At 70.7% G+C, this 230,686-nt stretch carries 187 protein-coding genes, 3 tRNA genes and 2 pseudogenes (2 of these 192 only partly in view); 75 read left to right on the forward strand and 117 right to left on the reverse strand.

Going from position 1 to position 230,686, the window contains the following annotated elements; genetic code table 11:
- From IE325_RS07270 to IE325_RS07320, 12 genes and pseudogenes are all read right to left on the reverse strand, one after another.
- Nucleotides 1-280, reverse strand: the start of a protein-coding gene (locus tag IE325_RS07270; RefSeq protein ID WP_190068885.1) for an alkaline phosphatase D family protein. The gene continues 1,280 nt to the left of window position 1, outside the view; the window shows 280 of its 1,560 coding nt (coding positions 1-280); its start codon is at nucleotides 278-280; its stop codon lies beyond the left edge, outside the window.
- 172 nt (nucleotides 281-452) lie between these two features.
- The gene (locus tag IE325_RS07275; RefSeq protein WP_190068886.1) at nucleotides 453-1,946 is read right to left on the reverse strand and encodes an FG-GAP-like repeat-containing protein; all 1,494 of its coding nucleotides are present in this window, start codon (nucleotides 1,944-1,946) and stop codon (nucleotides 453-455) included.
- 158 nt (nucleotides 1,947-2,104) lie between these two features.
- The gene (gene obgE, locus IE325_RS07280; RefSeq protein WP_190068887.1) at nucleotides 2,105-3,550 is read right to left on the reverse strand and encodes a GTPase ObgE; all 1,446 of its coding nucleotides are present in this window, start codon (nucleotides 3,548-3,550) and stop codon (nucleotides 2,105-2,107) included.
- 125 nt (nucleotides 3,551-3,675) lie between these two features.
- Nucleotides 3,676-3,930: a 50S ribosomal protein L27 gene (gene rpmA, locus IE325_RS07285; protein WP_030051735.1), complete on the reverse strand. Its 255-nt coding sequence runs from the start codon at nucleotides 3,928-3,930 to the stop codon at nucleotides 3,676-3,678.
- Nucleotides 3,931-3,944: 14 nt separating this feature from the next.
- Nucleotides 3,945-4,265 (reverse strand): 50S ribosomal protein L21, encoded by a 321-nt coding sequence (rplU, locus tag IE325_RS07290; protein ID WP_020269559.1) that lies wholly within the window; start codon nucleotides 4,263-4,265, stop codon nucleotides 3,945-3,947.
- 203 nt (nucleotides 4,266-4,468) lie between these two features.
- Nucleotides 4,469-4,864, reverse strand: coding sequence for a hypothetical protein (locus IE325_RS07295; RefSeq protein ID WP_190068888.1), 396 nt, complete (start codon nucleotides 4,862-4,864; stop codon nucleotides 4,469-4,471).
- A 119-nt stretch (nucleotides 4,865-4,983) separates the two neighbouring features.
- Nucleotides 4,984-6,171 (reverse strand): DUF4265 domain-containing protein, encoded by a 1,188-nt coding sequence (locus tag IE325_RS47215; RefSeq protein WP_190068889.1) that lies wholly within the window; start codon nucleotides 6,169-6,171, stop codon nucleotides 4,984-4,986.
- A 189-nt stretch (nucleotides 6,172-6,360) separates the two neighbouring features.
- Nucleotides 6,361-6,504: pseudogene (locus tag IE325_RS45990) on the reverse strand (XRE family transcriptional regulator); the annotation flags it as partial.
- A 44-nt stretch (nucleotides 6,505-6,548) separates the two neighbouring features.
- Complete coding sequence (locus IE325_RS07305; RefSeq protein WP_190068890.1) at nucleotides 6,549-7,313, reverse strand: hypothetical protein; 765 nt, start codon at nucleotides 7,311-7,313, stop codon at nucleotides 6,549-6,551.
- Nucleotides 7,314-7,370: 57 nt separating this feature from the next.
- Nucleotides 7,371-14,240, reverse strand: coding sequence for a polymorphic toxin-type HINT domain-containing protein (locus IE325_RS07310; protein ID WP_229911694.1), 6,870 nt, complete (start codon nucleotides 14,238-14,240; stop codon nucleotides 7,371-7,373).
- 139 nt (nucleotides 14,241-14,379) lie between these two features.
- Nucleotides 14,380-18,030: a LamG domain-containing protein gene (locus IE325_RS07315; protein WP_190068891.1), complete on the reverse strand. Its 3,651-nt coding sequence runs from the start codon at nucleotides 18,028-18,030 to the stop codon at nucleotides 14,380-14,382.
- Between the two features lie 42 nt (nucleotides 18,031-18,072).
- Entirely contained in the window at nucleotides 18,073-19,452 is a 1,380-nt protein-coding gene (locus tag IE325_RS07320) for an integrin alpha (protein WP_229911695.1), read from the reverse strand.
- Nucleotides 19,453-19,817: 365 nt separating this feature from the next.
- Between IE325_RS07320 and IE325_RS07325 the strand changes: the two genes are divergently transcribed.
- On the forward strand, nucleotides 19,818-20,420 hold the full coding sequence (locus IE325_RS07325; protein ID WP_190068893.1) for an acyltransferase: 603 nt from the start codon (nucleotides 19,818-19,820) through the stop codon (nucleotides 20,418-20,420).
- Between the two features lie 218 nt (nucleotides 20,421-20,638).
- Here IE325_RS07325 and IE325_RS07330 read toward each other — a convergent pair whose 3' ends face one another.
- The 13 genes from IE325_RS07330 to IE325_RS07390 form a co-directional block, all read right to left on the reverse strand.
- Nucleotides 20,639-21,265: an acyltransferase gene (locus tag IE325_RS07330; protein WP_190068894.1), complete on the reverse strand. Its 627-nt coding sequence runs from the start codon at nucleotides 21,263-21,265 to the stop codon at nucleotides 20,639-20,641.
- Complete coding sequence (locus IE325_RS07335) at nucleotides 21,262-22,527, reverse strand: glycosyltransferase (RefSeq protein ID WP_190068895.1); 1,266 nt, start codon at nucleotides 22,525-22,527, stop codon at nucleotides 21,262-21,264. Before IE325_RS07335 ends, IE325_RS07330 begins: the two co-directional genes overlap by 4 nt.
- Nucleotides 22,528-22,802: 275 nt before the next feature.
- Nucleotides 22,803-24,092 (reverse strand): hypothetical protein, encoded by a 1,290-nt coding sequence (locus IE325_RS07340; RefSeq protein ID WP_190068896.1) that lies wholly within the window; start codon nucleotides 24,090-24,092, stop codon nucleotides 22,803-22,805.
- 73 nt (nucleotides 24,093-24,165) lie between these two features.
- On the reverse strand, nucleotides 24,166-25,449 hold the full coding sequence (locus IE325_RS07345) for a nucleotide sugar dehydrogenase (protein ID WP_190068897.1): 1,284 nt from the start codon (nucleotides 25,447-25,449) through the stop codon (nucleotides 24,166-24,168).
- A gap of 12 nt (nucleotides 25,450-25,461) precedes the next feature.
- The gene (locus IE325_RS07350) at nucleotides 25,462-27,126 is read right to left on the reverse strand and encodes a glycosyltransferase family 2 protein (RefSeq protein ID WP_190068898.1); all 1,665 of its coding nucleotides are present in this window, start codon (nucleotides 27,124-27,126) and stop codon (nucleotides 25,462-25,464) included.
- Nucleotides 27,123-28,706: a glycosyltransferase family 4 protein gene (locus IE325_RS07355; protein WP_229911696.1), complete on the reverse strand. Its 1,584-nt coding sequence runs from the start codon at nucleotides 28,704-28,706 to the stop codon at nucleotides 27,123-27,125. The genes IE325_RS07350 and IE325_RS07355 overlap by 4 nt, the downstream gene beginning before the upstream one ends.
- A complete protein-coding gene (locus IE325_RS07360) occupies nucleotides 28,696-29,721 on the reverse strand; it encodes a Gfo/Idh/MocA family protein (RefSeq protein ID WP_190068899.1) in 1,026 nt (341 codons plus the stop codon). The genes IE325_RS07355 and IE325_RS07360 overlap by 11 nt, the downstream gene beginning before the upstream one ends.
- Nucleotides 29,718-30,833 (reverse strand): DegT/DnrJ/EryC1/StrS family aminotransferase, encoded by a 1,116-nt coding sequence (locus IE325_RS07365; RefSeq protein WP_190068900.1) that lies wholly within the window; start codon nucleotides 30,831-30,833, stop codon nucleotides 29,718-29,720. Before IE325_RS07365 ends, IE325_RS07360 begins: the two co-directional genes overlap by 4 nt.
- 528 nt (nucleotides 30,834-31,361) lie before the next feature.
- Complete coding sequence (locus IE325_RS07370) at nucleotides 31,362-35,318, reverse strand: Rne/Rng family ribonuclease (RefSeq protein WP_190068901.1); 3,957 nt, start codon at nucleotides 35,316-35,318, stop codon at nucleotides 31,362-31,364.
- Between the two features lie 260 nt (nucleotides 35,319-35,578).
- Complete coding sequence (locus IE325_RS07375) at nucleotides 35,579-36,361, reverse strand: TIGR03936 family radical SAM-associated protein (RefSeq protein ID WP_190068902.1); 783 nt, start codon at nucleotides 36,359-36,361, stop codon at nucleotides 35,579-35,581.
- 48 nt (nucleotides 36,362-36,409) lie between these two features.
- Nucleotides 36,410-37,522: a hypothetical protein gene (locus tag IE325_RS07380; RefSeq protein WP_190068903.1), complete on the reverse strand. Its 1,113-nt coding sequence runs from the start codon at nucleotides 37,520-37,522 to the stop codon at nucleotides 36,410-36,412.
- 70 nt (nucleotides 37,523-37,592) lie between these two features.
- On the reverse strand, nucleotides 37,593-38,747 hold the full coding sequence (locus IE325_RS07385) for a M20 family metallopeptidase (protein WP_190068904.1): 1,155 nt from the start codon (nucleotides 38,745-38,747) through the stop codon (nucleotides 37,593-37,595).
- A gap of 28 nt (nucleotides 38,748-38,775) precedes the next feature.
- Complete coding sequence (locus tag IE325_RS07390; RefSeq protein ID WP_229911697.1) at nucleotides 38,776-40,350, reverse strand: AbgT family transporter; 1,575 nt, start codon at nucleotides 40,348-40,350, stop codon at nucleotides 38,776-38,778.
- A 123-nt stretch (nucleotides 40,351-40,473) separates the two neighbouring features.
- On the opposite strand from IE325_RS07390, the gene IE325_RS07395 reads away from it, so the two are divergent.
- Complete coding sequence (locus tag IE325_RS07395; protein WP_229911698.1) at nucleotides 40,474-41,502, forward strand: Lrp/AsnC family transcriptional regulator; 1,029 nt, start codon at nucleotides 40,474-40,476, stop codon at nucleotides 41,500-41,502.
- A 6-nt stretch (nucleotides 41,503-41,508) separates the two neighbouring features.
- Here IE325_RS07395 and IE325_RS07400 read toward each other — a convergent pair whose 3' ends face one another.
- The 8 genes from IE325_RS07400 to IE325_RS07435 all read right to left on the reverse strand — a co-directional run bounded on the left by IE325_RS07400 (nucleotide 41,509) and on the right by IE325_RS07435 (nucleotide 50,076).
- Nucleotides 41,509-41,859 (reverse strand): carboxymuconolactone decarboxylase family protein, encoded by a 351-nt coding sequence (locus tag IE325_RS07400; RefSeq protein WP_190068905.1) that lies wholly within the window; start codon nucleotides 41,857-41,859, stop codon nucleotides 41,509-41,511.
- Between the two features lie 136 nt (nucleotides 41,860-41,995).
- Complete coding sequence (locus IE325_RS07405) at nucleotides 41,996-42,511, reverse strand: gluconokinase (protein WP_190068906.1); 516 nt, start codon at nucleotides 42,509-42,511, stop codon at nucleotides 41,996-41,998.
- A complete protein-coding gene (locus IE325_RS07410; RefSeq protein WP_190068907.1) occupies nucleotides 42,508-43,869 on the reverse strand; it encodes a glucose-6-phosphate dehydrogenase in 1,362 nt (453 codons plus the stop codon). The genes IE325_RS07405 and IE325_RS07410 overlap by 4 nt, the downstream gene beginning before the upstream one ends.
- Nucleotides 43,866-45,713 (reverse strand): glycoside hydrolase family 15 protein, encoded by a 1,848-nt coding sequence (locus tag IE325_RS07415; RefSeq protein ID WP_190068908.1) that lies wholly within the window; start codon nucleotides 45,711-45,713, stop codon nucleotides 43,866-43,868. Before IE325_RS07415 ends, IE325_RS07410 begins: the two co-directional genes overlap by 4 nt.
- A gap of 37 nt (nucleotides 45,714-45,750) precedes the next feature.
- A complete protein-coding gene (locus IE325_RS07420; RefSeq protein ID WP_229911699.1) occupies nucleotides 45,751-46,785 on the reverse strand; it encodes a zinc-binding dehydrogenase in 1,035 nt (344 codons plus the stop codon).
- A gap of 171 nt (nucleotides 46,786-46,956) precedes the next feature.
- Nucleotides 46,957-47,415, reverse strand: a complete 459-nt coding sequence (locus IE325_RS07425; RefSeq protein WP_190068910.1) for a universal stress protein — start codon at nucleotides 47,413-47,415, stop codon at nucleotides 46,957-46,959.
- A gap of 94 nt (nucleotides 47,416-47,509) precedes the next feature.
- Complete coding sequence (locus tag IE325_RS07430) at nucleotides 47,510-48,325, reverse strand: DUF899 domain-containing protein (RefSeq protein ID WP_190068911.1); 816 nt, start codon at nucleotides 48,323-48,325, stop codon at nucleotides 47,510-47,512.
- A 140-nt stretch (nucleotides 48,326-48,465) separates the two neighbouring features.
- Nucleotides 48,466-50,076, reverse strand: a complete 1,611-nt coding sequence (locus IE325_RS07435) for an MFS transporter (RefSeq protein ID WP_190068912.1) — start codon at nucleotides 50,074-50,076, stop codon at nucleotides 48,466-48,468.
- Nucleotides 50,077-50,686: 610 nt separating this feature from the next.
- On the opposite strand from IE325_RS07435, the gene IE325_RS07440 reads away from it, so the two are divergent.
- Nucleotides 50,687-51,199 (forward strand): hypothetical protein, encoded by a 513-nt coding sequence (locus tag IE325_RS07440; protein WP_190069250.1) that lies wholly within the window; start codon nucleotides 50,687-50,689, stop codon nucleotides 51,197-51,199.
- A gap of 246 nt (nucleotides 51,200-51,445) precedes the next feature.
- Here IE325_RS07440 and IE325_RS07445 read toward each other — a convergent pair whose 3' ends face one another.
- From IE325_RS07445 to IE325_RS07495, 11 genes are all read right to left on the reverse strand, one after another.
- Nucleotides 51,446-53,419 (reverse strand): TIGR03960 family B12-binding radical SAM protein, encoded by a 1,974-nt coding sequence (locus tag IE325_RS07445; protein ID WP_190068913.1) that lies wholly within the window; start codon nucleotides 53,417-53,419, stop codon nucleotides 51,446-51,448.
- A 116-nt stretch (nucleotides 53,420-53,535) separates the two neighbouring features.
- On the reverse strand, nucleotides 53,536-55,065 hold the full coding sequence (locus tag IE325_RS07450; RefSeq protein WP_190068914.1) for a CYTH and CHAD domain-containing protein: 1,530 nt from the start codon (nucleotides 55,063-55,065) through the stop codon (nucleotides 53,536-53,538).
- A 100-nt stretch (nucleotides 55,066-55,165) separates the two neighbouring features.
- On the reverse strand, nucleotides 55,166-56,365 hold the full coding sequence (rodA, locus tag IE325_RS07455) for a rod shape-determining protein RodA (RefSeq protein ID WP_190068915.1): 1,200 nt from the start codon (nucleotides 56,363-56,365) through the stop codon (nucleotides 55,166-55,168).
- A complete protein-coding gene (gene mrdA, locus IE325_RS07460; protein WP_190068916.1) occupies nucleotides 56,362-58,632 on the reverse strand; it encodes a penicillin-binding protein 2 in 2,271 nt (756 codons plus the stop codon). The genes rodA and mrdA overlap by 4 nt, the downstream gene beginning before the upstream one ends.
- 188 nt (nucleotides 58,633-58,820) lie before the next feature.
- Nucleotides 58,821-59,504: a rod shape-determining protein MreD gene (gene mreD / locus IE325_RS07465; protein WP_190068917.1), complete on the reverse strand. Its 684-nt coding sequence runs from the start codon at nucleotides 59,502-59,504 to the stop codon at nucleotides 58,821-58,823.
- A gap of 13 nt (nucleotides 59,505-59,517) precedes the next feature.
- Complete coding sequence (gene mreC / locus IE325_RS07470) at nucleotides 59,518-60,561, reverse strand: rod shape-determining protein MreC (RefSeq protein ID WP_190068918.1); 1,044 nt, start codon at nucleotides 60,559-60,561, stop codon at nucleotides 59,518-59,520.
- 183 nt (nucleotides 60,562-60,744) lie between these two features.
- On the reverse strand, nucleotides 60,745-61,764 hold the full coding sequence (locus IE325_RS07475) for a rod shape-determining protein (protein WP_004931372.1): 1,020 nt from the start codon (nucleotides 61,762-61,764) through the stop codon (nucleotides 60,745-60,747).
- A gap of 279 nt (nucleotides 61,765-62,043) precedes the next feature.
- A complete protein-coding gene (ndk, locus tag IE325_RS07480) occupies nucleotides 62,044-62,457 on the reverse strand; it encodes a nucleoside-diphosphate kinase (RefSeq protein ID WP_190068919.1) in 414 nt (137 codons plus the stop codon).
- 82 nt (nucleotides 62,458-62,539) lie between these two features.
- Nucleotides 62,540-62,896 carry a DUF4233 domain-containing protein gene (locus tag IE325_RS07485; protein WP_190068920.1) on the reverse strand — a complete coding sequence of 119 codons (357 nt, stop codon included), beginning with the start codon at nucleotides 62,894-62,896 and terminating at the stop codon, nucleotides 62,540-62,542.
- An 8-nt stretch (nucleotides 62,897-62,904) separates the two neighbouring features.
- Nucleotides 62,905-64,392, reverse strand: a complete 1,488-nt coding sequence (gene folC, locus IE325_RS07490) for a bifunctional tetrahydrofolate synthase/dihydrofolate synthase (protein ID WP_190068921.1) — start codon at nucleotides 64,390-64,392, stop codon at nucleotides 62,905-62,907.
- Between the two features lie 107 nt (nucleotides 64,393-64,499).
- Nucleotides 64,500-67,124 (reverse strand): valine--tRNA ligase, encoded by a 2,625-nt coding sequence (locus IE325_RS07495; RefSeq protein WP_190068922.1) that lies wholly within the window; start codon nucleotides 67,122-67,124, stop codon nucleotides 64,500-64,502.
- 136 nt (nucleotides 67,125-67,260) lie between these two features.
- On the opposite strand from IE325_RS07495, the gene IE325_RS07500 reads away from it, so the two are divergent.
- On the forward strand, nucleotides 67,261-68,250 hold the full coding sequence (locus IE325_RS07500; RefSeq protein ID WP_190068923.1) for a hypothetical protein: 990 nt from the start codon (nucleotides 67,261-67,263) through the stop codon (nucleotides 68,248-68,250).
- Nucleotides 68,251-68,405: 155 nt separating this feature from the next.
- Here the strand turns inward: IE325_RS07500 and IE325_RS07505 are convergent, their stop codons facing one another.
- From IE325_RS07505 to IE325_RS07530, 6 genes are all read right to left on the reverse strand, one after another.
- Nucleotides 68,406-68,681: a hypothetical protein gene (locus tag IE325_RS07505; RefSeq protein ID WP_190068924.1), complete on the reverse strand. Its 276-nt coding sequence runs from the start codon at nucleotides 68,679-68,681 to the stop codon at nucleotides 68,406-68,408.
- A gap of 160 nt (nucleotides 68,682-68,841) precedes the next feature.
- Nucleotides 68,842-70,128: an ATP-dependent Clp protease ATP-binding subunit ClpX gene (clpX, locus tag IE325_RS07510; RefSeq protein WP_030052243.1), complete on the reverse strand. Its 1,287-nt coding sequence runs from the start codon at nucleotides 70,126-70,128 to the stop codon at nucleotides 68,842-68,844.
- Nucleotides 70,129-70,307: 179 nt separating this feature from the next.
- Nucleotides 70,308-70,988, reverse strand: coding sequence for an ATP-dependent Clp protease proteolytic subunit (locus IE325_RS07515; protein WP_308437638.1), 681 nt, complete (start codon nucleotides 70,986-70,988; stop codon nucleotides 70,308-70,310).
- 50 nt (nucleotides 70,989-71,038) lie between these two features.
- Entirely contained in the window at nucleotides 71,039-71,647 is a 609-nt protein-coding gene (locus IE325_RS07520; protein WP_187284805.1) for an ATP-dependent Clp protease proteolytic subunit, read from the reverse strand.
- A 255-nt stretch (nucleotides 71,648-71,902) separates the two neighbouring features.
- On the reverse strand, nucleotides 71,903-73,297 hold the full coding sequence (gene tig, locus IE325_RS07525) for a trigger factor (protein WP_190068925.1): 1,395 nt from the start codon (nucleotides 73,295-73,297) through the stop codon (nucleotides 71,903-71,905).
- A gap of 176 nt (nucleotides 73,298-73,473) precedes the next feature.
- Nucleotides 73,474-73,550 (reverse strand) — tRNA-Pro (locus IE325_RS07530).
- A 132-nt stretch (nucleotides 73,551-73,682) separates the two neighbouring features.
- Here IE325_RS07530 and IE325_RS07535 point away from each other — a divergent pair.
- Nucleotides 73,683-73,756, forward strand: a tRNA-Gly gene (locus IE325_RS07535).
- A gap of 54 nt (nucleotides 73,757-73,810) precedes the next feature.
- On the opposite strand, the gene IE325_RS07540 is transcribed toward IE325_RS07535, so the two are convergent.
- Complete coding sequence (locus tag IE325_RS07540) at nucleotides 73,811-75,946, reverse strand: protein kinase domain-containing protein (RefSeq protein ID WP_190068926.1); 2,136 nt, start codon at nucleotides 75,944-75,946, stop codon at nucleotides 73,811-73,813.
- Nucleotides 75,947-76,025: 79 nt separating this feature from the next.
- Complete coding sequence (locus IE325_RS07545) at nucleotides 76,026-76,220, reverse strand: hypothetical protein (RefSeq protein WP_030044846.1); 195 nt, start codon at nucleotides 76,218-76,220, stop codon at nucleotides 76,026-76,028.
- Between the two features lie 507 nt (nucleotides 76,221-76,727).
- On the opposite strand from IE325_RS07545, the gene IE325_RS07550 reads away from it, so the two are divergent.
- On the forward strand, nucleotides 76,728-77,936 hold the full coding sequence (locus IE325_RS07550; RefSeq protein WP_190068927.1) for an acyltransferase family protein: 1,209 nt from the start codon (nucleotides 76,728-76,730) through the stop codon (nucleotides 77,934-77,936).
- 57 nt (nucleotides 77,937-77,993) lie between these two features.
- Here the strand turns inward: IE325_RS07550 and IE325_RS07555 are convergent, their stop codons facing one another.
- Together IE325_RS07555 and IE325_RS07560 are read right to left on the reverse strand one after the other, a co-directional pair.
- Nucleotides 77,994-78,464, reverse strand: coding sequence for an HD domain-containing protein (locus IE325_RS07555; protein ID WP_190068928.1), 471 nt, complete (start codon nucleotides 78,462-78,464; stop codon nucleotides 77,994-77,996).
- Nucleotides 78,465-78,577: 113 nt separating this feature from the next.
- The gene (locus IE325_RS07560; protein WP_190068929.1) at nucleotides 78,578-79,756 is read right to left on the reverse strand and encodes a PP2C family protein-serine/threonine phosphatase; all 1,179 of its coding nucleotides are present in this window, start codon (nucleotides 79,754-79,756) and stop codon (nucleotides 78,578-78,580) included.
- Nucleotides 79,757-79,918: 162 nt separating this feature from the next.
- On the opposite strand from IE325_RS07560, the gene IE325_RS07565 reads away from it, so the two are divergent.
- Entirely contained in the window at nucleotides 79,919-81,175 is a 1,257-nt protein-coding gene (locus tag IE325_RS07565; RefSeq protein ID WP_190068930.1) for a GNAT family N-acetyltransferase, read from the forward strand.
- Nucleotides 81,176-81,197: 22 nt separating this feature from the next.
- Here the strand turns inward: IE325_RS07565 and IE325_RS07570 are convergent, their stop codons facing one another.
- The gene (locus IE325_RS07570) at nucleotides 81,198-82,007 is read right to left on the reverse strand and encodes an Fpg/Nei family DNA glycosylase (RefSeq protein ID WP_190068931.1); all 810 of its coding nucleotides are present in this window, start codon (nucleotides 82,005-82,007) and stop codon (nucleotides 81,198-81,200) included.
- A 286-nt stretch (nucleotides 82,008-82,293) separates the two neighbouring features.
- A complete protein-coding gene (locus IE325_RS07575) occupies nucleotides 82,294-82,779 on the reverse strand; it encodes a ribose-5-phosphate isomerase (RefSeq protein ID WP_190068932.1) in 486 nt (161 codons plus the stop codon).
- A gap of 217 nt (nucleotides 82,780-82,996) precedes the next feature.
- Between IE325_RS07575 and IE325_RS07580 the strand changes: the two genes are divergently transcribed.
- Nucleotides 82,997-84,463: an amino acid permease gene (locus IE325_RS07580; protein WP_190068933.1), complete on the forward strand. Its 1,467-nt coding sequence runs from the start codon at nucleotides 82,997-82,999 to the stop codon at nucleotides 84,461-84,463.
- A gap of 78 nt (nucleotides 84,464-84,541) precedes the next feature.
- Here the strand turns inward: IE325_RS07580 and IE325_RS07585 are convergent, their stop codons facing one another.
- Nucleotides 84,542-86,452 (reverse strand): serine/threonine-protein kinase, encoded by a 1,911-nt coding sequence (locus IE325_RS07585; RefSeq protein WP_308437639.1) that lies wholly within the window; start codon nucleotides 86,450-86,452, stop codon nucleotides 84,542-84,544.
- Between the two features lie 114 nt (nucleotides 86,453-86,566).
- On the opposite strand from IE325_RS07585, the gene IE325_RS07590 reads away from it, so the two are divergent.
- On the forward strand, nucleotides 86,567-87,292 hold the full coding sequence (locus IE325_RS07590; RefSeq protein WP_190068934.1) for a hypothetical protein: 726 nt from the start codon (nucleotides 86,567-86,569) through the stop codon (nucleotides 87,290-87,292).
- Between the two features lie 62 nt (nucleotides 87,293-87,354).
- On the opposite strand, the gene IE325_RS07595 is transcribed toward IE325_RS07590, so the two are convergent.
- Nucleotides 87,355-87,975, reverse strand: coding sequence for a biotin transporter BioY (locus IE325_RS07595; RefSeq protein WP_190068935.1), 621 nt, complete (start codon nucleotides 87,973-87,975; stop codon nucleotides 87,355-87,357).
- A 453-nt stretch (nucleotides 87,976-88,428) separates the two neighbouring features.
- On the opposite strand from IE325_RS07595, the gene IE325_RS07600 reads away from it, so the two are divergent.
- The 8 genes from IE325_RS07600 to IE325_RS07635 all read left to right on the forward strand — a co-directional run bounded on the left by IE325_RS07600 (nucleotide 88,429) and on the right by IE325_RS07635 (nucleotide 97,167).
- The gene (locus tag IE325_RS07600) at nucleotides 88,429-89,634 is read left to right on the forward strand and encodes an ROK family transcriptional regulator (RefSeq protein ID WP_190068936.1); all 1,206 of its coding nucleotides are present in this window, start codon (nucleotides 88,429-88,431) and stop codon (nucleotides 89,632-89,634) included.
- 218 nt (nucleotides 89,635-89,852) lie between these two features.
- Complete coding sequence (locus IE325_RS07605) at nucleotides 89,853-90,920, forward strand: ABC transporter substrate-binding protein (RefSeq protein WP_190068937.1); 1,068 nt, start codon at nucleotides 89,853-89,855, stop codon at nucleotides 90,918-90,920.
- A gap of 5 nt (nucleotides 90,921-90,925) precedes the next feature.
- On the forward strand, nucleotides 90,926-91,768 hold the full coding sequence (locus tag IE325_RS07610) for an ABC transporter permease (RefSeq protein WP_190068938.1): 843 nt from the start codon (nucleotides 90,926-90,928) through the stop codon (nucleotides 91,766-91,768).
- Nucleotides 91,744-92,460, forward strand: coding sequence for an ABC transporter ATP-binding protein (locus IE325_RS07615; protein ID WP_190068939.1), 717 nt, complete (start codon nucleotides 91,744-91,746; stop codon nucleotides 92,458-92,460). The genes IE325_RS07610 and IE325_RS07615 overlap by 25 nt, the downstream gene beginning before the upstream one ends.
- A 187-nt stretch (nucleotides 92,461-92,647) precedes the next feature.
- On the forward strand, nucleotides 92,648-93,988 hold the full coding sequence (locus IE325_RS07620; RefSeq protein WP_190068940.1) for an LLM class flavin-dependent oxidoreductase: 1,341 nt from the start codon (nucleotides 92,648-92,650) through the stop codon (nucleotides 93,986-93,988).
- Nucleotides 93,989-94,000: 12 nt separating this feature from the next.
- Nucleotides 94,001-94,897 carry a TauD/TfdA dioxygenase family protein gene (locus IE325_RS07625; protein WP_190068941.1) on the forward strand — a complete coding sequence of 299 codons (897 nt, stop codon included), beginning with the start codon at nucleotides 94,001-94,003 and terminating at the stop codon, nucleotides 94,895-94,897.
- 130 nt (nucleotides 94,898-95,027) lie between these two features.
- Complete coding sequence (locus IE325_RS07630) at nucleotides 95,028-96,419, forward strand: amino acid permease (RefSeq protein WP_190068942.1); 1,392 nt, start codon at nucleotides 95,028-95,030, stop codon at nucleotides 96,417-96,419.
- Nucleotides 96,420-96,525: 106 nt separating this feature from the next.
- Complete coding sequence (locus tag IE325_RS07635; RefSeq protein WP_190068943.1) at nucleotides 96,526-97,167, forward strand: superoxide dismutase; 642 nt, start codon at nucleotides 96,526-96,528, stop codon at nucleotides 97,165-97,167.
- A 120-nt stretch (nucleotides 97,168-97,287) separates the two neighbouring features.
- On the opposite strand, the gene IE325_RS07640 is transcribed toward IE325_RS07635, so the two are convergent.
- Genes IE325_RS07640 through IE325_RS07650 form a run of 3 tightly spaced genes read right to left on the reverse strand, consistent with a single transcriptional unit; the run spans nucleotide 97,288 to nucleotide 100,163 of the window.
- On the reverse strand, nucleotides 97,288-98,067 hold the full coding sequence (locus tag IE325_RS07640) for an SAM-dependent methyltransferase (RefSeq protein ID WP_190068944.1): 780 nt from the start codon (nucleotides 98,065-98,067) through the stop codon (nucleotides 97,288-97,290).
- A 12-nt stretch (nucleotides 98,068-98,079) separates the two neighbouring features.
- On the reverse strand, nucleotides 98,080-98,703 hold the full coding sequence (locus tag IE325_RS07645; protein ID WP_190068945.1) for a histidine phosphatase family protein: 624 nt from the start codon (nucleotides 98,701-98,703) through the stop codon (nucleotides 98,080-98,082).
- Nucleotides 98,700-100,163 (reverse strand): FGGY-family carbohydrate kinase, encoded by a 1,464-nt coding sequence (locus IE325_RS07650; RefSeq protein ID WP_190068946.1) that lies wholly within the window; start codon nucleotides 100,161-100,163, stop codon nucleotides 98,700-98,702. Before IE325_RS07650 ends, IE325_RS07645 begins: the two co-directional genes overlap by 4 nt.
- A gap of 163 nt (nucleotides 100,164-100,326) precedes the next feature.
- On the opposite strand from IE325_RS07650, the gene IE325_RS07655 reads away from it, so the two are divergent.
- From IE325_RS07655 to IE325_RS07700, 10 genes are all read left to right on the forward strand, one after another.
- Nucleotides 100,327-101,748 (forward strand): ABC transporter substrate-binding protein, encoded by a 1,422-nt coding sequence (locus IE325_RS07655; RefSeq protein ID WP_190068947.1) that lies wholly within the window; start codon nucleotides 100,327-100,329, stop codon nucleotides 101,746-101,748.
- A 3-nt stretch (nucleotides 101,749-101,751) separates the two neighbouring features.
- The gene (locus IE325_RS07660; protein WP_190068948.1) at nucleotides 101,752-102,627 is read left to right on the forward strand and encodes a carbohydrate ABC transporter permease; all 876 of its coding nucleotides are present in this window, start codon (nucleotides 101,752-101,754) and stop codon (nucleotides 102,625-102,627) included.
- Nucleotides 102,624-103,454 (forward strand): carbohydrate ABC transporter permease, encoded by an 831-nt coding sequence (locus IE325_RS07665; RefSeq protein WP_190068949.1) that lies wholly within the window; start codon nucleotides 102,624-102,626, stop codon nucleotides 103,452-103,454. The genes IE325_RS07660 and IE325_RS07665 overlap by 4 nt, the downstream gene beginning before the upstream one ends.
- Nucleotides 103,451-104,536, forward strand: a complete 1,086-nt coding sequence (locus tag IE325_RS07670; RefSeq protein ID WP_190068950.1) for an ABC transporter ATP-binding protein — start codon at nucleotides 103,451-103,453, stop codon at nucleotides 104,534-104,536. Before IE325_RS07665 ends, IE325_RS07670 begins: the two co-directional genes overlap by 4 nt.
- Nucleotides 104,529-105,353, forward strand: a complete 825-nt coding sequence (locus IE325_RS07675) for a DeoR/GlpR family DNA-binding transcription regulator (RefSeq protein ID WP_190068951.1) — start codon at nucleotides 104,529-104,531, stop codon at nucleotides 105,351-105,353. Before IE325_RS07670 ends, IE325_RS07675 begins: the two co-directional genes overlap by 8 nt.
- Nucleotides 105,331-106,413: an ABC transporter ATP-binding protein gene (locus IE325_RS07680; RefSeq protein WP_190068952.1), complete on the forward strand. Its 1,083-nt coding sequence runs from the start codon at nucleotides 105,331-105,333 to the stop codon at nucleotides 106,411-106,413. Before IE325_RS07675 ends, IE325_RS07680 begins: the two co-directional genes overlap by 23 nt.
- Complete coding sequence (locus tag IE325_RS07685) at nucleotides 106,410-107,438, forward strand: 2-hydroxyacid dehydrogenase (RefSeq protein WP_190068953.1); 1,029 nt, start codon at nucleotides 106,410-106,412, stop codon at nucleotides 107,436-107,438. Before IE325_RS07680 ends, IE325_RS07685 begins: the two co-directional genes overlap by 4 nt.
- Nucleotides 107,439-107,588: 150 nt before the next feature.
- A complete protein-coding gene (locus IE325_RS07690) occupies nucleotides 107,589-109,010 on the forward strand; it encodes an FGGY-family carbohydrate kinase (RefSeq protein WP_190068954.1) in 1,422 nt (473 codons plus the stop codon).
- A 26-nt stretch (nucleotides 109,011-109,036) separates the two neighbouring features.
- Nucleotides 109,037-110,089, forward strand: coding sequence for a glycerophosphodiester phosphodiesterase family protein (locus IE325_RS07695; protein ID WP_190068955.1), 1,053 nt, complete (start codon nucleotides 109,037-109,039; stop codon nucleotides 110,087-110,089).
- Nucleotides 110,089-110,319, forward strand: coding sequence for a hypothetical protein (locus IE325_RS07700; RefSeq protein ID WP_229911701.1), 231 nt, complete (start codon nucleotides 110,089-110,091; stop codon nucleotides 110,317-110,319). Before IE325_RS07695 ends, IE325_RS07700 begins: the two co-directional genes overlap by 1 nt.
- Before the next feature lies 1 nt (nucleotide 110,320).
- On the opposite strand, the gene IE325_RS07705 is transcribed toward IE325_RS07700, so the two are convergent.
- The gene (locus IE325_RS07705) at nucleotides 110,321-110,959 is read right to left on the reverse strand and encodes a mycothiol-dependent nitroreductase Rv2466c family protein (RefSeq protein ID WP_190068957.1); all 639 of its coding nucleotides are present in this window, start codon (nucleotides 110,957-110,959) and stop codon (nucleotides 110,321-110,323) included.
- A 147-nt stretch (nucleotides 110,960-111,106) separates the two neighbouring features.
- On the opposite strand from IE325_RS07705, the gene pepN (IE325_RS07710) reads away from it, so the two are divergent.
- Both pepN (IE325_RS07710) and IE325_RS07715 read left to right on the forward strand, forming a co-directional pair.
- A complete protein-coding gene (gene pepN, locus IE325_RS07710) occupies nucleotides 111,107-113,692 on the forward strand; it encodes an aminopeptidase N (RefSeq protein WP_190068958.1) in 2,586 nt (861 codons plus the stop codon).
- Nucleotides 113,693-113,899: 207 nt separating this feature from the next.
- A complete protein-coding gene (locus IE325_RS07715) occupies nucleotides 113,900-114,958 on the forward strand; it encodes a putative endonuclease domain-containing protein (protein WP_190068959.1) in 1,059 nt (352 codons plus the stop codon).
- Nucleotides 114,959-115,061: 103 nt separating this feature from the next.
- Here IE325_RS07715 and IE325_RS07720 read toward each other — a convergent pair whose 3' ends face one another.
- From IE325_RS07720 to IE325_RS07755, 8 genes are read right to left on the reverse strand one after another with little or no spacing between them, the layout of a single operon-like run.
- Nucleotides 115,062-115,808 (reverse strand): ABC transporter permease, encoded by a 747-nt coding sequence (locus IE325_RS07720; protein ID WP_190068960.1) that lies wholly within the window; start codon nucleotides 115,806-115,808, stop codon nucleotides 115,062-115,064.
- Nucleotides 115,801-116,769, reverse strand: coding sequence for an ABC transporter ATP-binding protein (locus tag IE325_RS07725; protein WP_229911702.1), 969 nt, complete (start codon nucleotides 116,767-116,769; stop codon nucleotides 115,801-115,803). Before IE325_RS07725 ends, IE325_RS07720 begins: the two co-directional genes overlap by 8 nt.
- A complete protein-coding gene (locus tag IE325_RS07730; RefSeq protein WP_190068962.1) occupies nucleotides 116,766-117,389 on the reverse strand; it encodes an ABC transporter ATP-binding protein in 624 nt (207 codons plus the stop codon). Before IE325_RS07730 ends, IE325_RS07725 begins: the two co-directional genes overlap by 4 nt.
- On the reverse strand, nucleotides 117,386-119,140 hold the full coding sequence (locus IE325_RS07735) for a hypothetical protein (RefSeq protein ID WP_190068963.1): 1,755 nt from the start codon (nucleotides 119,138-119,140) through the stop codon (nucleotides 117,386-117,388). Before IE325_RS07735 ends, IE325_RS07730 begins: the two co-directional genes overlap by 4 nt.
- Nucleotides 119,137-119,655: a hypothetical protein gene (locus tag IE325_RS07740; protein WP_190068964.1), complete on the reverse strand. Its 519-nt coding sequence runs from the start codon at nucleotides 119,653-119,655 to the stop codon at nucleotides 119,137-119,139. The genes IE325_RS07735 and IE325_RS07740 overlap by 4 nt, the downstream gene beginning before the upstream one ends.
- A gap of 49 nt (nucleotides 119,656-119,704) precedes the next feature.
- Nucleotides 119,705-120,421, reverse strand: coding sequence for a hypothetical protein (locus IE325_RS07745; RefSeq protein ID WP_190068965.1), 717 nt, complete (start codon nucleotides 120,419-120,421; stop codon nucleotides 119,705-119,707).
- Nucleotides 120,406-120,948, reverse strand: a complete 543-nt coding sequence (locus tag IE325_RS07750) for a stage II sporulation protein M (RefSeq protein ID WP_190068966.1) — start codon at nucleotides 120,946-120,948, stop codon at nucleotides 120,406-120,408. The genes IE325_RS07745 and IE325_RS07750 overlap by 16 nt, the downstream gene beginning before the upstream one ends.
- A gap of 48 nt (nucleotides 120,949-120,996) precedes the next feature.
- Nucleotides 120,997-121,278, reverse strand: coding sequence for a hypothetical protein (locus IE325_RS07755; RefSeq protein WP_190068967.1), 282 nt, complete (start codon nucleotides 121,276-121,278; stop codon nucleotides 120,997-120,999).
- A 309-nt stretch (nucleotides 121,279-121,587) separates the two neighbouring features.
- Here IE325_RS07755 and IE325_RS07760 point away from each other — a divergent pair, with 309 nt between their 5' ends.
- The 4 genes from IE325_RS07760 (at nucleotide 121,588) to IE325_RS07775 (ending at nucleotide 126,685) form a co-directional block, all read left to right on the forward strand.
- A complete protein-coding gene (locus IE325_RS07760) occupies nucleotides 121,588-122,235 on the forward strand; it encodes a response regulator transcription factor (RefSeq protein WP_190068968.1) in 648 nt (215 codons plus the stop codon).
- Between the two features lie 264 nt (nucleotides 122,236-122,499).
- Nucleotides 122,500-124,296 carry a TIGR03767 family metallophosphoesterase gene (locus tag IE325_RS07765; RefSeq protein ID WP_190068969.1) on the forward strand — a complete coding sequence of 599 codons (1,797 nt, stop codon included), beginning with the start codon at nucleotides 122,500-122,502 and terminating at the stop codon, nucleotides 124,294-124,296.
- Between the two features lie 93 nt (nucleotides 124,297-124,389).
- Entirely contained in the window at nucleotides 124,390-125,520 is a 1,131-nt protein-coding gene (locus IE325_RS07770; RefSeq protein ID WP_190068970.1) for a serine hydrolase domain-containing protein, read from the forward strand.
- Between the two features lie 16 nt (nucleotides 125,521-125,536).
- Nucleotides 125,537-126,685: a serine hydrolase domain-containing protein gene (locus tag IE325_RS07775; protein WP_190068971.1), complete on the forward strand. Its 1,149-nt coding sequence runs from the start codon at nucleotides 125,537-125,539 to the stop codon at nucleotides 126,683-126,685.
- A gap of 10 nt (nucleotides 126,686-126,695) precedes the next feature.
- Here IE325_RS07775 and IE325_RS07780 read toward each other — a convergent pair whose 3' ends face one another.
- A complete protein-coding gene (locus IE325_RS07780; protein ID WP_190068972.1) occupies nucleotides 126,696-127,154 on the reverse strand; it encodes an NUDIX hydrolase in 459 nt (152 codons plus the stop codon).
- A 189-nt stretch (nucleotides 127,155-127,343) separates the two neighbouring features.
- Here IE325_RS07780 and IE325_RS07785 point away from each other — a divergent pair, with 189 nt between their 5' ends.
- Nucleotides 127,344-130,628: a S8 family serine peptidase gene (locus IE325_RS07785; RefSeq protein WP_190068973.1), complete on the forward strand. Its 3,285-nt coding sequence runs from the start codon at nucleotides 127,344-127,346 to the stop codon at nucleotides 130,626-130,628.
- Nucleotides 130,629-130,687: 59 nt separating this feature from the next.
- Here the strand turns inward: IE325_RS07785 and IE325_RS07790 are convergent, their stop codons facing one another.
- Nucleotides 130,688-131,392 carry a hypothetical protein gene (locus tag IE325_RS07790; protein WP_229911703.1) on the reverse strand — a complete coding sequence of 235 codons (705 nt, stop codon included), beginning with the start codon at nucleotides 131,390-131,392 and terminating at the stop codon, nucleotides 130,688-130,690.
- A gap of 1 nt (nucleotide 131,393) precedes the next feature.
- Nucleotides 131,394-131,921: an RNA polymerase sigma factor gene (locus tag IE325_RS07795; RefSeq protein ID WP_190069228.1), complete on the reverse strand. Its 528-nt coding sequence runs from the start codon at nucleotides 131,919-131,921 to the stop codon at nucleotides 131,394-131,396.
- A gap of 310 nt (nucleotides 131,922-132,231) precedes the next feature.
- Between IE325_RS07795 and IE325_RS07800 the strand changes: the two genes are divergently transcribed.
- Nucleotides 132,232-133,248 (forward strand): aspartate-semialdehyde dehydrogenase, encoded by a 1,017-nt coding sequence (locus IE325_RS07800; RefSeq protein ID WP_190068974.1) that lies wholly within the window; start codon nucleotides 132,232-132,234, stop codon nucleotides 133,246-133,248.
- Between the two features lie 60 nt (nucleotides 133,249-133,308).
- On the opposite strand, the gene IE325_RS07805 is transcribed toward IE325_RS07800, so the two are convergent.
- From IE325_RS07805 to IE325_RS07815, 3 genes are read right to left on the reverse strand one after another with little or no spacing between them, the layout of a single operon-like run.
- Nucleotides 133,309-133,656: a type II toxin-antitoxin system PemK/MazF family toxin gene (locus IE325_RS07805; protein WP_190068975.1), complete on the reverse strand. Its 348-nt coding sequence runs from the start codon at nucleotides 133,654-133,656 to the stop codon at nucleotides 133,309-133,311.
- Nucleotides 133,643-133,873, reverse strand: coding sequence for a ribbon-helix-helix domain-containing protein (locus IE325_RS07810; RefSeq protein WP_190068976.1), 231 nt, complete (start codon nucleotides 133,871-133,873; stop codon nucleotides 133,643-133,645). The genes IE325_RS07805 and IE325_RS07810 overlap by 14 nt, the downstream gene beginning before the upstream one ends.
- 58 nt (nucleotides 133,874-133,931) lie before the next feature.
- Nucleotides 133,932-134,405 (reverse strand): DUF1203 domain-containing protein, encoded by a 474-nt coding sequence (locus tag IE325_RS07815; RefSeq protein WP_190068977.1) that lies wholly within the window; start codon nucleotides 134,403-134,405, stop codon nucleotides 133,932-133,934.
- A 112-nt stretch (nucleotides 134,406-134,517) separates the two neighbouring features.
- On the opposite strand from IE325_RS07815, the gene pepN (IE325_RS07820) reads away from it, so the two are divergent.
- On the forward strand, nucleotides 134,518-137,091 hold the full coding sequence (gene pepN / locus IE325_RS07820; protein ID WP_190068978.1) for an aminopeptidase N: 2,574 nt from the start codon (nucleotides 134,518-134,520) through the stop codon (nucleotides 137,089-137,091).
- A 55-nt stretch (nucleotides 137,092-137,146) separates the two neighbouring features.
- Here pepN (IE325_RS07820) and IE325_RS07825 read toward each other — a convergent pair whose 3' ends face one another.
- From IE325_RS07825 to IE325_RS07835, 3 genes are all read right to left on the reverse strand, one after another.
- On the reverse strand, nucleotides 137,147-138,070 hold the full coding sequence (locus IE325_RS07825; protein ID WP_190068979.1) for a LysR family transcriptional regulator: 924 nt from the start codon (nucleotides 138,068-138,070) through the stop codon (nucleotides 137,147-137,149).
- A gap of 15 nt (nucleotides 138,071-138,085) precedes the next feature.
- Nucleotides 138,086-139,012, reverse strand: a complete 927-nt coding sequence (locus IE325_RS07830; RefSeq protein ID WP_190068980.1) for a DMT family transporter — start codon at nucleotides 139,010-139,012, stop codon at nucleotides 138,086-138,088.
- Between the two features lie 69 nt (nucleotides 139,013-139,081).
- Nucleotides 139,082-140,527: an FAD-dependent monooxygenase gene (locus IE325_RS07835; protein WP_190068981.1), complete on the reverse strand. Its 1,446-nt coding sequence runs from the start codon at nucleotides 140,525-140,527 to the stop codon at nucleotides 139,082-139,084.
- Nucleotides 140,528-140,697: 170 nt separating this feature from the next.
- Here IE325_RS07835 and IE325_RS07840 point away from each other — a divergent pair, with 170 nt between their 5' ends.
- The gene (locus IE325_RS07840; RefSeq protein WP_190068982.1) at nucleotides 140,698-141,318 is read left to right on the forward strand and encodes a TetR/AcrR family transcriptional regulator; all 621 of its coding nucleotides are present in this window, start codon (nucleotides 140,698-140,700) and stop codon (nucleotides 141,316-141,318) included.
- Between the two features lie 124 nt (nucleotides 141,319-141,442).
- Here the strand turns inward: IE325_RS07840 and IE325_RS07845 are convergent, their stop codons facing one another.
- The 3 genes from IE325_RS07845 to IE325_RS07855 all read right to left on the reverse strand — a co-directional run bounded on the left by IE325_RS07845 (nucleotide 141,443) and on the right by IE325_RS07855 (nucleotide 144,172).
- On the reverse strand, nucleotides 141,443-141,697 hold the full coding sequence (locus tag IE325_RS07845) for a hypothetical protein (protein WP_190068983.1): 255 nt from the start codon (nucleotides 141,695-141,697) through the stop codon (nucleotides 141,443-141,445).
- A 102-nt stretch (nucleotides 141,698-141,799) separates the two neighbouring features.
- Nucleotides 141,800-143,917: a 4-alpha-glucanotransferase gene (malQ, locus tag IE325_RS07850; protein ID WP_190068984.1), complete on the reverse strand. Its 2,118-nt coding sequence runs from the start codon at nucleotides 143,915-143,917 to the stop codon at nucleotides 141,800-141,802.
- Complete coding sequence (locus IE325_RS07855) at nucleotides 143,918-144,172, reverse strand: hypothetical protein (protein ID WP_229911704.1); 255 nt, start codon at nucleotides 144,170-144,172, stop codon at nucleotides 143,918-143,920.
- Nucleotides 144,173-144,370: 198 nt separating this feature from the next.
- On the opposite strand from IE325_RS07855, the gene IE325_RS07860 reads away from it, so the two are divergent.
- Genes IE325_RS07860 through IE325_RS07870 form a run of 3 tightly spaced genes read left to right on the forward strand, consistent with a single transcriptional unit; the run spans nucleotide 144,371 to nucleotide 146,978 of the window.
- Entirely contained in the window at nucleotides 144,371-144,904 is a 534-nt protein-coding gene (locus IE325_RS07860) for a PadR family transcriptional regulator (RefSeq protein WP_190068986.1), read from the forward strand.
- Nucleotides 144,901-145,599, forward strand: a complete 699-nt coding sequence (locus tag IE325_RS07865; protein WP_190068987.1) for an ABC transporter ATP-binding protein — start codon at nucleotides 144,901-144,903, stop codon at nucleotides 145,597-145,599. The genes IE325_RS07860 and IE325_RS07865 overlap by 4 nt, the downstream gene beginning before the upstream one ends.
- Nucleotides 145,600-145,631: 32 nt before the next feature.
- Nucleotides 145,632-146,978 (forward strand): ABC transporter permease, encoded by a 1,347-nt coding sequence (locus IE325_RS07870; RefSeq protein ID WP_190069230.1) that lies wholly within the window; start codon nucleotides 145,632-145,634, stop codon nucleotides 146,976-146,978.
- 129 nt (nucleotides 146,979-147,107) lie between these two features.
- Here IE325_RS07870 and IE325_RS07875 read toward each other — a convergent pair whose 3' ends face one another.
- The gene (locus IE325_RS07875) at nucleotides 147,108-147,644 is read right to left on the reverse strand and encodes an HNH endonuclease (protein WP_031476758.1); all 537 of its coding nucleotides are present in this window, start codon (nucleotides 147,642-147,644) and stop codon (nucleotides 147,108-147,110) included.
- A 327-nt stretch (nucleotides 147,645-147,971) separates the two neighbouring features.
- Between IE325_RS07875 and IE325_RS07880 the strand changes: the two genes are divergently transcribed.
- The gene (locus tag IE325_RS07880; protein ID WP_190068988.1) at nucleotides 147,972-149,069 is read left to right on the forward strand and encodes a mechanosensitive ion channel family protein; all 1,098 of its coding nucleotides are present in this window, start codon (nucleotides 147,972-147,974) and stop codon (nucleotides 149,067-149,069) included.
- Between the two features lie 4 nt (nucleotides 149,070-149,073).
- Here the strand turns inward: IE325_RS07880 and IE325_RS07885 are convergent, their stop codons facing one another.
- The gene (locus tag IE325_RS07885) at nucleotides 149,074-149,349 is read right to left on the reverse strand and encodes a hypothetical protein (RefSeq protein WP_190068989.1); all 276 of its coding nucleotides are present in this window, start codon (nucleotides 149,347-149,349) and stop codon (nucleotides 149,074-149,076) included.
- A 343-nt stretch (nucleotides 149,350-149,692) separates the two neighbouring features.
- On the opposite strand from IE325_RS07885, the gene IE325_RS07890 reads away from it, so the two are divergent.
- The 14 genes from IE325_RS07890 to IE325_RS07955 all read left to right on the forward strand — a co-directional run bounded on the left by IE325_RS07890 (nucleotide 149,693) and on the right by IE325_RS07955 (nucleotide 169,190).
- On the forward strand, nucleotides 149,693-150,922 hold the full coding sequence (locus IE325_RS07890; protein ID WP_190068990.1) for an MFS transporter: 1,230 nt from the start codon (nucleotides 149,693-149,695) through the stop codon (nucleotides 150,920-150,922).
- Between the two features lie 168 nt (nucleotides 150,923-151,090).
- Nucleotides 151,091-152,302 (forward strand): ROK family transcriptional regulator, encoded by a 1,212-nt coding sequence (locus IE325_RS07895; RefSeq protein ID WP_190068991.1) that lies wholly within the window; start codon nucleotides 151,091-151,093, stop codon nucleotides 152,300-152,302.
- Between the two features lie 79 nt (nucleotides 152,303-152,381).
- A complete protein-coding gene (locus tag IE325_RS07900; RefSeq protein ID WP_190068992.1) occupies nucleotides 152,382-153,743 on the forward strand; it encodes an ABC transporter substrate-binding protein in 1,362 nt (453 codons plus the stop codon).
- A 6-nt stretch (nucleotides 153,744-153,749) separates the two neighbouring features.
- Nucleotides 153,750-154,691 carry a carbohydrate ABC transporter permease gene (locus IE325_RS07905; protein ID WP_190068993.1) on the forward strand — a complete coding sequence of 314 codons (942 nt, stop codon included), beginning with the start codon at nucleotides 153,750-153,752 and terminating at the stop codon, nucleotides 154,689-154,691.
- Between the two features lie 2 nt (nucleotides 154,692-154,693).
- Nucleotides 154,694-155,584, forward strand: a complete 891-nt coding sequence (locus tag IE325_RS07910; protein WP_190068994.1) for a carbohydrate ABC transporter permease — start codon at nucleotides 154,694-154,696, stop codon at nucleotides 155,582-155,584.
- 7 nt (nucleotides 155,585-155,591) lie between these two features.
- Nucleotides 155,592-156,857, forward strand: coding sequence for a 6-phospho-beta-glucosidase (locus IE325_RS07915; RefSeq protein ID WP_190068995.1), 1,266 nt, complete (start codon nucleotides 155,592-155,594; stop codon nucleotides 156,855-156,857).
- The gene (locus IE325_RS07920) at nucleotides 156,854-157,819 is read left to right on the forward strand and encodes an N-acetylglucosamine kinase (protein ID WP_190068996.1); all 966 of its coding nucleotides are present in this window, start codon (nucleotides 156,854-156,856) and stop codon (nucleotides 157,817-157,819) included. Before IE325_RS07915 ends, IE325_RS07920 begins: the two co-directional genes overlap by 4 nt.
- Nucleotides 157,820-158,056: 237 nt before the next feature.
- Nucleotides 158,057-159,499 (forward strand): GlnX family signal transduction membrane protein, encoded by a 1,443-nt coding sequence (locus tag IE325_RS07925; RefSeq protein ID WP_190068997.1) that lies wholly within the window; start codon nucleotides 158,057-158,059, stop codon nucleotides 159,497-159,499.
- 29 nt (nucleotides 159,500-159,528) lie between these two features.
- Entirely contained in the window at nucleotides 159,529-160,608 is a 1,080-nt protein-coding gene (locus tag IE325_RS07930) for a glutamate ABC transporter substrate-binding protein (protein ID WP_229911705.1), read from the forward strand.
- Nucleotides 160,609-160,655: 47 nt separating this feature from the next.
- On the forward strand, nucleotides 160,656-161,981 hold the full coding sequence (locus IE325_RS07935; protein ID WP_190068999.1) for a hypothetical protein: 1,326 nt from the start codon (nucleotides 160,656-160,658) through the stop codon (nucleotides 161,979-161,981).
- Nucleotides 161,982-162,009: 28 nt separating this feature from the next.
- The gene (locus IE325_RS07940) at nucleotides 162,010-164,511 is read left to right on the forward strand and encodes a serine/threonine-protein kinase (protein WP_190069000.1); all 2,502 of its coding nucleotides are present in this window, start codon (nucleotides 162,010-162,012) and stop codon (nucleotides 164,509-164,511) included.
- Between the two features lie 3 nt (nucleotides 164,512-164,514).
- Entirely contained in the window at nucleotides 164,515-166,014 is a 1,500-nt protein-coding gene (locus IE325_RS07945; RefSeq protein WP_190069001.1) for a PP2C family protein-serine/threonine phosphatase, read from the forward strand.
- Between the two features lie 103 nt (nucleotides 166,015-166,117).
- A complete protein-coding gene (locus tag IE325_RS07950) occupies nucleotides 166,118-167,464 on the forward strand; it encodes a vWA domain-containing protein (RefSeq protein ID WP_190069002.1) in 1,347 nt (448 codons plus the stop codon).
- Nucleotides 167,465-167,567: 103 nt separating this feature from the next.
- Entirely contained in the window at nucleotides 167,568-169,190 is a 1,623-nt protein-coding gene (locus IE325_RS07955) for an FHA domain-containing protein (RefSeq protein ID WP_190069003.1), read from the forward strand.
- 70 nt (nucleotides 169,191-169,260) lie between these two features.
- On the opposite strand, the gene IE325_RS07960 is transcribed toward IE325_RS07955, so the two are convergent.
- The gene (locus tag IE325_RS07960) at nucleotides 169,261-170,247 is read right to left on the reverse strand and encodes a methyltransferase domain-containing protein (protein WP_190069004.1); all 987 of its coding nucleotides are present in this window, start codon (nucleotides 170,245-170,247) and stop codon (nucleotides 169,261-169,263) included.
- A 107-nt stretch (nucleotides 170,248-170,354) separates the two neighbouring features.
- Here IE325_RS07960 and IE325_RS07965 point away from each other — a divergent pair, with 107 nt between their 5' ends.
- Nucleotides 170,355-170,768 carry a globin gene (locus IE325_RS07965; protein WP_190069005.1) on the forward strand — a complete coding sequence of 138 codons (414 nt, stop codon included), beginning with the start codon at nucleotides 170,355-170,357 and terminating at the stop codon, nucleotides 170,766-170,768.
- 74 nt (nucleotides 170,769-170,842) lie between these two features.
- On the opposite strand, the gene IE325_RS07970 is transcribed toward IE325_RS07965, so the two are convergent.
- The 3 genes from IE325_RS07970 to ettA are packed head-to-tail and all read right to left on the reverse strand — an operon-like array spanning nucleotide 170,843 to nucleotide 173,598.
- Nucleotides 170,843-171,511 (reverse strand): DUF8185 domain-containing protein, encoded by a 669-nt coding sequence (locus IE325_RS07970; RefSeq protein WP_190069006.1) that lies wholly within the window; start codon nucleotides 171,509-171,511, stop codon nucleotides 170,843-170,845.
- Nucleotides 171,508-171,927 carry an acyl-CoA thioesterase gene (locus IE325_RS07975; RefSeq protein ID WP_190069007.1) on the reverse strand — a complete coding sequence of 140 codons (420 nt, stop codon included), beginning with the start codon at nucleotides 171,925-171,927 and terminating at the stop codon, nucleotides 171,508-171,510. The genes IE325_RS07970 and IE325_RS07975 overlap by 4 nt, the downstream gene beginning before the upstream one ends.
- A 6-nt stretch (nucleotides 171,928-171,933) precedes the next feature.
- Nucleotides 171,934-173,598: an energy-dependent translational throttle protein EttA gene (gene ettA, locus IE325_RS07980; protein ID WP_190069008.1), complete on the reverse strand. Its 1,665-nt coding sequence runs from the start codon at nucleotides 173,596-173,598 to the stop codon at nucleotides 171,934-171,936.
- A 273-nt stretch (nucleotides 173,599-173,871) separates the two neighbouring features.
- Here ettA and IE325_RS07985 point away from each other — a divergent pair, with 273 nt between their 5' ends.
- A complete protein-coding gene (locus tag IE325_RS07985; RefSeq protein WP_190069009.1) occupies nucleotides 173,872-174,165 on the forward strand; it encodes a hypothetical protein in 294 nt (97 codons plus the stop codon).
- Nucleotides 174,166-174,507: 342 nt separating this feature from the next.
- Here the strand turns inward: IE325_RS07985 and IE325_RS07990 are convergent, their stop codons facing one another.
- The 4 genes from IE325_RS07990 to IE325_RS08005 form a co-directional block, all read right to left on the reverse strand.
- The gene (locus tag IE325_RS07990) at nucleotides 174,508-175,932 is read right to left on the reverse strand and encodes a Cys-Gln thioester bond-forming surface protein (RefSeq protein WP_190069010.1); all 1,425 of its coding nucleotides are present in this window, start codon (nucleotides 175,930-175,932) and stop codon (nucleotides 174,508-174,510) included.
- A gap of 290 nt (nucleotides 175,933-176,222) precedes the next feature.
- Nucleotides 176,223-176,732, reverse strand: a complete 510-nt coding sequence (locus tag IE325_RS07995; protein ID WP_190069011.1) for a single-stranded DNA-binding protein — start codon at nucleotides 176,730-176,732, stop codon at nucleotides 176,223-176,225.
- A gap of 317 nt (nucleotides 176,733-177,049) precedes the next feature.
- The gene (locus IE325_RS08000; RefSeq protein ID WP_373315133.1) at nucleotides 177,050-178,846 is read right to left on the reverse strand and encodes a GTPase; all 1,797 of its coding nucleotides are present in this window, start codon (nucleotides 178,844-178,846) and stop codon (nucleotides 177,050-177,052) included.
- 507 nt (nucleotides 178,847-179,353) lie between these two features.
- Nucleotides 179,354-180,961 (reverse strand): dynamin family protein, encoded by a 1,608-nt coding sequence (locus tag IE325_RS08005; RefSeq protein ID WP_190069013.1) that lies wholly within the window; start codon nucleotides 180,959-180,961, stop codon nucleotides 179,354-179,356.
- Between the two features lie 321 nt (nucleotides 180,962-181,282).
- On the opposite strand from IE325_RS08005, the gene IE325_RS08010 reads away from it, so the two are divergent.
- Together IE325_RS08010 and IE325_RS45995 are read left to right on the forward strand one after the other, a co-directional pair.
- Nucleotides 181,283-181,355: transfer RNA gene (locus IE325_RS08010), tRNA-Arg, on the forward strand.
- A gap of 166 nt (nucleotides 181,356-181,521) precedes the next feature.
- Nucleotides 181,522-181,995 (forward strand): annotated as a pseudogene (locus IE325_RS45995) (transposase); the annotation flags it as partial.
- 87 nt (nucleotides 181,996-182,082) lie between these two features.
- Here the strand turns inward: IE325_RS45995 and IE325_RS08020 are convergent.
- Complete coding sequence (locus IE325_RS08020; protein WP_190069014.1) at nucleotides 182,083-182,361, reverse strand: hypothetical protein; 279 nt, start codon at nucleotides 182,359-182,361, stop codon at nucleotides 182,083-182,085.
- Between the two features lie 407 nt (nucleotides 182,362-182,768).
- Here IE325_RS08020 and IE325_RS08025 point away from each other — a divergent pair, with 407 nt between their 5' ends.
- Nucleotides 182,769-183,227, forward strand: coding sequence for a hypothetical protein (locus IE325_RS08025; RefSeq protein ID WP_190069015.1), 459 nt, complete (start codon nucleotides 182,769-182,771; stop codon nucleotides 183,225-183,227).
- A gap of 8 nt (nucleotides 183,228-183,235) precedes the next feature.
- Entirely contained in the window at nucleotides 183,236-183,481 is a 246-nt protein-coding gene (locus IE325_RS08030; protein WP_190069016.1) for a hypothetical protein, read from the forward strand.
- Between the two features lie 48 nt (nucleotides 183,482-183,529).
- Here the strand turns inward: IE325_RS08030 and IE325_RS08035 are convergent, their stop codons facing one another.
- From IE325_RS08035 to IE325_RS08110, 16 genes are all read right to left on the reverse strand, one after another.
- The gene (locus IE325_RS08035) at nucleotides 183,530-184,747 is read right to left on the reverse strand and encodes a helix-turn-helix domain-containing protein (RefSeq protein ID WP_190069017.1); all 1,218 of its coding nucleotides are present in this window, start codon (nucleotides 184,745-184,747) and stop codon (nucleotides 183,530-183,532) included.
- Nucleotides 184,748-184,916: 169 nt separating this feature from the next.
- On the reverse strand, nucleotides 184,917-185,735 hold the full coding sequence (locus tag IE325_RS08040; RefSeq protein ID WP_229911706.1) for an ABC transporter permease: 819 nt from the start codon (nucleotides 185,733-185,735) through the stop codon (nucleotides 184,917-184,919).
- Between the two features lie 27 nt (nucleotides 185,736-185,762).
- Nucleotides 185,763-186,560: an ABC transporter permease gene (locus tag IE325_RS08045; RefSeq protein WP_190069018.1), complete on the reverse strand. Its 798-nt coding sequence runs from the start codon at nucleotides 186,558-186,560 to the stop codon at nucleotides 185,763-185,765.
- The gene (locus IE325_RS08050) at nucleotides 186,560-187,555 is read right to left on the reverse strand and encodes an ABC transporter ATP-binding protein (protein WP_190069019.1); all 996 of its coding nucleotides are present in this window, start codon (nucleotides 187,553-187,555) and stop codon (nucleotides 186,560-186,562) included. Before IE325_RS08050 ends, IE325_RS08045 begins: the two co-directional genes overlap by 1 nt.
- 16 nt (nucleotides 187,556-187,571) lie before the next feature.
- Nucleotides 187,572-189,770: an asparagine synthase (glutamine-hydrolyzing) gene (gene asnB, locus IE325_RS08055; RefSeq protein WP_190069020.1), complete on the reverse strand. Its 2,199-nt coding sequence runs from the start codon at nucleotides 189,768-189,770 to the stop codon at nucleotides 187,572-187,574.
- Nucleotides 189,771-190,121: 351 nt separating this feature from the next.
- Nucleotides 190,122-190,403 carry a PqqD family protein gene (locus IE325_RS08060; protein ID WP_190069021.1) on the reverse strand — a complete coding sequence of 94 codons (282 nt, stop codon included), beginning with the start codon at nucleotides 190,401-190,403 and terminating at the stop codon, nucleotides 190,122-190,124.
- Nucleotides 190,403-191,200: a hypothetical protein gene (locus tag IE325_RS08065; protein ID WP_190069022.1), complete on the reverse strand. Its 798-nt coding sequence runs from the start codon at nucleotides 191,198-191,200 to the stop codon at nucleotides 190,403-190,405. Before IE325_RS08065 ends, IE325_RS08060 begins: the two co-directional genes overlap by 1 nt.
- Before the next feature lie 35 nt (nucleotides 191,201-191,235).
- The gene (locus IE325_RS08070) at nucleotides 191,236-192,261 is read right to left on the reverse strand and encodes a diiron oxygenase (RefSeq protein ID WP_190069023.1); all 1,026 of its coding nucleotides are present in this window, start codon (nucleotides 192,259-192,261) and stop codon (nucleotides 191,236-191,238) included.
- On the reverse strand, nucleotides 192,179-192,838 hold the full coding sequence (locus IE325_RS08075) for a pyridoxamine 5'-phosphate oxidase family protein (RefSeq protein ID WP_190069024.1): 660 nt from the start codon (nucleotides 192,836-192,838) through the stop codon (nucleotides 192,179-192,181). The genes IE325_RS08070 and IE325_RS08075 overlap by 83 nt, the downstream gene beginning before the upstream one ends.
- Entirely contained in the window at nucleotides 192,835-193,584 is a 750-nt protein-coding gene (locus IE325_RS08080) for an SDR family NAD(P)-dependent oxidoreductase (protein WP_190069025.1), read from the reverse strand. Before IE325_RS08080 ends, IE325_RS08075 begins: the two co-directional genes overlap by 4 nt.
- A complete protein-coding gene (locus tag IE325_RS08085) occupies nucleotides 193,581-194,615 on the reverse strand; it encodes a Gfo/Idh/MocA family protein (protein ID WP_190069026.1) in 1,035 nt (344 codons plus the stop codon). The genes IE325_RS08080 and IE325_RS08085 overlap by 4 nt, the downstream gene beginning before the upstream one ends.
- Entirely contained in the window at nucleotides 194,616-195,404 is a 789-nt protein-coding gene (locus IE325_RS08090) for a hypothetical protein (protein ID WP_190069027.1), read from the reverse strand.
- 46 nt (nucleotides 195,405-195,450) lie between these two features.
- On the reverse strand, nucleotides 195,451-196,398 hold the full coding sequence (locus IE325_RS08095) for a hypothetical protein (protein ID WP_229911707.1): 948 nt from the start codon (nucleotides 196,396-196,398) through the stop codon (nucleotides 195,451-195,453).
- Complete coding sequence (locus tag IE325_RS08100) at nucleotides 196,395-197,051, reverse strand: nucleoside/nucleotide kinase family protein (RefSeq protein ID WP_190069028.1); 657 nt, start codon at nucleotides 197,049-197,051, stop codon at nucleotides 196,395-196,397. Before IE325_RS08100 ends, IE325_RS08095 begins: the two co-directional genes overlap by 4 nt.
- A complete protein-coding gene (locus IE325_RS08105) occupies nucleotides 197,045-197,905 on the reverse strand; it encodes an HAD hydrolase family protein (RefSeq protein ID WP_190069029.1) in 861 nt (286 codons plus the stop codon). Before IE325_RS08105 ends, IE325_RS08100 begins: the two co-directional genes overlap by 7 nt.
- A complete protein-coding gene (locus IE325_RS08110) occupies nucleotides 197,902-198,585 on the reverse strand; it encodes an HAD-IA family hydrolase (RefSeq protein WP_190069030.1) in 684 nt (227 codons plus the stop codon). Before IE325_RS08110 ends, IE325_RS08105 begins: the two co-directional genes overlap by 4 nt.
- A gap of 251 nt (nucleotides 198,586-198,836) precedes the next feature.
- Between IE325_RS08110 and IE325_RS08115 the strand changes: the two genes are divergently transcribed.
- The 12 genes from IE325_RS08115 to IE325_RS08170 all read left to right on the forward strand — a co-directional run bounded on the left by IE325_RS08115 (nucleotide 198,837) and on the right by IE325_RS08170 (nucleotide 208,706).
- On the forward strand, nucleotides 198,837-199,982 hold the full coding sequence (locus tag IE325_RS08115) for a hypothetical protein (RefSeq protein ID WP_190069031.1): 1,146 nt from the start codon (nucleotides 198,837-198,839) through the stop codon (nucleotides 199,980-199,982).
- On the forward strand, nucleotides 199,979-200,812 hold the full coding sequence (locus IE325_RS08120; RefSeq protein ID WP_229911708.1) for a formyltransferase family protein: 834 nt from the start codon (nucleotides 199,979-199,981) through the stop codon (nucleotides 200,810-200,812). Before IE325_RS08115 ends, IE325_RS08120 begins: the two co-directional genes overlap by 4 nt.
- Nucleotides 200,813-200,816: 4 nt before the next feature.
- On the forward strand, nucleotides 200,817-201,809 hold the full coding sequence (locus IE325_RS08125; RefSeq protein ID WP_190069032.1) for a nucleoside-diphosphate kinase: 993 nt from the start codon (nucleotides 200,817-200,819) through the stop codon (nucleotides 201,807-201,809).
- Nucleotides 201,806-203,134, forward strand: coding sequence for an aminotransferase class III-fold pyridoxal phosphate-dependent enzyme (locus IE325_RS08130; protein ID WP_190069033.1), 1,329 nt, complete (start codon nucleotides 201,806-201,808; stop codon nucleotides 203,132-203,134). The genes IE325_RS08125 and IE325_RS08130 overlap by 4 nt, the downstream gene beginning before the upstream one ends.
- Nucleotides 203,131-203,307, forward strand: a complete 177-nt coding sequence (locus IE325_RS08135) for a (2Fe-2S)-binding protein (protein WP_190069034.1) — start codon at nucleotides 203,131-203,133, stop codon at nucleotides 203,305-203,307. Before IE325_RS08130 ends, IE325_RS08135 begins: the two co-directional genes overlap by 4 nt.
- Nucleotides 203,308-203,416: 109 nt before the next feature.
- On the forward strand, nucleotides 203,417-203,785 hold the full coding sequence (locus IE325_RS08140) for a 6-pyruvoyl trahydropterin synthase family protein (protein WP_190069035.1): 369 nt from the start codon (nucleotides 203,417-203,419) through the stop codon (nucleotides 203,783-203,785).
- 153 nt (nucleotides 203,786-203,938) lie between these two features.
- The gene (locus IE325_RS08145; RefSeq protein WP_229911725.1) at nucleotides 203,939-204,568 is read left to right on the forward strand and encodes a 7-carboxy-7-deazaguanine synthase QueE; all 630 of its coding nucleotides are present in this window, start codon (nucleotides 203,939-203,941) and stop codon (nucleotides 204,566-204,568) included.
- An 11-nt stretch (nucleotides 204,569-204,579) separates the two neighbouring features.
- A complete protein-coding gene (gene folE, locus IE325_RS08150) occupies nucleotides 204,580-205,170 on the forward strand; it encodes a GTP cyclohydrolase I (RefSeq protein WP_190069036.1) in 591 nt (196 codons plus the stop codon).
- Between the two features lie 14 nt (nucleotides 205,171-205,184).
- Nucleotides 205,185-206,342: an IMP dehydrogenase gene (guaB, locus tag IE325_RS08155; RefSeq protein ID WP_190069037.1), complete on the forward strand. Its 1,158-nt coding sequence runs from the start codon at nucleotides 205,185-205,187 to the stop codon at nucleotides 206,340-206,342.
- Nucleotides 206,339-206,917 carry a phosphoribosyltransferase gene (locus IE325_RS08160; protein WP_190069038.1) on the forward strand — a complete coding sequence of 193 codons (579 nt, stop codon included), beginning with the start codon at nucleotides 206,339-206,341 and terminating at the stop codon, nucleotides 206,915-206,917. Before guaB ends, IE325_RS08160 begins: the two co-directional genes overlap by 4 nt.
- Nucleotides 206,914-208,167, forward strand: a complete 1,254-nt coding sequence (locus IE325_RS08165) for a UbiD family decarboxylase (protein ID WP_229911709.1) — start codon at nucleotides 206,914-206,916, stop codon at nucleotides 208,165-208,167. Before IE325_RS08160 ends, IE325_RS08165 begins: the two co-directional genes overlap by 4 nt.
- Nucleotides 208,168-208,199: 32 nt before the next feature.
- Nucleotides 208,200-208,706: an NUDIX domain-containing protein gene (locus IE325_RS08170; protein ID WP_190069039.1), complete on the forward strand. Its 507-nt coding sequence runs from the start codon at nucleotides 208,200-208,202 to the stop codon at nucleotides 208,704-208,706.
- Here IE325_RS08170 and IE325_RS08175 read toward each other — a convergent pair.
- Nucleotides 208,654-209,598 (reverse strand): carbohydrate kinase family protein, encoded by a 945-nt coding sequence (locus IE325_RS08175; protein WP_190069040.1) that lies wholly within the window; start codon nucleotides 209,596-209,598, stop codon nucleotides 208,654-208,656. The two genes, IE325_RS08170 and IE325_RS08175, sit on opposite strands and share 53 nt — an antisense overlap.
- 40 nt (nucleotides 209,599-209,638) lie before the next feature.
- Here IE325_RS08175 and IE325_RS08180 point away from each other — a divergent pair, with 40 nt between their 5' ends.
- A complete protein-coding gene (locus IE325_RS08180; protein WP_190069041.1) occupies nucleotides 209,639-210,913 on the forward strand; it encodes an MFS transporter in 1,275 nt (424 codons plus the stop codon).
- Nucleotides 210,910-211,626, forward strand: coding sequence for an HAD family hydrolase (locus tag IE325_RS08185; protein ID WP_190069042.1), 717 nt, complete (start codon nucleotides 210,910-210,912; stop codon nucleotides 211,624-211,626). Before IE325_RS08180 ends, IE325_RS08185 begins: the two co-directional genes overlap by 4 nt.
- A 79-nt stretch (nucleotides 211,627-211,705) precedes the next feature.
- Here the strand turns inward: IE325_RS08185 and IE325_RS08190 are convergent, their stop codons facing one another.
- From IE325_RS08190 to IE325_RS08220, 7 genes are all read right to left on the reverse strand, one after another.
- Nucleotides 211,706-212,293: an LOG family protein gene (locus IE325_RS08190; protein ID WP_229911710.1), complete on the reverse strand. Its 588-nt coding sequence runs from the start codon at nucleotides 212,291-212,293 to the stop codon at nucleotides 211,706-211,708.
- 47 nt (nucleotides 212,294-212,340) lie between these two features.
- On the reverse strand, nucleotides 212,341-213,618 hold the full coding sequence (locus tag IE325_RS08195; RefSeq protein WP_190069043.1) for a Zn-dependent hydrolase: 1,278 nt from the start codon (nucleotides 213,616-213,618) through the stop codon (nucleotides 212,341-212,343).
- A complete protein-coding gene (locus IE325_RS08200) occupies nucleotides 213,615-216,842 on the reverse strand; it encodes a non-ribosomal peptide synthetase (RefSeq protein WP_190069044.1) in 3,228 nt (1,075 codons plus the stop codon). The genes IE325_RS08195 and IE325_RS08200 overlap by 4 nt, the downstream gene beginning before the upstream one ends.
- Nucleotides 216,843-216,901: 59 nt before the next feature.
- Nucleotides 216,902-217,096: an MbtH family protein gene (locus IE325_RS08205; RefSeq protein ID WP_190069045.1), complete on the reverse strand. Its 195-nt coding sequence runs from the start codon at nucleotides 217,094-217,096 to the stop codon at nucleotides 216,902-216,904.
- Nucleotides 217,093-217,905: a thioesterase II family protein gene (locus tag IE325_RS08210; protein ID WP_190069046.1), complete on the reverse strand. Its 813-nt coding sequence runs from the start codon at nucleotides 217,903-217,905 to the stop codon at nucleotides 217,093-217,095. Before IE325_RS08210 ends, IE325_RS08205 begins: the two co-directional genes overlap by 4 nt.
- Before the next feature lie 105 nt (nucleotides 217,906-218,010).
- Nucleotides 218,011-225,213: a hybrid non-ribosomal peptide synthetase/type I polyketide synthase gene (locus IE325_RS08215; protein WP_190069047.1), complete on the reverse strand. Its 7,203-nt coding sequence runs from the start codon at nucleotides 225,211-225,213 to the stop codon at nucleotides 218,011-218,013.
- On the reverse strand, nucleotides 225,210-230,686 hold the 3' portion of the coding sequence (locus tag IE325_RS08220) for a non-ribosomal peptide synthetase (RefSeq protein ID WP_190069048.1). Its footprint extends 121 nt past the window's final position; the window shows 5,477 of its 5,598 coding nt (coding positions 122-5,598); the start codon falls outside the window, past its right edge — the gene reads right to left on this strand; the stop codon is at nucleotides 225,210-225,212. Before IE325_RS08220 ends, IE325_RS08215 begins: the two co-directional genes overlap by 4 nt.

Genomic DNA, 230,686 nt, shown 5'->3' on the forward strand with positions numbered 1-230,686 from the left:
CGTCCTCGGCGATCTCCCACTCGACGGACACGACACGGTCGGGCATGCCGCCGCCGTTCAGCGGATCCGGCGCGAGCCGGGTCCACAGCACGATGCCGTCGGGCAGCGGGTCTCCGGAGGCGACGCCGAGGCTGAACACACCGTCCGGCAGCGGGGTTTCGGCGGCACGTGCGGCGGTCGGCAGCCACAGCTGGGCGGAGGCCGCGGCGCCGAGCACAGCGGCTCCGGCGGTCAGAAAGCGACGTCGGTCGGGGGACACGGACCCGGTCTCGTGGGTCATCGGCGAACTCCCTTGCCTCGCTGGCCTCTTGCGGACACTTGGGATGCTCATGCTTCAGGGCGGACCGCCCGTTGAACGGCATACTTCGCGTGCATGACAAACAGGGAGACAACAGAAGACCCGTTGCAGAAGGACGAGAACGTGCCCTTACCGCAACGGGTCTGTCGATGAATCAGTGGTTGAATCCGGAGCCCAGCTTCGCGTTCGCGGCGACCGTGCCGAGGGTCCCGGCGCCGAAGGTGAACGATCCGGTCGGGGTGATCCCGGCCGAGGTGGACTTGAACACCCACACCGAGCCGGCGTTGGCGTTCTCGCCGGGTGCGCCTACGGCGAGTTCGGCGCGGCCGTCGCCGTTGGCGTCGAGGAGGTGGGTGGCGCGGCCGAAGGCATCGTCGGTCTCGGCCGCACCGGGGACCCCGACAGTGGCCTGATTGACCCCACTGGCCCCATTGAGCCCGCTCGCCCCACCCCGCAGTACGACGGTCCCGCCGGCGTTGCTCAGCCCGTCGAAATCCTCGCCGGGGACGCCGGTCGAGACATCGGCGTACCCGTCGCCGTCGACGTCGGCGACCGCGATGTCCGAGCCGAAGCCGTCCCCGCGCTCGGCGGCGCCCGGGACTCCGGCGCTGTCCTGATTGACGTAGGTGACCTTGGTGCCGAGGGGCCCGTTGGCGGAGCCGGGTATGAGGGCGACCCGCCCACCCGTCGGGATCGGAGTGTCAAGGTCACTGTCGTACCCGTCCACGGACCGCCCCACGACGATGTCCGCGTACCCGTCCCGGTTCACATCACCGACCCCGACGGATTCACCGCCCTGAACTCTCAGATCCCGCCCATCGCGTACGACGGTCCCCTCGGCGAGTCCGTCCGCCGTGCCGCGCCAGTAGGTGACGCGGCGGGCGTCGTACTCGTCGCCGTCGTTCATGGTTCCGACGACGTCATCGATGCCGTCACCGTTGACGTCGCCGGTGGTGAGGTCCAGGAACCGGGGGTCGGACTCGTCCAGGACGATCTGCTCGCCACCGCTCGCGGCCCCGTCCCGCCCGAACGGCCCCTTGACGACCCGCAGTTTGACGAGGCTCTCGACCATGACGAGGTCAGCCGCGCCGTCCCCGTTCACATCGCCGACGGTCAACTGCCCACGGGCGCTGAGCCGGTCGTACGTCTCATGCCCGTACGCCAGCGGAGCCCCGCCGGACAGCCCGTCCGGCCCGCCCCAGACGACCTGGACGAGCCCGGTCTCGGCACCACCCTCCACCGAGTCCTCGCCGGTGACACCGACGATCAGGTCGTCGTAGCCGTCCCGGTCGAGGTCGGCGCTGTCGACGGCGCTGCCGAAGAAATCGCCGGTCTCGGCGGAGTCGGTGACGCCGGGGGTGTTCTGGCTGAGGACCTGCTTGGAGGAGGTGTCGAGACCATTGGCCGACCCGTACACGACGGCGACATACCCGGCCTGCTTCTTGCCGTCGACGGTCGCCTCGGGGGCGGCGACGGCGAGGTCGGAGTAGCCGTCGCCGTTGAAGTCGTCGTGCAGCTGCTCGGCTCTCGGGGCGGCGGTCGCGGGGACGGCGAGGGCGCCGGCCAGGAGCGCGATGCCGGTGGCGAGGGCGAGACGGGTGCGTCGGGAGTGGGGGGTGTGGGGGGTGTGGGGGGCCTGGTGATCCACGTCGACTCCGGGAGTCTTGGGGGCAGTTGGCGCACGCGGAGAGATCGGAGATCTTGATCCGCGTTGCCCTGTACGACTCACCGGGTGGGGTGGGGGTTGCCCTTGAAGGCGGCCCCAATTCACCGGGCGTTAACCAAAATCGGCCCGGGCTCCGCCCCTCAGAACGGCTCGAAGTCGTCGTACTCCCGAAGGGACTCGTCCCGCTCGGCTTCCTTGTCCCGCCGCCGCTGCGCCGCCGGCCGGGGCGCCTCGAAGCGGTGGTCCTCGCCACGCCGGCCGAGCATCTCCGCACCGGACATCATGGTCGGCTCCCAGTCGAAGACGACGGCGTTCTCCTCGGGCCCGATGGCGACGCCGTCCCCGGAGCGGGCCCCCGCCTTCATCAACTCCTCTTCCACACCGAGGCGGTTGAGCCGGTCGGCGAGATAGCCCACCGCCTCGTCGTTGTTGAAGTCGGTCTGCCGCACCCAGCGCTCGGGCTTCTCGCCGCGCACCCGGAACAGCGGCTCCCCACCGACCTCCTCGTGGGTCACGGTGAAGCCGGTGTCGTCGACGGCCTTCGGCCGGATCACGATCCGCGTCGCCTCTTCCTTCGGCTTCGCGGCCCGCGCCTTGCCCACCAGCTCGGCCAGCGCGAACGACAGCTCCTTCAGCCCCATGTGCGCCACGGCGGACACCTCGAAGACCCGGTATCCACGGGCCTCCAGATCCGGCCGCACCATCTCGGCGAGATCCTTGCCGTCCGGTACGTCGATCTTGTTCAGGACGACGATGCGGGGCCGGTTGTCCAGGCCGCCGTACTCCCGCAGCTCCGTCTCGATGATGTCCAGGTCGGAGACGGGGTCGCGGTCGGACTCCAGCGTCGCGGTGTCCAGGACGTGCACGAGGACACTGCACCGCTCGACGTGCCGCAGGAACTCCAGGCCCAGGCCCTTGCCCTGGCTGGCGCCCGGGATGAGCCCCGGGACGTCGGCGATGGTGTACACGGTCGAACCGGCGGTCACCACACCGAGGTTGGGCACCAGCGTCGTGAAGGGGTAGTCCGCGATCTTCGGCTTGGCGGCGCTCAGCACCGAGATCAGCGAGGACTTGCCCGCGCTCGGGTACCCGACCAGCGCCACATCGGCGACCGTCTTCAGCTCAAGGACGATGTCCTGGAGATCCCCGGGCTCACCGAGCAGCGCGAAACCGGGCGCCTTGCGCCGCGCCGACGCGAGCGCCGCGTTGCCGAGGCCGCCCCGGCCGCCCTGTGCGGCGACGTACGACGTGCCGTGCCCGACGAGGTCGGCGAGCACATTGCCGGCCTTGTCCAGCACCACGGTGCCGTCGGGCACGGGGAGGACCAGGTCCTGGCCGTCCTTGCCTGACCGGTTGCCGCCCTCGCCGGGCTTGCCGCCCGTGGCCTTGCGGTGCGGGGAGTGGTGGTAGTCCAGCAGCGTGGTGACGGACTGGTCGACGGTGAGGATCACGTCGCCGCCACGTCCGCCGTTGCCGCCGTCGGGCCCGCCGAGCGGCTTGAACTTCTCACGGTGGACGGAGGCACAGCCGTGGCCTCCGTTACCCGCGGCGACATGCAGTTCGACGCGGTCCACGAAGGTGGTCATGGTCAGTGCCTCCAGAAAGCTTATGGAATGTCTCTTGCGTAACACGCGAAAGGCGGACCCGCCTTCCCACAGGGGAAGTGAGGTCCGCCTCGCGAAAAGTTCGGTCGAGCCTTGAGCCAGAGGACTCAGGCGACCGGAACGATGTTCACGACCTTGCGGCCACGGCTGGTGCCGAACTCCACCGCACCGGCCTGCAGCGCGAACAGCGTGTCGTCGCCGCCACGGCCGACGCCCGCACCGGGGTGGAAGTGGGTACCGCGCTGGCGGACCAGGATCTCACCCGCGTTGACGACCTGACCGCCGAAGCGCTTCACGCCGAGCCGCTGGGCATTCGAGTCGCGACCGTTCCGGGTGGACGATGCGCCCTTCTTGTGTGCCATGTCTCCTCAGTCCCTTACTTCGCAGCCGTGGGGATCTCAGTGACCTTGATCGCCGTGTACTGCTGGCGGTGGCCCTGACGACGGCGGTAGCCGGTCTTGTTCTTGTAGCGCAGAATGTCGATCTTCTGGCCCTTGTGGTGGTCCACGACCTCGGCCTGGACCTTGATGCCGGCCAGCACCCACGGGTCGCTGGTCACAGCGTCGCCGTCGACAACGAGCAGGGTCGAGAGCTCGACCGTGTCGCCAACCTGGGCGGTGGAAATCTTGTCAACCTCAACGATGTCGCCGACAGCAACCTTGTGCTGGCGACCACCGCTGCGCACGATGGCGTACACGCGGATCTCACTCTCTCGCTCGGAAACGGCACCCCCGAAGTCCAGCCGCCCGGCACGCGGACAGCCTCTCCAGGGCACCCAGTGCTCCGGAGGAAGAGGTTTACGGGGATGAGGCGCACCTATACCTATGGACACGCCGACGGTCAAGGTTACGGGGCCCGGCTTGAGGGGTCAAACCGGGCCCCGTTCGCCAGCGATCTCGGTCAGCCGGTCCCGCGCCGCGGCCCCAGCGCGTGCGGGGCGAAGGATGCGACATCGTCCAGCGCGTCCTCCGCGCGACCGCCGAGGACGGGGTCCTGAAGCAGGCCCCGGACCCGGGCGACCAGATCCGGACCGACCTCGCCGTGGATCCTCGCCACGTGCCCCACACAGGTCACCGCGAGCGCGCCGACCTGCGGGTCGACCGCGGGGCCGGCCGGATCGAGGCACTCGGACAGCAGCGCCTCGGTCACCTCACGCTCCGGCTCGTCGTAGGTGAAGACGAGCAGGGCCCTGGTGGCCCGGCCGACGTCGGTTCCCCGGATGTCGGCCGTCAGGGCGTCGCGCCATTCCGGGGACCCGGCGGGGCGGCCCGGAAAGGTGGCGTAATCACCAGCCACTTTCAACCTCTCCGTTCTTGAACATCGGAGTCGCCGCTCCCCGCTGGAATCATGCGTACGGGGCCCAACTTGAGGGGTCAAGCCGGGCCCCGCGGTTTTTGCGGTTGTCCTGGGAGAACCTAGGAGGCGTCGTTCATTTGCCTCCGGTGAATCGCCGAGATCGCACTCTCCTGGATCTCAAGGTCTCCGGAGTCGACGCGCTCGCGCAGCCACTGGCGCAACTCTCCGTACGCAGCCGTCGGTGGAATGTCGACAGCCAGGAGGTTCTCGAAGCCGCGGGTGGTCTCCCAACTGCAGCCCGCCTCGCTCAGCCGAAGCTCCACGGGCTCTCGGACGCCGCTGCGCAGGAAGACGACTCGGATCGTCGAATGCCCGGACTCCGACGTGAAGCTCTCGAACACGAGCTCACGTCGTTCGTGGTCCGGCTGGACTCGGATCAGGTCTCCGTACGAGATGCCCCGCACGAAGAACGGTGTATTCACCACCTTGATCTCAAACCTGACGTCCGTCTTCTCGCCCCAGAGGCGTTCCACGGAGACCGGCGGCCAGTTCGCGTGCTCAGCGTCGAGGTCGAAGGCGACCTTGAACAGCTTCGCACCACTGGCCGAGACCGGCCGCTCGCTCGATTGGGCCACGTCTACTCCTCGGGCAGAAATTCCCGCAACTCGTCGTCCCATTGTTCGACTCTCTTCGCGGACTTGTCCCTGTTGCAGCGCCGACAGGCCACGCAGCCGTTGTGCGGTGACCCGCAGCCTCCCTGCGCCTTGGGAATCTCGTGGTCGATCTGGGCGTCGTCCGGCTGTCCCTTGATGGGGGGTACCGTCGGCGTCACGCGAAGCGCGCCGCTCCACCGTGCGACCACAGTAGTCACACGTGAGGACCCCGTCGTTCTCCTTGAGGTTCTCGTCGTAGACCTGCTGCCGACCGGCGTCGGTGAAGTCATCGCCCGCACGGTCGTCCGGGTGGTTCCCGCAATTGTGCACGAGGAGGGGAATCTCCTCCGTAAGCACGTAGTACGTGTGAACGTCCTCGACCGTCAGGTCGTGGGTGCGCTGGCGCCGGTCGAAGGCGTGGACGGCCGTGATCTCGACCGATTCGCCGTCGGCGGTGTGCAGGCGCATCCCCGGCTTGAGGAATCCGGCCTCGATCCAGGCGTTCTCGGAGTCCGACCAGAAGGGGTGCGTGGTCGTGGAGACCAGGGACTCCGCCTTGCCCGACTTGGTCTTGACCGTCAGGTCTGGCGTATTGATCCACAGCAGCCAGCTCCTTCTTGGTCTGCGTAAGAAAAAAGCTGGTGCGGGAGACATCGCCCGGTACGTACAGCCAGCGGCACTGATGTCGTGAAGAATTTCGGGCAGAACCTCATCGAAAGCTCTGCCCGAACGTCATTCACCGGTGCTGCGACCTGCCACTGGAGGAAGGTTTCGCCCACCGCCCATCCAGTGTCGTCGAAGGCTTCGATCGATATGACGAACAGCACATTGCTGCCTGGTCGGATCCCGGGCCTGGGCAAGGAAACCGGTGAACGCCGAAACGGGGATGTCGGCCCGCTGGCCGCAGAGCGCCACCAACTCAGGGCTGACAGCGCGGGCGGGGCGGCCCTGGAGGAGTGCCGGTCAGAGTGCGTGCACGTCTTCTCCCTCGACCACCCACCTGCATTCAAGAAACCAAGATCCCTTGGTGTTCAGTACGGGTGGCTCTCAATCAGCTCCCATACTCGATGCGCTAGAAGAACAGCAGCGTCGTCGACCTCACGCGAGAATTCTTCGGCCAGTCGGGCGTGAATCAAAGAACCCAACTCGTTGCAATATTCCAGCGAGATCTGAGGGTGCAGCCAGCGCAGCCACTCCACAACACTCTGAACCCGAGAGAAATTGATCGCTTCTTTGCGACGCACGTCACTGGGAGATTCCGAGAAGATCAGCTTCAGTGCGCAGACAAGCCGCGCTACCGGCCGATCATACTCGGACAGAATAATCCCAAGTTCGGTTGCGGGCGCAATCGAGTCGCGGGAAATTCCACTCACTGGTGTCAGTTCATACCCAGGCACACTGCCGATAGCAGATTCCCCTTCTCCTGGATCAATGACCACGTGAATGCGGGAAGCTTTTCCGGGATCATCAACTGCGACCGAGAATCGATGAACACCAGGCTCGCCAATTAGGCTTGTATAACGAGAGAGGCGATCGATGTCAAATACGGCCAGCGTTCCATCCGAAAGAGTCAGATCCCCCTCGAACACCACTGTGCCGTATCTCGGCCAGACCTGCTGCCAAAGCGTGACACTGACTGGGGCTACTTGTTGCCTGACCGTGAGCATCACATGCTCACTTGAACTTGCGACCGACTTGAGGGGTTCCGCCAGGTCAAGCTGATCGCTCGGGAATCCAGTGGACCCAATGAAAACAGTCGAATGATTCAGCAGCAGGTGGGTGCGACCGATGATCACTGCAGTTCCATTCCAGCGGCCCCGCAATGTCCACGACACTGCGGGGCCGCATTCACTCTACTTGGAAATATGGTCCCCCAGTATCGATCTCAGTTTATCGAGATACCCGGGAGTGTCGGGATTATACCACCCATGATTTCTCATGATCCGTTGTGCGACTTGTACGGCCCTCGATTGCATGCCACTGCATGCCGGGCACTGCGGGTAGAGGAGTCTTGGCGTTCGAGGAGCGGACAGCGCACTCGCCGGCTGATGGTCGCCGACCATCGTCTCACCTTCAGGACTTTCTCCGCATGAATGGCACTTTTGACCTTGCATGGCCTCGGACTGGGCGGGCTCAACCTTCGGTCCGGTCGCCTCCACCGGCGTTACCTCGTCGGCATGTGGGCCGACATCAAGAACATTGGCCTGTTCCTGCGACAAAGTGACATCGCAGTTGTGGACGAGGACCGCTGTAGCGCCCGCCAGCACGTAGTAGGTGTGGATGCCGCTGATCGTCAGATCGTGCGTGCGCTGCATCCGGTGCCAGACACGCACCGACTCCAGTTCCACGCTCTCGCCGGACGGAGTGAGCAGTTCCATGCCGGGCTGCAGGTCACCCGCTTCGAGCCACCGGTTCTCCGACTCGACCCAGAATGGATGCGTCGTGGTGGAGACCAGCTTTTCAGCCTTGCCGGACGTCCCCTTCACGGTCAGGTCGACGAAGTGCTTGTCGTCCTCCGTGACAATCGTGCCGACAACCTCGCGAACCGTGGTCTCGCCGCTGTCAGGATCGGTGACCACGACCTTGTCGCCGAGATTCACCTTCTCGATCGGCTTGGTCGAGCCACCCGCCATTAGCACCTTTGTACCGGGTAGGAAGCTGTGCGAGACCTCGCAGGACTTCTTATTCTTCTTGAGGGCCGCCGCCGCCTTCTTCCTGGCGTCCGCCAGTTTGTCTGCGGCCTTGGAGAGGCCGGCACTCGCCTTCCCAACCGCCTTGTTGGCCTTCCACAGATCCTTGGCCCCGCCGATCAGGTCCCCGACCAGGCCGGTCACCCGCTTGGCGAGCCTGTAGCCCTTGGCCCAGTTCCACGGTGCCCCGTACTTGGCGAGGATCTTGCCCGCCAGGCCGCCCGCGAAGCTGCCGGCGATGTTGAGCAGGGTCTCGCCGCAGGCACCGACGTCACCGCTGGAGATGCAGTCCAGGGCCGCGTCCACGCCCAGGATGTCCCGGGCGATCTTGACCAGGGCCTTGCCCGCCGACTTGATGCGCTGCTTGGCGGTGGACTGGTTGAGCTGGGCCATGCCCAGCTCCGACGACGCCTTGCTGTACTCCGACTGGGCTTTCTGGACACCCTTGTCCACGTTGGTGACGGGGATGCCGCCCCGGCACTCGATCAGACCCTCCCGGCACTCCGGGACGATCATGCCGCTGGGGTCGGCGTGCGTGACCGGCGAGTTGTTCGCGTACGCGTAGCCGTTGATCTGCTGCGGCTGCGTGTAGTCGATGATCGGGTCGACCGAGATGAACTTGCCGATGGCCGAGTCGTACTCCCGTGCGCCCAGGTGGGTCAGGCCGGTCGAGGCGTCGATCGTGCCGCCGACGTAGCCCTTCTCCCCCGGCCAGGTGCCGGTCTTCTCACCGCGCTCCACGCCGAAGGGGTCGAAGCGTCGCTGACTGATCGCGCCGGTCGCGGCGTCGATCGCCAGCTCACCCGTGCCGTGGTGGTCGGAGGCGACGAAGGAGAGTTTCCCGGCGGTACGGACCCCGACGCTCTGGCCGGCGAATTCGTAGTAGCGGGTCGCCTCCTTCTTGGTGCCGTCGGCCGACAGCTTCAGCTCGGTGCCGGGCAGGTAGACGGTCGTGCCGGAGGGGTCCTTGCGGACCAGTCGGTTGCCGGAGCCGTCGTAGAGGTAGCTCGTCTTCGAGCCGCCCGCCTCGGTGACCTCGTTGACCTTGCCGGTGTCGGTCCAGGTCAGCGACTGGGCGTTGCCGCCGATGGTGCGCTTGGTGGTGTTGCCCGAGTCGTCGTACTCGTACGTCGACTGCCGGTCACCCGTCGGCGTCTTCTCGGTGATCTTGGTGACCTGGTGCGGGCCGTCGCCCAGGGCGCCCGCCGTGCCGTACTCGTAGCTGCGAGTGATGTTCTTCGCGGCGTCGAGGCCGGTGTCGTGGTTGGTCTCCGTGACGCGGTTGCCGATGGCGTCGGTCTCGTACGACTTCCAGTACGGGGCCGGGCCACCGAGGGCGCTCGATCCTGCCGCCGCGTCACACGCGGTCGGTCCGGTGCCGTCCACCGGGGTGGTGGAACCGCGGGTGCCGGCGCCGCCCGCCGTTGTCGCGGTGGCCGCCGGGGTCCAGGCGTCCTTCAGGCGCTGGCGGCCGTCGTACGCGAAACACTGCACGTCCGGCGAGGCCGAGTTCGCCGTGTCCGCGATGGACAGGACGTTGCCCGCCTGGTCGTAGGAGTACTTCGAGTCCTTCGCCGGTGCGGTCGCGCCGTAGACGTCGGTCACGGAACGGGTCAGCCGGTCGGTGCCCGTCTCGTAGGAGAACGTCTGCCAGACCTTCTTGCCACTGCCCTCGTACAGCTCCAGTTGCTGGAGCTGGCTGTTGCGCGAGTAGACGGTGTTCGTGACGTACGACGTGGAGCCCGTCATCGTCCTGGGACGCTGCAGGGAGTCGTACGTGTAGGTCAGCGCCTCCGCCGGCAGGTCGCCGATGGCCGGCAGACCGGTGCCCTGGACTGTGCCGTCACGGTTGTACGTGGTGCTGAAGACGTACGTGCCGGCCAGGGAACCCTGCGAGGCGGGCACCTGGTAGGCCGTCTTCAGCGGATGGTAGAACTCGTCCATCGACTGGACGGCCGTGGCGAAGTACTCCGTCGGCGAGACGTAGCTCAGGAAGCCGTAGGCCTGCCCCAGCCAGCCCGCCTTGTCGTACTTCGTCTCCGTCAGCTTCGTTCCGGTGGTGGCGTCGCCCTGCCAGGTCGACGCCATGCGGCCGAGGTTGTCGTAGACCGTGGAGATCTTCTTGTTCCGGCCGTCATACGTGGTGACCGGCCGGTCCAGCTCGTCGTACTCGGCTCGCGAGGTGCCAGCGTCGGGGTCGATCGACTTCGTCTTCCGCCCCAGCTGGTCGTACTCGTACCGCCACACATTGCTCTTGGCGTCGGTGACCGTCTCCAGCAGACCGCGCGTGTTGTACGTGTACTTCGTCGAGTCGTACGGCACACCCGCGCCCGGGGACGCGCCCCGGTAGTGGCGGATCTCCGAGACGTTGCCCTGGCCGTCGGTGATCGTGGTCGTGGGCACGCCGCCGGTCGGCGGGTCGACGTGGGTCAGCTCGCCGTCGTAGGTGGTCGTGGTACGCCACTGCTCGGCGCCGCTGACCGCGAATATCTGCGCCTTGGTGCGGCCCAGCCCGTCGTACTCCAGCAGGCTCTGCGCGCCGACCTGGCTGTTGCTCACCAGCAGCAGTTCGTCGGAGGCGGCGCCTGCCGCGTTGTACGTCGAGTTGGTCTTCCGGACGTTGCCGGTGCCGTCGTAGAACGTGTCGGCGACCATGCGGGAGCCGTCCGGTCCCTCGGTCTGGATCTGCCGGGCGCGCAGCAGGCTGTCGTAGAGCTGGTACTCGGCGCCGTAGGAGCCGTCGTTCTCGATCTTCTCGGTCTTGATCGAGGTGACCTTGTCCTTGCGGACGTTGTAGGAGTACTTGATGCTCGGGGTCTGCGACGTGGCGCGGTCCGCCAGCCAGACCGACGTCAGGCGGCCCAGCGCGTCGTACGCGAGGTCCGTCCGCTTGCCGTTCGGGTCCGTCTGGCCCTTCGACATGCCCCAGGCGGGGACGTAGTCGGTGGTGGTGGCGTGGTTGAGGGCGTTGTAGACGACCGTCTTCGTGAGCAGGCCGTCGGTCTCGGTGTAGACCGTTCTGGTCTGGTTCTGCTTGGCGTCCTTCTGGGTCAGCGGCCGGCCGTACGCGTCGTAGGTCGTGGTGCCCGTGACCTGGTACGTCGCGGTCGTGCCGTCGTGGGACGTCAGGCGCTCGGTCTTCGTCGCGTCACCCTTGGTCGGCGCCGCGCCGTAGGCACCGCCGTCGTAGGACGTGCGCTCGTCCGCCAGGACCTGGGTCTTGTAGTCCGCGGTGACGGAGCACTTCACGGCGACGGACTCGCTGCGGGAGGGCAGCGACAGGATGTTCTGCGTGGCGTTGTCCGCGTACCAGGTGCGGGTGCAGGAGTCGTCCTTGGCGGTGGAGACGTCGCCGAGGTCCTCGACCTGGGTGACCCGGCCGCCCTTCGCGGTGTCGTACGTCGTCGTGGACTTCGTCTCCTCCCAGGTGCCGTCGGACTTCAGCGTGAAGCCGCGGCCGACCTGGGGCCGCACGATCGCCGCACGAGTGGTGCCCCAACTGCGAGTCTGGGTGGCGGTGTAGTGCCTCCAAGGGGTGTCGATGGTCTTGGAGACCAGCTTCGTACCGTCGTACGTCGCCGCCTCCAGCTGGTGACCGGTGAACTCCTCGTCGTCGGTGTACGTGGCGCCCGTTGAGTCCTTGACCGTCACCGAGCGGGTGCCGCCGGCCGGGTTCGCGTCGCCGTTCATGCCCTGCATGAAGGTGTAGTCGATGCGGGTGGTCTGCTTGTCGGCGGTGCCGCTGGTGACGGAGACCTTGCCGTAGCCCTGCCAGCCGCCCCAGGTGAGGTACTTGGCGTCGGTGATGCCGTCCGGCTTGGCCTTACGCCAGGCCGCGTCGCCCTGGTAGTCGTAGCGGGTGACCATGCCGTCGTTGCCGCCGGTGCGGTCGGTCTCGATGACCGCCGCGACGACGTACTTGTGGAACCAGTCCGTGATCGGGTCGACGGAGCCCGGCGGGGCCCACTTCACCGGGTAGCAGCGCTTGGTCGACTCGCCCGGCTGGGGCAGCGTCGCCTTGGTGCAGTCGGTGGGGGCGTAGTTGACGTCGAGCTGGGCGCCCGTCTCGCTGAGGACCATCGACAGGCGGAAGCGGTGGAACGGCGCGATGTTGTCGCCGATCGCGTCGACGCGGTTGGCGAGCTGCTCGCCGAAGAGGTCGACGGACGGGAGCTTGACCGCCGTACCGGCGCGGCCCTCGTGTTCGATCTTCGACAGCCACAGCGTCTTGGAGTCGTCGCCGTTGTCGGTGAACAGGTGCGTGAACAGCCAGGCGTCCACGTCCTGGTAGGTCGTGGCGTCCTTGCGCATCTGCGTGACGATCGACGTCAGCCGCTTGGTGGTGAAGAACGTCTGCACCGGTGCGGTGCACTTGGTGTCGGCCTTGCACTCCTGGTCGACCGGGACGTCGGGCCAGTGGGCGGCGTTCGCCTTGGTGCGCTTGCTCTCCGCGCAGTCGAAGTCGGCGTTGGGCAGGCAGCGTTCGGCCACGTTGAAGGCGATCCGGGCCGGGGCCTTCGCCGCGTACACCTGGCCGTCGCGCTGGCCGTAGTCGATGCGCTTGAGGTAGCCGCCGCGGTGGTACGAGGTGCCATTGACGTCCGTCTTGCCGTTCAGCGCGTAGTAGTTGGTCTCGCGCTCGTAGAAGTAGGACATCACGTTGCCGTGGGTGTCCTTGACGTAGTCCAGGCTCCAGCGCCAGGCCTGCTTGCAGTGGGCGCTGGTGAAGGTGGCGTTGTAGCAGGGCTCACCGGAGTCGTCGCCGAAGACCGGGGCGGTCCACGTCGAGTTCGTCTCCTCGTTCCCCGTGGCCCAGCCCGGCAGGCGGTTCTGGCCGAAGTAGTACTCCGTGCCGTCCGAGGTGGTGATGCGCCAGTACTCGCCGTCGTTGTCGCCGTTGACAGCGCCGGTCAGCTTCTCGACCTTGCTGCCGTCGTCGGACGACATGTGCCACTTGCCGGTGGTGTCGTCCTTGACCAGCTCACCGGCGGTGCCGTTGAGCATGACCGTGGCGTTCTCGAACGCCCAGCACTGCTCGCCGGAGTTGGAGTGGCCGTCCTCGGAGCAGGGCTTGTAGCGGCGCTCGACGTAGCCGGGGTCGTAGGAGAAGCCCTCTCCGATCCACGAGCCCTGGTTGTTGGTGGCCGAGGTGCGGCCGTCCGCGGACTGGGAGGAGTAGCCGAGGCCCACGGTGGGGACCAGGCCGCCCGGGGTCGGGACCGAGCGCAGCGGGTAGTTCCAGTTGAAGGCGCCGGAGGACGTGGACACGCTCCAGCTGGCCGACGGGGACAGGGCGGTGGCCTGATAGGTGCCCTGGGCACTGGACGGGCCCGCCGCCACCGCCAGCAGGGACGTCGACTCGCCGGCCATCGTGGAGAGGCCGTCGGCGGGGGCGGGAGCGGCCGTCACGTCGGCGGAGACCGTGCCGGTGCGCACGTCGTTCACCGTGGGCAGCACCTTGGGCTGCTCCGGGCACTCCTTGCTGCCGGGGGTCGCGTACGCGGCGCACGCGGGCAGCTGTACCAGGCGCAGCCGGGAGGCGTACGAGCCGCCGTAGCCCTCGGCGAACTCGGAGTAGTCGACGGTCAGGCGGACCTTGGCGGCCTTGTCGCCGCCGTCGGCCCGCTCGACGCCGAGCAGGACGCCGGCACCGAGCTTCGCGGCGCGGGACGGGTCGAGGACATCGACCTGCACCTCGGACGGCGCCGCCTTGGCCGCCTTGGCGGACTTGGGCTTGAGCACCTTCACCGGCAGGCCGCCCGCTTCGGCGGTGGCCCCCAGTTTCACCTCGGTGCCGCCCTGCTTCGGCCACACCGCCTTGTCGAGGCCCTTGACCGCGGCCTTGCGGGCCGGGTCGGAGGGACGGGACTTGGACTTGGCGTCGCGTCCCTTGACGGCATCGCCGTCGTCCTGGACGCCGGGGCGGCTGGTGCGGCCCCTGGCGCCGTCGTCGAGCACCACAGCCTCGACGGTCGACGCGGACAGTGCGAGGGAGAGTCCCAGCACTGTCGCGACGACCGCCTGTCTCGGCATGCGGCGGCTCAGTGAGCGGCCACGAAACATGTGGTCGGTTCCCTTTCGGAGGAGAACGTCGTGGAATGGAAGGGAGAAATGGCAGGGGACGGGTGTGCCGGGCCCCGAGGACCCGGCACACCTGAGAATTGACGGGCTGTCACATGTCCGGCACGGCCGCCAGCTGAGCCATCCGCTGCACCGCGATCTGGTCTGCGGCCCCGCTGTAGACGCGGACCTCGTCGAGCGCGCCGGCGAAGTACTCGCTCGCACCGCGCAGCGAACGGCCCACCTGCAGACCGCCGGTGGCCGACCACAGGGTGTCGTCCTTGCCGTAGGCACCGGCCACGAGCTGGCCCTCGACATACAGCCGGATCGAGTTGGCGAAGGCGTCGTATACGACCGCCAGGTGCTGACCGGAGCCGCCGGTGTCCGGCAGTTCCTGGTCGTCGGTGAAGGTGACGATCTCCGCGGTCGCCGAGTCGGTCTTCGCCACGGCCAGTTCCCACTGCTGGGTGGTCGCCTGGTAACGGACCTGGAAGCGGTTGGCGTTGGCGCCCGGCAGCGACAGCACCGTCTGGGACTTCTCCGGGTCCAGCGAGGTGAGCTGGGCGCGGGCGGAGACGGTGAAGCTGCTGTTGCCGGTGACCGGGGCGGTCGCGGTGGACGCGTAGTCCCCGTCGCCGTCCAGGACCAGGTTGCCGTCGCCGACCAGGGCGGCGATGTCGAACAGCGGGTCGGCCGGGCGGTAGACGGAGGCGTTGCCCGTGAGGGTCAGCGCCTGCCCGCCACCGGTCTCGGCGGAGGCCCCGCCGGGCGCGTCGTCGAGCTGCCAGTAGCCCTTGCGGGCGGGCTTGATCGTCATCAGCTCGGCGACCTGGGCCGCCGGCAGGACGCGGTCGAAGACCCGGACCTCGGCGAGGTCACCGGTGAAGGGGTCGCGGTAGCCGCTCTTGGCCGTCCCGCGGCCGATCTGCAGCGGGCCGTACGACTTCCAGGTGGAGCGGCGCCCGGCTGAGCCCTTCAGGTCCTTGTTGACGTACAGCTGGAGCTGCGGGCCGCCGGTCTTCTGGGCGTCGTACACGCCCGTCAGCAGCACCCACTGGTCCTTGACCACGGACACCCCGGTGGAGACGGCCTTCCACTCGCCGAGCGAGTCGACGTCGTTGACCGGGACCGCGAACTTCCAGGTCTGCGCGGACGCGTCGTAGCCCAGGGTGAAGCCGGGCTCGCCGGTGCCGTCCTGGCTGATGACCGTCATGCTGCGGTCCAGTGCCGTGGGCCGCACCCAGGCGCTGACGCTGAAGCTCCTGGAGGTGTCGAGCACCGTCTCGCTGGTGTCCAGGAAGGCGTCGGAGGTGCCGTCGAAGCGGGCCGCCTTGTCGACCTTGCCGCCAGGGCCGTCCACGCCGAAGGTGACGGCGCTGCCCGCGGTCGCAGAGAAGTCGCCGCTCTCGTCGTGGGCCTCGGTTTCACCGGCCAGGTCGGCGAGGTTCCACTGCGCGACGACCGGCCTGCCCTCGCTGACCAGGAAGTCGTACGGGGTGCTGCTGGCGTGGCCCGCCTTGTCGATGGCGATCACCTCGAGCACGTGCCGGCCGGCGCGGGTCGGCATCCACTCCTTGGTGACGGAGCCACCCGCTGTGGCCGGGGTGAGCGTGGCCAGTGCGGCACCGTCGAACGAGTACTGGTACTTGACGACGTCCGTGTCCGGAATGGAGTCGTTCGGGTTGGGCGAGAAGGCGAAGGTGCCGTAGGTGCCCACGCCGTCGTGGTAGACGGTGTCGGACGGGTACTGCTTGGACAGCACGAGCGGCTTGCCGGGCCATGTCCTGTCGTAGATGAACTCGCAGCGCTGGGCGGTGTCGCCTTCCCAGCTCCATGGGCCGGAGCCGTCGCCGTCGTTCGCCCGTGCGCTCCAGTAGATGACGGTGTTCTGCGGAATCGTCGACTTGACGGTGTGCTCGAACCTGGTGCTGGTCGTCGGGGACAGCCAGTCGTTCGTCAGGTAGGTGTAGGACTTGGCTTCCTTGGTGTTCGGGTCGGTCCACTCCACCTTGAACTCGACCTTCACCTTGTCGGTCTGGCCGTTGCCGTGGTCGGGGTCGCTCGCGATGGCCTTCAGCTTCGGCGGGACGTCGGTGTACGGGCGGCTCGCTCCCCACTTGCACACGCCACCGGGGTCGGTGAGCATGTCGGACGTCTTGATCTGCCGCGGCAGGTTGTTGTACTTGATCGACAGGTACGCGTTGCCGCAGATCCGCTTCCACTCGGCGAACCGGGACTCGTCGGCCGCGCGCAGACCCAGCGTCATCGCGTTCCAGCCGCCCGCGGCGGCCGTCTTGATCTCGCTCGTCAGCTCGGGGTTGGTCTTCGTGTCGCTCTCGAAGTGCAGGTTGGCCTGGCTGGAGCAGGAGGTCGGGGAGATCGCCTTGTCGACGGTCGCGATGTGGTCCACCCAGTCGTCCGAGGTGTTGGACCAGTTGCTGGACGAGGAGAGCGAGTAGTTCTGGCCGCCGATCCGGTACAGGCGGATGGGCTCCGCGGTCGGGGAGGCGCTGTAGATGTGCTCGACGCGGGCGGAGAAGGTGGCGCCCAGGATCTGCTTCCCCTTGTAGAAGGAGAGCGGCATCGTGAACATCACGCGGCGCGTGCCGACGCCGTTGCAGGAGACCGGGTTGTAGTCGGTGGGGCACTTGCCGACGCCCGCGCTGCCCGAGTACTTCCAGTCCTGCTCACTGGGCATCCCGGACATGATGCCGGTCCAGGAGGTGCGCGAAGTGGTGCGCTGGATCGGGTCGATGACGACCGGGAAGACCGTGTCCTCGCCCTTGAGCAGCTTCTGGTCGGGGACCAGGCTCAGCCTGTCCTTGGCCACCTCGACGCCGAGCGGGGCGACACGTCCGCCGCCGCCGGGGCCTTCGAGGGCGGGCTCGGGCGCCGTGTCGGCCTGCGGGGTGGGCGTCGAGTCGGCGTCCGCGCCGGTCGCGGCGGAGGTCAGGGGCTTGGCCACGGCCTTGGGGCCCTGCCTGCGGGCGGCGGCCTCGGCCACCGCGGCCGAGTCCCACATCGCCGGCTTGCCCGCCTGGAAGACGGTGCCGCCTACGACGGCGTCCTCGGCGACGATCGCCCCGGTGGCGTCCTCGGCGACCTTCAGACCGTCGGTGGTCATGCCCAGGTCGAGCCGGGCGAGGCGCTGGTCGGCTGCCGCCTCCGGCGTCTTGACGACCAGCAGGTGCCCGAAGCCGTCGGCCTCGGCACGCACGGTGAGGTCGACGCCGGGCAGGGCGTCGACATAGGTGGCGGTGTCGCCCTCGACGCGTGGCGCGGGCAACTTGCCGTACGGCCAGGTCAGGGCGAACTCGCGGCCGGCGCGCCGCATGGTCACGAACGGCTTGCCCGCCTGCCCGGCGGACAGGCTCAGGTCGACGGTGGCGGCCTTGGGCCCCCAGGTGCCGTCGGAGCGCTTGACGAGTGTCTCGTCGATGTCGACCCACGTGCCGTCGCGGACCGTGCGGACCGGCTCGGTGTACTCGCGGGCGGTGAAGGTGCCGTCCGGCTCCGCGAAGATCTCCCGGCGCTCGGTGCGCATGCCGACGACCTCGGTCTCCTTGCCGCTCTTCTTCGCGAGGGCGAGGGCCTGCTGCTCGGTCTGGGCGGGGCGGTCGGCGGCGACGGGGGTCTGGTCGGGGGTGGGGGTGGGGAGGGCGGCGAGGGTGCCGGTGAGTACGGCACCCGCGACGACGGCCGCGAGTGTGGCGCGGCGCAGCACGCCGCTGCCCTGCGTCCGGTCGGGTCTGTGCGCGGGCATGCGCCCGCTGTGCATCGGTGTCATGGTTCCTGTCCCGTCAGATCAGCGGACCGTCGCGCCGAACGCGACGCCGCCGGCCGGAATGCCGCCCTCACCGGGCTTGAAGGTCTGGGTCGGCGCACCGCCGGAGGGCACGTTCCACGGGAAGCCGTAGACGGCTCGCCCGTCGGCCGGGCCGTAGGGCACACCGACGTACAGCAGCGAGGGGGTGGCGCCCAGGGCGAGGCCGGTGAGCATGCGCGGTGCGGCGGCGGACGGAATGCCGTAGCCGGGGTCGATCCAGTTGTCGGAGGCGCCGGGCGCGCCGACCAGCGGGACGATCTGCACGCCGCCCTTGTCGGGGTTCTCCTCGGCCCACTCCTCGCCGGGCACGCCGATCGCGACCCGGGTGGTGGTGCCGGTGGCGGTGATGTTCGGCGACATGTTGACTGCGGCGAGCCGCTTGCCGAAGAGGTCGCCCGCCTCCGACTCCTCGTTGACGTCCGCGGTGTTCTGGTCGATCCAGGCCGTCTGGGAGAACGAGCCGCTCGCCGTGATCCGGAACACCTGGACGGCACCCGCGTCGACGGTGGTCAACAGGTCCTCGCCCGGGACGCCGACCACGAGCAGCGACTCGGTGGTGGAGGTGGCGCCCGAGGGCCGGTAAGGCACCATGGCGATCGCGTCGCCGAACTGGTCGCCGACCTCCTCGGCGCCGCTGATCGTGTCCTGGTCCTGGCCGAGTCCACCGAGCGGCTTGGGGTAGCCGGACGTGAGCGTGTGGTTGAAGTAGCCCACGCCGCCCGCGAAGGAGACGGAGCCCAGCGCCTCGCCGGGCGAGCCGACCGCGAAGTGGGTCGGGGTCGCGGCCAGGGAGGAGCCGAAGCGGTCGTCCTGCTCGGCCGTGCCGGAGACGGCGCCGGCGGCGTCGGTGTCCTGATGGACCATCACGGCGTTCTGCGCGGTGCCGCTGATGTAGTAGAAGGCACCGGCGTCCTCGACGGTGCCGATCGACTCGCCGGGGGAACCGATCAGCAGGAACGGCGAGCCGGAGGAGGTCTTGCCGGCCGCGACCGCGTAGCCGACCCAGTCATCGGCCTCCGCACCGCCGCCGAGCGGCCGGTCGGTGCCCTGGAGGAACTCCTTGACCGGCTTGCTGCCGGCGTTCAGCCCGCTCGTGGAGCCGTAGATCACATGGACGGCGCCGGAGTCGGGCGCGGTGCCGATGTCCTCGTAGGGCGCGCCGACCACCAGGTCGCTGCAGCCGTCGAGGTCGGCGTCGTAGACGGCCATCGAGTAGCCGTACTGGTCGCCCGCCTCGGGCACGCCCGGGACGGCGTCGAGCGCCTGCGTCAGCGTCGTGGTCCCCTTGCCGCCGCCGTAGACGACGTGCACGGCACCGGCCTTCGCCACGCCGTCGACGGTCGCTTCGGGGTCGGCCACGGCCGTGTCCCTGGTCCCGTCGCCGTTGAAATCGGATTCGACGCCCGACGGGCAGGCAACGGCGGCCGCCGCTGGTGTGCCGCCGGTCCCCACCCCCCAGGCCAGGAACGTCCCTGCAAGAACAGCGGCCGCACTGCGCCGCCATGTTTTCCCCACCCTTGGCACAGACACCTCAAGATAAAGAGACTTTAAAGGCCAGTGGATCATTCCTTCACCTGATATGCACATGCAATACGCGCATGCGTTCGACAAAAGTGACATCAGTCACAGGAGTTCCACAAGTAACGGGATTACTCCACTTCTCCCCGCTCGGCCACACCCTCGTATGCTCACGAAGCGAAGCCGAACAGCCGGAAGGCGGAGAAGTGAACTACAGGGTCCAGCCCAGCGCCCAGGTCGACGACAGCGCCGAGATCGGCGCCGGAAGCAGCGTCTGGGACCTCGCCCAGATCCGTGAGAACGCCCGCCTCGGCGAGGGCTGCGTCATCGGCCGCGGCGCCTACGTCGGCTCCGGTGTGCGCATGGGGGACAACTGCAAGCTGCAGAACCACGCCCTCGTGTACGAGCCCGCCGAACTCGGCGACGGCGTCTTCATCGGCCCCGCCGTCGTCCTCACCAACGACCACAACCCGCGCTCCGTCGACCCCGAGGGCAAGCAGAAGCGGGGCGGCGACTGGGAGGCCGTCGGGGTGAGGATCGCCGACGGGGCGTCCATCGGCGCCCGTTCGGTGTGCGTGGCGCCGATCAGCATCGGCCGCTGGGCCATGGTCGCCGCCGGAGCCGTCGTCACCAAGGACGTCCCGGACTTCGCGCTGGTGATGGGCGTACCCGCCCGCCAGGTCGGCTGGGTCGGTCGGGCCGGGGTCCGGCTGGTCGAGCGGGCCGGTGAGCCGGGCGTGTGGGAGTGCCCGACGACTGGGGCACTGTACGACGAGAAGGAGGGCGTTCTGACGGAGCGATCCGTCTGAGCGACGCATGTTTCATGGATTCACAGACGAGGCCGCTCTCGCGACTGGTCTCGCTTGCGGAACCGGCGCGTTCATACGGTGTCGGGCGGGGGCCTGAACCAGTGGCCCTCCCCCTGCCGCCCGATCCTCTCCGCGTCATCACGGACGGATCCCACGGCCATTGAACACGCCAACGGCCTAGCGGCTTCGCCGAGGCAGCGCGTCGGCGGTGCCTCGGCTCACTCGGCCGGCAGTTCCACCAGCACACTCGTGCCATTGACGCCCTCGACCGGCCGTTCCGCGTAGCGGGCACCGGTCTGCGGGCACTCCCACGCGCCGGGCTCGCCCTCACGTTCGACGAGACGCATCCCGGCCCTGCCGACCCAGCCGATGCGGCGGGCGGGGACGCCCGCCACCAGCGCGAAGTCCGGGACATCCTTGGTGACGACGGCACCGGCCGCCACCAACGCCCAGCGGCCGATGTGCACCGGGGCGACACAGACCGAACGCGCGCCGAGGGAGGCCCCCTCGGCCACCTTGACGCCGACGGCCTCCCAGTCGCCGCCCCGCTTCTGCTTGCCCTCGGGGTCGACGGAGCGCGGGTTGTGGTCGTTGGTGAGGACGACGGCGGGGCCGACGAAGACGCCGTCGCCGAGCTCGGCCGGCTCGTACACCAGGGCCTGGTTCTGCAGCTTGACGTTGTCGCCGATGCGCACGCCCGTGCCGACGTAGGCGCCGCGGCCGATGACACAGCCCGCACCGAGGCGGGCCTTCTCACGGATCTGCGCGAGTTCCCACACGGTGGTCCCGTCGCCCAGTTCGGCACTGTCGTCGACCTGGGCGGTGGGCTTGACGGTGTAGCTCACTGTTGAACCTTCCTGTGGCCGCCGAGCAGCAGCCGGTCGAAATCGTCGCGTACGACGGTCCAGTCCCAGGCGGAGAGCGCGTGTTCGGCGGCCGCCTGGCCCGCCTTCAGCCAGGTCTCCTCGGTGGCGGTGGTAGCGAGGATCCGCCGCGCCGCCTCCTCGGGCGTACCGACCACCCAGTCCGACGGGAAGAGCGTGCGGGCGCCCTGCGCCCGGCCCGCGAAGAACGGCCAGTCGCGTACGACGGGCACGGCACCGCTGGCGGCGCCCTCGACGAACCCGCAGTGGAAGCTCTCCCGCACCGACGTACTGAGGATCACCCCGGCCTCCTGGAGCGCGGTCGGCATGTCGTCGGTGTGTCCGGTCCGGCGGACGGCACCCGACGGTTCCAGTCGCGCGAGGTCCCGCTCCAGCCGCTCGTGGTAGGCGTGTACGGCGGGACCGGTCTCGGGGTTCATGCCGCCGCCGACGAGCAGCAGCCGATAGCGGTCGTCGTGCCGGCGCAGCAGCCGCGGGACCTCGACCGCCCAGCGGGGGTCCTTGGCGACCTGGCCGATTCCCACCAGAGCGAGGGTGAAGCGGGCATCGGGGTGCTTGGAGTTCCGGAAGGCGGCCAGGTCCATCGCGTTGTGGATCACATGCAGGCGGGAGGCGCCGTCGCCCTGCAGCCGCGGCACCGTGGCGGTGACCAGATCGCGCACGTGGGCGCCGACGAAGACGAGATCGTCGATACGCGAGAAGTCGATGATGTGCGGCCAGTAGCTGAGGGCCTCGAAGCTGTGCAGCCGTACGACCACGCGGGTCGTGCCGGGATCGACGAGCGTGAGGAAGGCCGCGGCGACCGTGCACCAGTCGACGAAGACCGTGTCGGCCCAGTCGAGGTGCGGGCGCAGTGCCTGCTCGATCTTGCGCCCGTAGGGGACCTGGCCTCCGACGGAGCGCTCCATCATCCGTTGCAGCCCCTTGGCGAGGGGGGCGAGTTCCGGGTCGGCGGCCAGGTCGAGGGTGCGGACCTCGACGTCGGGGTGCTGCTCGTAGTGCGCGGTGATGAGGGGGAGGAAGTTGGCGTTGGACCGGTTGACGATCAGCAGCCGCAGGGGCCGGTCTGCCGGAGGGGGCGCCGCGGGCGTGGCGCGGCCGCGCGGGGCCGCTGTCGCGCGCAGGGCGCGGCTGCGATGGAGCGGGGCTGTGAAGCCCTGCGGGTCCTCGGCCAGGGGCGACGACAGCCCGTCGAGATGCGGGACGCGGTGGAAGGCGAGCATCAGGGCCTTGGCCGGTGAGGCGGTGGCCGCCTTCTTGTCCCCCTGCTTGTGCAGCGAGTCCGCGCAGGCGAGTTCGGGCCGCGTAGGCGTCCGCGAGACGGCGCGGGGTACGGCCGTACGACAGCTCCAACTACGCTGTCTCGGCCAGCAGATCGGCCTTCCGCCTGCGCCCGCCGGCGCGTCTGCCCAGGGAGCCCAGCAGCAGGGCCCCAGCGGTAGGCACCCCCGCCCGGGCCAGGGCGGAACTCACCGAGCGGGTGAGGCTGATCAACCTCTCAGCGACTGTCCGAGGCACCGGCACGGCGTATCTCCAGCTCCCGCACCGGACGTATGGCCCAGTGGCGTTCGACGATCAGGGGCAGACCCAGGACGACGGGCATCCACATCAGGACTCCGAGCCGGTCGGCTTCCTGGACGAGAGGGTGTGCGGTGACCAGGCAGGCACCTGTGAGGGCGGTCGCGAGCGCGAGCCAGCCGAGCCCGTCACCGTATGTGGCCAGGGCCCATGCCGCAAGGGCTGTGAGCAGCAGGAAGTACGGCAGGGCGGCCTGCTCGGCGAACCAGTGCCGCCAGAATCCGGCGGCCAGGCCGAGCAGCGCTCCCCACGGATCGGAGACCTCGGGAGCGGTGAAGTGCCGGGTGAAGGTGTCCTGCAGGGTTATCTGCGAGGACGGCAGGCCGAGGACACGCATCGCCACGGCGACGGCGCCGGCGGCAGCCGCGGACAGCCCCGCGAACACGACCGTGCCCCGGTGCCGCGGCCGACCCGAGACGAAGAGGGCGCCGACCGTGGCGGCGGTCAGGAGCGCCGCGAGCACCAGGACCGACGAGTAGCGGGTGATCGCCGCCGTCGCGTACGACACAACCGTGATCGCCACCGCTGTCGGCAGCTGCCGGTTGCGGATCAGCAGCAGACCGCCCCACAGCACACCGAGCGTGCAGACCGTGAAAAGCCCCTCCCCCAGCGCCTGGGCGCTCCACCAGCCGAGCGGAGTGGCCAGGAAGGCCACCTGACCCACGACGGCGGCCCTCCTGCCCAGTCCCGCGCCGCGCAGCAGCCCGAACACCAGGAGCGAGCCCGCCGCGGCCGTGACCAGGCCCAGCAGCCGCATGCCGGTCAGCACCCCGAAGGCGCCCACGAAGGGCGCCGCGAGCAGGGGATAGCCGGGCCGGGTGGAGAAGATGGCCTGGTAGCGGGAGTCGCCCGTGGTGATGTCGGGGGCGTCGGCCCACCGGTCGAGGCACTCGCGCTGCTCGATCGCACGCTCGCTCCGCCGGGTCAGCGGCTGCAGCCGCTCCTCGTGCGCCGTGCGCGCGGCGCGGCTCGCGCAGTAAGCGGCGAGCGCGGTGCCGTGCGCCTCCTCGCGTGAGGCGCCGAGGTACTGCTCGGCGGCCCGGGCGTAGCGGTATGAGTCGGGGAAGAGCGTCCACTGCGGGCCCGCCGCGAGCTGGAGCATGGCGTACAGGACGCAGACCAGCAGGGGGAGGGCAGCCCGGTGGCGCAGCACGCGGGCGGGGGTCTGCGCCTCGGCCGGTGCCTTGGGGGCGGTGGGGGCGACGGGCACGTACGGGGTTTCCTGGGCAGTGGGGGTGGCCCCGGCCGGCTGGCCGGGGCCGGATGCTGTGACGACCGTTGTGTCAGCCGCCGATGACGACCCGCCGGACGCCCTTCCATGCCTCCGGGTCGGTAGTACGGCGCCCGTCCACCAGCACCGTGACATCCGGCAGGTCGGCCGGCGTCAGGTCGCGGTACTCGGCGTGGTCGGCCTGGAGGATGGCCGCGGTGACCTTCTCGCCGGCGTGCGGGGTGAGACCCAGCCCCGCCAGCTCCTCCGCCGTGTACATCGGGTCGGAGACGTACGGCACCGCGCCGCGCGCCTTGAGGGCCTCGACCGTCGGGAAGACGCCGGAGAAGGCGGTCTCCTTGACGCCGCCGCGGTAGGCCGCGCCCAGGACGAGGACGCCCGCCCCGGTCAGGTCGCCGTACGCCGCCGCGAGCAGGTCGACGGCGTACTCCGGCATCGCGGCGTTGGCCTCGCGGGCGGAGCGCACGACGGTCGCCGCCGGGTCGTTCCACAGGTACATCCGCGGGTAGATCGGGATGCAGTGGCCGCCGACGGCGATGCCCGGCTGGTGGATGTGGCTGTACGGCTGGGAGTTGCAGGCCTCGATGACCTTCTTGACGTCGATGCCGTTGGCGTCGGCGAAGCGCGCGAACTGGTTCGCCAGGCCGATGTTGACGTCGCGGTACGTGGTCTCGGCGAGCTTGGCGAGTTCCGAGGCCTCGGCGGTGCCCAGGTCCCAGACGCCGTTGGGCTGCGGCAGGTCGGTGCGCTCGTCGAAGTCGAGGACCTGCTCGTAGAACTCCACGCCGCGGGCCGTCGACGCCTCGTCGATGCCGCCGACCAGCTTCGGGTAGCGGCGCAGGTCGGCGAAGACGCGGCCGGTCAGGACGCGTTCGGGCGAGAAGACCAGGTGGAAGTCCTCGCCGGCGGTGAGGCCGGCGCCCTCGGCGAGCATCGGCGCCCAGCGGGTGCGGGTGGTGCCGACCGGGAGCGTCGTCTCGTACGACACCAGCGTGCCGGGCCTGAGGCCCTGCGCGATCGCCTTCGTCGCCGCGTCCATCCAGCCGAAGTCGGGCACGCCGTCGGCGTCGACGAACAGCGGGACGACCACCACGACGGCCTCGGACTCGGCGACCGCGGCCGCGGTGTCCGTCGTCGCGGTCAGCAGCCCGGCGTCGACGGCCTGCTTGAGCTTGACGTCCAGGTCGTGTTCACCGGGGAACGGCTCGGTGCCGGCGTTGACCAGCTCCACGACCTTCTCGTTGACGTCCGCGCCGATGACCCGGTGGCCCTTGGAGGCGAACTGCACGGCCAGCGGGAGACCGATCTTGCCGAGCGCTACTACACAGATGTTCATGGACGGTCGCTACTACTTCCTCTTGGCACCGCTCGGCTTCGCGGCGGCGGATCGTCGGGGCCGTACGCCGCGGGCGAGGCGCGCCTTCACCCGCTCGGCCAGTGACGGCTTCGGCGGGAACATCCTGGCGGTGTCGATCACCACGCGTCCCTTGGGGTTGACCAGGGCCGACGCCCGGTACGGGTCCTCGTAGGCGCCCCAGCGGCGCGCCAACGGCATCGGCTTGCCCTTGCCGCGCACCGGGATCTCGTACGTCGCACCCGCGACGTCCACGTAGAGGCGGACGCCCAGCTTGGCCGTACGCCGCTCCAGCGGGATGCGGGCGTGCAGCACCGTGCCGGCGCCGTCCTCGGCGAGCTCCGTGCTGAATTCGCCGACCGGCTCGGCGAGGCTGTGCCCGGCCGGCAGCTTCCTGGCACCGGGCTTGTCGGCCGACTTGGGCATGGCGCCCTGCGCGAACCGCAGGACGGCACTGTCGACGTCACCGAGGACGCCGACCTTGACGGAGGCCGTGTACGTGATCCCTTCGCCCTCCTGTTCCCAGGCGGAGGCGAGCAGTTCGGTGCCCTTGGCGAGCCGGCCGGGGACCGCCTCGCCGACGAGTTCGAAGCAGCGGTCGGACAGGCCGATGCGGGGGTCGCGGAAGCCCGGGTAGCGGGCGTAGGCGCGGTCGCCCTCGACGACGAACGGCGGCGCCCCGTGCTGCTTCTCCGAGGTGATCGCCTCGCACAGCTCGTCGACCGCGCCCGCCTGCGCCAGGCAGATCCGCACCCTGCGCTTGACGTCCATGGCGTCACGGATGCCGTCGGTGAAGTAGGTGTCGGCGAGCCGGGCGACACCCGCGCAGATCTCCCGCCGCAGTTCGCGGTCCAGGGCCGGGAAGTCGTCCTGGATCAGCTTCGCCAGCTCCCAGGTGAAGTGCCGGCGCAGCACGGCGTCCCGCTGCGGGCCCTCCTCGACGATCCCCGCGGTGAAGTCCATGATCTCCGCGGTGCACCGCAGCCGGGCCAGATGGTCGGCCCGGTAGGTGATGTTGCTGGCGTCGCCGCGCTTGACCGCGTAGTAGCAGGTGTAGTCGGCCACCACCGAGATCTTCTTCGCGCGCACGCACGCCTCGATGGTGAACGGCTGGTCGCTGCCCACGGGCAGGTGCTCGGGGAAGCGCAGCTTGTGCTGCTCGACCAGCTCCCGCCGGAACAGCTTGGTGTTGGCGAGCGTCCACGGCAGCGCGGAGTCGTACAGGCTGACGTCAGCCGCGTTCTCCTTGTACAGCGCCTGGTGCACGTACCGCCCGTTGGTGCCGACCATCTTGCCGACGACGACGTCCGAACCGTGCTCGTCGGCGGCCGCCACCATGCGCTCCAGCGCCTCCTCGCCGAGGTGGTCGTCGGAGCCGATGAAGTACACGTACCGGCCCGTGGCGACGTCGAGGGCCCGGTTGCTGGGCGCGGCGGGGCCGCCGGAGTTGGCCTGGTGGATCACCTTGACGGTGTCCGGGTACCGCTCGGCGAAGCGGTCGAGCTCGCGGCCGCTGTCGTCCGTGGACCCGTCGTCGACGGCGACGATCTCCAGCCGGCCAAGGCCGATGCTCTGCCCGATCAGGGAGTTCAGGCACTCCGTCAGGTAGGGCATGGTGTTGTAGACAGCGACGATCACGCTGACATCGGGGGTGGTCATACCCGCGCCTCCGCCGCTCTCCGGTCGGACGTCTGCCGGGACCCGCTGGCGGGCAGTTGCCCGGTGTAGACGGAGTCCAGTACCTCGGCCTGTGCCTCCCACGTCCACTGGTCGAGGAGCCCGGGCGCGTCGTACACGCCCCGGTACCGCTCGGCGTCACCGAGCACCGACTTCACCGCACGCACGTAGTCCTCCAAGTCCTCCGCCCGGAACACCTCGCCCTGGCCGGTCTTCTCGACCATGGCGCCCATCGTCTTCACGTCGCTGACCACCAGGGGCAGCCGCGCGTGGGAGTACTCGAAGAACTTGGTGATGAGCGCGATCTCGTGGTTCGGCCAGTGATGGATCGGGATGACCCCGAGGTCCGCGGCCGACAGGAACCGCGCCACTTGGTAGTGCGGCACATACGGCAGGATGTGCAGCCGGTCGCCGACCCCGAGTTCCTCGGCCCGCGCCCGCAGGGTCCGCATGTACTCGGACTCGGTGTTGAGCACGACGAACGCGGTGTGCACCTCGGCCAGCAGCGGCAGGGACTCGACCATGATGTCGAGGCCGCGCTGTGGAGCGGCCGCTCCGCTGTAGACGGTGAGCGGCACATCGTGCCTGATGCCGCACAGCTCCCGCAGGTCCGGGACGGGCTCGGCGGCCTGCTCGGGCGAGACCTCCGCGTCCGGGGCGTTGAGAACGACGGTGGGCTTCGCCTTCAGCCCGTGCCGCTCCTGGAGCATCCCGGCGAGGGTGTCCGACACCGTCGTCACGGCGTCGGCGTACCGGGCGTACTCCCGCTCGTGCGCGCACTGGGCCACATGCCAGCGTGGGTGCGGGTTCCACGGCTTGATGCCGGGCAGGAACTCGTGTGCGTCCCAGACCAGTTTGACGTTCCTGCCCCGGGCGCGGGCGCGGAGTGTGGCGCGGGCGCCGACGCCGAGCATGCGGAAGTCGTTGGCGTGGATCAGGTCCGGCTTGAGCTCGTCGATGACCTTGCCGTAGGCCAGCTCGTAGTCCCACAGGTGCGGGTCGAGCCGGCGCCAGCTGCGGTTGCCCATGGTCTTCTGCCAGAAGGCCGTGGTGAACCGGTCCAGGGCCGAGTCCATGGCCTTGCGGCGCTTCTCCAACGCCAGGGTCCTTCGGTGCCTCAGCTTCACCCAGGAGTACATCAGCCGTGCGGTCAGACGCGGTGCCACCAGCCGCACCCGGGCGAGGGCCGAGCCCTCCCGCTGGGCGAGGATCAGCCGGATGTTGAGATCGGCACGCCAGGCCTTGATCCTCTGTCGCCGGTACGCGGCCAGCGGACCGGGCTTGTAGGCCAGCGGGGAGCGCAGCACGGCGCGCCGATACTCGTGGCGCCGCCGCGCCATCGGTCCCGGCACCCGGATCAGGCGGACCTCGGCATGGCCGATCTGCCAGGTCTCGTCCTTCTTGCCCCTGGCCTTGCCCAGCAGGACGACGTCCCAGCCGGCCTCGGCGGCCGAGCGGGCCTCCTTCTGCACGCGCGAGTCGCCGTTGACGCTGTTGTCGACGAGCATGACGATCCGCCCGCGCGTGGCCCGCCGCGCCGCCGCGTGGTTCTCAGACGCCATGGGTCGCCAATTCCTCCGACTGAAGATCAACACTGCGTCCCGACACGGCCGACTCCAGCACCGCGGCGGCCACTTCGACCGTCCGCATGCCCTGGCGCAGCGTGCAGATGTCCGCCGGCTTGCCGAGGACCGCGTCCCGGAACAGTTCGTGCTCGACGAGCAGCGGTTCCCGCTTCTGGATGGCGTAGCGGATCATGTCGCCCTCGGCGACGCCGCGGAAGGCCTGCAGTGCCTCCCACTCGGTGGCGACGGCCGCGTTGGAGTGGAAGGTGAGGTCCGCGGTGAGGGTGTCGGCGATGAAGCAGCCGCGCTCGCCGGTGACCGAGGTGAAACGTTCTTTGAGGGGGCTGAGCCAGTTCACCAGGTGGTTGACCATCGTGCCGTCGTCCAGGCGGCCGACCGCGGAGACCATGTCCTCGTGCGGGCGACCGCTCTTGGAGACGACGTGCGCGGCGATGGACACGTACTCGCGCCCCGTCACCCAGCCGGTGAGGTCGATGTCGTGCGTGGCCAGGTCCTTGACCACGCCGACGTCGGCTATTCGGTGCGGGAACGGGCCCTGACGACGGGTGACGACCTGGTAGACGTCGCCCAGTTCACCGGATTCCAGGCGGGCGCGCAGCGAACGCAGCGCCGGGTTGCAGCGCTCGATGTGGCCGACGCCGGCCACCAGACCGCGCGACTCGAACGCCTCGACCATGCGGCGGGCGCCCTCGACCGTGTCGGCGACCGGCTTCTCGACCAGTGCGCACACCCCGGCCTCGGCGAGCTGGAGGCCGACCTCCTCGTGCAGGGCCGTGGGGCAGGCGACGACGGTGTAGTCGACGCCCAGCGCGAGCAGCTGCTCCACGGTGTCGAGCACCGGCGCGCCCTGCGCGGCGCCGTACGTGTCGCCCATCGGGTCGACGACTCCGACGAAGTCGACACCGTCCAGACCGGCCAGGACACGGGCGTGGTGACGCCCCATCGAACCGAGGCCGACCAGTCCGGCCCGCAAGGGTCTTCCGTTGCTCACAGCTTCTCCCCCAGCGTGTTCACAGCGGTCACGATGCGGTCCAGGTCCTGCCGGGTCAGAGCAGGGTGGACCGGGAGCGAGACGACCTCGGCGGCCGCGCGCTCGGTCTCGGGCAGGTCCCAGGTACGGCCGGCCTTCTGGTCCGGCTCCCAGTACGGCTTCAGCCGGTGGATCGGGGTCGGGTAGTAGACGGCGTTGCCGATCCCGGCCTCGGTCAGACGGGCCATGGCGGCGTCGCGGTCACCCAGGACGCGCACCGTGTACTGGTGGTAGACGTGCCGGGCGCCCTCGGCGGCCTTCGGCGTGACCACGTTCGGCGCGGTGATGTGCTCGGTGAGGTGGGCGGCGTTGGCGATCCGGCGCTCGGTCCAGCCGGGCAGCCTGGTCAGCTGCACCCGGCCGATCGCGGCGGAGACGTCGGTCATACGGACGTTGGCGCCGACGATCTCGTTGGCGTAGCGCTGCTCCATGCCCTGGTTGCGCAGCAGCCGCAGGGTGCGGGCGACCTCGGCGTCGGCGGTGGAGACCATGCCGCCTTCGAGGCTGTGCATGTTCTTGGTCGGGTAGAAGCTGAACGTTCCGCCGTTGCCGAAAGCGCCGACCGGCGTGCCGTTGAGCGCGGCCGCGTGCGCCTGGCAGGCGTCCTCGACTACGGCCAGCCCGTGCTTCTCGGCGATCGCCATGATCCGGTCCATGGCGGCGGGGTGGCCGTACAGGTGCACCGGCATGATCGCGGCGGTGCGCGGGGTGATCGCGGCCTCGACGGCGGCCGGGTCGAGACAGAACGTGTCGGCGTCGATGTCGGCGAAGACCACGTCCGCGCCGACGAGCCGTACGGCGTTGGCGGAGGCGGCGAACGAGAACGACGGGACGATCACCTCGTCGCCGGGGCCGAGGCCCAGCGCCATCAGCGTCAGATGCAGCGCGGAGGTACCGGAGTTGACCGCGACGCAGTGTCGCCCGGCCACCAGCTCCGAGAACTCCTCCTCGAAGGCCGCCACTTCCGGCCCCTGGACGACCCTGCCGCTGCGCAGCACTCGCACCGCGGCCTCGATCTCCTGCTCGTCGATGACGGGCTTGGCAGCCGGTATCAACTCCTGGGCGTCACTCATCGACTCCCCCTCCTCTTCGGCGACCTCAAGGGGCGCACCACGTCGTGCCGGGTCGGGAGGGACGTTTGTCGAGCGCAGCACGTCCGCATCCCTGGACGTTCGCCGACTCTGTCGCGGCGGCGAACGGCTTTTCGCGCAGCACTCCACCCCCCAGTGGGGTGCCTTGCGGGAGGTCAGCCGTGGTCCGCGTCGGACGACCGGGCGTGCTCGGCTGGGTCTACGGCAGCGGGCGTCTCAGCTGCCGGGACCGTGGTCACGTTACCAGCACAAAGACTTCGCATTACCTCTGAGTTATCACAGCGAAACCTTGACTTTACGCGCGTCCCTCATAAGCAATACGGAAAGTGACGGAGCAGTAAAGACAGGGTGACCATAGGGAAGTCGTGGCATACGGGGTGCGGCGGGTCATGAGCGACGGGCGCCGTGAACGCCGAAGCGCGGGGCACCGGTTGGTTCCGGTGCCCCGCGCTCAAGCCGGGCCGGGCGGTCCCGAGGTCTGGGCGACCCCGGGACCGTCGGTCGTTCCGGTCAGTCCTCCGTCGAGGCCGATACGGCGGACGCCTTCTGCTGCGCCGCCGCCGTCTTCTTCGACGCCGACTTCTTCGCGGCCGTGGTGGTGGTCTTGGCCGCCTTCTTGGCCGTCGCCTTCTTCGCGACCGTCTTCTTGGCCGCGGTCTTCTTGGTGGCGGCCTTCTTCGCCGTGGCCTTCTTGGCCGTCTTACGGGCCGTCTTCTTGGCCGGAGCCGTCTCCTCGACGACGTCCTCGCCGGTGCCCTCCGCGGCCGGGACGACCAGGACGGCCGCTTCCTCGGACGCGGTGGGCGCGGTGGCCTTGCGGACGGCGCGGCGCCGCGGACGGGCCGGAGCGGCGCTCTCGGCGACCGGCTCGGCAGCCGGGGCCTCCTCGGCCTGCTCGGGTGCGACGGCCGTCTCACCGACCGTCACCACGGTGGCCTCGGCCCCCGCGGGCGACCCGGCGGGCGCGGACACCTTGCGGGTCGCACGCCGACGCGTACGGCCCTTGGGCGCGGCCTCCTCGGTGACCTCGGTCTCGACGACCGCGTCCTCGACGGCGACCGGCTCGGCCTTCGCCTCGGCGGCCGGCTCCGGCTGCACCGGACGCTCGACCTCCTCGGCGACGGTCACGTCCTGGGCCGTGGGAACGGCCTCGGACCTCCTGGGCGCACCCGCCGGGGCCGACGCCCGCCGACCGCCACGGCGCCGCGAACGGCCACCGCGGCCGGCCGCGGCCTCCGCCTCGGCGACGCTGCTGTACAGCTCCTCGTCGGGCGCGAAGGCGGGCTCGGCCAGCGCGGCCGGCTCGGCGATCTCCGCGGCGACCTCGGCCTCGGTCTCCGCCTCCTCCTCGGCCGTCTCGACCGGCTCGGCGGCGACGGACGCCTCGTGCACCTGCTCGGGCCCGGCACCGGCACGCGCGCGCTTCTTGCGCTTGCCGCCGCCACCGAGTGCCGTCGGCTGCTCCATGTGCACGATGACGCCACGGCCGTTGCAGTGGACACAGGTCTCGGAGAAGGACTCCAGGAGGCCCTGGCCGACCCTCTTGCGGGTCATCTGGACGAGCCCCAGCGAGGTCACCTCGGCGACCTGGTGCTTCGTACGGTCGCGGCCCAGGCACTCCAGGAGGCGCCGCAGAACCAGGTCCCGGTTGGACTCCAGCACCATGTCGATGAAGTCGATCACGATGATGCCGCCGAGGTCGCGCAGCCGCAGCTGGCGGACGATCTCCTCGGCCGCCTCCAGGTTGTTCCTGGTGACCGTCTCCTCCAGGTTGCCGCCCTGGCCGGTGAACTTGCCGGTGTTGACGTCGACCACGACCATCGCCTCGGTCCGGTCGATCACCAGCGAACCGCCGCTGGGCAGCCAGACCTTGCGGTCCAGGGCCTTGGCGAGCTGCTCGTCGATCCGGTAGGTGGCGAAGACGTCGACCTCGGAGGTCCACTTCTGGAGCCGCTCGGCGAGATCCGGCGCCACGTGCGAGACGTATCCGTGGACGGTCTGCCAAGCCTCGTCACCACTGACGACGACCTTGGAGAAGTCCTCGTTGAAGATGTCGCGGACGACCCGGACGGTCATGTCCGGCTCGCCGTACAGCAGCGTCGGGGCGTTGCCGCTCTTGGCCTTCTTCTGGATCTCTTCCCACTGCGCCTGGAGCCGCTCGACGTCGCGGCGCAGCTCGTCCTCGCTCGCGCCCTCGGCGGCGGTGCGCACGATGACGCCCGCGTCCTCGGGGACGATCTTCTTGAGGATGGTCTTCAGCCGGGCCCGCTCGGTGTCGGGCAGCTTGCGGCTGATGCCGGTCATGGAGCCCTCGGGGACGTACACGAGGTAGCGGCCCGGGAGGGAGACCTGGCTGGTGAGGCGGGCGCCCTTGTGGCCGATCGGGTCCTTCGTCACCTGGACGAGGACGGACTGGCCGGACTTCAGGGCGGACTCGATACGGCGCGGCCCGTTGGCCATGCCGAGCGCCTCGAAGTTGACCTCACCGGCGTACAGGACGGCGTTGCGGCCCTTGCCGATGTCGATGAAGGCGGCCTCCATCGACGGCAGCACGTTCTGGACCTTGCCCAGGTAGACGTTGCCGACGTACGAGGTCGACTGCTCCTTGTTGACGTAGTGCTCGACGAGCACGTTGTCCTCGAGGACGCCGATCTGGGTGCGGTCGCCGTGCTGGCGGACCACCATGACGCGCTCGACGGCCTCGCGGCGGGCCAGGAACTCGGCCTCGGTGATGATCGGGACGCGACGGCGGCCCTGCTCACGGCCTTCGCGGCGGCGCTGCTTCTTGGCCTCCAGACGGGTGGAGCCCTTGATCGACTGCACCTCGTCGGACGGCTCGGCCTTCGGGCGGGGCTCGCGGACCTTGACGACGGTGCGCTCGGGGTCGCCGTCACCGGGCTCGGTGTCGGCGGAGCTGTCACCGGCGCGACGACGACGGCGCCGGCGGCGACGGCTGCTGGAGCTGGACCCGCCGCCGTCCTCGGCGCGCGCGTCCTCGTCGTCCTCTTCCTCCTGCTCGGCGGTGTCCTCGGCGTCCTGCTCGGCCTGGGCGGCGGCGAGCTCGTCGGACTCCTCGCCATCGGCGTCCGAGTCGGCGGACTCACCGCGACGGCGGCGACGGCCACCGCGACGACGACGCCGACGCGAACCGGCCTCTTCGGCCTCATCGCCCTCGGCGCTGTCCTCGGCGGCCTCTTCGGCCTCCTCGGTCTCGTCCTCGACGGCGGCTGTCTCGACCGCCTGGGTCTCGGCCTCCTCGGCGAAGGCGGCACCCCGGCGCCGGCGACGACGCCTGGACGCGCCGGCCTGCTCCTCGGGGAGCTCCTCGACGTCCTCGGTCTCCGCCTCGGCGGCGGCCGCCTGGGCAGCGGCCCGCTGCGGCGTCTGGAACTGCGGCTCGGTGAACACGGGCGCCTGGAACACGGCCACGGAGGGCCGCGCCGGGCGCGGGGCCTCGTCGGACTCCTCGGCGGCGGCGGCCTGGGCGGGCGCGGCGAATCCGGTGGCGGCCCGACGGGCGACCCTACGGCGGCGACGCGGGGCGGCGTCCTCGTCGGCCTCGACGGCGGAGGTCTCGGGGGCCTCCTCGGTCACCGGCGTCTCGGTCGCGGCCTCGGCCACCTCATCGGCGGGCGCGGACACGCGGCGCGTGGCACGGCGACGGCTGCGACGCGGGGCGGCGTCCTCGGTCTCCTCGGCCGACTCGGCGGACTCCGCGGGTACGGCGGACTCGACCGGCGTCTCGGCCTCGTCGGAGGCTTCAGCGGAAACCCCAACCGTGGAGACCTCGGCGGTGGAGGCCTCGGCGCTCTCCTCGGCAGCGGTGACCCGGCGGGTGGCACGCCGACGCGTACGACGCGGAGCGGCCTCCTCGGCGGGGGCAGGGGCCTCCTCGGCGGCGGGGCTCTCGGCCGCCTCATCGGCACCGGAGACCACGGTCTCGGCGACCTCGGCCGCGGTCGGCGACCCGGTCGGTGCCGACGCCCGACGCACCGCACGGCGACGCGTACGGGCCGGTGCGGCTTCCTCGGTGCTCTCGGCGGCGGTCACGGCCGGGCTCTCCTCGGCGGCAACGGGTGCGGCAGCCGTCACGGGCACCACGGTCTCGGCGGCCTCGGCCGCCGCGGGCGACCCGGTGGGCGCGGACGCGCGGCGTACCGCACGGCGACGCGGACGAGCGGCAGCCGCAGCCTCTTCAGCCGCGGTTGCCTCTTCGGCTTCCTCGGTCTCGTCGGCCTCAAGAGTCACGTCGGTCTCGACGTTCTCGTCCGGCTTCTGGGCCTCTTCGGCCTCTTCGTACTCCGCGGCCGGTATGGCCGGCTCGACAACCTCCGTGGGCTGCGCCTCGGTGGCGGCCACGGGCGGTCCCGCCGGGCGGGACGCGGCACGACGCCGACGGCGCGGCGGCAGGGTGTCGCTTGGAGTGTTCAGTTCGGAACCCTCGGTGGGTTCGGTCGGTTCGAGCATGCGGGCGTTTCTCCCGTCAGGCTCCCGGGCGCCGCGCCTGGTCCGGCGGCATGCCGGTGACGTCCGCGGCTCGCGCGATGCGCGACTGCCGCCGTCCGGGGCGCGGGCGCCGCACGGGAGCTCTCTGTGTCCTGTCTCGCCGGTTCCGTACGCCTCATGCGTACGGCCTGGCGAAAGTCTTCTGGTCGGTGCGCTGCCCGACCCAGGTGGCTCCCGAGTACGAGGGCGGCGCTTCGACGTCCGTCCCTACGGAACCTTCCTTACACCGACGCCTTCGCGGCGGCAGCGGGCTCGGCCTCGGATGGGGCCGTCGCTGCCTCGCGGTCGGGCGCGAGCGGGTCGGTCACCATGCCGGTCTCTTCATCGAACAGCCCCTGCGCCAGCCTGGTCACCGCTGCGGGGACCGGCGGCGCCAGGTCGGCCACGGCGCGGAGACCGGACAGGACGTCGTCGGGTCGTACGGCAGGCGTCACGTGCCGAACAACCAGCCGCAGTATCGCACAGGGCTGGTCGGTCGGCCTATCAGCGTTCGAACTGTGCGTTTCTGTTTCTTGGCCGCTGGCCAGTCGGACGACCGCGGGACGGGCGTCGAAGGTGCGCACGCCGTTCTTGGTCATGCGCTGGACCTCGACGGTCTCGGCGGCGTCGAAGGCGGCGACCGCTCGCGCGGCCTCGGCCGGGTCCACACCGTCGAGCCGCAGCTCCCAGACGGACGCCGTGAGCCGGTCGGCGAGCCCGGAAACCCGGGCCTCGACGGCATCGACGACGTCGAGCCCTGGGGGCAGCGATTCGTCGAGGAGCACTCTCAGCTGCTCCGGATCGCGCGCTTCGGTGAGCGCGATCTCCAGGTACTCCGCCTCACTGCCCGTGCCGGTGGGTGCGGCATTGGCGTACGACACCTTCGGATGCGGCGTGAACCCCGCCGAGTACGCCATCGGCACCTCGGCACGGCGCAGCGCACGCTCGAAGGCGCGCTGGAAGTCACGGTGGCTGGTGAACCGGAGGCGGCCGCGCTTGGTGTAGCGCAGTCGGATGCGCTGCACCGCGGGTGCGGGCGGCGGGCCTTCGGGCTGTCGCTTGCCCAGTGTCGTTCAGTCCTTAGTGAGAGCGGTCGTACTGCTACCAAGAGTACGTGTCTCGCCGCCCCGAGGTTCCCGTCGGGCGACCGCTTCTCGGGGCTTCGGCTCTCCGAAGAGCATCCGCCGGAAGTCGGCGCGTGCCTGCCGTACGGACTCGCGGGCGGTGGTGAGGGCCTGCCGGGTGGCCCGGCCCACGGCGCGGGCGGCGTCGGCGACGGGGCGCAGCACCGTGTCCCGGACGACGTGGCCGATCGGTGTGAGCACCGTGCGGTACACCCAGCGCACCGGCTCGACGAAGATCCACCGGAAGAGGTTCGCGAGGAACCGCCCGACGGCGAGCGAGATCCGCCCGGCGACCCGCCACGCGTGCCCGAGGGCGTCCCAGATCTCCTTGCCGACGATCGCGAGGGCGCGGCCGACGGGGGCCAGGATCCAGCGGTACAGGGCCTGCGCGGGCAGGACGAACAGCACGCGCGTGATCCAGTACAGGGCCATCCCGATGCCGGTGACGACCATGCCCACCAGCCACACGAGGCCCTTCGCGCACCAGGCGACGGCATGTCCGATCGGGGTGAGGATCCACTCGTAGAGCCAGCGGGCGGGGACCACGAGGAGGTATCGGGCGAGCCACGCGAACGCGCCGAAGATGCCGAGTCCGATGGCGGCGAGCACCGTGCCGATGCCCTTGAGGACCCACATGACCGCATGCCCGATGGGCGTCAGCACGCGCGCGTAGAGCCATGCGAACCCGGCCCCGATGCCTCGCGCGACCCACGCGCACGCGTGCCCGACCGGAGTCAGCACATACCGGTACAGCCACACGACCGGTATGACGAGGAGCACGTTCCCGAGCCAGGCGAGTGCCTTGGCGACGGGGACGACGACGTAGCGCCACAGCGCCACGAACGGCCAGACGAACACCGCGCGGCCGAGCCAGAGCAGGGCCCGGCCGACCGGGCGGAGCACGGTGTCGTTCAGGAAGCGGCCGGCGACGACGAGCGCGTCCCACACCATCCGTACGGGCACGACCAGGACGAGCACGACGATGCGCACCGGGATACGGATCGCGGCCACCAGGCAGCCCTCGGGCTCCTGGCGGCGCGGTGGCGGTTTTTCGAGATCCATTCCGGTGTCCATACCGGTGTAGACGCCGGGGCGACCTGGTCGGATGCGGGTCTGGGACACGATCCGGCAACTACTGCGCGTGTGTCATCAGCAACCCTGCCAATAGCGCCGTACGGGTGGGGATGTGGTCGAGCAGGACGTGTTCGTGGCGGGCGTGGGCGCCGCCGCCGACCGCGCCCAGGCCGTCGAGGACGGGGCGGCCCAGCGCGGCGACGAAATTGCCGTCGCTCGCTCCGCCGACGGAGGTCTCCGCGAGCCGCCACCCCAGCTCGCCGGCGATCGACTGGGCCTGCTTGTACAGGAGCTGGGAGCCGGGGTCGGGCACCATGGGCGGGCGGTTCCAGCCGCCGGTGACGGTGACGCGGACCCGGGGGTCGGCGGCGCGCAGTGCGGTGAGGGCGGCGTCGACGCGGGCCGCCTCGGCGGGCAGGGCGATGCGTACGTCGATGCCGCAGTGGGCGTGCCCAGCGATGACGTTGGTGCCGGTTCCGCCGCTGATCAGGCCGACGTTGACGGTGGTGCCGCGGCCCGGGGCGGCCAGGGCGGTGATGCGGGTGACCAGTTCGGCGAGGGCGTGCACGGCGCTCGCACCGGCGGTCGGATCGAGGCCGGCGTGCGCCTCCACGCCCGCCACGGTCACCTCGAACAGCCCGACGCCCTTCCGGGACGTCTTCAGCGCCCCCTCCTGCCCGGCCGACGCCTCGCACACCAGCGTGGCCGCCGCGTCCTCGCTGAGCCGCTCGATGTGCGGGCGGGAGGCGGGGCTGCCGATCTCCTCGTCGCCGTTGAGGAACAGCCGTACGGCGGGGCGCGGCAGGTCCAGTTCGCGCAGCAGCCGTAGCGCCCAGACGGCCTGCACCAGGCCGCACTTCATGTCGAAGGCGCCCGGTCCGCTCGCCGAGCCGTCGTCGGTCACCCGGAACGGCCAGTCGGCGAGGGTGCCGGCCGGCCACACGGTGTCGTAGTGGCACAGCACCAGTACGGTGGCCGCCGCCGTGCCCTCGTAGAGCAGCTCCAGCATGTCGCCGTGCGGGCCGCCGTCGTGGCGCCGTACCTGGTCGGGTGGGCCGAGCCGGAGGTGCGTCCACTCCTCGATGGCCGTGAGGCCCTGGTTCAGCAACTCCTTGTCATGGCTGGGGGTTTCCAGCTCGACGAGCGTTCGCAGGTCGCCGGTGATCTCGGGCAGGGCGGTGCTGGCCAGGGACTCGATACGGCGCGGGGGCACGGGGGCTCTCCTCAAAGGGGTTGTGTGGTCAGCGGACGGGGACGCCGGGGCCCAGCGGGATGCCGAGTGCCCACCAGGCGTAGAACAGCAGCGTCCAGGCCGCGAGCATGGTCAGGCACAGGGGAAGGGTCAGGGAGAGCAGGGTGCCGATGCCGGCGGAGCGGCGGTAACGCTGGATGACGCCCAGGGTCATGACGAAGTAGGCGCTCATGGGGGTGGCGGCGTTGGTGCAGGAGTCGGCGATGCGGTAGACGGCCTGGGTGACCTCGGGCGGGATGTCGAGGAGCATGAACATCGGCACGAACACCGGGCCGACCAGGGCCCATTGGGCGGAGCCGCTGGTGACCAGCAGGTTGATGACGGTGCAGACGAGAAGGATGCCGAGGAACGCCCATCCTCCGGTGATGCCCGCCGACTTGAGCAGGTCGGCGCCCCGGATCGCCATGACCTCGCCCACGCCGGTCCACTTGAAGTAGGCGAGGAACTGGGAGATCGCGAAGAACAGCACCAGGATCGGCGCCATCTCGCGCAGCCCCTTCGCCATGTGGTCCGGGATGTCCCGGCCGCTGCGCACGGTGCCGACGGCCCGCCCGTACACGGCACCCGCGATCAGGAAGGCCACCGCCAGCACGACCGCGATCCCGGTCAGCACCGGCGACTGCACGATGCTGCCGCCCTCGCCCCGCAGCGGTGAGGAGCCCGGGATCATCGCCACGACGACGACCGTGACGTACGCCAGCAGCGCCCATCCGGCGTTGCGCAGTCCGCGTCGCTCGTCGGCGCCGAGGGTGAGGGGCGCGGACGGGTCCTCCTCCGTGTCCTGGTCGGGCTCGTCCGGCATGGCCGCGACCCGCCTCGCGATGACCTTCTCGGTGACGACCGTGATGACTACGGCGAGCACCACCGACGAGCCGATGGAGAAGAAGTAGTTGGACAGCGGGTTGACCACGTACCCCGGGTCAACTGTCTGCGCGGCGGCGGTGGTGAGCCCGGCGAGGACGGCGTCGGTCGGGGTGACCAGGGGGCTCGCGTCGTACCCGGCGGACACCGACACGAAGGCCACGACAGCGCCGAGCATGGGGCTGCGCCCCACGGCCTTGAACGCCAGTGCCCCGAGCGGCACAAGGACCACGTAGGCCGCGTCGGAGGCGGCGTGCGCGACCATCGCCGTGAACGCGAGGGTGAACGTCAGCCAGCGGGCCGGGACGCGGACGACAGCGCCCCGCAGCATCGCCGGGAGCAGGCCCGAGCGGTCGGCGACGGCCACGCCGAGCATCACGACCAGGATCGTGCCGAGCGGCGGGAAGGTGGCGTAGTTCGTCACCGCGTCGTCGATCATCATGCGCAGCCCCTCGCCCGAGACGAGGCTGTGCACGGTGACCGTCTTTCCGGTGGCCGGGTTCGGCGCGGAGGCCCCGGCGGCGGACAACGCCCAGCTCACCAGGGCGAGCAGCACGCTGAGCACGCCGAACAGCCAGAAGGGATGGGGGAGTTTGTTGCCCAGTCGCTCGATGCGCACGAGCAGGGCCATCAGGCCGGTGAGCGGGGCCTGTTCGGAGGTCTCTGCGGTCGTCTGGTCGGTGGTCTGCTTGGGGGAAGCCACCGGTCCATTGACCACTCCCTGATGGATTCATGCAAGGTGTTGGGCAATATTGAATGTATCGTTCACACGAATTAACACGCTGACCGATTCTCTCTACGACTGGATGCCGCGACCATGGACGACATGGACCACATGGACGACATGGAGCTCCTGGACGACGACGATCTCGACCTCGTCGCCGCGCTCCAGCACGCCCCGCGTGCCCCGTTGAGCCTGCTCGCGGAGGCGCTGGGCATGTCGGCGAGCACCGTGGGGCGGCGGCTGGCGCGGCTGGAGTCGGATCGGCTGCTGCGGGTGATCGGCCAGCTCGACTGGTCGGTGTCCGGCGAGGGCCACCCCTGGCATGTGTGGGTGACGGCGGAACCGGGCCAGGCCCCCGAGGTCGCCCGCCGTCTCGCCGAGCTGCCCGGCACCACCCTGGTCGCCGTCACCGCGGGCCAGGCCGATGTCTACTGCTCGGTCCTGCCCGAACACCGGTCCGCCGCACGGGATCTGCTCACCCGCGGCATCCCCGGCACCCCCGGCGTGCGTGCGGCGCGCTCCGAGCTCGTCCTGTCCGCCACCACCAAGTCCGACGCCTGGCGCCTCCCCCGCCTGACGAAGGACCGGATCGACACCCTCACCGCCCACGCGGCCCAGGACACCCCCACGTCCGCCCCGCCCGCCCCCGGCACCCTCACCGCCGACGAACTGCGCACCCTGCGCCTCCTCGCCACCGACGGCCGTACGACCGCGGCCCAGGTCTCCCGGCGCCTGGACCTCGGCGGGTCCACGGCCTACCGGCTGACCCAGTCCCTTCTGCGGCGCGGCCTGGTCCGCCCGAGGGTGGAGATCGAACCGTCGCTGCTCGGCTACGCGTTGGAGGCGGTGGTGGCCCTGACGGTCTCCCCCGGCGCGATCACCAAGGTGGCGTCCGCCCTCGCCGAGCACCCCTCAGCCCGCTACGTCTCCACCACCGCGGGCCACTCCTGCGTCGTCCACCAGGGCGTCTTCCGTGACGAGCACGGCCTGGCCGACTTCCTCACCCACGACCTCGCCGAACTGCCCGGCGTGATGTCCTTCGACGTCTCGATCGTCCTGGAGGCGCTGCGCCGCCACTGGCTGGACCGGGAGTCGGGACGGCTGGCCGCCACACGCGCGGTCGGCCCGTGACTGGCCTCAGGAGCGGCTCTGCGCCTCCGCCTGGGCGATCGCTTCCGCCTCGCTCTCGGCCAGCGCCATGGTGACGCCGAACGCCTCGGCGATATGGCCCGCCGCCGACATGACGCGCGCGGTCCCCACGACGGGCGCGATCGCGACGAGCAGGTCCTGCAGCTGCTCGACGGTGAAATCGGCCTTCATCGCGGGATTGACGTGGGCCAGGTAGGAGATCGCGGGTGCGTCCATCGCCACGAGCGCGGCGATACGGGAGAGGATGAGCGTCCGCTCGTCCATGTTGCAGCGCTCGATGGAGTCGATCGTCATCGCGGCGATCGTGTCGAGTACGGGAGTCTCGGATGCAGTGGCCATGACGAGGACCGCCCTCCGGTGCCGTAGGAAGTGCCACCGCACCCCGCTCAACGACGGAATCGCCCCTGGGGGTCCGGCGGTTGCCCATCAAGCGTAGGCGTCGCGGGCCGGTGGCGCGCGTCGAGCGCACCGGACCTCAGCGCTCCGCCAGCAGCTCCAGCGCGGCCTCGGCGACCTCCTCGGGAGCCGGGCCCACGTCGAGCGCGGCCCCTCGTTCATCCGGTTCGAGAGGTTCGAGCGCGGCGAGCTGGGAGTCGATCAGCGCCTTCGGCATGAAGTGGCCGGTGCGGTTGCCGATCCGCTCCTCCAGCACGTCATGGCCGGCCGTCAGATGCAGGAAGAAGATGCCGGGGCAGGCCGCGCGCAGAGTGTCCCGGTAGCGCCGCTTCAGGGCGGAGCAGGCGACGACACAGCCGGTGCCCGCCGCGTCGCCCGCGTGCAGCCTGCGGCCGATGGACTCCAGCCAGGGCTGACGGTCCGCGTCGTCGAGCGGGACACCGGCCGACATCTTGGCGATGTTGGCCGGCGGGTGCAGATCGTCGGCCTCCGCGAAGGGGATGTCCAGCCGCTCCGCGAGCAGCCGGGCCGTCGTCGTCTTGCCGGTGCCGGAGACTCCTATGACCACGATGCACAGAGGGGTGCGCTCGTTCATCGCCGCGGTGGCCCCTGCGAGCCGGCCGGGTACTCCTCCAGCGGCACGAGATCCTTCTCCCACGCCGACAGTACGGGCTCCAGGACCCGCCATGCCTCCTCGGCCTCGTCGCCGCGGATGGACAGGGCGGGATCCCCGGTCAGGACGTCCAGCAGGAGCCGGCCGTAGGCGGGCAGGCCCGTTGGGTCCATCCGCGCGGTCAGGGAGAGCGGGGCGAGTTCATGGGCGTGCGCGCCGATGGCCGTCAGATCGAGGGTCAGCCCCTCCGGTTCGAGGCCGAAGCGCAGCACATTGGGCTGGGCCTCCCCGCTGTGGCCGAACGGCAGATGCGGCACCGGACGGAACCGCACCGCCACCTCCTTGCGGTCCGCCTCCAGCGCCTTGCCGCTGCGCAGCCGGAACCTGGTGCCGGACCAGCGCCAGCTGTCCAGTTCCAGCTCCACCTCGGCGAAGGTCTCGGTGCGCCGCTCCGGGCTCACGCCGTCCTCGTCGACGTAGGCGGGAATGTCGTGGTCACCGACCCTGCCGGGCAGATAGCGCGCGCGACGGGTGCGGCGTACGACGTCCTGCTCGGTCAGGGGCCGCACGGAGCGCAGGACGTCGACCTTGCGGTCGCGCAGGTCCCGTTCGCCGAGGGTGATCGGGGGTTCCATGGCCACCAGGCAGAGCAGTTGGAGGAGATGGTTCTGGACCATGTCCTTGAGCGCGCCGACATGGTCGTAGTAGCCGGCCCTGCCCTCCAGGGCGAGGGTCTCGTCCCAGACGATCTCGATCTCGGCGATGTGGGTGCTGTTCCAGATGGGCTCCAGGGCACGGTTGGCCAGACGGCTGCCGAGGACGTTCTGGACGGTCGTCATGGCCAGGAAGTGGTCGACGCGGAACACCGCCTGCTCCGGGACGAGGTCGGCGAGCAGCCGGTTCAGCTCCTGCGCGCCGGCCAGGTCCTCGCCGAACGGCTTCTCCAGCACGATCCGGCTGCCCGCCGGCAGACCCGCCTCGTGCAGCGCGGTGACCACGCGGGGGAAGAGTCCCGGCGGCAGCGCGAGATAGACGGCGACCGGTCCGTCGCCCGCGATGGCCTCGGCGACATCGGCGGAACTGGTGACATCGGCCCGTACATAGCGGGCCCGGGCCGCGATCGCCTCCCTCGCGTCGGCCGGATACGGTCCGCCGTGCAGGTCGAGCCGGGCGCCGATCCACTCCCGGAACCGCTCGCTGCTCCACTCCTCCCTGCTCGCGCCGGTCAGCTGGAACCGGTCGTCGAGCTGCCCCGCCGCCCGCAGGGCCGCCAGGGCCGGCAGCAGATAGCGTGCGGAGAGGTCTCCTGTCGCGCCGAGGACGACGAGCCGGTCGATCATGCCCGTTTACCTGCCTTGCCTGCCTTGCCTGCCTTGGCTCGGGCGAGGTTCACTCCGCTCGCGATGATCCCGATGTGGCTGAACGCCTGCGGGAAGTTGCCCATGAACTCTCCTGTGGACGGATTGATCTGTTCCGACAGCAGCCCCAGCGGGCTCGCCCGGGCGCACAGCGAGGCGTACAGCTCCTCGGCCTCCTCGGTCCGGCCCTGGCCGATCAGGTTGTCGACCAGCCAGAAACTGCACAACAGGAAGGCGCCCTCATCGCCGGCGAGTCCGTCGGGTGACTCCTTGTGCAGATAGCGGTAGAGCAGCCCGTCGCCCGCCGACAGACGCTCGGCGACGGCCGTGGCGGTCGCCACCATACGAGGGTGATCGGCCGGCACGACCTGGCGCAACGGGAGTGCGAGCAGGCTGGCGTCCAGGACACCACCGCCGTCGAGGTGGGCGCTGAGGGTCTGCGCCCGCTCGTCCCAGGACTGCTCCAGGATGCGGCGGCGCAGATCGTCGGCCGAGGCACGCCATTGCGCGATCCGCCCGGGCAGTGCGAGCCGCTCCCCCATCCGCGCGGCCCGGTCCAGCGCCACCTGGCACAGCCCGGCCGAGTATGTGAACACCCGGCCCTCACTGCGCACCTCCCAGATGCCCTGGTCCGGCTGCCGCCAGGCCTGCTCCGCGGAGTCGGCCAGCTTGGCCAGGCTCGCCCACAGCGCGGGCTGGATCTCGCCGCCGGCGAGCAGCCACTGGTCGGCGCAGTCCAGGATCTCGCCGTAGACGTCGTGCTGACGCTGGTCGGCGGCGCCGTTGCCCCAGCGCACCGGGGCCGAGCGCTGGTAGCCCTCCAGCTCACCGTCCTCGACCTCGTCGGGCACCGGATCACCCCGCACGTCGTACATGATCCGGGGCTGCCTGCTGTACTCGAAGGCGTCGAGGACCCAGCCGAGGAACGCGTCGGCCTCGCCGCCGAAGCCGATGCGGCGCATCGCGAACATGGCGAAGGCGGCGTCGCGGATCCAGGCGTAGCGGTAGTCCCAGTTGCGGACCCCGCCGATGGGCGCGGGCAGGGAGGACGTGGGGGCCGCGACCAGCGAGCCGCTGGCCCAGTCGTCGCACAGCTTCAGCGTCAGCGCGGCCCGCCGCACGAGCCGCTCCTCGGGACCGTCGTACTCGAAGTGCCGCATCCAGCGGCGCCACGCGTCGGCGGTCCCCCACAGCATGGCGTCGGTGTCGAGGCGGTGGTGACGGTGGAAGCGGCCCCAGGACAGCACGAGGTCGAGGCGATCGCCCTGCCGCAGTTCGTGGGTGCTGTGCAGACCGGTCAGGGGCCGGTTGGACCGCAGGTGCAGACGCAGGTCGGGCCGCCGCGCGGGCCGTACCTCAAGACCGCTGAACAGGGCCCGCGTCTGCGCACCGCCCCGCGGCTCCAGATCCGCTCGCAGGCGTACGTCACCGTCCACCACGACCGCCGAACGCACCAGCTCGGCCCGGTCGGCCGGGGCGTCGTCGGTGAGGTCGGCGCCGGAGCGCAGGGCGAGCGCGTCGGTGACACGGACGGTGCCGGTGGGGCCTCGCAGCTCGGTGATCAGTACGCCGGAGTCCAGTTCATAGCGCTGGCGCGCCTCCACCAGGCCCTCCGGGGCCAGGGTGAAGTGCCCGCCTCGCGCGGGATCCAGCAGGCCGCAGAAGAGAGGATCGGCGTCGAAGCGGGGCACGCACATCCACGGGATGGAGCCGTCCAGGCCGACCAGCGCGGTGGTCGTGCCGTCCCCGATGAGACCGAGGTCCTCCAGCGGCAGACAGCCCTCCCGCCTGCGGACCGGCCGGAAGGGTGGATCGGGGTCTTGCATGCCACCTCGCTTCTGGAAACGGATGATGGGCTTTCTTCTAGAAAGAGATCATGACCTTCACGACGTCCTCGAGTTTCTGGTCCGCGACCTCGAAGGCCCGTTCCATATCGTCGAAGTGGAACTCATGGGTCGTCAGATGCGACGGGTCGACGCGGTTCGACTCCAGCAGCCGCAGAAGTCGTTCCATTCGCAGTCGTCCGCCGGGGCAGAGTCCCGTGGTGATGGTCTTGTCGGCCATACCGACGCCCCATTCGACGCGTGGAATGCGTACGAACTCGCCCTCGCCGAAATAGCCGGTGCTGGAGATGGTGCCCCCGGGCTTGGTGATCTTCACCGCGGTCTGGAAGGTCACATCCGCGCCGAGTGCCTCGATGGCGGTGTCGACTCCCCGCCCGTCGGTCAGCTCCATGACCCGTTCGACGACATCCTCCTTGGTGAAGTCGACGACCTCGTCCGCGCCGTACAGCTGCGCGAGCTTCTGCCGGCTGGGCACCGACTCGACCCCGATGACGAGCCCGGCGCCGCAGAGCCTGGCCCCCGCCGTCACCATCAGACCGACCGGCCCCTGCGCGAGCACGGCGACGGTCCCGCCCATCGGGATGTTGCCGTTCTCGGCACCCATGAATCCCGTGGAGAGCATGTCGGCGCAGTACACGGCGTCCGCGTCGGAAATACCGTCGGGAATCGCGGCGAGATTGGAATCGGCATCATTCACATGAAAGAAGTCGGCGAAAACCCCGTCCTTCGAGTTCGCGAACTTGAAGCCGCCGAGCGCGCCACCGGACTGCGAGGGATGCCCGTTCTGGGAGGCCAGATCGCCCCAGTCGGGAGTGATGGCACCGACCAGCACCCGATCGCCGGGCCGAAATTCCTTGACCTCGCCGCCCACGGCCTCCACGACACCGACCGCTTCATGCCCCAGCGTCAGATTCTCCCGCGGACCGATGCCGCCCTGGACGGTATGGGAGTCGGAGGTACAGATCAGGGCCCGAGTCGTACGCACCAGGGCGTCACCCGGACCCAGCTGCGGAACGGGCTTCTCCATGAAGCCCACCCGCCCGATTTCCTTCATCACGAACGCCTTCAACCGCCTGTCCTCCTGCCGGTGCACCGGATCACGCCACTGTCACTGCCAGCGTTCCGGGGATCGTGCGGGTTCGCGATCCGGCCGCTACAGGGGTGGTGCGTTCCAGTGAAAAAGGGCCTGCGCGGAGCAGACGGAGGCTGGTGCTCGACCACCCGGTCATCGGTCCCCACCCCGCACCACCACAACCGGACAGGCGGCGTGCTGGGCGCAGTGCTGGGCGACGGACCCCAGCAGCAGCCCCGCGAAGCCCCCGAGGCCGCGGCTGCCGACGACGAGCAGGGACGCGTCGCGGGCCGCGCGGAGCAGCACGCTGGCGGGCGTGCCGTAATGCACCTCCGTACGCACCGCGACGGAGGGCCGCGCCTCCACGACCTCCTCGACAACCCGCGCGAGGTCGTCACGGGCCCGGCCCTCCAGAGCCGACTCGTCGCTGCTCGACGGGGGCAGCCAGCCGAGCGCGCCATGGAACTGCGGCATGTCCCAAGCGGTCATCGCGACCACCTCGCCCCGGGTGAGCTCCGCCTGACGCACCGCCCAGCGAAGGGCCTGCTTCGCCGAGTCCGAGCCGTCGACGCCGACCACGATGCGCTCGGACTCCTGCTGCTGCTCAGCCACGGCCGCTCCTCGGACTGGACGCCTTCCACTGGCCCCAGCCTCACGCCGACCGCACCGGATGCCCAGCCCGACAGGTCCGGATGGGTCGCGGTGGTCAGTGGTGGTGGCCCCGCCGGCCGAGGGTCTCCTCGGGGGTCGCTCCGGGACGGGTCCACTGCGGCACGGGCCGGCTGGTCGGTCCCCAGTCGGCCTTCCCGTCCGCGTCGGCACGCCAGTACCAGCAGATCGGCGCACCATGCCCACCGACCGGCGCACCGGCCTCCGGCGCCTCGGGCCAGCCCTCGGGGTCGTCCTCCCACGCCTCACGGCGGCCGTACGGCGTCATGTCGAGCAGCCCGAGGGAGCCGTTGACGGGCTCATTGCCACGGCCTGTCGTGGAGTAGGTCAGGAACACGCGGTCGCCGTCGCGCAGGAAGCAGGCGATGTACCCCATGTCCCCGCCAACGGGCTCAGCCACATCCCGTACGGAATACCAGGGCTGCGTGTAGCCCATGAACTCGACGTAGGAGGCCACCTCGTCCCAAGGACCGGTGGTGAGGATGGCGAACGAGACGCCGCGGGCGTGCAGATAAACAGCGTCCTTCATATGCCAGGCCGTGGTCGTACACCCCTCACACTGCCCCTGATGCGGCGCACCGTCGTACCACATGTGCTTGTACACCACGAGCTCGTCCCGCCCCTGGAACAGATCGAGGAACGGCACCGGCCCATCGGCTCCGACGACCTCGACCGTCCCGTCGAACTCCACCATCGGCAGCCTCCGACGGGCCGCGGCGATGGCATCACCCTCCCGGGTGTGGGCCTTCTCCCGCACCAGGAGCTCATCACGGGCGGCCTGCCAGGTGGCCGGATCGACGACGGGCGGCCGTCCGGGCAGTGCGGCGGTCGGCTCGTCGGGGGTGATGGCCATGATGTCCTCCGGGGTGTCATCGGGGTCTGGTGCCGGGGAGCGCCTTACGACGGTCACGAGAACAGACTGTGGTCGGGACCGGAACTCATCGCGGCGGATGCCTGTCTGCCTGTTTACCTGGCCGCTCGGCATCGCTCGGCCTACGCGGAGCGGGGCTGGGTCGTCGGGATCCTCGACGTGAAGAACATCGCGAGGGCGCAGGCGAACCCGAGGATCGCGAGCGCGGCACGCAGGCCGTCCAGCCGGGCCTCGGCGTTCGCGTCCAGCGCGGCCCGGGCCACCTCGTCACTCGTTCCCGCCTCGTCGAGAGCGGTCCTGAGCTGGGCGTCCGACAGGAAGGTCACCCCGTCCTGGATTTCCACGGCCGCCTGGTTCGTGACCTCGGCCGGGATCGCCGGATTCTCTTCGAGGTTGGTCAGGAAGGAGGACGAGAGCACGGCGATCAGGATCGAGCCGGCGAGTGCCGTACCGATCGAGGAGCCGAGGTTGGTGACCGCGTTCTGGATGCCCCCGACCTCCGCGCTCTGCTCGTCCGGCACCGCCGAGACGGTGACGGACCCGAGCTGCGACGCGAGCGCGCCGGTGCCCAGCCCGATGAGCAGGAACGGCACGGTCACGATCGCCGCCCCGGCGCCCGAGTCCAGGGCGGCCATCAGTACCACCGCGCCGGCGAGCAGGGCGAGGATCCCGAGCCGCACCACCCGCCTCGGCGAGACGTCCGGGAGGAAACGGGGGATGAGGGTGGCGGCCGCCAGCAGGGTCAAGGAGAGCGGTAGGAGACGGGCACCGGTTTCGAGCGCGGACAGCCCCAGGGCGATCGACAAATACAGCGGTACGACGAAGAACACGCCCATCAGGACGAGGTACTGGAAGAAGAACATGGTCAGGCCACCGGTGAGCTGCTTGGTGTGCAGCAGGGCCGGGTCGATGAGCGGATCCGCGTGCCGTTCCACGAGGCGGGCCTCCCAGCGCAGGAAGAGCCAGATCAACAGCACACCCGCCAGCATCAGCCACATCACCGGCGAGACTCCGAGCCACGAAGGCGCGTCGGGCTTCGGCCGGAACCAACCCCATTCATCAGTGCGGAGCACGCCGTAGACGAACGTCCCGAGGCCGAGGGCACACACCGCCGAGCCGATGAGGTCGATGCGCCGGCGCTCGCGGCCCACGACGTCGGCGATGCGGCGGGCGAGCGCCAGAATGACGAGAACGACCAGCACCTCACCCGCGAACACCCAGCGCCAGGACAGATACGTCGTGGCGAGACCCCCGATGAGAGGCCCGAGCGCGATGGCCACGGCACCGGCGGCGGCGACGAGTCCGTAAGCGGAGGGACGTAGTTCAGTGGCGAAGTTGCCGGCCACCAGCGCCACGATCGCGGGCAGGATGAGCGCCGCCCCGACACCCTCCAGGAAGGACCAGCCGAACAGCAGCACCGGCAGATTCGGCGCAAGCGCCGTGGTGAGCGAACCACACCCGTAGATACAGCAACCGATCATGAACGCGCGTCTGCGGCCGATCAGTGCTCCGACCTTGCCGCCCGGGATCATGAACATCGCCATCACGAGCGTGTAAGCCGTGATGGCGCCCTGGATCCCGGTCACCGTCGTGCCCACGTCCTCGGCCACCGCCGCGATGGACACATTCATGACGGAACTGTCGAGCGCCATCAGAAACTGCCCCGCCGCGAGCGTCCACAGGACGAGCCGCGCCTTGGCCGAACCCTTCGCGGTAGCCGCACTGGGCGTCATGGACGAAGCATTGCCACCGCCCGAAGTCAGTTCGTTGACGAGCCGCAGACTTCAGCCACTTGGCGCACAGCCAGAGTCACGCCGGGAGCCACTCAATGCGCATCTGCCCCGCTATCAGAGCGCGTCGATCTGCCAGGCGATGACGCCGGTCGCAGGCGGCGAGACGTGCGCGCGGGCTCAGACAAGTCATGGCGTCGTGTCTGGGCCCACTTCCAGTCGATCTTGGAAGTGGGCAGCTTAGCTGTTCAGTAACTGGCAGTGCGGTTGAAGCTGGTGATGTTGAGTTTGATGCCCTCCGCAGACTTCAGCGTCGTGGGGGACTCGCCTTGGGCAGTCTGGCCGGGCTGCACGTCGGTCTCCAGTTCAGAACCGTTCGCCAGGGCACCGACGCTGCCCCCAACCGACCCAGCTGTTCCGCCAAGTCAACACCCTGACATCTGTCAGGGACGCGACGCCCCAGTGACGCTCTACCGTTCGAGGCGCCGGCTCGGGGGACCTCTTGGCCGCCGTAATGGCCATCGTGACGACATGACGAAGGTCCCGGCCAGGCGAGCGCTACGGCAAAGGGCCGATCTGTGGGCGCTCCCAGCCCTTCGATCAAGGAGAATTCATGCGCAGTATCCGCAGGATCTTCAGCGTGGGCACGGCCGCGCTCGTGCTCGGGGCAGGGCTTGTGGCGGGTTCTTCCGGTACGGCTCAGGCCGCGGCGTCGGACTGCACGGGAGGTGCGAATGGTTTCACCGACATCCCGGACAGTCTCAGCGGTCGCGGTGTGGCGGGGGCGGGGGCGGTGGTGCTCGAATTCCCCACCAACGTGCCGTACGCCATCGCCTCGTACGCGATGCAGACCGGCACCGTCGGCGGCAGACAGATGGGGTGGGGCGTCCTGACCACGAGCTCCAGCACCTGGGGCCCCGGTGCCGTGGGCAGGGTCTGGATGGATGTCACCAACGACGGCAAGAATTCGTGGATCCAGTGCGGCCCGTTCGATGCGAGAGGCGGCGCCAGGATCACGACCGCGGCCTACCCCACCAGCAGCTCGGCGAGTCGGGCCTTCCGTGTCTGCGCACAGGTGGTCTCTCCCTCCCCCATCACCGGCATCACCTGCACCCCCTGGTGGTAGTACCCGACTCTTGGGAACAGGACCTGTCAGCAAGCCTTCCTGGCCGACGTTTCCTTTGGTGCTGGCTCACAGGCGTCGGACAGCATTGAGCCCCCTCTCTGCACTGAGAGGGGGCTCAACATCGCCATAGGGCCTCAGCAAGGTCTGAGCACTCGGACCCACTCGACCTCTGAGTGGATGCCCGAGGGCTCTTCCTCGCTCGCCTCAGCCAGGGCCCCAGTCAACCGATCGAGCGCCTCGCCCAGCTCAGTGCGAGTGGCCGCTGGGCGTCGGCGCCGCGTTCTTGACCGCCAGAGGCAGCAACTTCTTCCCAGTCGGCCCGATCTGGATAGCCGTATCCATCTGCGGGCACACCCCACAATCGAAGCACGGCGTCCACCGGCAGTCCTCGACCTCCGTCTCGTCGAGGGCGTCCTGCCAGTCCTCCCAGAGCCAGTCCTTGTCGAGGCCGGAGTCGAGGTGGTCCCAGGGGAGGACCTCCTCGTAGGTGCGCTCGCGGGTGGTGTACCAGTCGACGTCCACGCCGAAGGGGGCCAGCGCCTTGTCGGCGCACTGCATCCAGCGGTCGTAGGAGAAGTGCTCGCGCCAGCCGTCGAAGCGGCCGCCGTCCTCGTAGACCGCGCGGATGACGGCGCCGATGCGGCGGTCGCCCCTCGACAGCAGGCCTTCCACGATGCCGGGCTTGCCATCGTGGTAGCGGAAGCCGATGGAGCGGCCGTACTTCTTGTCGCCGCGGATCTTGTCGCGGAGCTTCTCCAGGCGGGCGTCCGTCTCCTCGGCGGAGAGCTGCGGGGCCCACTGGAAGGGGGTGTGGGGCTTCGGGACGAAGCCGCCGATCGAGACCGTGCAGCGGATGTCGTTGGAACGCGACACCTCGCGGCCCTTGGCGATCACGTTCATCGCCATGTCGGCGATCTGCAGGACGTCGTCGTCGGTCTCCGTCGGCAGGCCGCACATGAAGTACAGCTTCACCTGGCGCCAGCCGTTGCCGTAGGCCGTCGCGACGGTGCGGATGAGGTCCTCCTCCGACACCATCTTGTTGATGACCTTGCGCATACGCTCGCTGCCGCCCTCGGGCGCGAAGGTCAGGCCGGAGCGGCGGCCGTTGCGCGTGAGCTCGTTCGCGAGGTCGACGTTGAAGGCGTCCACGCGGGTGGAGGGGAGGGAGAGGCCGATCTTGTCTTCCTCGTACCTGTCCGCCAGGCCCTTCGCGATGTCGCCGATCTCGGAGTGGTCCGCCGAGGACAGGGAGAGGAGGCCAACCTCCTCGAAGCCCGTCGCCTTCAGGCCCTTCTCGACCATCTCGCCGATGCCGGTGATCGAGCGCTCGCGGACCGGGCGGGTGATCATGCCGGCCTGGCAGAAGCGGCAGCCGCGGGTGCAGCCGCGGAAGATCTCGACGGACATGCGCTCATGGACCGTCTCGGCGAGCGGGACCAGGGGCTGCTTGGGGTACGGCCACTCGTCGAGGTCCATCACCGTGTGCTTGGACACACGCCACGGGACGCCCGACTTGTTGGGGACCACTCGGGCGATACGGCCGTCGGGGAGGTACTCGACGTCGTAGAACGCGGGGATGTAGACCGATCCCGTCTTCGCCAGGCGGAACAGGACCTCCTCGCGGCCGCCGGGGCAGCCCTCCGCCTTCCACGCACGGATGATCTTCGTCATGTCGAGCACGGCCTGCTCGCCGTCGCCGATGATCGCCGCGTCGATGAAGTCGGCGATCGGCTCGGGGTTGAAGGCCGCGTGGCCGCCGGCCAGGACGATCGGGTCGTCGACCGTCCGGTCCTTGGACTCCAGAGGGATCCCGGCCAGGTCCAGCGCCGTCAGCATGTTCGTGTAGCCGAGTTCGGTGGAGAAGCTCAACCCGAACACGTCGAAAGCGCGAACCGGCCGGTGGCTGTCCACCGTGAACTGCGGGACGGCGTGCTCCCGCATCAGCGCCTCCAGGTCCGGCCACACGCTGTACGTGCGCTCGGCGAGGACGCCCTCCTGTTCGTTCAGTACCTCGTAGAGGATCATGACGCCCTGGTTGGGCAGCCCGACCTCGTACGCGTCCGGGTACATCAGCGCCCAGCGGACGTCACAGGACTCCCACGGCTTGACCGTGGAGTTGAGCTCTCCGCCGACGTACTGGATCGGCTTCTGCACATGCGGGAGCAGAGCTTCGAGCTGCGGGAACACGGACTCGGCGGCCGCAGCGGCTTCGGCAGGCATCTCGCGAACCTTCGTGAGCGGGACTGGACTGACAGGGGTGACCATCTAGCCTAACGCGACCGCGACGGCCCTCCGTACGTCCAGCATGCCTGCCCGCGTCCAGTGTGCCGGTCGGCTCAGACCGCCACTCCGGCCTTCATCTGCGCCCACGCCTCCGGAAGCGCCGCCTCGTCGGCCGCCGCGCGCTGCTCCTCCCTGCCGTACAGCAGCCCGTATGTGAACGTGCTCTCCCCCGCCGCATGCGCCTGCCGCGCGAGCTCCCGCAGGGCCTCCCGGGTCATCACGCTGTCCTGGTGGTCGCCGAGCAGGTTCTGCAGGGACTTCATCGACTTCACCAGCTTCCCGGCGGAGTCCCCGAGCGCCGGAACCGCCGACTCCGCCGCATACCTGGTCCGCTTCGCCTTTTTGCGGGCCTCATGCAGCGCCAGGTCGCGATCCGCGCCGGAGTCCAGTTCGAGGGCGTGCTCGACCAGCCCGGACAGCTTGCCGAAGTCCTTCCGTACGGCCTTGGCGATCACCTTCTCCGGCTTGCCGGCGGCCGCCTTCAGCAGGGGCGGCTCGGCCACCAGGGCGTCGAGGGTGTCGAGCAGCTGCAGATACCTTTTGCCGTCGAGTACGTTCATCAGCCGCCGCCGCGATCCACCGCGCTTGGCGTGCGACCAGGTGCGCAGCCGGGTGCGGACGGGGCCGGACATCAAGGTCCGCGGCAGCTCGCCGAGGGCCTCCGTCAGCCGCTCCGTGAGCACCTCCTGGTCACGGTCGACGCCCAGCTCCCCGGCCAGCCACTTCAGCTCCTCGCCGATCGGGTCGGTCACCTCACGGTCGAGGACCTTGCCGTACGTCTTGAAGGCGCTGCGCATCCGCCGGGTGGCGACCCGCATCTTGTGCACGGAGTCGTACACGTCCCGCCGCACCGCCGGGTCGAGCTCGACGATCGCGTCCCGCTGGGCGCCGATATAGGCGAGGACATGATCACCGGCGGTCCGCGCAGGAGCCGGCGCCTGCGCCTCGGGCTCTCGTGCCTTGGCTGCCCGCTTCTTCTGCTTCTTCGGCGCTGTCTCGGCCAGCGCCCGCTGCAGTTTCGACTCCGCCGACGACGGTCGTACGCCCGCCTTCTTCAGCCGCTTCTCGACCTTGTCCAGGAACGCCGGATCGGTGCCGTCGGCCAGCTCCACCTCGATCTCGGTCCACTGGACGGTCCCGCTGCCCCCGTCCAGCCGCTCGGCCCGCACGGCGTCCACGCTGACCTCCGCCAGCAGCCTGCCGTCGGCGTCCACGAGGTCGCGCACATCGCGGTCGGAGCGCAGCCGGACCACCGGCACCAGCTCGGTCTCCCGGACCCTGGAGCGGACCAGCCCCGCGAGCGTTCGGGGCAGGCTGTCGGACAGCGGGGCCTGGATCTCGTCCCGCACCCCCTTCGCCACGGGGAACTTCAGATGCCAGCCCGCGTCCGCCCCGCCCGTTCTGCGGCGCAGGGTGATGGATGACGCGGCGAGCCGCTCGTCCGGGGTGTCGTAATAGGTGGCGTCCAGCTGCGCGACACCTTTGTCGACCACGGTCGCGACTCCGGCGACACCGGTCAGATCGGGCAGGCCACTGTCGTCGGATTCATACTTACGCTCGATTTCGCGCTTCGTGTCCGCCATGAACCGAATCTAATCGGAGTCACGTCGGGACGACAGTGCTTACCAGCCATGAACCCCGGGGAAACGGCAGATGACAGCCAGGGGGCGGCCGTTGCGGGGGTCACGCCGACATCGGACGCTGCACCCGGATCGACTGCAGCAACCCCACCGCCACCCACACCGCGAACATCGACGATCCGCCGTACGACACGAACGGCAACGGCAGACCCGTCACCGGCATGATCCCCAGCGTCATCCCGATGTTCTCGAACGCCTGGAAGGCGAACCACGCCACGATCCCGGCCGCCACGATCGTCCCGTACAGCTCGGTCGTCTCGCGTGCGATACGGCAGGCCCGCCACAGGATCACGCCGAGGAGGATGATGATCAGCCCGCCGCCGACGAAGCCCAGCTCCTCCCCCGCCACCGTGAACACGAAGTCGGTCTGCTGCTCCGGCACGAACTGCCCGGTCGTCTGCGAGCCGTGGAACAGCCCCGACCCCGTGAGCCCGCCCGAACCGATCGCGATACGGGCCTGGTTGGTGTTGTAACCGACGCCCGCCGGGTCAAGCTCGGGGTTGGCGAAGGCCGCGAACCGGGCGATCTGGTAGTCGTCCAGGACCCCCAGCTGCCAGACCGCGATCGCGCCCGTCGTCCCCGCACCGATCAGCCCGAAGACCCAGCGGTTGGAGGCACCGGACGCGAGCAGCACACCCAGCACGATCACCACCATGACCATGACCGACCCGAGGTCGGGCATGAGCAGCACGATCAGCATCGGCACCGTGGCGAGACCCAGCGCCTGCATCACCGTGCGATGGTCGGGATACGGCTTGTCGCCCGCGTCCACTCTCGCCGCCAGCAGCATCGCCATGCCCAGGATGATCGTGACCTTCACGAACTCCGAGGGCTGCAGCGAGAAACCGCCGGGCAGCTTGATCCAGGAGTGGGCGCCGTTGATGGTGGAGCCGAGCGGCGTGAGCACCAGCAGGATCAGGAACACCGACAGGCCGTACAGGATCGGCACCGCCCCGCGCAGGGTGCGGTGGCCCAGCCACACGGTCCCGATCATCAGCGCCAGCCCGATCCCGGTGTTCAGGACATGCCGGATCAGGAAGTAGTACTGGTCGCCCTGGTTGAGCTCGGTGCGGTTGCGGGTCGCCGAGAAGACCAGGAGCGCGCCCATCAGCGACAGGGCCGTCCCCGACAGCAGTATCGGCCAGTCGAGCCGGCGGGCGAGCGAGTCACGGGCGAACAGACGGGTCCAGCCCGCCCGTTCCGGCCCGTACCCGGAGACCTGGAAACTGTTGGCGCCGGTCATGTGAGCATCCTCCGGCTTCCCCGCTTACGTCCCCCGCGCCCCGCGCGTCGCCTGCGCCGGGTGTCCCGGTTCTCGGGCGTCTGCGTCGGCACGGTGCCGGCGAGCTGCTGCTCGTCCGGCGCCTTGTCGCCCTCCTGGCTGACCCGCTGCTCCTTCGCCGGGTCCTTGGAGACCTTGGGCGAGGTGATGGTGCCGTCGGTGCGGACCTTCGGCAGGTCCTTCTCCGGCGTCGACAGCAGCGCGTTCTTCTTGTTGATCGCACCGTCGTCGGCGACGCCGTACAGCGCGTCGTAGATGTTGCGCACGGCCGGACCCGAGGCACCGGAACCCGTACCACCCTGGGAGATCGTCATGACGACCGAGTAGTCCTTGGTGTATGTCGCGAACCACGAGGTCGTCTGCTTGCCGTAGACCTCCGCGGTACCGGTCTTGGCATGCATCGGGATCTTGTCCTGCGGCCAGCCGACGTCGGCGAACCGCCAGGCCGCGGTACCCCGGGTGGCGACACCGGCCAGGGCGTCGTCCATCTCGGCGAGCGTCTTCTGGCTTATCGGCAGCTTGCCGTGGGACTTGGGCGCGATCTCCTGGACGGCCTTGCCGTCGGCGCTGACGATGGCCTTGCCGACCGTGGGGTCGTAGAGCGTGCCGCCGTTGGAGATCGCCGAGTAGATGGTGGCCATCTGGATGGGGGTGACGAGGGTGTCGCCCTGTCCGATGGAGTAGTTGACGGAGTCACCGGCGCGCATGCGGTTGCCTTCGAGGCAGTTCTCGTAGGCGATCTTCTCGGCGTACGACCCGTCCTTCTTGCCGTACTTGCACCAGGCGTCCTTGTTGGCCTTCCAGTAGTCCAGCTTCCACTTGCGGTCGGGGATCCGGCCGGTGACCTCGTTGGGCAGGTCGATGCCGGTCTCCGCGCCGAGGCCGAACTGGTGAGCCGTCTTGTAGAACCAGTCGTTGGCGTTCTTCTTCGGCTTGGTGCCGCCGTCGCGCTTCCACTCCTCATGGCTGAGCCGGTAGAAGACGGTGTCGCAGGAGACCTCCAGGGCGCGGCCGAGGCTGATCGGGCCGTACCCCTGGGACTCGAAGTTCTTGAAGACCTGGCCGCCGATCGAGTACGAGCTGGAGCACTGATAGGGGCCGTCGAAGGAGTAGCCGGCGTTGACCGCGGCGGCCGTGGGCACGACCTTGAAGATCGAGCCGGGTGCCGACTGGCCCTGGATCGCGCGGTTGAGCAGCGGGTAGTTCGAGGCCTTGCCCGTAAGTGTGGTGTAGTCCTTCGCGGAGATGCCGCCGACCCAGGCGTTCGGGTCGTAGGACGGGTTGGACGCCATGGCGACGATGCGGCCGGTCTTGGCCTCCATCACGATGACCGCGCCCGAGTCGGCCTTGTACCGCTCGTTGGTGTTGCGGTCCCACTCCTGGCGGGCCTTCTTCATGGCGTCGTTCAGCTCGTACTCGGCGACCCGCTGCACCCGGGCGTCGATGCTGGTGACGAGGTTGGAGCCGGGTTGGGCGGCGTCCGCCTGGGCCTGGCCGATGACGCGGCCGAGATTGTCGACCTCGTAGCGGGTGACGCCGGCCTTGCCGCGCAGCTCCTTGTCGTACTCCCGCTCCAGACCGGAGCGGCCGACCTGGTCGGAGCGCAGGTAGGGCGAGTCGGTGTCCTTGGCCTGCTGGATCTCCTCGTCGGTGACCGGGGAGAGATAGCCGAGGACCTGGGCGGTGTTGGACTTGCCGGGGCCCGGGTACCGCCGGACGGCCTGGGGCTCGGCGGTGATGCCGGGGAAGTCCTCGGCGCGCTCACGGATCTGGAGGGCCTGCTTGGCGGTGGCCTCGTCGGTGATGGGGATCGGCTGGTACGGCGAGCCGTTCCAACAGGGCTGCGGGGTCTCCGCGTCGCACAGCCGGACCTTCGCCATGACCTCGTTGGGCTTCATGCCCAGCACGCCGGCCAGCTTGGTCAGGACGCCCTTGCCGTCGTCCGGCATCTTCAGCAGGTCGGTGCGGGAGGCCGAGACCACCAGCCGGGTCTCGTTGTCGGCGAGCGGCACTCCGCGCGCGTCCAGGATCGCGCCGCGCACGGCCGGCTGGACGACCTGCTGGACGTGGTTGCCGGACGCCTCCTTGGCGTAGGCGTCGCCCTCACGGATCTGCAGGTACCACAGGCGTCCGCCGAGAGTGCCGAGCAGGGACAGGACGAGGATCTGGATGACGATGAGCCGGATCTGGACGCGTGGCGTCCGGCCGGTCTCGGGGATGTTGGTCACTGCGGCTGCCTCCCCCTCTCAGTGCGAGTGCCAGTGCGGATACGGCCCCGGACCCGGGCACGGATACGACCGCGGACCCGAGTACGGATACGAGTACGAACACGACTGTGTGCGTTCGACTGATGAACGTCCGGCCCGCACGGCCCAGTTCCTCCCGGACTCACCCGTCAGGGTGAACTCCCCAGTCCTCACAGCCGCTTGACCCCCTTGATGCGCCCGGCGCGCGCCGTACGCGAACGGACCGCCTTCACCTTCAGGCCGCCCTTCAGCCCGGCGCGCTGGCCACCGATGCGCAGCCCCGTGCCGCCGGACAGCCAGCCGGAGGAGATGTCGGGCTTCTTGGCCTGGGAGCTTGTGTCGGCGAGCGGGTCGTTCTCCGCGCGCCTGGCCAGCGCCATGATCCCGGGGACCACGAACGGCGCGAGCAGCAGGTCGTACAGCGCGGCCGTGAACAGCAGGCTGCCGAGCCCGACATGGCGTGCGGCGGTGTCCCCGACGACCGCGCCGACACTCGCGTACAGCAGGGTCGCGCCGATCGCGGCGACGACCACGACGACCATCGGCCCGGTGGCCGACTTCAGCCGGCCGTCGGCCGGTTTGACCAGCCCGGCGACATAGCCGATGACGCACAGCACCAGTGCGTAGCGGCCGGCGGCATGGTCGGCGGGCGGGGCGAGGTCGGCGAGCAGACCGGCGCCGAAGCCGACGAGGGCGCCGCCGACATGGCCGTAGACCATGGCGAGGCCCAGGACGGTGAGCAGCAGCAGATCGGGGACGGCGCCCGGGAGGTGCAGCCGGGCCAGGACGCTGACCTGGACGACCAGGGCGACGACGACCAGGGAGGAGGAGAGCAGGATTCGGTTGACGCGCATGGGGCTTCAGCTCCTACTGCTCTTGCTCGTACTCGTACTGGTTCTGGCCGTCGGCCGACGGCTGCTCCTGGCCTTCGACCCGGGGCTCGTACGGACCGTCGGCCTGCGGCTGGTCCTGTTCCTCACCCTCGGGCGGGAGCTGACCGTCGGCGCCCGGTGTGACGGTGACCGTCACGGTCGGCCTCGGGGTCGGCCGGGGCTTGTCGGGGAGGACCGTGTCGCGCGGGTCCTTCGTCGGGGCCTGGACGACGACGCCGACGATGTCGAGCTTGGAGAAGCCGACGTACGGCGTGACATAGAGGGTGCGGGTCAGGTCGCCGCCGGACGGGTCGACGCGGGAGACGACACCGACGGGGACGCCCGGCACGAAGGGCTTGTCGGCCTGCGAGCCGAAGGTGACGAGCCGGTCGCCCTTCTTCACCTCGGCCTTGCCGTTGAGGAGTTCGACGCGCAGCGGGCGGTCGCCCTGGCCGGAGGCGAAGCCGAGTTCGTCGGTGGACTCCATGCGGGTGCCGACGGTGAAGTCGGGGTCGTTGGCGAGGAGCACGGTGGCGGTGTTCGGGCCGACGGTGGTGACCCGGCCGACCAGCCCGTCGCCGTTGAGGACGGTCATGTCGCGGCGGATGCCGTCGTTCTCGCCGACGTCGATGGTGATGGTCCAGGAGAAGCCCTGGGCCGCTCCTATGGCGATGACCTCGGCGCCCTTGATGCCGTACTGGCCCTCGCCCGCGATCTTCAGCATCTTGTCCAGCTGCTTCAGCCGGCTGCGGTCGCGGTCGCTGCTGCCGAGTTTCGCCTTGAGGGCGGCGTTCTCCTGCTCCAGCCGGGCGAGCCGGTCATGGCGCTCACCGGAGTCACGAATCGCGGCGACCGCGTTGCCGACCGGATTCACCGCGGCCGACACACCGTCCTCGATCGGGCCGAAGACCGTGGCAGCGGCCTGGCGGGCACCGTCGACCGGGGAGTCCTCACCACCGCGGATATCCACCGTGATCAAAGCGAACGCGATGGCGATCAGCAGCACCAGGAGCAGCCGGCTCTCTCGTGTGTCCCTCACGTGCGGCGGCCGTGCCTTCCTCATTGGAATGTGCAGTGGTATTCGGTGTTCAGATGGTGCGAATGGTTGAGCTCGTTCGGATACGCAGAGACTGCAGAGACTTATGGGCGAGCTTATGCCTCTATATCAACGATCCGCCGTACGAGAGGAGATCATCCCGTACGGCGGAACCGAAGAGTTACGTCATCTGCGCGGCTGGGCGTCCAGCACCTGCTGCAACGCCTCGAACTCCTCGACACACTTGCCGGAGCCGAGCGCCACGCTGTCCAGCGGGTCCTCGGCGATATGGATCGGCATGCCGGTCTCACGGCGCAGCCGCTCGTCGAGGCCGCGCAGCAGGGCACCGCCGCCGGTCAGAACGATTCCTCGGTCCATGATGTCGCCGGACAGCTCCGGCGGACACTTGTCGAGGGTCGTCTTCACCGCGTCCACGATGGCGTTGACCGGTTCCTCGATGGCCTTGCGCACCTCGGCCGCGGAGATGACAACGGTCTTGGGCAGCCCGGAGACAAGATCTCGGCCACGGATCTCGGTGTGTTCGTCAGCGTCGAGATCGTACGCCGAACCGATCGTGATCTTGATCTGCTCGGCCGTCCGCTCACCCAGCAGAAGGGAGTACTCCTTCTTGATGTGCTGGATGATCGCGTTGTCCAGTTCGTCACCCGCGACGCGGATGGACTGGGCGGTGACGATGCCGCCGAGGGAGATGACCGCGACCTCCGTGGTGCCGCCGCCGATGTCGACCACCATATTGCCCGTGGCCTCGTGGACCGGCAGGCCGGAGCCGATGGCCGCGGCCATGGGCTCCTCGATGATGTGCACCTGGCGGGCGCCGGCCTGGGACGAGGCCTCGATGACGGCGCGGCGCTCGACGCCGGTGATGCCGGAGGGCACACAGACGACGACCCGCGGACGAGCCAGATACCGCCGCTTGTGGATCTTCAGAATGAAGTAGCGGAGCATCCGCTCGGTGATCTCGAAGTCGGCGATGACGCCGTCCTTCAGCGGACGCACGGCAACGATGTTGCCGGGCGTGCGCCCGATCATCTTCTTGGCCTCGGCACCGACCGCGAGGATCCCACCGGTGTTGGTGTTGATCGCGACGACGGACGGTTCGTTGAGTACGATCCCGCGACCCCTGACGTACACCAGCGTGTTGGCGGTCCCGAGGTCGACAGCCATGTCACGGCCGATGAACGACATTGAGTTCCCCATCAGGATTATCTGGCCTTCCTGGGAGCTTTTGATGGCTTTTCAGGACGGCGAAGTGGGTGCTGTGACGTGAAGGCTTCCATCGTAGACGCGCCTGCACGAACACTGCGGGAGGGTCTTCGCCATTGTCAGCTGATGGCGAGCCGCCCCGCTTGTGGAGACGGGCCATCGGGGGCTCTCGTTCCCTCGATCGGCGCGCATATGCCTGGTAGTGCATTCGGGTGTGGAGACTTCAGCCGCCACACCCTTGCCGTTCAACCGCCGTGGGCTTTAAGCACGGCCCGGAAAGAAGATCTTCACCTCGCGCTCGGCGGACTCCTCGGAGTCGGAGGCGTGGATGAGGTTCTCGCGGACGATGACGCCGTAGTCACCGCGGATGGAGCCGGGTGCGGCGGCGATCGGGTCGGTCGGTCCGGCCAGGGCGCGCAGCCCCTCGATGACCCGCTCGCCCTCGACGATCAGGGCGACGACCGGGCCGGAGGCCATGAACTCCACCAACGGCTCGTAGAAGGGCTTGCCCTTGTGCTCGCCGTAGTGCTGCTCCAGGGTCTCCTGGTCGAGGGTGCGCAGCTCCAGCGCGGTGATCGCCCAGCCGGCCTTGCGCTCGATACGGCTGATGATCTCGCCGGTCAAGCCGCGGCGGACTGCGTCGGGCTTGAGCAGGACGAGGGTGCGCTGGGTCACGGGAGGGCTCCTTCTTACAGCCGGTGTGCGGTGGATGCCGGTGGACGGTGGGATGAGGTTACAGGGCGTGTCCAGGCGCCCGTTACACAGCGTCAGGTGTGGAGGGGTCGGCCTGCGCCGCGAATCTCGCCTTCGCCTCGTCGACCTTCTTGCCGTAGTGCACCGAAGCCCACCAGAGTGCCGCGAAGATCGCGCCCAGGAAGAACATCGTGGGAACGATGAAGCCGGACGCGATCAGCGCGATCTGCAGGGCCCAGCCGAGGGCGACGCCGCCGGGGCGGGTCACCAGGCCGCACAGCAGCACGCACAGGAACATCGCGATCCCGCTGACCGTCCACACCGTCGACATGGCCAGATCGGGGTCCTTCATCGCGACCAGACCGGCGAAGCCGATGACGAAGAACTCGCCGATCAGTGTCGAGGAACAGAGGATACGCATCTTCGGACTCAGCCCTTCCCCAGCAGCAGCCGGGCCTCGCCGACCGTGATGACGGACCCCGTGACCAGCACACCGCCGCCCGCGAACTCGCCCTCCTCCTCGGCCAGCGTGATCGCGGCCTCCAGGGCGTCCGGCAGCCGCGGCTCGACCTGTACCCGCTCGTCGCCGAACACCTCGACGGCGATCGCGGCCAATTCGTCGGCGTCCATCGCGCGGTGCGAGGAGTTCTGGGTGATGACGACCTCGGCGAAGAGCGGCTCGAAGGCCTCCAGCAGCCCCCGTACGTTCTTGTCGCCGCTCGCGCCGACGACGCCGATCAGCCGGCTGAAGTCGAAGGCCTCCCCGATCGCCTCGGCGACCGCCCGCGCGCCCGCCGGGTTGTGCGCGGCGTCCAGCACGACGGTCGGAGAGCGCCGTACGACCTCCATCCGGCCCGGCGAGGCGACGGCCGCGAACGCCTTGCGGACGGTGTCGATGTCCAGCGGCTCGGCGCGCGCGGCGCCGACGCCGAAGAACGCCTCCACGGCGGCGAGGGCGACCGCGGCGTTGTGCGCCTGGTGCGCGCCGTGCAGCGGCAGATACACCTCGGGGTACTCACCGCCCAGCCCACGCAGCGTGACGAGCTGTCCGCCGACGGCGACCTGGCGTGAGACGACCCCGAACTCCAGGCCCTCACGCGCGACGGTGGCGTCGACCTCCACGGCCTTCTTCAGCAGCACCTGCGCGGCGTCCACCGGCTGCTGGGCCATGATCACGGTGGCGTCCTGCTTGACGATCCCGGCCTTCTCGACGGCGATCTCGCCCGGCGTGGAGCCCAGCCGGTCGGTGTGGTCGAGGTCTATCGGCGTCACCACGGCGACATCACCGTCGATGACGTTGGTGGCGTCCCAGGAGCCGCCCATGCCCACTTCCACGACGGCGACGTCCACGGGCGCGTCCGCGAAGGCCGCGTACGCCATGCCTGTGAGCACCTCGAAGAAGGACAGCCGGTACTCCTGCTGTCCGTCGACCATCTCGATGTACGGCTTGATGTCCTGGTACGTCTCGATGAAGCGCTCGGCGGAGATCGGGGCGCCGTCGAGGCTGATCCGCTCGGTGATCGACTGGACGTGCGGTGACGTATAGCGGCCGGTGCGCAGCTCGAAGACGCCGAGGAGGGCCTCGATCATGCGGGCCGTCGACGTCTTGCCGTTGGTGCCGGTGATGTGGATCGAGGGGTACGAGCGCTGGGGCTCGCCCAGCACGTCCATGAGCGCGGCGATACGGCTGACCGACGGCTCCAGCTTGGTCTCGCCCCAGCGGGTGGCGAGCTCCGCCTCGACCTCGCGCAATGCCTTGTCGACCTCGGGGTCCTCGGGGCGTGCGGGCACGTCGGCCTGCGGCGCGCCGCCCTGGGTACGGAGGGTTCGGCTGCCTGCCTCGATGACGGCGAGGTCAGGGTCGCGCTCAGTTTCCGCCGCGATGATCTCGTCGAAGTCGTCGTCGCTCTCACTCACGGGGTCAGTCTACGGAGGGGGACTGACAGTGCGCCCAGGGAGTGGGGTGGTAGGCAAAGGCCCCCGGTGCCACATCGCACAGGGGGCCTTCAGTCGCGTAGAACGACTCACGCTTCCGGCAAGCGCTCCAGCTGCGCGGCGATCCGCGCGATGTCCTCCTCCGCCTTCGCCAGGCGGCCACGGATCTTCTCCACGACGTTGTCCGGCGCCTTGGCCAGGAAGGCTTCGTTGCCGAGCTTGGCGTTGGCCTGCGCCTTCTCCTTCTCGGCCGCCGCCAGGTCCTTCGCGAGGCGCTTGCGCTCCGCCGCCACGTCGATCGTGCCGGACAGGTCCAGCGCGACCGTGGCGCCCGCGACCGGCAGGGTCGCCGTCGCCGAGAAGCCCTCGCCCTCCGGCTGGAGGCGCAGCAGCTGGCGGATGGCGGCCTCGTGGGGCGCCAGGGCCGTGCCGTCCAGGGTCAGGCGGGCCGGGACGCGCTGGCCCGGCTGGAGGCCCTGGTCGGCGCGGAAGCGGCGGACCTCGGTGATGACCGACTGGAGGGACTCGATCTCCTGCTCGGCGCCCTTGTCGCGGAAGCCGCTGTCGGCCGGCCACTCGGCGATGACGATCGACTCGCCGCCCGTGAGGGTGGTCCACAGGGTCTCGGTGACGAACGGGACCACCGGGTGCAGCAGCTTGAGGGTGACGTCGAGGACCTCACCGAGGACGCGCTTGGAGACCTCGGCCGCCTCGCCGCCCGCCTGGAACGTCGTCTTGGACAGCTCGACGTACCAGTCGAAGACCTCGTCCCACGCGAAGTGGAAGAGGGCGTCGGACAGCTTGGCGAACTGGAAGTCCTCGTAGAACGCGTCGACTTCGGCGACGACGGAGTTGAGGCGGGAGAGGATCCAGCGGTCCGTCGACGACATCGCCGACGCGTCCGGCAGCGGGCCCTCCACCGTCGCGCCGTTCATCAGCGCGAAGCGGGTCGCGTTCCAGATCTTGTTGGCGAAGTTGCGGGAGCCCTGGACCCAGTCCTCGCCGATCGGGACGTCGACACCGGGGTTGGCGCCGCGCGCGAGGGTGAAGCGGAGGGCGTCGGAGCCGTACTTGTCCATCCAGTCAAGGGGATTGACGGCATTCCCGAAGGACTTCGACATCTTCTTGCCGAACTGGTCGCGGACCATGCCGTGCAGGGCGATGGTGTGGAACGGCGGGGTGCCGTCCATCGCGTACAGGCCGAACATCATCATCCGGGCGACCCAGAAGAAGAGGATGTCGTAGCCGGTGACCAGGACGGAGTTCGGGTAGAACTTCGCGAGCGACTCGGTCTGTTCGGGCCAGCCGAGCGTGGAGAAGGGCCAGAGGCCGGAGGAGAACCAGGTGTCGAGGACGTCGGTGTCCTGACGCCAGCCCTCGCCGCTCGGCGCCTCCTCGTCGGGCCCGACGCAGACGACTTCACCTTCCGGCCCGTACCAGACCGGAATCCGGTGGCCCCACCACAACTGCCGCGAGATGCACCAGTCGTGGAGGTTGTCGACCCAGTCGAAGTACCGCTTCTCCATCTCCTGCGGATGGATCTTGACCTTGCCGTCGCGGACCGCGTCACCGGCGGCCTTGGCGAGCGGGCCGACCTTGACCCACCACTGCATCGACAGACGGGGCTCGATCGTGGTCTTGCAGCGCGAGCAGTGGCCGACGCTGTGGACGTACGGCCGCTTCTCCGCGACGATCCGGCCCTCGGCGCGCAGCGCGGCGACGATCGCCGAGCGGGCCTCCAGGCGGTCCAGGCCCTGGAAGGGGCCGTGGGCGGTGATGACCGCGTGCTCGTCCATGATCGCGATGGCCGGCAGGTCGTGCCGCTGGCCGATCTCGAAGTCGTTCGGGTCGTGGGCCGGGGTGACCTTGACGGCGCCGGAGCCGAACTCGGGGTCGACATGCTCGTCGGCGACGACCGGGATACGGCGGCCGGTCAGCGGCAGCTCGATCTCACGGCCGACGAGGTGGCGGTAGCGCTCGTCCTCGGGGTGGACGGCGACGGCGGTGTCGCCGAGCATCGTCTCGGCACGCGTCGTCGCGACGACGATGGAGTCGTCGCCCTCGCCGTACCGGATGGAGACGAGCTCGCCGTCGTCGTCCTGGTACTCGACCTCGATGTCCGAGATGGCGGTGAGACACCGCGGGCACCAGTTGATGATGCGCTCGGCGCGGTAGATCAGCTCGTCGTCGTAGAGCCGCTTGAAGATGGTCTGAACGGCCTGGGAGAGCCCCTCGTCCATCGTGAAGCGCTCACGCGACCAGGCGACACCGTCACCGAGGCGGCGCATCTGCCCGGAGATCTGCCCGCCGGACTCGCCCTTCCACTGCCAGACGCGCTCGACGAACGCCTCGCGGCCGAGGTCGTGGCGGGACTTGCCCTCCTTGCCGAGCTCGCGCTCGACGACGTTCTGTGTGGCGATGCCGGCGTGGTCCATGCCGGGCTGCCACAGCGTCTCGAAGCCCTGCATGCGCTTACGGCGCGTCAGGGCGTCGATGAGGGTGTGCTCGAAGGCGTGTCCCAGGTGCAGGCTGCCCGTGACGTTCGGCGGCGGGATGACGACGGTGAACGGCGGCTTGTCGCTCTTCTCGTCCGCCTCGAAGTAACCGCGCTCCACCCAGCGCTCGTACAGCGGCCCCTCTACATCGGCCGGCGCGTACTGGGTCGGCAGTTCGGTGTCGGGCGCTGGTGGCTGCTGCTGAGCGTTCTCGGTCACGCGCTCAGTTTAGGGGTGTCCCGGGCGTGTCCCGAAACGCGTTTGTTCTGTAACGGTGGGCACCCCGATGCCATGCGTTGCCTGCGTCTGCGCCAGGATGTCAGGAACACATAAGCATCTGGAGGGGAACCCAGAAATGAGCTACAACCAGCCGGGCCCGTACGGCGGGCAGCCCCAGCAGCCCGGTCCGTACGGCGGGCAGCCTCAGCAGCCCGGTCCCTACGGCCAGCAGCCGCAGGCGCCCCAGCCCGGCTACGGCTACCCTCAGCAGCCGCCGGCCCAGCCCCAGCCGGGGTACGGCTACCCGCAGCAGGCCCCGCAGGGCGTCCCGCCCCAGCAGCCGTACGGCCAGCAGCAGCCGGGCTACGGCCAGCAGCCGCCCTACGGCCAGGCTCCCTACGGGGCACCGCAGCCGCCGGCGCCCGGTGGCGGCGGCAAGAAGACCGGCCTGATCATCGGTGCCGTGGCCGTCGTGGTCGCGATCGGCGTCGGGGCGTACTTCGTGATCGGCGGGGGCGGTGGCGCGGGCAACCTCGACGACGACGGGGCGCACAAGCTGGCGACGCCACAGAAGCTGCTCAGCGAGTACTCGCGGGTGACCGAAGACGGCCAGTCGTCCGGCGACAACGCGGAGGACCTGGTGAAGAGCGGCGTCAAGAACGGCAAGGACGTGGTCGCCGGCTACTCGACAGCGGACCCGTCGAAGGTCGACCCCAGCGACCCGAACAGCGCCGACTTGTCCGAACTGGCGACGGCCAAGGGCATCTACTACGCGGGCGTCTACGGCGAGATCGCCGACCCGGAGAAGGCTCTGGACGCGTTCTTCGCCGACTTCAAGAAGTCCGCCGAGGACAACTCCTCCTCCGACAGCAGCAGCGGCGCCGACAAGACCGAACTGGTCGGCGAGCCCGAGGCGGCCGACCTCGACGGTGCGGTCATGAAGTGCCAGGCGGTCAAGGGACAGAGCCTGATCACCAAGAAGGAGCAGACCAACTGGTTCTGCGCCTGGGCCGACTACAGCACCATCGCTCTGGTGTCACCGACCGATGCCGCGGCGGAGGTTTCCAAGGACGTGGCGGTCAACATCACCACGAAGGTGCGCTCAGAAGTCCGCGTCAAGGCCTGACGCCCGTGGCTGGCCACCGCCGCCAGGAAGTCGGCGGCAAGGTCAGCTCCACACGAAGGGCACCCGTCCTCCAGGAACGGGTGCCCTCACTTGGTCCGGCCCGCCTCTCGATGCGACAGCGCCGGGGACAGAGGCCGACTCAGGCGCTCAGCAAATCAATTCATGGCCAGGGCGCATGCGTTCTGGGCATAGACCTGACGGACCCTGACGTCCATCAGATGCGCCACACAACCGGCTTGCCCCAGGGCGACGGTGCCGAGTTGGCACGCAGCCTTGACCTTGGGCCCCACGATGTAGTCCTTACCAGCAAGGTAGTTCTCGCACTGCCTGGCAGTGGCATGCGCCGGGGCCGCTGTCACCAGCGGAACAGCCCCCGCGGCAACAGTCAGTGCCAGCGTCGCCAGCACACGCTTCCTCTTCAATGACGCCATGTTCTTGCCCTCCCGTTTTGACTTCGGTCACGAAGATCCAAACAGGACAAACATGAAAGGCACAAGCGTTCGACTGAGATTGTCTTGATCTTTGCGACAGGCAATGAGGGTGCCCAGCCGATGAGTCGGCTGGGCACCCTCACATGCACCGGTACAGCGGCTACGCCGTCTTCTGCTCGCCCGGTCCGCGCCCGCGTGCGTCCCGCGGGATCAGCGTCGGGTTCACGTTCGAGTGGACGACGTCCGCCGTGATGACCACGCGGGCCACGTCCTTGCGGGACGGGATCTCGTACATCACGCCCTGGAGTACTTCCTCCATGATGGCGCGCAGGCCGCGGGCGCCGGTCTGGCGGAGGATGGCCTGGTCGGCGATGGCTTCCAGGGCCTCGCGCTCGAAGTCCAGCTCCACGCCGTCGAGTTCGAAGAGGCGCTGGTACTGCTTGACGAGTGCGTTGCGGGGCTCGACGAGGATCTGGAGCAGGGCTTCCCGGTCCAGGTTGTGCACGCTGGTGATGACCGGGAGGCGGCCGATGAACTCGGGGATCATGCCGAACTTGACCAGGTCCTCGGGCATGACGTCCTCGAACTGGTCCTTGGCCTCCAGCTCGCGCTTGGAGCGGATCGTCGCGCCGAAGCCGATGCCCTTGGCGCCGGCCCGGGACTCGATGATCTTCTCCAGACCGGCGAAAGCGCCGCCCACGATGAACAGGACGTTCGTCGTGTCGATCTGGATGAACTCCTGGTGGGGGTGCTTGCGCCCGCCCTGCGGCGGGACCGAGGCCGTGGTGCCTTCGAGGATCTTGAGCAGGGCCTGCTGGACGCCCTCGCCGCTGACGTCTCGCGTGATCGACGGATTTTCACTCTTCCGCGCGACCTTGTCGATCTCGTCGATGTAGATGATCCCGGTCTCGGCCTTCTTGACGTCGTAGTCGGCCGCCTGGATCAGCTTCAGCAGGATGTTCTCGACGTCCTCGCCGACATAGCCCGCCTCCGTCAGCGCGGTGGCGTCGGCGATCGCGAACGGGACGTTCAGCATGCGGGCCAGGGTCTGCGCGAGCAGCGTCTTGCCGGAGCCCGTGGGGCCCAGCAGCAGGATGTTGGACTTCGCCAACTCGATGGCGTCGTCGCGGCCTTGGGCGCCGCCGTTCTCGCCGGCCTGGACGCGCTTGTAGTGGTTGTAGACGGCGACGGAGAGCGCCTTCTTGGCGGCTTCCTGGCCGACCACATAGCCCTCGAGGAACTCGTAGATCTCGCGCGGCTTGGGCAGTTCCTCCCAGCGGACCTCACTGGTCTCCGCGAGCTCTTCCTCGATGATCTCGTTGCAGAGATCGATGCACTCGTCGCAGATGTACACACCAGGGCCTGCGATGAGCTTCTTGACCTGCTTCTGGCTCTTGCCGCAGAACGAGCACTTGAGCAGATCGCCGCCGTCACCGATGCGTGCCACGGTGTGCTTCCCCTTCGCCTGGGAGACGCCTGGACGTTTTCGAATCCAGCGGCTCCTGGTGCTGCCTTATGTCGACGGTACCTTGCCTGGCCCCCCGTTCGGGCCCCCCTTGGCGCGGTTCACTTTGACGTGCACCGTCCCAAACCGTGCCAAGGGGCAGCAGACAATACCGGTCCGCGTCAGCGAACGTCGGCGTTGTTCATCTTCCGCGTGGAGATGATCTGGTCGATCAGGCCGTACGACAGCGCGTCCTCGGCCGTGAGGATCTTGTCGCGCTCGATGTCCTCGCGGATCTTCTCGATCGGCGTGGTGGAGTGCTTGGCCAGCATCTCCTCCAGCTGCGAGCGCATCCGGAGGATTTCGTTGGCGGCGATCTCCAGGTCGGAGACCTGACCGCGGCCGGTCTCGCTGTACGGCTGGTGGATCAGCACGCGCGCGTTGGGCAGCGCCATGCGCTTGCCGGGCGAACCGGCGGCCAGCAGGACGGCGGCGGCGGAGGCGGCCTGGCCCATGCAGACCGTTTGGATGTCCGGCTTCACGAACTGCATCGTGTCGTAGATCGCGGTCAGCGCGGTGAAGGAGCCGCCGGGGCTGTTGATGTAGACCGAGATGTCCCGGTCGGGGTCCATCGACTCCAGGCACAGCAGCTGCGCCATGACGTCGTTGGCGGAGGCGTCGTCGATCTGCACGCCGAGGAAGATCACGCGCTCCTCGAAGAGCTTCGCGTACGGGTCGTACTCGCGGATGCCCTGCGAGGTGCGCTCGACGAAGCGGGGGATCACATACCGGGACTCGGCGACGGGGCCCGCGTACTCGGCGCGCGTGCGGTCGTACAGGCCGCTGCCGGGGAAGTCGTTCACTGTCTGTCTCCTAGGGGCTGTGGCGGTCGGCTGAGGGCTGTCCGGGGGCTTCAGGCCCCGGTACCGCCGCCGCCCGGGATACCGGCAGCCGTGGTGATGACGTCGTCGATGAGGCCGTACGCCTTGGCCTCCTCGGGGTCGAACCAGCGGTCGCGGTCCGAGTCACGGGTGACCTGCTCGACGGTCTGGCCGGTGTGCTGGGCCGTGAGCTCGGCCATGCGCTTCTTGGTGTGCAGCAGGCGCTCGGCGTGGATCTTGATGTCCGAGGCCGAGCCGGCGAGGCCGGCGGAGGGCTGGTGGATCAGGATCTCGGCGTTCGGCAGCGCGAAGCGCTTGCCGGGGGTGCCCGCGCTGAGCAGGAACTGGCCCATCGAGGCGGCGAGGCCCATGGCGATCGTCATCACGTCGTTCTTGATGAACTGCATGGTGTCGTAGATCGCCATGCCGGCCGTGATCGAGCCGCCCGGGCTGTTGATGTAGAGGTTGATGTCCTTGTCGGGGTCGGCCGCGGCAAGGAGCAGCAACTGTGCGGTGATCTTGTTCGCGATGTCGTCGTCGACCGGCTGGCCGAGGAAGATGATCCGCTCGTTGAGCAGCCGGTTGTAGACCTGGTCGCCGAGGCCACCGCCGATGGAGGGCTCGCCGGCGGCGGAGGGCATCAGATTCGTCACGTATCCACCTGCTCGTCTTACGACGGCGCCGGGCCGTCTTACGTCTTCTGCGGGCAACGGGGGCTCCCCTGCCCTCATACTCATGGACCCTAACGCGGTGGCCCTGTGCTGCAATCCCGGTTCCGCGGGTGTTCGCCGGGGGCGTAGCGCCACGGGGCCGCAGGTGCGCGGGCCCACGAAAGAAGGGCCCCGGGGATTCGACCTCCCCGGGGCCCTTCCTGCGAGCTACGCGGCGCCGTGGGCTCAGCCCTCGGACTTCTCCTCGGCGGCGTCGTCAGCGGTGCCCTCGGCGGCCTCGACCGTCTCGGTGGCCTGCTCGACCTCGTCCTCGTCGTCGAGGTCGATGACCTCGCCGTTGGTGTCCTTGACGACGGCCTTCTCGACCACGACGGCCAGCGCCTTGCCGCGGGCGACCTCGCCGACCAGGAGCGGAACCTGGCCGCCCTCGACGACGGCCTGGGCGAACTGGTCGGGGGACATGCCGGAGGAGGCGGCGCGACGCATGAGGTGCTCGGTGAGCTCCTCCTGGTTGACGTTCAGCTTCTCCTGCTTGACGAGCTCGTCGAGGACGAACTGCGTCTTGATGCCCTTGACCGCGGCTTCCTTGGTCTCGGCGTCGAACTCCTCGACCGTCTTGCCCTGGATCTCGAGGTACTTCTCGAGGTCGAGACCCATCTGGCCGAGCTGGTGGTGCTCGAGGTTGTGCTTACGGGTGTTGATCTCGTCCTCGAGCAGCTTCTCGGGGACGGGCACCTCGACGAGCTCCAGCAGCTTCTCCAGGACGCGCTCCTGGGCCTGCGTGGCCTGGTCGTACTGCTTCATGTTCTCGAGGCGCTTGCGGCTGTCCGCCTTCAGCTCCTCCAGGGTGTCGAACTCGGAGGCGAGCTGCGCGAACTCGTCGTCCAGCTCGGGCAGTTCGCGGGCGGCGACCTGGGTGACCTTGACGGTGACCTCGGCCTCCTTGCCGGCCGCGGAGCCGCCCTTCAGCTCGGAGGTGAAGGTGGCCTCGGCGCCGGTCTCCAGGCCCTTCACGGCGTCGTCGATGCCGTCGAGCAGCTCGCCGGAGCCGATGGTGTAGGAGACGCCGGAAGCGACGCCGTCCTCCAGGACCTCGCCGTCGACCTTGGCCTCCAGGTCGATGGTGACGACGTCGCCGTCCTCGGCGGCACGCTCGACCGGGGAGGTGGACGCGAAGCGCTCACGCAGGTCGGAGACGGCCTTGTCGACGTCCTCCTCGCTGACCTCGACGGCGTCGACCTCGACCTCGATGCCGGAGTAGTCCGGGATCTCGATGGCGGGGCGGATGTCGACCTCGGCGGTGAAGTTCAGCGTCTCGCCGTCCTTCAGCTCGGTGATGTCGACCTCGGGCTGGCCCAGGACGTTGAGCTCGGCCTCGTTGACCGCCTCGGTGTAGAACTTCGGAAGCGCGTCGTTGACCGCCTCCTCCAGGACCGCACCGCGGCCGAACCGCTGGTCGATGACGCGGGCCGGGATCTTGCCCTTGCGGAAGCCCTTCACCGTGACCTGCTGGTTGATCTTCTTGTACGCCGCGTCGAGGCTGTCCTTGAGCTCCTCGAAGGGCACCTCGATGCTGAGCCGAACCCGAGTCGGGTTCAGGGTCTCCACGGCGCTCTTCACGGTTCGGTCTCCTTGGGGCTGACTTTAGGGATCGTGCCCGGCTGAGAGACACACGGGCATGCAGCTTGCATAGTAACGGCAGCGGCGACACGCCCCCAAAGGCGATCACGGGACGCGATCACCCGAGGTCGTCGCGTGTGTGGCCGGTCTTCACCGGTCCCGGCCTTCACCGGTCGTGGTCGGGGTGGCGGGATTTGAACCCACGGCCTTCCGCTCCCAAAGCGGACGCGCTACCAAGCTGCGCCACACCCCGTGCTGGTGCGACACGTAGGGTACATGCCCGCAGGCAGTGGGGCCGCCGCATTTACGGGGTGTGCGACGAGGGGGGCCGACCCGCTACGATGCTTTGTGTGCCGCGGTCACCTGACCTGCGGCGCGTCGCTGTGCGGGCGTAGCTCAATGGTAGAGCCCTAGTCTTCCAAACTAGCTACGCGGGTTCGATTCCCGTCGCCCGCTCCATATGGCTCAGGGCCAGGTCGGAGGATGTTTCCTCGGCCTGGCCCTGAGTCGTTCTCAGAGGCCGCGGGCGTCCACCGTGTAGACGGAGCGGATGCCGTAGGGGACGTAGAGGGCGTCGCCGACGAGGGTCAGGGGGGCGCCGGGGCCGGTGGAGTCGGCGGTGCCGCCGTCGTCGCGGCCCTGGAGGGTGGCTTCGAGGGTGCCCGTGCGCCGGTTCAGGACAGCCAGGCGGCCGCTGGGGGACGCCAGGTAGAGGCGGGTGGCGGAGGCGGTCGGGGGGCCCGGTGATTCCACCGTGGAGTTGCTCTCCCAGAGGCGGCGGCCGGTGTCCGGGGCGATCGCGCGGACGCTGCCGCTGCGGAAGGTGAAGTAGAGCGTGCCGTTCAGGAGGGTGGGGGTGCCGGCCGCCGGCTGGGCGTGGGACAGCCGGACGGTCGTCACGATGTGCGAGTCGGCGTTGATCAGGGTCAGCATGCGATGGGAACCCTTGGTGGCGAGCAGCACCAGGCGCCCGTCGGCCTGGCCGACGATGTCCTGGCTCCCCTTGACCCGCACGGTCCAGCGGGCGCGGCCGGTGGCCGGGTCGAGCTGGGCGACGCCCGTGCCGCCGGCCCCGCTCTCCGGCCAGTCCTGGCATACGAGGTACGCGTTGCGGGCGGCGCTGCGCAGCAGGCATATCCGGGTGTCCGGCGCGGGCAGCGGGCGCGTCCAGCGGACCTTGCCGTCGTCGGCGTCCAGCAGGGCGTACTGCTGCCCCTTCGCGCCGTAGACGGCGATGACGCCTTCGGGTACGGCGGTGGCCAGACCCTGTTCCCTGCTCGGCTCCGTCGCCACCTCGCCCTCGCCGGAGACCGTCTTCCAGATCACCTTGCCGGTCTCGGCGTCGAGCGCCTGGATGGTGTAGCGGGACGGAGGTCTGTCCTCGTCCACGTCCGCGTCGTCGGCGCCGTGGACGTACACGCGGCCGTCGCGGGCGGCGATGATCGTGCCCTGGTCGCCGCCGGCGAGGTCGTCGGCGGTCTCGTCGATCGGACGGGCCCAGGTGTTGGCTCCGTCGGCGAGGGCGAAGCGGGTGGCCATGATGTCGTCGCCCGCGCACACCAGGGACCTGCCGGTGGCCGCGCAGCGGGCGAACGCCCCGTCGGCGGCCATCGGCTCCGCGTCGACGCTGGGGTCCCGCGATTTCTTGTGCCAGGCCTGCCAGCCGAGGGGCAGATCGTGTTCGACCGGAGTCGGGCTGACGTTGACCGCCACGAGGGTGAGGGTCGTCGCGGCGGCCAGGAGGAGGGTGCCCAGGGTGGCGGCGAGCGCCAGGCGTTTTCGGCGGGGCGCGGGGGTTTTGGCCGGGATCGGTTCCGTCTCGGGGCGCGGGTCGGGCAGCTCGCCGTCACGCAGGAGGTGCAGCAACTCGTCCGGGGACGGGCGGGACTTGGGGTGCTTTTCCAGGCAGAGGTGGATGAAGGGGAGCAACTCGGACGGGGTGCCGTCGAGTTCCGGGGTGCCGTCGACGACCCTCAGGGCCGTCTCATAGGGGCTCGGGCTGTCGAAGGGGCCGCGACCGGTGGCGGCGTAGGCGACGACCGAGCCGAGGGAGAAGACATCGGCGGCGGGGCCCACGTCCTGCGGGGAGGAGAACTGCTCGGGCGACATGAAGGGCGGGGTGCCCATCACACGGCCGGTCTGGGTGAGGACGTCGGAGGCCGCGAGCTCGGTGGCGCGGGAGATGCCGAAGTCGATGACGCGGGGGCCGTCCTCGGCGAGCATCACATTGGCCGGCTTCAGATCGCGGTGGACCATCCCGGCGCGGTGGATGTCGCGGATGGCCTCGGTGAGGCCGGCGGCGAGTTCGTACAGCTTCGGCAGGGGCAGGGGGCCGTGGCGGCGGACATGGGTGCCGAGGTCCTCGCCGGGGATGTAGAGGGTGGCCATCCAGGGGCGCGGGGCGTCGGAGTCCGCATCCACGACGGGCGCGGTGAAGGCGCCGCTGACCTGGCGGGCGGCGGCCACCTCGCGGCGGAAGCGGGTGCGGAACTCGTCGTCGTCGGCGTACTGCGCGTGGACGACCTTCAGGGCGAGGCGGCGTCCGGAGGCGGATCGGGCGAGGTAGACCACGCCCATGCCACCGGAACCGAGGCGGTCCTCGATCCGGTAGCCGCCGATCTCCACCGGGTCCGACTCGCGCAGCGCCATCCCGTACGTTCCCCCGTTCCGTACCGTTCGACGATCTCGAACGAGGGTATCCGTACGCTTCCGGGTCGCCCCGCGGGCCCTAGAACTGGATGGAGTTGATGGTCTCCGCTATCGAGTTCAGGAACCTCTGGATGTCGTCGGCCATGCCGGTCGAGGCCAGGAAGAAGCCGAACAGCACGGCGACGACGGCAGGACCGGCCTTCAGGGATCCGCCACGGATCAGCACCACCAAGATGATCGCCAACAGCAGCACCACTGACAGCGAAATGGCCACAACAGATCACACCCTCGGTCGGTCCGCTCTCCCGGCCCGGGGACGCGACCCCGCGCACCCCCGCCAGAACCATCGTGCCACCAACCGGCCCTCGCTATGCGACACGTGACGTTTCGTTCGCCACACCTGTGCCGGATCTGTGCGGGCGCCCTGCACGCAACGACCTCTCGCCTTCGGGTCGTACGGCATTTCGGCGTGACGGTCGTACACGTAATTCGGCGGGATCGTTTCCATCGACACACAACGTGTTCGCCGGTATTTCGAATTCGCGGCGCGGTGATCATTTCATCGACGTCACCTCCTGGCCATATGCACTACTTAGTCAGGATGAATCCGGACAAGAAGGGTGACCAACAGGTGTCTGCAAAGTGCATGTTCGCTGTACACGCGAAGTCATGCGCAATAACCACTAACGACCTCGGGGGTTTTACGAAATCCCACAGGCAACGCTAGGGTGCCTCAGATGTTCCACGCTGCCTCGTCCCCCGCATATGCAGCGAGGTCCCTGTGACGGACCCGCTGCGACCGCACGGCAACAACAGAACGCCGCTCCCCCCGACACAGCAGTCGGCGGACGGAGTGCCGAGTCCGCGCTCACCGCAGAGCGAGAAGACGAAGGCCCAGGGCGACGCCCGGGCCGCGTCCAGCGGTGCCAAGCAGCGCGACGCGTTCTTCGACAACGCCAAGTACCTGGCGATCGTGCTCGTCGCCATAGGCCATGCCTGGGAGCCGATCAAGGGCGACAGCCGCATCCTGGAGGCCGTGTACACCGTCGTGTACACCTTCCACATGCCGGCGTTCATCATCATCTCCGGCTTCTTCTCGCGCAGTTTCGACGCGAGCCCGAACCGGCTGAAGCGCCTGATCACCGGTGTCGCGGTGCCGTACGTCATCTTCGAGACGGCGTATCCGCTCTTCAAGCGCTGGATCGACGAGGACCCGGGCCAGGACATCAGCCTCCTGGACCCGTGGTACCTGACCTGGTTCCTGTGCGCCCTGTTCATCTGGCGCATGACCACGCCGATCTGGAAGATGGTCCGCTGGCCGCTGCCGATCGCGCTCGGCCTCGCCATGGCGGCGACGGTCACCCCCGAGATCGGCGACGACCTCGACCTCCAGCGGGTGCTGCAGTTCCTGCCGTACTTCGTGCTGGGCCTGATCATGAAGGCCGAGCACTTCCACATGGTGCGTACGCGCACGATGCGGATCGTGGCCGTGCCGGTGGGCGCGGTGGCCCTGGCCTTCGGGTGGTGGGCGGTGCCGCGGATGAACACCGCGTGGTTCTACCACCGGGACGCCGCGCAGGAGCTGCACGCGCCGTGGTGGACCGGGCCGGTCATGGTCCTTGCGATGTTCGGCTGCTCGCTGCTGCTGACGGCCTGCTTCTTCGCCTGGGTGCCGCGTCGGCACATGTGGTTCACGGCGCTCGGGGCGGGCACGCTGTACGGCTATCTGCTGCACGGGTTCGTCGTGAAGGCCGGGGACTACCAGGGCTGGTTCGACCACGCCTGGCTGCAGCGGCCGCTCGGCGAGATCTTCGTCACGGTCGTCGCGGCCGTCGGTGTCACGCTGCTGTGCACGCCGCCGGTGCAGCGGATCTTCCGGTTCGCGATGGAGCCCAGGATGGAGTGGGCGTTCAAGCGGGATGCCGCGCAGGTGGCGCGGGAGCGGGAGAAGCGTGAGGGTGCGGGGGCGCGCGAGAAGGTCAACGCCTGAGCCTGCGCTGTTCCTTCACAACGAGGAGAGTCGCTCTCCGCTTCATATCGAGGAGAGTCAGTCTCCTGACAGACCGAGGAGTGCGCGCATCCGTGCGTACTTCTCGGTCAGTCGTTTCCGGGTCGCCTCGTCCAGGGCCGCGAGTCGGGTCGGATCCGCGTTGTGCGCCAGGTCCGCCTCCTTCACGAGGAGGGCGCCCGGGGTGGCGAGGATGCGTGCGGCGTAGGCCTCGGGGGGTTCTCCTGGGCGCTTGGTGAGGGCGTGTACGACGGTCTTCGTACGGTGGCTCAGTGCGGCGTCCTCCAGCCACTGTTCGGACAGCGCGTCGTCCTCGACCGCGTCGTGCAGCCAGGCCGCGGCGATCTGGTCCTCGTCGCCGCCGCGGGCGCGTACGCCCTCCGCTACGGCTGCCAGGTGCTCGGTGTAGGGGCGGCCGGCCTTGTCGGTCTGGTTCGCGTGCGCGGTGCGGGCGATGGCCTCTACGGCGGGGAGGGTGAGGTGGGGGCGGGGGCGGGGTGTCTCGGTCACGGCTCCAGTGTCTCGCCCCGGCCCTGAACGGGCCTTGTCCTCAAACGCCGGACTGGCTGAAGGAGCCTGACCGGCGTCGAAACTCAAACGCCGGACGGGCTGATCAAGGCAGGTCAGCGGGCCGGTGTTGTCGTCGGGCCCTCTCGGCAGATCAGCAGCAGTGCCCTGTCGTCGTTGACGTCTTTTGCCACTGCCTCGATGAGGTGCCAGGCCGCGCCGTGGAAGCCGCCGGCCACGTAGCGGTCGGCCTCGCCGGTGAGGCGGTCCATGCCCTCGACGATGTCTCGGTCCGAGGTTTCGACGAGGCCGTCCGTGAAGAGCATGAGGACGTCGCCGGGGCGGAGGGAGCCCTTCACCGGGTCGAACTGGGCACCGTCGTAGACGCCGAGGAGGGGGCCCTCGGCGGCCTTCTCCTCCCAACGGCCGCTGCCCGCGCTCAGTTGCAGACCCGGCGGGTGGCCCGCGGAGTAGAGCTCGTAGTCGCCCGAGTCCAGGTCCAGGACCAGGTGGATCGAGGTTGCGAAGCCCTCGTCCCAGTCCTGGCGGAGGAGGTAGCCGTTGGCCGCCGGGAGGAAGGCGTGCGGGGGCAGGCTGCCCAGGAGGCCGCCGAAGGCGCCGGACAACAACAACGCCCTCGACGCCGCGTCCATGCCCTTGCCCGACACGTCCGTCAGCACTACCTCCAGCGTGCGGCCGCCGTTCGTTCGCGCCGCCACCACGAAGTCGCCGGAGAAGGACTGGCCGCCCGCCGGGCGCAGCGCCATCTCTCGATGCCAGCCGTGCGGCAGCTGCGGCAGCTTGCTCTGTACGCGGATGCGTTCGCGGAGGTCGAAGAGCATGGTGCCGCCGCGCCGCCAGGGCACGCCGACGCGGCTGCGGAACTGCGCGATGAGCAGGCCGAAGAAACCGCATGCCGCCACGACCAGGACCACGCCGGGGGTCACGCGGGACGGGCCCTCCGTGTACGGGCCGAGCTGGACCGACTCCACGATCAGGGCCGTCGCCGCCGCCGCGTACAGGCCCAGCAGGCTCGCGGGGCGCAGCAGCAGACCGCCCGCGACGATCGGCAGGACGAGTGCGGCCGGTGAGAACCACACCGGGTTGGCCATCGTCAGGGAGCAGATCAGCGGCACCGTCAGCAGCAGGCCGGCCAGCGCGACCCAGTCCGAGCCGTCGCCGCGGAAGTAGTCCACGGCGCTTCTGCGCAGGCCGGTGCGGACCCGGTGCCACTGCATCTTCAACCGGGCCATGAACGTCTCGGCCGCCGTGCGCCGCTCTCGTCCTGCTGCCATTAGTTCGGGACCCTATCCATCGGACCAGCTGCTTGGCACGGGAGGTCCCACTTGTCCCCCGTCCGAGGTTCAACTTCACAGTGAACTTCACGGAAAGCGGTCTCGCCGCCACCACCGAGAAATTCCCTCGCTCGTCCCGCAATGCCCTGGTAGGCATGGTTCATGGCGAATGACAGCGCGCGTGACACCGGCCGCCCGGAACTCCGGGTGCTGCGTCAGGACGAGTGGAACGTGTGGTACGACACTCTCATCCGCGCCTTCGGCGGAGTCCCCGAGACCGCCGAGGAACGGGAGTTGTGGGACACGCTCACCGAACTCGACCGGTCCCTCGGCGCCTGGGACGGCGACACCTGCGTGGGCACGGCGGGGGTGTTCAGCTTCCGGCTCACGGTGCCGGGCGGGGCGGCCGTCCCCGCCGCCGGTGTGACCATGGTCAGTGTCGCCGCCACGCATCGCCGGCGCGGTGTGCTGACGTCGATGATGCGACGGCAGCTGGACGATGTGCGGGAGTGGGGGTGGCCGCTGGCCGTCCTCACCGCCTCCGAGCCCGAGATCTACGGCCGGTTCGGGTACGACGTCGGCAGCCTCCAGGTGAGCGCCGAGATCGATACGACACGTGTGCGGCTTTCGGTGCCGGCCGGCACCGATGACGTACGTCTGCGGTACGCCGCACCGGCCGACGTCCTCGACGTGTGCGAGGCGCTGTACGCCCGCACGGTGACCGGGCGGCCGGGGATGCTGGCCCGGCTGCCCGGCTGGGAGCGGCTCGGGCTGCTCGACCCGGAGAGCGAGCGGGAGGGCTCGTCGCCGTTGCAGTGCGTGCTGGCCGAGCTGGACGGCGAGGTCGTGGGATACGCGCGCTTTCACGTCAAGCCGGAGTGGGACGCCAGTGGGGCCAAGGGTGTCGTGCGGGTGCGGGACGTACAGGCTGTCGATCCGGTGGCTCAGGCCGCGTTGTGGCGGTTCCTGTTCGGCATCGACCTGACGTGCACGGTGAAGGCGTACGCACGGCCGGTGGACGAGGCGTGGCAGTACCAGGTGTCCGATCTGCGGCGGTGTGCGGTGCGGGTGCGGGACGCCCTGCATGTGCGGCTGGTGGAGGTGGGGGCCGCTCTTGAGGCTCGGACCTATCATGCGCCGGTGGACGTGGTGTTCGAGGTGGAGGACGCCTTCTGCCCCTGGAACAGCGGGCGTTGGCGGCTGAGCGGGGACGGGAAGGGCGCGTCGTGCGAGCGTACGACGGATGCCGCCGATCTCTCCCTGTCCGTACGGGAGTTGGGGGCGGCCTATCTCGGTGGGGTGAGCCTTGCGGCGCTCGGCGCGGCCGGGCGGGTGCGGGAGCTGCGGCGGGGGGCGTTGGCGCAGGCGGCCGTGGGGTTCGGGTCGGCGGTGGCGCCTTGGCTGCCCCACGGGTTCTGAGGCGGGGTCGGCTCGGACTTTCCTACGGCTGCTGGCAGTTGGGGCACCAGAAGAGGTTGCGGGCTGCCAGGTCGGCGGTGCGGATCTCGGTGCCGCAGAGGTGGCAGGGCTGGGTGGCCCTTCGGTAGACGTAGACCTCGCCGCCGTGGTCGTCGACGCGCGGTGGGCGGCCCATCGCCTCCGGGGTGTGTTCGGGGCGGACCGTGTCGATGCGGTTGTTGCGGACGCCCTCGTGCATCAGCGCCACCAGGTCCGACCAGATCGTGTCCCACTGGGTGGGGGTGATGTCCTTGCCCGCGCGGTAGGGGTCGATGTGGTGGCGGAAGAGGACCTCGGCTCGGTAGACGTTGCCGACGCCTGCGATGACCTTCTGGTCCATGAGCAGGGCGGCGATCGTCGTACGGCTTCGGGAGATCCGTCGGTATGCCTGGTTCGGGTCGGCGTCGGCGCGGAGGGGGTCCGGGCCGAGGCGGTCGTGTATCGCCTGCTTCTCGGGGTGGGTGATGAGGGCGCAGGTGGTGGGGCCGCGGAGGTCCACGTGGGCGGTGCTGTTGGTGAGGCGGAGGCGGACTGTGTCCGTGGGTGGGGGTGCGGGGGTGGGGCCGAAGTTGACCTTGCCGAAGAGGCCCAGGTGGATGTGGATCCAGTCGGTGTTGCGGAAGCCGAGGAAGAGGTGTTTGCCGTGGGCTTCGGTGTGGGTGAGTTCTGCGCCGGTGAGGAGTTCCGCGGCGTCTGAGAACTTGCCCTGGGGGCTGGTCACCTGGGGGGTTGTGCCGAGGAAGGCGGCGGCGTAGTCCTGGGCCAGACGGTGGATGGTGTGGCCCTCGGGCACGGTGGCTCCTTGTTTTTGTGTGGGCGGGTGGGGTGGGGGTGGCTTTTTCTCGCCCCCGCCGCCCCTACCCGTCCCGTCCTCCAGGGGCTCTGCCCCTTCGACCCCGGACGTGCTTCTGGGGGCTGCCGCCCCCAGACCCCCGCTGCCGGCCCTGAACGGGCCTTGTCCTCAAACGCCGGACGGGCTGAAAACACCGACCGGCGCTGACCCTACGGGTGGGTGGGGGCTCGGGACGGTAGGGTCCCGTCCTCAAACGCCGGACGGGCTGAAAGATCGCCCGGTGTCCCTACTGCTGCGGGTGGTGCGGCGGGATCGGGGGAAGGTCGCCCGTCGTCTCGTACGTCGCCAGCATGTCGATGCGGCGGATGTGGCGTTCGTCACCGGAGAAGGGGGTGCCCAGGAAGGTCTCGACGAACTTTGTCGCTTCCTCCGTGGGGTGCATGCGCGCGCCGACCGCGACGACGTTGGCGTTGTTGTGCTGGCGGCCGAGGGAGGCCGTCTCCTCGCTCCAGGCCAGTGCCGCGCGGACGCCCTTGACCTTGTTCGCGGCGATCTGCTCGCCGTTGCCCGAGCCGCCGATCACGATGCCGAGGGAATCGGGGTCCGCGGCCGTCTTCTCCGCCGCGCGGAGGCAGAAGGGCGGGTAGTCGTCCTGGGCGTCGTAGATGTGGGGGCCGCAGTCGACCGGGTCGTGGCCCGCCGCCTTGAGCCACTCGACGAGGTGGTTCTTGAGTTCGAAGCCCGCATGGTCCGAGCCGAGATACACGCGCATGGGACGAGTGTGACACGGCTGTTTCCGGGCAGCAGCGTCGGGTGTCGATCGCGTCAATTGTGACGCAGAGCATGGAAGCTCAAGGAAACCTCAAGTAACAATCACGAATCAAAGGTTCCCGAATCCGTTCTCCTCCGATTCACTGGTCCGACTCGTACACCACTCCACTACCGCTCGTACGAGAACTGCTCCCCACGGCGCAAAGGAAATCCCCTCCATGACTTCGCAGCCGACCAAGAAGACGGCCGGACCGCCCGCCGGTGGCCATGGCCTACAGGCCGGACTCAAGAACCGCCATCTGTCCATGATCGCCATCGGTGGCGTCATCGGTGCCGGACTCTTCGTCGGGTCCAGTTCCGGTATCGCCACCGCAGGACCCGGCATTCTCCTGTCGTACGCCCTCGTCGGCACGCTCGTGGTGCTGGTGATGCGGATGCTCGGTGAGATGTCCGCGGCCAACCCGACCTCCGGGTCCTTCTCCGCACACGCCGACCGCGCGCTCGGGCCCTGGGCCGGGTTCTCCATCGGCTGGCTGTACTGGTTCTTCTGGGTGGTCGTACTGGCCGTCGAGGCGACCGCCGGTGCGGTGATCCTGGAGGGCTGGATCCCGGCCGTCCCGCAGTGGGGCTGGGCTCTGATCGTCATGGTGGTGCTGACCGCCACCAACCTGGTCTCCGTCGGCTCGTACGGTGAGTTCGAGTTCTGGTTCGCCGGGATCAAGGTCGTCGCGATTGCCGCGTTCATCGTCGTCGGCGGGCTGGCCGTCTTCGGTGTCCTGCCGGGGGTCGACAGCGACCAGGCCGGGCTGAGCAACCTCACCTCGCACGGCGGCTTCCTGCCCAACGGACCCGGCGCGATCCTCACCGGTGTGCTGCTCGTCGTCTTCTCCTTCATGGGCAGCGAGATCGCCACCCTCGCCGCCGGTGAGTCGGAGAACCCCCGGCAGGCCGTCACCAAGGCGACCAACAGCATCATCTGGCGTGTCGCCGTCTTCTACCTCGGCTCGATCTTCGTCGTGGTCTCCCTGCTGCCCTGGGACAGCAAGGCCATCGCCAAGGACGGCTCCTACGTCGCCGCGCTCGAGTCGCTCGGCATCCCGCACGCCGGTCAGATCATGAACTTCATCGTGCTGACCTCGGTGCTGTCCTGTCTGAACTCCGGCCTCTACACCGCCTCCCGCATGGCCTTCTCTCTCGGCCAGCGCCGGGATGCGCCGAAGGCGTTCGCCCGCACGACCGGCAACGGCGTGCCGCGCACGGCGATCCTCGTGTCCGTCGCGTTCGGCTTCGTGGCCGTGTTCTTCAACTACAAGTTCCCGGACTCTGTCTTCCTCTTCCTCGTCAACTCCTCCGGTGCGGTCGCGCTGTTCGTCTGGCTGGTGATCTGCTTCTCGCAGCTGCGGATGCGCAAGATCATCCTGCGGGAGGCGCCGGAGAAGCTCGTCGTGAAGATGTGGCTGTACCCGTATCTGACCTGGGCGGCGGCCGCGCTGATCGTGTTCGTGCTCGGCTACATGCTGACCGACACCGAGCACGACGGCCGCACGACCGTGCTGCTGTCCCTGCTGGTGGCCGCGGTCGTGCTGATCATCGCCTTCGTGAAGGAGAAGATCCGCGGCGGACGCCCGGCGACGGTCGAGGCCGTCGCTTCGGACGCGGCGCGCGACGAGATCAAGACCGGCTGACAGCGGCCGGCCACCCGGTGAGGAGGGGTGGTGCAGCGTATGCCCGCGCTGCACCACCCCTCCTTCCTCGTCTTCCCGTCACAGCACCGTGAAGCCGTCCCTCACCTTCTCGTATGTCTTCAGGGCCTGTGCCTCGATGTCCGGGCGGTACCACGTGTTGATCTGGTACGACTTGCCGCCCACCGTGAATCCGAGCAGCCGGGCGTGCCAGGGCTCGCCCTGCAAGGTGAAGGTGTACTCCCAGACCACCGCCGGGTGTCCGCGGAAGGTCGTCCGCTCCAGGCGGATCTTGCTGTAGTCCTTGCCCTGCTGGGCGTTCCGCTCCGACTTCTGCCAGGAGACCATCAAGTCGTCGCGGGCCAGGGAGGACTTGGCGGCGAGTTCCTGCCCGGCGTCCGGTGACGTGTAGTGCACCTCCGAACCGGTCTGCACATCCCGCCGCCATCCCTCGGGCGGCGCCCACGCGAACCCGCCCGCCTCACGGCGCGCACCGGGCGGCAGGCTCTGCGGCCTCGATGTGCCCTCGACCGTGGACGACGGGGTTCCGTCGGGGGACGACGCTATCGAGGACGCCGACGCCGAGGAGCCCGCTCCGCCGCGGTCGTCCTTCGGCGACCCGAAGTCGCTCGCCAGCAGGACGGCTACGACAGCGCCCGCGGCGACGATCCCTACGGCGGCGAGGATGCCCGTACGGCGATGCCCGTGAGGGTGGCGGGGGTGCGCCGGGCGTGCTGGGCCCGGGAGTTCGCCGGGGGGCATTTCGGCTGGGCGTCGTTCCGTCGCCGCTTCCGCGCGGGAGAGGGAGACGCCGGGGCGTCGGGGGGTGGGGCCGGTGGAGTTGCCGGCCGGGGTCGCCGAGCGGGTCTCGGAGCGGGAGTCGGGGGTGGTGTGTTCGGTGGAGGCGCTCGGGGGGCGTGGGGCTTGTGGGGGGTTGAGGTTGTTTGGGGGTATCGCGTCGTGTATCGCGCCCGGTTGCCGTGGGTCGGGCGGGGCGGGGATGCGGGAGGCGTCCAGGAGGGCGGGGGTGGGTGATTCCTGCTCGTGGGGGGATGCGACTGGCGGGGCGGGTGCTGTTTCGGTGGCGGGCACTGCGGCGGGTTCCGGTTGCGGCTCCACTTCCGGCTCCGGCTCCGGTACCACTTCCGGCTCCGGATTCGCCACCGGCCGTAGCACCGACTCCACCTCGTCCAGGCCGGGGCGCAGAGTCGGCTCCTTCGCGAGGAGGGCGGCGAGGATGTCGTGCAACGGGCCTGCGGCGGCGGGGAGTTCGGGTTCCTCGTAGAGGACCGCGTGCAGGGTCGCCAGGGTCGTGTCGCGGGAGAACGGGGAGCGGCCGGCGAGGGCCGCGCTGAGCGTGGCGCCCAGGGACCAGATGTCGGACGGCGGGCCCTGGGGGCGGCCGGAGATGCGTTCGGGAGCCATGTAGTCGGGGGAGCCGACGAGCATGCCGACCATGGTGAGGGCCTTCGCGTCCTGGATCGCCGCGATGCCGAAGTCGGTGAGGACCACCCGGCTCTGACCGCCCGTGGCCTCGGACTCGACGAGTACGTTGCCCGGCTTGATGTCCCGGTGGAGCACTCCGCGGTCGTGCACCTGGCGCAGCGCCGCCACCAGGCCCAGGCCGATACGGGCCGTGCGGGAGGGGCTCAGTGGGCCCTCCTCCGCCATGATGCGCTCCAGGGAGCGGCCGGCCACCAACTCCATGACGATCCACAGGCGTTCGCCCTCGTCGACCACGTCGTAGACCCGTACGACATTGGGGTGGTCGATCCGTGCCGTCGCCCTCGCCTCGCGCAAAGTGCGTTCACGGCGGGTGCGAGCATCCTCGGCGTCCAAGCCGTCGATCCGCATTTCTTTTGCGGCAACGAGTCGGTCGAGCATTTCATCGACGGCTCGCCACACGCGCCCCATTCCCCCCTGGCCGATACTTTCGACCAGGCGATAACGCCCTGCCACGAGTAGCCCTGGAACACCGCCTGTTCCCATCATTCCCCCCGACCGAAACACAATGGTCACACTTCGTGCCGCACCAGCATAGTGCGGAGAAATCTTGTGGTAGCTCTTCAAGTACTGCGAATTCAGGCGCAGGCAAGGGGGGCGAACATGAGTTCTCGTCGCACGACGGCCATCGCGGGATCGCTGGTCGCGACATCTTTTTCGGCAGTGATGATCCTTTCCTTCACTGCCAGTGCGGACGACCAGGGACCCGGGAGCAGTAAAGGGGGAAAGGTCATCGACGAGGCACCGGCCGGGGTGAAGCTCACCACCGAACTGCCCGAGAAAATCTCGGTGGACAACAGTTCGCAGGCGACCGACATCACCGCCACGGTCAAGAACGAAGGGACCAAGGACAGCGGAAAGATCCAGCTTCTGGTCGTCGGGTTCGACGGCCTCACGGTCAAGAATGTCGAGGGCTGTTCGGCGATCGAGAAGAACAATCTTCCCGAGGGATCGAACAGCGGATTCGCCTGTCCCGTCGACAATCTCGCCGCCGGTGAGTCGAAGTCGTACGCCGTCGACGCGACGTACGACCTGAGCAGGACCGGCAAGATCTGCCTCCCCGTCCAGACCGGCGACGGCAAGAAGACGTACTGGCAGCAGGGCCCGGTGCCCTTCGGTACGACGAACCCGTCCCCCGACGCCCCGGCCACCCCGCTGCTGCTGGGTACCGACAACAAGCCGGTCGCGCCGGGCGCCGACGAGTTGCCCAAGACCGGCCTCGGCCGTGATGTGCTGCCGCTGGGTGCGGCCGGCGCGACGCTCATCGCGGTGGGCGCGGCCGGGCTGTGGTGGTCCCAACTGCGGCGCCCGAAGCGGCACTCGGAGTGAGAAAAAGAGGCTCGCCGGGTCGCGGTACGACCTGGCGAGCCTCTTCCGTGGGACCTGCCGCGTCAGCGGTTGATCAGCTTCCACGCGGTCGGCAGCGCGCCCATCGCCAGCGCCGCCTTCAGCACGTCCCCGATCAGGAACGGCGTGAGGCCGGCCGCGATCGCCGCGGTGGCGGACATGCCGGTGGCGAGGGCCAGGTACGGGACGCCGACGGCGTAGATGATCGCCTCGCCCAGCACCATCGCACCGGCCGTGCGCAGTGCGGTGCGGTCGGCGCCGCGGCGGGCGAGGGCGCCGACGACGGCGGACGCGAGGATCATGCCGAGGATGTAGCCGAAGGACGGGGCGGCGGCGCCGGAGGTGCCCTCCGCGAACCACGGCACGCCCGCGATGCCGGCCAGCGCGTACAGCGCGAGCGAGAGGAAGCCGCGGCCGGCGCCGAGGGCCGTGCCGACCAGCAGCACAGCGAGGGTCTGGCCGGTCACCGGCACCGGGGAGCCCGGCACGGGCACGGCGATCTGGGCCGCGAGGCCGGTGAACGCGGCGCCGCCGACGACGAGCGCGATGTCGCGGACGCGGGAAGCCGGGAGCAGGTCGGCGAGGACCTGGCCGATGGGGGTCCCCCCGCTCGAGCGAATTCGAGAGTGGGGGAGGGCGGGGGCGTCTGCGGCTGCCGTGCTCATGGGGACTCCGCGAGGGTGAGGGCGGTACGGGACGCTGTGACGCTATCCCAGGGTGTTCGGCTCGCTCACCGTCAGTGGTCGACAAAGGCCGGATCGTGGGGTTGGTCGGCTTCGGACAAAGGGTGGGGGTTACACGGGGTACGGGGTGACGCCGGTCACTGAGGTGGGGACGTACGGCTCACAGGGCGGGACTTCGGACCGACTGTGGGAATGCGCCAAACATGTTGCCCGCGAGTGAAGAGCCGTCTCGCCCGTCGGTCGCCGTCTGGGCAGCGGTGGTCCGCTTTGCTAGCTTCGAGCACATGGTCGCCCAGTCCCGGAACTTCACGTCGCGTCGCCATGTCGACCTGCGACGCGTGGGCGCGGCCGCCTGTCGCCTGCCTGGGTGAGCCGGCCCGTCGGTCCGGCTCGCCAGACGGCGCAGCGTCGGACCGGCTCCCGAGGAAGTTCCCCATGCCCCGTACCGCGGCACCACCCGCCCTGTCCTCCCCCGTCCCCCGGGTCGCCGACCGCGACCGGCGACGGACCAGCGCCAGCGTCATCCTGCGGTCCGTGCTGGCGCACGGGCCGGTCGCGCGCAGCACCATAGCCCGGCTGACGGGCCTGTCACCGGCGTCGGTGACCGGCCACTGCGCCGACCTGACCCGGCTCGGGCTCATCCGCGAGGCCGCCGCGCCCCGGCCCGCCAAGGGTGTGGGGCGGCCCCATGTGCCGGTCGACCTCAACGACTCGCGGCTGGTGGTGGGCGGGGTGCATGTGGCGGTGCCGCACACCACGGTGGCGCTGCTCGATCTGCGCGGAAGGGTCGTCGCCGAACGGGAGTTGAAGCACTCGGGGGCGACCGATCCGTACGGTGTCCTCGCCCGCGCCGCCGACGGGCTGGCCGCGCTGCTGGACACGGCGCCGGGCAGCCGGCCGCTCGGTGTCGGGTTCGCGGCCGGGGGCTGGGTGGACCGGGACTCGGGGGTCGTCGTCGAGCATCCGCTGCTGGGCTGGCGTGAGGTCCCGGTGCGGGAGGTGCTCGGCGCACACACCGGGCTGCCGGTCCATGTGGACGGGCACGCGCGGGCGTTGGTGAACGCGGAACGGCTGTTCGGGCGTGCCCGCGGCAGCGGCAGCGTGCTGCATCTGTTCGTCGGCAATGTCGTCGACGCGGCCTTCGCCACCGGCGACGAGGTGCACCACGGTCCCCGCTCGCAGGCCGGCACCATCGCCCATCTGCCGGTGCCCGGCGGTACCGAGATCTGCGACTGCGGGCGCGTCGGCTGCCTCCAGGTGGAGCTGAGCGAGCGGACGTTGTGCCGACGGGCACGGGCGGCCGGGGTCATCGGGGGGACGAATCCGCGGCATGTCGTGCGGGCCGCGCGGGACGGTGATCCGGTGGCGGTACGGCTGCTGACCGAGCGGGCGCGGATGACCGGGCGGGCGGTGGGGCTGCTGCTCGATGTGCTCAACCCGGAGACGGTGGTGGTGACCGAGCTGGGGGTCGTGCACCGGGAGGACTGCCTCGCCGCGTTGCGCGCCGGGGTCGGCGACGAACGGGCGGCGGCCGTAGTGCCGACCGGTTTCCCGCATTCCGTGCTCGCCGTGGCCGGCGGTGCGGTGGCCCTCGACATGCTCTACCGGGATCCGTTGGCCGCGTCACCTGAGGCTATTTAATTCAGAAACTCGGAATATTGACAGAGGACACCGATGGCCGGGAACCTACTGCTCATGAGCCTGTTCGTGAGCCCGTTCGTGAGTTGTCGCACCATCTGTTGCTGACTCGCCGCCGCGTGTGAAGCGCTCATTTCTCCCTGCCTGAATTCCCTTTCCCGGCTTCTTGCTGCCCGGAATTCGGCATGCCTTCTCTCCTTTTGAACCATCGGAGTCCTCCCATGCCTTCCTCCCCCGTGCCCGGTGTCGACCGACGGCTCTTCCTCACCTCCCTGCTCGGCGCGGCGGCCGGTGTCGCCGGGCTCTCCGGCTGCGCCGGCAGCAGCGCGGCCGCGGACGGCGAGGGCGCCTCGACCGCCCCGCTCGCCACCAAGGTTCCCGCCGGAACCGGCCTGAAGATCTCCTCGTACCAGAACGCCCAGCAACTCCAGCTCAGACTGGCCCAGTTGGGCGATCCCCCCTTCAAGGTCACCGACTGGCTGAACATCGGCGCCGGGCCCGATGTCATCAACGCCTTCCGGGCCGAGTCCCTGGACGTCGCCAACAACGCGGGCATCCCGCCGATCCAGGCGCACTACCAGGGCTTCGACGCGAAGATCGTGGCGATCAACATCACCCGCAAGCCCAACTACCTCTTCGCCACCAAGCCCGGCAGCGACATCCGCTCGGTCCAGGACTTCAAGGGCAGGAAGCTCGCCTTCTCGCAGGGCCAGGCGCAGGGCGTGGTGCTGCTGCGGGCGTTGAGGAAGGCCGGGCTGAAGTACGACGAAGTGGAGCTGGTCCCGCTGACCAGCAACCAGTTCCTCACCGCCCTGCAGTCCGGGCAGGTCGACATCGCCCCGCTCGGCAACAGTCAGGCGCCCGCCTATCTGAAGCAGTACGAGGGCAAGGGCGCCCGCGTCATCACCACCGACGTCGTCGACCTGCTCAGCCTGCTGTGGGCGCCGGTGTCGGTGCTGAACGACTCCGCGAAGGCCGCCGCGATCGCCGCGTACATCCCGTACTGGGCCAGGAGCCAGGTGTGGACATACGAGAACCCGGACGTCTGGAACCGGGAGTTCTACGTCAAGACGCAGAACCTGACCCTCGCCCAGGCCGAGGCCATCACCGAGCTCGCCAACAAGCCGCTGTTCCCGCCCAGTTGGAACGAGGCCATCAAATGGGAGCAGGAGACCGCGGATCTGCTCGCCGAGGGCGGGTTCGTGAAGAAGTTCGACGTGGGTGAGCTCTTCGACCATCGCTTCGAGGGCATCGCCGCGAAGTCCGTGCCGGCCGAGTACCGGAAGTGACCGCCATGACCACGACCACCCTGGCCAAGGCCGACGTCGTCATCGCCGACGACGAGCGGCCCCGCAAACGCCGCCGCCGGCTCGCCCCCGGCAAGCGCCTGCCCGCCGCACGGCTCGCCGGACCCCTGCTGGTGCTCGCCCTGTGGGCCGTCGCCTCCGCCGCCGAGGCACTCGACCCCGCCGCGATCCCGGCGCCCTGGACGGTGGTGGAGACCGGCGCCCAGCTGTGGACCGACGGGACGCTGGTCACCGACATCCTCACCTCGCTCCAGCGGGCCACGTCCGGCTTCGCGATCGGACTGACCGCCGGTGTCGTGCTGGCCCTGGCCTCCGGGCTCACCCGCACCGGGGAGGCGCTGATCGACGGCACGGTCAATCTCAACCGGGCCATCCCGACGCTCGGTCTGATCCCGCTGTTCATCCTGTGGCTGGGCATCGGCGAGACCTTCAAGGTCGCGATCATCGCCATCGTCGTCTACATCCCGATCTACCTCAACACACATGCCGCGCTGTCCGGCATCGACAACCGGTTCGTCGAACTCGCCGAGGTGCAGGGCCTGTCGAGGCTGCGCTTCATCCGGGAGATCGTCATCCCCGGCGCGCTGCCCGGGTTCTTCGTGGGACTCCGGCTCGGTGTGACCGGCTCCTGGCTGGGCCTGGTGGTCCTGGAGCAGATCAACGCCACCAGCGGTCTCGGCTACATGATGTTCCAGGCCACGAACTACGGCCAGTCCGACGTCATCCTCGTCGGTCTGGTGGTGTACGGCGTCTTCGGCCTCGTCTCCGACAGCACGGTCCGTCTCATCGAACGGAGGGTGCTGTCGTGGCGCCGCACACTGAGCAGCTGACCCGTCCCGCCGTCCGGCTGCGGGGGCTGACACGGTCGTTCGACGGTCGTGTCGTGCTCGACGGCATCGACCTGGACATCCCCGCCGGCCAGTTCGTGGCCTTGCTCGGGCACAGCGGCTCCGGCAAGAGCACGCTGCTGCGGGCCGTCGCGGGCCTCGACCACGAGGTGGTCGGCGGCGGGGAGCTCATCGCGCCGGAGCGGGTGTCCGTGGTGTTCCAGGACTCTCGGCTGCTGCCGTGGCGCCGGGTCCTGGACAACGTACTCCTCGGGCTGGACGGCGAGGACGCGGCGGGGCGGGGCCGTGAGGCGTTGGCCGAGGTGGGGCTGGCGGGGCGTGAGCGGGCCTGGCCGAGTGAGCTGTCCGGTGGGGAGCAGCAGCGGGCGGCGCTGGCACGGTCGCTGGTCCGTGAGCCCGAACTTCTGCTGGCGGATGAGCCGTTCGGGGCGCTGGATGCTCTGACCCGGATCAAGATGCACAACCTGTTGCGGGAGTTGTGGGAACGGCACCGGCCCTCCGTGCTGCTGGTCACCCATGACGTGGACGAGGCGATCGTGCTCGCCGATCGGGTGCTGGTGCTGGAGGAGGGGCGGATCGGGGTCGATCTGGCCATCGAGCGTGATGCGCGTGCGCGTGGCGAGTATCGGGGGCGGTTGCTGGCGGCGTTGGGGGTGACCGAGGACGTTCGGTGACCGTCGGGTGGGTCTCGCCCCCGCCGCCCCTACCCGTCCCATCCCTGGGGGCTGGGCCCCCAGACCCCCGCTGCCGGCCCTGAAGGGCCTCGTCGTCAAACGCCGGACGGGCTGAAAAGCCTCACCCGCCGGACGGGCTGAAAGACAACCAACGCCGCGCGGGCTCAAAAACAACCAAGGACACCGCATGCCCAGACAGCTCCACCTCAACGCCTTCCTCATGAACACCGGCCACCACGAAGCCTCCTGGCGGCTCCCCGAGAGTGACCCCTACGCGCACGTCGACCTGGCCCACTACGTCCACCTCGCCCGCGTCGCCGAGCGCGGTACCTTCGACTCGCTCTTCCTCGCCGACGGCCCCCAGCTGTGGAACAACCTCGCGCAGCGGCCCGCCGGTGCCCTGGAGCCGTTGACGCTGTTGACCGCGCTGGCGACGGCCACCGAGCACATCGGGCTGATCGCGACCGCGTCGACCTCCTACAACTCCCCCTACAACCTGGCCCGCAGGTTCGCCTCGCTCGACATCGTCAGCGGTGGCCGGGCGGGCTGGAACATCGTGACGACCGCCGGTGCCGAGGCCGCCCGGAACTTCGGGCTCGACGCGGAGCCCGCGCACGCCGAGCGGTACGCCCGGGCCGGCGAGTTCCTGGACGTCGCCTTCAAGCTCTGGGACAGCTGGGAGGACGACGCGATCGTCGCCGACAAGGCGGCCGGGGTGTGGGGTGACGACGCCAGGATCCATCCGCCCCGGCACCGGGGGACGTACTTCCAGGTCGAGGGCGCTCTCAACGTCCCCCGCTCACCGCAGGGTTACCCGCTGCTCGTGCAGGCCGGGTCGAGCGAGGACGGCAAGCGCTTCGCCGCGCGCTACGCGGAGGCGGTGTTCACCGCGCAGCAGACGATTGAGGACGCGCGGGCCTTCTACGCCGACCTCAAGGCGCGTACGTCGGCGGCCGGTCGCGACCCCGGGCACATCAAGGTGCTGCCCGGCATCGTGCCGGTGATCGGTTCGACGGAGGCGGAGGCACGGGAGCTGGAGCGGACGCTGGAGGAGCACATCGTGTACGCGCACGGTGTGGGCCGTCTGGAGTCGCTGCTGCATCTTCCGTCCGGTGCACTGGAGTTGGACGCCCCGCTCCCCGACGATCTGCCGTCCGAGGATGCCATCGAGGGCGCCAAGAGCCGCTACACGCTCGTCGTCGAACTCGCCCGGCGTGAGCGGCTCACCGTCCGGGAGCTCATCGGACGGCTGGGCGGCGGGCGCGGTCACCTCACCTTCGCCGGTACGCCCGAGCAGGTCGCCGACGCCATCGAGACCTGGTTCACACAGAGCGCCGCCGACGGCTTCAACATCATGCCGCCGGTGCTCCCCTCCGGCCTCGACGCCTTCGTCGACCACGTCGTCCCGATCCTGCGCGCCCGCGGCCTGCTGCGCGCCGAGTACGGCCCCCGCACCACCCTGCGCGAGCGCTACGGCCTCCCGCGCCCCGCCAACCAGTACACCACCCGCGAGAACGCCCTCGTCTGAAAGGACCCCTCCATGTCCCCCATCGAGATCCAGAAGGTCACCGCGCACATCGGCGCCCGCGTGTCCGGCGTCGACATCGACCGGCCGCTCGGCTCCGACACGGTCGCCGCCCTGCGCGAGGCCCTCAACGTCCACAAGGCGCTCGTCTTCGACGACGTGAACCTGGACGACCAGAGCCAGCAGGCCTTCGTCCGGCACTTCGGCGACGTCACCACCGCCCACCCGACGGTCTCCTCCATCGCCGGCACCCCCAATGTGCTGCCCGTCGACAGCGAGCGCGGACGCGCCGCCAACCACTGGCACACCGACGTCACGTTCGTCCTCAACCCTCCGCAGGCCACCACGCTGCGCTCGATCACGATCCCGCCGTACGGCGGCGAGACCCTGATCGCCAGCTCGGCGGCGGCCTACCGCCAGCTGCCCGAGCCGCTGCGGCAGCTGGCCGACACCCTGTGGGCGGAGCACACCAACGACTACGACTACGCAGTGGCGGACGAGGAGGTCGACGAGCAGCAGGCCGCCAACCGCGCCGAGTTCACGGCGATCAAGTACCGCACGGTCCACCCGGTGGTCCGCGTGCACCCGCTGACCGGGGAGCGGGGCCTGTACATCGGCGGGTTCGCGCAGCGGATCGTGGGGCTGTCGCCGGGTGAGTCCCGCAAGATCCTCGACCTGCTCCAGGCGTATGTCACCCGGCCGGAGAACATCCTGCGGCACCGCTGGTCCGAGAACCAGCTGGTCGTCTTCGACAACCGCATCACCCAGCACTACGCCATCGACAACTACGACGGTTTGCCGCGCCGGCTGCACCGGGTGACCGTCGCGGGTGACGTGCCCGTGGGCATCGAGGGCAAGGAGAGCTACTCGATCGAGGGTGACGCGTCGCACTACACACCGGTCGCGGCGTGACGGTGGGGTCACCTACAGTGCGGCGACTGTCCGCATAGTGGGCAGCCTCTCCTTCTGAGCGGGGAGGCTGCCCAGACTGTGGGCGTTTTTGCCCTCGCACGCCCTCTCACGCACTGGACGAGCCGCGCCCATGCAGAACAGCACCACCACGGAGACGCCCGCGAAGGCGGACGACGTCTCCCTCTCCCACGGCCTCAAACAGCGCCACCTGTCGATGATCGCCCTCGGCGGTGTCATCGGGGCGGGTCTGTTCGTCGGCTCCGGCGCCGGGATCGCCGCCGCCGGGCCCTCGATCGTCGTCGCCTACGTCGTCTCCGGCCTCCTCGTGATGCTGGTGATGCGGATGCTCGGCGAGATGTCGGCCGCGTATCCCTCCTCCGGTTCCTTCTCCGCGCACGCCGAGAAGGCGATCGGCCCCTGGGCGGGCTTCACCGCCGGCTGGTCCTTCTGGGTCCTGCTCTGCACGGCCGTCGGCCTGGAGGGCATCGGCGCCGCGAAGATCGTCACGACCTGGCTGCCGCACACCCCCGAGTGGGCCTGGGTGGCCCTGTTCATGGTGGTGTTCTGCGGCGCGAACCTGGCCGCCGTGAAGAACTTCGGTGAGTTCGAGTTCTGGTTCGCCGCACTGAAGGTCGGTGCGATCAGCCTCTTCCTCGTCCTGGGCGGCCTGGCCATCGCGGGCGTCCTGCCGGGCACGGACGCACCGGGCACCGCGAATCTCACCGGCGCGGGCGGCTTCCTCCCCAACGGCACCGAGGGCCTGATCATCGGCCTACTCGCGTCCGTCTTCGCCTACGGCGGCATGGAGACGGTCACCATCGCGGCCGCCGAGTCGGAGAACCCGGTCAGCGGCGTGGCCAGCGCGGTGCGCACCGCCATGTGGCGCATCGCCCTCTTCTACATCGGCTCGATGGCGGTCGTCGTCACCCTCGTCCCCTGGGACTCCAAGGAGGTCGTCGAGATGGGCCCGTACGTCGCCGCCCTCGACCACCTGGGCATCCCCGCCGCAGGCCAGCTGATGAACGTCGTGGTCCTGGTCGCCCTGCTCAGCGCCATGAACGCCAACATCTACGGCTCCTCACGCATCGCCTACTCCCTCGTCCAGCGCGGCCAGGGCCCCGCGACACTGGGCCGCGTCTCGGGCGGCGTCCCGAGGATCGCGGTCCTCGCGTCGTCGGTCTTCGGCTTCATATGCGTGGTCCTGTCCTACTGGCGCCCCGACGACGTCTTCCCCTGGCTCCTGAACATGATCGGCGCGGTCATCCTCGTCGTCTGGATCTTCATCGCCGTCTCCCAACTGCGCCTCAGGCGCCGCCTGGAACGCGAGTCCCCCGAGAAGCTCGTCGTCCGCATGTGGGCGTTCCCGGTGCTGACCTGGGTCGCACTGGCGGGCATGGCGGCGATCTTCGTCCTGATGGCCCGGGAGCCGGACACTCGGGTGCAGTTGTACTCGACGGGCGGGATGACCCTGGTCCTGGCGGTCGTCGGATATGCATGGCAGCGGGCGCGCGCCAAGGCCTGACCCGCACCTCACCGCGAGAAAGCCCCCGTGTGATCCACACGGGGGCTTTTTGCTGTTAGCTTGTTGTTGCAAGCTACTTGCAATAAGAGCTCTGAGGGGACCCTTCATGTCCGTCTACACACTCCCGGAACTGCCCTACGACTACTCCGCGCTCGCGCCCGTGATCAGCCCCGAGATCATCGAGCTGCATCACGACAAGCACCACGCGGCCTATGTGAAGGGCGCCAACGACACGTTGGAGCAGTTGGCCGAGGCGCGGGACAAGGAGTCGTGGGGGGCGATCAACGGGCTGGAGAAGAATCTGGCCTTTCATCTGTCGGGGCACATCCTGCACAGCATCTACTGGCAGAACATGACCGGTGACGGCGGTGGCGAGCCGCTCGCCACCGACGGTGTGGGGGAGCTGGCGGATGCCATCGCCGAGTCCTTCGGGTCCTTCGCTGGGTTCAAGGCGCAGCTCACCAAGGCCGCGGCGACCACGCAGGGGTCCGGGTGGGGTGTGCTGGCCTATGAGCCGCTGAGCGGGCGGCTGGTCGTCGAGCAGGTCTACGACCATCAGGGGAATGTCGGGCAGGGATCGACGCCGATCCTGGTGTTCGACGCCTGGGAGCACGCCTTCTACCTGCAGTACAAGAACCAGAAGGTCGACTTCATCGACGCCATGTGGGCCGTCGTCAACTGGCAGGACGTGGCCCGGCGTTACGAGGCCGCCAAGTCCCGTGCGGATGTCCTGCTGCTCGCTCCGTGAACCCGGCCCCCGAGCGTCCTGCCTCGTGATCGTCTTCTCAACCTTCACGCATGGCAGGCGGAATGAAGGAAGCCCCCGCGAGGACGTGACTCGCGGGGGCTTCCCATGTGCCGGACGGCGTCAGGGCTTGCGGCCCACCCCGCCGTGCTGGCCGATCGGGCGGGGCTCCTCGTCGGAGGGCTCGGGGCGCCAGAGCGGGACGGAGACGATGCCCGGCTCGACCAGGTCGAGGCCTTCGAAGAATGCCTCGATCTTGTCTACCGGGCGCAGGAAGTACGGGACGGCGCCGGTCTCGTTGTAGGCGTCCTGGGCGTTCTCGTAGGCCGGGTCGGTGCCTCGGGAGCCGTCGTTGACGCAGAGGTAGCTGCCGGAGGGCAGGCCGGCGAGGAGGCGGCGGACCAGGTCGCGGGCCTGGTCGTAGTCGGCGACATGGCCGAGGATGCCGCTGAGGATCAGGGCCGTGGGGCGGGAGAGGTCGAGGGTGCGGGAGGCCGCCTCCAGGATCTTCTCCGGCTCGTACAGGCTCATGTCCTCGTACGCCGTCACACCCTCCGGCGTCGAGGTGAGCAGGGCGCGGGCGTGGGCCAGGACCAGCGGGTCGTTGTCGACGTAGACGATCTTCGACTCGGGGGCGAGGCGCTGGGCGACCTCATGGGTGTTGTCGACGGTGGGCAGTCCGGTGCCGACGTCGAGGAACTGGCGTACGCCGCCCTCCGTCACCAGATACCGGATGCTGCGGCCCAGGAAGGCGCGACTGCTGCGCGCGATCGTGACGATGCCGGGGAAGACGGCGGTGTACGCGTCGCCCGCCGCCTCGTCCACGGGGTAGTTGTCCTTGCCGCCCAGCCAGTAGTTCCAGATCCTGGCCGAGTGCGGTACCGAGGTGTCGATCTCCGTCATGTGCCCATGGTGCTACGCCGGGTCGGGCTCGCAGGGCACATTGAGGGAGAGAAGTGCGGCGGATCCGTCGGGGTTCATGAGGAGTTCGGTGATCGCCGCGTTGCGCAACCGGGGGAACACTCTGCGGTACTCCCCGGTCGGGATCGACAGCAGGGTGCACAGGACGAGACGGAGGAGGGTGTTGTGCGCGACCACCAGGACCCGCTCGCCGGAGTGGGCCGCGGCGATCCGGCGCAGGGCCGCGGCGCCTCGTTCGGCGGCGGACGACGGGTCCTCCGCCCTCGGGAAGGGGTTCGCCACCGGGTCCGTGCGGAACGCCTTCGCCGCCGCCGGGTCCTCGGCCGCGAACTCCGCGAGGGTACGGCCCTCCAGCACACCGAAGTCGCATTCGCGCAGGTCGGGTTCGCGGTGCGGGGTGAGGTCGAGGGCCCGGCAGGCCGGGTCGGCGGTGCGGACCGCGCGGGACACCGGTGAGGTCCAGATCGCGTCCACGGGGTGGGCGCCCGCCCAGCGGCCGAGGGCCTCGGCCTGGGCGCGGCCCGTGTCGGTGAGGGGCACGTCGCTCACTCCGGCGTAGCGGTTCTCGGCGTGCCAGACGGTCTGCCCGTGCCGGGCCAGCAGCAGTGTCGTCGTCATGATGAGGCAGTATCCCCGTCCAGGCGGGCGTGCGCGTGCGCCGCGACCGGGGCCGGGAGCCAGCCCCGGGTGGTGAGTTCGTCGACGAGGCGGGCGTAGGGCTCGGCGAAGCGGGCCGTGCCGCCGGGGCGGGGTTCGACGGTCGTGCCGGGACGGACCATGCCCTCCGCGGCCTCCGGCAGCCCCGGCGCCGCACCCGCGCCGTACGCCGCCAACGCGGCCATCCCCAGGGCCGGTTCCGTCTGCCGCGGCACCCGGGCCGGGCGGCCCAGCACATCGGCGCGCAGCTGGTTCCAGTACGGGCTGCGGGCGGCGCCGCCGGTGAAGGTGAGGGTGCCGTCGAGGGGGGCGCCCAGGTGGTCCAGATAGTCCAGGCAGAGGCGTTCCGTGAAGGCGACGCCCTGGAGCAGCGCGGCCCACAGGTCGGCGTCGGACTCCGGTTCGCCCAGAACCAGCGCGGTGGCGTCCGGGGCGAGGAACGGGAAGCGCTCGCCGGGTGACACCAGCGGGTAGGCGATCGCGCCGGACGGCTCATGGCCGGCGGCCAGCGCGTCCATGGCCGCCGGATCGACGCCCGCGAACGCCGCCGTCAGCACGCCCGCGCCCACGCTCGAGGCGCCGCCGGGCAGCCAACTCCCGTCCGGGGCACGGTGGTTGTAGACCACGCCGGTCGCGTCCCGGACCGGCGCCAGGGACGCGCCCTTGAGGACCAGCGTGGTGCCGAGCACCGAGTTCCAGGAGCCGGGGCGCAGGGCGGCGGAGGCGATCTGGGCCGCGCAGCCGTCGGTCATCCCGGCGAGGACGGGGGTGCCGGCGGGGATGCCGGTGGCGTCGGCGGCGGAGGCGCAGACCTCGCCGAGGAGGGTGCCGGGGCGTACGACGTCGGGGATCGCGGCGTCGGACAGGCCCAGCCGGTGCAGCATCCCGGGCCAGGCGTCCCGCTCCAGGTCGTAGCCGGTCTTCAGGGCATGGCTGGAGTCGGCCGGGGGCGGCGCGCCGGTGAGGAGGGCGACGACCAGGTCCGGCTGGTGGGTGATCCGGCCGTGGCCGTAGTGCTCGGTCAGCCACAGGGCCTTCGGCAGCGCCCAGGTGTCCTGCACCGCGAGCCCCGCCATCCGGGCCCGCGCGCCATACACCGTGGCCCGTCCGTCGTCGTACATCAGCGCGGGGCTCATCGGCCGCCCCGCCCCGTCCGTCAGCAGCACGGTCCCGGACGTCCCGCACACGGCGAGCCCGCCGACCCGTACGCCCCTCGCGGAACCCAGCGCCGCCCGCGACGCCGCGCACAGCCCGTCCCACCACTCCACCGGATCCTGCTCGTGCCGCACCCCGTCGCGCCGTCCGCCGAGGGGGGCCGAGCCGCTGCCGAGGACCGTGCCGTCCCCGGTGACCAGCAGGACCCGGACACTCTGGGTGCCCAGGTCGATCCCCAGCCAGGCGTCTTGTTCATCCGCTGCCATCCGGACCTCCCGCACATCTGGATCCGTTAACTTCACACTCTGCCCTGAGATTTTCCTCTGCGCGAGGGATTGACGCCCAACTTCCGCCGTTCCACCCTCTGTTAACGAGTCGACCCACCGTGTTAACCCGATCAACTGACCGAACCCCACGTGGAGGTCACGGATGGACACGCACGCGCACGACCGCCGCCGCTTCCTGGCGCTGAGCGCCGCCCTGGCCGCCACGCCCCTCCTGTCCGCCTGCGGTGCCGGATTCGGCGGTGACGACGACAAGAGCGACGGCTCGGCGGCGGACGACGTCACCGGCTCCTTCGACTGGAAGCGCGAGAAGGGCACCACCGTCAAGGCGCTGCTCAACAAGCACCCGTACACGGACGCCCTGATCGCCGACCTGAAGGCGTTCACCGAGCAGACCGGCATCAAGGTCGAGTACGACGTCTTCCCCGAGGACAACTACTTCGACAAGCTCACCGTGGATCTGTCGAGCGGGCGCGCCTCGTACGACGTCTTCATGCTGGGCGCGTACATGGTGTGGCAGTACGGGCCGCCGGGCTGGCTGGAGGACCTCGGCCCCTGGATGCGCAACTCCTCGGCCACCGGCGCCGAATGGGACCAGGCCGACTTCTTCCCCAACCTCCTCCAGGCCGACCAGTGGTCCCTGAAGGCGGGCGCGCCGCTCGGACAGGGCGGGCAGTACGGGCTGCCGTGGGGCTGGGAGACCAACGTCGTCGCCTACAACACGGACGTCTTCAAGAAGCTCGGCCTCAAGCCCGCCGAGACCTTCGACGAGCTGCGCGAGATCGCCGGCGCCATCAAGGAGAAGGCGCCGGGCGCCGGATTCGACGGCATGTACGGGATCGCCGTACGGGGATCGAGGAGCTGGGCGACCATCCACCCCGGCTTCATGACCATGTACGCCCGCAACGGACTGAAGGACTTCACAGTCCAGGGCGGGAAGCTCACACCCGCCATGAACACCCCGGAGGCCGTCGCCTTCACCGAGGACTGGGCGGGCATGGTCAAGCAGGGCGGGCCACCGTCCTGGACGTCGTACACCTGGTACCAGTGCTCCAGCGACCTCGGCGCGAAGAAGGCCGGGATGCTGTTCGACGCGGACACGGCCGCCTATTTCCAGGCCGTGGAGGGCGCCAGCCCCGCCTCCGGGAAGATCGCCTTCCATCCCGGGCCCAAGGGACCCGGCGGGTCCCTCGCCACCAACATGTGGATCTGGTCGCTCGGCATGAACGCCAAGAGCAAGAAGAAGAGCGCCAGTTGGCTGTTCCTGCAGTGGGCGACCGGCAAGGAGCATCTGCGCCGGAGCGCGATCACCCACAACCACATCGACCCGGTCAGGAAGTCGATCGCCGACGACAGCGCCTACAAGGACAAGATGAGGCACCTGCCGGGCTTCATCGAGACCTTCGAGACCGTCGTCGACCAGACGAAGATCCAGTTCACCCCGCAGGCCCAGTTCTTCGACGCCACCACCAGCTGGGCCGCCTCCCTCCAGGAGATCTACGGCGGCAAGGGCGCCAAGGGCGTCCTCGACGGACTGGCGGGCGACCTCGCCGACAAGGTGGGCTAAGGCATGCGGCTCGCCCTGCGCCCGTACCTCCTGATCATCCCCGCACTGCTGCTGACCTGCGGGATCCTGTACCCCTTCGGGCTCGGCCTCTACTACACGCTGTTCGACTTCTCGGCGAGCAAACCGCAGCCGGACATGGTGCGGTTCGAGAACTACGAGACCGTCTTCACCCAGGACGCGTTCTGGAACTCGGCATGGGTGACGGTGCTGTACGCGGTCGGGGCGGCCGCCGTGGAGACCGTGCTGGGCGTGGCCGTGGCCCTGCTGCTGCACCGCTCCTCGCTGGTCGGGCGGGTGCTGGAGAAGATCCTCATCCTGCCGTTGATGATCGCACCGGTGATCGCGGCGATCATCTGGAAGCTGATGCTCCAGCCGTCGGTCGGAGTCGTGAACTACCTCCTCAGACCCTTCGGCCTCGGCGGAGTGCAGTGGACGGACACCCCGACCGGCGCGCTGCTGTCGTCGATCGCGGTGGACGTCTGGGTCTACACCCCGTTCGTCGCGATCCTCGCCCTCGCCGGACTGCGCTCCCTGCCCACCTCCCCCTTCGAGGCGGCGGCCGTCGACGGGGCGGGCTGGTGGTACACCTTCCGGCGCCTCACGCTGCCGATGCTGTGGCCGTACGTCCTGGTGGCGGTGATCTTCCGGTTCATGGACTCGCTGAAGGTGTTCGACATCATCTACGCCCTCACGGAGGGCGGCCCGGGTGACTCGACCGTCGTCCTCCAGATCCGGGCCTATCTGGAGGCGATCCGCTTCCAGCGCTACTCCTTCGGCATCAGCTACACGATCGTGCTGTGGGCGGTCGTGTATCTCGCCGCGATGGTGCTGGTGAAACATCTGGGGAAGATCCAGCGGAAGGCGGCGGAGGTGAAATGACCGTGAAGAAGCGCCTGTTGGGATGGCTGGCCGATGCCGCTCTCGTCCTCTACTTCGTCTTCGCGCTGTTCCCGATCGCCTGGATGGTGATCCTGTCGCTGAAGCCGACGAACGAACTCTTCTCCACCTACTTCTCCTTCTCCCCCACCCTCGACGGCTACCGCACGGTCCTCGGCGACAGCGAGGGCATCCCCTTCGTGCGGTTCTTCGTCAACAGCCTGGTGGTGTCGGTGGGCGCGGTGGTCCTCTCGCTGCTCGTGGGGCTCCCGGCGGCGTACGCCTCGGCGCGCTGGCGGTTCAAGGGCTCCGAGAACCTGATGTTCACGCTGCTGTCGTTCCGGTTCGCCCCCGAACTCACTGTGATCATCCCGCTGTTCGTGCTCTACCAGAAGCTCGGTCTGTTCGACACGTACGTCGGCATGGTGTGGGTGCTCCAGCTGGTCACCCTGCCGCTGATCGTGTGGATCATGCGGTCCTACTTCGCCGACCTCACCCCCGAGCTGGAGCAGGCGGCGCTGCTGGACGGCTACACCCGCAAGCAGGCGTTCGTGCGGGTGGCGCTGCCGCTGGTGAAGCCGGGAGTGGCGGCCGTATCCCTCCTCGCCTTCATCTTCGCCTGGAACAACTTCGTCTTCCCGCTCATCCTCACCTCCAACGAGGCGCAGACCGTGACCGTGGGCGCCCTGTCCTTCCTGGGCGGCGACCGCCCCAAGTACAACCTGACGGCCGCCGCAGCGCTCGTCTCGGTGGTCCCGCCCCTGCTGCTGGCCCTCACCATCCAGCGGTATCTGGTGCGCGGCCTGTCCTTCGGGGCGGTGAAGTCATGATCCGGCTGTCGGGCATCCGCAAGACATACGGCAAGGTCACCGCACTCGACGGTCTCGAACTGGACGTCCGGGAGGGCGAGTTCTTCTGCCTCCTCGGCCCCTCCGGCGCCGGCAAGACCACGACCCTGAAGACGATCGCCGGCCTGGAGATCCCCGACGCCGGCACCGTCGAACTCGACGGCGAGGACATGCGCGGCGTCGAACCGTACGACCGCGGCGTGGCGATGTGCTTCGAGAGCTACGCCCTCTACCCGCACAAGTCCGCGTACGACAACCTGGCCTCGCCGCTCCGCTCCCCACGCCACCGCCTCCCCGCGGACCGGGCCCGGGAGCGGATCGGCGAGGTCGCCGAACTCCTCGGCATCTCCGCCCTGTTGGACCGCCCGGTCGGCAGGCTCTCCAACGGGCAGCGCCAGCGCGTGGCCCTGGGCCGGGTCCTGGTCCGCCCGGCGCGGGCCTTCCTCCTCGACGAGCCCCTGTCCCACCTGGACGCAAAGCTGCGCCAGCAGATGCGGGCGGAACTGAAGGCGATCGGGGCCGTCCGGCGCACGACCACCCTCTACGTCACCCACGACTCCGTGGAGGCCCTGGCGCTGGGCGACCGGATCGGGGTGATCCGGGACGGGCGGATCGTGCAGACGGGGACGCGGGAGGAGATCTGGTACCGGCCCCACGACACGGAGGTGGCGCGGGCCTTCGGGCGCCCCCGCATCAATCTCCTCCCGGGAGCAATCGCGCCCGACGGGAGCTTCCGCTCGGCGGACGGCAAGGTCGAGCTGCCGATGCGCGCCGACGCCGCCCCCGGCACGGAGGTCCTGGTCGGCGTCCGCCCACGGGACATCGAGCTGAACGGCCGGGGACACGAACTCACCGGCACCGTCTATGTCACCGAGGTGCTCGGCCGGTCCGTGGAGGTCACCGTCCGGCTCGGCGAGCAGCATGTGTCGCTGGTCGCCCCGCGCGGCGGGGCGACCGGTCTGCGTCCCGACGATCCGGTACGACTGTCGGTCCGGCCTGAGAACCTGCTGCTGTTCGAGGCCGACCGGCCGGAGCGTCCAGGACGAAGGATCGACCATGACTAACGCACAGGGCCCCGCCGCCCGTCAGGCCGCCATGGCCGAGCAGGTCCTCGCCGACGGTTCGGCGACGGCCGCCGAGCTGGCCGAGCGCTTCGGGGTCAGCCTGATGACCATCCACCGGGACCTCGACGAACTCGAACGGCAGGGGATCGTAAGGAAGTCCAGGGGCGGAGTGACGGCCCAGCCCTCCGGGGTCTTCGAGTCGAACGTGCAGTACCGGCTGAAGACCATGCGCGCCGAGAAGGCCGCCGTCGCCGACCGCGCCCTGAAGCTGATCGAGCCCGGCATGGCGATCATGCTGGACGACTCCACCTCCACCCTGGAGATAGCGCGCAGGCTGCGCCTCGGCGAGGTCACCCCGCTCACGGTCGTCACCAACTTCCTGGAGGCCATCAACCTCCTCTCCGACCAGCGCGGCATCCACCTCATGGCCCTCGGCGGCGACTACGACCCGCTGCACTCCTCCTTCCTCGGCGTGTCCTGCGTCGAGGCGATCGAGCAGCTGCGCGTGGACGTCTGCTTCGCGTCGACGTCGGCCGTGCACGGGGGTTACGCCTACCACCAGGAGCAGCACATCGTGTCGGTGAAGCGGGCCATGCTCGACGCGGCCGCCCGCAACATCCTGCTCATCGACCACACCAAGCTCGCCCGGGTCGCCCTGCACCGGGTGGTCCCCCTGGCCCGCTTCGACCTGCTCCTCGTCGACGACGGGGCGTCGGCGGAGGCGCTGCGGGACCTGGACGAGCACAAGGTCCCTTACGAGGTTTGCGCGACGACGACGGCGACGAAGGGCAGCGATGACCGAGCTGGAGCTACGTGATCTGCGCAAGACCTACCGGGTACGGGGCCGCCCCTCCGTGGACGCCGTACGCGGCATCGACCTGACCCTGCGCTCCGGTGAACTGCTCGGCCTGCTCGGCCCGTCGGGCTGCGGGAAGTCGACCACCCTGCGGATGATCGCCGGCCTGGAGACGGTGACCGGCGGGGACATCCTGGTCGACGGCGCCTCGGTGATCGCCCGCCCGGCACAACAGCGCAACATCGGGGTCGCCTTCGAGAACTACGCCCTCTATCCGCCCCTGACCGTGGCGGAGAACCTCTCCTTCGGCCTGAAGGCACGCAGACGGGCCGAGCGGGGCGACGTCGACCGCAAGGTCAAGGAGATCGCCGACCGCGTCGACCTGACCGCCATCCTGGACGCCCGCCCCGCCGGCCTGTCCAGCGGCCAGAAGCAACGCGTCTCCCTGGCCCGCGCCCTGATCCGCGAACCGGACGTCCTCCTCCTCGACGAGCCCCTCTCCCACCTGGACGCGGCCCAGCGCGACACCACCCGCCGCGAACTCAAGCGCATCCAGCGCGACCTGGGCCACACCACCATCCTCGTCACCCACGACCAGGAGGAGGCCCTCTCCCTCGCCGACCGGATCGCCGTGATGAAGGACGGCGTCATCCAGCAGCTCGGCACCCCGTACGAGATCTACGACAGCCCCGCCAATGTCTTCGTCGCGGACTTCGTCGGCGAACCCGCGATCAACCTCCTGCCCGGCGTGGCCACGGACGACGGCCACGCCCGCCTCTCCGCCACGGCCCGGATCGCGCTGCCGGTACCGGTCGCGGCGGGCCGGGAGGTGGTCGTCGGCATCCGCCCGGAGGACCTCGCCCTGACCGGCGAGGACGGCAACCTCACGGCCCGGGTCATCGCCCACGAACCCCTCCTGGAGTCCGGCATCGCGACCCTCGCCCTCGACGGCGTCGACAACCCCCTGGTCGTCCTCACCGCCCCCGAGACCCGCCTCGCCCACGACGACCAGGTCCACATCACGGCCGACCCCGACCTCACCCATGTCTTCGACGCCGAGACGGGAGACTCTCTGCGATGACCAACGGGAAACGAGTGCGCGTGGTGGCCGCCGGCGACCACTTCATCCTGCCGTCGCTCATCAAGGAGGCACTGGCCCGCGAACTCACCGGCGATGTCGTCGAGTTGAGGCTCGGCTGGCCGCTGGAGCCGTTCGGTCCGGTGGCCGAGGTGCAGGAGGCCAGCGACGCCGAGGACGAGCTGATCGATGCACTCGCCGGGGCGGAGGTGCTGGTCACACAGATGGGGCCGGTCACCGAGAAGGTGCTGGACGCCTGCCCCGAGCTGAGGCTGGTCGTGGTGTGCCGGGGCGGGCCGGTCAACGTCAACCTGGACGCGGCCAAGCGGCACGATGTGCGGGTGTGCTTCGCGCCGGGCCGAAACGCCGCCGCCACCGCCGAGTTCACCGTCGGTCTGATGCTGTCGGCGCTGCGCCGCATCCCGCAGGCCCATGAGCCGCTGGCCCGGCACGGCAGCTGGGAGGGGGCGACGTACTACACCTACGAGCACAGCGGCCTGGAGCTGGAGGACCTCCCGGTCGGGCTGGTCGGCTACGGGGCGGTGGGCAGCCGGGTCGCTCGGGTGCTCTGCGCGTTCGGGGCGCGGGTGATGGTGTACGACCCCTACGTCAAGGGCGAGATCCACGGCCTGCGCGTCGCGTCCCTGGACGAACTCCTGCGATCCTCGCGGGTGATCACCCTGCACGCCCGGCTGACCCCCGAGACCCGGGGGCTGATCGGCGCCCGGGAGCTGGGGCTGCTGCCGTCCGGCGCGGTGGTGGTGAACGCCGCCCGAGGCGCGCTGCTGGACGAGGACGCCCTGTGCGAGGCCTTGGAGAACGGCCAGGTCTCGGCGGCGGCCCTGGACACCTACGTACAGGAACCGCTGCCCCCGGCCTCCCGCCTGCACGCGCTCACCGACCGGGTGGTCCTGACCCCACACCTGGGCGGGGCGTCGCGCGCGGTGGCGGAGAAGGCGGCGGCGATCGCGGCGGCGGAGGTGGCCCGCTGGGCACGGGGCGAGCCCTTGGCGCACTGCCTGACGTGAGCGACCCGCACAACGCCGGGTCGGGGCCCACCAACCGCACTGGTCCGACGACACCGGCATGTGGCGCCCCGGAGGCGAAAGAGCCAAACATTCGGCACCCCAGCCGCAAAAGGCACCGCACAGCCGACCAAGCCGAAGAGGTGGGTTGGAATGTACATCGGCATCGACGTGGGCACCTCCACGGTAAAAGCCGCCGCGTTCGACGACACCGGCCGCGAACTGGCCGTAGAAGCACACCCGGTGGCGCTCTCCCTGCACACAGGTCACGTAGAGCAGGACATGGAGGAGGTGTACACAGCAGTCCTAGAGGTACTGAACGCCCTGACCTCCCGCATCCCCCACCCGGTGGACCTGGCGGGCCTAACCGGCCAGGGCGACGGCGTCTGGCTGGTCGACAAGGACGGCCGCCCCGTCCGTCCCGCCGCCTCCTGGATGGACGGCCGGGCGCACGAGCTGCTCGACCAGTGGCTGGCGGACGGCACGTTCGAGACGGTGTTCCGCCGTACCGGAAGCGCGATGTTCCCCGGGTGTCCGGGCCCGCTGCTCGCCTGGTTCGACCGCTATGAGCCCGCGTCTCTGGACGCCGCGGCCACGGCGCTCTACTGCAAGGACATGGTGTTCCGCAGGCTGACCGGCGCCCCGGTCACCACAGACGTCTCGGACGCGTCGATGCCGTTCCTCGACCCGCGTACCCGAACCTACGACAACCGGGTCGTGGAGCTGCTGGGCCTCACGCATCGCCGCGGTCTCCTCCCGCCGATCGGCGATCCGATCACGACGGCCGAGGCACACGAGGGCCTACCCCCAGGCACCCGCATCGCGAACGGCCCGTACGACCTCCCCTCCTGCGCGCTCGGCACGGGCGTGACCGCGCCCGGCGACGGTCTGCTGATCGTCGGTACCTGTCTGGCCAGCCTGGTCGCCACGACGGACCTGGATCTGAAGGGCGAGGCGGCCGGCCTGTACATCTCCACGGACCGTCCCGGCCACTGGCTGCGCGCGATGCCGGCGATGGTCGGCACGGCGGCCCTGGACTGGGTGCTGTCCACGACCGGCGTCCACCATGACGAGGTCGACGCCCTGCTCGCCGAGACGCCGCCCGGCGCGAACGGAGTCCGCGTGCTGCCGTACTTCGCCCCCTCGGGCGAGCGGGCCCCCTTCGTCGAGCCGCGGCTGCGCGCCGAACTCACCGGTGTCTCCCTGGAGTCCACGAAGGCCGATCTGATCCGCGCCACCTGCGAGGGCATCGGCTTCGCGGCCCGGCACTGTCTGGAGGCGGCGGGGCTGACCGGCACCCTCGCGGTGTGCGGCGGCGGCACCCGCAGCCCCGCCTGGATGCGGCTGCTCGCGGATGTCCTGGGCCGTCCGCTGAGGGTCGTCGAGGGTGAGGTGGGGGCGCGGGGCGCGGTGCTGGCGGCGGCGGAGCGGTTCGGGGTCGACCTGGACGTGGCGGCGTGGACCGAGCCGACGGCGGTCGTGGAGCCGGACGCGGCCCGGGCGGCGTACTACCGCGACGCCTACGACGACCATCTGGCCCGGCTGGCTCAGGCGAGGCACCGCGCTCGCACGTGAACGACCCGACGAGACAAGGGAGTCACATGCACGTCAGACGCCGTTCCCTCCTCCTGGCGGCCGCCGCGGCCCCCGCCGCCACGGCCGTCACCGCACACGCGGCCGAACAGTCCGCCCCATCCCATCGCACCCCCCTCGTCATCGGCCATCGCGGCGCCGCCGGCTGGCGTCCCGAGCACACGGCGGCCTCGTACACCTACGCCGTGCAGACCGGCGCCGACTGGATCGAGCCGGATCTCGTGCCGACGAAGGACCATGTCCTGGTGGTCCGGCACGAGAACGAGATCTCGCAGACGACGGACGTGGCGGCGCACCCGGAGTTCGCGGGCCGCCGTACGACGAAGACGGTGGACGGGCGGGCGGTGACCGGCTGGTTCACCGAGGACTTCACGCTGGCGGAGCTGAAGACGCTGCGCGCGGTGGAGCGGCTGCCGCTGGTCCGCAACCGCAACACGGTCTTCGACGGCCGGGATCGGATCCTCACCTTCCAGGAGGTCGTGGACCTCGCACGGAAGCTCTCGAAGGCGTACGGCCGGACGATCGCCGTCTTCCCCGAGACCAAGCATCCGACGTACTTCCGCTCCCTCGGTCTGCCGCTGGAGCCGGAGCTGGCGCGGGCGATCCGCCGCAACCGGCTGGGCCCGCGCGAATGCGTCGTGCAGTCCTTCGAGCCGACGAGCCTTGGACGCATGACGGATCTGGGCGTGCCGCTGTGGCAGGCGCTGGGGACCACGGGCGGGCCGTACGACCTGGTCTCGGCCGGGGATCCGACGACGTACAAGGACATGATGACGCCGGCGGGGCTGGCGCGGATCGCCCGGTACGCGGACTGGATCGGGCCGGACAAGGCCTCGCTCGTCGGGACGCCGCTCCTCGCGGACGCGCATGCGGCGGGGCTGCGGGTGGGGCCGTACACCTTCCGGGCGGAGAACCAGTTCCTGGCGGCTCAGTTCCGGAGGGGTGACGGAGCGAACGATTTCGGGGACGCGTTCGCGGAGTACGCGCTGTACTACGGGATGGGAGTCGACGCCGTGGTGACCGACTTCCCCGATCTGGCGGTGATGGCTAGGAGGGGTTGATGACGCGAAGCCGGGCCTGCCCGACCTGCGGCACGATGCAGGAGTTCCGGAAACTCGACGACGACGAGAAGGCGGCGGTCCGTGCCAAGAGGGGGGAGAGCCACTATGTGGACGACCTCTGGCGCTGTACCGCCGCCGGCTGTCTGACCTATTTCCGCGCCGGGCGCCTGAGCGACCGCGACCGCCTCCCCGAGAGCTTCGTCAAGGAGGAGGCGGCGGCCGGCGAGTGACCTACAGGTTGCTGAAGTCCGGGCCCTTCGTCCGGGTCCGCTTGATCTCGTAGAAGCCCGGCACGGAGGCCACGGCGAGGGTGCCGTCCCAGAGCCTGGCGGCGTCCTCGCCCTTGGGGGCGGGGGTGACGACCGGGCCGAAGAAGGCGATCTGCTCGCCGTCGGCGCCGGGGACGGCGATCACCGGGGTGCCGACCTCCTGGCCGACCTTGTCGATGCCCTCCTTGTGGGAGGCGCGCAGCTGCGGCTCGTACGCGGTGCCGTCCCAGTGGTCCATGAGGGAGTCGGGCAGGCCCACGTCCTTCAGGGCGGCGGCGACGGTCTCCTTGCCGGGGCCCTCGCCCTGGTTGTGGATGCGGGTGCCGAGCGCGGTGTAGAGGTCGCCGAGCACCTCGGCGCCGTGCTCCTCCTGCGCCGCTATGACGACCCGGACCGGGCCCCACGCCTTGGTCTCCAGGAGCTCGCGGTACTCCTCGGGGAGGTCGTCCAGCTTGTCCTCGTTGAGGACGGCGAGGCTCATCAGATGCCAGCGGACCTCGATGTCACGGACCTTCTCGACCTCCAGCACCCAGCGGGAGGTCATCCAGGCCCAGGGGCACAGCGGGTCGAACCAGAAGTCGACGGGGGTCTTGTCCGACATGTCTCTCCTCATGAGGCAAGCAGGTCTCAGCTGAACCTCTGGGGGAACACCGCTGCCCGCCCGGCCATTCCCCGGTGCCGCGGGTCAGGGGCACATGGCAGGATCGGCCTGTCCGCATACTGAACACCACCCGAGGGAGTGCCTTCCGTGCCCGGTGAGAACCTGTCCCGCGACGAGGCCCGCGAGCGGGCCGCCCTGCTGTCCGTCGACGGGTACGACGTGTCCCTCGACGTCCGTTCCGCGCTCGGCGGGAACGACTCCGACGACGGCGGGCCGCGCACCTTCCGCTCGGTGACCACGATCCGCTTCCGCTGCAACGAGCCGGGCGCGACGACCTTCGCGGACCTGATCGCGCCGAGCGTGACGGCGCTCTCCCTCAACGGCAAGGACCTCGACCCGAGCGAGGTCTTCGACGGCTCGCGGATCACCCTGGAGGACCTGGCCGCCGACAACGAGCTGGTCGTCGACGCCCGGTGCGCCTACTCCCGCACGGGCGAGGGCCTGCACCGCTTCGTCGACCCCGAGGACGGCGAGGTCTACCTCTACACGCAGTACGAGCCGGCCGACTCCCGCCGGGTCTTCGCCAACTTCGAGCAGCCCGACCTCAAGGCACCGTTCCGCTTCGAGGTGCGGGCGCCGGAGGGGTGGACGGTGTGGAGCAACGGCGCCGGTGAACTCGCGGACGGCACCTGGAGGTTCGCGGAGACGAAGCCGATCTCGACGTACATCACCTGTGTGGTGGCGGGCCCGTACCACTACGCCACGGACTCGTACTCCCGCACGTTCGCCGATGGTACGAAGCTGGAGATCCCGCTCGGCGCGATGTGCCGCAAGGGCCTGGCGCCCTACTTCGACGTCGACGACGTCTTCCTGGTCACCAAGCAGGGCCTGGACTTCTTCCACGACCACTTCGACTACCCGTACCCCTTCGGCAAGTACGACCAGGCGTTCGTGCCCGAGTACAACCTGGGCGCGATGGAGAACCCGGGGATGGTGACCTTCCGGGAGGAGTTCATCTTCCGGGGCAAGGTGACGCGGGCGTCGTACGAGGGCCGGGCGAACGTCATCCTGCACGAGATGGCGCACATGTGGTTCGGCGACCTGGTCACCATGGTGTGGTGGGACGACCTGTGGCTGAAGGAGTCCTTCGCGGACTTCATGGGCACGTTCGCCAATGTCGGCGCGACCCGCTTCAAGGACGCCTGGATCACCTTCGCCAACCGCCGCAAGACCTGGGCGTACCGCGCCGACCAGCTGCCCTCCACGCACCCCATCACGGCGGACATCCGCGATCTGCAGGACGCCAAGCTCAACTTCGACGGCATCACCTACGCCAAGGGCGCGTCCGTACTGAAGCAACTGGTGGCGTACGTCGGCCAGGACGCGTTCCTTGAGGGCGCGCGGCGCTACTTCAAGCGGCACGCGTACGGCAACACGCGGCTGGGGGACCTGCTGTCGGTGCTGGAGGAGACCAGTGGCCGGGACATGGGCGCGTGGGCGCGGTCCTGGCTGCAGACGGCGGGCGTGAACTCGCTGACGCCGCAGGTGCTGCTGGACGGCGAGGGCCGGGTGAGCGAGCTGGCGGTGGTGCAGGAGGCCGCAGAGTCGCACCCCGAGCTGCGCCCGCACCGGGTGGCGGTGGGCCTGTACCGGCGGGGCGGGGCCGGGACGCTGGAGCGGTACGCGCGTGCCGAGGTGGACGTGGACGGACCGCGCACCGTCGTGACCGACCTCGTGGGCGCCGAGGCGCCCGAGCTGGTGCTGGTCAACGACGACGATCTGACGTTCTGCAAGACCCGCTTCGACGACACCTCGCTGGCGACGCTGCGGGCCTCGCTCGGCGACATGGCCGACCCGCTGGCGCGTGCCCTGTGCTGGACGGCGCTGTGGAACATGACGCGGGACGCGCTGCTGCCGGCGCGGGAGTTCATCGACCTGGTGCTGCGGTTCGCGGGCCGCGAGTCCGACATCGGTGTGCTGCAGATGCTCCAGGCGTGGGCGGAGTCGGCGCTGACGAACTACGCGGCGCCCGGGTGGCGGGAGCAGGGTTCCCGGCTGCTCACGCAGGGCGCGTCGGACGAGCTGCACGGCGCCGAGGCGGGCAGCGAGCACCAGCTGGCGTGGGCCAGGTTCTTCGCGCGGGTGACCGACGACTCGGGCCTGCCGCTGCTGACGGGCCTGCTCGACGGCACGGCGTCGGTGGACGGTCTCGATGTCGACCAGGAGCTGCGCTGGGCGTTCCTGGACACGCTGGCCACGCACGGCGTCGCCGGTGAGAAGGAGCTGGCCGCCGAGCTGGCCCGGGACGACACCGCGTCCGGCAAGCGGCACCAGGTGCGCTGCCTGGCGGCCCGGCCCTCAGCGGCGGTGAAGGCGCAGGCGTGGGCGCAGGTGGTGGAGTCGGACGCCCTCTCCAACGCGCTGGTGGAGGCGACGATCGCGGGCTGGGGCCAGCCCTCGCAGCGTGAACTGCTGGCGCCGTACGCCGAGAAGTACTTCGCGGCGATCGAGCGGGTGTGGGCCGAGCGGTCCATCCAGATCGGCATGGACGTGGTCCGGGGCCTGTTCCCGGGGCTCCAGCAGTCGCAGGGCACGCTGGAGGCGACGGACGCGTGGCTCGCGGCGCACGAGGACGCGGCTCCGGCGCTGCGGCGGCTGGTGCTGGAGGCGCGGGACGATCTGGCGCGGGGGCTGCGGGGGCAGGCGTGTGACGCGGCGGCGTCAACCGACTAAGACCTTTGGCCAACGGTCATGGCCTGCGTGACCGTTACGGAATTCAGGCAATAGCAGCCGTAACCCCTGGTCCCACCCGATCGGACCAGGGGTTTCGCCGCCCCTTCGGCATCCGAACACCCGTCCTTTAGTGCCGGGTTATCCGTTTTTGTCGACGGGCCTGTAACAGCGGTTAGCGGGCCGATCTGACACGGAAACCTCCGGGTCATGAACCACAACACCCCGCTCTCCCCCCTCTCCCCCCGCCCGCTGCGCCACCTCTCCCAGGTCCACCGGCGCGTCATGACGACCGCTCAGCTGAAGTCGCACGGTGTCTCACCGGCCGAGATGAACGAGCAGTGCCGGCGGCCCGGCGGCCCCTGGCAGCAGATCCTCCCCGGCGTCTTCCTGCTCCACCCCGGCCCGCCGACCAGCGAGGAACGCCTCCACGCGGTGCTGATGTACGCGTCCCGGGAGCGCTCGCCCGGCGTGCCGTCCCAGCCGAACACGAGCGAACAGCGCAGCCCCTACGCCGAGGCGATGATCACGGGTCTGGCGGCCCTGACCCTGCACGGCTTCTCGGCGACTCCCCCGCTGACCGCCCTGGACACCATCGACGTCCTGGTCCCCCGAATGCGCCGACTGCGCTCCACCGGCTGCGCCCGCATCCTGCGCGCCCCCGCGCTCCCCACCCCCCAGCAGGTGACCGGCCTCCCGGTGGCACCGGTCCCGCGCGCCCTGGCCGACGCGGTCGCCGAACTCACGGATGCGAGCGCCGTACGCCGTCTGCTGACCGAGGCCGTACGCGCCGGGCACTGCGAACCAGCGTCGGTGGTAAGGGAGTTGACCCAGGCGAAGCTCCTGTCCCGCCCGCATGTGGTGGACGCGGTGGACTCCCTGCTCGCCGAGGGCCGCGCGATCGCGGAGGACCGGCTGTACGCGATGGTCCACGAGTACGGCCTGCCCGACCCGGTCTGGAACGTGGACCTGCGACTGCCGGGCGGCCCCCACCTCGGCGGCCTCGACGCGTACTGGCCGGAGCAGTCGGTGGCGGTGGAACTCGACACCCGCGCACCCCGCCAGGGCGACCGGCACGACGACGACGCCCTGTGGTCCGAGTACGCCCGCAAGCGCGAACACCTGGAGCGGCTCGGCATCACCGTCGTCCACATCACCCCGAAGAAGCTCCGGGACGCGGTGGAGCAGCAGGCGGCCGTGGTCCGTACGGCCCTGATGGCGGCGGCGGACCGGGAACCGGCCGCGTATGTCGTGGTGCTGCCGCGGTAGTGACGGACCGCGCGCAGCATCAGGAGGGGAGAGGAGGGGCCGCCGGGCCGGATGCGCCGGGCGGCCCCTCCTCGTCGCCGCGGTGCGCACTCGGCGTCGGGCGTCACACCTCCTGACGACGCAGGGCCGTCCGGGCCGCCACGATCGCCGCCACCGCCCAGAGCAGCATCACACCGCCGCCCGCCAGCGGCGACAGGTCGCCGACGTCCTGGTGCGTCTGCGTCAGGCGCAGCCCGGCCCGGTCGGGCAGCAGGCGCGCCAGGGACCGCAGCCGGGGAGTCGCGGCGAGGATCCCGGAGACGACGAAGAGCAGCGGAAGCAGCACGCCGAGCGCGGTCAGCGAACGTCGCGTCAGCACGGTGAACGCACCGGCGAGGACCGCGAGCAGGGCGGCGTACAGACCGGCCCCGCCGACCGCTCGCAGCGCCTCCCCGGCGGGGGGTGCCGCACCGAGCGCACCGCTTCCGGCGGCCAGCGCGGCGGCACCGCTGAGCAGCCCCCAGCCCAGGCCGGTCAGGCCGAGCAGCGCCAGCTTGGCCGCCAGGAGCCTGCCCCGGCGGGGTACGGCGGCGAGGGTGGTGCGGATCATTCCGGTGCCGTACTCGTTGCCGACGGCCAGCACCGCGAGCACGACCAGGGGTACCTGGCCGATCTGCAGGCCGGTGAACGGCAGCCCCACCGGGTCGAGTTCACGCTGCCGTACGGGGTCCGCGGCGCGGAACTCGGGGCCGATCAGCGCGCAGAACAGCACACCGACGGCGACCGTGAGCGTGCAGCCGACCGCGAGCAGGACCCAGGTGGAGCGCACGGTGCGGAGTTTGATCCACTCGGCGGCGAGCAGGTCACGCATGACAGGCGGTCTCCTTCCGGGCGTCGCCGTGGTGGGCGGCGAGCGCCTCGGGTGCCGTCGCCCGGTACTCCGCGGCCGTCGCCGTCAGGCGCAGGTAGGCCTCCTCCAGGGACGGGCGCACCGGCGTCAGTTCGTGCACGCTCCAGCCGTGCCGGGCGGCGATGTCCCCGATGTGCGCGCCGGTCAGGCCCGTCACGGTCGCCTCCCCCGGCCCGTCGCCGTACGTCACCTCGGCGCCCTTCTCGCGCAGGGCGTGCGCCAGCGGTTCGAGCCGGGGCGTGACGATCCGGACGGCCGGCGGATCCGCCGCCGCGCTCACCAGGGATGTCAGGGCGCCGTCGGCGAGCACCCGGCCGCGGCCGATCACCAGGACGTGGTCGGCGGTGACGGCCATCTCCTGCATGAGGTGGCTGGACACCAGGACGGTGCGGCCCTCGTCGGCGAGTGCGCGCAGCAGCCCGCGCAGCCACTGGATGCCCTCCGGGTCCAGGCCGTTCATCGGTTCGTCGAGCAGCAGGATCTCGGGGTCCCCGAGCAGCGCGACCGCGATGCCGAGCCGCTGCCGCATGCCGAGCGAGAAGCCGCGGACGGGACGGCGGGCGGCGGATTCGAGCCCCACCAGGGCGAGGACCCGGTTCACCCGCGCCGGGTCGATGCGGTGGGTGCGGGCGAGCCAGGACAGGTGGGCGCGTGGGCTGCGCGCGGGGTGGCAGGCCGACGCGTCGAGCAGCGCGCCGACCGTGTGCAGAGGTGCGCGCAGCTCCGCGTACGGCACACCGCGCACCCGGGCGCTGCCCGCGTCTGGGGTGCCGAGGCCCAGGATCATCCGCAGGGTGGTGCTCTTCCCCGCGCCGTTGGGTCCCAGGAAGGCGGTGACGCGGCCCGGCCCGGCCGTGAACGACAGTCCGTCCAGGACGCGGCGGCCGGCGTAGGTCTTGACCAGTTCCCGTACCTCGATCACGCGTCGGTCTCCGTGCGGGCGCGGGTCATGAGCGTGCGGTCCACCAGGCCGGCGACCGAGGCGTCGGAGTGGGACACGATCACCAGCGTGCGGCCATCGGAGCGCCATCGGGCGAGGTCGGCACGGACCGCGTCCTCGGCGGCGGCGTCCAGGCCGTTGAACGGCTCGTCGAGCAGGATGAGCCGCGGCTCGTGCGCGGTCGCGCAGACGTGGCCGAGCTTCTTGCGCTGTCCGAGCGAGAGATCACCGACCAGCACGTCGAGCCGCTCGGCCAGTCCGAGGGCGTCGGCGCGTTCCCGTATCTCCTGCGGGCGGACGCCCCACACCCCGGCCGTGAACTCCATCTGCTCGCCGGTCGTGAGGTGTTCGTACAGCGGCGGTGGCTCCTGCACATAGCCGCGCACGGAGCGCACCGCCGGGTCGGCGGGCGGGCGGCCGCCGATCGTGACGCGGCCGGAGTCGGGGGCCGTGAGCCCGGCGAGCACCCGGAGCAGGGTGCTCTTGCCGCTGCCGTTCGGACCGGCGACGCGGACCGACTCCCCCGGCGCGACGCGGGCGCTGAAGCCGCTCAGGACCTCCGTCGTGCCGCGGCGGACGACGAGGTCTTCGATGTCGATCACTGTGGTGTTCCGGCTTTCTGCTGGCGGGTGGGCCGCGGTCGGCGGTCCGAGGGTGCGGCGGGGGTGTCGTGCGGCAGGTGGGCGGCGGACCCCGGTCCGGCGGCGGGCAGGTCGCGCCCGGCCACCACGCGCAGGACCGCATACCCGGCGGCGAGCGAGGCGGCGAGCAGCGCGCAGTGCGCCGGCGTCTCGACCGTGCCGTCGGCGAGTGCCGCGCTCAGCCCGGCGCCCGCGGTGACCGGCACGGTGAACAGCGCGACGAACACACCCTCCGTAACGTCCGCCGCGGGGGCCCGGGTGACCCGTCCGTCGGAGAAGGCCTCGGGGCGCGGGACGCAGAAGTACGTCAGGACCGTGGCGCACCCCGCGCCGAGCGACACGACGCCCACGGCGAGTACGGTCCTCGCCCAGGCCGCCGCGCCCGCGATGCCGCACAGCGCCGCCGCGCCCAGGCAGAGGGGCGCGGTCACCGCACCGACCGCGACGGCGGCGGCCGTGACCTTCGCCGCCACCCAGGCGCCCGTCGGGCGCGGTGACTGGCGCAGGGCGTCCCAGCAGTCCCGGTCGGCCTCGATACCGCAGACCTGTGCCACTTCGCCGGTGGTGATCAGGGCGATGGCCACGAACAGAGCCGCGACGGCGGTGAACGGCAGCCGCCACACCGGCTGACCCGCCGTCAGCACCAGGCCCAGGCACACCGCCCCGAGGAGCACGCTCCACCGCTGGAGCCGCGCGAGCCCGCCGACGGTCTGCGGATGCCCACGCAGCAGCCGGAGCCACGTCAGGCGCCACACCGCTCGGTAAGGCGACGACGGCCACGGCGTCCGGCGACCGCCCGGCGACGGGGCCAGGAGTCGGTCGCCGGGGCTCGGGTGGGCGTCGCGGCGTACGGTGGCGCGCACACGCAGCACGGCACAGGTGCCCAGAAGGACGGTGACGGCGGCGTACGCGGTGGCCACCCAGCCGATCGTCCCGGGCCGGTGCAGCTCGGTCCACATCGCGGGGCGGGAGGCGGTGACGGCGTCCCCGACGATCCGTGTCAGCTCCGCCTCGGAGGGCCCGCCGCCGCGCGCGAGCGCCCGCGCGACGGGTGAGGCGACGACACCGATGAGACCGCCGACCACAGCCGCGACCACCAGGCGCGGCAGATGCGGGACGCGCACCGCCCGCACCATGAAGGCCGTCACCAGCGTCACGCGCAACGCGACGCCGCTCACGGCCACGCCCAGGGCGTGCACCAGTAGCACCGGCAGCGCACGGCGTCCCTCCGCGCCGGCCATGAGCCACGGCACGGCGACCGCGGCGGCGGCGGTCAGGAGTCCCACGGCGACCCCGGCGGCCGGGATCACGAGCCGGGCGGTCACCAACTGGGCGCGGGAGACCGGCAGAGTACGCAGCACGTCCTCGTCGGGTGGCCGCACCAGGGCGCGTGCCTTCGCCGGTTCGGCACTCAGGGTCTGGGCCAGGAACGCCAGGACGACCGGCGTCCAGGTCCAGGTGGCGAGGTCGGTACGGAGTCCGGGACCCGGAGGCACCAGGGTGCCGAGGGTGCGGCCGAGGACGACGAGGGTGCCGAGGACCGCTGCCGCGCCGCACGCGACGACGGCACGGGCGGTACGCCGCCGCCGGTGTGCCTCCGGGCCCGCGCCGGTCAGGAGGTTGAGTCGGCGCCGGACGTCGGCGAGCCACAGGGCGTGCACGGTCCGGATCCAGAAACGGCCGGCCGCGGTCCCGCGAGGCGGCGCCGTCATGTCGCCGCACCGGCACGTGCTCCACCGAACCGCTGGGCGGGGCAGAGCACGGTGGCGGGTACGACCAGGGCCACGAACACCGCGGCGAGCAGCTTGGGCGCGGTCGCGGACGGCAGATACAGGCCGAGGATGCCGAGCGGCGCCCACCACAGCGCTCCGCCGGCGATCATCAGGACGCTGCCCCAGCGGGCCAGGGCGACGAGCAGCCCGAGGGCCAGCAGGACGACTCCGCTGATCAGCCAGACGACGCTGAGCAGGTGCAGGACCTCCATCACGTCGCCCGGATCGCCCCGAAGGTCGTCGGAGGCCGCCACGGCCCGGCGCGTCGCACCGCTCGTGGCCCGGAAGGCGGCGAAGTAGCCCACCGCGCACGCGCCTGCCGCGGCGGCGAGGACACCGCCGGTGATCCGCACTCCGGGGCGGGCGATCCCCTCCACGATCACGGTCCAGCAGCGCAGCGCGAAGCGGATGAGCCGGGGGTTGGCCAAGGTGGCGAAGAGGAGGCGGTGCAGCATGGTTCTCCGGAGTGGTACGGCGGTGCGTGCGGGGTGGTGGAGGTCGGGGTCAGGAAGGCGTGAGCCACAGGGCGGTGGCGTAGGCGGCGGTGACCGCCACGGCGACCGCCGCGGCGCGCGGCCACGCGTACCCGACGGCACGCCCCGCGCACAGCAGGACGGCGGGCAGCAGGAGGAGCCAGCCGTCGAGGTGGGTCACCGCGGGCACGGCCCGCGCGACGTCTCTGCCCAGGGCGAGTCCCGCGACGGTCCAGGCGATCAGCTTGGCGAGGACGAAGGCGGCCCAGCCGAGGGTGAACGCCCGCCGTACCCGGGTGAAGTCGTCGGGCCGCGCGGTGGGGCGGACGGCGGAACCGGGCAGCGGGAGATGACGCGCGGCGACCGCGCCGAGCGCGCCGACGAGGACGCCGAGGAGACCGAGCGTCAGGACGTTGGCCAGGAGACCGGTGCACCATGCGATGGCGGCGCCGACGCCGATCGCCCCGTCGGGAGCGCCGCCGACCCGTTCCTCGACCTGTGCGCGTATGACGTCCCACAGCGGCACGCTGAAGGCGGCGGTCGCAAGGACGAGGACGGCGATCCCGAAGGCGTGTCCTCGTCTGCTCGTCAGGCCGTCGACGAGGGTACGGGGCGACGCGACGTCCGGGTCACTGTCCGTGTGGGCCGCAAGCTCCGGGGCGTCGTCGACGGGGAACCTCAAGGCGTACGCCGTCTCCTCCGAAGCCCCGGCCGCGCCGTGCGTCCTCGCCGTCATGTACTCACCCATGTCTCCACTCCAGCCGCCACGATCAGTCCTGCCAACGACACGCCCCACAGCAGACAGGCGTCCCGGAATCCGAACCGGCCCGGCCCGCCCGCTTCCTGGACGGGCCGCCGTCCGAGCCCGGCCCGCGCCCACCTCACCAGCGGCACCAGGCCGGCCGCCGCGGCCAGCGCGAGGCAGGCCAGCTCCAGCGGCATGTGCGGCAGCACATGCCGTACGACCTCCCCCGTGCCGAGGACCTGACTGCCCTGGCCCCAGTGGTAACCGGCGATCGTGCCGGTCACCAGCGTGAGCGGAATCGTCATCACGCCCAGCGTGACGGCGCCCAGGAAGAGGGCCGCGGAGACGCCGAGGTTGCGTGTGAGGATCTCCGAGAACAGGTCCCAGCCGGGCTGTTGGTGGGCGCGGCTCACACCGGTCGGGTCGGTGGGCGCGTACCACCAGCCGATCCCGAACGCGGCCAGCCACAGCAGCGCACCGCTCACCACGGCGGGCCACTGCCGCCGGAAGAGCGCGGTCGTCGTCTCCATCTGCCTCTGGGTCTCCTAGTGCCACCGGCGGACGCACTACACCGCGGGTCAGGCGATGGCGGCCTTCTTGCCGCCCGCCTTGATGGCCTTCTTGATGCCCCAGATCACGATGGAGCCGATGGCGAGACCACCGGTGACCAGGCCGACGGCGGAGGCCACGTCCATGCCCGCCATGATCGACTGGTAGACGGTGGAGGCGGACTCCTTGCTCATGTTGAGAGTGTTCTTCAGGAAGAACGGGGTGGCGGTCGCGGCGACCATGAAGGCGCCGAAGACGGTGGCCGCGACAGCGACGGTGGACAGGGGACGGCGCGAGGCCGAGCGGTTCATGTCAGGTTTTCCTTCAGATCGATTCACTACGATCGGACGCGTGCCCGCCCCGATTGGCGCGGGGCGGGCACGTCCGGTCCGGGCCCCGCGACAGCGCGAGGGCCAGTGATGATCTTGCGATGATTCGATGAAGCGGTGTACCGCCTGTTGACCGGGCCGTTCGGCCACTGTCCGGGAGTAACGGCGACAAACCTGGACAACCAGGCGAAGATTCATCGGTTTTGCGCGGATAAATCAGTGATCATTCCGTGTGTGATCTATGGGGTATGTTGACCCGCGACCACTTGCTCTTGACCAACTCTTGACTTCATGGGGGAAGCCATGCTCGACGTGACGGTCGCTCATCACCATCCGCTGATCCGCAGAGGAATCGCACAATCCCTGATGGACAACGAGGAGTTCGACGTCGCCAGCCACAGCGACGCCGACGGAGTGCTCGCGTGGGCACGGACACGGCCGGGCTCGGTCGCCCTGGCCGCCACGTCGCTCCCCGGCATCGAACGCCTCCTCGGTGCCGGCCGGAACGGCGCACTGCCCCATGTCTCCGTCGCCCTGCTCGGCGCGACCGCCCTCACGCACCCCTCGGCCGTCGCCCTGCCCCCGGGCGCCTCCGGCTACCTCCCCGAAGACGCCGACACCCGCGCCCTGCGGCACGCCGTGCACACCCTCGCCTCGGGCGCCGCGGTGCTGCCCGCCAGCTGGATCCAGCACACCGGTGTCACCGTCTCCCGCGGCGACACACGGGAGGCACCCGGCACGGTGCCTCTGTCCCTGCGGGAACGCGAGGTTCTGGCCCTGCTCGGCGAAGGCCTGACGAACCAGCAGATCGGGCGCCGCATCGGCCTCAGCGCGTGCACCGTCAAGTCGTACATCAGCGCCGTGTACGCCAAGTGCGGCGTCGACAACCGCGTCCGGGCGGCCCTGTTCGCCCACGGGATCGAGGTTTCCGCCGCCTAGGTCCTGTCCCCGCCTGGAGCGCCCCGGAATAGCTGCACTACCCCGAAAGATGAACACTGAGTGACCGCCTCCCGGCCGTTCGAGGAGCGGCCGTGGACGCGGAAGGTAGTCCAAGATCCACGTACGGTGATCGGCGCTGCGCGTTGCAGTCATGTTCATGCGCAGGTCACTCCCGGTGCCAACGATCCACAGTGAGCGGGATGTTCGCATCCGCGATCGCCCCGCGACCACTGCCGACGCGTTCGCACTCGGGGAGATCGCGCCATGTCGCGCATACGCTCTGTCGCCAGCTCCGCGCTGGGGGTCCACCGCCGTACCCTGCTCGCCGCCACCGGAGCGGTGACCCTCTCCGCGGGCGTCGGCTACGCCCTGCGGCCCACGGAGAGTGAGGCCGCCACGACCACCCAGGCCGCACCCGGCAGCGCCGCCCAGGCCGCGCCGGACGCCGCCGCCGCGGAGGCACCGGTCGGCGCCTCCCGCAAGGTGCCGGCCGCCCTCGCGCCATACACCCGCGGCACCACCGTCGCGAGCGTCGCCACCCCGCAGGGCAGCGGCGGCTACCGCAGGCTCGGCGACGGGCCCGGCTGGAAGCGGGTCGTGCGGGAGAACCTGGCGGCGGCCAAGTCGGGGCGCGAGAGCCGGCGTACGGCGCTCGCCGCCTTCGTGCAGCTCACCGATCTGCATCTGATCGACGCCCAGCACCCGCTCCGTCTGGAGTACCTGCGCTCCACCGATGTGCACGCCTGGCGCCCGCACGAGGCGCTGACCGTGCCCGGCGCCATCGCGCTGGTCGAGCGGGTCAACGCACTGCGGGGCGGCCCCGTCACCGGCGCCCCGCTGCACTTCGCCATGACCACCGGCGACAACACGGACAACAACTGCAAGTCCGAGCTGGAGTGGTTCCTGAAGGTGATGAGCGGTGGCCGCGTCACCCCCAACACCGGTGACCCGCGGCGCTACGAGGGCGTCCAGAACAGCGGCCTCAAGCAGTACTGGCAGGCCGACGACACCGTCCGCGACGCCGACAAGCAGCTCGGCTTCCCGCACATCGAGGGCTACCTCGCCGCCGCGATCCGCGAGCTGCGCAGCCCCGGCCTGAACATCCCGTGGTACTCGACGGTCGGCAACCACGACGCGATGCCGCTCGGCACCTACGCCTCGCACGCCGACTCCTACCTCACCGACCTCGCGGTCGGCGGCAAGAAGCTGATGAACGTGTCGGCCGCGGACGCCAAGAAGCTCCAGGACTCCCTCAAGCAGGACAAAGACCCGAGGGGCACCGTCTTCAAGGACTTCCTCAAGGCCCACGCCCGCTCGATGCGCTCGGTCACGCCGGACGAGAGCCGCGCCCCGTTCACGCCGAAGGAGTACCTCCAGGCCCACCTGGACCCGGCAGTGCGCGGCCACGGCCCGGTCGGCCACGGCTACTCGACGGCCAACCTCGCCGCCGGCACCCAGTACTACAGCTTCCGCATCGCCGACGACGTCATCGGCATCAGCCTCGACACCACCGACCCGGGCGGCCACTACGAAGGGTCCATCGGGGCGGCCCAGTTCAAGTGGCTGGACAAGACGCTGCGGGACAACAAGGACTCGTACGCGATCGTCTTCAGCCATCACACCAGCGAGACCATGGACAACCTGCGCCGCGACCCGGCCCACCCCGGCGACCGGCGCGTCGGCGGTGCCGAGGTGCTCCAGCTGCTCGGCAGCCACCGCAACGTGCTGGCCTGGGTGAACGGCCACATCCACAAGAACGTCGTCACCCCGCACACCGGCTCCGGCGGCCACGCCTTCTGGGAGATCTCCACCGCCTCCCACGTCGACTTCCCCCAACTCGCCCGGATCATCGAGGTGGTGGACAACAAGGACGGCACGCTCTCCCTGTTCACCACCCTGATCGAGTCCTCCGCCCCGCACCGCACCAGCTTCACCGACCTCTCCCAGACGGGCCTGGCCGCGCTCTATCGCGAGCTGTCCCTGAACGCGCCCGGCGCCAGCACGAAGCTGGGCGGCGACCGCAAGGACCGCAACACGGAGCTGGTGCTCAAGAAGGGCTGAAACCCGCTCAACTGCCGTACAGCGCCTCAACCTTCCGCGTACAGCCCCGGTCTGCCTCCTCGATCGAGCCGAGTGCGAGACGGGGAGAAAGGCATGACTGTACGTACGACGATGACGGCGTTGACGGCCGTGGCGCTGTCGCTGGCCCTGGCGGGACCGGCGGTCGCGGCGTCGGCCGGCAACGGTCACGGGGCCACCAGAACGGCGATCGAGGCCGCCGTCGCGGACGGCGTGCCCGGCGTGACGGCGACGGTGAGGGACGGCCACGGCACCTGGTCGGCGACGGCCGGCGTGGGCGACCTGGAGACGGGCGAGCCGCGCTCAGCGCACGACCGTTACCGGGTCGCCAGCATCACCAAGACCTTCGTGGCGACGGTGCTGCTCCAGCTGGAGGCGGAGGGCCGGCTGTCGCTGGACGACACGGTGGAGGAGTGGCTGCCGGGAGTGGTCCGGGGCAACGGCCACGACGGCAGCCGGATCACCCTGCGCCAGCTCCTGAACCACACCAGTGGCATCTACGACTATCTGGCGGACCCGGACTTCCAGCAGACGTACATGGCCGCGGAAGGCTTCCTCGAACACCGCTACGACCAGAGGGAACCCGAGTACTTCATCGCCATCGCCATGACCCACGAGCCGTATTTCGCCCCGGGCACCTCGTGGAAGTACTCCAACACGAACTACGCGCTGGCCGGCCGGGTGATCGAGAAGGCCACCGGCAACGGCTACGGCGACGAGATCCGCCGCCGAATCATCCGCCCCCTGCATCTCAAGGCCACCTCGGTCCCCGGCACCCGGGTCACCCTTCCCAGCCCTAGCAGCCGCGCCTACGCCAAGCTGGCCAGGACGGCGACGGGCCCGACGTACGACGTCACCGAGCTGAACCCCCGACTGGCCTACGGCAGCGGCGAGATGATCTCCAGTTCAGCCGACCTGATCCGCTTCTACACCGCCTTGCTGCGCGGCGGGCTGCTCCCGCCCGAGCAGCTGAAGGAGATGAAGACGACGGTCGAGTCCAGGGGCACCAACCGCTACGGGCTGGGGCTCGTCGATCGCCCCCTCAGCTGCGGCGTGCACGTCTGGGGCCACGACGGGGGCATCCACGGCTCGAACACGGACGCGGTGACGACGGCGGACGGGCGCCACGCCCTGGCGTTCAACTTCAACGGCGACTGGTCCGGGGACGCGGACGCGGTGATCGAGGCCGAGTTCTGCGGCAAGTGACAAGGGGGAACGAACCATGACCATACGGACGATACGCGCGACCCTCGTGGCGGCGACGGCAGCGGCCCTGTCTCTGGGCCTCGCCGCCCCCGCGCTGGCGGCGGCGCCCGCCGGCACCGGCCACAAGGAGACCCGCAGGGCCATGGCGGCCGCGGTCGAAGCGGGCGTCCCCGGGGTGACGCTGACCGCGAAGGACGGCCACGGCACCTGGGCGGCGACGGAGGGCGTCGGCAACCTCCGGACGGGCGCGCCGCGTTCGGCCGAGGACCGCTACCGGGTCGGCAGCATCACCAAGACCTTCGTGGCGACGGTGCTGCTCCAGCTGGAGGCGGAGGGCCGGCTGTCGCTGGACGACAAGGTCGACAAGTGGCTGCCGGGACTCGTGCGCGGCAACGGCCACGACGGCAGCCGGATCACGCTCCGCCAGCTCCTCAACCACACCAGCGGCATCTTCAACTACACGGACGACGAGGAATTCGCCCGCACGTACTTCCTCAAGGACGGCTTCTTCGAGCACCGCTACGACACCAAGAAGCCCGAGGAACTGGTCGCCCTCGCCATGACCCACAAGCCCGAATTCGAGCCGGGGGCGTCCTGGAGCTACTCCAACACCAACTACGTCGCAGCCGGCATGGTGATCGAGAAGGTCACGGGGCGGCCGTACGGCGACGAGGTGCGCGACCGCGTCATCAAGCCCCTCCACCTGACCGGAACCTCCGTCCCGGGCACCCGGGTGACGGTCCCGGGGCCCAGCAGCCGGTTCTACTCCAAGCTCGCCGAGACGACGACCGGACCGACGTACGACGTCACCGAGATCAACCCCTCCATCGCCTACTCGGCCGGCGAGATGATCTCCAACTCCCGTGACCTGGGCCGCTTCTACACCGCCCTCCTGCGCGGCAGGCTTCTCCCGCGCGAGCAGCTGGCCGAGATGACCGAGACCGTCCCCGTCGACGCCACCAACAGCTACGGCCTCGGCCTGATGAAGACCCGGCTGTCCTGCGGCATCACCCTCTGGGGCCATGGCGGCGGCATCCCGGGCTCGATCTCGGAGGCCGTCACCACCAAGGACGGCCGCCACTCCCTCGCCTTCAACTTCAACGGGAACTGGGCGGGGGAGACGGCGACCGTGGTCGAGGCCGAGTTCTGCGGTAAGGGGCGGTGAGGCCGCGCGACTAGCTCCCGGCGGCCGGGATCCGACCGGCCGCCGGTCGCTCCCGCCACAGCGACAGGCCCTTGCCGACCATCGGGACACGGGTCAGCTCCGCCACCCGGTCCATGGGATGCCAGGCCGCCATGTCCGTCGAGCCGTTCGCCTCGTAGCGCAGCTCGCCGCCGGTGATCCGGGCCTCGTAGACGAGCGCCACGCCGTGATGGTCGACCTGTCCGCCGAGGCGGCCCGGCACCGTGCGCCGGACGGAGTCCACGCCCAGCAGGCCGGTCGGCTCGACGCGATAGCCGGTCTCCTCCTCCACCTCCCGCACGACCGTGTCGTAGGGATCCTCGCCGTGCTCCATGCCGCCACCGGGCAGCACCCATTCGAAGCCGCCGCCGGGGGCCGGGGAACGGGCGAGGAGGAGTTGTCCGTCGCGGACGCATATGGCGTAGGCCGCCACCCTCAGGTTCTTCCGCACGTAGGGACGTTAGAGCACACCTATGCCCTGTATGGGGTGGACTTCCGAAATGTGGCCAGGGGGTTTTCCCCACCCGTCCATTTCGATCGGGTCAACTCTTCCCAAACATCCTTCCCTTGCGTCAGGCTGTGCGGTCGTCCGGCACCACATACCGGACGCCTCAAGCTCCTTTACCTACAAGGGATGCCCATGACCCTCACCCCCCAGCGCGATCCGAAGCCGGGCGCGAGACGCTCGGCCCGCATAGCCGTGGCCGTCGGTCTCGTCGCCGCGCTGTCCGCGGCCGGGCCGATACCGATGGCCATAGCCGCGGACCCCGCGCCCACCACGACCGACCCGAGTGTGAAGTCCGCGCACGACAAGCTCGGTTCGGACGATGCCGACCTGCTCGCCGAGGCGAAGGCCGGTGACGCCAAGAACGTCACGATGATGGTCGCGACCGCGCCCGGACAGACCGAGCAGGTCGCCGAGCAACTGGACGCGGTCGGCTCTGTGGGCCGTACGTACGACAAGCTCGGCTATGTCCGGGCCACCGTCCCGACCGGCAAGGCCGACAAGGCCATCGCCGCCGCGGCGAAGCTCTCCTCGGTGCACGGCATCGACCTGCGCGAGGAGATACCCCTGGACGATCCGGCGGTGGACACGAAGAAGTCCGCGAGCGGCGCGGCCTCCTACCCCGCCCCCGGCAAGCGGACCCCCGCCGAGAACCCGTACAACCCGTCCTTCGAGACCGGCTCCGTCGATTTCGTGAAGGACAACCCGAAGGCGGACGGCCGCGGCGTCACCATCGGCATCCTCGACTCCGGCATCGACCTCGCCCACCCGGCGCTGCAGAAGACCACCACGGGTGAGCGGAAGATAGTCGACTGGGTCACCGCGACGGACCCGCTGGTGGACAACGACCGCACCTGGCGCCCGATGGTGACCTCCGTCTCCGGGCCCACCTTCACCTACGGCGGGAAGACCTGGACCGCGCCCGCCGGTTCCTACCAGGTGAGCACCTTCCTGGAGTCGTACACCACGGGGGGCGACGCGGCGGGCGACGCCAACCGCGACGGCGACAAGACCGACTCCTGGGGCGTCCTCTACGACGCCGCGAACGGCACCGTCCGGGTCGACCTCAACAACAACTTCGACTTCGGTGACGACACCCCGATGAAGCCGTACAAGGACGGCTACCAGATCGGGTACTTCGGCACCGACGACCCGGCCACCGATGTCGCCGAGCGGCAGCCGTTCGTCGTGCAGATCCGCAAGGACGTGCCGATGGACCCGCTGGGCGGGGACTGGGTCGGCCAGAAGCGCGACTTCGTCAACATCGGCGTCATCGAGTCCGAGCACGGCACCCATGTCGCCGGCATCACCGCCGCGAACGGCCTGTTCGGCGGCAGGATGAACGGCCAGGCCCCCGGCGCCAAGCTCGTCGCCTCCCGTGCCTGCACCTGGTCCGGCGGCTGCACCAACGTCGCGCTCACCGAGGGCATGATCGACCTCGTCGTCAACCGCGGCGTCGACATCGTCAACATGTCCATAGGCGGCCTGCCGGCGCTGAACGACGGCAACAACGCCCGCGCCGAGCTGTACACGCGCCTCATCGACACCTACGGCGTGCAGCTGGTGATATCCGCCGGCAACTCCGGGCCCGGCGCAAACACCATCGGCGACCCCGGCCTGGCGAGCAAGGTCATCTCCGTCGGCGCGACCGTGTCCAAGGAGACCTGGGCCGCCAACTACGGCTCGGTGGTCTCCAAGCCGTACGCGATGATGCCGTTCTCCTCGCGCGGTCCGCGTGAGGACGGCGGCTTCACCCCGACGCTGTCCGCGCCGGGCGCCGCGATCAACACCATCCAGACCTGGATGCCGGGCGCCCCGGTCGCCGAGGCGGGCTACTCCCTCCCGGCCGGTTACGCCATGCTCCAGGGCACCTCGATGGCGTCCCCGCAGGCGGCGGGCGCGTCGGCGCTGCTGCTGAGCGCCGCGAAGGCCAAGGGCATCGACCTGACCCCGGCGAAGCTGCGCACCGCGCTGACCTCAACTGCCGATCACATCAAGGGTGTTCAGGCGTACGAGGAGGGTGCCGGCCTCATCAACATCCCGGACGCCTGGGACTCCATCCGTGACGGCGCCACCGCCCACGAGTACACGGTCAAGGCGCCGGTCGACACCGCGATCGACCAGTTCCTGAAGACCCCGGGCTTCGGCACCGGCGTCTACGACCGCGAGGGCGGCCTGAAGACAGGCCAGAAGAAGACGTACGACGTCACCATCACCCGTACGTCCGGCGCGGACCGGGCGATCCGGCACGAGCTGCACCTGGAAAACAACGCCGGGGACACCTTCCGCATCGTCGGCTCCGACGAGATCAGCCTCGGCCTGAACAAGCCGGTCACCGTCAAGGTCGCCGCGAAGCCGTCCTCGGCCGGCATCAAGAGCGCGATCCTTGAGGTCGACGACCCGCGCACCGAGGGCATCGACAAGCAGATCCTCAACACGGTCGTGGTCTCCGCGCCGCTGAAGTACACCTACTCGGCGTCCGGTTCGACCCAGCGCAACAGCAGCAAGTCGTACTTCGTGACCGTCCCCGAGGGCGCGAAGTCGCTTGAGGTCGCGATCGGCGGGCTGAAGGACAAGAGCCAGACCCGGTTCATCGCCATCCACCCGTACGGCGTCCCGTCCGACAACACCGGCACCCCGTACTGCTACAACAACTACCTCGACGGCAACGGCTGCAAGCCCGACGTGCGTGCCTACGCCGACCCGCAGCCCGGCGTCTGGGAGATCGAGGTCGAGGCGCGCCGTACGTCGCCGCTGCTCGACAACCCGTACAAGCTGGACGTCACCGTCCTCGGCGCGGCCTTCGACCCGGAGACCGTGACCGTGCCGGAGGCCAAGGTCGGCACGCCGGCCGCCGCCTCCTGGAAGGTGACCAACAACTACGCCGCGATCGACGGCAAGCCGGCCGGCGGCCCGCTCGGCTCGTCCAAGGCGGCGCGCCCGGACATCACCGAGGGCGTCACGCAGACCACCACGGTCGACGTGCCCGAGGGCGCGACCTCGCTGGACGTCTCCATCGGCAATGTCTCCGACGCGGCCGCGGACCTCGACCTGGTCGTCTACGACGCGGCGGGCACCGAGGTCGGCAGCTCCGCCGACGGTGACTCGGAGGAGTCGGTCTCGGTCGCGAAGCCGGCCGCCGGGAAGTACAGCATCGAGGTCGTCGGCTACTCGGTGCCGTCCGGCTCGACGGCGTACGACTACCTGGACGTGTTCTTCTCCGCCGCGCTCGGCACCGTCTCCGTCGACGGATCGCCGGTGAAGCTCGGCACGGGCGAGTCGACCACGCTCTCCGGCAGCGTCACCGCGCTGGCTCCGGCGCCGGAGGGACGTGAGTTCTTCGGCCAGGTCCAGCTGCTCAACGCGCGCGGCACGGTCGCGGGCGTGGGCAATGTGAAGATCGAGAAGGTCACGCCGTAGTCGGTTGTACGGCGATGGGGGCGGGCGTCCGTTTCGGGCGCCCGCCCCTTTTTTTCGGCTCAGCAGCCGAGCTCCCGTGCCTCGGGCAGCGAGGCGGTGATCCAGGCCCGCTCGGGCGCGATGTCCCGCTCGCCGACCGCCCAGAAGTCGGGTTGGCGGGCGCCGTCGAGGATGCCGATGAGCACGGGGTCGCCCTTGCGGAGACCGGGGACGAGATTCCGGTCGACCACATAGGTCAGCTCTTGCTCTCCTTCCTTGTCGGGCTTGTAGTAGCGGGTCATGTGCAGGGTGACCCTGATCGACTCGGTACCGGGGAGCTGCTCGACGGCCGTGGCCGTCCCCTCCGCCACCAGGCGGGAGCAGGCGAGGTAGCTGGGGCTGCCGAAGACGGTGCCGCCGGACTGGGGGGCCGCCTCGTCGGCGGCGCTGCTCGCCCCCGCGTCGGAGTTGGCGCCGCTCCCGGCCTGGACCACCAGCCAGCCCATGCCGACCAGGACGGACGCGGCGGTGGCGGCGAGGGCGAGCGGGAGGAGTCGGCGCCGGGTGGGCTGTCGTACGGGAATGGGGGCGGGCTTCGGTGCCTCTGGCTCGGCGAGGGCGTGGCCGATGATGCCGAGCTGTTCGCGCAGGAGCGCGAGGTCGGCCTCGGCGGCGCGGTGCTCGGCCATGAAGGAGGCGTCCGCGCGGGCCTCGTCGGTGAGCGGTTCGCCGCTGATGGCGGCCATCAGCGCATCGGCGCCCCGGCTCTGGTTCTCGGCGGTCACGTCACACCACCTCGTCCTCGTGCAGACGGGCGCGCAGGGCCCGAACCGCCGTGTGCAGCCTGCTCTTGACCGTGCCCTCCGGGATGCCCAGCTCCTCGGCGATGTCGCGCACCGGGAGGTCGGCGAAGAAGCGCAGGACGAGGACCTGACGCTGGGCGTCGGGCAGCTCGTCCATGCCCCGGCCGACGGCGAGGGAGAGCAGGCTGGTGTCCTCGCCGGAGGGGTGATCGAGCGTACGGAGGGAGGCGAGCCGCTCCCCCAGCCGCTCCTGGCGCTTCTTGGCCCGGTGCCAGTCCATGGCGAGGTTGGAGGCGACGACCGCCGCCCACGCCGACACGTCGCGCGGCGCCTCACGTCCGCTCGCGGCACGCTCCAGCAGCCGCAGACGTACCTGCTGTACCCCGTCCAGCAGGTCCGCCTGCGGCACGCCGCCGAGCGCGAGCACCGCCCGCACCCGGCGTTCCTGGGCCGTGTCCAGGGGATCGGTGCGATCGTCCTCCTGGGCACGGCGGGCCTTTCTGCGCAGCACAAGCCACCCCCTCACCGCGTTTCCTCTACGACGCCGCAGCGCACCGAAACGTTCGACCGGGTGGGCAGGAGTTTCCGCGAGGCGTACGTCACACCGACACGCGGGGGCAGAACAGCTTGCGGCGCGGGGCGGCCGTAGGACGAATATCTGCAGCTCAGAGTGGGTGCGGACGGGAGTTCCGGAACCGTGGGGCGGGTCGGAGTGCTGTGGCCGACGGGTATGAAGCGCAAAGAATTGGACAGGCGGACCGGGGTCGGCCGCATGATGGAAAGGCCGCAGACATGCAGAACCGCGTACAGAGGGAGTCGCCGTGAGGGTCGGAATCGTCGGAGCCACCGGTCAGGTCGGCACGGTCATGCGCAGGATCCTCAAGGAGCGCGCCTTCCCGGTCACCGAGCTGCGCCTGTTCGCCTCGGCGCGTTCGGCGGGGACGGTCCTGGACGGCGTGACGGTGGAGGACGCGTCGACGGCCGACTACTCCGGCCTGGACATCGTGCTGTTCTCGGCGGGCGGCGCCACGTCGAAGGCGCTGGCGCCGAAGGTGGCCGCGCAGGGCCCGGTCGTGATCGACAACTCCTCGGCGTGGCGCCGCGACCCCGAGGTCCCCCTGGTGGTCTCCGAGGTCAACCCGCACGCGATCGCCGACCGCCCCAAGGGCATCATCGCCAACCCGAACTGCACGACGATGGCCGCGATGCCGGTGCTGCGGCCGCTGCACGCGGAGGCGGGCCTGGAGGCGCTGGTCGTCGCCACGTACCAGGCGGTGTCGGGCTCGGGTCTGGCGGGCGTGGATGAGCTGTTCGAGCAGGTCAAGAAGGTCGGCGAGGACGCGCCGAAGCTGACGCACGACGGCTCGGCGGCGGAGTTCCCGGAGCCGAACAAGTACGTGGCGCCGATCGCGTACAACGTCCTCCCGATGGCGGGCTCGATCGTGGACGACGGTCTGAACGAGACCGACGAGGAGCAGAAGCTCCGCCACGAGACCCGCAAGATCCTGGAGATCCCCGAGCTGAAGGTCTCCGGCACCTGCGTCCGCGTCCCGGTCTTCACCGGCCACTCCCTCCAGGTCAACGCCCGCTTCGCCCGCCCGATCAGCGTGGAGCGCGCCAAGGAGGTCCTGGCCGCCGCCCCCGGCGTGGCCCTCACCGACGTCCCGACCCCCCTCCAGGCCGCCGGCCAGGACCCGTCCTACGTCGGCCGCATCCGCACCGACGAGACGGTCGAACACGGCCTCGCCCTGTTCCTCTCCAACGACAACCTCCGCAAGGGGGCCGCGCTGAACGCGGTGCAGATCGCTGAGCTGGTGGCGGCTGAGCTGAAGGGCTGACGGGCCTCACGTACGACGAAGGGGCGCCCACCGGTGAACGGTGGGCGCCCCTTCGGGTTTTCAGAGCGCCAGGTGCCGCCGGAGCGCCACGTCGATCTCGGCCATACGCTGACGCGGCACGGAACCGATCCGCCGCAGCAACCGCTCCAGGGCGAGAGCACGCACTTGCTCGCACTGCACCTTGGAGTCCTTCAGCAGACCGGACTCCCCGGCGGGAAGCAGCACTTGGAACGGAAAGACGCGGGCCGTGTTCGTCGTCAGTGGAACCAGCGTGACGACTCCTCGCCCCGTCCGCTCCACTGCCGCGTTGGCGCCGTCGTTCGAGACGATCACCGCCGGACGCGCCTTGTTGGCCTCACTGCCACGCACCGGCTCGTAGTCGACCAGGTAGATGTCACCGCGCTTCATCGGTCAGCCCGTCACCCGAGAACTGGTCCCAGAACTCCGCGTCCTCGCTTCCGTCCCACTCGGCGAAGGCCTCCGCGTACTCCTGCTCCAACTGCGCCTGACGCAGCAGTTCGATGGCGGCGTGTATCACGGCCGACCGGGAGTCGGCATCAGTACGCGCGGCGTACTGATCAACGAAGCTGACGTCCTCCTGCGGCAGACTCACACTGATCTTCATACCCTCAGAGTAGCAGGGTATGACCATCGTGGCTACCAATCGTACTACCGATCGGACCCTACCCCTTGCGCACCTCATAGAGGAAACACCCGTACTCCACGGCCCGCACCTGCACCAGCGCCACCCCCGGCTCGGCCCACGCCTCCGCGAACCCCGCCTCGAAATCCCCCGGCTCCACCAGCCGTCCCCCGAGGATCCGCCCGTCGGCCGAGTACCGCCGAAGCGTGCGGTGGGCGTGGGTGAAGGGCAGCGCGTCCCCGTCCGGCCCGCCGCACTCCTCGGCGTGGATGAACACCGGCCCCTGCTCGTCGTACGCCCCCGGATCGACCCCGTTCTCCGCCGCCCACCGCCGCAGCGGCGCGTACGAGACCAGGGCGATCCGCTCGCCGGGGGCGCTGCGGCGCAGGCAGCAGCGCAGTGGTGCGCCGCCCTCCTGGTCGGTCACGGGAACCGTCCGCCGTCCCGCGTCGTCAGCAGAGCGGAGCTCCTTCAGGACCGTCGGAGAGATGGGGCGTGCGAGATAGGTCGTCATGTCCCCAGCCTCACGCGCGTACGCGCCGCCCACCGGCGGTAAACGGACATCGCATTCCGTGCAGGTCCCATGGAAGGATGACCGAACCCATACATATCGAGGAGATGACCGCGTGCCTGGCACAAACCTGACTCGCGAAGAGGCGCAGCAGCGGGCGAAGCTGCTCACCGTTGACTCGTACGAGATCGATCTCGACCTCTCCGGCGCGCAGGAGGGCGGCACCTACCGGTCCGTGACCACGGTGCGCTTCGACGTCATTGAGAACGGCGCCGACTCCTTCATCGACCTCGTGGCACCGACCGTCCACGAGGTGACTCTCAACGGCGACCCGCTCGACCCGAGCGAGGTCTTCAAGGACTCCCGGATCGCCCTGCCGGGCCTGCTCCAGGGCCGTAACGTGCTGCGTGTCGTCGCCGACTGCGCGTACACCAACACCGGCGAGGGCCTGCACCGTTTTGTCGACCCGGTCGACCAGCAGGCGTACCTGTACACCCAGTTCGAGGTGCCCGACGCCCGCCGTGTCTTCGCGGCGTTCGAGCAGCCCGACCTGAAGGGCACCTTCCAGTTCACCGTGAAGGCCCCCGAGGGCTGGACGGTCATCTCCAACTCGCCCACCCCGGAGCCCAAGGACAACGTCTGGTCCTTCGAGCCGACGCCGCGCATCTCGACGTACATCACCGCGCTGATCGTCGGCCCGTACCACTCCGTGCACAGCGTGTACGAGAAGGACGGGCAGAGCGTGCCGCTCGGCATCTACTGCCGTCCGTCGCTCGCCGAGTTCCTGGACTCGGACGCGATCTTCGAGGTGACCCGGCAGGGCTTCGACTGGTTCCAGGAGAAGTTCGACTACGCGTACCCGTTCAAGAAGTACGACCAGCTGTTCGTGCCGGAGTTCAACGCGGGCGCGATGGAGAACGCGGGCGCGGTGACCATCCGCGACCAGTACGTGTTCCGCTCGAAGGTGACGGACGCCGCGTACATGGGGCGCGCCGAGACCATCCTGCACGAGCTGGCCCACATGTGGTTCGGCGACCTGGTCACCATGGAGTGGTGGAACGACCTGTGGCTGAACGAGTCGTTCGCCACCTACACCTCCGTCGCCTGCCAGGCGTACGCCCCCGGCTCGCGCTGGCCGCACGCGTGGACGTCGTTCGCCAACCAGACGAAGACCTGGGCGTACCGGCAGGACCAGCTGCCGTCGACGCACCCGATCATGGCGGAGATCCGCGACCTGGACGACGTGCTCGTCAACTTCGACGGCATCACGTACGCCAAGGGCGCCTCCGTCCTCAAGCAGCTCGTCGCCTACGTCGGCAGGGACGAGTTCTTCAAGGGCGTCCAGGCCTATTTCAAGGCGCACGCGTTCGGCAACACGCGCCTGTCCGACCTGCTCGGCGCCCTGGAGAAGACCTCCGGACGTGACCTGGCGAACTGGTCGAAGCTGTGGCTGCAGACCGCCGGCATCAACATCCTGCGCCCCGAGATCGAGACGGACGCCGACGGTGTGATCACGTCCTTCGCGATCCGCCAGGAGGCCCCGGCGCTCCCGGCCGGCGCCAAGGGCGAGCCGACGCTGCGTCCGCACCGCATCGCCGTCGGCCTCTACAACCTGGACGAGGAGTCCGGCAAGCTGCTGCGCGACGAGCGCCTCGAACTCGACGTCGACGGCGAACTGACCGCCGTACCGATGCTCACGGGCGAGCGCCGCCCCGACGTGATCCTCCTCAACGACGACGACCTGTCGTACGCGAAGGTCCGCCTGGACGAGCAGTCCCTCGCCTTCGTCACCGAGCACCTCGGCGACTTCGAGGCGTCCCTGCCGCGCGCCCTGTCCTGGGCGTCGTCCTGGGACATGACGCGGGACGCGGAGCTCGCCACCCGCGACTATGTCTCCCTGGTGCTGTCCGGCATCGGCAAGGAGTCCGACATCGGCGTCGTGCAGTCGCTGCACCGCCAGGTGAAGCTGGCGATCGAGCTGTACGCCGCCCCGACCGCCCGCGAGGCCCTGCTGACCCGCTGGACGGACGCGACCCTGGCCCATCTGCGTGCGGCGGAGCCGGGCGGCGACCACCAGCTGGCGTGGGCGCGGGCGTTCGCGGCGGCGGCCCGTACGCCCGAGCAGCTCGACCTCCTGGAGTCCCTGCTGGACGGCTCCCACTCCATCGAGGGCCTGGCCGTCGACACCGAGCTGCGCTGGGCGTTCGTACAGCGCCTCGCGGCGGTGGGCCGCTTCGACGAGACGGAGATCGCCGGCGAGTACGACCGGGACCGGACGGCGGCCGGCGAGCGGCACGCCGCCACGGCCCGCGCGGCCCGCCCCACCGCCGAGGCCAAGGCCGAGGCCTGGGCGTCGGTCATCGACTCCGACAAGCTCCCGAACGCCCTCCAGGAAGCGGTGATCACCGGCTTCGTCCAGACCGACCAGCGCGAGCTGCTCGCGCCCTACACCGACAAGTTCTTCGAGGTGGTCAAGGGCATCTGGGACGCCCGCTCCCACGAGATCGCCCAGCAGATCGCGATCGGCCTGTACCCGGCGCTCCAGGTCTCCGAGGAGACGCTGACGAAGACGGACACCTGGCTGTCGTCGGCCGAGCCGAACGCGGCTCTGCGGCGTCTGGTCTCGGAGTCGCGGGCGGGCGTTGAGCGCGCGCTGCGGGCTCAGGAGGCGGACGCGGCGGCGGAGTAGGCGCACCTATGCCTGGGGCGCCCGGTGCCGCGGCACCGGGCGCCCTCCGTCGTCCTCAGGGAATCCGCCGGGCCCCTTGGGCAAGCCCCGCGGCGACATCCCTGAACACCGACAGCACCCTCTCCAGGGCCGCCCCCGCCTCACTCCCCCTGCGCACCGCCGCCACCACATGCCGCACCGGCCGCTCCTCCCCCAACTCCCGCATCACGACCCCGCCCCTGCCCACGGCGGCCATCCGCGGCACCAGCGCCACGCCCATCCCCGCCTCCACCATCGCCAGGATCGCCGTCCAGCCCGACGCCGAATGCCCTTGCCGAGGGCTGAACCCGGCCGCCTCGCACGCGCCCCGGGTGATGTCCGACCAGGGGCCGCTGCCGCCGAAGATCCAGTCCTCGCCGGCGAGCTGGGCCAGCCGGAGCCCTTCGGCGGTCGCCAGTTCATGGTCTGGCGGGAGGGCGACGTCCAGGGGGTCCGCGAGCAGTTGCAGTCGGGTGAAGCGGGCATCGCCGACCGTCGGTGCCTGGGCGGCCAGGGACAGTGCGAGGTCGACCTCCCCCGCGGCCAGCAGTTCGTACGCCTCCGAGGCCTCGGCCTCCCGTACCCGTACGACCACGCCGGGCGCCGTCTCCCGCAGCGCCCGCACGGCCGGGACGACCAGCGCGCGCACCGCCGTGGAGAAGGCCCCGACCCGGACCTCCCCGGCCTCGCCGTGCAGATAGGCCGCCAACTCCGCGTCCGCGCGCTCCAGTTGCTCGAAGACGGCCTCGGCGTGCCGCAGCACCAGGCGTGCCGCGTCCGTCAGCCGCACCCGCCGCCCCTGCGCCTCGAGGAGCGGCACCCCGACCTGCTTGGCGAGGTTCGTCAGCTGCTGTGACACCGCCGACGGCGTCATCCGCAGCGCCTCGGCCGTCGCGGTCACGGTCCCCCGTTCCCGCAACGTCCGCAGGATCTGCAGCTTCCGGATGTCCCAGTCGACCATGGCGGCCAACCTATGTCAGCGACGCCCCGCCGCCCCCAGCACGACCCCGCCGAGGATCAGCGCCATGCAGAGGGCCTGGGTCCAGCCGGTGGGTTCGCCGAGGATCGTCCAGGAGAGGAGGGACACGCAGACCGGCTGGAGGTAGTAGACGATTCCGGCGCGGCTCGGGCCGACCAGGGCGATCGCCCGGTTCCAGGCGAAGAAGGCGACGGCGGAAGAAGCTACGCCGACGTAGAGGATCGGGAGGACCGTGGCGGGGGTGGGGGCGAAACCGCCCTGCACGGCCAGGCTCACGCCCTGCGTGGGCAGCAGGAGGGCCGTGCCCAGCAGGAAGGTGGTGAACAGGAAGGCCGTACCGCCCAGTTCGGCCGGCTTGCGACGCAGCAGGCCGCTGTACGCCCCGAAGCAGCACGCCGCCGCCACCATCCACAGGTCCCCCGCCGCGAAACTCGCCCCTCCCCCGATCAGAAGCACGACGCCCGCACAGGCCACCAGCAGCCCCAGCACTCGCCGCGCGCCCAGCCGTACCCCCGAGGCCCGTTCGAACACGGCCATCAGGACCGGTGAAGCGGCCATGATCATGCCCATGTTGGCGGCCGGGGTGGTCAAGCCGGCTTGGTTGACGAGGGTGTTGTAGGTGGTGACGCCGAGGAGGGAGGCGAGGAGTACGAAGCCGAGGTGACGGCGGATCAAGTTCCGTTGCCGCCATGCCTGCCGCGCCCCGAAGGGGGCCACCGCCACCAACGCCACCAGCCATCTCCAGAACGCGTGCTGCACCGGCGGCACACTGTCGTGCAGCGCGCGGGAGGTGACGAAGCTGCCGGACCAGACGACCGTGGCGAGGGCGGCGAGCGCGATCCCGAGGACGGGGGCGGCCGTCCTCGGGATCTGGGTGCTCGTGCTGAGGGTCCGGGTGGGTGTCCTGGGGAGGGCTGCTGTCATTGATCCACCGTCGCAGCGGGCCATCCGTCACGTCCATCGAAAGTTTTCGAGGATTCTCTTCAGAAGAACTTAACGGTTGGGCTTAACTGTCAGCGCCGCCTCGATCGCCGCGACGTCCGCGTCGTCCGCCGCCCAGGCCACGTATCCGTCGGGCCGCACCAGCACCGTCGTACGGCGATCACTCGCCCAGTGCTCCACGGCCGGCCCACCCTCGGGAACGGGCACCTCCAGCCCCTTCGGGGTGATCAGTACGAACCGCCCGCCGCGCAGCGCCTCATAGAGGCGGCCGCTCTCCAGTGCCGCGTCCGGGACCCGGGTGCCGACGAGGCGGTGGGAGCCGCGGGGTGCGGGGTAGCGGTAGCCGATGCCCGAGACCTGGGCCAGCGCCTTGTCCCGGACGGGGCGGGCCGCGTTCGCGACGGCGGAGACGAGGGCGCGTACGGCGCGCAGTGCCGGGTTCTGCGCCCGGGCCAGCCGGACCAGTCCGCCGCTGCTGCGCAGCACCGCCTTGCCGACCGGGTGGCGTTCGGACTGGTAGGTGTCCAGGAGACTCTCGGGCGCCCGGCCCTTGAGGACGGCGGCGAGCTTCCAGCCGAGGTTGGCCGCGTCCTGGAGGCCGGTGTTCATACCCTGTCCGCCGGCCGGTGAATGGACGTGCGCCGCGTCGCCGGCCAGGAAGACCCGGCCGACCCGGTACTGCGGCACCTGGCGTTCGTCGCTGTGGAACCGCGAGAGCCAACGGGCGTCATGCATGCCGTAGTCGGTGCCCAGGGCGCGGCGGGTGATCTCCCTGACCTCGTCGAGGTCGAGGGGGGCGCCGTCGGGGACCTCGTGGCGGCGGTTCCAGCCCATGACGCGGTACCAGCCGTCTCCGAAGGAGGCGATCATCGCGAAGGCGTCGCCCGCGCCGTTGACGGTGAGCACACCCTCGGGCCGCTCGGCCAGCCGGACGTCGGCCAGGATCAGGGACTTGATGACCGCGACGCCGGGGAAGGGCTGGCCGACCGCTTCCCGTACGGCGCTGCGGTGGCCGTCGGCGCCGACGACGTAAGCCGCGCGGTGGGTGACGACCGTCCCGTCGGCGCCGCGCACATCCAGGTCGACCCCGGCGTCGTCCTGCCGCAGCCCCACGACCTCGCTCTCGTGGCGGAACTCCACGCCGAGGTCGAGCGCCCGCCGCTCCAGCAGCCGCTCGACCTCGTACTGCGGGGTGATCAGCAGGAACGGGAAGCGGGACGGCAGCGTGCCCAGGTCCAGGGAGAGACGGCGGAAGAGGCGCAGCTCGGTGATGGTGCTGCCCGTGGCGAGCAGCGGGTCGGCGAGGCCGCGGGCATCGAGCTGCTCCAGAGTGCGGGCGTGCACACCGAAGGCGCGGGAGAGGTTGCTGATCTTGCGGGGGCGCCTTTCGAGGAGGGTGACGGGGATGCCGGCGGTGGCGAGATCACCGGCCAGGAGGAGGCCGGTGGGGCCGGAGCCGACGACGATCACGGGGTTCGGGGAGACAGTGCCGGTCATGGGGGCCTCCTGAGTGCCAACGGTTGTAGGTCAACGGCCGTAGGTCAACGACCGTGGGCCAACAGCTGTGGGTCAACACCTGTTGGTCAACGCTTGTTGGCAACATTAGGAGGCCCCGCCGGGACTGTCAACGCTTGTTGGCCTACGCATGTTGGCCTACGGTTGTGGGCATGAACCAGAGCAGCCCCGGCACCGGCACCGGCCACGGCACCGGTCCCGACCCCACCCCCACCCCACCCCGCCGCTCCGACGCCACCCGCACCGCGATCCTCGACGCGGCCCGCGAGCGCTTCGCCGCCGACGGCTATGAGCGGGCGACCATCCGCGCCATCGCCAAGCACGCCCGCATCGATCCGTCGATGGTGATGCGCTATTACGGCAACAAGGAGGGCCTGTTCGCGGCGGCCATGGCCATAGATCTGAAGCTGCCCGACCCGGGTTCGCTGCACCGGGACGAGGCCGGCCGGATGCTGGTGACGCACTTCCTCGACATGTGGGAGGAGAACGAGGTGCTCACGGCCCTGCTCAGGGTCGGCGCGACCAATCAGGCCGGGGCCGAGCGCATGCGGGGCATCTTCGCCGACCAGTTGCTGCCGCTCGCCCGCCGGGTGTGCCCCGACCCCGAGCAGGCCCCGGTACGGGCCGCGCTGGTGTCGTCACAGTTGCTCGGGCTGGCGCTCACGCGCTACGTACTGCGTTTTCCGCCCGCCGTGGCCCTGGCGCCGCAGGAGGTCGTGGCGTGGCTGGCGCCCACGGTGCAGCGGTACCTGACCGCGCCGCACCCGGCGTGAGAGGCACCCGCCGGAGAACACGTCGAGGGCGCCGGCCCAGGTGTACGCAAGCGCAACCACGCTACGCACGCACCCGGTCCGACGCCCTCGACCGAAGTAAGGAGTCGGGCTGGAACAGCCCTGGTCAGGCCTTCTTGGCCTTGGCCTTCGGCTGGCGGTCCGAGGAACGGTCCAGGACCATCACGAGGCCCACGATGACCGCGAAGATCACGATCGGGGCAATGACGAACTGGGCCAGCGTCTCCATGACGGTCAGGCCCTGCCCGGGGTCGTCGCCGTCGTCACGCGACACAGCGAGCGCAGGGGACGACATGAGCAGCATCATCAGCGTCGTACCGGCAGCCAGGGCGCCGGCGCGCAGGGCGTTCTTCTTGTCCACGGGGCCAAAAGTATCGAACGACGGGAAGCGGCGCGCGCCCGGGGTGCCGTATGAGGAGCGGGACAGGTGCGAGCCCGCTCCAGGGGCGGCCCCGGGGCGATGTCAGCCCCGCCGCAGGCCCGCTTCCCGCAGCACCTCCAGCAGGGCCCACATCCTCGGTGAGGCCGCCAGTTCCTCCAGCGTCACCGGCCGCCCCTCCGCATCGGCGATGGGCAGCCGCCAGTTCGGGTACTGGTCCCAGGTCCCCGGCAGGTTCTGCGGCCGGCGGTCGCCCACGCTGTCCGGGAGCCAGACGCCGATCATGCGGGCCGGGGTGCGCAGCAGGAAGCGGTGGACGGCCTGGATCTCGGCCTCCTCCTCGGAGGCGCAGCGCCCGCCGTGTGTGCCCCGCAGCAGTCCGAGCCGGGACAGCAGCTCCAGCCACTCGCGGGTGTCGGCCGAGGCCTCGGCCCGCTCCTCCTCCAGCGGTCGCGTCAACAGGCCGAGTCGGTCGCGGAGTTCGACGTGTTCGCCGCTGAGCCGGGCCGCGGTGGACGGCAGGTCGTGGGTGGTGGCGGTGGCGAGGCAGTCGGCGCGCCAGGAGTCCGGCGGCAGGGGGCGGCCGTCGCCGTCCCAGTCCCGTTCGAACCACAGCACCGAGGTGCCGAGCACGCCCCGCGCGCGCAGCGTCTCGCGCACCCCCGGCTCCACCGTGCCTAGGTCCTCCCCTATGACCACCGCCCCGGCGCGCGAAGCCTCCAGCACCAGGATCGCGAGCATGGCCTCGGCGTCGTAGCGGACGTATGTCCCCTCCGTTGGCGGATGCCCCTGCGGCACCCACCACAGCCGGAACAGTCCCATGACGTGGTCGATGCGCAGGGCGCCGGCGTAGCGGAACAGCCCCTGGAGCAACCGGCGATACGGCTCGTAGCCCGACTCGGCCAGCCGGTCCGGGCGCCAGGGCGGGAGGCCCCAGTCCTGGCCGCGCGCGTTGAAGGCGTCGGGGGGTGCGCCGACCGACATCCCGGCGGCGAAGTACTCCTGCTGGGCCCAGGCGTCGGCGCCCCCGGGATGCACCCCGACCGCGAGGTCGTGCACGATCCCGACCGGCATCCCCGCCTCCCGGGCGGCCCGCTGGGCGGCGGTCAGCTGACCGTCGGTGAGCCAGGCGAGCCGGCAGTGGAAGTCGACGCGGTCCATCAACTCGCCCCGCGCACGGGCCGTTTCGGGCGACCGGGGATCCCGCAGCCCTTCCGGCCAGCGCGGCCAGTCCGAGCCGTACACCTCGGCCAGCGCGCACCACGTGGCGTGGTCCTCCAGCGCCTGCCCCTCCCGCGCGAGGAAGTCGACGTACGCGGCCCGCCGCCCCGGCCCGAGCGGCACCTCGCGCACCAGCTCCAGCGCCTCCCGCTTGGCCTGCCACACGGCGTCCCGGTCGATCAACTCCCCCTTCTCCAGCACCGCTTCCCGCAGCCGCCCGGCCCGCTCCCGCAGCTCCCCGAGCCGCTCACGGTCCTCGACATGGGCGAACTCGGGCACGTCCTCGACGCGCAGGTGCACCGGGTCGGGGAAGCGGCGGGAGGAGGGGCGGTAGGGGGAGGGGTCGGTCGGGGTGCCGGGTACGGCGGCGTGGAGCGGGTTGACCTGCACGAATCCGGCGCCGAGGGCTCTGCCCGCCCAGGTGGCGAGCTCGGCGAGGTCACCGAGGTCGCCCATGCCCCAGGAGTGGCGGGACAGCAGGGAGTACAGCTGGACGAGGAGGCCGTACGAGCGTCCGGTGGGCGTCGGCAACCGGGGCGGGGCGACGACCAGATGGCAGGTGGCGGTACGGCCGTCCGGAGCGGTCGCCGTCAGACGGTGGACGCCGGGCGGGAGTCGGTCGAAGCCGTCCCGGGTCTCGCCGTCCTCGGTCTCGATGCGCAGTCGGCTGCCGGCGGGCAGCGCGGGCTCGTCCCCGTCGCCCCAGCACACCAGCGTCGGCGGCAGCAGCCGCTCCCCCGACTCCCGCTCCCGGGCGGCGAGCGCCGCGCTCACGGCGACGGGTGTGCTCGCGTCCACGTCGAGGGCGGCCAGGGCGAGGGTGAGCGCGGTGGCGGAGGCGGTGACGGTGCGGTCGGCGGACGGCTGGTAGGAGGGGGCGACGCCGTGCAGCTCGGCGAGCCGGCACAGATCGTCGGAGGGGAGATCCGCAAAACCTTCGGGACCCTCGGCAGGGGTTTCGGCCGACCGCTCTGCTGCCATCTACGACCTCAGGAAATCCATGTCCATGTCGGTGTCCATACCCATGTCCATACCCGTATCCCACACCGCGGCCTCACTGGTCAGCGGCGCGGCGTCGGCGAGTGGCGGCTCGCTGGTGAGGGGCTCGGCGTCCCGGAGGGGTGGTTCGCTGGTCAGGGGGGTCTCCACACAGGCGCCCTCGGCGAGGAAGACGCATGCGTGCATCTCGGGCTCGCTGGGCGCCTCGGGTTTGGACAGGGCCGATGCTGTGGCCACGGGGGCCTCCTTGTCGAGTACGGGCATCGCGGGCTACCGCCAGCCCTACCCAGCAGGCGCGGCGGCAGACGTGCAAACAGGAACAACGTGCGCCTAGTCACATCTTGTTCCGCACATTCTTCCGTCGGGCCCGCCCTCTCGAACCGATTCTCTAATCACTATGCACTCAGTACATGTACTCAGTGCATAATGATCGCCATGAGCACCCGCCACATCCTGCTGGGCCTGCTCGCCGGTGGGCCGAGCCATGGCTACGACCTCAAGCGACGCCACGACGAGCGCTTCCCGCAGGCCCGTCCGCTGGCGTACGGGCAGGTCTATACGACGTTGCAGCGGCTGGTCCGTGACGGGCTCGCGGAGGTCGAAGGCACCGGCTCGGACGGCGGGCCGGAGCGGACGGCGTACCGCGCGACGGACGAGGGGGCGGCCGAACTGGCCCGGTGGGCGGGGGAGATCGCGCCGCCCGCGCCGTTCGTGACGAACGAGATCTTCGCCAAGGTCGTCGTGTCGATCCTGTCCGGCGGCGACCCGGAGACCTATCTGCGCGCCCAGCGCACCGCCCATATGGCACGGATGCGGGAGCTCACGGCGCTCAAGACCGCGCCCGGCGGCGATCTCGCGACCGTGCTCTCGGCGGACTACGCCCTCAACCACCTCGACGCCGACCTCCGTTGGATGACGACCACGGCGGCCCGGCTCACCACCCTGACCGCGGAGGTCGACGCAGGATGAGCAACCAAGGGGGAAGTCCGGTTCCGCTGCTGGCGGCCCGTGACCTCGTCAAGGCGCACGGCAGGACCGAGGCCCTGCGCGGCGCCTCGATCGAGCTGGCGCCCGGCGAGATCCTCGCCGTGACGGGCGCGAGCGGCAGCGGGAAGTCGACGCTGCTGCACTGTCTGGCCGGCATCGTCCGCCCGGACACCGGTGCGGTGACCTATGCCGGGGAGCGTCTCGACCGGCTGCCCGAGCGGCGGCTGAGCGAGCTGCGGCGCACGGAGTTCGGCGTGGTCTTCCAGTTCGGGCAGCTGATCCCCGAGCTGACGGCGCTGGACAATGTCGCGTTGCCGCTGCTGCTCGCCGGTACGAGCCGTCAGCAGGCCCATGCCACGGCCGGTGAGTGGCTGGAGCGGTTCGGGGTGCGCGGCCAGGCGGAGCTGCGTCCGGGCGCCATGAGCGGCGGCCAGGCCCAGCGGGTCGCCCTGGCCCGGGCCCTGGTCACCGCCCCGAAGGTCGTCTTCGCGGACGAACCGACCGGGGCGCTGGACTCCCTGGCCAGCGAACAGGTGATGACGGCCCTGACGCATACGGCCCGCGAGTCGGGCACAGCGGTCCTGCTGATCACCCATGACGCCCAGGTCGCGGCGTACGCGGACCGCGAGGTACAGCTGACGGACGGCATGGTCGAGGCGCTGGGGGTGGCGGCGTGAGCGGCGCGGTCCCGGCCGCCGGGCATGGCCGTATGAGTGTCGATCTGCGGCTGGCCTGGCTGCTCACCCGGGGATCCGACCGGCGTGAGTGGTGGCGGGCCGGACTCACGGCGGTCGGGGCGGTGTTCGCGACCGGTGTCGGGCTGGCGATCGCGGCCATCGCCCCGCTTCGGGGGCAGTACCACGTGCCCCTCGCATCCGGGCTGCTGAACCAGCCCGGCACCCGGGCCGGTGTGGTCATGACCCTGGCGCTGCTGTTCCTCCCGATCCTGGGGTTCCTGGGCCAGTGCGCGCGGATCGGGGCGGTGCACCGTGACCGGCGGCTGGCCGCACTGCGGCTCGCGGGAGCGGCGCCGGGGCAGGTGCGGCGGATCGCGGCGCTGGAGTCGGGGCTCGCCTGTCTGGCCGGGTCGGTGTTGGCCACGGTCGGCTGTGTGCCCGTACTGCTGAGCCAGTGGCAGCGTCCCCCGGTCCTCGCCTGGGCCGGCATCGCGCTGGTCGCGGTGGCCGTGCCGGTGCTGGGCGCATCGGTGAGCGTGCTGTCGCTGCGCCGGGTGGTGGCCTCGCCACTGGGCCGGGTACGGCGGGTGCGGCCGACGCGGGGGCCGGGGTGGGTGTTCGGGCTGGTCACCGGGCTGTTGGCGGGCCTGGCGGTGCTGATCGCCGCGACCCCGTACCTCACCGACCGGCTGGGGTTCGCGTTCGTCCCGCTGGCGGTCTGCGTCCTGGCCCTGCTGACCGGCGCCGCGGCGCTGTGGCTGGCCGGCTGGTCGTCGCGCCGGCTGGGCGGGGTCCTCGCCGCGCGGGCCCAGAGCCCGGCGCTGCTGATCGCCGCGGAACGGCTGCGCGACGACCCGTGGGCGGCGTCCCGTACGCATGCGGCGGTGCTGCTGGTGACGGTCGTGGGCTCGGGCTTCGTCGGCGTCCGCGCGGTGTTGATCGACACTCTGCGGGAGATACGCCGCGAGGATCAGCTCGCCAGGGACATGGCGTACTACACGACCGGCCTCGATCTGACGGGCGCCGCGATCCTCGTCGCCTTCGCCCTGGTGCTGGCCGCGCTGGCCGTCGGCACCGCCGAGTCGCTGGCCACCCGGCGCCGTGGGCTGGCCGCGCAGACCGCCGCCGGGGTGCCGGGCTCGGTGCTGCGGCGGGCGCTGCTGCTGGAGACCGCGCTGCCGCTGGCGCCCGCGGTCGTGCTGGCGGGCGCGGGCGGCGTGGCGATCACCGCGTGGTACGCCGCGCTGACCTCGCAGCAGATGCCGTATGTGGTGCTGCTGGTCCCGGTGGTGGTGTACGGGGCCTGTCTGCTGGCCGCGGCGACATCACTGCCGTTGCTGGGGAGGTCGGTGCGGCCGGCGGAGCTGCGGTACGCCTGAGCGGGGCGTACCGGCCGCCGCCGCATGCCGCCCGCGCAGCGGTCCGGCCCCGAGGGCACGGGGGACCCTCGGGGCCGGATGGCACCCGCGCCTTCGCCAGGTGCGCCAGGTATGCGAAAGCCCGGATCCTCAGGCGGAGATGCCGTCGATCCGGGCCATGGCGTCCTCGGCGCCGTACGGTTGCAAGTACGGCAGCCAGCGCGGGTCCCTATGCCCGGTGCCGATGATGCGCCAGGCGAGACCGGTGGGTGGAGCGGGTTTGTGGCGCAGCCGCCAGCCGATCTCGAAGAGATGTCGGTCGGCCTTCACGTGGTTGCAGCGGCGGCAGGACGCCACCACGTTGTCCCAGACGTGCTTGCCCCCGCGGCTGCGCGGAATGACATGGTCGACGCTGGTTGCGACGCCACCGCAGTACATGCACCGGCCCCCGTCGCGCGCGAAGAGCGCCCTGCGGGTAAGAGGAACGGGCCCCCGATAGGGAACCCGGACGAATCGCTTGAGCCGGACCACGCTGGGTGCGGGGACTGTGACGGTTGCGCTGTGCATAAAGGCGCCGGACTCCTCGAGGCATACGGCCTTGTTCTCGAGGACGAGGACGAGCGCGCGGCGGAGCGGTACGACGCCGAGCGGCTCGTACGACGCGTTGAGGACCAGGACATGCGGCACGGATGCCTCCTTGGGCGTCGGCGGCGCGTGGCTCGCGCCGGGACGATCTGTAGTCAGTCTCCCCTCTTGCCTGGTGAAAGCGCCACCATGTCCCGGTAACGGGCTGGGAGTGTTTTCGACCACATCTGAATTCATCCCCCGGACGGCGAACGGTTCATCCCACCAGTTCATCCCCCGGAGGGCACGGTTCCTCCCTCGAACATGGCGCCGATCCACACACGATGCCCCGATAGTGTGGTGAGGCTGCCCCGCCGGTGACCCTTTCGTGACCTTGAACGACCTTGACCGCCTACCGGTGGGGCGGGCCGCTCACTGGAGGTACCTGCTGTGTCTTTGCCCGTCGGCCTACTGGCCGCCGCCGACCCGTCGCCGTCCCCGACACCCTCGGAGACGACGACCCCGGCGGTCCCCTCGCTCCAGGACGCCCACGAGAGCGCGACGCAGGCCGCGGGCTGGGTGGAGCAGAACTGGTCCACCTGGCTCGCCATCGGCCTGCAGGTGCTGCTGATCCTGGTGATCGCCTCGGTGCTGAGAGTGGCGGTCCGGCGGGCGATCACCAAGCTCATAGACCGGATGAACCGCACCGCCCAGGCGGTGGACGGCACGGCTCTGGGCGGTCTGCTGGTCAATGTGGAGCGCCGCCGTCAGCGCTCCCAGGCGATCGGCTCGGTCCTGCGCTCGGTCGCGAGCTTCCTGATCATGGGCACCGCCGCCCTGATGATCCTGTCCGCGTTCGACATCAACCTGGCCCCGCTGCTGGCGTCCGCCGGTGTCGCGGGTGTGGCGATCGGCTTCGGCGCCCGCAATCTGGTCACCGACTTCCTCTCCGGCGTCTTCATGATCCTGGAGGACCAGTACGGCGTCGGCGACGCCATCGACGCGGGCGTGGCCTCCGGCGAGGTCATCGAGGTCGGCCTGCGCGTGACCAAGCTGCGCGGGGACAACGGCGAGATCTGGTACGTCCGCAACGGCGAGGTCAAGCGCATCGGCAACCTCTCGCAGGGCTGGTCGACGGCCGGCGTGGATGTCACCGTCCGCTCCTCGGAGGACCTGGACAAGGTCCGGCAGGTCATCGCCGAGGTCGGCGAGAAGATGAGCAAGGAAGAGCCCTGGAACGAGCTGTTGTGGGGCCCGATCGAGGTGCTCGGCCTGGACAGCGTGCTGCTGGACTCGATGGTCGTCCGTGTCTCGGCGAAGACGATGCCGGGCAAGGCCCTCACGGTGGAGCGCGAACTGCGCTGGCGCATCAAGCGCGCCTTCGACGCCGCCGACATCCCGATCGTGGGCCGCGTGCCGCTGGCCGCGGAGGAACAGACCGCGGCCGACCCCACGGCGGGCATGGCCGCCCCTTCGGCCTACTCGAACACCACCTCACCCCAGTCCCAGGCGGCCACTCCGCTGGCACCGCCGAGCGTGACGAAGTAGGGGCTCAGTCCAGCCACTCCCGCCAACGTGGCCGTGGGCGCTCACAGCGTCCATCGCGGATCGCCTTCTCGTAGGCCCGCCTGACCAGCTCATCGAGCTCACGTGCGCTCGGGCGGGTGATTCCGTCGCCGGTGATGCGGGAGTACGCGACGACGCACTCCCCGTGCGACACGGGCCGCGTCGCCCAGTGCACCGCGAAGCCGCCTGAGACGCATACGGCGAGCGTGGCCAGAAGGAGCAGCGGACGGCGGTGACCTCGGTCGCGGGGCGGCGGCGGCATCGGTGCAGAGTAGCGGGGGGCCGATACTGGCGTCCGCGTGCCGGCTCCCGGCGTGCGGCGCCCGCGTTTCGCCGAGTTGGCCGCACGCTTCCCGACGCCCCGGTGGCCGGCGGAGTGCCGGAGCCCCGGCGTACGGCGCCCGCGTCGCGGCGTCCCGGCGTCGCGGCGTCCCGGCCTTCCCAAAGCTCCAGCGTTCCGGCGTCCCGGTGAGCTCCTCTCCGTCGTCCGTGCCCGCGCACAACCGGCCGTTGTGGAGGGCGACCCGACGGTTGTTTGATCAGCTGCTTCCCGCTGGCTTTGATGTTCCGGTCGAGGTGGGCGAGCGGGCGGGGCTGTGGTGAGGGTGGGCGAGCGAGTTGCGGGGCGGCGGTTCCGGTGGCTGTGGGGGGCGTATGCGGTCAGTGTCTTCGGGACCTGGCTGGCGTTCGACGCGTTCGCCCTGATCGCGGTCATCGTGCTGCACGCCGGCGCGACCGAGGTGGCGCTGCTGTCGGCGTCGGGGCTCGCGGTGGGGGCGGCGCTGGCGGTGCCGCTGGGGGCGTGGGTGGAGTTCCGGCCGAAGCGGCCCGTGCTGGTCGCGGCGGACCTGGTCCGGTGCGGGACGCTGCTCAGCCTCCCCGTCGCGTTCGCGCTGGACGTGCTCGGCCTCGGCCAACTACTTGCGGTGTCGGTGGTGGTGGCCGCGGCGGACATCACCTTCAACGCCGCGAGCGGCGCCTATCTGAAGTCCCTCCTCCCGCCGGAGGACCTGCTCGTCGCGAACGGCCGCCTGGAGGCCACGATGTGGACGGCCACGGCGATCGGACCACCGCTCGGCGGAACGGCGATCGGGGTGTTCGGCCCGATGGCGACGGTGCTGGCGAACGCGGTCAGCTTTCTTCTCTCGGCGCTGGGCATCCGGGCGATCGGGGGTGAGGAAAGCCAACAGTCCCGTGCTGACGTCCCCTCAGGACCCCGGGCGCACGAACTCCGCGCAGGCTGGCGGCACATCCTCGCCCACCCCACCCTGCGCCCGCTCTTCCTCAACACGGTCCTGGTCAACTCCCTGATCATGGCGTCGGCCCCACTGCTCGCCGTCCTGATGCTCGGCCGGCTCGGCTTCACCCCTTGGCAGTACGGCCTCGCCTTCGCGGTGCCCTGCCTGGGCGGCCTGCTGGGCTCACGGCTGTCCCGGCGGCTGACCGTCCGCCACGGCCGGCACCGGATCCTGCTCATCGCGGGCGCCCTGCGCGCCTGCTGGCCCGTCGGGCTGGCCTTCACCGGCCCGGGCACCCCCGGCCTGCTCCTGGTCATGGCCGTCGAGTTCGGCCTGATCACCTGCGCGAGCGCGTTCAACGCGATGCTCGCCACCACCCGCCTCGAACTGACCCCGCCGGACCGGGTGACCCGCACCCTCACCGCGTGGTCGATCACCACCAAGGCGGCGACCGCGGCGACGACCGCGCTGTGGGGCGGGCTGGCGGCCCTGACCGGCCCGCGTACGGCGATCGCCGTCGCCGGCGTCCTGCTGCTGGCGACCCCACTCCTGCTCCCCCGCCATGAGCGGACCCCCCACTCCAGCACCCGCAAGTAACGACTGCATCGCTGGTGTAGACCTCTCTTGACGTGGCCCCTCCGCGGGAATACATTCTGGCTAACCCAATAGGAAACTTTCCTAACAGTGACCTTGAACGGACGTCTGGATGGACTTCCGTCCTAGATCACTGAGAAGCTGGTCAGCCGAGAGGCAGGTGTCGACCCCATGGCAGGAACCGCCGGTACGCCGGGCACCCCGCGCGTCCTGCGCGCCATGAACGACCGTGCCGCCCTGGACCTCCTCCTGGAGCACGGGCAGCTGTCCCGCACCCGGATCGGCAAGCTCACCGGCCTGTCCAAGCCGACCGCCTCCCAGCTGCTGGCCCGCCTGGAGGCCGCCGGCCTCGTCCTGGCGACCGGCACGACGGAGGGCCGCCCCGGCCCCAACGCCCAGCTGTACGAGGTCAATCCGAGCGCCGCGTACGCCGCGGGGCTCGACGTCACCCCCGAACGCATCCTCGCCGCCGTCTCCGACATCACGGGCCGCACCGTCGGCTCGTACGAACTGCCCACCCCCGGCAGGCGCCCGGCCCAGCCCGTCGTCCGGCAGGTCACCGACGCCCTCGACGGCGCGGTGAAGGCGGCAGGACTCGCCCGCGACGACGTCCACCGGCTCGTCATCGGCACCCCAGGCGCCTTCGACCCCAACACGGGCCGACTGCGCTACGCCTCCCACCTCCCCGGCTGGCACACCCCGGCGCTCCTGGAGGAACTCGCAGCGGCGCTGCCGATGCCGGTCGAGTACGAGAACGACGTCAACCTCGTGGCGGTGGCCGAGCAGCGGCTCGGCGCGGCCCGCGGCCACGAGGACTTCGTGCTGCTGTGGAACGAGGGCGGTCTCGGTGCCGCCCTGGTCCTCGGCGGCCGGCTGCACCGCGGCTGGACCGGCGGTGCGGGCGAGGTGGGTTTCCTGCCGGTTCCCGGTACGCCCCTGGTGCGGCAGGTGACCAAAGCCAACAGTGGTGGCTATCAGGAGCTGGCCGGCTCCCAGGCCATCCCCCGGCTGGCCCGTGAGATCGGCATGATGGACGTCCCGTCGACGCCGTACGCCGAGGCCGCCGCCACCCTCGTCCAACGGGCCGCCACCGAGGACACCGTCCTGCACCGGCTGCTCCTGCAGACCTACGCGACCCGGCTGGCCACCGGTCTGGCCTCCCTCGTCTCCGTCCTCGACCCCGAACTGGTGGTCCTCAGCGGCGCCTCCCTCAGCAATGGTGGAGAGGTGTTGCGTGCTCTCGTCCAGGCCGAGCTGGAGGAACTGGCCGCCTCCCGGCCCCGGCTCGTCGTCGGCGACGTCCGTGAACACCCCGTGCTGCGGGGCGCGTTGGAGAGCGCGCTCGCGACGACACGCGACGAGGTCTTCAACACCTCACGCTGACCGCCCGCCCCGCTCGACCCACACCTGAACCCCCCGCCTTCCCTTCACCCACCCCGTCCCGCCCCTGGGAGACCTCGCCATGCCCGGAAAGTCCCGGAAAGCCATACCCTCAGCGTCCCGCAAGACCGCCGCCGCGCTCGCCGCCTCCGCCTCCCTGGCCCTGCTGGCCACGGCCTGTACGGGCCAGCCGGAGTCCGGTGCGAACGACGACCCCAACGCCAAGACGACGATCACCTTCTGGCACGGCTGGAGCGCGCCCGCGGAGGTCAAGGCGATCCAGGCGAACGTCGACGCGTTCGAAAAGGCCCACCCGAACATCACGGTGAAGGTCGTCGGCAACATCAACGACGACAAGCTCAACCAGGCGCTGCGCGCGGGCGGTTCGAACGGTCCTGACGTCGTGTCGTCGTTCACGACCTCCAACATCGGCAAGTTCTGCTCCTCCGGCGCCTTCCTCGACCTCAAGCCCTTCATCGAGAAGTCGAAGCTGGACCTCGACAAGCTCATCCCGAAGCCGATGCTGGACTACACCCAGTTCGAGGGCACCCGCTGCGCACTGCCCCTGCTGGGCGACGCCTACGGCCTCTACTACAACAAGGACGCCTTCGAAAAGGCCGGCATCAAGTCCCCGCCGAAGACCTGGTCGGAGTTCGCGGCGGACGCCAAGAAGCTGACTGTCAGCAAGGGTGACAGTTACCAGCAGCTCGGCTTCATGCCGACGTACCACGGCTACGAGACGGTCGTGGACCACTACATGTCGCAGTGGGACCACGCCTACTTCGACAAGGACGGCAAGTCGAACATCGCCAAGGACCCGGCCTTCGCGGAGATGTTCACGTACCAGAAGAAGCTGATCGACGACCTCGGCGGCTTCGCGAAGCTGGAGAAGTACCGCAACACCTTCGGTGACGAGTGGGGCGCCAAGCACCCCTTCCAGACCGGCCAGGTGGCCATGCAGCTCGACGGCGAGTGGCGGCTCGGGATGGCGAACGACGCCGGCGTCGACTTCGAGATCGGCACCGCTCCGATGCCCGTCGCCGACGACGAGGCCGACGAGTACGGCAAGGGCTTCCTCTCGGGCACGATCATCGGCATCGCACCGCAGAGCGAGAAGCAGAACGCGGCCTGGGAACTGGTGAAGTACCTGACGACCGACACCCAGGCCGTCGTCTCCTTCGCCAACGCCATCCACAATGTGCCGTCCACGTTCGCCGCCCTGAAGTCGCCCGATCTGAAGGTGGACCCCGGCTTCAAGACGTTCCTGGACATCGCCCAGAACCCGAAGTCGAACACCCCGCCAGCCTCCGTCAACGGCTCCACGTACCAGACGACGTTGCAGGACTTCGGCTACCAGTACGAGTCGGGCAAGGTGAAGGACCTCAAGGCCGGTCTGGAGAAGACCGCGAAGCAGATCGACACCGACATCGAGCAGGCGAAGTAGCTCCCGATGTCGACGCACACTCTCCGCGCGAAGCGCCGCAGGTCGGCGCTTCGAACGGTGGCCTTCCTGTCACCGTGGCTCATCGGGTTCGGCGTCTTCTTCGCCTATCCGCTGGTGTCCACCGTGTACTTCTCCTTCATGAAGTACGACGGCTTCGGCACACCGGCCTTCCGCGGCCTGGGCAACTGGGCCTACGTCTTCAACGACTACCCGTTGTTCTGGCCGGCGCTGCGCAACACGCTCTGGCTGGTGCTGGTGATGGTGACCTGCCGGGTGGTGTTCGGCCTCGGCATCGGCCTGCTCATCACGAAGATCAAGACGGGTACGGGCGTCTTCCGGACTCTCTTCTACCTGCCCTACCTCGCCCCGCCGGTGGCCGCGACGCTGGCCTTCGTCTTCCTGCTCAACCCCGGTACCGGGCCGGTCAACTCGGTCCTGGACAGCGTGGGTCTGCCGACGCCCGGCTGGTTCACGGACCCCGCCTGGTCCAAGCCGGCCCTCACCGCGCTCGCGCTGTGGGGCGTGGGCGACCTCATGGTCATCTTCATGGCCGCGCTGCTCGACGTACCGAAGGAGCAGTACGAGGCGGCGGAGCTGGACGGTACGTCGGCCTGGCAGCGGTTCCGCTATGTCACCCTGCCGAACATCTCGCCGATCGTGATGTTCGCCGTGGTCACGGGCGTGATCCAGACGATGCAGTACTACACACAGCCCCTGGTGGCCGGGAAGGTCGCCTCCGGCATCATCGGCGGCTCCGGGCAGCAGTTCGAGCCGGGTTACCCGGACAAGTCGACGCTGACCCTCCCCCAACTCGTCTACAACCTCGGCTTCCAGCGCTTCGACTACGGCTCGGCCTGTGTGGTCGCACTCGTGCTGTTCGCCCTCGCCATGGCGTTCACCGCGCTGCTGATGCGGCGCCGGGGCGGACTGATCCAGGCAGGTGAATGACCATGACCCAAGTGCTCGACAAACCGGTGCAGTTGGGAAACCCAACAGTCGCCGAGCGCACCGCCCGCCGCAGGGCGCTCCTGGAGTGGATAGCGGTCCACTCCCTCGGCGTCGCCGCCGCGCTGTTCTTCACCCTGCCCTTCGTGTTCGTCGTCCTGACCTCGCTGATGAGCGACCAGCAGGCACTCACCCGCGATCTGATTCCGGACACCTGGGAATGGGGCAACTACACCAAGGTCTTCGACACCCCAGGCTTCCTGACCTGGTGGAAGAACACCCTGATCTACGCCGGCCTCGGCACCGTCCTCACCGTCGTGTCGTCGATCCCGGTGGCGTACGCGCTCGCCAAGTTCCGCTTCCGCGGCCGGAATCTGTCCCTGATGCTGGTGATCTCGATGATGATGCTGCCGCCCCAGGTGGTCATCATCCCGATGTACCTGTTCTGGGCGAAGCAGCTGGACCTCTCGGGCACCCTGTGGCCGCTGATCATCCCGATGGCGTTCGGGGACGCGTTCTCGATCTTCCTGCTCCGCCAGTTCCTGATGACGATCCCGAACGAGTACCTGGACGCGGCGAGGGTGGACGGCTGCGGCGAACTGCGCACGCTCCTTCGGGTCGTCCTCCCCATGGCGAAGCCGGGCATAGCCGCGGTGGCCCTCTTCCAGTTCTTCTACGCGTGGAACGACTACTTCGGGCCCCAGATCTACGCGTCCGAGAACCCAGGCGCCTGGACGCTGTCCTACGGCCTGGAGTCGTTCAAGGGCGCCCATCACACCGACTGGAACCTGACCATGGCCGCGACCGTGCTGGTCATGGCCCCCGTGATCCTCGTGTTCTTCTTCGCCCAGAAGGCGTTCGTCGAAGGCGTCACGCTCACCGGAGTAAAGGGTTGATGCACGCATGAAACTCACCGTGGTCGGCGGAGGCTCGACCTACACACCCGAACTCGTCGACGGCTTCGCCCGCCTCCGGGACACCCTCCCCATAGAGGAACTGGTCCTGATGGACCCGGCTGAGGACCGCCTGGAGCTGGTCGGCGGACTGGCCCGCCGTATCTTCGCCCGGCAGGCCCACAACGGCACCATCACCACCACCACGGACCTGGACCGGGCCGTGGACGGCGCCGACGCGGTCCTCCTCCAGCTCCGTGTGGGCGGCCAGGCGGCCCGTGAGCAGGACGAGACCTGGCCCCTGGAGTGCGGCTGCGTGGGCCAGGAGACGACGGGCGCGGGCGGCCTGGCGAAGGCCCTGCGCACGGTCCCGATCGTCCTCGACATCGCCGAACGCGTCCGCCGCGCCAACCCCACCGCCTGGATCATCGACTTCACCAACCCGGTCGGCATCGTGACCCGGGCCCTGCTCCAGGAGGGCCACAAGGCGGTCGGCCTGTGCAATGTGGCGATCGGCTTCCAGCGGAAGTTCGCCGCCCTGCTGGGCGTCTCCCCCTCCGACGTCCACCTCGACCATGTGGGCCTCAACCACCTCACCTGGGAGACCGGGGTGCGCCTGGGCGGCCCCGAGGGCGAGAACGTCCTGCCGAAGCTCCTGGCCGACCACGGCGACCGGATCGCCGCGGACCTGCACCTCCCACGCGCACTCCTGGACCGCCTGGGCGTCGTCCCGTCCTACTACCTGCGCTACTACTACGCACACGACGAGGTGGTGCGCGAACTACGGACCAAACCGTCCCGCGCCGCGGAAGTGGCCGAAATGGAAAGAAAGTTGCTCACCCTATACGCGGACCCGTCCCTGGACGCGAAGCCGGAACTCCTCGCCAAGCGGGGCGGCGCCTACTACTCGGAGGCGGCCGTGGATCTGGCGGCGGCGCTGCTGAACGGGGCGGGCAGCCCGTACCAGGTGGCGAACACGTACAACAAGGGCACGCTTCCGTTCCTCCCCGACGACGCGGTGATCGAGGTGCAGGCCGCGGTGGGCAGGAAGGGCCCCGTCCCGCTGCCGGTGCCGAGCCCGGACCCCCTGTACGCGGGTCTGATGGCCCAGGTGACGGCGTACGAGGACCTGGCCCTGGAGGCGGCGCTGCGCGGCGGCCGTGACCGCGTCTTCAAGGCGCTGCTCTCGCACCCCCTCATCGGCCAGTACGAATACGCGGAGAAGCTGACCGACCGACTGATCGCACACAACCGGGAGCACCTCGCGTGGGCATGACCGCACGTGTCCTCGCCATCGACGCGGGCAACAGCAAGACCGACGTGGCGGTGGTGGCCGGCGACGGAACCGTCCTGGCCACCGCCCGCGGCGGGGGGTTCAGGCCACCCGCGGTGGGTGTGGAGACGGCGATGGACACACTCGCCGAGGCCGTTGAGGAAACCTTCGCGGCGGCGGACGTGACATCCGTCGACCATGTCTCCGCGTGCCTGGCCAACGCCGACCTCCCGGTCGAGGAGGAGACCCTGGCGGCCACGCTGCACGCACGCGCGTGGGGCACGGCGGTCGAGGTCCGCAACGACACCTTCGCGATCCTGCGGGCGGGCGTGACCGAACCCCGGGGCGTGGCCGTCGTCTGCGGCGCCGGCATCAACTGCGTGGGCATGCGCCCCGACGGCCGCACCGCCCGCTTCCCCGCGCTGGGCCGTATCTCCGGTGACTGGGGCGGTGGCTGGGGTCTGGCCGAGGAGGCGCTGTGGCACGCCGCACGCGCGGAGGACGGCCGCGGCCCGGCGACGTCCCTCGCGCACGCCCTCCCCGCCCACTTCGGCCTTCCCACCATGTACGCCCTGATCGAGGCCCTGCATCTGGGGCATGTCGAGGAGCTCCGCCGCCATGAGCTGACGCCGGTCCTGTTCGGCACGGCGGCGGACGGTGATCCGGTCGCCCGCGCGATCGTGGACCGGCTGGCCGACGAGGTGGTGACGATGGCGACGGTCGCGCTGAGCCGCCTCGATCTGCTGGAGGAGGAGACGCCGGTGCTGCTCGGCGGTGGTGTGCTGGCGGCCCGCCACCCCCGACTGATCGACGGCATCCGTGACTTGCTCGCGTCCCGGGCGCCCAAGGCGGTCCCGGAGGTGGTCACGGCGAGCCCGGTGCTGGGAGCGGCGCTGCTGGGCCTGGACGCGGTCGCCGCGCCGCCGGACGTGCACACCCGCCTCCGCCGCCACTTCGGGGGCTGATTCCGCCAAGGGCGAGGCTCCGCGGGAGCCTCGCCCACCCCGAACTCGCCCCGAACCCGCCTCGAACTCGGCCTCGAACCTGGAACCGAACCGATTCCCCCGGCGTATTCATGGGCAGGGGGTGGTGCAGGGCGTGTTCCGGCGCTGCGATCCGATCAAGATCGAGTGAAGGCCGGTGCGGATGTCAGTCCCGGCAGCGATACTTGCCGCGACGGATGGCCATGGGGGAGGTCAGCAGTGACACAGACACCGAAGAGCAGCACAGCGCCACCACCACCGGGTCACGACCCGGTGCACGGCACCCCCACCATGCCGTCCGTCCCCCCGCAGGCCTCCCGTCCGACCGCGCCCGCCGCACCCCGCCGCACCGCCTTCGCCGAGGGTTTCGACGAGCTCCGGGCCGCCGCCACCACAGAGCCCGGTCGGCTGCGCATCATCGGCGCCCTTCTCGCCCTGCTCGTCGTCGCGTTCGGGGCCATCGCCGCCTGGCAGATGACCGAGCGCGCGGCCGCCGCCGACGACGTGCTCAACCGCAGCCAGCCCCTCACGTCCGACGCGGCCGACATCTACCGCTCCCTCGCGGACGCCAACACCGCGGCGGCCAGCGGCTATCTCGCCGGCCTGCAGGAGAAGCCCGCCATGCGCGAGGGCTACGAGTCGGACATCCGCACGGCCGCCGAGAAACTCGTCACCGCCGCCGCCAACTCCGAACCGGGCTCCACCTCCGCGGACACGATCGCCGAACTCAGCAGGCTCCTCCCGGAGTACAAGGGCCTGGTCGAGACCGCGCGGGCCAACAACCGCCAGGGCTACCCCGTCGGCGGCGCCTATCTGCGCGCCGCGAACGAGATGATGCAGAAGAAGATGCTGCCGGCGGCCCAGAAGCTCCACGAGACCGAGAACCAGCGTCTGAGCGACGACTACGCCGACGCGAAGTCCTTCCCCTGGGCGGCCGTGGGCCTCGGCGTCCTCGCCCTGGCCGCCCTCGGCTGGGCCCAGCACCGCAACTACCAGCGCACGAACCGGGTCCTGAACCACGGCCTCGTCACCGCCACGGCCGCCTCCACCGTGGTCCTGCTCTGGCTCGCCGTGAGCCACACCGTCGCCCGCGCGGGCCTCAACGACTCCTACGAGCACGGCGTCCGCTCGCTGAACGTGCTGCATGAAGCCCGTATCGCCTCCCTCACCGCCCGCAGCGACGAGAACCTCGCCCTGGTCCGCCGCGGCGCGGACACCAAGGCACTCGCCGACGACAAGGTCGTGGACGCCTACGAGTGGGGCTACGACCAGGAGATCGACGCGCTCGGCAAGGCGCTCACCCGGGCCGAGGGCCTCGCCGACGACACCGCGGGCAAGAAGCCCGTGCAGGACGCGAACAGCTTCATGAAGGTCTGGAAGGACCGCCACACCGCGGCCCGCGACGACAACGACTCGGGCAACTACCAAGCCGCCCGCGACCGCGTCATCGGCGCCGCCAAGGAGCCGACGAGTGTGTGCTTCGACAATGTCGACAAGGCGCTGGCGACGGCGCTGACCCATGAGAAGACCGAGTTCAAGCAGGCCGCGGGCGACGGCCGTGACTCGCTGACCGGCCTCCCGACCGGCGCCGCCGTCCTCGCGGTGCTGGGCGCGGCCGGCGCGGTCCTCGGCATCGGCCGCAGGCTGTCGGAATACCGATGACCGGAGTACAGGTGGAAGGGGGCACGACGATGAACGCAAGCGACACCTCGGTTCGCCTCGGGGGCGCGGTCCGCGCATGGCGACGCCTCCGGGCCGGCCTGCGCGGCTGGGGCGGCGTGGGCGCGATGGCGGTCCTGTGCGCGATGGCCCTGGCCTTCGTTCTCCTGCTCCCCCTGTCCCAGCAGCCCGTCGGCACCGACGGTCATACGGCCCCCGCCGGCCACCGCGTCAGCCAGGGCACCCAGGCCGAGGCCGAGGAGTGCGAGAACCCGCAGGACCAGAGCCTCTCCCCGTCCGATGGCGGCGGTGACACCCCGGTCCTGGACGCCATCAAGGACCGTAAGGACCGCAGGCTGATCGTCGGCGTCGACACCAACAGCTACCGCTGGGGCTATCTCGACCCGAACAACGCCTCCGGGGCGCTGGAGGGCTTCGACATCGACCTGGTGCACCGGATCGCCGAGGACATCCTCGGTGACCGTGACGCGGTGCAGTTCAAGGCGATCCCGACCAGCCGCCGCATCGAGGCGATCCAGAAGGGCGAGGTCGACATGGTGGTGCGCACCATGACGATCAACTGCGACCGCATCGGCCAAGTCGCCTTCTCCGCCCCGTACTTCGTCACCGGCCAGCAGGTCCTCGCCCCCAAGACCTCGAAGATCACCGGGTTCGACAAGAGCCTCGCCGGAAAGAAGGTCTGCTCGGCGGAGGGCTCCACGGCCTACGACAATCTGGAGGCGGGCCTCGCGGACAAGGACCTCCCGGCGTCCACCGACATCTCCACCACCGTCCCCAACCAGCTCGACTGTCTGGTGAAGTTGCAGCTCGGCGACGTCGACGCGGTCGTGACCGACGGCGCCCTCGCCGCCAGCCAGGCCGCGCAGGACCCCACGGTCGAACTGAAGGGCGGCCTGTTCACCGACGAGTACTACGGCGTGGCGATGAAACTGGGCTCGGACGATCTGGTACGCCAGGTCAACCGGACGCTGGAGAACTACATCAAGGACGGCGGCTGGAAGGCGTCGTACGAGGAATGGCTGCGTCCGACCATGGACCAGGGCGACAAGAAGTCGGCGTCGGCGACACCGCCCGCGGCCAAGTACAAGTGACCGACCACTGAGACAGACCAGGACCACAACGCAGCGAGAGGTGATCGATGGGCGTCACGGACCCCGCCGGGCCGGTGATGGACCGGGACGAGGTGGACCGTGCGCTGGCGCGGCTCGGCGCGGAGCACGAGGCGATCGAGACCTCGCTCCTCGCCCTGCAGGACCACGCGGGCCGCAGACTTCTCGAGGGCGCGGAGCTCACCGGTGTCACCAGGGAGCGCTGGACGGCCGCGGAGGCGTCGATCACGCTGCTGTGGGCGTACTTCGACGCGTACACCGACGCGCTGCGCTCGGCCCGCGAGATCCGCTCCCGGCGCCGCTGGTCCAGCCGGGACGACCTGGTGGAGCTGACGGAGCTGCTGCGCGGTGAGTCGGTGACGGTGGCCGGATCGGCGACCGCGACCGCCAACGCCCCTACCCTGCAGGGCGCTTCGAGCAAGCTGAGCGAACAGTTCTCGCTGGTCACCCTGGTGGACCGGATGAACGAGCTGTACGCGACATCGCTGGACATGGTGGTCGCCGCGGACGCGGTGTGGTCGGCGCTGCCCGCGCGGATCGATTTACTCGCCGCGGAACTCCAGCGCACCCGCCGCCTCGCGCACTCCGTCGGCGTACGCCCCGGTGAGCACCCGGCGGGCGACGACCTGGAGCGCATCACACGCACGCTCACCAACCTGCGGGCGGAAGTGATCTCGGACCCGCTCGCGTACTGGCTCCCCACCCAGGGGAGTTCGGCGCCGGGCGGTGGCAGGCCCGACACCACGGTCTACGACCGCGAGGCGCGCGCCCTGGAGGACGTACGCCGGGAGATCGACGCCGTTCTGACGGTCCGCCAGGACGCCGAGCAGCGCCTGGTCAAGCTGCGGGACGTGCTCTCCCGCGCGGACCGTACGCTCGCCGAGGCCCGCACCGCGCGCGGCGAGGTGCTGGCGAAGATCGCCGCGACGGAGGTGCCGGTGGTCAGCGGCCCGCCGACCGTGCTGCAGGAGCAGCTGGCGACGGCCGCCGAGTACCGCAGACACGCCCAGTGGCACCGCCTGTCCCCGCTCCTGGAATCTCTGGAGCAGAAGGCGGACGACGAACTGCTGCGCGCCCGCGAGTCATTGACCGCGGTCACCGCGCCCCTGGCGGTCCGCGCGGAGCTGCGCGGCCGCCTCGACGCGTACAAGGCGAAGGTCGCCCGCCACGGCCTCGCGGAGGACTCGTTCCTCATCGAGCGCTACGACGCGGCCCGCCGCATGCTCTGGAGCGCCCCCTGCGACCTGCGCGTCGCCGAACAGGCGGTCCTGCGCTACCAGCAGGCGGCGGCCGAACTCCTCGGCGGCGGACGGGTACCGGGGCCGCGCGGGCCGGAGGATCGCGGGGGAGCATGAGCATGATGCACAGGGGGGAGTCGTCGTCATGAGTCAGGCACAGCAGCCCTGTCAGCGACCGGACTGCGGCGGGGCGTACGAGGACATGGGCGGCGGCGAGCTGTACTGCGACACCTGCGGTCTCGCCCCGGTCGTCTCGGCGAGCGGCATGGTCGGTTCGCCGCCCACCGGGGTGACGGGCGGGGGCAGGGGCGGGCGCGGTTCGGGCAGTGACAGTTCGCGTTCCACCGGCCGCGGGAGTTCGCGTACGTCGTCGCAGTCGTCGAAGTCCCGGCGCTCGGTGTCGGGACGGCTGTCGCGCGCGCTGTCGGGCCGGTCCACGGGCCGCTCGGTGTCGGTGCGCAGCTCCGGTTCGAACGCCGGCTCCAGTGGGCGCGGGCGGCTCGGCGTCGGTCTGGTGCAGGTCCCGGACGTGCCGCGGCCGGACCCGCGCGAGATGGTCCTGGAGAACCCGGAGGTGCCCGAGCGCAAGCGTTTCTGCTCGCGTTCGGACTGCGGCGCGCCGGTCGGCCGGGCGCGCGGGGAGCGGCCGGGGCGCACGGAGGGCTTCTGCACCAAGTGCGGGCACCCGTATTCCTTCGTGCCGAAGCTGAAGTCCGGGGACGTCGTGCACGGCCAGTACGAGGTCGTGGGCTGTCTGGCGCACGGCGGGCTCGGCTGGATCTATCTCGCCGTGGACCGCGCGGTCTCCGACCGCTGGGTGGTACTCAAGGGCCTCCTCGACACCGGCGACCAGGACGCGATGGCGGCGGCGATCTCCGAGCGGCGCTTCCTCGCGGAGATCGAGCACGCCAACATCGTGCGGATCTACAACTTCGTCGAGCACCTCGACCAGCGCACCGGCTCCCTCGACGGCTACATCGTCATGGAGTACGTCGGCGGCAAGTCCCTGAAGGAGATCGCGAACGCCCGCCGCACGGAGACCGGGCGGCGCGACCCGCTGCCGGTCGAGCAGGCGTGCGCGTACGGCATCGAGGCCCTGGAGGCGCTCGGCCATCTGCACAGCCGCAACCTCCTGTACTGCGACTTCAAGGTCGACAACGCCATCCAGACCGAGGACCAGCTCAAGCTGATCGACATGGGCGCGGTGCGCAGGATGGACGACGAGGAGTCGGCCATCTACGGCACGGTGGGCTACCAGGCGCCGGAGGTCGCGGACGTCGGCCCGTCGGTCGCCTCCGACCTGTACACGGTCGCGCGCACCCTGGCCGTGCTGTCCTTCGACTTCCAGGGCTACACGAACGTCTACGTCGACTCGCTGCCCGACCCCGACAACATCGAGGTCTTCCACCAGTACGAGTCCTTCTACCGCCTCCTGGTCCGCGCCACCGACCCCGACCCGGCCCGCCGCTTCGCCTCCGCGCAGGAGATGACCGAGCAGCTGACGGGCGTGCTGCGCGAGGTCGTGTCCCTGCAGTCGGGGCGGGCCAGGCCGTCGCTGTCGACCCTGTTCGGGCCCGAAGTGCGGGTGACGGACACGGAGTTGTTCCCCAAGCTGAACGGGGAGGTCTCACGGCTGGGGGCACGCGTGGCGCCCGCGCGGAAGCAGCTCACCGCCACCGCCGCACCGGAGGCCGCCCCCGGCATCGTCAGGCCCGCCGACGCCTCCGTCGCCGCCCTGGCCCTGCCGGTCCCCCATGTCGACCCCTCCGACCCCAACGCCGGTTTCCTCGCGGGCCTGATGACCACCGCCGCGGCCGAACTGCTCGGCGCGCTGGCCGCCGCGCCCGCGCCGTCGACCGAGACCCGGCTGAGGCAGGTGCGGGCCTGGCTGGAGAACGGCGACACCACCACGGCGCACGAGACGCTGCTGAAACTGGAGGACGAGCGGCCCGACGACTGGCGGGTCGTCTGGTACCGGGGTGTGGCCGCGCTGGTCACCGGCGACCATGAGGGCGCCGCACTCGCCTTCGACGCGATCTACGACGCCTTCCCCGGCGAGCCCGCGCCCAAGCTGGCCCTCGGCCTGTGCGCGGAGGTGCTGGGCCAGTTGGACAACGCCGCCGAGTACTACCGCCTGGTGTGGTCCACCGACCCCAGCTATGTCAGCGCCGCCTTCGGCCTCGCGCGCGTGCAGCTCGCGACCGGCGACCGCCGCGGCGCCGTGGCTACCCTGGAGTCGGTGCCGGAGAGCTCCATCCACTACACCGCCGCCCGCGTGGCGGCGGTCCGCGCCCGGCTGCGTCAACGCACGGCGGCCGCCTCCGACGTACCGTTCCTGGACGACCTGACCGCCGCCGCGGGGCAGGTGGAAGCACTGGAGGCGTACGGCCTGGACCCGGCGCGCCGGGAACAGTTGTCGGCGGAAGTCCTCGGCTGCGCGCTGGACTGGATACTCTCCGGGGGCCAGGGTTCCGTCCCTCCCGCCGCCGGAGGACGGACGCTGCTCGGCAGCGGCCTGGACGAGCGGGGCCTGCGTTTCGGTCTGGAGCGTTCGTACCGCATGCTGGCCCGGCTCGCACGGGGCGGCGAGGAGAGGATCGACCTGGTGGAACGTGCCAACCGTTACCGCCCCCGGACGTGGGTGTAGTTGATGTCGCAGATGCCCCAGTTGTCCGCCTGCCCGAGCTGCGAATGGCCGCTCGAGTCGGGTGACCGTTTCTGCGGTGCGTGTGGATACGACCTGTCCGCCGTGCCCGTACGGCCGGACGACCACCCCACCATCGCCCTGAACGGCTCGACGCCGCCCCCCGCCCCGGGCACGCCCGGCACGGACTGGCCCGTCGCCCCCGTCCCCGGCGTCCCCGCGCCGGCGCATCTGCCGGCGGACCTCCAGGCCACGGACCCCGGCGGCCGCCCCCTGCCCCCGGGCACACCCCCGCCGCCCCCGCAGTCACCACCACCCGCCGCACCGGTGCCGCCGGCGGCGCACAGCCCCGAGCTGCCGCCGCCGACCCCGACCGAGCCCGGCTTCCCGACCGCCGGCCCCCAGGTGCCGCCGCCCGCCCCGGCCCCCGGCCAGCTCGCGCAGCCCCCCGCCGCTCCCCCGGCCCCGACCGGCTCCCCGGTCTCCCCGGCGTCCGGCGTGCGGTTCGACCGTCCGCAGGAGCCCGAGGAGTACGCCTTGCAGGCCCCCGACCCCCGTGTCGCCACCGATCTGCCGACCCCGCCCGAGGGCACCAAGGTGTGCGTGGCCTGCCGCGCGGGCCGGGTCGACCACGACGGTTACTGCGAGAACTGCGGGCACGCCCAGCCCCGCGAGCGCGACCACATGGAGCAGGACGCGGGCCCCGTCGCCGCCGTCAGCGACCGCGGTCTGCGCCACCACCGCAACGAGGACGCGTTCGCCATCGGCGGCACCACGCTGCCCGACGGCCGCCCCGCGGTGCTCGCGGTGGTCTGCGACGGCGTGTCCTCGGCGACCCGCCCCGACGACGCCTCGATGGCCGCCTCCCGCGCCGCGAACGAGTCGCTGCTGACCGCCCTGCCGCGCGGCGCGCACCCGCAGCAGGCCATGCACGACGCGATCCTCGCCGCCTCGAACGCGGTGAACGCGCTGGCCAGCGAGCCGGCCACGATCCGCGAGCAGGGGCCCCACCAGAACGCCCCGGCCTGCACCTTCGTCGGCGCCGTGGTCACCGCCGGTCTGCTGGTCGTCGGCTGGGTCGGCGACAGCCGCGCCTACTGGGTCCCGGTGGACCGCAGCACTCCCCCGGCCCGGCTCACCGAGGACGACTCCTGGGCCGCGCAGATGGTCGCCGCGGGCCTGATGAACGAGGCGGAGGCGTACGCCGATGAGCGCGCCCACGCCATCACGGGCTGGCTCGGCGCCGACGCCTATGAACTGGAGCCGCACACCGCGTCCTTCAAGCCGGACCGGCCCGGTGTGGTGATCGTGTGCACGGACGGGCTGTGGAACTACGCGGAGGCGGCCGAGGACATGGCCGACGTCGTGCCCCTCGACGCCGCCGCGCGCCCCCTGCACAGCGCCCAGGTACTGGTCGGTCACGCGCTCGACGGCGGGGGCCACGACAACGTAACAGTGGCCGTCCTGCCGTTCCCGGCGCCGCCGATGGGGGCAGGATCGGCCTGAGGCCGACTGCGGGGACGGCCAGGACGGCCTCATCGGACCGGAGGGGACCGGTCCGTCCGCAGCAATGGCCCCACTTTGGGGTTTTAGGGGGATTTGAGAACGTATGGCCAATTTCTCGAAATCAAACGTGCCGCAGTTCTCGGTGGACGTGTACCAGAACGAGTACCTGCCCGAGGGCGGTCGCGACGTCAACGCGATCGTCACGGTGACGTCGACCGGCGGCGGCACGGTCGGCAGCGCGGTCGCCGCGCCGCATCTGTACTCGCCGGGGCAGGGCCCGTCCGCGGCGGTGGCGATCATGGTCGACTGCTCGGGCTCGATGGACTACCCGCCGACCAAGATGCGCAACGCCCGCGACGCCACTGCCGCCGCGATCGACACCCTGCGCGACGGTGTGCACTTCGCGGTGATCGGCGGCACGCATGTGGCCAAGGAGGTGTATCCGGGCGGCGGGCGCCTCGCCGTGGCCGACGCCGCCACCCGCGACCAGGCCAAGCAGGCGCTGCGTCGGCTCAGCGCGGGCGGCGGCACCGCGATCGGCACCTGGCTGCGTCTCGCCGACCGGCTGCTGTCCTCGGACGACGTCGCCATCCGGCACGGCATCCTGCTCACCGACGGCCGCAATGAACACGAGTCGCCGGAGGACCTCAAGGCGGCGCTGGACGCGTGCGCCGGGCGCTTCACCTGTGATGCCCGTGGCGTGGGCACGGACTGGGAAGTGAAAGAAGTCACAGGGATCGCCTCCGCCCTGCTCGGCAGCGCCGACATCGTCGCCGACCCGGCCGCTCTGTCCGCCGACTTCACGCGGATGATGGAGACGGCGATGGGCAAGGAGGTCGCGGACGTAGCGCTGCGACTGTGGACTCCGGTCGGCACGAAGGTCAAGTTCGTCAAGCAAGTCGCGCCCACGGTCGAGGAGTTGAGCGACCGCCGCACCGAGGCCGGCCCGCGCGCCGGTGACTACCCCACGGGTTCCTGGGGCGACGAGTCCCGTGACTACCACGTTTGCGTCGAGGTCCCGGCCGCCGACCTCGGCCAGGAGATGCTCGCCGCCCGGGTCTCCCTGGTCGTTCCGCAACCCGACGGGACCGCCGGGAACTTGGGCGCGCAGGGTCTCGTACGGGCCGTATGGACCGACGACATGGTCGCCTCCACCTCGATCAACCCTCAGGTCGCCCACTACACCGGTCAGGCAGAACTGGCACAAGCCATCCAACAAGGTTTGGATCTGCGCAAAGCGGGCGATATGGACGGAGCAACGGCCAAACTGGGCCGCGCTGTTCAGCTCGCAAGCGCTTCCGGAAATGCGGATACCGCGAAACTCCTTGCGAAGGTGGTGGACGTGGTCGACGCCGCGACGGGTACTGTGCGACTGAAGGCGAAGGTCGCGGAGGCCGACGAGATGACTCTCGAGACACGGTCTACAAAGACTGTTCGTGTAAAGAAGTGACTCAGAACTGACGCAGCAGGACCCTGAAAAGAACGAGCCTGACCCCTTGGGGTTGGAGAAATCCGGTCGGAAGCGGCCGGACAGGAGAGGGGGAAGCGCCGACATGCCGACCTGCCCGAACGGACACCAGTCGGGTTCCGACGACTGGTGCGAGGTCTGCGGTCACCGCATGGCCGGTGCCGTACCCCCGCCCCCTCCGCCGCCGCCCCCGCCGGGCGGTGGCTACGGCTTCCCGCCACCCGGCGGTCCCGGTGGTCCCGGCCCTGGCCCTGGCCCCGGCCCGTCCGGTGGCCCGAACATGGGGCAGCCGGGCGGCCCGCCGCCCATGTCCGGTGGACTGGAGCCCGAGCTGTGCCCGCAGTGCCGTACGCCGCGTGAGGGCGGTGCGCCGTTCTGCGAGGAGTGCCGGTGGAACTTCCTGACCAACACCGCGACGTCGTACACCCCCGCCGCCCCGCGCCCACCGGCGCCCGGCGGCCCGGGCCTGCCGTCCCACTTCCAGCAGCAGTCGGGTCCCCCGCCGTCGTTCGGCGGCGGCGGTGACTCCTACGACTACCAGGGCTCGCGCCCGTCCCAGGTGAACCGCCCGGCGGAACCGATCCCGCAGTTCGGAGGGGATCCGCAGGGGCCGGGGGGTCCGGGTGGGCATGGTGGTCCCGGTGGCCCCGGTGGTCATGGCGCTCCGGGCGGTCCCGGTGGTCCTGGCCCTGGTCCCGGTGGCCCCGGTCCTGGCATGGGTGGCCCCGGCCCCGGTCCCGGTCAGGGCTTCGGCCCTGGCCCCGGTGGTCCGGGCGGCCCTGGCGGCTTCGGCGGGGGTCCCGGCGGTCCGGGCACCCACCCCGGCGCACCCGGCGGCGGCCCTGGAGCCCCCGGTGGTCCTGGCGGCCCCGGTGGTCCCGGCGGCCCTGGCGGCCCCGGTGGTCCCGGCATGAACGGCCCCTCCGGCTTCGGCGGCGACCCCTCGCGGCCGGTTCCGCCGCCGCCCGGCCCGACCCCGCCCGGCGTTCCGGGTGGCCCGGGTGGTCCCGGCATGCCCGGTGGCCCCGGCGCGACCGGCGGTGCTCCGCAGGCGTTCCACCCGGCCGGCCCCGGCCCGGTCGCCCCGCCGGCCCCGCCCGGGTTCGGTCAGGATCCGAACCGTCCGCAGCAGGGCGGCCCGTCCTTCGGCGGCGGTGACGACGACTGGATGATCTCCCCGCCGACGTCCGGCCCCGGCGGCCCGGGTGCCCCCGGCGCTCCCCCGCAGGGCGGCTACGGCTACCCGCAGCCCGGCGGGACCCAGGCCCCGCCGCCGCCCGGCCAGGGCTACCCGCAGCAGCCGACGACCTGGCTGGCGACCATCGGTCCGGACCGCGACTACTTCATGGCGATGATGCAGCGCTCCGGCCCCGAGGCCGCGGGCCTGAACCTGCCCGCGTACTCGCCCGAGCAGCAGCGCACGCTCACCGGCAACCAGGTCACCATCGGCCGCCGCCGCCACTCCACCGGCGAGTCCCCCGACATCGACCTGTCGGTGCCGCCGGAGGACCCGGGCGTCTCGCACCAGCACGCGGTCCTGGTCCAGCAGCCGGACGGCACCTGGGCGGTCGTCGACCAGAACTCGACGAACGGCACCACGGTGAACGGCTCCGAGGAGCCCATCCAGCCCTTCGTGCCGGTACCGCTGCAGGACGGCGACCGGGTGCACGTGGGGGCGTGGACGACGATCACGATCCGGCGCGGCTAGATCCCGAGCGACCCGTGAGGGGTCGGTCGTACGGCGATGAAGATCCGTACGACCGGCCCCTTCCGGCGTTTCAGCCGGGCAGCGGCCAGGCGTACGGCCCCTCGGGCTCGTCCAGCCACGCCCATTCGTGCTCGCCGCGGACCGTGATGCCGTACCGCTCCCGCTGGGGCTGCCCCTCGCGCTCCCAGAGTGTGTACGCCTCCTGGGGATCGAGGGTGCCGCGGGTCAGGGCGAGCAGGAAGCGGAACAGTTCGTGTTCCCGGGCCCGGCGCGGCAGACCGCCCATGCGCGGCGGCTCCGGCTCGCGGCGGCTGCCTCCGCGCAGGGGCACGAAGTAGGCGGGGGTGTGCAGGAACCGCCCCTCGGCGTGCTCGGCGTCCCGTACGGCGAGGGCGACCAGGCCGGTCGCGAGCGGGGTCAGGATCCGGCCGCCGGGGCGGCACTGGGCGAGCCAGGCGCGCGGGATCGACGGCAGGGTGCAGGTGGCGATGACGCGGTCGAAGGGGGCGCGCTCGGGTACGCCGCGCGCTCCGTCGCCGGTGACGACGGCGGGGTGGTACCCGGCGGCCGCCAGATGCCGTCGCGCCGACTCGGTGATCTCCGGCTCCAGGTCGATGGTGGTGACGAGGTCGTCGTCGCCGAGCCGGTGGGCGAGCAGGGCGGCGTTGTAGCCGGTGCCCGCGCCGATCTCCAGGACCCGGTCGCCGTCCCGTACCTCCAGCGCCACCAGCATCATCGCCATCAGGGACGGCTGGCTGCTGGAGGAGAGCAGTTCGCCGTCGCGCAGCCGGGTGGCCAGCGGGGCGTCGGCGTAGGCGCCGCGCACCCAGCGCTCGCGGGCGCCCGGATCGGGGTCCTGACCCCAGCGGCGCTCGTAGCCGCCGGTGACGCCGACGTAGTAGTACGGCACGAACAGGTGCCGCGGCACGGCCGCGAAGGACTCCCGCCATCCCGGGTCGCCGGCCCACGCCCCGCTCAGGTCGATCGCACGCACCAGCGCGGCCCGCGCCGAGGCGGCGAGGTCCTCCAGATCCCGGTCGAGGGCGTGCGCGCTCATACGTCCACTGTCCTGCGGGAGCCGGTACGAGGCGAGCGCCCCGCCGGACAGCCGCTGCCGGATGGCTGGTCCTAAGCCTTGAGTCCTCGGTCTCCGCGTCTGAGACCATGGAGAGCGTGAATGAGATTCGGCGCGGCACGCTTCAGGAGCAGACCTTCTACGAGCAGGTCGGCGGGGAGGAGACCTTCCGTCGGCTCGTTCACCGTTTCTACGAGGGTGTCGCCGACGACCCGCTGCTGAAGCCCATGTACCCCGAGGAGGACCTGGGCCCGGCCGAGGAGCGCCTGACTCTCTTCCTCATCCAGTACTGGGGCGGCCCGACCACATACAGCGAGAACCGCGGCCACCCCCGTCTGCGCATGCGCCACGCCCCCTTCACCGTCGACCGCGCGGCGCACGACGCCTGGCTGAAGCACATGCGGGTCGCCGTCGACGAGCTCGGCCTCTCCGAGGAGCACGAGCGGACGCTGTGGAGCTATCTGACATACGCGGCGGCATCGATGGTGAACACGGCGGGCTGATCCCCTGGCAGAGCTGGCGGCGGCCCGTATCGGCCACCCCACAGCAGTCCTCCGTCAGGGCGCAGAACGTCGTTTCAGCGGACGCTGACGTCCAGCGCCCCGAGCCCCGCACGCCGTACCGCGATCGACCCGTACGGCGTGCGCAGCCGTAGCCACGCGCCGGACGAGAGCAGCGCCAACTCGTCGGTGGCGCGCAGGAATCCGAGGGACTGGGCCGCGTGCACGGCCCGTACCGGAAGGTGTGTGTCCCCGACCGTCCGGGACCAGATCTCCCGCCCGATGCGGTCGAGTTCGGCGCGGGTACGCCGTTCCTCCGGCAACTCCCCGGTACGGGACCGGAATTCGGCGATCCCAGCCCCGATCATCGCCCGCAGGGCGTCGGGCGCGGGCAGCCCCGGCACGGGCCGCCAGCCGCCGCGCGGCGGGAGCACCCCGGCCCACGGCGGCCCGGTCACGGCTTCCGGTACGACGGCGGTGGCCGCCGACTCGTCCACGGACTCCAGGAGCTCACCTGCGGAGACGGTCACGTCCAGCGTGACGTCGAGCCCGTTCTCGTACGGCTTCGCCAGCCGTACGGCACGGATCGCCAGCACCTCGAAGGACGGCGGGCGGCCGAAGACGGCGAGTGCGGTGCCGGCCGCCTGGAGGCGGACCGCGGCGCCCCGGTCGTAGTGGAGCAGCCGGGAGAGGAAGGCCGCGAGATCCGCCGCCTCCCCCTCGTCGGCGAGGTGGAGGACCGTCATGCGGCGACGGCCTCCTCCTGTTCGGCCGCGTCGTCCATGTACTCGCGGAGGAACTCCTTCTCCTCCGCGGTGATCCGGCGCGGCCGCTCCGCCTCGAAGTCGAAGGGGACGACCACGGTCGAGGCCCGGACGTAGACGACGTCGTCGTCCTTCACCTCACAGGTGATGGTGAAGGACGCCGCCCTGATCTCGGTGATCCACAGCTCTATGTCGACCGGGTGGTGCCGGTGGACGAGCTGCCGCTTGTAGTCGATCTCGTGGCGCGCCACCACCGACCCCTGCCGGAAGTCCTTCTCCGGACGGAACAGGAAGTCGATACGGGCTTCCTCCAGGTAGCGGACGAAGACCGCGTTGTTGACATGCCCGTACGCGTCCATGTCGGACCAGCGCAGGGGGCAGCGGTAGATATGGCGCAAGATCGATCAGCCCCGGGTCAGCTTCTTGTAGGTGGCACGGTGCGGACGGGCGGCGTCCGGGCCGAGCCGCTCGATCTTGTTCTTCTCGTACGACTCGAAGTTGCCCTCGAACCAGAACCACTTGGACTCACCCTCGTAGGCGAGGATGTGCGTGGCCACTCGGTCCAGGAACCACCGGTCGTGGGAGACGACCACGGCCGCACCGGGGAACTCCAGGAGCGCGTTCTCCAGGCTCGACAGGGTCTCGACGTCCAGGTCGTTCGTCGGCTCGTCGAGGAGCAGGAGGTTGCCGCCCTGCTTGAGGGTGAGCGCGAGGTTGAGGCGGTTGCGCTCACCACCGGAGAGGACACCGGCCGGCTTCTGCTGGTCGGGGCCCTTGAAGCCGAAGGCGGACACATACGCCCGGCTCGGCATCTCGACCTGACCGACATTGATGTAGTCGAGTTCGTCGGAGACGACCGCCCACAGGGTCTTCTTCGGGTCGATGTTGGCGCGGCTCTGGTCGACGTACGAGATCTTGACGGTCTCGCCGACCTTGATGTCGCCGGAGTCCGGGGTCTCAAGGCCCTGGATCATCTTGAAGAGGGTGGTCTTGCCGGCGCCGTTGGGGCCGATGACACCGACGATGCCGTTACGCGGCAGCGTGAAGCTCAGATCATCGATCAGGACCTTGTCGCCGAAGCCCTTGGTGAGGTTGGAGACCTCGACGACGATGCTGCCGAGCCGGGGGCCCGGCGGGATCTGGATCTCCTCGAAGTCCAGCTTCCGCATCTTGTCGGCCTCGGCGGCCATCTCCTCGTAACGGGCCAGGCGCGCCTTGGACTTGGCCTGACGCCCCTTGGCGTTGGAGCGCACCCACTCAAGCTCTTCCTTGAGCCGCTTCGCCCGCTTGGCGTCCTTCTGGCCCTCGACCTTGAGACGGGTCTGCTTGGTCTCCAGGTACTTGGAGTAGTTGCCCTCGTAGCCGTGCAGGCGGCCGCGGTCGACCTCGCAGATCCAGCCGGCCACGTTGTCCAGGAAGTACCGGTCGTGGGTCACGGCCACGATGGTGCCCTCGTACTTGGCGAGGTGCTGCTCCAGCCAGTTCACCGACTCGGCGTCGAGGTGGTTGGTGGGCTCGTCGAGGAGCAGCAGGTCGGGGGCCTCCAGCAGCAGCTTGCACAGCGCGACGCGGCGCTTCTCACCACCGGAGAGGTTGACCACGGGCCAGTCGCCGGGCGGGCACCCGAGCGCGTCCATGGCCTGCTCGAGCTGGGCGTCGAGGTCCCAGGCGTTGGAGTGGTCGAGGTCCTCCTGGAGCTTGCCCATCTCCTCGAGCAGCGCGTCGGAGTAGTCGGTGGCCATCAGCTCGGCGATCTCGTTGAACCGGTCGAGCTTGCCCTTGACCTCGGCGACGCCCTCCTGGACGTTCTCCAGGACCGTCTTGTCCTCGTCGAGCTTGGGCTCCTGCATCAGGATGCCGACGGTGTACCCGGGCGACAGGAAGGCATCGCCGTTCGACGGCTGCTCCAGCCCTGCCATGATCTTCAGGATGGTCGACTTACCGGCTCCGTTCGGGCCGACCACACCGATCTTCGCGCCGGGCAGGAAGTTCAGCGAGACGTCGTCAAGGATGACCTTGTCGCCGATTGCCTTGCGCGTCTTGCGCATGGTGTAGATGTACTCAGCCAAGAGAAACCGTCCGGCAGCTTGAAATCAGGCAGTGGGCAGATACACCCCATCTTGCCCGACGTCCAGCCCGCGACGGAAACCCATATCCCCAGACGCTTCTGACCTGCGGTTTTACCTGCGGTCGCACAGGGGTGGGTCTTCGAGCCTCACACAAGAGTGGATCAATTTCCGGCGCGTCGTACAGACATGTCCTAATTTTTCACATTAGCCTCTCGTAACTGTACGAAGTCGATCTCTCACGGATCGCACTCACCTCACTCCATCGGAGATGACATGCACAAGCTCCACAAGGCTGCGGTAGTAGTCGTCGCCCTTGGCAGCGTCGGTCTCATGAGCGCCGGCACCGCCACCGCCCAGGGCCTCGACGGGCACGGCGGCAAGGGCGGGGACAAGGTCAGCGTGCTGCAGAGCTCGAACTGCAAGTCGCACGACCTGAACGTCGATGTCCTCGGCCAGGTCGGCATCCTCAACGGCGCCCTCGGCAACGCGCTCAACGGCGAGGGCAACACGGGCGCGCAGGACACCCACATCGGCTCGACGATGGGCTGCGACAACAGCGCCTTCTGAGCCGCACCTTGGCACGGGGCCTCTGGCCATGTCCCACGCCGTGACTGACGGCGTGGGACGGGTGCGGACCGGTGCCCAGGCGAAACCCACCGGTGGAGTACGGGCCGCAGCACGCGGTTCTTGGGTTGTTCCGCCGATGACAACGCACCGGAGCCTGACCAGCCGCGCCGACCGGGCTACAGGCCGATACCGACCCCCAGAGGTTTCCGGAACCGGTCAGGGGCCGACCCGCGAGAGTGGGGTCGGCCCCTGACCGGTGTCTTGCCGGGGCTCGGGCCTGGCGGCGTGGCGCGGGGCGTCGGGCGAGGTCCTCGACGGGGCCGGCCGGCCGGGGCGCCGGGGTCAGTCCTGGCTCGCCGCTTCCTTCTTCCGTACGTAGAGCAGGGCCGCGCCGCCGATCACGACCAGGCCGATGGCCGTGCCCGCGATCAGGGGGGTCACGCTGGAGCCGCCGGTCGCCGCGAGGTTGGTGTCGTCGGACGCCGAACCGACCGTGGCGGGGCTCGGCTCACTGACGGTCTGGGTCACGGTGCCCGCCGCCTCGGCCTCGCCCACCTGCGTCATGCAGTCCAGCACACCGGCGAACCGCTTCTCGAAGCCATCCGGCCCCTCGATGGTGAAGTCGTAGGCCTGGTCCTCCTGGAGCGGGACCGTCACCGTGCGCGAGGCGCCCGCCGGGATGCTGTACTCGATGCCGAGCAGCTCGAAGGTGAAGGGCGCGTCGCCCTTGTTGGCCGCGGTGATGTCGACACCGCCCTTGTCGCAGTTCTCCACCGCGGACAGCGCCGGTATCGCACCGGTCTCCGCCCAGCTCGCGCTCGCCGTCGCCGAGACGGTCGACTCGCTGGAGCCGGCCAGGATCTGCGTCTGGCTGCGGCTCTCGGCGGCGAAGGCCCGCCCCACCGGCACGGTGGTGGAGGCCTGCACGGTCAGTTCGGCCTGGCCGTCCGTCGCGTCCTCGGGCACCTCGAAGAAGACCTGGCCGCCGTCCGCCGCGGTCGTGACGGCCTTGCCGTCCTTGTCCACGATCCGCACCCCGCTGGTGGCGGCGTCCGCGGGCGGGGTCAGTGTCACGGTGTCCGCGTTGGTGTGGACCGTCACCGGTCCGAGCCGCTCACCGGCGTGTCCGGAGACCGCGGGCGGGTCCAGCTTCAGCGACGCCTCGGGCTCGGCCACGTCCTGGGCGCTCTTCTCCAGGTAGTCCGCGAGCTTCTCGGCCTGCGGGTCGGCGGCGTCGACCTTGACGCCGTCCGAGTAGCGCCAGATGGCCACCTGGGTGCCGGCCGCCGCGTCCTGCTCGGTGAGGCCGCCCTTGAAGCCCGCCTTCCCGGCCAGCGCCGCGAGGTCGTTCACCTGCGGGTAGGAGTTCTGCAGGATCCAGCGGATCCGGCCGGCGTTCTTGTTGGCGCCGAGCGAGGTGCCGCTCCAGGGCGTCTCGTGGTACTTGGCGTCGCGCTGCGTGGGGTTGTGGATGTCGACGCAGTACGTCTGCAGCATGCCGCCGCCGTCGACGGACATCTCGAACAGGCCGGCCGAGAGCTCCTGGTCGCCTGAGTCGGCGTGGACGACCGCGGCGCCGTACGTCTTGAGGCCACCTATCGTGGCGGTCGCGCCGCCCTGACTCGGCACTGCCGCGTCGGCCGCGGGCGCGGCCACCGCGGTGCCGGCCAGCACCGTGGCGGTGACGAGCCCGGACGCCAGGGTCGCGGCGGCGAGGCGGGCCGCCCCTCGTCCGCGCGCCGACAGCGCTGAGAACGCAGCAAACACAGAATTCCCCTTCGAGCAGGACCCGTTGACGTGGGGGTACGGTCCCACCAGCAGAATCTTCGAGGTCCGAAGGGCCCCGAGAGCCCCGAGAGTCCCGAGAGCTATGTCCGGCATCCTAGGGACGCGGCGCACCACGCTTCCCTGGGATCCCGTTCGAGGGGCCGATCCGACTCGGAATCGTTATCGCCAAGATCCCTTGCGAGCAGGGCTTATCGACAAATCCACCGGGGTCGTTCGGTGCGCATTCGTCGATAAGCCGCAGTTCGGTCAGGGTCGGGCGGTGACTGACGTCACGTCACCGCCATTGGTTCCTGGGCCTGTTGGGCGGGGGCGTCGCCGACGTCGACGGTGTCGGCCGGTGGTGTCTCCCAGTCGGGTTCGGGTCGCGGGGGTGAGGTGGCGGTCCCCGGTGCGCCGATGTTCCCCGTTGTGCCCGCTTCCGGCCTGGTCGCGCGGCGGAACGCCGAAGTGCCGCGCGCGAGATCGTGGCCGATGGCCAGCGCGTCGATGTCGGCGGAGGTCCAGCTCTGCCCCTCCCGTACGTCCGAGCGCACCTTGAGCCTGCCCTGCACCACGACCGGATCGCCGACGTTCAGCGACGCGGCGGCGTTCGTCGCGAGCTGGCGATTGGCCCACACCGTGAAGAAGTTGGTGTGGCCGTCGGTCCACTCGTTCTTCCCGCGGTCCAGATAGCGCGAGGTCACCGCCAGCCGGAAACGGGCGGACGGCCCCGTCGTCAGCTCCCGGTACACCGGCTGTGTCGCCACATTGCCCACCGCGCAGATGATCGTCTCGTTCATCTCTAACCCCTCCCTCGCCGCCCGGCCTGTCCCGGCGGGCGGATACGCGTACGGGCCCGTCCCGTACGGCTGCGTCCGGCTGACGACGGCGCACCACGTCCGTATGTCCTGGTGCGCCGCCGTCACAGCGGCCGACCGCGTGCGTCTCGTCCATCACGTCGGTTTGTTAGTCCGTCCGTCACGTCCGTCGCGATCGCCGCGAAGCCAGACTGCCTCCATCGAGCCGAGCCCGCTGAGCCCTGTGGACGACCGCCCGCCTGTGGATATCTCCGTCACTCGTCCGGGCGTCGACCTCGCTCACCCCCGCTGATCTCCGCTCATCTCCGAGTGGCCCCCACCCCCATCACCCGCCCGTACTGCTCCCGAACCTCCCGGTAGCGCAGCAGCTCCGCCGCGACCGGATCCAGTACCCGGGCCCGCCCGCAGCCGGCCGCCGCCTCCCGCAGTCGCCGTTCCGCGTCCAGGCCGTACCGCCGGGCCGGCCCCCGTGCCGCCATCCGGCAGCTCCACTCGACGAGCGGGCCGCCCGCGATTCCGGCCACCATCAGCAGCACCGGCACGCCCAGGTTGGGCTCCATGACCCCGACGATCTGCGCCACCAGCCACAGCCCGCCCACGATCTGAAGGATCGTCATGGCGGCCTGCACCAGTACGGCCGCCGGCCACCAGCCCGGCCGTGGCGGGCGCCCCGGCGGAAGTCCGGCCCGCGCGGCCATCTCGTCCAGCGCCTCGGGCAGCCCCTGGGCTCCCCGTACGGCCGCCTCGCGCACCGCCTGCGCCCACGGCGACGGCAGCCCGGCCGACGCACGATCCGCGACCGTGCGCACCGCCTGCTCGACGCGCTGGCGCGCGGTGGCCTCCTCGTCGGTCTGGGCCCGCAGGGACAGCCGTCCCGTCGGTGGTTCGCTGCGATCCTGGTACCAGCGATACAGCCGCAGCCACGGCGTCCCGCACGCGCGTCCGGCGTTGCGCAGCCAGGCCCGCTCGGCGGCCTCGCCCGCGGCGGTGGCGCCGATGGCGTCCGCGAGCCGGGCGGAGAACTCGTCCCGCGCCTCCTCGCTTAGCCCGGTCCGCTTACGGGCCGCGTACACGGGCCGCAGCCCCATCCCGGCGGCGTCCACATCGGCCGAGATCCGGCGCGCCGCGGCCCCGCGTTCGGCCACGAACTCCCCGAGCGCCTCCCGCAGATCACCGACCCCGTCCCCGGTGAGCGCGGACAGCGCGAGCACGACCGCGCCCGGTTCACCGTGCTCGCCCAGGGCGATGCCGTCCTCGTCGAGCAGCCGCCGAAGGTCGTCGAGGACCTGGTCGGTGGCCTCCCCGGGCAGCCGGTCGGTCTGGTTGAGGACGACGAACATGATCTCGGCGTGGCCCGCCATGGGCCGCAGATAGCGCTCGTGCAGAACGGCGTCGGCGTACTTCTCGGGGTCGACGACCCAGATGACCGCGTCGACGAGCGCCAGTACGCGGTCGACCTGTTCACGATGCTGTACGGCCGCCGAGTCGTGGTCGGGCAGATCGACCAGGACGAGCCCGCGCAGCTGCCCGTCGGCGACCGAGTTCTGCGCGGGGCGGCGCCGCAGCCGGGGCGGGATGCCGAGCCGGTCGATGAGGCCGGCCGCGCCGTCGCTCCAACTGCACGCGAGGGGCGAGGCCGTGGTGGGCCGTCGTACGCCCGTCTCCGAGATGGTCACGCCGGCGAGCGCGTTGAACAGCTGCGACTTGCCGCTGCCCGTGGCGCCGGCGATGGCGACGACCGTGTGCTGCCCGGAGAGCCTGCGCCGCGCCGCCGCCTCGTCGAGCACCCGGCCCGCCTCGCCGAGCGTCTTGTTGTCGAGCCGGGTGCGCGAGAGGCCGACGAGTTCACGCAGCGCGTCGAGCCGCGACCGCAGCGCCCCGTCGTAGGCGAGCGGCGTCACGACCTGCGCACCGGTGGAGGCGCGGGGCTCGACGGCGGCGGGCGGCTCCAGGGGGGCGCCTTCGTTCACCCGCCGCGCGATCAGGCCGTCGTCCCAGGGGGTGGTGGGTTCGGCGTCGGAGGGGGCGGTGGGATCCGGGCGGGGGGACGGGGACGCCTTGCGAGGTGGGGCTTCCTTGCGAGGTGTGGTTTCCATACGAGGCGGGGGTTCCCTGCGGGGAGAGGCCTCCGTGCGGCGGGGTGCGCCGTCGCTCTCCTTGGGGACGCTGGGGACGCTGCCCCGCGCGGGCGTGTCGTGGTCATGGCGATGGTCGTGGTCGGCCTTGCGGCCGCCGGGGTCGGGGACGCTCGCGCGCGGGACCCCGTCGGTGTCGCCCGGACGGCTGTCGGCCGAGTCGGGGGCGGAGCCATGCGCGGGCGTGTCGTGGTCGGCCTCCACGCGTGCGTGGCCGTCGGTCACGCGACCCTCCCACTTGGCCAGCTTTCGCCAGAGCTTGCGCTTCTCCGGCTCGTCGTCGGCCACGAAGTCCTCGCTCTCGCCGCGCTGCTCGCCGGTGGTGCGAGCGTCGTCCGAGGGAAAGCCGTTGGCGGAGGTGCGCTCCGCAGGGATGTCGTTCACGCGGTCGTCGTCCTTGGTGGCGCGGTCCTCCTGCTGCTGATCGGCGTGTTCGGTGTGGTCCTGGTCAGTGACGGCGGTCACCGGTCACCTCTCCTTCTGCAGTACGGACAGCGCGGCGATGAGTTCGGCCTGGGGATCCGGGTGGACCTCCAGGGCATCGAGCGGGGCGAGCCGTCGCTCGCGTTCGTTGTGCATGACCCGGTCGAGGTGCTCGTTGAGCAGCCGCCCCGCGCGGTCGCGCAGTCGCAGCGCCCCGTGCGCCCCGATCCGCTCGGCGAGCCCCTCCCCCGCGTTCCGCGCCCGGCGGGCGCCCAGCAGGGCGGTGGCGACGAGGGCGGTGACGACCTCGGGGTCCGGGGCGACGCTGCGGTCGAGGTAGCTCACCTCGTCCTCGGCGTACTCCTCCAGCTCGCGCCGCCAGCGCCGTACGGCCACGCCGATGCGGTGCTCGACGCCGGCGGGCTTCGGTTCACGGACCGTCAGCTCGGGCGCGGCCGAGGCGGGTTCGCGCCGCCAGACGTCGTCGACGCGCTCATCGGCGGCGGTGACGGCGCACAGCAGGAGCGTGCTCAGGCTCTCCACCAGCGAATCGAGGAGCTCACCGGCGGAGCAGTCGAGCGGGAAGGCACGCCAGCGCTTGAGGGCGTCACCGGCGAGTACGGCGCCGGCCTGGAGGCGGCCACGCACGCGTGCGTACTCGCTGTCGTAGGCGCCGTCCACGGCGGAGGTGAGCCGTAGCGCGGCCGCGTACTGGGCGGCGGAGGCGGCGGCGAGCTCGGGCAGGCGGGCCTTGAGGGAGTCGAGGAGGCCGTAGGCGGTACGGGCCATGGAGTGGTCGCGGGCCGCCGGGTCCTGGGCCTGATGGGTGAGCCAGCTGCGCAGCGAGGCCACGGCGGTGGCCGGCAGCAGTCCGCCGCCCCAGGCGGACTCGGGCAGCTCGGGCACGGTGAAACGGGGTACCTCACCGAGGCCGGCCTTGGTGAGGAGCGCCCCGTACTGCCTCGATACGTCGGAGACGACCTGATGGGGAACCCGGTCCAGGACGGTCACGAGGGTGGCGTCGTACTCCTTGGCGGTGCGCAGCAGATGCCAGGGGACGGCGTCGGCGTAACGGGCCGCCGTGGTGACCATGATCCAGATGTCGGCCGCGCAGATCAGCTGGGCCGCGAGGGCACGGTTGTCCTCGACGAGGGAGTCGATGTCGGGCGCGTCGAGGAGGGCGAGCCCGGCCGGCAGGGTGTCGGCGGTCTCGATCCGCAGCACGCGCGAGGCGTCCTCACCGGGCAGCATCAGCTCCTCGCCCGGGTCGTGTTCGGGTACCCACACGCGCGTGAGGTCGGGCAGGACGCGCATCCCGCTGAACCAGTGATGGTCCTCCGGGTGGCAGACCAGCACCGGGTTGCGCGTGGTCGGCCGCAGTACGCCCGCCTCCGTCACGCGCCGGCCCACCAGAGAGTTGACGAGCGTCGACTTGCCGGCGCCGGTGGATCCTCCCACCACGGCCAGCAGTGGCGCTTCGGGCTCTTTGAGGCGGGGCACCAAATAGTCGTCGAGCTGCGCGAGGAGTTCATCGCGGTTGGCACGCGCGCGTGGCGCCCCCGCCAGGGGCAGCGGGAAGCGTGCGGCCGCGACACGGTCGCGCAGGGCGGAAAGTGCGTCGAGCAACTGAGGCCGTACGTCCAAGGTCACCACATGCGAAGAATGCCCAATTTTAGGGGAATTCTGAAGCATATGAGCATGTCTGCGCGCCGATAGGACACAAGGGACGGAAGGGGCGACTGGGACACAGGCACAGTCCAGGCATAACGAGTGCACAACACCCGGGTCGCGAGAGGCCAAAAGCGGTGCACGATTCGTACCTGCCTGCGATTATCAGGACCGCTTCACCGAACCTCCACATCGAGGCACGGAGGCGAAGCAACAGGGACACGGATGCGGGAGCCCTATCCTTGTCCCCGGCAACGTCACGGATCCGCCCACACCCGGACCCCACGACAGAGGCCAACACGACCGGCCCCCGTAGCTCAGTGGATAGAGCAGGCGCCTTCTAAGCGCTTGGCCGCAGGTTCGAGTCCTGCCGGGGGCGCCCAGTCTCCGCCCTCCTTCGGGAGGGCGTTTTTGCTGTTCGGGCGGGTTTCACGGAACGCGACAAAGCCTAGGCACTCCCCTGCCGAACGTGGGAGGACTCCGAAGCCGTCCGACTTCACCGGGTTTCTGCGGGTCGCCATGTCGAGTACGGGTCGAAGTCTTTCGCCAGAGGATGGATCAGTCGGCGTCGGAGAGCTCAGGTAGATCCCCCGGCGGCTTCGAGCCGCCTCTCAGGTCCGGCAACTGCTCATCGACCCACCACCGACCGCAACGGACTGCCCCTTTCCTTGGGGATCTCCGCCTCCAACGCACATGACAGCCTCGGGCTGCAGCCGCTCGTGCGCGGCATCCCTCCTATCCGCTCCCGCCGCGGACCTCGCCGCCGCCCGGCCAAGCTGCATGCCGACAAGAGCTACGACCACGACCACCTGCGGAGATGGCTGCGCGGACGCGGTCTCTGTCACCGCATCGGCCGCAAAGGGATCGACTCCTCACAGCACCCGGGCCGACACAGCTGGGTGGTCGAGCGCACAGTGTCCTGGCTGGCCGGCTGCCGACGACTTCACCACCGCTACGAACGAAAGCCCGAGCACTTCCTCGCCTTCGTCGGTATCGCTGCCGTTCTCATCGGCCACTGACGGCTACGACCTGGGACGCGGACCGGTGACCAACCCGGCGGCCGGTGATCAGTTGTGGCGGAACTGCACCGCCGTCCGCTGACGTATTCAGTTCTCTTCGTCCCCGACCAAGCCGATGGCAAAGGGGAACGACTCCAGGAACTCCCGCCGCGCAGGATCTTCCTCCGCCTCGGCCAAGCCTGCGAGTGCTTGCAGGAGCCGTTCGCGCTGGTCTGAGGGCAGTTGCAGCAGTACCCCGCCCACGCTCTCCATCGTCTTCACAGCGGAGTCGGGATCCACCTCCTCGTCCCCACAGCTCTCCAGCCACCGAACGACGTCAACGAGCAGGCCGGTAAGTGCCGGCACGAGCGGATCCAAGTCAGTCATCCGTGCAAGCTAGCCGACCCCTACGACATCACGTCCTGGGTCGGTGAGTGCCCAACTGTGTGACAACGCCTATGGAGTTCCATGAGGCCGGTGAAGCGCGCCTCTCGGGACCGGTGCCCCTGCTCGTACTCCTGCTTGAGCATGAGTGGGGTTCTGCCGTGGCTTGGGCTGTGCGGACGTTTTGAAGATCGGCGCTGTGTTCGGTCCTGTGAGGCCGCGGATTCACGGGCTTCATGGGCGGTATTGGCCCGGAACTCCCTGTCTGCACCTGTTTGGGCTGGTCAGCTTGTCGTCTCCTTGATCACTCATAGCAGTGGATTGGCTGACATCCCGCATATCCGGGCGCCACGGTGCGCGGTTGTCCCAGGTGCTCATCAGAAGATCACCAGAGGGGGACCGTCTTGGTCATGCAATACGTCACGCGCCTCACCACGGCTCTGGCCGCCGCAGGAGCGCTCGTGCTCACCACCCCGGCGGGCGCGCACGCCACCGCGATCGGGTCGACGCCCGTGCGCACCTTCGAATACAGCGTGGGCGGGGTGACCATGAAGGTGCCGACCGGCTGTACGTTCACGCACATCATTCGTGGAAGCGGCAGAAAGATCACTTACCAGAACGCCGGTGTCGACTGTGCCTTCGTCGGAGCGCTCAGCAGCGGATTCTGCAACTGGCGCATCGACTTCACCTACGCCGACACCAACAACAGGAACTACCGCACCTCGCGCGGCCGGACGCACAGTGAGTGCAAGATCGACCCGATGCGGAACAACTCTCCCCAGAAGCTGCCTCGTTATGGCAAGGCGTGCGCCCACCTCCACGTCAACGGAGTGCGGCGCGTGAGTCAGTGCCACCACATCACGAAGTGAGTCGATTCATGGCCGAGCAGCAGCAGGGACAACAGCAATCGGACCAGGCGTGGGGAACCCGGCGCCGTCGGGCAGGGATCGCCGCGTTCCTCGCGGGTCTCGTCGTCACACTGGGCTTCTTCGCCTTCTTTCCCGGACTGCCTCATGTCATCGACTGGGGGGCCGTTCTCGTGTCCCTCGCCGTGGGCGGGCTGGCCCGTTGGGTCTGCCAGTCGTGGATGACGAAGGCGGCGAAGAAGCCCGACCGCGTGTGATCGCCTCGGTGGAGCCTTGGGACTCTACGGTTCTACGGCTCCATCCCGTCACATCGAGTTCTCCGCCACCGTCCGCCAAACCTCCGCCGCCAGGTCCGGCATGTTCCCCGCCTGCACCCGCGCCGCGATCTCCCTGAGGTCGTGGAGGGCGTCGCGGTTGCCGGTGCGTAGGGCGAGGAGGCCGTGGAGGACGTCGTAGCGGATCTGGTCTCGGTAGGAGAGGAGTTGTCTGCCGGGGGCGCCGTTGGTGAGGAGGTCTGTGGCTCGGCCCAGGTCTCCCTGGTGGAAGGCGAGCTTCGCTTGTAGGAAGAGGAGTTCCTGGAGGTGGCGGGGGGTGCCGATGAGTTTCAGTGCGGGCTCGGCCTCCGACAGGAAGGACTCGGCGTCCGTGACTCGGGGCGGCGTGGCCTCCAGGGAGAGGGAGGCGCCGGCCAGGCGGAGGCGGATCCAGAGCTTCAGGTCGTCGCGGCTGTCGATGGCGGCCCTGGCCTCCAGCAGGCGCTCCATCGCCCGGGCGTGATTGCCCTGCCGGGCGGCGACGGTGGCGGCGCTCCACAGGGCCTCGGCGGCGAGCACTCCGGTCGCGCCCTGGAGGGACTCGCAGACCTCGCCCGCCAGTCGCGCGGCCTCCGCGAGGTCGCCCAGTTCGGCCTGGACCGACACCAGCAGGAGTTTGCTGCGGACCAAGTCGGCGGCGGAGATCCTGGTGTGGCGCTCCTCGCGGAGGCGGAACACCTCGGTGATCGCGTCCCTGGCGGCCTTCGCGTCGCCGAGGTCGCGGGCGCAGCGGGCGAGCCTCAGCCGGGCGCGCACCTGCAACGCGGCGCGGCCCAGTTCCTCGCTGAGGGCGTTGAGCCGTACCAGCGCCTCGTGCTCCTCCCGGAAGTGGCCCAGTACCTCGTAGACCCGGGCGAGTTGGGTGAGCGCGTGCCAGCGGGTCAGCGGGTCGGCGTCGCCGGCCGCCGCGAGGCTCTCGGTGAGGAGCCGGCCCGTCTCGGCGTCGAGGTCGCGCTCCGGCATCGCGGCGACGTTCGCGACGAGGTCGATCAGGCTGTCCTCCGGCCGGTCGTCCTCGAACGCCTCCGGCGGCACCCCGAGCCGCTCCGCCAGGTAGGCCACGGCCCGGTCGGTGGGCCTGCGGTTCCCGGATTCCAGCCTCGACAGATAGGCGGCCGACATCCCCGGTCCGGTGAGCTCGACCTGGGAGACGCCCCGGTGCTGCCTCATCTGGCGCAGGCGCTTGCCGAATGCCGGCTGCTCGAGCAAATTGCACCTCTGTGCGGAAGGTTCGCAGGTCGGCCAAGGTGAGCGAACTGGGTCAGGTGGCCTTCCTCCGCATGATTCCACACCGGGGCAACCCTGGCAAACATTGACCATCCTGGCAATGGCTATTGGCAAGCCTTGATGGTTCTTGGCAATAACCCAACTCTCGCGCTCACATCACGTCCAACGCCGCGTTCGCCCGGCTCCGCCACTCGAAGAACCGGAGCAGTCCGTACGCCAGCGCCGCGTACCCGAGGGCGACCGCCACCTCAAGCACCAGCGCCGACCAGACCTCGCCGAACGACGCGCCGGCGAAGAGGGCCCGTAGTGCCTCGATCGCGTGGTGGAGGGGGAGGAAGGATCCGATCGCGTTCATCCAGCCGGGCATGGACTCCGGTGGCAGATTGGCGCCGCTGAAGAGGATCAGCAGGGTGAAGGCGGCGTTTGAAATGACGTACACGTCTCGGATGCGTACCGCCAGCGCGCCCAGTGCCAGGCCGAACAGGGCGCATGACATCGCGGCCACCACGAACACCTGGGCCAGGCCGAGCAACGTACTCGGTGGCAGCGTCAGGCCCAGTACCAGTGCGCCCACGAGCATCATGAAGGTCATCACGGCCAGGCCGTTGACGGCGTACGGCAGTACTCGGCCGCCCCAGATCAGGCCCCGGGAACGCGGGCTGAGCAGTACCGCGCCCAGGGTGCCGAACCTTCGCTCGTTCGCCACGGCCATGATCGCGCCGTAGACACAGGGCATGCTGGTCGCCAGGACCGCGTTGCCGAGGAGGTAGAAGCGGTCGTCGGCCACGTGCAGGCTGCGTCCGACGTGGACGAAGAAGAAGATCTGGAACAGCGGGCCCACGAGCAGCGTGCCGATGAACATGGGTGGTGTCGTCCAGTTGAACAGGGCGCGGTAGGAAAGGCCCCCTCCGTGGAAGGCCAGGCGCAGGGCGCGGGAAGCACGGGAAGCATGGGAAACAGTGGTCATCATCGCCTCGGGTTCTCCAAAATCCTGCGCTCAGGTGAGTGCCAGCGTTCCCGTGCCCCTGGCACGGCGTTCCACCCAGACCAGGGCCACCAGGGCCAGTGCCACATAGGCCAGGCCCAGTCCGAGGGCCACTGCCGAGGGCCAGACGACTTCTCCGCCGCCTGTCGCGGCCTGTACCGCGCGGGCCGCCCAGCTCGTCGGGAGTGCCCAGGTGATCGGGCGGGTCCACTCGGGCAGGGTCGCAGTGGAGACGAGGACGCCGGAGAACATCCACACCGGGTATTCGAGGCCGTTGGCCAGGGAGTTGGCGTTGCGCAGCAGCACGAAGGTGGCGGCCATGAGCAGGCCCATCATGCCGAGGGCCACCACGCACACCAGCATCGCGGGGACGAAGAGGAGTGGTGAGGCGGGTGTGAGGGGGATGCCGAACAGTACGACGCCCCACGCCACCGTGGCGATCAGTGAGTACATGCCGACCACGGCGGTCGCGAAGGTGATCGGCAGGAGGACGAGGGAGAGCCGGGTCGGCGCCGCCACCAGGGTCTCCAGGGTGCCCATCCAGCGCTGCTCCTGGATGGCACCGCCGCCGCCGAACAGGACCGCGGACCATACGCCCATGAGGCCGGCGCCGACCGCGGCCTGGAGCAGCCGGTCCGGCTGGTCACCGGCGCGGAAGAGGTACACGGCGAGTGTCGCGAAGACGATCGGCGCGAACACCGCCATGACCAGTTCCAGGCCGGAGCGGGAGAGGTACAGGACGTGGGTGCGTACGCCGACCGCCATCAGCCGCCAGAAGCGGTGTACGTCGCGCCGGGTGGGGAGGGCCATCACGCGCTCCCCGTCGTCGTGCCGTTGATGATGGAGAGGTAGGCGTCCTCCAGCGTGGGCTCGCGCGTGGTCACCTTGCCGGTGCGCAGGTCCGCGAGGGCGGCGAGGACGGCGGCGTGGGTGCCGTGGGACGGGCGGGCGTGGACGGTGACCACGTCGACGGTGCCGCTGGTCTCGACCGTGGCCTGCTCGATGCCTGCGGTGTCCCTCAGGCGTTGGAGGTGTTCCGGCCCGACCGCGTCGTGCACCTCCACCTCCAGGACGTCGAGTTTGCGCACCCGGTCCTTGAGTTCGGCCGGGGTGCCCTCGGCGCGCAGGGTGCCCGAGGCGATGACGGCGATGCGGTCGCACAGTTCGTCGGCCTCGGCCATGTAGTGCGTGGTGAGCAGGACCGTCGTACCGCCCGCGACGAGATCGGCGACCACGCGGCGCAGTTCGCGGGCCGCCGCGGGGTCCACGCCGATCGACGGCTCGTCCAGGAACAGCACCTGCGGCCGGTGCAGCAGTCCGCGCGCGATGTGCAGCTTCTGCCGCATGCCGCGCGAGTAGCCCTCGACTCGCTCCTTCTCGCGGCCGCTGAGCCCCACGGTTTCGAGGAGTTCCTGGATACGGGGCAGTTGCTCGCGCGGCTCGACGCCGTACAGCTCCGCGAAGTAGCGGAGGTTGTCCAGGGCGGAGAGCCGCTCGTACAGGCCCCGGTCGCCGCCGAAGACGTAGCCGATGCGCCTGCGCACCTCCAGGGCGTCGCGCGCCACGTCGTAGCCGAGGATGCGGGCGGTGCCCGAGGTGGGCAGCAGCAGGGTGTTCAGCATCTTGATGGTGGTGGTCTTGCCGGCGCCGTTCGGGCCGAGCAGACCGAACAGTTCGCCCCGGCCGACGGCGAGATGGACGCCGCGGACGGCCTCGATCGTCTTGCGCTGGGGCCGGAGCCAGCCGGTGCGTGTGCGGTAGGAGCGGGCCAGGTTCTCGGCCTCGATCGCCAGGTCGGTGGTCATCGGAAGCGTTCCCGTCTCACTCGGTGGGGGCCAGGCGCAGCAGGCCGAGGTCGAGGCAGTCGTCGAGCAGCTGCCGGAAGGACTCGGGGGCGCTGCCCGAGTCGGCGCACACCTCGGCGAGCGTGCGGGTGCCGTCGAGCGCGTGCAGCAGGGCCGTCCACTCGCCGCCGTCCTCCAGCTCGTAGGCGAGGGAGCCGTCGACGGCCAGGTACGGGGTGCCCGCGGTGTCCTTGAGGAGCGCGACATGGTCGGCCAGGGTGAGCACGCTGGCGGCCGTCCAGCGGGACGGGGCGAAGACCAGCGTCTCGATCCGGGGGGCCTCCGCCTGCCAGTCGGTGAAGCGGTCGACGGGGCGGGGCGCGGGGAGCAGGGCCGCGGAGTCGACCAGCGGCGGCGGGAGTTCGGCGACCATCGCGTCGAGCAGACACAGGTTGAGCAGCGGTATGAGCCGCTCCACATGGGCGGACAGCGGTGCCTCGGCCAGCCGGCCCAGCAGGGCCCGCACCCGGTCGGCGTCCAGCATGGTCCGTCCGCGTTCGGTGGCGAGGGCCTCCTCGACCAGGGCGGAGCCGTCGCGGGTGAGCATCTCGATGAAGGGCCGGTGGGTGTGCTGGATGCCCTCGCCGTAGAAGAAGGGGACCTTGGGGCGGTGAACCACCTCGGGCGGCAGCAGGTCGGCGACCGCCTCGCGGATGATGGCCTTGTCCCACAGCAGGCGCTCGCGCCGGGCCGCCGGGATCGACGCGACCAGCTCGACCAGCCGCCGGTCCAGGAACGGTACGCGGGCCTCGGTGCCGCTGCCGGCCGCCGTACGGTCCTCCTGCCAGCAGTTGAACTGCTCGACGTCGCGCATCTTCGCCCTCACGAACGCGGCGTACGGGTCGCGGGCGAGCAGGCTCCTGCCGTGGTCGAGGGCGGCGTCGGTCAGCAGCCCGCCCTCAGTGCCCTCCCACCAGGCGCCGAGCTTGGGCCGGCCGTCCTCCAGCAGTCCGCGCCGGGCCATGCCGGCGAGGCCAGCCTCGAAGCCCTGCCAGCCGCCGTCCCCGGCGAGGGTGCTGGAGTAGCCGCCGCAGAATTCGTCGGCCGCCGCGCCCAGCAGCATGCCCTTGATCTCCGGGTGCTCGGCACGGACGTAGCGGTGGAGTTCGTGCTTGTAGTACTGCTCCGGGCTGCAGGTGGGCATCTCGGTGAGCCACAGCAGCCGCTTCCACTCCTCGGCGCTGGGTGCCTGGGCCGCGTCGAAGCGGATCTGGTGGTTGGCCACGCCGAGTTTGTCGGCCACGATCCGGGCGTGCTCGGCGTCGCCGTTGATCACGGTCGAGCCGCTCAGCACGGAGAAGGTCTGCAGCTCGGTGGTGTCCGTGGCGAGGGCCGCGACGGCCGCCGAGTCCACGCCGCCGCTGAGGAACAGGCCGATGGACACATCCGCGGTGGCGCAGGCGCGTACCGAGTCGGCGAGGATCTCCCGGAACTCCGCGACGAACTCCTCGTCGGTGCGGGTGGAGTCGCCGTCGAAGTCGGGCAGTTGCCAGTAGCTGTGGCGCCGGGTCGCGCCGTCGCGCAGGTCGATCTCCAGGATGGTGGCGGCCGGTACGGACTCCACGCCCTCGAAGTAGGTGGCGGGCGGCGTCAGGTCCAGCGAGGGCGCCGACGTCATCAGGGGGTTGACCAGTGCGCGGTCCCAGTCGACGCGGCGGGGCGTGGCCGGGTCGGCGAAGAGTGCCTTGATCTCGGAGGCGAAGGCGATGCGCCGGTCGTCGCGGGTGAAGTAGAGGGGCTTGACGCCGAAGTGGTCGCGGGCCAGGAGCAGTACGTTGCGGCGCCGGTCCCACAGGACGAGGCCGAACATGCCGCGTACGTCGTCCAGGAAGTCGAGGCCCTTGTGCTGGTAGAGGTGCACCAGCACCTCGCAGTCGGAGCCGGTGCGCATCCGGGTTCCGGCCGGCAGCGTGGCCGCCAGTTCCCGGTGGTTGTAGACCTCGCCGTTGGCGATGAGGACGACCGACCTGTCCTCGCTGTAGAGGGGCTGTCCGCCGTTCTCCGGGTCCACCAGGGACAGCCGGGTGAACGCCATGCCGACCGGGCCCTGCCGCAGGAGTTCCTCGGCGTCCGGGCCCCGGTGCGCCAGCGTGCGCGCCATGGTCGTCAGGATCGTGTCGGCGTCGATGCCGAGGTCCTGCCCGTCGATGCGGGCCACACCGCCGAGTCCGCACATGCTCCGATTCCTTTCTTGATGAAAAGGGGAAGGGCGCCCCTCGCAGAAATAAAGGAGAGGCGCCCTTGGTCCGCTTGTGGTTAGCGGACCACCATCATGACGCGACCGAAGTCGATCTTCTTGGCCTCGGGCTTGTTGTACTGCTTCATACCCATGCACCTCATTCATTGATGAATACCGCCGCCCGGCTTCCCCGGTCCGGCGTGCTGCACCGATATTAGGAGGGCTTTTCAGCTCCCCGCAAGCCCCGCAGGAGAATTCTCGAAAACACCTGGAAAAACAATTCAGGGAAACACCTCCAAGCCGTCCGCGATATACGCGAACGGCTTTATCGGGCCCCTGCCCATTAATTCAGGAGGCGGTTTTCACCAGCTTCTCCTCGAGAAGCCATTCCAGCATTTCCACGGTGTCGTCGAGTGCCGTGCCGGCGTCGATGCCGTAGTGCTCGGCGACCGAGCCGGCGATGTCCTCGACCCGGTCGGTGCCGTTGACGCGCCGCCAGATGAACGCCGCCACCTCGGGCAGCTCGTAGGCCTGGTCGTAGCGGGCGAGCAGGATCGCCCCCTGGGACGACCTGATACGGACCTCCAGACAGTGCCGGATCACACTGTTCGCCCCGATGTCCTTCGCCATCAGACCTCCGCCTCCATCGAGATGCGCCGGACCCAGCCGATGACGTCCTCGATCCAGCGGCCCGGGTCGGCGGGGTCGTAGTCGCGCATCGTCTCGATCGCCCAGTAGCCGTCGAAGGGCAGCACCTTCGGGGCGGCGGCCCGGTACTTCCTGGACCGCCACTTGGCGGTGGTGCCGAACTCGCCGTGATGGGCGAGCAGTGCGTCGGCCGCGTATCCGAAGGCCAGCTTCGCGGTGAGCAGCGCGCTCTCGGCGTCGCCGGAGCCGAGCTGGCCCAGGGCGTCCTCGGCGAAGGTGTCCGCGAGGTCGAGGCTGTGCGCGGCGATGGTCCGGCCGAAGGCGGACTCCCGCAGCAGGCGCTGCCGTTCCGTGAGCCAGCCGGCTCCGTCGAGGGCGATGGCGTGCCCGAGCTTGACCAGACAGTCCCGCTCGAACTGGCTCACCGTGGCGCCGACGTCCCGCTCGCTGCGGTACGCCTCCCAGGAGATCTTCTCCATCAGCTGCTCGTACTGGTCCGTCTGCCAGTACTCGACGTCCCCGCGCCGGTCGTCCAGGGCGGGCACCGCCACCGGGATCCGGTCCGGCGCCAGGGCGACGGGATGGTGGTCGACCACACCGTCCGAGGTGAACGGCTCATCCGTGACCACATAGAGGTCGAGGTCGCTGGTCTCGTTGCCCCAGCCCCGCACCAGGGAGCCGGCCGCGTACACGCACCGGTACCGGTCCGGGAGCAGTCCCTGCTCCCGGAGTTGACCGAGGAGGCGCGGGCCGTCCTCGGTGGTGATCGTCTGCACCATCGGCATGTCCTTCTGTCCGTTGTATTTCCGCTGTCTCACAGCAGCCCGTGCGACGCGAATTCCTCGCTCACCTGTCTGTCGTCCAGTGCCCCGACCGACTCGAAATGCCGGACCGTCTGCCGGGCGACGCTTTTCGCGTACGCCGCGACGGCCGGGTCGGGAAACAGCTCGGCCACGATGCGTTTCGCCTCGTCGAGGGAGAATCCGTAGCCGGTGATCTCTTTCTCTATCGACGGCACGTCGGGGTCCGTGAAAATACGGATCAGCCGGGGTATCCGAAGTGCCGCGCGTCTTCGGGTGGCGGGGGTCAGCTGCCCCCAGAGATGACGCAGGAAAATCGCGAAATAGGCGTGGTGGCGGCCCTCGTCCATGGCGTGGTCCCGGACGGTCTCCCGTACCGCCGGGGCCACGTCGGGGTCGTTCCACAGGTCCGACAGCTGGGCCGTGATGAGGGTCTCCGACACGATGACGAAGAGGATCTCGGTGAGCGGCGCCAGGTCGTCCGGGGTCTCCTCAAGGAAGCGTTCCAGCCGGGTGATGAAGTACGGCACCCGCGGCAGCTCGGCGCTGACCTCGGTCAGCTCGCGCACCTGTCCGGCGAGGTCCGCCGAGAACAGCGCGTGGTACGCCTCGTCGCAGTAGATCTTGAAGGCGTCGAGGCGCATGGCCTCGGGCACCCGGACCCCGATGGTGCCGTGTGCGATGCCGAGCACCGTCCGGTTGACGACGAGGTGCTCCAGCTTCGCGGTGAAGTCGAGATAGCGGTACAGATGCCGCACGATCACATCGCGGTAGACGTCCGGCCGTTCCTCGCGCAGGGCCGCGATCAGCGGATGGGAGGCCAGCGGCACCAACTCCGGGGCGAAGAAGCCCTGTCCGTCCTCGAGAGGGGTCAGCTCACGGCGCCGGGCGACGCGTACGGTGGCCCGCGCGTGCCAGTTGCGGAACGGGCTGACGTACTCGTCCTCCGCGGCCGGCTCAGCCCGCTGGTCGAGCAGGGCCTGCTTGGGGCACAGGCTCACGGCCGAGCACCCCATGAACAGGCCCACTGTGCCGCACATCCGTCTCTCCTCCTGCTGCCACGGCCGGCCGCTTGCTGAGCGGCGGGTCCGACTGGTTGCGGTTGATCCGTTCGACGTCCCACAGTCCGGCGAAACGGCTCGCCCTGCCGCAGTGGTAGTAGGCCTCCTCGACATGCACGAGCGACCCCCAGCGCAGCCGCTCGCGCTCGTCGTCGGCGAGCGGGAGGGTGGACCAGCGCGGGTCGTCGCAGGTGACCGGTTCGGCGCGGCCGTTGACCCGGGCCGTCTCCGGCATGCCGGGGATGAGGAAGAGCAGGCCGACTCCCGGGCTCTCCGTCAGATTCCGCAGGGTCTGCAGCAGCCGGTTGCCGGACTCCTCGGGGATGAACAGCGTCCGCTCGTCGAGCACCCGTACGAAACCCGGGGCGCCGCCCCTCGGTGAGGCGTCGCAGCGGCCCCGTCCGTCGCCGCTCGCCATCACCACGTACGGGGACAGCGAGATGAACCGGCACAGCCAGGGGTGCAGCACCGGGGAGATCTTGGCCTGCACCCGTGACAGGGGCGGGCCGGATCGCTCGGTGAGCTCCTGGAGCACCGAGTCGGCGGTCGGGCTCACGGCACCATCACCGCGCCTCCGTTGACGCCGAGCGTCTGGCCGGTCAGATACTCGCCGAGGTCGCCGACGAGGAAGGCCACCGCGTTCGCCACGTCCTGGCCGGCGGCCACCCGGCCCAGGGGGATCTTCCGCCCCTCGGCGAGGAAACCCTCCTCGTCCAGGCCGGGTTGGGCGGTCCTGGTCACGCCGGGGGCGACGGTGTTCACGGTGATGCCGTGCACGGCGAGGGCGCGGGCCAGCGACTTGCCGAGGGCGACGAGTCCGGCCTTGCTCGCGGCGTAGTGCGCTCCCCTGGGCGAGCCGGTGAAGGCGGCGCTGGAGGAGACGTTCACGATGCGTCCGCCGCCCCGCGGGATCATCATCGCGGCCGCTTCCTGGGCGCAGAAGAACGCGCCCTTGAGGTTGGTGTCGAGGACCAGGTCCCACAGCGCCTCGTCGAGGTCCAGGACCTGCGCCCGGGGGAAGACGCCGGCGTTGTTGACGAGGATGTCGAGCCGCTCGAAGCGCCGGCCGACCTCCTCGAACATGGCGGCGACCTGCCGTCGGTCGCGTACGTCGGCCTCCACCGCGAAGCAGCCCTGAGGCAGTTCCCCGGTGTCCTCGTCGCGTCCGGCGCCGGGCGGGCGGTTGACCGCGACCCGGGCGCCCAGCGCGGCGAGCGTCTCGGCGACGGCCCGGCCGATACCGCTGCCGCCGCCGGTGACGAGCGCGGTACGGCCCTTCAGGGAGGTGGATACGGCGTTCACGGGCGGGCTCCCGTCTGCTGCCGCACCTCGTCGAGGACGCGGTAGACCTCCAGGCACGCCGACAGGGGCGAGTCGCTGGGCCCGGCGTGCCGGATGCTGTCGTGGAAGGACTCCAGCTCGGTGGAGTAGCCGGTGCGGCCGTAGCCACCGCGACGGCCCGGCCATTCGTGGCGCAGGATCTCCTTGCCGTCGAGGACACCCGCGCCGGGTGCGCTCGACGGGCGGCTGAGGGTCAGGGTGTTGAAGTGGTCGAGCACTCCGACGACCGACTGGTCGGTGACCAGCTCGCACCGGTACTCCAGGCGGTTGGAGTAGTTGCCGATCAGCAGGGTGGCCAGCCGTCCGTCGCCGTACTCCAGGAGGATCCGGATCGCTCGGCGGCGGTCGTCGATGTCGGCGCGCCGGGCGGTGACCCGGTCCGGGCTGCCGAGTTCACGCAGCGCCAGGTCGACGGCATGGGTGCCGAGTCCCTGGAGCAGGCTGTCCTCCACCGTGGCGCAGCCCCACACCGGGGACGTGGGCTTGGCGGAGACCATGCGGACGTCGACGGTGCGCAGGGTGCCGTGGGCGCGCAGGGTGTCGCGGAGCTTCCGGTAGGACTGCCCGTAAGGGAAGTTGAAGCCGACGAACGCCACCGTCCCGGGTGGGGCGTCGCGTTCGTCGACAACCAGCTTGCGCAGCGTCTCGGTGTCGGGGGCCGGCGGCTTCTCGACGAAGACGCTGATGCCACGGGGCAGGGCCCGCCGCAGGACGTCGGCGTGCAGTTGCGGGGAGCCCGCGACGACGAGGGCGTCGATCCCGTCCGCGCCCTCGCCGTCGACCAGGTCCGTCCAGTCGTCGGTCCACAGATCCGCGCCCCAGCGCCGGGCGGCCTCCGCGGCGGCGTCGGGCCTGCGGGCGGCCACGGCGGTGAGCCGGGCGCCGTCGAGCGCCGACAAGGCGGGCAGCAGGTTCTCCCGTGCGTGGGTGCCGGGGCCGATGATGCCGTAGCGCAGGTCCGCCCGCCCGGGTGTGAGCCGTCGGATGGACATTCAGATGATCCCCAGCTCTTCCAGCCGGCGGCACCAGTAGTGGTACTTCTCCTTGGTCATCTGGCGCTCGGCGCGGCGCTCGGCGGACTCGCGGTCCTCGCCGACCCGCCAGAACATGGTGCCGACCTCCGCGGCCTCCGGCTCCACCTCGGACAGCTCACCGCGCTGCCCGCCGTCCTGGTCGCCGTGCAGCTGCCGCAGGGCCTCCTCGCGGCCCCGGGCCTCCTTGAACATGACCGGCGCCCTGTCCTTGACCGGGTTGCCGCGCAGCACGAGGGAGATGGTGCCCAGCTCCGTGAACGGGGTGGAGTGCAGGGCGTTGTGGTGGATGGTGAAGCACTCGCCGGCCCGGTCCTGGTGCAGCATCACGGGCCGTACGTCGTCCGGCAGGGTGTTCTCGTCGAAGCCGCCCCGCGCCACGTAGTTGCGGTGCAGATAGGTGCCGCGCAGCACCAGGTTGGTGAAGGAGAAGCGGTGGTTGTGGGCGAGCTGCTGCTGGTGGTCGGTGGACATCCGGAGCCTGATCCGCAGGCCCTTCTCGACGTCGTCCCACAGGACGATCTTGTCCTCGACCACGTCCTCCTCGCACTTGGCCCACAGATAGGGGTCGTGCTCGACGGCGAACAGCAGCTTGCGGAACAGGGCCTTGTCGGCGGCGAACTCACGGATCAGCCGCTGGGTCAGCTCGGCCGCCGCGGGCAGGTCGTCCCAGTCGATGGTGCCGACGTTCTCGAAGAGTTCGACGGCGGTGTTGTTGACGTGTACCCGGTCTGCCGTCTCGATGCTCATGGGTGGGTTTCTCCTCTGCGGGAAGGGAACGGGCTTTGGCGGGGCGTCAGATGACGCCGAGCCCCTCCAGCCGGTCGCGGATCTGCCGGTAGGCCTCGATGCCCATGGCCTTCTGCTGGCGGCGCTCCTCGGGCTCGTCCTGGCGGCCGAAGCGCCACCACAGGGTGCCCTCCTGCTTGTCCATGATCACGGAGCGGTCCTTCTCGGCCGGGCCGCGCAGGAAGAGGGAGACGGTGTCGGGCGTGGTGAACGTGGTGTGGATGGCGCTGTGGTGCAGCGTGTAGCAGCTGCCGGGCGCCTCCCAGCGGACGATGTGCGGGGTGAGCTTCTCCAGCTGGTCCTTCGCCCTCGGGTCCGGGTTGTGCCGGTTGAGGTACTGGCGTGCCTCGGGGTCCGATCCCTCGCCGTAGAGGTCGCCGTCCATGTGGTACCAGGTGTGCGTGTAACCGCCCGTCACGATGCGGCTGGAGAAGGAGAACCGGTGGTCGTGCGGACGGTCGAAGTGGTCGTCGGTGGAGATGTGCAGCCGCAGCCGGACACCCCGGTCGAGCGCGTCGTACAGCACGATGTAGTCGAGCAGCTGGTGCCGCTCGCACATGGCGAGGAGCTCCGGCTTGTGCTCCACGTCGTAGACCAGTTTGCGCAGGGACTCCTTGTCGTCGGCGAGGCGCTGGACGACGTCGCGGGTGATCTCGCCCGCTGCTTCGAAGTCGGTCCAGTCGACGGTGAGCCGGTCGAGGTGGTCGATCACGCTTTCTCCTTGGTACGGCGGCGGTTCGGACAGTGGCCCGCCGTGCGGGGCCGGCGGCTCCTGGGCGGTGTCGGTGGCCAGTGCCTCCTCGTAGGCCCTGCGGATCCGCAGGGCCGCGGGCGAGCCGGCGGCCGGCAGCCGGGCGAGCTCTTCGGCCGGCCGGCGTCCGGCGGCGACGTCGGCGAGAGTGTCGGCGAAGACGTCGAGGTCGGAGGTGCCGACCACGTCACGGGTGGGGCTCATGGCGTTCTCCTCAGCGCACGCACCGCGGCCACCACGGCCGCCGCGGTGCGCTCCGGCGGATCGTCCGGATCCGGGGTCAGTACGAGCCAGTCGCGGTCCTTGGCCATGCGCAGCAACTCCTCGCGTACGACCGACTGGTAGGCGCGGTACGACTCGCGGGGCGGGCCGGTGAAGCCGTCCCAGCGGCCGATCTCGGTGTCCTTGAAGTCGTGGCGGCGCGCCCAGGCGACCTCGGGCGCGACATCGAGCAGGACCGTCAGCGCGGATTCGGGGACGGGCGCGAAGAGCGACTCGACCCAGTGCGCGTCCAGGCGTTCACGGACGAGGGTCTTGGCGATGTTCCGGTAGTACCAGCCGTCCGTCACGGCGAGCGTGTCCGGGTCCGTCAGGTCGGGCCGCAGCCGGGCCAGGCCCGCGTACCAGGAGGCGATCAGCAGGATCCAGTGCGCGGCCCCGTAGGTGTCGCCCTGTTTCTCGGGCGAGGACCAGATGAGCTCGCGCAGTCGGCCGGCGCGGGCCTCGGTGCCGGGGTCGGCGGGCCCGATGTCCTTCTTGTCGACGAAGACGGCGCGATACGGGGCCAGTTCGCGGGCGACCAGACGTGCCACCGTCGACTTCCCGCTGCCGTCGATGCCCTCCATGACGATCAGCACGGTGTGCCCCCGTCCAGCAGGTACCGGATGACGCCGTCCTCGTCGTTGGCGGCGGTGACGACGGTGGCCCGGGCGCGGATGTCGGGGTGGGCGTTGGCGGGGGCGACGGTGCGGTCGGCGACGGCGAACATGGGCAGGTCGTTGAGGTGGTCGCCGTAGACGGTGAGCGGCTGGTGCGTCAGTCCCGCGAGCTGCCGGAGGCGGCGTACGGCGAAGCCCTTCTCGGCCTGCGGGTGGGCCACCTGGATCTCGGTCCAGCCGGGCACATAGCGGTTGGCGGCGGCCATGACGCCCGCGGTGTCGCCGAGCGCCGCTTCGAGGGCGGTGACCGCGGCCTTGGCGTCGCCGTCGGGGACGAAGGCGATCACCGCCGCGGTGCAGGTGCCGGTGACGGCCGCGCGGGGGTCGTCGTAGGTGCCGAGCCGGGGGTCGCCGTAGGCCCGCTTCTCCTCGATGTACCAGGTGAGGGCGGGGTTGCCGCAACTCCCGTGCAGGACGTGGTCGGTGCTGCCGTCCCAGGTGGTCAGCACCGGTTCGGCGGCCAGCTCCGCGAGTGCGGCGAGGGCGGTGGCGGCGGCCGGCTCGTCGAGGGTGCGGTGGTCGGGGCGGTGGCCCGAGGCGAGGTCGGTGAGGAAGGCGCCGTTCAGCTCGGCGACGGGCAGCGTGAGGCGTACTCCGGCGAGCAGGGTGCGCATGGCGACGGCGCTGCGGGCGCTGGCGAAGGTGAGCGCGGTGCCCGCGTCCAGCAGGGTGTTGAGGCCGTCGCGGGCGTAGGCGCTGAGGGTGGCGTCGGACCGCAGCAGGGTGCCGTCGAGGTCGAGGACATGCAGGCCGGGGTGGCGGTCGTCGGTCATCGTCGGGTCGTCTCCTGAAGTGTTCGGGTGGGAAAGAGCGCGGGAATCAGTTCCCGCAGCTCCCCCATCGAACCGAGGACCCGCCCGGCGTCACCGAGCCGGGTGCGCGGAGTGAGCGCGGCGAGGCCGAACACCGTCATGCCGGCCGCGCGTGCGGCGGCGACTCCCCGTGCGCTGTCCTCGATGACGAGGCAGGCTTCGGGTGCCACGCCGAAGTGCCGGGCGGCGTGCAGGAAGACGTCGGGGGCGGGCTTGGGGCGCGCCACCTGGTCGGCGCCGAAGATCCGGCCGGCCAGGCGCGGGGCGAGACCGGTCAGGGCCAGCGAGACGGCGACCCGGTCCGCGGTGTCGTTGGAGGCGACGCAGTAGGGCACGGCCCGTGCGTCGAGCGCGTCCAGCACCTCGTGGATCCCCTCGACGGGCTTCAGTTCCCGTTGGAAGGCCTCGAAGAGGCGGGTGTGGAACCGGGCGCGGAAGTCGTCGGGGACCACGGCGCCGGTGCGGCGGCGGACCGTCTCCGCCATGTCGGCGAAGGACTTCCCCAGGTAGTGCTCGACGGCCTCGGCGACCGTCGTCGGCACCACCTCGTCGGTCAGCATCCCGGCGAGCAGCCGGTTGGCGAGGGCCTCGCTGTCCACGAGGACACCGCTGTTGTCGAAGACGACCAGCTCGTGCTCCACCCGTACCCCCCTTGCTCGCTTGACTGCAATTGCCAGATCAACATAGAGAGCGTTGACATGCCAGTCAACCCCAGCAGGGACGCTCATTGACAAGGCAGGCCATCACTCCATGGGCAACACACCCCTTGCCACACGGGATTCCGGTGATATCGTCAACGCTCGTCCACCCAGTCTGTCAATCATTGTCAAAGATCAATTGCCAACGGTAGATCAATTGACAACAGTCAGCAGGAACGCGAGAGGGATGAAAGATGACGCTGCTTCCGGTGGAGGTCCACTGCCATGGCTTTGCCGGGGTGGACTTCTCCGAGTTCTCCCTGCTCGACCTCGAACTCCTCGAGCAGGTCTGCGCACGGGAGGGGGTGCTCAGCATCCCGACCCTGTATCTGCACCACCACCGGCTGGGCGAGTTCGAGAAGTTCATGCGCCGCTACGACGCGATGCGCCGCGCCGGACGCATCCCGCATGTCGTCGGGGTCGCCCTGGAGGGCCCGTTGCTCTCCAGCCACGGCGGCACACCGGCCGACACCGTGTGGGCCCCGACGCGTGCGGAGTGGGAGCGGCTGGCCCGCCTCGGTGACCTCGGCCTGTGCTACATGGTCCTCTCCCCCGACGCCTTCTCGCCCGCCTCGGACTTCCACGGCCAGACCTTCGACCGCCACCCCGGCTTCGAGTGGATCGTCCCGCTGCTGCTCGGCCACGGCGTACGGCCCGCGCTGGGCCACTTCACCCGGACCGACCCGGAGCTCAGCGCCCGGCTCGTCACGGACATCGTCGACATCGCCTGGGACACCGAGTGGAACGGCAAGGGCGCCCGGGTGGTGACGGACCATCTGTTCAACGACATGCCGCTCAACATCCGGCACGCCTTCCGCACCACCCGCGCCCGCGCCACCCGTGACGCGACGCTCGCCTCGTACGACCTGCCGGGCTGGACGCTGGACGCGATGGACGAGATCGCAGGTCCCGTACCGGCGGCCATCATGCGCGCGGCGGCCGCGGGACGTATCGCCGCCTGCATCAACTTCGACGGCGAGCATGTCGACCTGGCCATCGCCAGTCGCGCGGTCGGGCTCATGGGCCTGGAGAACTCCATGATGATGACCGACCGCTGCGACTCCGCGCGGCTCGGCGGCCAGGACCTCACCCAGGGCGAGGAGAACGGCCTGTGGTACCAGGAGGGCGGCATCGTCGCCGCCGGATCCCAGCCGCTGGCCCAGCAGATGCGCAACGCCATGGGCCATGAGATCAAGGGCCCCCGGCTCTGGGACCTGGCCGCCGGCACCGCCCACCGCGCCTTCGGACTCACCGCCCTGGAGGCGGGCCAGCTCCCCGACGGCATGCTCGCCGCGACCAGGGAGCAGTGGGCCGCCCTCGACATCGCGGACGCCGCGTGACGGCGGACCCCGGCCCCGCCACCCTGCCGCTGCGCCGCGCCGGAAGCGACGGCCCGCTGCGGATCGGCGTCCTGGTCTCCGCCACCGGCGCCAATCTGCGCACCCTGATCGACCTGGGGCACGCCGAGCCGGACCGGTACGAGGTGGCCCTGGTCGCCTCGCACGGCACCCGGTCCAAGGCACTGGGACTGGCCCGGGAGCACGGTATCGAGGCCTGGCCGGGCGACTTCGACGCCCACTGCGGCACCGCCTCCCGCGCGAGCGGCCCGGCCGAACGGGCCGTCTACCGGCGCCGGGCCCGGGAGTGGCACGACCGGCTCGACGCCCGGATCGCCGGGTGGGAGTCGGCCAACGGGCCCCTCGACCTCGTCGTGCTGGCCTACCACCGCTGGATCGAGGGCGATCTGCTCACCCGCTACCACGGCCGGATGATCAACCAGCACCCCGGTGACCTGACCGTGCTCGACGCCGCCCGCCGCCGGGTCCTGACCGGCAACGATCCGGTCGCCCTGGCGATGTCCCTCGGGCACACCGCCACCCGGACCTCCTGCTTCCTCGTCGACGACAGCCATGACGGCGGGGCGCTGCTGTGCCAGGGCCCTCCCGTGCCCGTACGGCGGGGAGTCGGTCCGGCGGCGCAGGAGCTGGAGCAGAAGGGCCTGAGCGACCGCCCCTGTCTGGAGTGGACCGTGCGGGCCTTCGCCGCCGGCTCGCTCGCGCTGGCCCCGGACACGCATCCCGACGGCAGCCGGGTCGTCCTGGTCGACGGCGTCGCGACGCCGCTCGGGGGCAGACAACTTTCCGCACGAGAGACACCCGAGGAGATGTGAGGCCGTGGCGTACTCCGTGATCGGCGCCCGGGACCTGGACGCGCTGACCCGCGATCCCCGGAAGGCCGAGGCCTACCGCCTGGACCCCTATATGCGCGAGGCCCTCCACGCGCTGGCCCCCGCACGGGAGTCCGGGGTGCCGGACCGCGGGGTGCCGGACCGCGGGGTGCTCGACCGCCACACCTTCGTCGTGCTGAAGCCCGACGCCGTGGCCGGGCGCCGCTGCGAACTGATCCTCGGCATCCTGCGGTCGGAGGGCTGGCACCCGGTCGCGGCGACCACGGTGCGCTTCGATCCGCTGCTCGTGCGCGAGCTGTGGCGCTACCAGTTCAACGCCGCCTCCGCGCAGCGCATCGCCGTGGTGGACCCGTTGCTGTCCTCGGGCCGCAGCCTGCTGGTGCTGCTGGAGGACCGGGAGCGGCCGGAGTGGCTGCCCGCCAGCGTCCGGCTGACGGCCGCCAAGGGGTCGGCGGAGCCCTCCGCCGCACGCAGCGGTGATCTGCGCACCAGGATCGGCCGGGTCAACGGCCTGTTCAACTTCATGCACACCGCCGATGAACCGGCCGATGTGGCAAGGGAGTTGCAGCTGTTCTCGTACCAGACGGGCTGGGACTGGTGCGCGGGCCCGCTCCTCGGCTCGACGGAGCACGCCACCGCCGACCCGTGGCGGACGGTGACCGCGCTGCTCGCGGAGCTGGCCGCCGAGATCCCCGCGCACGACCTGGACGTCACCGCCGCTCTCGCCCGGCTGGCGGCGCTGCCGGGACCGTGGGGCGACCTCGCCCGCGACCGGCCCGAGCCCGCCCGGATCGACGAGTGGCTCGGCGTGCTGCGCCGCGCGCCGCTGCCGCCGGGCGGCGCCCGCTGGGATGTGCTGACCGTCCTCACCAGCTGGATCGACTGCAACGAAAAGGGAGTTCTCCCGGTCATCGCCACCGGCACCGCAGACGCCTGGCGCACCACGGGCGACACCACGAGAGAGGTGACGTACGCGTGAGCAGCGCAGTCCCCCCGTTCGCCGGAGCGGGCAACCTCATCTACCGCGCCGCGCACGTACCGCGTTTCGTGCGCGCCGAGGGCAGCTACCTCGAAGCCGCCGACGGCCGCCGCTATCTGGACGCCGAGGCCGCCAACGGCTCGGTCGCCTGGGGCTATGACAAGGGGATCCTGCGCGACGCCCTCGCCCACTGCGAGGACCTGCCCGCGCTGCCCTCCTTCTGCGAGTCCGAGCTTCGCCTCGACGTGCTCCAGCGGCTGGAGCGGCTGTTCTCCGAGGCCATCGGCGCCCCGGGCCGTGTCGAGCTGGACCTCGGCGGCGCGCAGGGCATGGAGACGGCCCTGCGGATCGCGTTCAGCGCCGTCGGACCGGGCACGGTCGTGGTGTTCGAGGGCGCCTTCCACGGCAGGTCCGGGGTGACCAGCATGCTCAGCTCCAGCCCCCGCTACCGCGAACTGCTCGCGGCCTGGGGCCTGGAGGTCGTACGGCTGCCCAGCCCCGACTGCGGTCGCTGCCCGCACGCCACGGCGGCCGGCACGGGCTGCGGAGCGGGGTGCATCGCCGCTGCCACCAGGTGGGGCTCGGAGCTCTCCGGTGTCGGTGGCGCCGGGTTCGGGCGCAGGGTCAGCGCCTTCGTCTTCGAGTCCGTGCAGAACGTCGGCGGTATGGCCGAGCCCGATCACGCGCTGCTGCGGGCGGCCGTCGACCACGCGCGCGCCAACGGCGCGGTGGTCATCGCCGACGAGATCTTCACCGGCATGCACCGGACCGGGCCGCGCTGGGGATTCCAGCGCTCGGGCGTCACGCCCGACGTGGTCGTCGCGAGCAAGGCGCTCACCAACGGCGCCGCCGCCCTGAGCGCGGTGTGGGCCCGTGAGCCGCTCGCGGACCCGGGGACGTACCGGCCGGGCAGCCACTCCTCGACGTACATCGGCATCCCGCACGCCCTGGGCGTCACCCGGGCCGTCCTGGACCGCTGGGACTCCTGGGCCGATCCGGCCGCCGACATGGAGGGGCTCGCGGGCCGGCTGACGGACCGTCTCAAGCGGCTCCGGGCGGACCATCCGGACCTGGTGCGCGACTGCCGGGCCTTCGGCGGCGCCGCCCGTCTCGTCCTGACCGGCGACCACGCCCCCGAGCTGCGGCGGCTGTGTCTGTCGGCCGATCGTCGGGTCGGGCTGATCGTCGCCTCGACGGGAATGGCGCCGGACGTGATCAACATCCATCCGCCGCTGGTCATCGAGGAGCGGGACCTGGATGTGATGACGGAGGTCCTCGACCGTGCGCTGACCCTGCTGGCCCGGGGCTCGGAGGGCGGCTCATGACGCACTGCCCGACGGAGGATCCGCTGATCTGTCTGTGCGCGCACGTCCCGGAGAGCGTGATCCTCGCGGCGAAGGCCTCGGGCGCCCGCGACGTCCCCGCCCTGCGCCGCGCCACCGGCGCCAACACGGGCTGCGGGGACTGCCTTCCGGACCTGGAGGAGCTCCTGGAGTGACCTTCCCTGGCAGCTGGCGGTCATGGCCCCCAACTGCCAACGGCAAGCGCTGACATGGGGGCTTGTCGGCCTTCAGGATCAGAGCGACATGGGAGAGAGGACCCGGACCGTGCTTTCCATCTCCAAGGAATTCCACTTCTCCGCCAGCCACCGGCTCGCAGGCCTGCCACCGGACCACCAGTGCGGCCGGCTGCACGGCCACAACTACGTCGTCGTGCTCGAACTGAGCGCCCGTCCCGACCAGTTGACCGACACGGGTTTCGTACGGGACTACGGCGAACTCGGGGTGTTCAAGAAGTGGCTCGACGACACCGTCGACCACCGGCACCTCAACGACGTGCTGCCCGACGTCAATCCGACCGCCGAGCACATCGCCATGTGGATCCACCGCACCTGGGTGGCCGACTTCCCCGAACTGACCGGGGTGCGGGTCTCGGAGACACCGAAGACCTGGGCGACGTACCGGCCCGCCGCATAAGCGGGCGCAGACGAATTTTCCGGACGACAAGCCCGTACGGGCTCGAGGGGGTGGTGTAAATGGCGGTTCCGAAGCTCGTGGTGAACGAGATGTTCGGACCCACCTAGCGCCGTACAGGGCGAAGGGCCTTCCACCGGAAGGTCGTGCGCGTTCCTGCGGCTCGGGGGCTGCAATCTCACGTGCCGCTGGTGCGACACGCCGTACACCTGGGACTGGAAGGGGGAGTCGGACACCGGTATCGCCTATCGCGCGGCCGAGGAGCTGCACGCCCTGTCCGTGGCCGAGGTCACCGAGCGGCTGCTGGCGTTCGGGGTGGAGCTGATCGTCATCTCGGGCGGTGAGCCGCTCAGCCAGCAGGACCGGGTGCTGCCCGTGGTCCAGGCCCTGGCGGAGCGGCGGGTGCTGGTCGAGTTCGAGACCAACGGCACCGTGGTGCCGAGCGACGCGCTGGTGGCCGCCGGGGCACATTTCAACGTGTCGCCGAAGCTCAGGCACTCCGGGGTCGCCGAGGACCGGCGCATCGTCCCGGAGGCACTGCGCCGGTTCGGTCAACTGCCGGGCGTCGCCTTCAAGTTCGTCTGTGCCGACGCGGCCGATCTGGCCGAGGTCGAGGAACTGGTGGACCGGTTCGCTCTGAGCAACGTCTGGATCATGCCGCGGGGCCAGTCCCCCGAGGAGATCGACCAAGGGATGCGTGACCTGGCCGACGACGTGATCGCGCGCAAATGGAATCTGTCGGGACGACTGCACGTCAACGTGTGGGGAAGCAAGCGGGGTGTCTGATGACCAGCGGCATGGAAGTGTTGACCGAGGATCTGGACCTGCTGGACGCGGGCGAGCCGAGCGATCCCCTGGAGTCGATCGCCCGTCAACTGCTCGTGGAGATCGGTGAGGACCCGGACCGTGAGGGGCTGCGGGAGACCCCGGCCCGCTACGCCCGCTGGTGGCGCGAGTTCACCCGGTACGAGCCCGGGTCCGTCGACACCCTCTTCGAGACGACGGCGAGCGGCAACCTGGTCGCCGTCTCCGGGATCAGTGTGTGGTCGCTGTGCGAGCACCATCTGCTGCCCTTCTCCTGCCGGGTCACCATCGGCTATCTCCCGCAGGAGAAGATGCTGGGCCTGAGCAAGTTCGCGCGGATCGCGCACCAGCACGCCCACAAGCTGCAGTCGCAGGAGCAGCTGTCCCAGCAGATCGCCGACGACGTCGAGCGGCTGACCGGGTCCGGTGATGTGGCCGTGATCGGCCGCGGCGAGCACCTGTGCATGGCGATGCGCGGCATCCGTACGCCCGCCACGATGACCACCGCCGTGTGGCGGGGCGCGCTCAAGGACTCCGCGCTGCGCGGCGAGCTGATCGCGCTCACCAACGACGGCCGGCAGTGAAGGAGACACGGCGGATGCGGATCTCCGAACCCGAGCGGACCGGGCTCAGCTTCGACGACGTCCTGTTCGTGCCCCGGCGCACCTCCCTGACCAGCAGGCGCCAGGCCGACACCGGCAGCGAGCTGCTGCCGGGCCTGCGGCTGCGGGTGCCGGTCGTCTCGGCCAACACCCAGTGGTGCACCGGCGACCGGATGGCGGCGGCGATTGCCCTGCAGGGCGGCCTCGGCATCCTGCACCGGATGCAGACCGTCGAGCAGCAGCTCGACCAGCTGGCGGCGGTCAAGGCCGTCCCGGTCGACGCCGAACAGGCCGAGCGGGCCACGCTCGACGCCGAGGGGCGACTGCTGGCCGGCGCGGCCGTCGGGGTCACCGGCGACTGGCGGGAGCGCGCGGAACGACTGGCCGCGCACGGCGTGGACGTCCTGCTGGTGGATGTCGCGCACGGACACAGCGACCAGGTCATCGACACCGTCAAGGAGCTGCGCTCCACGTATCCCGACACGCCGCTGATCGCGGGCAACGTGGCCACCGCCGAGGGCGTACGGGACCTGGCGGCGGCCGGGGCCCAGGTCGTGAAGGTGGGGATCGGGCCGGGCGGCGTGTGCACCACGCGGCTGGTGGCGGGCACCGGTGTGCCGCAGCTGACCGCCGTCATGGACTGCGCCGACGCGGCCGCCGAAGCGGGCGTGACGATCATCGCCGACGGCGGCATCCGGCAGGCCGGCGACATCGCCAAGGCCCTCGCGGCCGGGGCGCATGCGGTGATGCTGGGCTCGGCGCTCGCGGGCGCCGACGAGAGCGAGGCGACCCCGGTGGAGCGGGACGGCCGCCACTACCGGGTCAGCAACGGCTTCGTCTCCCTCGGCATGGAACTCACCCTGCGCCGGGCGGCCGGTGGCACGGTCACCCAGGAGGAGGTCGACGACTATGTCCCCGAGGGCGTCGAGGCGACCTTCCCGGCCTCCGGGCCGCTGGCGCGGACGCTGCGTCAGCTCGTCGGCGGTGTGCAGTCCGCGATGAGCTACTCGGGCGCCCCGGATCTGGACGCCTTCCGCGCCCGGGCCGAGTTCATCCGGGTCACGGCGGCGGGCCGGGCGGAGAACGTGCCCCATGCCCGTGAACGCTCGGTGCAGATCGACATCGACCACGTCGCCAAGGCGGTGACGGCATGAGCGGGACGACACCTTCGGCCACCGCGGCGGGCGAACGCCCCGGCATGTGGACGCGGCAGGGCCCGTACCTCCTCGACATGGCGACCTTCGGGGGGCTGGTCGAGGACATCGCCGACGAGGTGCGCGCGGCGGGCTTCGTGCCGGACGCCGTGCTCGCCGTGGCGCGGGGCGGGCTGGCCGCGGCCGGTTATCTGACCTGTGCGCTGGATGTGCCGGTGATGCACACGGTGCGGGTGCGCCGTACGGCGGACGACAGCCGGTACGCGGCCAAGCAGCGGCCGGTCGTCGACACCTCGGGGCCGCTGGGGCTCCGGGCGGGCGACCGGGTGCTGGTGGTCGACGACATCGTCGGCACGGGGGCGACCGCGGACGCGGTCCTCGCCCATCTCGCGGCGGCCGGGGTCGCGGCGGAGGACGTGCGGTTCGCCGCCGTGGTCCGCAATCACCGCAGCGGCTATGTCCCCGATCACTGCCCGGCCGTCGTCGACGACTGGATCGTCTTCCCCTGGGAGACGGCCCGGGAGTCCATCGAGGACTGCCGTCCCTTCCCGGCCTCGGCGCGGGTGCGCCGGTGAGCGGCGGTTTCCCCGGCAGTGGTCTGACCCGGGCGGCGGACGCGGCCTCGCTCGGGCTGCCCGGCTGTTACGACGCGGTCGATCTGTACCGCTACGACAGCAGGATCAGCGGCCGGGTCGAGGTGGCGCGGACGCTCGCCGGGATCGAGAAGGAGCACGGCACCCGGCCGACGGTGGTGTTCACCGACATCGCCGAGCGGCCGGGGACGGGGGTGCTGTGCCACCCGTATCCGCGCCAGGTGCTGCTGTCCGCGCTGGGCACGACGGAGGAGAAGCACCTGCCGGAGATGTCCCGCCGGCTCACGGGCCCCGTACCCACGACCGCTGCCGCCCAACTCCCGCTCACCCGGCGGGAGTTGCCCGGCATGCTGGACGATCTGCCGATCCTCCAGCACCGCCCCGCCGACGCCGGGCCGTACATCACGGCCGGCGTCGGGGTGACCACGCGGCCGGACGGCAGCGGCGTCAACATGGGCTTCTACCGCACCCAGGTGGTGGGCCCCGACGAGGCGCGGATCTTCCTGGACCCGCGCACCGACGGGCACCGCAATCTGCTGGCCTGGCTGGAGACCGGCCGCCCCATGCCGATCTCCCTGTTCCTCGGCGCGGACCCGGCGCTCACCGTGGTGGCCGCCTCACGGCTGCCGGCCGAGGGCGACGACTACGAGATCGCGGCCCGGCTGCTGGGCCGGCGCGTGGACGTCGGCGGTTTCCCGCCGGTGCCCGACGACGCCAGCCATGTCATCACCGGGTTCGTCGAGGAACGGGACGCGGTCGAGGGGCCGTTCGGGGAGTTCAAGGGCTACTACGCCGAGGCCCGGCGCAGCAATGTCCTCACCGTCACCGGGGTGTCCGCGACGCCGGGCGCGCCCTGGCCGACGATCGTGGCGGGCGCCCGGTCGGGGCTGACCCTGATGAGCTTCCAGAACGAGTACCTGATGTACGCCCATCTGACCGGCCTCGGCTATCCGATCAGGTCGGTGCACTACTCGATCAGGGCGCGGGGCGAGTTCGTGGCGTACATCGAGACCGATGAACCCGGCCAGGAACTGGTGCGCGACGCGATGGCCTTCGACATACGCTCCAAGGTGGTCATCTGCGGTCCCGATCTCTCCAACCCGGGGCAGGCGCTGGCCACTTACGGCTTCACCACCCGGACCGAGCCCTACTACCGCAAGGGCCGGGTGGAGGGGGAACGGATCGGACTGGCGCTGGTGATCCCGCCGGACGGCTGGCCGACCGAATACTGACCGACATCGCACCGAGCGAGGACCGCACGACCATGGACCGATTCGCCCAAGCCCTGCCCGCCGCCCTGATGGTGATCCCCGGGCCTGACGGCACCGTCACCTTCATCCGCCAGCTGAAGGGGCCGTACGCGAACAACTGGCTGCTGCCCGGCGGCGGGATCGAACCCGGTGAGCCGGCCGAGGCCGCCGCGGTGCGGGAGGCGCGTGAGGAGACCGGCATCGAGGTCCGGTCCTGTTCGCTGTTCGCCGTCTACGAGTTCACCGGAACCTGGGAGAAGGGCGGGTACCACCTGCTGATGTTCGCCTTCCTCGCGGACGGCGAGTACGCGCTGCGGCCGGGCTTCGCCGGGGACAACGTGGGGGCGATCCGGCAGGCCCGGATCGGGGAGATCGACATGCACTCCACGGATCTGCAGATCCTCACCGACGCCGGTCTCGCCTCCTACGACGAGGAGACGATCGCCCGGGCGCTGGCGGCGGACGGCATCACGATGCACGCGCACCGGGTGGTGTCCACCGCCCGGTGCGGCGCGCGGTGAGCGCCGGATCCGTCGCCAGGGTGCGGCAGGTGCTCTGTCCGCAGCCGATCGTCAGCCGCGCCGCGCGCAGCCCCAGGGCCAAGGCCGCCCTGGGGCTCGCGCCGCGTACGAGGTGGACGACGAACGCGGACGCCAGCGCGTCACCGGCGCCCGTGTCATCGGTGCAGGGCCCCGTCTCGGCGGGCAGGGCCAGCGCCGTGGGCTCTTCGGCACTGGCGACGGCGGCGCCGTCCGCGCCCGCGGTCACCACCACGACACGGGGCCCGTGTCCGAGGAGCCGCCGCGCCTGCTCGGCCGGTGTGCCCGCCTCGCCGGTGAGGGCGAGTGCCTCGCGGGCGTTGAGCAGCAGTACGTCGTACAGGGGCAGCAGATGGGCGCGCGGGCCGAAGTCCCGCTGCCTGGTGGGCAGACAGCACATGAGTGTGCCGCCCTTCCCGGCCTCCCGCGACAGCCAGGTGAGCAGGTCCTCGTCGAGTCCGCCCTCGGCGAGGACGGCGCCGGCCGCGGCGACGGTGGCGGCGAGCGCGGGCCCGGCGAGGGGGCGTGCGGCGGCCGGGTCGGGCAGGGCGATACGTGAGGTGATCTGCTGTCCGTCCGCGTCGAGCAGTACGTCCCAGCGGCCTATCCCGTCGGGGGTGCGCAGCACATGCAGCGGCCGTACGCCGAGCGCGGTCAGCTCCGCCTCCAGTTCGGCGGCGTCCCTGCCGTGCCCGGACAGCCCGGCGAAGGCCGTACGGGCGCCGAGCCGGGCGGTGTTGACCGCGATGTTGCGGCCGACGCCGCCGTGGTGGCGCTGGACGTCCCAGACCGGGGCGGTCCCGCCCAGCGTGCCGGTGGCGAAGTACTTGCGGTCCATCACGAGCGAGCCCAGCACGAGCACGTCGTACCCCACAGGATGACCCCCGAGAAATCGAAGAGCGAGGAAATGCTTGATGACTGACGAGACCGAAGTCGCCAGGCGCGGCGCGGGAATGGGATCGACATCGGAGGAACTCGCGGAGAAACGCGAGGCGCGCGCGTTCCGATGGAAGTTCTTTCTAATTTATCTGGCCGGGCTGTTCGCCGCCACAAGTATGGGAAAAATGACGCCGATATCGGTGGCGTTGCGCGAGGACCTTTCCCTTTCCCTGGCTCAGGTCGCGCTGCTCACCTCGCTGGTGACCGCCGTCGCCGCCGCGCTCGGGCTGTTCGTCAGCTATCTGATCCGCCCGCTGCCGCCACACCGCATGCTGGTCGCCGGACTCGTGGTCATGGGCCTGGCCGGGCTGTTCTGCGCCCGGACCGACAGCTTCGGGGCGATGCTGGGCGGGCGGCTGGTGGAGAGCGTGGGCTATGTCGTCGTGGTGATCGTCGCTCCGGTGCTGCTGTTCTCGCTGGGCGACGGCAAGCGGCTGACCGGCGCGCTGGCGATCTGGGGCACCTTCATGCCGGTGGGCCTGGCGCTGGGCTCCTTCGCCGGCGGCGTGCTCTCGGCGTGGCTCGACTGGCGGGGGTGGCTCACGGTGGCCGCGGGGGCGACGCTGGTGGTCGCCCTGCTGACCACCCGGCTGCCCGCGGTGCCGGGGACCCGGGAGGACGCGCGGCCGTCGGGCGAGGGCCGGTCGGCGGCCGTACGGCGGCTCGGGCGTCCACTGGCGCTGGGCGCCGGGTTCGCCACGATCAGCGGTTCGATCGTCGCCACCGTCACCCTCTACCCGCCCTATCTGCACGAGGAGTTCGGCCTGTCCACGGAGTCGGCCGGCACCCTCACCGGTGTGGTGTCCCTGGCCGGGGTGGCGGGCGGGTTCCTGGCGAGCTGGCTGCTGGTGCGCGGCGCCGGGGTGAAGTACCTGTTCGTGGTGGCGCTGTTGATGCCGGCCGGGGCGTTCGCCGCCTTCGCCGGGACGGGCGGGCTCGGGGTGTCGGTGGGCAGCGCGCTGGTGGTCGCCCTCGCCAACGAGCTGGTCGTGGCGACCGTGTTCGCGGCGGTGCCGCTGGCGGTGCGCGCGACGGCCGACCTGGGCGCCGCCAACGGTCTGGTCGCACAGTTCGGCAGCGTCGGGGCGCTGGCCATGCCGCCGCTGGTCGGGCTCGCGGTGACCGCCGCGGACGGCTGGTGGGCCGTGGGGCCCTGTCTGCTCGCGGTGTGCGTGGCGGGCCTGGTGCTGCTGCAGATCGCCGTACGGCAGCCGTCGTACGAGAACCGACGTGTGAAGGAGGCGGCATGACCGTCGAGCATGTGATCTTCGACTGGGCGGGCACCCTGACGCCCTGGCACACCGTGGACCTGCCGGGCATCTGGCGGGAGACCGCGGCCGCCCTCGACGAGGTCGGCGCGGACCGTGCGGCCGAGGTCGGCGAGCGACTGCTCATGGCCGAGCGGGAGCTGATGACGCGCTGCCGCGAGACCCAGTGCTCGGCCCGGCTCGACGAGGTGTTCGAGCTCGCCGGGGTGAACCCGGCCGCGCGGGCGCTGGGGGTGTACCGGCAGGCCTGGGAGGCGCACACCTTCATCGACCCGCACGCCCTGGAGATGCTGGCCGGGCTGCGCGAGCGCGGTCTGGGCATCGGGGTGCTCTCCAACACGCTGTGGCCGGGTGACTGGCACGACGAGATCTTCGAGCGGGACGGGGTGCTCGGCTATGTCGACGCCGCCGTCTACTCCAGCGAGGTGTCCTGGACCAAGCCGCACCCCGACATCTTCGCGGCGTCGGTGGCGGGTCTCGGCGCGGCCTCGGCGGGCGGGTGCGCCTTTGTCGGGGACCGGGCCTTCGAGGATGTGTACGGTGCTCAGCGGGCCGGTATGCGGACCATTCTGGTGCCGCACAGCAGCATTCCCGAGGAGGAACTCGGGGCTCATGGCTCGGTGCCGGACGCGGCGGTCGGGACGCTGAAGGACGTATTGACCGTCATCGACGAGTGGAACCGGCCGGGGAATTGAATTCCGTCCCTTGGTATGGGCCGGTGGAATTCAGCGGGGGTCGCGTGCGGTGCTCGCTGAATTCCACCGGCCCGCCGCGTCACACGGCGGCCGGCACCTCCGCCGGGCTCGGCACCCCGATCGCGTCCAGTGCCGCGCAGGGGTCGGCGACGACATGGACCAGGGCGCGGTCGCGGGCGGTGAAGAAGCGCTCGTCGAGCATCCGGTCCAGCATGGCGACCAGCGGGTCGAAGAAGCCGCGGACGTTGACCAGGGCGATCGGCTTGTCGTGGTGGCCGAGCTGGTTCCAGGTGGCCACCTCCATCAGCTCGTCCAGCGTGCCGTACCCGCCGGGCAGCACGACGAAGGCGTCCGACAGCCGGTACATCAGGGCCTTGCGCTCATGCATGCCGCCCACCAGGAAGATCTCGCCGCAGGCGTTGTCGAGCCGCTCCCGCTCGTGCAGCGCGTGCGGGATCACCCCGGTGACGGAGGCGCCGCCCGCCATGGCCGCGGTCGACACGGCGCCCATGACACCGACTCCACCGGCGCCGTAGACCAACTCGGCGCCCCGGTCGGCCAGTTCACGGCCCAAGGCGCCGGCCGTCTCGATGTACTCCGCGTGGCGTCCGGGGCGTGAGCCGCAGAACACTCCGATGCTCTTGCGTGCAGAACGTGCAGGGATCACTGGTCTTCTCCTGGAAGGTGAGGGGTCCGCCGCGGGGAACAGGCCGGTCACAGGCGCAGCGCGGTACGCAGCAGCACATCGGCGCCGGCGACGAGATCGCTCTGCGCGGTGTCCTCCTCCGGCACATGGCTCACCCCGCCGATGCTGGGCACGAAGATCATGCCGATCGGGGCGATGCCCGCCATGACCTGCGCGTCATGCCCGGCCCCGCTGGGCAGCAGCTGGTACGGGTGGCCGAGTTCGGCCGAGCTGTCGGCGATGGCGTCGCGCAGCACACGGTCGGCCTGCGCCGGTTCGGTCCTGGTGCTGACCGCCACCTCGATCTCCAGCCCGCGTTCCTGGGCGACGGTGTCCAGGAGATTGCGCACCGCCTGCTCGGCCAGGCCGAGGCGGACCGGGTTGCCGTCCCGCAGATCGACCGTCAGCTGCACTTCCTGGGCGATGGTGTTGGGCGAGTTCGGGCGGATGTCGAGCCGGCCGACGGTCGCCACCCGGCACAGCTGCTGCTCCTTGGCCAGCCCTTCGACCGCCAGCAGGATGCGCGCCGCACCGGTCAGCGGATCGCACCGCAGCTCCATCGGCGTGGTCCCGGCGTGTCCCGCCTCGCCGCGCACGGTCACGGTCAGCACGGTGCGCCCGGTGATGCCGGTGACCACACCGATGCGGTCACCGCTGCGCTCCAGCACCGGGCCCTGCTCCACATGGAGTTCGAGATAGGCGGCGACGGAGCCCTGCGGCCACACGGCGCTGTCGAGCGCGTCGAGGTCGCCGCCGAGCCGGGCGAGCGGCTCCCGCAGGGGCGAGCCGTCATGGGCCAGCGGCTCGTCGGGCAGCTCGGCCAGCCGGCCCACCAGGACCTTCGAGCCCCAGAAGGGCTGGGCGAAGCGGGCCCCCTCCTCGTTGGCGAAGGCGACGGCCACCAGCTCATGGGCCGGTTCGACGCCCGCCTCCGACACGGTCTGGAGGACCTCCAGCGCCGCGAGCACCCCGTAGGTTCCGTCGAGGCGGCCGCCGTTGACCACGGTGTCGAGGTGCGACCCGATCATCAGCGTCGGCCGCTCGGTACAGCCGGCCCGTTCGGGCCTGCGCACGATGACGTTCCCGGCGGCGTCGATCCGGGCGGTGAGGCCGGCGGCCTCGGCCTCGCGGACCAGTTCGGCCCGTGCCTCGATGTCCGCGTCGCTGAATCCCTCGCGGTCGATGCCTCCGGCGTCGTTGCGTCCTATCTCGGCGAACCGCTCGACCCGGTCCAGCAGCCGTGCCGCGTCGACCGAGAGGGCCGGCTGGTCGAGGGTGCTCGCGGGGGCAACCAGGTTGGTGCTCATCGCATCCCATCTCTGTCGAAGCCGTCGTAGCTGTCGGAGTTGTCGGGTCCGGCGGGTTCATCGGCTGCGCCGCCGGGCCGGATCGGGGTCGCGGCCGCCGCGAGATCGGCGAGCGGCAGCGGGCGCAGGACGTCGGCGAGGCTCACTTCGAGGCCCTGGAACCTGAGCCGGAAGACCAGTTGCACGGCCAGCAGCGAGTTGCCGCCGAGGGCCGTGAAGTCGTCGGTGCGCCAGACCTGTTCGACATAGAGCAGGTCCTGCCAGACGGCGGCGATCGTCCGTTCCCGTTCACCGCGCGGCACCGCACGGTCGTCGTAGGCGGCCTCGGTGAGGGCCCTCGGGGTGGGCAGGGCCTTGCGGTCGACCTTGCCGTTGGCGTTGAGGGGCAGGGTGTCGATCCGGGTCATGATGCCGGGCAGCATGTAGGCGGGCAGCCGCTCGGCGAGGTGGGCGAGCAGGTCCCGCTCGGGGATCTCCTCGTCGGCGATGTAGTAGCCGACCAGGCGCGGGGTCTTGCGGTCCTTGCCGATCACCGCGGCGACGGACTGCTTGACCGCCGGGTGCGCGACCAGGGCGGCCTCGATCTCGCCGAGTTCGACTCGGTAGCCGTTCACCTTCAGCTGGTCGTCGTCGCGGCCGAGGAACTCCAGGGAGCCGCCGGGCAGCCAGCGGCCCAGGTCGCCGGTCCGGTACATCCGGGCGCCGGGGACCTCGCTGAACGGGTCGGGCACGAAGCGGTCGGCGGTCAGCCGGGCCCGGCCCGCGTAGCCGCGGACGACGCAGTCGCCGCCGATGTAGAGCTCACCGCTGACACCCAGTGGAACCGGATTCAGGGCGTGGTCCAGCACATACATGGTGGTGTTGGGGATGGCCCGGCCGATCGGCACCTGCTCGGTGGTGACGGGTCCGTCGACGATGTGGACGGTGTTGCCGACGGAGGCCTCGGTGGGGCCGTACTCGTTGAGGATGACGCTGTCGGTGTCCTTGCGCCGCCAGGAGTCCAGGATCCGGGTCGGGAAGGTGTCGGCGCCCACCGCGAGCGTGGTGGCGAGCCTGCGGGCACGCTCGGGCGGCAGCAGCTGGTCGAGCAGGTCGAGATGGCCCGGGGTCATCTTGATGAAGGTGAACGGGGCCAGCTCGTCGAGCCGGTCCGCGAGGGCCACCGAGTCCAGCGAGTCGTCCAGCATGCACAGCCGCTCACCGGTGACCAGCGGGGTGTACAGGTTGGGCACGATCATGTCGAAGGCGATGGAGGAGAACACGGGCGCCCCGCCGGAGCCGCGCGCCGCATAGCCCTCGCCGCACCAGCCCAGGTAGTTGACGACGCCGAAGTGCGGCACCAGTACGCCCTTGGGCTTTCCGGTGGAGCCCGAGGTGTAGATGACGTACATCAGGTTGTCCGGAGCGCTGGTGCGGCCGAGGTCCGTGTCAGGCAGGCCGGCCGACTCCTCGGCCAGCGTCGCGGTCTCCCACACCGTCCACGGCCCCTCGGGCACGCGTGCCGTGAACCGCTCCTGGGCCAGCACCAGCCGGGCGCCGGAGTCCTCCAGCAGATAGCGCAGGCGCTCGGCCGGGTACTGCGGTTCCAGCGGCAGATAGGCGGCACCGGACTTGAGTACGGCCAGCAGCAGGACGACGAGTTCCGTGCCGCGCCCCGCGAGGACGGCGACGACGCTCTCCGGGCCCGCGCCCTGCTGCCGCAGCCGGCGGGCGATCCGGTTGGCGCGCCGGTTGAGTTCGGCGTAGCTGAGCTCGACCGTGCCGTCGGTGACCGCGAGGGCGTCGGGGACCCGGCGCACCTGCTCCTCGAACAGCTCGTGCACACACCGGTCCACCGGGTAGGGGCGGGCGGGGCCGTTCCACTCCTTCAGCATCAGGTGGTACGCGGACTCGGTCAGCGGGCACAGGTGCTCGTGCCGTTCCTCGGCGTCGGGGAGCGCCGCGAGGACCTTCAGGTAGGCGTCGCGGATGTCCTCGGCCCGGTCCTGGCCCAGGCGGCTCGTGGTGTGGTCGAGGCGCAGCCGCAGGCCGCCGTCCGCGGTGTGCAGGAACGTGGTCGACAGGGTGCGGCTGGTCGGGGCGACCCGCAGTGCGAGGTCCGGGTCCGCGTCGGCGAAGTCCACGACATGGTCGAAGAGTTCACCGTCGTCCACGTCCCACTGGACCACGGCCAGCGGATAGCGCCGGTACGGCCGGGCCGCCGCGTCGGTGTCGTGCACCTGCCGCACCAGCTCGCCCCAGCCGGAACCGGTCAGGTCAACGCGCAGGGGGGTGACATTGAGGTGCATGCCGAGCGCCCCGGCACCGGCCGCGCCTTCGAGGCGGCCGTCGCTGACGACGCCGGTGACGATGTCGTGGCGGCCGGTGGCGAGGCCGACGGCCTTGGCGTGCGCCGCCAGCAGGACGCTGCGCAGGGGGACCTGGAGCCGGTCGGCCAGGGTGCGCAGGCGGTCGGCGGTCTCCCCGGGGATCTCGCACTCGACGGTGCCGTGAGGTGCGGTGGCCCGCTCGTCGGGGCGGTGCGGCAGGGTGCAGGGCTCGCAGCCGGCGAGGGCGTCGGCCCAGAAGCGCTGCACCTCCTCGGAGACGGCAGTGCGCCGTTCGAGGGCGACGAACTCACGGAACGCGGTGGTGGGCGCCGGGTCCTCGGGCGTGCCCGGGTCGTCGAGGAGACGCCGGTAGCGGTCCACGACCTCGGTGCGGAACAGGGTGCGGCTCGGACCGTCGAGCAGCGCGTGATGGTCGGTCTGCGTCAGCCGGAAGGTGTCGTCGGTGAGCCGGTGCGCGAACAGCCGCACCAGCGGCGGACACGTCACATCGAACGGCCGCACCCGCTCCGCCTCGGCCAGCTCACGCAGCACCTTCAGCTGCTTGTCCCCGGTGACGCCGCGCAGGTCCTCGCACGACAGGGGCAGTTCGACGTCCTCGTGGACGAGCTGCAGGGGCTCCTCGTGGTCGACGAGGTCGAAGCGCGTGCGCAGCACCGGGTGCCGCCTCGTCACGTCCTGGACGGCGCGGTGCAGCAGGGCCGTGTCGAGGGGCGCCCGGACCAGGTGGCTGTGGACGTGGTGGTAGGGCAGGCCGTGCGGGTCGAGTTCCTGGTGGAAGACCATGCCGGTCTGCAGGACGGTCAGGGGGGAGGTCTCGACGACGACGGGTGCGGCCGGTATGGCGGGGGGACCTGGTGGTCCGACGCGTTCCTGGGCGAGGGTCCTGTGGTTCATGTCGGAGGTTCGCTGACCTTTCGTGTTCGCTGCGGAGGCGGTGGGGGCGGCGGGTGCGCTCACGCCACGAGGGCGGAGGCGCGGCGTCGGACGCCGAGCGGGCGCATGTCCGTCCACACGGCCTCGATGCGGTCGAGGCACTCCTCGCGCGTGCCGCGGGTGCCCTCGTCGCGCCAGCCGGGCGGGTTGTCGCGCAGCAGGGGCCAGATCGAGTACTGCTCCTCGTCGTTGAGCACGACCTTGTAGGCGCTCATCGGTGCTCCTGTCGGGTGTACGAAGTCGGGCAGGGGGTCAGCGCCGCGCGAACCGTGTCCAGCAGCGGGGTCCGCGAGGGGCGCAGGAAGAAGTGGTCGCCGGGCAGCTCGTACCGGACGAAGGGGCCGGTGGTCTCCTCGGCCCAGGGCGCCATGCGCGCGGCCGGCACCTCGGGGTCCTCGGTCCCGGCGAAGGCCACGACCGGGCAGGTCAAGAGGGGCTCGGCGCGGTATTCGTAGGTCTCGCAGACCGCGAAGTCCGCGCGGATGGCCGGCATGAGCAGTTCGAGGAGCTCCGGCTCGTCGCAGACCTCGCCGGGCAGCCCGCCCAGTCGGCGCAGCCGGTCGACGACGAACGCGTCCGGCTGGTCGTGGGTGCGGGGCTGCTCGTGGCGCAGCCGGGGTGCCCGGCCGCCGGAGACGAACAGGGCATGGGGTTCGCCCGCGCCGCGCCGGCGCAGTTCGCGGGCCAGCTCGAAGGCGACGAGCGAGCCCATGCTGTGGCCGAACAGGGCGTAGGGGACGTCGAGTTCGCCTTCCAGCGCGGAGGCGAGCTCGTCGACCAGCGGGGCGAGGCGGGCGTGCGGGCTCTCCCGCCAGCGGGTCTGCCGGCCGGGGTACTCGACCGGGCACACCTCGATGTGCTCGCCGAGCGCGCCGGACCAGCCGGTGTAGACCGAGGCGGCGCCCGCGGCGTACGGCAGACAGAACAGCCGTAGGGCGGGCGGTGTCCGCCGGGCCGGCGCGACGATCCAGCCACCGGCGCGTACGCCGGGCTGTATGGCTTTCGGTACTGCGGTTGCGTTCACGTGTGGGACTCCGGGGTCCATTGCTCGGTGGGCCGAGGGGCTGGATGACAGGCGGAGGGAGTGGGTGGGGTGGGACGCGGGCCGCGCGCCACTGCCCCCGGGGGCTCAGGTCGAGAGCATGGCCTCGGCCTCCTCCTCCGACATGTCCTCCAGCTCGGCGAGGATCTGGTCCTCGACGACCGCGGCGACGTCCCGCAGGGTCGGGCTGTCGAACAGGGCGCGGATCGGGACCTCGACGTCGAGTTCCTTGCGCAGCCGGATCACCGAGCGCATCGCGAGGAGCGAATCGCCGCCCAGGGCGAAGAAGTTGTCGTGCAGCCCGACGCGTTCGACGCCCAGCATGCTCGCCCAGACGTCCGCCACGGTCTGCTCGATCGGGGTGCCCGGTGCCTCGTGCCGGGGCGCGTCGTCGTCGCTGAGGTCCTCGGGGACGACGAGTGCCCGCCGGTCGACCTTCCCGTTCGCGGTGAGCGGCAGGGAGTCGAGTTCGAGGTAGATGCCGGGCACCATGTACGCGGGCAGCTTGGCGCCGAGGAACTCGATGACGTCCTCGGGCACCTTCCCGCCCTCCTGCGGGACGACGAACGCGATCAGCCGCTTCGCCCCGCGGGGCTCCCCCTGGACGACGACCACCGCGGCCCGCACACCCGGGTGCTGCATCAGCGCGGCCTCGATCTCGCCGAGCTCGATGCGATAGCCCTGCACCTTGACCTGGAAGTCCTCCCGGCCGAGGAACTCGATCTCCCCGCCGGGCAGGAAGCGCCCGAGGTCACCGGTGCGGTAGAGCCGCTGCCCGGTCTCCGGGTGGACGATGAAGCTCGCGTTCGTCTTCGTCTCGTCCCGCAGATAGCCGCAGGCCAGCCCGATCCCGCCGATGTACAGCTGGCCCGGCACGTTCGTGGGCCGGGGCCGCAGCGCCTCATCCAGCACATGGAAGGTCTGGTTACGCATCGGCCTGCCGTACGGGATGCTCGCCCAGTCCTCGGGGACCTCGCCGATCGGGTACAGGATCGACCAGATCGACGCCTCGGTCGCCCCGCCGAGGCTGATGACCTCGGGGGAACCCAGGGTGCGGCGGATGCGGTCGGGGAGGGTGACCGGGATCCAGTCGCCGCTGAGCATGACGGTGCGCAGCGGGCTGCCGGTGATCTCCTTCACGCTCATGTGCTCGACGAACAGCTCCATCAGCGCGGGCACCGAGTTCCACAGCGTGACCTCGGCCTTGTTCACGAGTTCGAGCCAGGCCGCCGGGTCGCGGTGCGCGCCGGCGTCCGGGACGACGAGCGCGCCGCCGACGGCTAGCGGGCCGAACACGTCGTAGACCGACAGGTCGAAGCTGAGCGAGGACAGCGCCAGGACCCGGTCGTCGGCGCCCACGGAGAACCGCTCGTTGATGTCGACGACGGTGTTGAGGGCGCCCCGGTGGTCGATCATGACGCCCTTGGGCAGCCCGGTGGAGCCCGAGGTGAAGATGACGTAGGCAAGGTCCCGGGGCGTGGTGGCGGTCGCGGGCAGGGGCAGGGCCGTGGCGTCGGGGTCGTAGGGCAGCTCGTCCACGTGGAGCAAGGTGCTCACTCCGGCGAACCTGTTCTCGCCCGCGGCGGCCACGCGTGCCTGGGTGAGGACGGCGCGTGCCCGGCCGTGGTCGAGGAGGAAACGGATCCGCTCGTCGGGCAGTTCGGGGTCGATCGGCAGATACGCGGCGCCCGCGGCCAGGATGCCGAGGACGGCGGCGGACTGCTCCCAGCCCTTCTCCATGACGACGGCGACCAGGTCGTTCGGGCCCACGGCGGGCTCGGTGAGGCGGGCGGCGATGTCCTGGGCGCGGGCGGCGAGTTCGCCGTAGCTCAGGACGCGCTGCGGCGTGATGACGGCGGTCCGGTCGGGGGTGCGGGCGGCCTGTGCGAAGAACGGCTCGTGCAGCAGCCCGGACGGCACGGGCCCCTCGGTGCGGTTGTACTCCGCCTGCGCGGCCAGTTCGGCCCCAGGCACGAGCAGCGGCGCGGGTCGGCTCCAGCCGGCCTCGTCCTCGGCGAGCGTGCGCAGCAGACGCAGCGTCGCCTCGTGGATCGCGGCCACCATGCCCTCGGGGAACAGCTCCTCGACGGCGTCGATGTCCAGCACCAGGGCGCCGTCCGACTCGTACACCTGGGCGTCGATCCAGACCTGCGGGGTCTGCGAGATGCTGTACGCGACCTCGCCGAGCTGGCCCTCCTCGGTGTCGTTGGCCAGCAGGCTGGTGAACACCGCGGGCATGGCCGCCGCCGACTCGCCGCGCACCTTCTTCATCTCGCGCAGCACCCGCACACCGCTGAACAGCCGGTGGTCGAGGTCGGTCACCAGCCGGTCGCGCACGGCCGCCGCGCGCTCCGCGAACGGGACCGGGGCCGTGGTGTCCAGCTCCAGCAGCGTCAGGGAGGTGAAGTCGCCGATGATCGCGTCGACCTCGGGGTGCAGCGGGAGCCGGTTGGCCAGCGGCAGGTTGAGGGTGAAGCGGCGGTTCTTCGACCAGGTGCCCAGGGCTTCGCCGTACGCCGCGAGCAGCAGGGCCGTCGGGGTGATGCCGCGCTCGGAGGCGGCCGACTTCACCGCCGCCCACTGCTCGCGGGGCAGTTCACCGGCGGTGCGGGCGAAGCGCGGGACGTCGACGGTGCGCGGGTCGCGGGCGAGCGGGAGGTCGGGGGCGAGGGCCAGGTCCGGTATGCGCTCCTGCCAGTAGCGCTCGGCGCGGCGGAAGCGGTCGGTGGTCTCCAGGCTCTGCTCGGCCAGTACGTAGTCACGGAAGGAGAGTTCGAGTTCGGGCAGTTCGGCGCCCGGGTCGGCGTACAGATGGGCCAGCTCTCGCATCAGCAGGTTGTAGGCCCAGGCGTCGGTGAGCAGTCCGTCCACGCTCAGGTGCAGCCGGCCGACGTCGCCGGGCATGACGGTGGCGCGCAGTTCGAACAGGGGCCATTGCTCGGGCGTGAAGACCTGGTGCGACATGGCCTCGCGGGTCGCTTCGAGCGCGGCGCGCGCGGCGTCCTCGGGCAGTTCGCGCAGGTCCCCGGTCTCGATGACGTAGTCGGGGACCTCGGCGAGGATCTCCTGCTCCCCGTGCTGGTGGACGACGGCCCGGAGCATTCCGTGCCGCTGGATCAGCCTGCGGAAGGCCCGCTGCATCCGGGGCAGGTCCAGGCCGGCGACGTCGAACTCCTCGTAGGCGTGCATGCCGACGTTGCCGAGTTCGAAGACCCCGGTGCGGCCCACCAGGTACGCCTGCTGGACGTCGGTCAGCGGGAAGGGCTCGTGGGCGTGGTCCGGGTCGGGGACGACGACGGGCAGCGCCTCGGCGGCGGTGTCGTCGGTGCGGGACGCGCGGACGGCGGCGGCGATGCCGCGGACGGTCGGGTCGGCGACGAAGGTGCGCAGGGGCAGTTCGACGCCGCAGGCCCGTCGGATCCGGGTGACGACCTGGGCGGCGAGCAGGGAGTGGCCGCCGAGCTGGAAGAAGTTGGCGGTGGCCTCGACGCCCGGGATGCCGAGGAGGTCGGAGAGGACGGCGGCGACCTGGCGCTCGGTGTCGTCGGCGTAGCGCGGCTCCCCGTCGGCGGCCTCGGGGACCCCTGCCTCGGCCTCGGGCTCCTCGCTCAGGGTGACCACGGCATGGCAGTCACCGGACGCGGAGCCCACGACGCGGACCGCGGCGGCCTCGACGGCGGCGGACCCGGCGTCCGGCCAGGCGAAGGTCGTCCAGGGCGTGCCGGACTCCCGGGCGAGCAGGGCGGCCTGGGCCTCCAGGGCGGACACGGTCGGCGCGTCGCCGATGATGTGCGCCTCGCAGCCGCGCACGGCGCCGGCGGGCGCGCCCTCGACGAGCGCCGCGGCCTCGGCCAGCGTGGCGAGCGCCCCGTCCTGCGGGACGGTGCCGTCGAGCACCACCAGCACGGTGGCCGAGCCGCCGGGCGAGCGGGTGACGGTGGCCCCGGCCCGGGTCAGCGCCCGGTGGAACGCCTCGCCGTGCGCCTCGTCGCCGAGGACGGTGTAGTGGGCGTCGCGGTGCCGGTCGGTGCCGGTGGCCGGGTGCAGGGGGTGCAGCTCGGGTACGAAGCGGTGGGTGCCGCGCAGGGCGACCACGGGCTCGCGTCCCGGGCCGGTGACTTCGGAGTGCAGCGCGGTGGTGAGCCGTCGCAGGGCGCGGGGTGTGGTCGGCGGGGTGATGTCGAGCAGGTTCCGCGTACCCGGTCGCCCGGCTGTCGCCCAGGCCGTCGACGCCGCCTTGGCCGGGGCGAGTTCCTCCTCGCCGGTGACGTCGAGGGCGCCGGAGGCGACGGCGACCACGCGGGTGCCCCGCTCGGCGAGCTCCTCGCACAGGGCGTCCAGCGTGCCCAGGGCCTCGGTGCCGCCGTCCAGGAGCCCGCCGTGGACCACGCCCGCGAGGTGTTCCTCCCCGGCGAGGAGACGGGTGCGGTCGTCCGGGGTGGCCAGGGCGGCGGCCGGTACCGCCGTCACCTCCCGGTTCCCGGCGCGCAGTTGCTCCACCAGGCCGTTCAGCACTCCGCACGGCCCGTCCGTGACGACTAGCCAGCTTCCGCTGACAGGGCTCGGGGCCACGGGGGCGGACCGGCGGAAGCCGCGCACTCTCAGCCCGTCCGGCGAGACGGTGCGCGCCGGGGTGTCGCCGTGCGGGGCGTCGACCCAGTGGCGGCCGTGCTCGAAGGGGTACGTCGGCAGCACGGTGCGGCGCGCGGGGGTGTCGCCGGGCAGCGTCGGCCAGTCGATGGCGACGCCCTGGCACCACAGTTCGCCCGCTGCGGCCAGCATCTCGCGCCGCGCGTCCCCGTCCTCGGCGGCCGTGGGCAGGGAGGCGACGGCGCCGCGGCCCTCGGTGGCGGCACGGGCGAGACCGGTGAGGACCTGGCCCGGGCCGATCTCCAGCAGAACGGCGTCGCATTCGCGGACGGTGCGCAGACAGTCGTCGAAGCGGACGGCGGACAGCAGCTGACGGGCCCAGTACCGGGGGCTGGTGGCCTGCCTGTCGGTGAGCCAGGTGCCGGTCACGTTCGACGCGACGGGGACGGCCGGAGGTGCGAGCCGGACACCGGCGACGGCGGCCTCGAAGGCGGTGGCCGCGGCGTCCATCATCGTGGAGTGGAAGGCGTGCGAGGTCCGCAGCCGCTTCACCGTGACCTCGCGCTCGGCGAGCAGCGCCTCGAAGGCCTCGATCGCGGCGGCCGGTCCCGAAACCACGCACTCGCGCGGCCCGTTGACGGCCGCCAGCGCCAGCTCACCGGTGAGCAGCGCCACGATCTCCGCCTCCGGCAGCGGCACGGCCGCCATCGCGCCCGGCGCCGCCTCCTGCATCAGCCGGCCGCGCTCGGCGACCAGCCGCAGGGCGTCCCGCGGTGCCATCACGCCCGCGAGGCAGGCGGCGACCAGCTCACCGAGGCTGTGCCCCAGCATGGCCGTGGGCTTCACACCCCAGGACATCCACAGCTTGGCCAGGGCGAACTCGACGACGAACAGGGCGGGTTGGGCGTACCGGGTGCTGCTGATGGCCGTGAGCGCGGCGTCGCGCCGGTCTTCGGCCGGGTACAGCAGCTCGCGGATGTCCCGGCCGAGGAACGGCAGCAGGATCTCGGCGGCGTGGTCGACCTCCGCGCGGAACACCGGCTCGTGCTCGTACAGGGCGCGGCCCATGCCGATGCGCTGGGTGCCCTGCCCGGAGAACGCGAAGACGGTCGACCGGTCGGTTTCGGTGACGCGCGTGCCGGGCCCCGGCAGCAGGGCGGACGCGGCCTCCTCGGTGTCCCCGGTCACGACGAAGCGGCGGTACGGCAGCGCCCGGCGCCCGCTCTGCAGGGTGTGCGCGACCTCGTCGAGCCGTTCGTCTGGATGGGCCCGCAGATGGGCGGCGAGGTTCGCGGCGACGGTGTCCAGGGCGGTCGGGGTCGCCGCCGACAGCGGCAGCAGCCGCGGCCCGCTCCCGCCGGTGGCCGCGGGTCGCTTCGGCGCCTCCTCCAGCACGACGTGGGCGTTGGTGCCGCCGATGCCGAAGGAGCTGACGCCGGCCCGCAGCGTCTCCCCCCGCCAGGGCGTCAGTTCGGCGTTGACGTGGAACGGGCCCTCGTCCAGGCCGAGTCGGGGAGAGGGAGCGGTGTGGTGCAGGGTCGGCGGGAGTTCGCGGGCCTTCAGCGCGAGCACCGTCTTGATCAGACCGACCACGCCGGCCGCGGTGTCCAGGTGGCCGATGTTGGTCTTCACCGAGCCCAGGGCGCAGCGGTCGCCCGCGCCGGTCCCGGCGAACGCGCTGTTGAGGGCGGTCACCTCGATGGGGTCGCCGAGGGGGGTGCCGGTGCCGTGGGCCTCGACGTAGGAGACCGTCGCCGGGTCGGTCCCGGACACGTCCAGCGCCTCGGTGATGACATCGGCCTGTCCGTCGACGCTCGGGGCGGTGAAGCCGACCTTGCGGGCACCGTCGTTGTTGATCGCCGACCCGCGGATCACCGCGTGGATCACATCGCCGTCGGCGAGCGCGTCCTCCAGGCGCTTGAGCACGACCACGCCGGCGCCGCTGGCCGGCACCGCGCCCGAGGCCCCCACGTCGAAGGCCCGGCAGTGCCCGTCGGGCGAGACGACGCCGCCCTCCTCGTACCGGTAGCCCCGGTCCTGGTCGGCGACGACGGTCGCACCGCCGGCCAGCGCGACATCGCACTCCCCGCCGGCGAGGGCCTGGCAGGCCATGTGGACGGCGACCAGCGAGGTCGAGCAGCCGGTCTGCACACTGACGCTGGGGCCGCGCAGGTTCAGCTTGTACGACACCCGGGTCGGCATGAAGTCCTTGTCGTTGCCGAGCGAGGTCTGGAACGCGCCGATCCGCTCCACCAGGCCGTCCTGGGCGAGCAGGTTGCGCAGCAGATAGGAGCTCTCCCCCACCCCGGCGTACACGCCGGTCACCGTGTCGTCCCCGTCGCCCGGACAGCCGGCGTGCTCCAGCGCCTCCCACGCGCACTCCAGGAAGACGCGGTGCTGCGGGTCGAGGAGCTGTGCCTCGCGGGGCGAGAAGCCGAAGAAGGCGGCGTCGAAGCCGGCGATGTCGTCCAGCGCGCCGAACGCCTTGACGAGGCCGGGCCGGTCCAGTTCCCCGGGGGTGAGCCCGGCGGCGAGGAGTTCCTCGTCGGTGAAGGTCCGGATGGACTCCACGCCGTCGCGCAGATTGCGCCAGAAGTCGTCCAGGGTGCGGGCCCCGGGGACCCGCAGGGACATCCCGACGACGGCCACGGCGCCCGCGGGCAGCCCGTCGTCGGCGAACTCGGTGTTCTCGGTGGTCACTGTGTCTCTCCTGCCTCTCGAATGTCTCCGGTCCGCCGGCGCGGCACGCGCGCGCCCTGGTGCCGTCTGCGCGCCTCGGCCCTGCGGTGCCCCCGGGCCCCGCCGGGGCCGCCGGGCTCCTCGCCGCCGGCCAGATGCCGGGCGAGGGTGCGCACGGTCGGGTGGCGGAACAGCTCCACGACCGGCACCTGGCGGCCGAGCGACTCGGCCAGCCGGGACTGCACGCGCACGATCAGCAGCGAGTGGCCGCCGATCTCGAAGAAGTTGTCGTCGGCGCCCACGTGGTCCGTGGCGAGCACCTCGCGCCACACCGCGGCGACCAGCCGCTCGGTCTCGCCCGCGAAGGCGCCGCGCACGGCCTCGGGGGCCGGGGCGGCGGGAGCCGGAAGGGCCCGCCGGTCGGTCTTCCCGCGTTCGCCGCGCGGCAGTTGGTCGAGTACGACGATCGCGGTCGGGACCATGTACGGCGGCACCCGGTCGGCCAGATGGGCCCGCAGCTCCTCGGTGGGCACGGGTTCGGCGAGGGCCGCGTAGCCGACGAGCGCCGGCTGTCCGGGGGTGTCCTCGCGCAGCAGCACCGCCGCGTCGCGCACCCGGGGATGCGCGGCGAGCGCGGCCTCGATCTCGCCGAGTTCGATGCGGAAGCCGCGCAGCTTGACCTGGTCGTCGTCCCGGCCGAGGAACTCCAGCACCCCGTCCGGGGTGCGTCGGGCCCGGTCCCCGGTGGCGTACATGCGCTCCCCCGGCCCGCCCCAGGGGTCGGGCAGGAAGCGGGCGGCGGTGCGGGCCGGGTCGCCGACGTAGCCCTGTGAGACGCCGGGCCCCGCGAGGTACAGCTCGCCGGGGACTCCGGGCGGCACGGGCATGAGGGCCGCGTCCAGGACATGGGCGCGGACGCCGGGCAGCGGGCGGCCGATCGGCACGGTGCCGCCGGGTTCGGCGTCGGCGGGCTCGTGGACGGTGGCCGTGATGGTCGTCTCGGTCGGGCCGTAGGCGTTCAGCCAGCGGATGCCGGGAGGCACCGCGGCCCGCCAGACGGCGAGCTTGCCTGCGTCGACCCGCTCGCTGCCGACGACGACCAGCCGCAGCGCCGGGCACCCGGACGCCGGGTGACGGTCCAGCACGGACACCCACTCGTGCCAGTACGACGCCGGCAGGTTGAGCACCGACAGCCGCTCGCGCCGGGCCAGCGCCATCAGTTCGCCGATCCCCGGCACCGGTCCGGCGGGGGGCAGGACGACACAGCCGCCGCGCACCAGGGTGGCGAACAGCTCCTCGGCCGCCACGTCGAAGGTGAGCGACGCGAACTGCAGGACCCGGTCGTCACCGCCGAGTTCGTACCGGTCGGCGACCGCGCCGAGGGTGTGCACCAGATTGGCGTGGCTGACCCGGACGCCCTTGGGCCGGCCCGTCGTACCGGAGGTGTAGAGGATGTACGCGGGGGCGGCGGGATGCACCTCGTACGGCTCCCCGGCCGCCGCGGACGGAGCCTCGAAGGCGTCCTCGACCGCGGCGAAGGGCACCTCGCCGCAGGGCGGCACGGGCGTCGTGCGCGAGCCGAGGACCAGGACGGCGCCCGCGTCGGCGAGGACGTGCGTGAACCGTTCGCGTGGAGCACGCGCGTCCATCGGGACGTAGGCCGCGCCCGCCTTCAGGATGCCGAGCAGCGCGGCCGGCCAGGCCAGGGAGCGCTCCATGGCGACGACGACGGTGTCGCCGGGCCGCACGCCCCGCGCCCCGAGCTGCCGGCACACGGCGTCGGAGCGTGCCTCCAACTCGGCGTAGTTCAGGGTCAGTTCGCCCTGTCTGAGCGCGGCTGCCTCCGGCCGGCGTGCGGCGGCGGCAGCGACCCATCCGTGCAGGGTGGCCGCCTCCGGGGCCGCGGCGGCCGCCGGGCGGCCGAGTTCGTGGGCGTCGAGCATCGGCAGCGCCGACACCCGCGAGCCGGGGTCGGCCAGGGCGGACTCCAGCAGGCGCAGATAGTGCCGCGTCATCCGCTCGACGGTGGTCCGGTCGAACAGGTCGACGTCGTACTCCACATGGCCGCGCAGCTCCCCGGAGGCCAGGGGCGTCTCGTCCCAGGCGACGGTGAGGTCGAACTTGGCGATGCCCGCGGGGGTCTCCCGCACCGTCACCGACAGATCCGGCCAGCCGCTCGCGGTCTCCGGGATGTTCTGCTGGGAGAGCATGACCTGGAACAGCGGTGACCGGCCGGGATCGCGGGGCGGCCGCAGGGCCTCCACGATCTGCTCGAAGGGCACGTCCTGGTGCTCCTGGGCACCCAGCGTGGTCTCCCGGACCCGCTCAAGGAGTTCGGCGAAGGTCGGTTCGTCGTCCCAGCGGGTGCGCAGGACGAGGGTGTTGACGAAGAAGCCGATGAGCTCCTCCAGCTCGGGGTGGGTGCGCCCGGAGACCGGTGAGCCGACGCTGACGTCCTTGACGCCCGCGTACCGGCCGAGCAGCAGCTGGAAGGCCGCGAGCAGCATCATGAACGGGGTCACGCCATGGGCGCGGCTCACCTCGGCGAGCCGCTCGGCGAGCGGCGCGGGCAGGCTCAGCGGCAGCACCTCGCCCATGTACCGGGGCGCGGCGGGCCGGGGCCGGTCCGTCGGCAGGTCCAGGGCGGGCGGCGCCCCGTGGAGGCGCTCCCTCCAGTAGGCGAGCTGCTTCTCGCGGGCCCCGCCGTCGAGGAACCGGCGCTGCCACTCGGCGTGGTCGGCGTACTCGACGGTGAGCGGCGGCAGCGGTGCGCCGTCGCCGCCCGCGGCGTACAGGGCGCCCAGGTCCCGCAACAGGACGCCCACGGACCAGCCGTCGGAGGCGGCGTGATGCAGGGTCAGCAGCAGCTCGGAGTGGTCGTCGGCCAGCCGGAGCAGCCGGGCCCGCAGCAGCGGCCCCCGTTCGAGGTCGAACGCCCGCCGTGCCTCGCGCTCGGCGGCCTCGGCGACGGCGTGTTCACGCCCGGTGAGGTCCTCGATGTCGAGACGTACGTCCACGTCCGCGTCGATCACCTGCCGCGGCTCCCCGCCGCCGTCCGCGACCAGCCGGGTGCGCAGCGGCGCGTGCCGGGCCGCCAGATTCCGTACGGCCCCGGCGAGCGCCGTCACGTCGAGGGGCCCGCGCAGGGACAGGATCAGCGGAACGTTGTAGAGCGCGCCGCCCGGGACGAGCCGGTCGAGGAACCACAGGCGCTGCTGGGCGTACGACAGCCGGTGCGGCCCCGGACCCGCCGGCACCAGCGGCGGATACGCCCGGGTGCCGGGCGCGGTGGCCAGCCGGGCCGCGAGCCGCTCGACGGTCGGCGCCTCGAACAGGTCCCGTACCCGGGCCCGTACGCCGAGTTCCGCCTCGATGCGGGACGCCGCCCGCCCGGCGAGGAGGGAGTGGCCGCCGAGGGCGAAGAAGTCGTCGTGGGCGCCGATGTCGCGGACGGCGAGCAGGTCCTCCCAGATCCGGGCGATGAGCTCCTGCCGCGGCCCGCTGGGCGCCACCCGGGCCGCGGCCTGGACGCCGTGTTCGCCCGAGGGGTCGGGCAGGGCGCGCAGGTCCACCTTGCCGCTGGGGGTGAGGGGCAGTTCGGGGAGGGTGACGTACCAGGTCGGCACCATCGGCTCGGGCAGCCGTGCGGCGAGGTGGGCCCGCAGGTCCCGGGGCCGTGCGGGCCGCCCGTCGCCGGTGACGACATAGGCCACCAGCCGCTTGGTGTCGTCGGTTCCGCGTACGGCGGCCACGGCGGCGCGCACCCCGGGGGCGGCCGTGAGGATGCTCGCGATCTCCTCCGGCTCGATACGGACGCCGCGGATCTTCACCTGTGAGTCGGCCCGGCCGAGGCACTCCAGCACACCGTCCTGGCGCCAGCGCGCCACATCTCCCGTGCGGTAGAGGCGCTCGCCCGTGCCGAAGGGGCTCGGCACGAAGCGCTCCGCCGTCAGGTCGGGCCGTCCGACGTAGCCGCGGGCCAGACCGGGACCGGCCAGATAGAGCTCGCCGGGGACGCCGATGCCGGTCTCGCGGCCGGACGCGTCGAGGACGTACATGCGGGTCTCGGCGATGGGCCGGCCGATGGGGACGCGGACCGCGTCGTGCTCGGGGTCCACCGGGTCGTGGGTGCTGGCGAAGGTGGTGCCCTCGGTGGGGCCGTAGGCGTTGACCAGGCGCAGGCCGGGTGTGGCGCGCCGTACGGCGGCCAAGCGCCGTGCGTCGGCCGGTTCGCCCCCGACGAAGAGGGTCCGCATGGACGCGAACATGTCCGGGGCGGCGTCCGCGCACTGGTGGAACAGGGCGGTGGTGAGGAACATCGCGGTCACACCGCGGGTTTCGATACGCGCCCGGAGCGATTCGGGTGCCAGGACGTCGTCCTTGGGGACCGCCACGAGCAGGGCGCCGTTCACCAGCGCCCCCCAGACCTCCAGCGACGCCGCGTCGAAGGCGATGTTCGCCGCCTGGCCCACGACGTCGTCGGCGCCGAAGCCGAGATAGGCCGCGTCGCACACGAGGCGCACGATCCCGCCATGGGTGGTCTGGACGCCCTTGGGGAGTCCGGTGGACCCCGATGTGTACAGCACACAGGCCCGTTGCTCCGGGTGCACGGCGGGCAGCGGTGTGTCCGGGGAGCCAGGCGCCAGGTCCCGCGCCCGCAGCACCGGCACCTCGCCCGCGAAGCCCACCTCGCGGTCGGCCAGCACCAGGCGGGCGCCGCTGTCCCGCAGCATGTGGGCCAGCCGTGCCTCGGGGTGCCCCAGATCGAGCGGCAGATACACGGCACCCGCTTCGAGCACCGCGAGCATCGCGACGACGAGGGACGCCGACTGCTCCATGGCCAGCCCGACGACGCTCTCCGGCTCGACGCCGCGCTCGACGAGGGCACGCGCCAACTGCTCGGCACGGTCCCGGAGTTCGGCGTAGGTCAGCGTCCCGTCGTCGAAGGAGAGCGCCGGCGCCTCGGGGGTGGCCTCGGCGCGGGCGTGGAACGCCTCCATGACGTGCTCGACACGGGCCGTGCGGCCTTCGGTCCCCCAGTCGGCGAGCAGGGCGCGCTCGGCGGGGGTGGTGTGCACGAGCCGTGAGACGGGGGCCGTGGGGGTGGTGAGCGCGGAGGTGAGCAGGGTCGTGAAGTGCTCCGCCATCCGCTCGACGGTGGCCCGGTCGAACAGCTCGGGGTCGTAGGCGAGCGTGCCGTTCAGTTCACCGGCGTCCGTCGGGGTCGCGTCCCAGGTGAGGGCCAGGTCGAATGGGCCCGCCGGCGTGCCGCTGGTGCCGCACAGGACGCGGAGCGGCCGTGTCGACGGGATCTCCTCGACGCGGCGCACCAGGGTGGCGAGGTCCGCGTCGTCGTCCCAGTGGCCGCGCAGGGCCAGTTCGCCCGAGCCGACGCAGACGTCCTTGGCGTCGGTGTAGCGGCCCAGCAGCAGCTGGAACACGGTGACGAGGGTGGTGGCCACGGGGAGTTCACGGCTGCGGCTCACCTCGGTGA

This window comes from Streptomyces lanatus, assembly GCF_014655715.1.
Classification (GTDB): Bacteria; Actinomycetota; Actinomycetes; order Streptomycetales; family Streptomycetaceae; genus Streptomyces; species Streptomyces lanatus.

Coding starts and splice junctions, on each gene's coding strand:
- obgE (WP_190068887.1), bottom strand. CDS start 3,550: ATGACCACCTTCGTGGACCGCGTCGAACTGCATGTCGCCGCGGGTAAC.
- rpmA (WP_030051735.1), bottom strand. CDS start 3,930: ATGGCACACAAGAAGGGCGCATCGTCCACCCGGAACGGTCGCGACTCG.
- IE325_RS47215 (WP_190068889.1), bottom strand. CDS start 6,171: ATGTCTCCCGCACCAGCTTTTTTCTTACGCAGACCAAGAAGGAGCTGG.
- IE325_RS07310 (WP_229911694.1), bottom strand. CDS start 14,240: ATGCCGAGACAGGCGGTCGTCGCGACAGTGCTGGGACTCTCCCTCGCA.
- IE325_RS07315 (WP_190068891.1), bottom strand. CDS start 18,030: ATGCCCGCGCACAGACCCGACCGGACGCAGGGCAGCGGCGTGCTGCGC.
- IE325_RS07335 (WP_190068895.1), bottom strand. CDS start 22,527: ATGCTCGCCTTCCACCGCGTCCCGCATCTCGACGGGCTGTCGTCGCCC.
- IE325_RS07345 (WP_190068897.1), bottom strand. CDS start 25,449: ATGAACATCTGTGTAGTAGCGCTCGGCAAGATCGGTCTCCCGCTGGCC.
- IE325_RS07350 (WP_190068898.1), bottom strand. CDS start 27,126: ATGACCACCCCCGATGTCAGCGTGATCGTCGCTGTCTACAACACCATG.
- IE325_RS07355 (WP_229911696.1), bottom strand. CDS start 28,706: ATGGCGTCTGAGAACCACGCGGCGGCGCGGCGGGCCACGCGCGGGCGG.
- IE325_RS07365 (WP_190068900.1), bottom strand. CDS start 30,833: ATGAGTGACGCCCAGGAGTTGATACCGGCTGCCAAGCCCGTCATCGAC.
- IE325_RS07370 (WP_190068901.1), bottom strand. CDS start 35,318: ATGCTCGAACCGACCGAACCCACCGAGGGTTCCGAACTGAACACTCCA.
- IE325_RS07380 (WP_190068903.1), bottom strand. CDS start 37,522: ATGGATCTCGAAAAACCGCCACCGCGCCGCCAGGAGCCCGAGGGCTGC.
- IE325_RS07395 (WP_229911698.1), top strand. CDS start 40,474: ATGGACCACATGGACGACATGGAGCTCCTGGACGACGACGATCTCGAC.
- IE325_RS07400 (WP_190068905.1), bottom strand. CDS start 41,859: ATGGCCACTGCATCCGAGACTCCCGTACTCGACACGATCGCCGCGATG.
- IE325_RS07405 (WP_190068906.1), bottom strand. CDS start 42,511: ATGAACGAGCGCACCCCTCTGTGCATCGTGGTCATAGGAGTCTCCGGC.
- IE325_RS07410 (WP_190068907.1), bottom strand. CDS start 43,869: ATGATCGACCGGCTCGTCGTCCTCGGCGCGACAGGAGACCTCTCCGCA.
- IE325_RS07415 (WP_190068908.1), bottom strand. CDS start 45,713: ATGCAAGACCCCGATCCACCCTTCCGGCCGGTCCGCAGGCGGGAGGGC.
- IE325_RS07420 (WP_229911699.1), bottom strand. CDS start 46,785: ATGAAGGAAATCGGGCGGGTGGGCTTCATGGAGAAGCCCGTTCCGCAG.
- IE325_RS07430 (WP_190068911.1), bottom strand. CDS start 48,325: ATGGCCATCACCCCCGACGAGCCGACCGCCGCACTGCCCGGACGGCCG.
- IE325_RS07435 (WP_190068912.1), bottom strand. CDS start 50,076: ATGACGCCCAGTGCGGCTACCGCGAAGGGTTCGGCCAAGGCGCGGCTC.
- IE325_RS07440 (WP_190069250.1), top strand. CDS start 50,687: ATGCGCAGTATCCGCAGGATCTTCAGCGTGGGCACGGCCGCGCTCGTG.
- IE325_RS07445 (WP_190068913.1), bottom strand. CDS start 53,419: ATGCCTGCCGAAGCCGCTGCGGCCGCCGAGTCCGTGTTCCCGCAGCTC.
- IE325_RS07450 (WP_190068914.1), bottom strand. CDS start 55,065: ATGGCGGACACGAAGCGCGAAATCGAGCGTAAGTATGAATCCGACGAC.
- rodA (WP_190068915.1), bottom strand. CDS start 56,365: ATGACCGGCGCCAACAGTTTCCAGGTCTCCGGGTACGGGCCGGAACGG.
- mreD (WP_190068917.1), bottom strand. CDS start 59,504: ATGCGCGTCAACCGAATCCTGCTCTCCTCCTCCCTGGTCGTCGTCGCC.
- IE325_RS07475 (WP_004931372.1), bottom strand. CDS start 61,764: ATGTCGTTCATCGGCCGTGACATGGCTGTCGACCTCGGGACCGCCAAC.
- IE325_RS07485 (WP_190068920.1), bottom strand. CDS start 62,896: ATGCGTATCCTCTGTTCCTCGACACTGATCGGCGAGTTCTTCGTCATC.
- IE325_RS07500 (WP_190068923.1), top strand. CDS start 67,261: ATGAGCTACAACCAGCCGGGCCCGTACGGCGGGCAGCCCCAGCAGCCC.
- IE325_RS07505 (WP_190068924.1), bottom strand. CDS start 68,681: ATGGCGTCATTGAAGAGGAAGCGTGTGCTGGCGACGCTGGCACTGACT.
- IE325_RS07520 (WP_187284805.1), bottom strand. CDS start 71,647: ATGCCCTCCGCCGCCGGCGAGCCCTCCATCGGCGGTGGCCTCGGCGAC.
- IE325_RS07540 (WP_190068926.1), bottom strand. CDS start 75,946: ATGGCGCTGCGCGAGTCGGACCCGGTGGAGATCGGCGGCTACCGGATC.
- IE325_RS07560 (WP_190068929.1), bottom strand. CDS start 79,756: ATGGCAGCAGGACGAGAGCGGCGCACGGCGGCCGAGACGTTCATGGCC.
- IE325_RS07565 (WP_190068930.1), top strand. CDS start 79,919: ATGGCGAATGACAGCGCGCGTGACACCGGCCGCCCGGAACTCCGGGTG.
- IE325_RS07575 (WP_190068932.1), bottom strand. CDS start 82,779: ATGCGCGTGTATCTCGGCTCGGACCATGCGGGCTTCGAACTCAAGAAC.
- IE325_RS07580 (WP_190068933.1), top strand. CDS start 82,997: ATGACTTCGCAGCCGACCAAGAAGACGGCCGGACCGCCCGCCGGTGGC.
- IE325_RS07585 (WP_308437639.1), bottom strand. CDS start 86,452: ATGATGGGAACAGGCGGTGTTCCAGGGCTACTCGTGGCAGGGCGTTAT.
- IE325_RS07590 (WP_190068934.1), top strand. CDS start 86,567: ATGAGTTCTCGTCGCACGACGGCCATCGCGGGATCGCTGGTCGCGACA.
- IE325_RS07595 (WP_190068935.1), bottom strand. CDS start 87,975: ATGAGCACGGCAGCCGCAGACGCCCCCGCCCTCCCCCACTCTCGAATT.
- IE325_RS07600 (WP_190068936.1), top strand. CDS start 88,429: ATGCCCCGTACCGCGGCACCACCCGCCCTGTCCTCCCCCGTCCCCCGG.
- IE325_RS07605 (WP_190068937.1), top strand. CDS start 89,853: ATGCCTTCCTCCCCCGTGCCCGGTGTCGACCGACGGCTCTTCCTCACC.
- IE325_RS07610 (WP_190068938.1), top strand. CDS start 90,926: ATGACCACGACCACCCTGGCCAAGGCCGACGTCGTCATCGCCGACGAC.
- IE325_RS07620 (WP_190068940.1), top strand. CDS start 92,648: ATGCCCAGACAGCTCCACCTCAACGCCTTCCTCATGAACACCGGCCAC.
- IE325_RS07625 (WP_190068941.1), top strand. CDS start 94,001: ATGTCCCCCATCGAGATCCAGAAGGTCACCGCGCACATCGGCGCCCGC.
- IE325_RS07630 (WP_190068942.1), top strand. CDS start 95,028: ATGCAGAACAGCACCACCACGGAGACGCCCGCGAAGGCGGACGACGTC.
- IE325_RS07635 (WP_190068943.1), top strand. CDS start 96,526: ATGTCCGTCTACACACTCCCGGAACTGCCCTACGACTACTCCGCGCTC.
- IE325_RS07640 (WP_190068944.1), bottom strand. CDS start 98,067: ATGACGGAGATCGACACCTCGGTACCGCACTCGGCCAGGATCTGGAAC.
- IE325_RS07645 (WP_190068945.1), bottom strand. CDS start 98,703: ATGACGACGACACTGCTGCTGGCCCGGCACGGGCAGACCGTCTGGCAC.
- IE325_RS07650 (WP_190068946.1), bottom strand. CDS start 100,163: ATGGCAGCGGATGAACAAGACGCCTGGCTGGGGATCGACCTGGGCACC.
- IE325_RS07655 (WP_190068947.1), top strand. CDS start 100,327: ATGGACACGCACGCGCACGACCGCCGCCGCTTCCTGGCGCTGAGCGCC.
- IE325_RS07660 (WP_190068948.1), top strand. CDS start 101,752: ATGCGGCTCGCCCTGCGCCCGTACCTCCTGATCATCCCCGCACTGCTG.
- IE325_RS07665 (WP_190068949.1), top strand. CDS start 102,624: ATGACCGTGAAGAAGCGCCTGTTGGGATGGCTGGCCGATGCCGCTCTC.
- IE325_RS07670 (WP_190068950.1), top strand. CDS start 103,451: ATGATCCGGCTGTCGGGCATCCGCAAGACATACGGCAAGGTCACCGCA.
- IE325_RS07675 (WP_190068951.1), top strand. CDS start 104,529: ATGACTAACGCACAGGGCCCCGCCGCCCGTCAGGCCGCCATGGCCGAG.
- IE325_RS07680 (WP_190068952.1), top strand. CDS start 105,331: ATGACCGAGCTGGAGCTACGTGATCTGCGCAAGACCTACCGGGTACGG.
- IE325_RS07685 (WP_190068953.1), top strand. CDS start 106,410: ATGACCAACGGGAAACGAGTGCGCGTGGTGGCCGCCGGCGACCACTTC.
- IE325_RS07690 (WP_190068954.1), top strand. CDS start 107,589: ATGTACATCGGCATCGACGTGGGCACCTCCACGGTAAAAGCCGCCGCG.
- IE325_RS07695 (WP_190068955.1), top strand. CDS start 109,037: ATGCACGTCAGACGCCGTTCCCTCCTCCTGGCGGCCGCCGCGGCCCCC.
- IE325_RS07700 (WP_229911701.1), top strand. CDS start 110,089: ATGACGCGAAGCCGGGCCTGCCCGACCTGCGGCACGATGCAGGAGTTC.
- IE325_RS07705 (WP_190068957.1), bottom strand. CDS start 110,959: ATGTCGGACAAGACCCCCGTCGACTTCTGGTTCGACCCGCTGTGCCCC.
- IE325_RS07715 (WP_190068959.1), top strand. CDS start 113,900: ATGAACCACAACACCCCGCTCTCCCCCCTCTCCCCCCGCCCGCTGCGC.
- IE325_RS07720 (WP_190068960.1), bottom strand. CDS start 115,808: ATGCGTGACCTGCTCGCCGCCGAGTGGATCAAACTCCGCACCGTGCGC.
- IE325_RS07735 (WP_190068963.1), bottom strand. CDS start 119,140: ATGACGGCGCCGCCTCGCGGGACCGCGGCCGGCCGTTTCTGGATCCGG.
- IE325_RS07740 (WP_190068964.1), bottom strand. CDS start 119,655: ATGCTGCACCGCCTCCTCTTCGCCACCTTGGCCAACCCCCGGCTCATC.
- IE325_RS07745 (WP_190068965.1), bottom strand. CDS start 120,421: ATGGGTGAGTACATGACGGCGAGGACGCACGGCGCGGCCGGGGCTTCG.
- IE325_RS07750 (WP_190068966.1), bottom strand. CDS start 120,948: ATGGAGACGACGACCGCGCTCTTCCGGCGGCAGTGGCCCGCCGTGGTG.
- IE325_RS07755 (WP_190068967.1), bottom strand. CDS start 121,278: ATGAACCGCTCGGCCTCGCGCCGTCCCCTGTCCACCGTCGCTGTCGCG.
- IE325_RS07760 (WP_190068968.1), top strand. CDS start 121,588: ATGGGGGAAGCCATGCTCGACGTGACGGTCGCTCATCACCATCCGCTG.
- IE325_RS07765 (WP_190068969.1), top strand. CDS start 122,500: ATGTCGCGCATACGCTCTGTCGCCAGCTCCGCGCTGGGGGTCCACCGC.
- IE325_RS07770 (WP_190068970.1), top strand. CDS start 124,390: ATGACTGTACGTACGACGATGACGGCGTTGACGGCCGTGGCGCTGTCG.
- IE325_RS07775 (WP_190068971.1), top strand. CDS start 125,537: ATGACCATACGGACGATACGCGCGACCCTCGTGGCGGCGACGGCAGCG.
- IE325_RS07785 (WP_190068973.1), top strand. CDS start 127,344: ATGACCCTCACCCCCCAGCGCGATCCGAAGCCGGGCGCGAGACGCTCG.
- IE325_RS07805 (WP_190068975.1), bottom strand. CDS start 133,656: ATGAAGCGCGGTGACATCTACCTGGTCGACTACGAGCCGGTGCGTGGC.
- IE325_RS07810 (WP_190068976.1), bottom strand. CDS start 133,873: ATGAAGATCAGTGTGAGTCTGCCGCAGGAGGACGTCAGCTTCGTTGAT.
- IE325_RS07815 (WP_190068977.1), bottom strand. CDS start 134,405: ATGACGACCTATCTCGCACGCCCCATCTCTCCGACGGTCCTGAAGGAG.
- IE325_RS07825 (WP_190068979.1), bottom strand. CDS start 138,070: ATGGTCGACTGGGACATCCGGAAGCTGCAGATCCTGCGGACGTTGCGG.
- IE325_RS07830 (WP_190068980.1), bottom strand. CDS start 139,012: ATGACAGCAGCCCTCCCCAGGACACCCACCCGGACCCTCAGCACGAGC.
- IE325_RS07835 (WP_190068981.1), bottom strand. CDS start 140,527: ATGACCGGCACTGTCTCCCCGAACCCCGTGATCGTCGTCGGCTCCGGC.
- IE325_RS07840 (WP_190068982.1), top strand. CDS start 140,698: ATGAACCAGAGCAGCCCCGGCACCGGCACCGGCCACGGCACCGGTCCC.
- malQ (WP_190068984.1), bottom strand. CDS start 143,917: ATGGCAGCAGAGCGGTCGGCCGAAACCCCTGCCGAGGGTCCCGAAGGT.
- IE325_RS07860 (WP_190068986.1), top strand. CDS start 144,371: ATGAGCACCCGCCACATCCTGCTGGGCCTGCTCGCCGGTGGGCCGAGC.
- IE325_RS07865 (WP_190068987.1), top strand. CDS start 144,901: ATGAGCAACCAAGGGGGAAGTCCGGTTCCGCTGCTGGCGGCCCGTGAC.
- IE325_RS07870 (WP_190069230.1), top strand. CDS start 145,632: ATGAGTGTCGATCTGCGGCTGGCCTGGCTGCTCACCCGGGGATCCGAC.
- IE325_RS07885 (WP_190068989.1), bottom strand. CDS start 149,349: ATGCCGCCGCCGCCCCGCGACCGAGGTCACCGCCGTCCGCTGCTCCTT.
- IE325_RS07895 (WP_190068991.1), top strand. CDS start 151,091: ATGGCAGGAACCGCCGGTACGCCGGGCACCCCGCGCGTCCTGCGCGCC.
- IE325_RS07900 (WP_190068992.1), top strand. CDS start 152,382: ATGCCCGGAAAGTCCCGGAAAGCCATACCCTCAGCGTCCCGCAAGACC.
- IE325_RS07905 (WP_190068993.1), top strand. CDS start 153,750: ATGTCGACGCACACTCTCCGCGCGAAGCGCCGCAGGTCGGCGCTTCGA.
- IE325_RS07910 (WP_190068994.1), top strand. CDS start 154,694: ATGACCCAAGTGCTCGACAAACCGGTGCAGTTGGGAAACCCAACAGTC.
- IE325_RS07915 (WP_190068995.1), top strand. CDS start 155,592: ATGAAACTCACCGTGGTCGGCGGAGGCTCGACCTACACACCCGAACTC.
- IE325_RS07920 (WP_190068996.1), top strand. CDS start 156,854: ATGACCGCACGTGTCCTCGCCATCGACGCGGGCAACAGCAAGACCGAC.
- IE325_RS07930 (WP_229911705.1), top strand. CDS start 159,529: ATGAACGCAAGCGACACCTCGGTTCGCCTCGGGGGCGCGGTCCGCGCA.
- IE325_RS07935 (WP_190068999.1), top strand. CDS start 160,656: ATGGGCGTCACGGACCCCGCCGGGCCGGTGATGGACCGGGACGAGGTG.
- IE325_RS07940 (WP_190069000.1), top strand. CDS start 162,010: ATGAGTCAGGCACAGCAGCCCTGTCAGCGACCGGACTGCGGCGGGGCG.
- IE325_RS07945 (WP_190069001.1), top strand. CDS start 164,515: ATGTCGCAGATGCCCCAGTTGTCCGCCTGCCCGAGCTGCGAATGGCCG.
- IE325_RS07950 (WP_190069002.1), top strand. CDS start 166,118: ATGGCCAATTTCTCGAAATCAAACGTGCCGCAGTTCTCGGTGGACGTG.
- IE325_RS07955 (WP_190069003.1), top strand. CDS start 167,568: ATGCCGACCTGCCCGAACGGACACCAGTCGGGTTCCGACGACTGGTGC.
- IE325_RS07960 (WP_190069004.1), bottom strand. CDS start 170,247: ATGAGCGCGCACGCCCTCGACCGGGATCTGGAGGACCTCGCCGCCTCG.
- IE325_RS07965 (WP_190069005.1), top strand. CDS start 170,355: ATGGAGAGCGTGAATGAGATTCGGCGCGGCACGCTTCAGGAGCAGACC.
- IE325_RS07970 (WP_190069006.1), bottom strand. CDS start 171,511: ATGACGGTCCTCCACCTCGCCGACGAGGGGGAGGCGGCGGATCTCGCG.
- IE325_RS07985 (WP_190069009.1), top strand. CDS start 173,872: ATGCACAAGCTCCACAAGGCTGCGGTAGTAGTCGTCGCCCTTGGCAGC.
- IE325_RS07995 (WP_190069011.1), bottom strand. CDS start 176,732: ATGAACGAGACGATCATCTGCGCGGTGGGCAATGTGGCGACACAGCCG.
- IE325_RS08000 (WP_373315133.1), bottom strand. CDS start 178,846: ATGGAAACCACACCTCGCAAGGAAGCCCCACCTCGCAAGGCGTCCCCG.
- IE325_RS08020 (WP_190069014.1), bottom strand. CDS start 182,361: ATGACTGACTTGGATCCGCTCGTGCCGGCACTTACCGGCCTGCTCGTT.
- IE325_RS08025 (WP_190069015.1), top strand. CDS start 182,769: ATGCAATACGTCACGCGCCTCACCACGGCTCTGGCCGCCGCAGGAGCG.
- IE325_RS08030 (WP_190069016.1), top strand. CDS start 183,236: ATGGCCGAGCAGCAGCAGGGACAACAGCAATCGGACCAGGCGTGGGGA.
- IE325_RS08040 (WP_229911706.1), bottom strand. CDS start 185,735: ATGATGACCACTGTTTCCCATGCTTCCCGTGCTTCCCGCGCCCTGCGC.
- IE325_RS08045 (WP_190069018.1), bottom strand. CDS start 186,560: ATGGCCCTCCCCACCCGGCGCGACGTACACCGCTTCTGGCGGCTGATG.
- IE325_RS08050 (WP_190069019.1), bottom strand. CDS start 187,555: ATGACCACCGACCTGGCGATCGAGGCCGAGAACCTGGCCCGCTCCTAC.
- asnB (WP_190069020.1), bottom strand. CDS start 189,770: ATGTGCGGACTCGGCGGTGTGGCCCGCATCGACGGGCAGGACCTCGGC.
- IE325_RS08060 (WP_190069021.1), bottom strand. CDS start 190,403: ATGGCGAAGGACATCGGGGCGAACAGTGTGATCCGGCACTGTCTGGAG.
- IE325_RS08065 (WP_190069022.1), bottom strand. CDS start 191,200: ATGGTGCAGACGATCACCACCGAGGACGGCCCGCGCCTCCTCGGTCAA.
- IE325_RS08070 (WP_190069023.1), bottom strand. CDS start 192,261: ATGTGCGGCACAGTGGGCCTGTTCATGGGGTGCTCGGCCGTGAGCCTG.
- IE325_RS08085 (WP_190069026.1), bottom strand. CDS start 194,615: ATGTCCATCCGACGGCTCACACCCGGGCGGGCGGACCTGCGCTACGGC.
- IE325_RS08090 (WP_190069027.1), bottom strand. CDS start 195,404: ATGAGCATCGAGACGGCAGACCGGGTACACGTCAACAACACCGCCGTC.
- IE325_RS08095 (WP_229911707.1), bottom strand. CDS start 196,398: ATGAGCCCCACCCGTGACGTGGTCGGCACCTCCGACCTCGACGTCTTC.
- IE325_RS08105 (WP_190069029.1), bottom strand. CDS start 197,905: ATGACCGACGACCGCCACCCCGGCCTGCATGTCCTCGACCTCGACGGC.
- IE325_RS08115 (WP_190069031.1), top strand. CDS start 198,837: ATGACGCTGCTTCCGGTGGAGGTCCACTGCCATGGCTTTGCCGGGGTG.
- IE325_RS08135 (WP_190069034.1), top strand. CDS start 203,131: ATGACGCACTGCCCGACGGAGGATCCGCTGATCTGTCTGTGCGCGCAC.
- folE (WP_190069036.1), top strand. CDS start 204,580: ATGGAAGTGTTGACCGAGGATCTGGACCTGCTGGACGCGGGCGAGCCG.
- guaB (WP_190069037.1), top strand. CDS start 205,185: ATGCGGATCTCCGAACCCGAGCGGACCGGGCTCAGCTTCGACGACGTC.
- IE325_RS08160 (WP_190069038.1), top strand. CDS start 206,339: ATGAGCGGGACGACACCTTCGGCCACCGCGGCGGGCGAACGCCCCGGC.
- IE325_RS08170 (WP_190069039.1), top strand. CDS start 208,200: ATGGACCGATTCGCCCAAGCCCTGCCCGCCGCCCTGATGGTGATCCCC.
- IE325_RS08180 (WP_190069041.1), top strand. CDS start 209,639: ATGACTGACGAGACCGAAGTCGCCAGGCGCGGCGCGGGAATGGGATCG.
- IE325_RS08185 (WP_190069042.1), top strand. CDS start 210,910: ATGACCGTCGAGCATGTGATCTTCGACTGGGCGGGCACCCTGACGCCC.
- IE325_RS08195 (WP_190069043.1), bottom strand. CDS start 213,618: ATGAGCACCAACCTGGTTGCCCCCGCGAGCACCCTCGACCAGCCGGCC.
- IE325_RS08200 (WP_190069044.1), bottom strand. CDS start 216,842: ATGAACCACAGGACCCTCGCCCAGGAACGCGTCGGACCACCAGGTCCC.
- IE325_RS08205 (WP_190069045.1), bottom strand. CDS start 217,096: ATGAGCGCCTACAAGGTCGTGCTCAACGACGAGGAGCAGTACTCGATC.